At 36.7% G+C, this 230,686-nt stretch carries 239 protein-coding genes, 1 tRNA gene, 1 other RNA gene, 1 pseudogene, 1 riboswitch and 3 other annotated features (1 of these 246 cut by a window edge); of the genes and pseudogenes, 88 read left to right on the forward strand and 154 right to left on the reverse strand.

Going from position 1 to position 230,686, the window contains the following annotated elements:
* Positions 1-158 precede the first annotated feature (158 nt).
* Together QRE67_RS22900 and QRE67_RS22905 are read left to right on the forward strand one after the other, a co-directional pair.
* The gene (locus QRE67_RS22900) at positions 159-839 is read left to right on the forward strand and encodes an MgtC/SapB family protein (protein ID WP_286122451.1); all 681 of its coding nucleotides are present in this window, start codon (positions 159-161) and stop codon (positions 837-839) included.
* 119 nt (positions 840-958) lie between these two features.
* Positions 959-1,954 carry an ion channel gene (locus QRE67_RS22905; RefSeq protein WP_286122452.1) on the forward strand — a complete coding sequence of 332 codons (996 nt, stop codon included), beginning with the start codon at positions 959-961 and terminating at the stop codon, positions 1,952-1,954.
* On the opposite strand, the gene QRE67_RS22910 is transcribed toward QRE67_RS22905, so the two are convergent.
* The 3 genes from QRE67_RS22910 to QRE67_RS22920 all read right to left on the reverse strand — a co-directional run bounded on the left by QRE67_RS22910 (position 1,944) and on the right by QRE67_RS22920 (position 3,951).
* Positions 1,944-2,354 (reverse strand): YugN-like family protein, encoded by a 411-nt coding sequence (locus tag QRE67_RS22910; RefSeq protein WP_286122453.1) that lies wholly within the window; start codon positions 2,352-2,354, stop codon positions 1,944-1,946. The two genes, QRE67_RS22905 and QRE67_RS22910, sit on opposite strands and share 11 nt — an antisense overlap.
* 80 nt (positions 2,355-2,434) lie before the next feature.
* A complete protein-coding gene (locus tag QRE67_RS22915) occupies positions 2,435-2,587 on the reverse strand; it encodes a hypothetical protein (protein WP_286122454.1) in 153 nt (50 codons plus the stop codon).
* An 11-nt stretch (positions 2,588-2,598) separates the two neighbouring features.
* Complete coding sequence (locus tag QRE67_RS22920) at positions 2,599-3,951, reverse strand: glucose-6-phosphate isomerase (RefSeq protein WP_286122455.1); 1,353 nt, start codon at positions 3,949-3,951, stop codon at positions 2,599-2,601.
* A 470-nt stretch (positions 3,952-4,421) separates the two neighbouring features.
* Here QRE67_RS22920 and QRE67_RS22925 point away from each other — a divergent pair, with 470 nt between their 5' ends.
* Entirely contained in the window at positions 4,422-4,655 is a 234-nt protein-coding gene (locus QRE67_RS22925; RefSeq protein WP_286122456.1) for a DUF378 domain-containing protein, read from the forward strand.
* Positions 4,656-4,798: 143 nt separating this feature from the next.
* Here QRE67_RS22925 and yugI read toward each other — a convergent pair whose 3' ends face one another.
* From yugI to QRE67_RS22940, 3 genes are all read right to left on the reverse strand, one after another.
* Positions 4,799-5,143, reverse strand: a complete 345-nt coding sequence (gene yugI, locus QRE67_RS22930; RefSeq protein WP_286122457.1) for a S1 domain-containing post-transcriptional regulator GSP13 — start codon at positions 5,141-5,143, stop codon at positions 4,799-4,801.
* 306 nt (positions 5,144-5,449) lie between these two features.
* The gene (locus QRE67_RS22935) at positions 5,450-6,640 is read right to left on the reverse strand and encodes an aminotransferase (RefSeq protein ID WP_286122458.1); all 1,191 of its coding nucleotides are present in this window, start codon (positions 6,638-6,640) and stop codon (positions 5,450-5,452) included.
* Complete coding sequence (locus QRE67_RS22940; RefSeq protein WP_286122459.1) at positions 6,637-7,131, reverse strand: Lrp/AsnC family transcriptional regulator; 495 nt, start codon at positions 7,129-7,131, stop codon at positions 6,637-6,639. The genes QRE67_RS22935 and QRE67_RS22940 overlap by 4 nt, the downstream gene beginning before the upstream one ends.
* A gap of 196 nt (positions 7,132-7,327) precedes the next feature.
* On the opposite strand from QRE67_RS22940, the gene QRE67_RS22945 reads away from it, so the two are divergent.
* Positions 7,328-8,314 (forward strand): 2-hydroxyacid dehydrogenase, encoded by a 987-nt coding sequence (locus QRE67_RS22945; RefSeq protein WP_286125361.1) that lies wholly within the window; start codon positions 7,328-7,330, stop codon positions 8,312-8,314.
* Between the two features lie 233 nt (positions 8,315-8,547).
* Positions 8,548-9,387: an alpha/beta fold hydrolase gene (locus QRE67_RS22950; protein WP_286122460.1), complete on the forward strand. Its 840-nt coding sequence runs from the start codon at positions 8,548-8,550 to the stop codon at positions 9,385-9,387.
* Between the two features lie 217 nt (positions 9,388-9,604).
* On the opposite strand, the gene QRE67_RS22955 is transcribed toward QRE67_RS22950, so the two are convergent.
* Positions 9,605-9,856: a DUF1871 family protein gene (locus QRE67_RS22955; protein WP_286122461.1), complete on the reverse strand. Its 252-nt coding sequence runs from the start codon at positions 9,854-9,856 to the stop codon at positions 9,605-9,607.
* A 118-nt stretch (positions 9,857-9,974) separates the two neighbouring features.
* Here QRE67_RS22955 and QRE67_RS22960 point away from each other — a divergent pair, with 118 nt between their 5' ends.
* Positions 9,975-11,126, forward strand: coding sequence for a MalY/PatB family protein (locus QRE67_RS22960; protein WP_286122462.1), 1,152 nt, complete (start codon positions 9,975-9,977; stop codon positions 11,124-11,126).
* A gap of 85 nt (positions 11,127-11,211) precedes the next feature.
* Here QRE67_RS22960 and QRE67_RS22965 read toward each other — a convergent pair whose 3' ends face one another.
* Both QRE67_RS22965 and QRE67_RS22970 read right to left on the reverse strand, forming a co-directional pair.
* Entirely contained in the window at positions 11,212-11,751 is a 540-nt protein-coding gene (locus QRE67_RS22965) for a superoxide dismutase family protein (protein ID WP_286122463.1), read from the reverse strand.
* A 69-nt stretch (positions 11,752-11,820) separates the two neighbouring features.
* Positions 11,821-11,997 carry a hypothetical protein gene (locus QRE67_RS22970; protein ID WP_286122464.1) on the reverse strand — a complete coding sequence of 59 codons (177 nt, stop codon included), beginning with the start codon at positions 11,995-11,997 and terminating at the stop codon, positions 11,821-11,823.
* Between the two features lie 114 nt (positions 11,998-12,111).
* Between QRE67_RS22970 and kapB the strand changes: the two genes are divergently transcribed.
* Positions 12,112-12,495, forward strand: a complete 384-nt coding sequence (kapB, locus tag QRE67_RS22975; RefSeq protein WP_286122465.1) for a kinase-associated lipoprotein KapB — start codon at positions 12,112-12,114, stop codon at positions 12,493-12,495.
* 170 nt (positions 12,496-12,665) lie between these two features.
* Here kapB and kapD read toward each other — a convergent pair whose 3' ends face one another.
* The gene (gene kapD / locus QRE67_RS22980; protein WP_286122466.1) at positions 12,666-13,289 is read right to left on the reverse strand and encodes a 3'-5' exonuclease KapD; all 624 of its coding nucleotides are present in this window, start codon (positions 13,287-13,289) and stop codon (positions 12,666-12,668) included.
* A 310-nt stretch (positions 13,290-13,599) separates the two neighbouring features.
* Between kapD and QRE67_RS22985 the strand changes: the two genes are divergently transcribed.
* Entirely contained in the window at positions 13,600-14,925 is a 1,326-nt protein-coding gene (locus QRE67_RS22985) for an ArsB/NhaD family transporter (protein WP_286122467.1), read from the forward strand.
* 175 nt (positions 14,926-15,100) lie between these two features.
* Here the strand turns inward: QRE67_RS22985 and QRE67_RS22990 are convergent, their stop codons facing one another.
* Positions 15,101-15,574: a hypothetical protein gene (locus tag QRE67_RS22990; protein ID WP_286122468.1), complete on the reverse strand. Its 474-nt coding sequence runs from the start codon at positions 15,572-15,574 to the stop codon at positions 15,101-15,103.
* A 115-nt stretch (positions 15,575-15,689) separates the two neighbouring features.
* On the opposite strand from QRE67_RS22990, the gene QRE67_RS22995 reads away from it, so the two are divergent.
* From QRE67_RS22995 to QRE67_RS23005, 3 genes are all read left to right on the forward strand, one after another.
* Positions 15,690-16,382: a DNA alkylation repair protein gene (locus QRE67_RS22995; RefSeq protein WP_286122469.1), complete on the forward strand. Its 693-nt coding sequence runs from the start codon at positions 15,690-15,692 to the stop codon at positions 16,380-16,382.
* 519 nt (positions 16,383-16,901) lie between these two features.
* The gene (locus tag QRE67_RS23000; RefSeq protein ID WP_286122470.1) at positions 16,902-18,278 is read left to right on the forward strand and encodes a glycine--tRNA ligase; all 1,377 of its coding nucleotides are present in this window, start codon (positions 16,902-16,904) and stop codon (positions 18,276-18,278) included.
* A gap of 187 nt (positions 18,279-18,465) precedes the next feature.
* Entirely contained in the window at positions 18,466-20,337 is a 1,872-nt protein-coding gene (locus tag QRE67_RS23005; protein ID WP_286122471.1) for an LTA synthase family protein, read from the forward strand.
* A 464-nt stretch (positions 20,338-20,801) separates the two neighbouring features.
* Here the strand turns inward: QRE67_RS23005 and QRE67_RS23010 are convergent, their stop codons facing one another.
* Positions 20,802-21,185 (reverse strand): hotdog fold thioesterase, encoded by a 384-nt coding sequence (locus QRE67_RS23010; protein WP_286122472.1) that lies wholly within the window; start codon positions 21,183-21,185, stop codon positions 20,802-20,804.
* A 93-nt stretch (positions 21,186-21,278) separates the two neighbouring features.
* Here QRE67_RS23010 and QRE67_RS23015 point away from each other — a divergent pair, with 93 nt between their 5' ends.
* The 5 genes from QRE67_RS23015 to QRE67_RS23035 all read left to right on the forward strand — a co-directional run bounded on the left by QRE67_RS23015 (position 21,279) and on the right by QRE67_RS23035 (position 26,992).
* The gene (locus QRE67_RS23015) at positions 21,279-22,022 is read left to right on the forward strand and encodes a DUF3298 and DUF4163 domain-containing protein (RefSeq protein ID WP_286122473.1); all 744 of its coding nucleotides are present in this window, start codon (positions 21,279-21,281) and stop codon (positions 22,020-22,022) included.
* Positions 22,023-22,072: 50 nt separating this feature from the next.
* On the forward strand, positions 22,073-22,684 hold the full coding sequence (locus tag QRE67_RS23020; protein WP_286122474.1) for a biotin transporter BioY: 612 nt from the start codon (positions 22,073-22,075) through the stop codon (positions 22,682-22,684).
* Between the two features lie 302 nt (positions 22,685-22,986).
* The gene (gene murJ, locus QRE67_RS23025; RefSeq protein ID WP_286122475.1) at positions 22,987-24,543 is read left to right on the forward strand and encodes a murein biosynthesis integral membrane protein MurJ; all 1,557 of its coding nucleotides are present in this window, start codon (positions 22,987-22,989) and stop codon (positions 24,541-24,543) included.
* Complete coding sequence (locus tag QRE67_RS23030; RefSeq protein WP_286122476.1) at positions 24,536-25,603, forward strand: glycosyltransferase family 4 protein; 1,068 nt, start codon at positions 24,536-24,538, stop codon at positions 25,601-25,603. Before murJ ends, QRE67_RS23030 begins: the two co-directional genes overlap by 8 nt.
* A 12-nt stretch (positions 25,604-25,615) precedes the next feature.
* Complete coding sequence (locus tag QRE67_RS23035) at positions 25,616-26,992, forward strand: O-antigen ligase family protein (protein ID WP_286122477.1); 1,377 nt, start codon at positions 25,616-25,618, stop codon at positions 26,990-26,992.
* Positions 26,993-27,016: 24 nt separating this feature from the next.
* Here QRE67_RS23035 and QRE67_RS23040 read toward each other — a convergent pair whose 3' ends face one another.
* The 6 genes from QRE67_RS23040 to QRE67_RS23065 form a co-directional block, all read right to left on the reverse strand.
* Complete coding sequence (locus tag QRE67_RS23040; RefSeq protein ID WP_286122478.1) at positions 27,017-29,572, reverse strand: YfhO family protein; 2,556 nt, start codon at positions 29,570-29,572, stop codon at positions 27,017-27,019.
* A 119-nt stretch (positions 29,573-29,691) separates the two neighbouring features.
* A complete protein-coding gene (locus QRE67_RS23045) occupies positions 29,692-32,364 on the reverse strand; it encodes a YfhO family protein (protein ID WP_286122479.1) in 2,673 nt (890 codons plus the stop codon).
* Positions 32,365-32,457: 93 nt separating this feature from the next.
* Entirely contained in the window at positions 32,458-32,880 is a 423-nt protein-coding gene (locus tag QRE67_RS23050) for a GtrA family protein (RefSeq protein WP_286122480.1), read from the reverse strand.
* A 12-nt stretch (positions 32,881-32,892) separates the two neighbouring features.
* Positions 32,893-33,900, reverse strand: coding sequence for a glycosyltransferase family 2 protein (locus QRE67_RS23055; protein WP_286122481.1), 1,008 nt, complete (start codon positions 33,898-33,900; stop codon positions 32,893-32,895).
* Positions 33,901-34,037: 137 nt separating this feature from the next.
* Positions 34,038-34,928 carry a UTP--glucose-1-phosphate uridylyltransferase GalU gene (gene galU / locus QRE67_RS23060; protein ID WP_286122482.1) on the reverse strand — a complete coding sequence of 297 codons (891 nt, stop codon included), beginning with the start codon at positions 34,926-34,928 and terminating at the stop codon, positions 34,038-34,040.
* Positions 34,929-35,740: 812 nt separating this feature from the next.
* The gene (locus tag QRE67_RS23065; RefSeq protein ID WP_286122483.1) at positions 35,741-37,468 is read right to left on the reverse strand and encodes a phospho-sugar mutase; all 1,728 of its coding nucleotides are present in this window, start codon (positions 37,466-37,468) and stop codon (positions 35,741-35,743) included.
* A 212-nt stretch (positions 37,469-37,680) separates the two neighbouring features.
* On the opposite strand from QRE67_RS23065, the gene cdaS reads away from it, so the two are divergent.
* The 4 genes from cdaS to QRE67_RS23085 all read left to right on the forward strand — a co-directional run bounded on the left by cdaS (position 37,681) and on the right by QRE67_RS23085 (position 41,391).
* A complete protein-coding gene (cdaS, locus tag QRE67_RS23070) occupies positions 37,681-38,289 on the forward strand; it encodes a sporulation-specific diadenylate cyclase CdaS (protein ID WP_286122484.1) in 609 nt (202 codons plus the stop codon).
* A gap of 114 nt (positions 38,290-38,403) precedes the next feature.
* Entirely contained in the window at positions 38,404-38,769 is a 366-nt protein-coding gene (locus QRE67_RS23075; RefSeq protein WP_286122485.1) for a hypothetical protein, read from the forward strand.
* A gap of 278 nt (positions 38,770-39,047) precedes the next feature.
* Positions 39,048-40,067 (forward strand): glycosyltransferase family 2 protein, encoded by a 1,020-nt coding sequence (locus QRE67_RS23080; protein ID WP_286122486.1) that lies wholly within the window; start codon positions 39,048-39,050, stop codon positions 40,065-40,067.
* A 184-nt stretch (positions 40,068-40,251) separates the two neighbouring features.
* The gene (locus tag QRE67_RS23085; RefSeq protein ID WP_286122487.1) at positions 40,252-41,391 is read left to right on the forward strand and encodes a mannosyltransferase family protein; all 1,140 of its coding nucleotides are present in this window, start codon (positions 40,252-40,254) and stop codon (positions 41,389-41,391) included.
* A 107-nt stretch (positions 41,392-41,498) separates the two neighbouring features.
* Here QRE67_RS23085 and QRE67_RS23090 read toward each other — a convergent pair whose 3' ends face one another.
* From QRE67_RS23090 to QRE67_RS23110, 5 genes are all read right to left on the reverse strand, one after another.
* Positions 41,499-42,986 (reverse strand): leucyl aminopeptidase, encoded by a 1,488-nt coding sequence (locus tag QRE67_RS23090; protein WP_286122488.1) that lies wholly within the window; start codon positions 42,984-42,986, stop codon positions 41,499-41,501.
* A gap of 158 nt (positions 42,987-43,144) precedes the next feature.
* Entirely contained in the window at positions 43,145-43,519 is a 375-nt protein-coding gene (locus QRE67_RS23095; protein ID WP_286122489.1) for a DUF309 domain-containing protein, read from the reverse strand.
* Between the two features lie 290 nt (positions 43,520-43,809).
* Positions 43,810-44,436, reverse strand: coding sequence for a stationary phase survival protein SpsC (spsC, locus tag QRE67_RS23100; RefSeq protein WP_286125362.1), 627 nt, complete (start codon positions 44,434-44,436; stop codon positions 43,810-43,812).
* Positions 44,437-44,519: 83 nt separating this feature from the next.
* Positions 44,520-44,837 carry a YuiB family protein gene (locus tag QRE67_RS23105; RefSeq protein WP_286122490.1) on the reverse strand — a complete coding sequence of 106 codons (318 nt, stop codon included), beginning with the start codon at positions 44,835-44,837 and terminating at the stop codon, positions 44,520-44,522.
* Positions 44,838-44,852: 15 nt separating this feature from the next.
* Positions 44,853-45,347, reverse strand: coding sequence for an NUDIX domain-containing protein (locus tag QRE67_RS23110; RefSeq protein ID WP_286122491.1), 495 nt, complete (start codon positions 45,345-45,347; stop codon positions 44,853-44,855).
* A gap of 266 nt (positions 45,348-45,613) precedes the next feature.
* Here QRE67_RS23110 and QRE67_RS23115 point away from each other — a divergent pair, with 266 nt between their 5' ends.
* A complete protein-coding gene (locus QRE67_RS23115; protein WP_286122492.1) occupies positions 45,614-46,048 on the forward strand; it encodes a DUF5391 family protein in 435 nt (144 codons plus the stop codon).
* Positions 46,049-46,306: 258 nt separating this feature from the next.
* On the opposite strand, the gene QRE67_RS23120 is transcribed toward QRE67_RS23115, so the two are convergent.
* A complete protein-coding gene (locus QRE67_RS23120; protein ID WP_286122493.1) occupies positions 46,307-47,515 on the reverse strand; it encodes an NAD(P)/FAD-dependent oxidoreductase in 1,209 nt (402 codons plus the stop codon).
* 465 nt (positions 47,516-47,980) lie between these two features.
* Between QRE67_RS23120 and QRE67_RS23125 the strand changes: the two genes are divergently transcribed.
* From QRE67_RS23125 to QRE67_RS23140, 4 genes are all read left to right on the forward strand, one after another.
* Positions 47,981-48,970 carry an NAD(P)/FAD-dependent oxidoreductase gene (locus tag QRE67_RS23125; RefSeq protein WP_286122494.1) on the forward strand — a complete coding sequence of 330 codons (990 nt, stop codon included), beginning with the start codon at positions 47,981-47,983 and terminating at the stop codon, positions 48,968-48,970.
* A 134-nt stretch (positions 48,971-49,104) separates the two neighbouring features.
* The gene (locus QRE67_RS23130; RefSeq protein WP_286122495.1) at positions 49,105-49,584 is read left to right on the forward strand and encodes a GyrI-like domain-containing protein; all 480 of its coding nucleotides are present in this window, start codon (positions 49,105-49,107) and stop codon (positions 49,582-49,584) included.
* Between the two features lie 182 nt (positions 49,585-49,766).
* Positions 49,767-51,017 carry an MFS transporter gene (locus QRE67_RS23135; RefSeq protein ID WP_286122496.1) on the forward strand — a complete coding sequence of 417 codons (1,251 nt, stop codon included), beginning with the start codon at positions 49,767-49,769 and terminating at the stop codon, positions 51,015-51,017.
* Positions 51,018-51,058: 41 nt separating this feature from the next.
* A complete protein-coding gene (locus QRE67_RS23140) occupies positions 51,059-51,511 on the forward strand; it encodes a 2-thiouracil desulfurase family protein (RefSeq protein ID WP_286122497.1) in 453 nt (150 codons plus the stop codon).
* A gap of 34 nt (positions 51,512-51,545) precedes the next feature.
* Here QRE67_RS23140 and QRE67_RS23145 read toward each other — a convergent pair whose 3' ends face one another.
* From QRE67_RS23145 to QRE67_RS23160, 4 genes are all read right to left on the reverse strand, one after another.
* Positions 51,546-51,899, reverse strand: coding sequence for a YxeA family protein (locus QRE67_RS23145; RefSeq protein WP_286122498.1), 354 nt, complete (start codon positions 51,897-51,899; stop codon positions 51,546-51,548).
* A 140-nt stretch (positions 51,900-52,039) separates the two neighbouring features.
* On the reverse strand, positions 52,040-52,393 hold the full coding sequence (locus QRE67_RS23150; protein WP_286122499.1) for a HesB/IscA family protein: 354 nt from the start codon (positions 52,391-52,393) through the stop codon (positions 52,040-52,042).
* A 41-nt stretch (positions 52,394-52,434) separates the two neighbouring features.
* Positions 52,435-53,301 carry a diaminopimelate epimerase gene (dapF, locus tag QRE67_RS23155; protein ID WP_286122500.1) on the reverse strand — a complete coding sequence of 289 codons (867 nt, stop codon included), beginning with the start codon at positions 53,299-53,301 and terminating at the stop codon, positions 52,435-52,437.
* Between the two features lie 476 nt (positions 53,302-53,777).
* Positions 53,778-54,017, reverse strand: a complete 240-nt coding sequence (locus QRE67_RS23160; protein WP_017150175.1) for a YuzB family protein — start codon at positions 54,015-54,017, stop codon at positions 53,778-53,780.
* Positions 54,018-54,425: 408 nt separating this feature from the next.
* Here QRE67_RS23160 and QRE67_RS23165 point away from each other — a divergent pair, with 408 nt between their 5' ends.
* From QRE67_RS23165 to QRE67_RS23180, 4 genes are all read left to right on the forward strand, one after another.
* Complete coding sequence (locus QRE67_RS23165; RefSeq protein ID WP_286122501.1) at positions 54,426-55,496, forward strand: NAD(P)/FAD-dependent oxidoreductase; 1,071 nt, start codon at positions 54,426-54,428, stop codon at positions 55,494-55,496.
* A gap of 279 nt (positions 55,497-55,775) precedes the next feature.
* Entirely contained in the window at positions 55,776-56,435 is a 660-nt protein-coding gene (locus tag QRE67_RS23170; protein ID WP_286122502.1) for an ABC transporter ATP-binding protein, read from the forward strand.
* Positions 56,419-57,207 carry an ABC transporter permease gene (locus tag QRE67_RS23175; RefSeq protein ID WP_286122503.1) on the forward strand — a complete coding sequence of 263 codons (789 nt, stop codon included), beginning with the start codon at positions 56,419-56,421 and terminating at the stop codon, positions 57,205-57,207. Before QRE67_RS23170 ends, QRE67_RS23175 begins: the two co-directional genes overlap by 17 nt.
* Before the next feature lie 69 nt (positions 57,208-57,276).
* On the forward strand, positions 57,277-57,540 hold the full coding sequence (locus QRE67_RS23180; protein ID WP_286122504.1) for a zinc ribbon domain-containing protein: 264 nt from the start codon (positions 57,277-57,279) through the stop codon (positions 57,538-57,540).
* Positions 57,541-57,575: 35 nt separating this feature from the next.
* On the opposite strand, the gene QRE67_RS23185 is transcribed toward QRE67_RS23180, so the two are convergent.
* The 3 genes from QRE67_RS23185 to QRE67_RS23195 all read right to left on the reverse strand — a co-directional run bounded on the left by QRE67_RS23185 (position 57,576) and on the right by QRE67_RS23195 (position 59,076).
* A complete protein-coding gene (locus tag QRE67_RS23185) occupies positions 57,576-58,376 on the reverse strand; it encodes a nucleotidyltransferase domain-containing protein (RefSeq protein WP_286122505.1) in 801 nt (266 codons plus the stop codon).
* Positions 58,364-58,654 carry a hypothetical protein gene (locus tag QRE67_RS23190; RefSeq protein WP_286122506.1) on the reverse strand — a complete coding sequence of 97 codons (291 nt, stop codon included), beginning with the start codon at positions 58,652-58,654 and terminating at the stop codon, positions 58,364-58,366. The genes QRE67_RS23185 and QRE67_RS23190 overlap by 13 nt, the downstream gene beginning before the upstream one ends.
* A 113-nt stretch (positions 58,655-58,767) precedes the next feature.
* Positions 58,768-59,076, reverse strand: coding sequence for a DUF1462 family protein (locus QRE67_RS23195; RefSeq protein ID WP_286122507.1), 309 nt, complete (start codon positions 59,074-59,076; stop codon positions 58,768-58,770).
* A gap of 208 nt (positions 59,077-59,284) precedes the next feature.
* Between QRE67_RS23195 and QRE67_RS23200 the strand changes: the two genes are divergently transcribed.
* Entirely contained in the window at positions 59,285-59,521 is a 237-nt protein-coding gene (locus QRE67_RS23200) for a NifU family protein (RefSeq protein ID WP_000431179.1), read from the forward strand.
* Positions 59,522-59,760: 239 nt separating this feature from the next.
* Here the strand turns inward: QRE67_RS23200 and yutH are convergent, their stop codons facing one another.
* The gene (gene yutH, locus QRE67_RS23205; protein WP_286122508.1) at positions 59,761-60,762 is read right to left on the reverse strand and encodes a spore coat putative kinase YutH; all 1,002 of its coding nucleotides are present in this window, start codon (positions 60,760-60,762) and stop codon (positions 59,761-59,763) included.
* Between the two features lie 118 nt (positions 60,763-60,880).
* Between yutH and QRE67_RS23210 the strand changes: the two genes are divergently transcribed.
* On the forward strand, positions 60,881-61,372 hold the full coding sequence (locus tag QRE67_RS23210) for a phosphatidylglycerophosphatase A family protein (protein WP_286122509.1): 492 nt from the start codon (positions 60,881-60,883) through the stop codon (positions 61,370-61,372).
* A 197-nt stretch (positions 61,373-61,569) separates the two neighbouring features.
* On the opposite strand, the gene QRE67_RS23215 is transcribed toward QRE67_RS23210, so the two are convergent.
* Positions 61,570-62,043, reverse strand: coding sequence for a GNAT family N-acetyltransferase (locus tag QRE67_RS23215; protein ID WP_286122510.1), 474 nt, complete (start codon positions 62,041-62,043; stop codon positions 61,570-61,572).
* A 186-nt stretch (positions 62,044-62,229) separates the two neighbouring features.
* Here QRE67_RS23215 and QRE67_RS23220 point away from each other — a divergent pair, with 186 nt between their 5' ends.
* The 7 genes from QRE67_RS23220 (at position 62,230) to QRE67_RS23250 (ending at position 68,999) form a co-directional block, all read left to right on the forward strand.
* The gene (locus tag QRE67_RS23220) at positions 62,230-63,444 is read left to right on the forward strand and encodes an HpcH/HpaI aldolase/citrate lyase family protein (protein ID WP_286122511.1); all 1,215 of its coding nucleotides are present in this window, start codon (positions 62,230-62,232) and stop codon (positions 63,442-63,444) included.
* Positions 63,371-64,756 carry a phosphoribosyltransferase family protein gene (locus tag QRE67_RS23225; protein ID WP_286122512.1) on the forward strand — a complete coding sequence of 462 codons (1,386 nt, stop codon included), beginning with the start codon at positions 63,371-63,373 and terminating at the stop codon, positions 64,754-64,756. Before QRE67_RS23220 ends, QRE67_RS23225 begins: the two co-directional genes overlap by 74 nt.
* Complete coding sequence (locus QRE67_RS23230) at positions 64,753-65,871, forward strand: cysteine protease StiP family protein (RefSeq protein WP_286122513.1); 1,119 nt, start codon at positions 64,753-64,755, stop codon at positions 65,869-65,871. The genes QRE67_RS23225 and QRE67_RS23230 overlap by 4 nt, the downstream gene beginning before the upstream one ends.
* The gene (locus QRE67_RS23235; RefSeq protein WP_286122514.1) at positions 65,868-66,683 is read left to right on the forward strand and encodes an HAD family hydrolase; all 816 of its coding nucleotides are present in this window, start codon (positions 65,868-65,870) and stop codon (positions 66,681-66,683) included. The genes QRE67_RS23230 and QRE67_RS23235 overlap by 4 nt, the downstream gene beginning before the upstream one ends.
* Positions 66,684-66,741: 58 nt before the next feature.
* Entirely contained in the window at positions 66,742-67,410 is a 669-nt protein-coding gene (locus QRE67_RS23240; protein ID WP_286122515.1) for a vWA domain-containing protein, read from the forward strand.
* 18 nt (positions 67,411-67,428) lie between these two features.
* The gene (locus tag QRE67_RS23245; RefSeq protein WP_286122516.1) at positions 67,429-68,115 is read left to right on the forward strand and encodes an MBL fold metallo-hydrolase; all 687 of its coding nucleotides are present in this window, start codon (positions 67,429-67,431) and stop codon (positions 68,113-68,115) included.
* Positions 68,116-68,429: 314 nt separating this feature from the next.
* Positions 68,430-68,999 carry an NAD(P)H-dependent oxidoreductase gene (locus QRE67_RS23250; protein ID WP_286122517.1) on the forward strand — a complete coding sequence of 190 codons (570 nt, stop codon included), beginning with the start codon at positions 68,430-68,432 and terminating at the stop codon, positions 68,997-68,999.
* A 36-nt stretch (positions 69,000-69,035) separates the two neighbouring features.
* On the opposite strand, the gene nucF is transcribed toward QRE67_RS23250, so the two are convergent.
* The 3 genes from nucF to QRE67_RS23265 form a co-directional block, all read right to left on the reverse strand.
* The gene (gene nucF, locus QRE67_RS23255) at positions 69,036-69,800 is read right to left on the reverse strand and encodes a 5' nucleotidase NucF (protein ID WP_286122518.1); all 765 of its coding nucleotides are present in this window, start codon (positions 69,798-69,800) and stop codon (positions 69,036-69,038) included.
* A 132-nt stretch (positions 69,801-69,932) separates the two neighbouring features.
* Positions 69,933-70,565, reverse strand: coding sequence for a helix-turn-helix transcriptional regulator (locus QRE67_RS23260; protein ID WP_286122519.1), 633 nt, complete (start codon positions 70,563-70,565; stop codon positions 69,933-69,935).
* 93 nt (positions 70,566-70,658) lie between these two features.
* A complete protein-coding gene (locus QRE67_RS23265) occupies positions 70,659-71,099 on the reverse strand; it encodes a DUF86 domain-containing protein (RefSeq protein WP_286122521.1) in 441 nt (146 codons plus the stop codon).
* Positions 71,100-71,246: 147 nt separating this feature from the next.
* On the opposite strand from QRE67_RS23265, the gene glpX reads away from it, so the two are divergent.
* The 4 genes from glpX to QRE67_RS23285 all read left to right on the forward strand — a co-directional run bounded on the left by glpX (position 71,247) and on the right by QRE67_RS23285 (position 73,894).
* The gene (glpX, locus tag QRE67_RS23270; protein WP_286122522.1) at positions 71,247-72,218 is read left to right on the forward strand and encodes a class II fructose-bisphosphatase; all 972 of its coding nucleotides are present in this window, start codon (positions 71,247-71,249) and stop codon (positions 72,216-72,218) included.
* A 14-nt stretch (positions 72,219-72,232) separates the two neighbouring features.
* Positions 72,233-72,499, forward strand: a complete 267-nt coding sequence (locus QRE67_RS23275; protein ID WP_286122523.1) for a DUF3055 domain-containing protein — start codon at positions 72,233-72,235, stop codon at positions 72,497-72,499.
* A gap of 367 nt (positions 72,500-72,866) precedes the next feature.
* Positions 72,867-73,367, forward strand: coding sequence for a S4 domain-containing protein (locus tag QRE67_RS23280; protein WP_286122524.1), 501 nt, complete (start codon positions 72,867-72,869; stop codon positions 73,365-73,367).
* 11 nt (positions 73,368-73,378) lie between these two features.
* Positions 73,379-73,894, forward strand: coding sequence for a GNAT family N-acetyltransferase (locus QRE67_RS23285; RefSeq protein ID WP_286122525.1), 516 nt, complete (start codon positions 73,379-73,381; stop codon positions 73,892-73,894).
* 172 nt (positions 73,895-74,066) lie between these two features.
* On the opposite strand, the gene QRE67_RS23290 is transcribed toward QRE67_RS23285, so the two are convergent.
* Entirely contained in the window at positions 74,067-74,369 is a 303-nt protein-coding gene (locus QRE67_RS23290) for a YutD family protein (RefSeq protein WP_286122526.1), read from the reverse strand.
* 118 nt (positions 74,370-74,487) lie between these two features.
* Between QRE67_RS23290 and QRE67_RS23295 the strand changes: the two genes are divergently transcribed.
* The 5 genes from QRE67_RS23295 to QRE67_RS23315 all read left to right on the forward strand — a co-directional run bounded on the left by QRE67_RS23295 (position 74,488) and on the right by QRE67_RS23315 (position 77,882).
* Positions 74,488-75,066 carry a YhcN/YlaJ family sporulation lipoprotein gene (locus QRE67_RS23295; RefSeq protein WP_286122527.1) on the forward strand — a complete coding sequence of 193 codons (579 nt, stop codon included), beginning with the start codon at positions 74,488-74,490 and terminating at the stop codon, positions 75,064-75,066.
* A gap of 131 nt (positions 75,067-75,197) precedes the next feature.
* Positions 75,198-75,977: a YhfC family intramembrane metalloprotease gene (locus tag QRE67_RS23300; RefSeq protein ID WP_286122528.1), complete on the forward strand. Its 780-nt coding sequence runs from the start codon at positions 75,198-75,200 to the stop codon at positions 75,975-75,977.
* 93 nt (positions 75,978-76,070) lie between these two features.
* On the forward strand, positions 76,071-76,658 hold the full coding sequence (locus QRE67_RS23305) for a histidine phosphatase family protein (protein ID WP_286122529.1): 588 nt from the start codon (positions 76,071-76,073) through the stop codon (positions 76,656-76,658).
* A gap of 16 nt (positions 76,659-76,674) precedes the next feature.
* Positions 76,675-77,385, forward strand: a complete 711-nt coding sequence (locus tag QRE67_RS23310; protein ID WP_286125363.1) for a GNAT family N-acetyltransferase — start codon at positions 76,675-76,677, stop codon at positions 77,383-77,385.
* Positions 77,386-77,405: 20 nt separating this feature from the next.
* A complete protein-coding gene (locus tag QRE67_RS23315; protein WP_286122530.1) occupies positions 77,406-77,882 on the forward strand; it encodes a YbaK/EbsC family protein in 477 nt (158 codons plus the stop codon).
* A gap of 21 nt (positions 77,883-77,903) precedes the next feature.
* On the opposite strand, the gene lipA is transcribed toward QRE67_RS23315, so the two are convergent.
* Positions 77,904-78,800 carry a lipoyl synthase gene (gene lipA / locus QRE67_RS23320; protein ID WP_286122531.1) on the reverse strand — a complete coding sequence of 299 codons (897 nt, stop codon included), beginning with the start codon at positions 78,798-78,800 and terminating at the stop codon, positions 77,904-77,906.
* Positions 78,801-79,305: 505 nt separating this feature from the next.
* Between lipA and QRE67_RS23325 the strand changes: the two genes are divergently transcribed.
* Positions 79,306-80,298 (forward strand): M23 family metallopeptidase, encoded by a 993-nt coding sequence (locus QRE67_RS23325; RefSeq protein WP_286122532.1) that lies wholly within the window; start codon positions 79,306-79,308, stop codon positions 80,296-80,298.
* Between the two features lies 1 nt (position 80,299).
* Here the strand turns inward: QRE67_RS23325 and yunB are convergent, their stop codons facing one another.
* From yunB to QRE67_RS23340, 3 genes are all read right to left on the reverse strand, one after another.
* Positions 80,300-81,037 carry a sporulation protein YunB gene (gene yunB / locus QRE67_RS23330; RefSeq protein ID WP_286122533.1) on the reverse strand — a complete coding sequence of 246 codons (738 nt, stop codon included), beginning with the start codon at positions 81,035-81,037 and terminating at the stop codon, positions 80,300-80,302.
* Between the two features lie 55 nt (positions 81,038-81,092).
* Entirely contained in the window at positions 81,093-81,395 is a 303-nt protein-coding gene (locus QRE67_RS23335) for a YunC family protein (RefSeq protein WP_286122534.1), read from the reverse strand.
* A 128-nt stretch (positions 81,396-81,523) separates the two neighbouring features.
* On the reverse strand, positions 81,524-82,933 hold the full coding sequence (locus QRE67_RS23340; protein ID WP_286122535.1) for a bifunctional metallophosphatase/5'-nucleotidase: 1,410 nt from the start codon (positions 82,931-82,933) through the stop codon (positions 81,524-81,526).
* A 341-nt stretch (positions 82,934-83,274) separates the two neighbouring features.
* Between QRE67_RS23340 and QRE67_RS23345 the strand changes: the two genes are divergently transcribed.
* The 3 genes from QRE67_RS23345 (at position 83,275) to QRE67_RS23355 (ending at position 89,469) form a co-directional block, all read left to right on the forward strand.
* Positions 83,275-83,568, forward strand: coding sequence for a hypothetical protein (locus QRE67_RS23345; protein ID WP_286122536.1), 294 nt, complete (start codon positions 83,275-83,277; stop codon positions 83,566-83,568).
* A 489-nt stretch (positions 83,569-84,057) separates the two neighbouring features.
* Positions 84,058-84,474 (forward strand): hypothetical protein, encoded by a 417-nt coding sequence (locus tag QRE67_RS23350; protein WP_286122537.1) that lies wholly within the window; start codon positions 84,058-84,060, stop codon positions 84,472-84,474.
* Positions 84,475-84,486: 12 nt separating this feature from the next.
* Positions 84,487-89,469 (forward strand): DUF4132 domain-containing protein, encoded by a 4,983-nt coding sequence (locus QRE67_RS23355; RefSeq protein ID WP_286122538.1) that lies wholly within the window; start codon positions 84,487-84,489, stop codon positions 89,467-89,469.
* A gap of 76 nt (positions 89,470-89,545) precedes the next feature.
* On the opposite strand, the gene sufB is transcribed toward QRE67_RS23355, so the two are convergent.
* From sufB to QRE67_RS23410, 11 genes are all read right to left on the reverse strand, one after another.
* Entirely contained in the window at positions 89,546-90,943 is a 1,398-nt protein-coding gene (sufB, locus tag QRE67_RS23360) for a Fe-S cluster assembly protein SufB (RefSeq protein ID WP_286122539.1), read from the reverse strand.
* A gap of 55 nt (positions 90,944-90,998) precedes the next feature.
* Positions 90,999-91,430 (reverse strand): Fe-S cluster assembly sulfur transfer protein SufU, encoded by a 432-nt coding sequence (sufU, locus tag QRE67_RS23365; RefSeq protein WP_286122540.1) that lies wholly within the window; start codon positions 91,428-91,430, stop codon positions 90,999-91,001.
* Positions 91,420-92,640: a cysteine desulfurase SufS gene (sufS, locus tag QRE67_RS23370; protein WP_286122541.1), complete on the reverse strand. Its 1,221-nt coding sequence runs from the start codon at positions 92,638-92,640 to the stop codon at positions 91,420-91,422. Before sufS ends, sufU begins: the two co-directional genes overlap by 11 nt.
* Positions 92,640-93,932 (reverse strand): Fe-S cluster assembly protein SufD, encoded by a 1,293-nt coding sequence (gene sufD / locus QRE67_RS23375; RefSeq protein WP_286122542.1) that lies wholly within the window; start codon positions 93,930-93,932, stop codon positions 92,640-92,642. The genes sufS and sufD overlap by 1 nt, the downstream gene beginning before the upstream one ends.
* Before the next feature lie 15 nt (positions 93,933-93,947).
* On the reverse strand, positions 93,948-94,733 hold the full coding sequence (gene sufC, locus QRE67_RS23380) for a Fe-S cluster assembly ATPase SufC (protein WP_286122543.1): 786 nt from the start codon (positions 94,731-94,733) through the stop codon (positions 93,948-93,950).
* 238 nt (positions 94,734-94,971) lie between these two features.
* Entirely contained in the window at positions 94,972-95,778 is an 807-nt protein-coding gene (metQ, locus tag QRE67_RS23385) for a methionine ABC transporter substrate-binding lipoprotein MetQ (RefSeq protein WP_286122544.1), read from the reverse strand.
* Positions 95,779-95,815: 37 nt separating this feature from the next.
* Complete coding sequence (locus QRE67_RS23390) at positions 95,816-96,481, reverse strand: methionine ABC transporter permease (RefSeq protein ID WP_286122545.1); 666 nt, start codon at positions 96,479-96,481, stop codon at positions 95,816-95,818.
* Positions 96,474-97,499 (reverse strand): methionine ABC transporter ATP-binding protein, encoded by a 1,026-nt coding sequence (locus QRE67_RS23395; protein WP_286122546.1) that lies wholly within the window; start codon positions 97,497-97,499, stop codon positions 96,474-96,476. Before QRE67_RS23395 ends, QRE67_RS23390 begins: the two co-directional genes overlap by 8 nt.
* A 280-nt stretch (positions 97,500-97,779) precedes the next feature.
* Positions 97,780-97,887, reverse strand: a riboswitch (SAM riboswitch).
* 125 nt (positions 97,888-98,012) lie between these two features.
* Positions 98,013-98,357, reverse strand: a complete 345-nt coding sequence (locus QRE67_RS23400; RefSeq protein ID WP_286122547.1) for a hypothetical protein — start codon at positions 98,355-98,357, stop codon at positions 98,013-98,015.
* A 153-nt stretch (positions 98,358-98,510) separates the two neighbouring features.
* Positions 98,511-98,819 (reverse strand): thioredoxin family protein, encoded by a 309-nt coding sequence (locus tag QRE67_RS23405; RefSeq protein ID WP_286122548.1) that lies wholly within the window; start codon positions 98,817-98,819, stop codon positions 98,511-98,513.
* 3 nt (positions 98,820-98,822) lie between these two features.
* Entirely contained in the window at positions 98,823-99,167 is a 345-nt protein-coding gene (locus tag QRE67_RS23410) for a toprim domain-containing protein (RefSeq protein ID WP_286122549.1), read from the reverse strand.
* Positions 99,168-99,256: 89 nt separating this feature from the next.
* Here QRE67_RS23410 and QRE67_RS23415 point away from each other — a divergent pair, with 89 nt between their 5' ends.
* On the forward strand, positions 99,257-99,568 hold the full coding sequence (locus tag QRE67_RS23415) for a hypothetical protein (RefSeq protein WP_286122550.1): 312 nt from the start codon (positions 99,257-99,259) through the stop codon (positions 99,566-99,568).
* A gap of 6 nt (positions 99,569-99,574) precedes the next feature.
* On the opposite strand, the gene gcvH is transcribed toward QRE67_RS23415, so the two are convergent.
* From gcvH to QRE67_RS23430, 3 genes are all read right to left on the reverse strand, one after another.
* Positions 99,575-99,958, reverse strand: coding sequence for a glycine cleavage system protein GcvH (gcvH, locus tag QRE67_RS23420; protein ID WP_286122551.1), 384 nt, complete (start codon positions 99,956-99,958; stop codon positions 99,575-99,577).
* A gap of 41 nt (positions 99,959-99,999) precedes the next feature.
* Positions 100,000-100,365: an arsenate reductase family protein gene (locus QRE67_RS23425; protein WP_286122552.1), complete on the reverse strand. Its 366-nt coding sequence runs from the start codon at positions 100,363-100,365 to the stop codon at positions 100,000-100,002.
* 326 nt (positions 100,366-100,691) lie between these two features.
* Positions 100,692-101,225 carry a hypothetical protein gene (locus tag QRE67_RS23430; protein ID WP_286122553.1) on the reverse strand — a complete coding sequence of 178 codons (534 nt, stop codon included), beginning with the start codon at positions 101,223-101,225 and terminating at the stop codon, positions 100,692-100,694.
* Between the two features lie 141 nt (positions 101,226-101,366).
* On the opposite strand from QRE67_RS23430, the gene QRE67_RS23435 reads away from it, so the two are divergent.
* Positions 101,367-102,020: a phosphatase PAP2 family protein gene (locus QRE67_RS23435; protein WP_286122554.1), complete on the forward strand. Its 654-nt coding sequence runs from the start codon at positions 101,367-101,369 to the stop codon at positions 102,018-102,020.
* A 75-nt stretch (positions 102,021-102,095) separates the two neighbouring features.
* Here the strand turns inward: QRE67_RS23435 and QRE67_RS23440 are convergent, their stop codons facing one another.
* The 9 genes from QRE67_RS23440 to QRE67_RS23480 all read right to left on the reverse strand — a co-directional run bounded on the left by QRE67_RS23440 (position 102,096) and on the right by QRE67_RS23480 (position 111,541).
* Positions 102,096-103,109, reverse strand: coding sequence for a PTS sugar transporter subunit IIC (locus QRE67_RS23440; RefSeq protein WP_286122555.1), 1,014 nt, complete (start codon positions 103,107-103,109; stop codon positions 102,096-102,098).
* A gap of 20 nt (positions 103,110-103,129) precedes the next feature.
* Positions 103,130-104,080 carry an L-lactate dehydrogenase gene (locus QRE67_RS23445; RefSeq protein WP_483298693.1) on the reverse strand — a complete coding sequence of 317 codons (951 nt, stop codon included), beginning with the start codon at positions 104,078-104,080 and terminating at the stop codon, positions 103,130-103,132.
* Positions 104,081-104,338: 258 nt separating this feature from the next.
* Positions 104,339-104,587: a spore coat protein gene (locus tag QRE67_RS23450; RefSeq protein WP_286122556.1), complete on the reverse strand. Its 249-nt coding sequence runs from the start codon at positions 104,585-104,587 to the stop codon at positions 104,339-104,341.
* A 13-nt stretch (positions 104,588-104,600) separates the two neighbouring features.
* Positions 104,601-104,786 carry a hypothetical protein gene (locus QRE67_RS23455; RefSeq protein WP_286122557.1) on the reverse strand — a complete coding sequence of 62 codons (186 nt, stop codon included), beginning with the start codon at positions 104,784-104,786 and terminating at the stop codon, positions 104,601-104,603.
* A gap of 310 nt (positions 104,787-105,096) precedes the next feature.
* A complete protein-coding gene (locus tag QRE67_RS23460; protein WP_286122558.1) occupies positions 105,097-105,360 on the reverse strand; it encodes a hypothetical protein in 264 nt (87 codons plus the stop codon).
* 177 nt (positions 105,361-105,537) lie between these two features.
* Positions 105,538-105,732, reverse strand: a complete 195-nt coding sequence (locus QRE67_RS23465; RefSeq protein ID WP_286125364.1) for a helix-turn-helix transcriptional regulator — start codon at positions 105,730-105,732, stop codon at positions 105,538-105,540.
* Positions 105,733-105,956: 224 nt separating this feature from the next.
* Complete coding sequence (locus tag QRE67_RS23470) at positions 105,957-107,741, reverse strand: acyl-CoA dehydrogenase FadE (RefSeq protein WP_286122559.1); 1,785 nt, start codon at positions 107,739-107,741, stop codon at positions 105,957-105,959.
* Positions 107,742-107,962: 221 nt separating this feature from the next.
* A complete protein-coding gene (locus QRE67_RS23475; RefSeq protein WP_286122560.1) occupies positions 107,963-109,138 on the reverse strand; it encodes an acetyl-CoA C-acetyltransferase in 1,176 nt (391 codons plus the stop codon).
* A gap of 21 nt (positions 109,139-109,159) precedes the next feature.
* Complete coding sequence (locus QRE67_RS23480; protein WP_286122561.1) at positions 109,160-111,541, reverse strand: 3-hydroxyacyl-CoA dehydrogenase/enoyl-CoA hydratase family protein; 2,382 nt, start codon at positions 111,539-111,541, stop codon at positions 109,160-109,162.
* A gap of 240 nt (positions 111,542-111,781) precedes the next feature.
* On the opposite strand from QRE67_RS23480, the gene QRE67_RS23485 reads away from it, so the two are divergent.
* Both QRE67_RS23485 and QRE67_RS23490 read left to right on the forward strand, forming a co-directional pair.
* Positions 111,782-111,928 carry a YuzL family protein gene (locus QRE67_RS23485; protein ID WP_286122562.1) on the forward strand — a complete coding sequence of 49 codons (147 nt, stop codon included), beginning with the start codon at positions 111,782-111,784 and terminating at the stop codon, positions 111,926-111,928.
* Positions 111,929-112,083: 155 nt separating this feature from the next.
* Complete coding sequence (locus QRE67_RS23490; protein WP_286122563.1) at positions 112,084-112,923, forward strand: D-alanyl-D-alanine carboxypeptidase family protein; 840 nt, start codon at positions 112,084-112,086, stop codon at positions 112,921-112,923.
* 23 nt (positions 112,924-112,946) lie between these two features.
* Here QRE67_RS23490 and QRE67_RS23495 read toward each other — a convergent pair whose 3' ends face one another.
* Entirely contained in the window at positions 112,947-113,864 is a 918-nt protein-coding gene (locus QRE67_RS23495; protein WP_286122564.1) for a proline dehydrogenase family protein, read from the reverse strand.
* Between the two features lie 567 nt (positions 113,865-114,431).
* Positions 114,432-114,710 (reverse strand): hypothetical protein, encoded by a 279-nt coding sequence (locus QRE67_RS23500; protein ID WP_286122565.1) that lies wholly within the window; start codon positions 114,708-114,710, stop codon positions 114,432-114,434.
* Between the two features lie 234 nt (positions 114,711-114,944).
* Between QRE67_RS23500 and QRE67_RS23505 the strand changes: the two genes are divergently transcribed.
* On the forward strand, positions 114,945-115,178 hold the full coding sequence (locus QRE67_RS23505; protein WP_286122566.1) for a hypothetical protein: 234 nt from the start codon (positions 114,945-114,947) through the stop codon (positions 115,176-115,178).
* Positions 115,179-115,300: 122 nt separating this feature from the next.
* Complete coding sequence (locus QRE67_RS23510; RefSeq protein WP_286122567.1) at positions 115,301-115,618, forward strand: hypothetical protein; 318 nt, start codon at positions 115,301-115,303, stop codon at positions 115,616-115,618.
* A gap of 937 nt (positions 115,619-116,555) precedes the next feature.
* Here the strand turns inward: QRE67_RS23510 and QRE67_RS23515 are convergent.
* From QRE67_RS23515 to QRE67_RS23525, 3 genes are all read right to left on the reverse strand, one after another.
* Positions 116,556-117,119 (reverse strand): DUF4352 domain-containing protein, encoded by a 564-nt coding sequence (locus QRE67_RS23515; protein WP_286122568.1) that lies wholly within the window; start codon positions 117,117-117,119, stop codon positions 116,556-116,558.
* Between the two features lie 110 nt (positions 117,120-117,229).
* On the reverse strand, positions 117,230-117,478 hold the full coding sequence (locus QRE67_RS23520; protein ID WP_286122569.1) for a YusU family protein: 249 nt from the start codon (positions 117,476-117,478) through the stop codon (positions 117,230-117,232).
* A 113-nt stretch (positions 117,479-117,591) separates the two neighbouring features.
* Entirely contained in the window at positions 117,592-117,894 is a 303-nt protein-coding gene (locus tag QRE67_RS23525) for an MTH1187 family thiamine-binding protein (RefSeq protein ID WP_286122570.1), read from the reverse strand.
* 194 nt (positions 117,895-118,088) lie between these two features.
* Between QRE67_RS23525 and QRE67_RS23530 the strand changes: the two genes are divergently transcribed.
* Both QRE67_RS23530 and QRE67_RS23535 read left to right on the forward strand, forming a co-directional pair.
* A complete protein-coding gene (locus QRE67_RS23530; RefSeq protein ID WP_286122571.1) occupies positions 118,089-118,721 on the forward strand; it encodes an adhesin in 633 nt (210 codons plus the stop codon).
* Positions 118,722-118,946: 225 nt separating this feature from the next.
* On the forward strand, positions 118,947-119,705 hold the full coding sequence (locus tag QRE67_RS23535) for a TrmB family transcriptional regulator (RefSeq protein ID WP_286122572.1): 759 nt from the start codon (positions 118,947-118,949) through the stop codon (positions 119,703-119,705).
* Between the two features lie 29 nt (positions 119,706-119,734).
* Here the strand turns inward: QRE67_RS23535 and QRE67_RS23540 are convergent, their stop codons facing one another.
* The 5 genes from QRE67_RS23540 to QRE67_RS23560 form a co-directional block, all read right to left on the reverse strand.
* Positions 119,735-119,899, reverse strand: a complete 165-nt coding sequence (locus tag QRE67_RS23540) for a hypothetical protein (protein ID WP_286122573.1) — start codon at positions 119,897-119,899, stop codon at positions 119,735-119,737.
* A 111-nt stretch (positions 119,900-120,010) separates the two neighbouring features.
* A complete protein-coding gene (locus QRE67_RS23545; RefSeq protein ID WP_286122574.1) occupies positions 120,011-121,183 on the reverse strand; it encodes an MFS transporter in 1,173 nt (390 codons plus the stop codon).
* Between the two features lie 399 nt (positions 121,184-121,582).
* The gene (locus tag QRE67_RS23550) at positions 121,583-122,896 is read right to left on the reverse strand and encodes an APC family permease (RefSeq protein ID WP_286122575.1); all 1,314 of its coding nucleotides are present in this window, start codon (positions 122,894-122,896) and stop codon (positions 121,583-121,585) included.
* Positions 122,897-122,962: 66 nt separating this feature from the next.
* Positions 122,963-123,201, reverse strand: a binding site (T-box leader).
* Between the two features lie 162 nt (positions 123,202-123,363).
* Positions 123,364-124,146: a membrane protein insertase YidC gene (gene yidC, locus QRE67_RS23555; protein WP_286122576.1), complete on the reverse strand. Its 783-nt coding sequence runs from the start codon at positions 124,144-124,146 to the stop codon at positions 123,364-123,366.
* A gap of 30 nt (positions 124,147-124,176) precedes the next feature.
* Positions 124,177-124,461, reverse strand: coding sequence for a hypothetical protein (locus tag QRE67_RS23560; RefSeq protein ID WP_286122577.1), 285 nt, complete (start codon positions 124,459-124,461; stop codon positions 124,177-124,179).
* A 267-nt stretch (positions 124,462-124,728) separates the two neighbouring features.
* On the opposite strand from QRE67_RS23560, the gene QRE67_RS23565 reads away from it, so the two are divergent.
* Positions 124,729-125,622 carry a YitT family protein gene (locus QRE67_RS23565; protein ID WP_286122578.1) on the forward strand — a complete coding sequence of 298 codons (894 nt, stop codon included), beginning with the start codon at positions 124,729-124,731 and terminating at the stop codon, positions 125,620-125,622.
* 160 nt (positions 125,623-125,782) lie between these two features.
* On the opposite strand, the gene QRE67_RS23570 is transcribed toward QRE67_RS23565, so the two are convergent.
* On the reverse strand, positions 125,783-126,052 hold the full coding sequence (locus QRE67_RS23570) for a hypothetical protein (protein ID WP_286122579.1): 270 nt from the start codon (positions 126,050-126,052) through the stop codon (positions 125,783-125,785).
* Between the two features lie 635 nt (positions 126,053-126,687).
* Between QRE67_RS23570 and QRE67_RS23575 the strand changes: the two genes are divergently transcribed.
* Complete coding sequence (locus QRE67_RS23575) at positions 126,688-127,074, forward strand: DUF3938 domain-containing protein (protein ID WP_286122580.1); 387 nt, start codon at positions 126,688-126,690, stop codon at positions 127,072-127,074.
* Between the two features lie 27 nt (positions 127,075-127,101).
* Here QRE67_RS23575 and QRE67_RS23580 read toward each other — a convergent pair whose 3' ends face one another.
* The 4 genes from QRE67_RS23580 to QRE67_RS23595 all read right to left on the reverse strand — a co-directional run bounded on the left by QRE67_RS23580 (position 127,102) and on the right by QRE67_RS23595 (position 129,785).
* Positions 127,102-127,992, reverse strand: coding sequence for a sensor histidine kinase (locus QRE67_RS23580; protein ID WP_286122581.1), 891 nt, complete (start codon positions 127,990-127,992; stop codon positions 127,102-127,104).
* The gene (locus QRE67_RS23585) at positions 127,989-128,717 is read right to left on the reverse strand and encodes an ABC transporter ATP-binding protein (RefSeq protein ID WP_286122582.1); all 729 of its coding nucleotides are present in this window, start codon (positions 128,715-128,717) and stop codon (positions 127,989-127,991) included. Before QRE67_RS23585 ends, QRE67_RS23580 begins: the two co-directional genes overlap by 4 nt.
* A gap of 149 nt (positions 128,718-128,866) precedes the next feature.
* The gene (locus tag QRE67_RS23590) at positions 128,867-129,574 is read right to left on the reverse strand and encodes a DUF3169 family protein (RefSeq protein WP_286125365.1); all 708 of its coding nucleotides are present in this window, start codon (positions 129,572-129,574) and stop codon (positions 128,867-128,869) included.
* Positions 129,564-129,785: a helix-turn-helix transcriptional regulator gene (locus QRE67_RS23595; RefSeq protein ID WP_286122583.1), complete on the reverse strand. Its 222-nt coding sequence runs from the start codon at positions 129,783-129,785 to the stop codon at positions 129,564-129,566. Before QRE67_RS23595 ends, QRE67_RS23590 begins: the two co-directional genes overlap by 11 nt.
* Before the next feature lie 159 nt (positions 129,786-129,944).
* On the opposite strand from QRE67_RS23595, the gene QRE67_RS23600 reads away from it, so the two are divergent.
* Positions 129,945-130,727: a hypothetical protein gene (locus QRE67_RS23600; RefSeq protein WP_286122584.1), complete on the forward strand. Its 783-nt coding sequence runs from the start codon at positions 129,945-129,947 to the stop codon at positions 130,725-130,727.
* 107 nt (positions 130,728-130,834) lie between these two features.
* Here the strand turns inward: QRE67_RS23600 and QRE67_RS23605 are convergent, their stop codons facing one another.
* Positions 130,835-131,449, reverse strand: a complete 615-nt coding sequence (locus QRE67_RS23605; RefSeq protein ID WP_286122585.1) for a DedA family protein — start codon at positions 131,447-131,449, stop codon at positions 130,835-130,837.
* 1,337 nt (positions 131,450-132,786) lie between these two features.
* Between QRE67_RS23605 and QRE67_RS23610 the strand changes: the two genes are divergently transcribed.
* The 3 genes from QRE67_RS23610 to QRE67_RS23620 all read left to right on the forward strand — a co-directional run bounded on the left by QRE67_RS23610 (position 132,787) and on the right by QRE67_RS23620 (position 134,887).
* The gene (locus tag QRE67_RS23610) at positions 132,787-133,209 is read left to right on the forward strand and encodes a DUF3978 family protein (protein WP_286125366.1); all 423 of its coding nucleotides are present in this window, start codon (positions 132,787-132,789) and stop codon (positions 133,207-133,209) included.
* A gap of 105 nt (positions 133,210-133,314) precedes the next feature.
* The gene (locus QRE67_RS23615) at positions 133,315-133,782 is read left to right on the forward strand and encodes a L,D-transpeptidase (protein WP_286122586.1); all 468 of its coding nucleotides are present in this window, start codon (positions 133,315-133,317) and stop codon (positions 133,780-133,782) included.
* 442 nt (positions 133,783-134,224) lie between these two features.
* Complete coding sequence (locus tag QRE67_RS23620) at positions 134,225-134,887, forward strand: response regulator transcription factor (protein WP_286122587.1); 663 nt, start codon at positions 134,225-134,227, stop codon at positions 134,885-134,887.
* Positions 134,888-135,363: 476 nt separating this feature from the next.
* Here the strand turns inward: QRE67_RS23620 and metG are convergent, their stop codons facing one another.
* A complete protein-coding gene (gene metG, locus QRE67_RS23625; RefSeq protein WP_286122588.1) occupies positions 135,364-136,998 on the reverse strand; it encodes a methionine--tRNA ligase in 1,635 nt (544 codons plus the stop codon).
* A gap of 51 nt (positions 136,999-137,049) precedes the next feature.
* Positions 137,050-137,322: a binding site (T-box leader), on the reverse strand.
* A 148-nt stretch (positions 137,323-137,470) separates the two neighbouring features.
* On the opposite strand from metG, the gene QRE67_RS23630 reads away from it, so the two are divergent.
* A complete protein-coding gene (locus QRE67_RS23630) occupies positions 137,471-138,265 on the forward strand; it encodes a class I SAM-dependent methyltransferase (RefSeq protein ID WP_286122589.1) in 795 nt (264 codons plus the stop codon).
* Between the two features lie 428 nt (positions 138,266-138,693).
* Positions 138,694-139,008 carry a metal-sulfur cluster assembly factor gene (locus QRE67_RS23635; protein ID WP_286122590.1) on the forward strand — a complete coding sequence of 105 codons (315 nt, stop codon included), beginning with the start codon at positions 138,694-138,696 and terminating at the stop codon, positions 139,006-139,008.
* A gap of 52 nt (positions 139,009-139,060) precedes the next feature.
* Here the strand turns inward: QRE67_RS23635 and QRE67_RS23640 are convergent, their stop codons facing one another.
* The 4 genes from QRE67_RS23640 to QRE67_RS23655 form a co-directional block, all read right to left on the reverse strand.
* Complete coding sequence (locus tag QRE67_RS23640) at positions 139,061-140,710, reverse strand: M4 family metallopeptidase (RefSeq protein ID WP_286122591.1); 1,650 nt, start codon at positions 140,708-140,710, stop codon at positions 139,061-139,063.
* Between the two features lie 162 nt (positions 140,711-140,872).
* Entirely contained in the window at positions 140,873-141,571 is a 699-nt protein-coding gene (locus QRE67_RS23645; protein ID WP_286122592.1) for a pirin family protein, read from the reverse strand.
* 51 nt (positions 141,572-141,622) lie between these two features.
* The gene (locus tag QRE67_RS23650; protein ID WP_286122593.1) at positions 141,623-142,033 is read right to left on the reverse strand and encodes a MarR family winged helix-turn-helix transcriptional regulator; all 411 of its coding nucleotides are present in this window, start codon (positions 142,031-142,033) and stop codon (positions 141,623-141,625) included.
* Positions 142,034-142,147: 114 nt separating this feature from the next.
* Positions 142,148-142,582 (reverse strand): DUF3920 family protein, encoded by a 435-nt coding sequence (locus QRE67_RS23655; protein ID WP_286122594.1) that lies wholly within the window; start codon positions 142,580-142,582, stop codon positions 142,148-142,150.
* A 212-nt stretch (positions 142,583-142,794) separates the two neighbouring features.
* Between QRE67_RS23655 and QRE67_RS23660 the strand changes: the two genes are divergently transcribed.
* Entirely contained in the window at positions 142,795-143,235 is a 441-nt protein-coding gene (locus QRE67_RS23660; RefSeq protein ID WP_286122595.1) for a Dps family protein, read from the forward strand.
* A gap of 104 nt (positions 143,236-143,339) precedes the next feature.
* On the opposite strand, the gene QRE67_RS23665 is transcribed toward QRE67_RS23660, so the two are convergent.
* Entirely contained in the window at positions 143,340-143,657 is a 318-nt protein-coding gene (locus tag QRE67_RS23665; RefSeq protein WP_286122596.1) for a hypothetical protein, read from the reverse strand.
* 178 nt (positions 143,658-143,835) lie between these two features.
* On the reverse strand, positions 143,836-144,414 hold the full coding sequence (locus QRE67_RS23670) for an LOG family protein (RefSeq protein ID WP_286122597.1): 579 nt from the start codon (positions 144,412-144,414) through the stop codon (positions 143,836-143,838).
* 73 nt (positions 144,415-144,487) lie between these two features.
* On the opposite strand from QRE67_RS23670, the gene QRE67_RS23675 reads away from it, so the two are divergent.
* Both QRE67_RS23675 and QRE67_RS23680 read left to right on the forward strand, forming a co-directional pair.
* A complete protein-coding gene (locus QRE67_RS23675) occupies positions 144,488-144,802 on the forward strand; it encodes a MazG nucleotide pyrophosphohydrolase domain-containing protein (protein WP_286122598.1) in 315 nt (104 codons plus the stop codon).
* Positions 144,803-144,861: 59 nt separating this feature from the next.
* A complete protein-coding gene (locus QRE67_RS23680; RefSeq protein ID WP_016112449.1) occupies positions 144,862-145,368 on the forward strand; it encodes a ferritin in 507 nt (168 codons plus the stop codon).
* 77 nt (positions 145,369-145,445) lie between these two features.
* On the opposite strand, the gene QRE67_RS23685 is transcribed toward QRE67_RS23680, so the two are convergent.
* Positions 145,446-146,627 carry a NupC/NupG family nucleoside CNT transporter gene (locus QRE67_RS23685; protein WP_286122599.1) on the reverse strand — a complete coding sequence of 394 codons (1,182 nt, stop codon included), beginning with the start codon at positions 146,625-146,627 and terminating at the stop codon, positions 145,446-145,448.
* 798 nt (positions 146,628-147,425) lie between these two features.
* Positions 147,426-148,856: an alanine/glycine:cation symporter family protein gene (locus tag QRE67_RS23690; RefSeq protein WP_286125367.1), complete on the reverse strand. Its 1,431-nt coding sequence runs from the start codon at positions 148,854-148,856 to the stop codon at positions 147,426-147,428.
* A 372-nt stretch (positions 148,857-149,228) separates the two neighbouring features.
* Between QRE67_RS23690 and QRE67_RS23695 the strand changes: the two genes are divergently transcribed.
* On the forward strand, positions 149,229-149,867 hold the full coding sequence (locus tag QRE67_RS23695; RefSeq protein WP_286122600.1) for an NAD(P)-dependent oxidoreductase: 639 nt from the start codon (positions 149,229-149,231) through the stop codon (positions 149,865-149,867).
* Between the two features lie 47 nt (positions 149,868-149,914).
* Here QRE67_RS23695 and QRE67_RS23700 read toward each other — a convergent pair whose 3' ends face one another.
* The 4 genes from QRE67_RS23700 to QRE67_RS23715 all read right to left on the reverse strand — a co-directional run bounded on the left by QRE67_RS23700 (position 149,915) and on the right by QRE67_RS23715 (position 153,861).
* Positions 149,915-150,826 carry a thioester domain-containing protein gene (locus QRE67_RS23700; RefSeq protein WP_286122602.1) on the reverse strand — a complete coding sequence of 304 codons (912 nt, stop codon included), beginning with the start codon at positions 150,824-150,826 and terminating at the stop codon, positions 149,915-149,917.
* Positions 150,827-150,981: 155 nt separating this feature from the next.
* Entirely contained in the window at positions 150,982-151,542 is a 561-nt protein-coding gene (locus QRE67_RS23705; protein WP_286122603.1) for a biotin transporter BioY, read from the reverse strand.
* Positions 151,543-151,697: 155 nt separating this feature from the next.
* Complete coding sequence (gene pgoN, locus QRE67_RS23710; RefSeq protein WP_483298717.1) at positions 151,698-152,537, reverse strand: glyoxal/methylglyoxal reductase; 840 nt, start codon at positions 152,535-152,537, stop codon at positions 151,698-151,700.
* Between the two features lie 100 nt (positions 152,538-152,637).
* On the reverse strand, positions 152,638-153,861 hold the full coding sequence (locus QRE67_RS23715; protein WP_286122606.1) for an MFS transporter: 1,224 nt from the start codon (positions 153,859-153,861) through the stop codon (positions 152,638-152,640).
* 481 nt (positions 153,862-154,342) lie between these two features.
* On the opposite strand from QRE67_RS23715, the gene QRE67_RS23720 reads away from it, so the two are divergent.
* From QRE67_RS23720 to QRE67_RS23730, 3 genes are all read left to right on the forward strand, one after another.
* Positions 154,343-154,690 (forward strand): winged helix-turn-helix transcriptional regulator, encoded by a 348-nt coding sequence (locus QRE67_RS23720; protein ID WP_286122608.1) that lies wholly within the window; start codon positions 154,343-154,345, stop codon positions 154,688-154,690.
* 484 nt (positions 154,691-155,174) lie between these two features.
* Entirely contained in the window at positions 155,175-155,615 is a 441-nt protein-coding gene (locus tag QRE67_RS23725) for a helical membrane plugin domain-containing protein (protein WP_286122609.1), read from the forward strand.
* Between the two features lie 42 nt (positions 155,616-155,657).
* Positions 155,658-156,836, forward strand: coding sequence for an NAD(P)/FAD-dependent oxidoreductase (locus QRE67_RS23730; RefSeq protein WP_286122610.1), 1,179 nt, complete (start codon positions 155,658-155,660; stop codon positions 156,834-156,836).
* 119 nt (positions 156,837-156,955) lie between these two features.
* Here the strand turns inward: QRE67_RS23730 and tyrS are convergent, their stop codons facing one another.
* The 9 genes from tyrS to QRE67_RS23775 form a co-directional block, all read right to left on the reverse strand.
* Positions 156,956-158,218, reverse strand: coding sequence for a tyrosine--tRNA ligase (gene tyrS, locus QRE67_RS23735; RefSeq protein WP_286122611.1), 1,263 nt, complete (start codon positions 158,216-158,218; stop codon positions 156,956-156,958).
* Positions 158,219-158,302: 84 nt separating this feature from the next.
* Positions 158,303-158,525: a binding site (T-box leader), on the reverse strand.
* Positions 158,526-158,728: 203 nt separating this feature from the next.
* The gene (gene murB, locus QRE67_RS23740; RefSeq protein ID WP_483298718.1) at positions 158,729-159,604 is read right to left on the reverse strand and encodes a UDP-N-acetylmuramate dehydrogenase; all 876 of its coding nucleotides are present in this window, start codon (positions 159,602-159,604) and stop codon (positions 158,729-158,731) included.
* A 698-nt stretch (positions 159,605-160,302) separates the two neighbouring features.
* A complete protein-coding gene (locus QRE67_RS23745) occupies positions 160,303-161,697 on the reverse strand; it encodes a DUF4179 domain-containing protein (RefSeq protein WP_286122613.1) in 1,395 nt (464 codons plus the stop codon).
* Positions 161,667-162,227, reverse strand: a complete 561-nt coding sequence (locus QRE67_RS23750) for a sigma-70 family RNA polymerase sigma factor (protein ID WP_286122614.1) — start codon at positions 162,225-162,227, stop codon at positions 161,667-161,669. Before QRE67_RS23750 ends, QRE67_RS23745 begins: the two co-directional genes overlap by 31 nt.
* A 127-nt stretch (positions 162,228-162,354) precedes the next feature.
* A complete protein-coding gene (locus QRE67_RS23755) occupies positions 162,355-162,750 on the reverse strand; it encodes an SET domain-containing protein (protein WP_286122615.1) in 396 nt (131 codons plus the stop codon).
* Between the two features lie 246 nt (positions 162,751-162,996).
* Positions 162,997-163,338 (reverse strand): zinc ribbon domain-containing protein YjdM, encoded by a 342-nt coding sequence (locus QRE67_RS23760; protein ID WP_286122616.1) that lies wholly within the window; start codon positions 163,336-163,338, stop codon positions 162,997-162,999.
* A gap of 383 nt (positions 163,339-163,721) precedes the next feature.
* Entirely contained in the window at positions 163,722-164,588 is an 867-nt protein-coding gene (locus tag QRE67_RS23765) for a DUF4097 family beta strand repeat-containing protein (RefSeq protein WP_286122617.1), read from the reverse strand.
* A gap of 53 nt (positions 164,589-164,641) precedes the next feature.
* On the reverse strand, positions 164,642-165,346 hold the full coding sequence (locus tag QRE67_RS23770; protein WP_286122618.1) for an ABC transporter permease: 705 nt from the start codon (positions 165,344-165,346) through the stop codon (positions 164,642-164,644).
* Positions 165,339-166,262, reverse strand: coding sequence for an ABC transporter ATP-binding protein (locus QRE67_RS23775; protein ID WP_286122619.1), 924 nt, complete (start codon positions 166,260-166,262; stop codon positions 165,339-165,341). Before QRE67_RS23775 ends, QRE67_RS23770 begins: the two co-directional genes overlap by 8 nt.
* 160 nt (positions 166,263-166,422) lie before the next feature.
* On the opposite strand from QRE67_RS23775, the gene QRE67_RS23780 reads away from it, so the two are divergent.
* Together QRE67_RS23780 and QRE67_RS23785 are read left to right on the forward strand one after the other, a co-directional pair.
* Positions 166,423-167,142 (forward strand): response regulator transcription factor, encoded by a 720-nt coding sequence (locus QRE67_RS23780; RefSeq protein WP_286122620.1) that lies wholly within the window; start codon positions 166,423-166,425, stop codon positions 167,140-167,142.
* Complete coding sequence (locus QRE67_RS23785) at positions 167,133-168,236, forward strand: sensor histidine kinase (protein ID WP_286122621.1); 1,104 nt, start codon at positions 167,133-167,135, stop codon at positions 168,234-168,236. Before QRE67_RS23780 ends, QRE67_RS23785 begins: the two co-directional genes overlap by 10 nt.
* A 34-nt stretch (positions 168,237-168,270) precedes the next feature.
* Here the strand turns inward: QRE67_RS23785 and QRE67_RS23790 are convergent, their stop codons facing one another.
* The 21 genes from QRE67_RS23790 to QRE67_RS23890 all read right to left on the reverse strand — a co-directional run bounded on the left by QRE67_RS23790 (position 168,271) and on the right by QRE67_RS23890 (position 188,444).
* On the reverse strand, positions 168,271-168,450 hold the full coding sequence (locus tag QRE67_RS23790) for a hypothetical protein (RefSeq protein ID WP_286122622.1): 180 nt from the start codon (positions 168,448-168,450) through the stop codon (positions 168,271-168,273).
* Positions 168,451-168,628: 178 nt separating this feature from the next.
* Positions 168,629-169,522, reverse strand: a complete 894-nt coding sequence (locus QRE67_RS23795) for a mechanosensitive ion channel family protein (RefSeq protein ID WP_286122623.1) — start codon at positions 169,520-169,522, stop codon at positions 168,629-168,631.
* A 725-nt stretch (positions 169,523-170,247) separates the two neighbouring features.
* Complete coding sequence (gene glxB, locus QRE67_RS23800) at positions 170,248-170,631, reverse strand: methylglyoxalase (protein ID WP_286122624.1); 384 nt, start codon at positions 170,629-170,631, stop codon at positions 170,248-170,250.
* Between the two features lie 111 nt (positions 170,632-170,742).
* Entirely contained in the window at positions 170,743-171,021 is a 279-nt protein-coding gene (locus QRE67_RS23805; protein ID WP_174099728.1) for an ArsR/SmtB family transcription factor, read from the reverse strand.
* Between the two features lie 547 nt (positions 171,022-171,568).
* Positions 171,569-171,923: a transfer-messenger RNA gene (gene ssrA / locus QRE67_RS23810) on the reverse strand.
* Positions 171,924-172,051: 128 nt separating this feature from the next.
* Complete coding sequence (gene smpB / locus QRE67_RS23815) at positions 172,052-172,519, reverse strand: SsrA-binding protein (protein ID WP_286122625.1); 468 nt, start codon at positions 172,517-172,519, stop codon at positions 172,052-172,054.
* A gap of 213 nt (positions 172,520-172,732) precedes the next feature.
* The gene (rnr, locus tag QRE67_RS23820; RefSeq protein ID WP_483298719.1) at positions 172,733-175,081 is read right to left on the reverse strand and encodes a ribonuclease R; all 2,349 of its coding nucleotides are present in this window, start codon (positions 175,079-175,081) and stop codon (positions 172,733-172,735) included.
* Positions 175,082-175,470: 389 nt separating this feature from the next.
* Positions 175,471-176,211, reverse strand: coding sequence for an alpha/beta hydrolase (locus tag QRE67_RS23825; protein ID WP_286122627.1), 741 nt, complete (start codon positions 176,209-176,211; stop codon positions 175,471-175,473).
* Between the two features lie 200 nt (positions 176,212-176,411).
* A complete protein-coding gene (secG, locus tag QRE67_RS23830; RefSeq protein ID WP_286122628.1) occupies positions 176,412-176,645 on the reverse strand; it encodes a preprotein translocase subunit SecG in 234 nt (77 codons plus the stop codon).
* 104 nt (positions 176,646-176,749) lie between these two features.
* Positions 176,750-177,442 carry an LrgB family protein gene (locus QRE67_RS23835; protein ID WP_286122629.1) on the reverse strand — a complete coding sequence of 231 codons (693 nt, stop codon included), beginning with the start codon at positions 177,440-177,442 and terminating at the stop codon, positions 176,750-176,752.
* Positions 177,439-177,807: a CidA/LrgA family holin-like protein gene (locus QRE67_RS23840; RefSeq protein WP_286122630.1), complete on the reverse strand. Its 369-nt coding sequence runs from the start codon at positions 177,805-177,807 to the stop codon at positions 177,439-177,441. Before QRE67_RS23840 ends, QRE67_RS23835 begins: the two co-directional genes overlap by 4 nt.
* A gap of 445 nt (positions 177,808-178,252) precedes the next feature.
* Positions 178,253-178,798: a hypothetical protein gene (locus QRE67_RS23845; RefSeq protein ID WP_286122631.1), complete on the reverse strand. Its 546-nt coding sequence runs from the start codon at positions 178,796-178,798 to the stop codon at positions 178,253-178,255.
* A 214-nt stretch (positions 178,799-179,012) separates the two neighbouring features.
* Positions 179,013-180,305 (reverse strand): phosphopyruvate hydratase, encoded by a 1,293-nt coding sequence (gene eno / locus QRE67_RS23850; RefSeq protein ID WP_286122632.1) that lies wholly within the window; start codon positions 180,303-180,305, stop codon positions 179,013-179,015.
* Positions 180,306-180,337: 32 nt separating this feature from the next.
* Positions 180,338-181,867 carry a 2,3-bisphosphoglycerate-independent phosphoglycerate mutase gene (gene gpmI, locus QRE67_RS23855; RefSeq protein ID WP_286122633.1) on the reverse strand — a complete coding sequence of 510 codons (1,530 nt, stop codon included), beginning with the start codon at positions 181,865-181,867 and terminating at the stop codon, positions 180,338-180,340.
* Complete coding sequence (gene tpiA / locus QRE67_RS23860; protein WP_286122634.1) at positions 181,864-182,619, reverse strand: triose-phosphate isomerase; 756 nt, start codon at positions 182,617-182,619, stop codon at positions 181,864-181,866. The genes gpmI and tpiA overlap by 4 nt, the downstream gene beginning before the upstream one ends.
* Positions 182,620-182,650: 31 nt before the next feature.
* Entirely contained in the window at positions 182,651-183,835 is a 1,185-nt protein-coding gene (locus QRE67_RS23865) for a phosphoglycerate kinase (RefSeq protein ID WP_286122635.1), read from the reverse strand.
* A 134-nt stretch (positions 183,836-183,969) separates the two neighbouring features.
* A complete protein-coding gene (gap, locus tag QRE67_RS23870; RefSeq protein WP_286122636.1) occupies positions 183,970-184,974 on the reverse strand; it encodes a type I glyceraldehyde-3-phosphate dehydrogenase in 1,005 nt (334 codons plus the stop codon).
* Between the two features lie 26 nt (positions 184,975-185,000).
* A complete protein-coding gene (cggR, locus tag QRE67_RS23875; protein WP_286122637.1) occupies positions 185,001-186,029 on the reverse strand; it encodes a gapA transcriptional regulator CggR in 1,029 nt (342 codons plus the stop codon).
* 135 nt (positions 186,030-186,164) lie between these two features.
* The gene (locus QRE67_RS23880; RefSeq protein ID WP_018765089.1) at positions 186,165-186,410 is read right to left on the reverse strand and encodes a glutaredoxin family protein; all 246 of its coding nucleotides are present in this window, start codon (positions 186,408-186,410) and stop codon (positions 186,165-186,167) included.
* Positions 186,411-186,419: 9 nt separating this feature from the next.
* Positions 186,420-187,715, reverse strand: a complete 1,296-nt coding sequence (gene rpoN, locus QRE67_RS23885) for an RNA polymerase factor sigma-54 (protein WP_286122638.1) — start codon at positions 187,713-187,715, stop codon at positions 186,420-186,422.
* 653 nt (positions 187,716-188,368) lie between these two features.
* A tRNA-Arg gene (locus tag QRE67_RS23890) sits at positions 188,369-188,444 on the reverse strand.
* A gap of 254 nt (positions 188,445-188,698) precedes the next feature.
* Between QRE67_RS23890 and QRE67_RS23895 the strand changes: the two genes are divergently transcribed.
* From QRE67_RS23895 to clpP, 8 genes are all read left to right on the forward strand, one after another.
* A complete protein-coding gene (locus tag QRE67_RS23895; protein WP_286122639.1) occupies positions 188,699-188,905 on the forward strand; it encodes a DUF1657 domain-containing protein in 207 nt (68 codons plus the stop codon).
* Between the two features lie 218 nt (positions 188,906-189,123).
* Complete coding sequence (locus QRE67_RS23900) at positions 189,124-189,588, forward strand: YhcN/YlaJ family sporulation lipoprotein (protein WP_286122640.1); 465 nt, start codon at positions 189,124-189,126, stop codon at positions 189,586-189,588.
* 34 nt (positions 189,589-189,622) lie between these two features.
* Positions 189,623-190,099 carry a stage V sporulation protein AC gene (gene spoVAC, locus QRE67_RS23905; protein WP_286122641.1) on the forward strand — a complete coding sequence of 159 codons (477 nt, stop codon included), beginning with the start codon at positions 189,623-189,625 and terminating at the stop codon, positions 190,097-190,099.
* Positions 190,100-191,113 carry a stage V sporulation protein AD gene (gene spoVAD / locus QRE67_RS23910; protein ID WP_286122642.1) on the forward strand — a complete coding sequence of 338 codons (1,014 nt, stop codon included), beginning with the start codon at positions 190,100-190,102 and terminating at the stop codon, positions 191,111-191,113. It begins immediately after the preceding gene.
* Positions 191,114-191,464: a stage V sporulation protein AE gene (spoVAE, locus tag QRE67_RS23915; RefSeq protein WP_286122643.1), complete on the forward strand. Its 351-nt coding sequence runs from the start codon at positions 191,114-191,116 to the stop codon at positions 191,462-191,464.
* 11 nt (positions 191,465-191,475) lie between these two features.
* Positions 191,476-191,682, forward strand: a complete 207-nt coding sequence (locus QRE67_RS23920; RefSeq protein WP_286122644.1) for a DUF1657 domain-containing protein — start codon at positions 191,476-191,478, stop codon at positions 191,680-191,682.
* A gap of 20 nt (positions 191,683-191,702) precedes the next feature.
* Positions 191,703-192,572, forward strand: coding sequence for a DUF421 domain-containing protein (locus QRE67_RS23925; RefSeq protein WP_286122645.1), 870 nt, complete (start codon positions 191,703-191,705; stop codon positions 192,570-192,572).
* A gap of 407 nt (positions 192,573-192,979) precedes the next feature.
* Positions 192,980-193,567: an ATP-dependent Clp endopeptidase proteolytic subunit ClpP gene (clpP, locus tag QRE67_RS23930; protein ID WP_286122646.1), complete on the forward strand. Its 588-nt coding sequence runs from the start codon at positions 192,980-192,982 to the stop codon at positions 193,565-193,567.
* A 127-nt stretch (positions 193,568-193,694) separates the two neighbouring features.
* Here clpP and QRE67_RS23935 read toward each other — a convergent pair whose 3' ends face one another.
* The 16 genes from QRE67_RS23935 to QRE67_RS24010 form a co-directional block, all read right to left on the reverse strand.
* Positions 193,695-193,949 carry an HPr family phosphocarrier protein gene (locus tag QRE67_RS23935; protein ID WP_286122647.1) on the reverse strand — a complete coding sequence of 85 codons (255 nt, stop codon included), beginning with the start codon at positions 193,947-193,949 and terminating at the stop codon, positions 193,695-193,697.
* A gap of 21 nt (positions 193,950-193,970) precedes the next feature.
* Entirely contained in the window at positions 193,971-194,921 is a 951-nt protein-coding gene (gene whiA / locus QRE67_RS23940; RefSeq protein WP_286122648.1) for a DNA-binding protein WhiA, read from the reverse strand.
* Between the two features lie 98 nt (positions 194,922-195,019).
* Entirely contained in the window at positions 195,020-195,973 is a 954-nt protein-coding gene (mgfK, locus tag QRE67_RS23945) for a gluconeogenesis morphogenetic factor MgfK (RefSeq protein WP_286122649.1), read from the reverse strand.
* Positions 195,974-195,976: 3 nt separating this feature from the next.
* On the reverse strand, positions 195,977-196,858 hold the full coding sequence (rapZ, locus tag QRE67_RS23950; RefSeq protein WP_286122650.1) for an RNase adapter RapZ: 882 nt from the start codon (positions 196,856-196,858) through the stop codon (positions 195,977-195,979).
* Between the two features lie 19 nt (positions 196,859-196,877).
* The gene (locus tag QRE67_RS23955; RefSeq protein WP_286122651.1) at positions 196,878-197,336 is read right to left on the reverse strand and encodes an NUDIX hydrolase; all 459 of its coding nucleotides are present in this window, start codon (positions 197,334-197,336) and stop codon (positions 196,878-196,880) included.
* A gap of 141 nt (positions 197,337-197,477) precedes the next feature.
* Positions 197,478-198,284 (reverse strand): DUF368 domain-containing protein, encoded by an 807-nt coding sequence (locus QRE67_RS23960; protein ID WP_286122652.1) that lies wholly within the window; start codon positions 198,282-198,284, stop codon positions 197,478-197,480.
* A gap of 171 nt (positions 198,285-198,455) precedes the next feature.
* The gene (gene trxB / locus QRE67_RS23965) at positions 198,456-199,409 is read right to left on the reverse strand and encodes a thioredoxin-disulfide reductase (protein ID WP_286122653.1); all 954 of its coding nucleotides are present in this window, start codon (positions 199,407-199,409) and stop codon (positions 198,456-198,458) included.
* A 78-nt stretch (positions 199,410-199,487) separates the two neighbouring features.
* Positions 199,488-200,999: a tetratricopeptide repeat protein gene (locus tag QRE67_RS23970; protein ID WP_286122654.1), complete on the reverse strand. Its 1,512-nt coding sequence runs from the start codon at positions 200,997-200,999 to the stop codon at positions 199,488-199,490.
* A gap of 138 nt (positions 201,000-201,137) precedes the next feature.
* Positions 201,138-201,650: an acyltransferase gene (locus QRE67_RS23975; RefSeq protein WP_286122655.1), complete on the reverse strand. Its 513-nt coding sequence runs from the start codon at positions 201,648-201,650 to the stop codon at positions 201,138-201,140.
* A gap of 111 nt (positions 201,651-201,761) precedes the next feature.
* Positions 201,762-202,397 (reverse strand): pyrophosphatase PpaX, encoded by a 636-nt coding sequence (ppaX, locus tag QRE67_RS23980; protein WP_286122656.1) that lies wholly within the window; start codon positions 202,395-202,397, stop codon positions 201,762-201,764.
* Positions 202,398-202,484: 87 nt separating this feature from the next.
* Complete coding sequence (lgt, locus tag QRE67_RS23985; protein WP_286122657.1) at positions 202,485-203,297, reverse strand: prolipoprotein diacylglyceryl transferase; 813 nt, start codon at positions 203,295-203,297, stop codon at positions 202,485-202,487.
* 22 nt (positions 203,298-203,319) lie between these two features.
* On the reverse strand, positions 203,320-204,249 hold the full coding sequence (gene hprK, locus QRE67_RS23990) for an HPr(Ser) kinase/phosphatase (RefSeq protein ID WP_286122658.1): 930 nt from the start codon (positions 204,247-204,249) through the stop codon (positions 203,320-203,322).
* A gap of 164 nt (positions 204,250-204,413) precedes the next feature.
* On the reverse strand, positions 204,414-204,788 hold the full coding sequence (locus tag QRE67_RS23995; protein WP_286122659.1) for a phage holin family protein: 375 nt from the start codon (positions 204,786-204,788) through the stop codon (positions 204,414-204,416).
* 207 nt (positions 204,789-204,995) lie between these two features.
* Positions 204,996-207,869 (reverse strand): excinuclease ABC subunit UvrA, encoded by a 2,874-nt coding sequence (uvrA, locus tag QRE67_RS24000; RefSeq protein ID WP_286122660.1) that lies wholly within the window; start codon positions 207,867-207,869, stop codon positions 204,996-204,998.
* A gap of 2 nt (positions 207,870-207,871) precedes the next feature.
* Positions 207,872-209,848 (reverse strand): excinuclease ABC subunit UvrB, encoded by a 1,977-nt coding sequence (uvrB, locus tag QRE67_RS24005; protein ID WP_286122661.1) that lies wholly within the window; start codon positions 209,846-209,848, stop codon positions 207,872-207,874.
* A gap of 169 nt (positions 209,849-210,017) precedes the next feature.
* Positions 210,018-210,482, reverse strand: coding sequence for a DUF4362 domain-containing protein (locus QRE67_RS24010; RefSeq protein WP_286122662.1), 465 nt, complete (start codon positions 210,480-210,482; stop codon positions 210,018-210,020).
* Positions 210,483-210,893: 411 nt separating this feature from the next.
* Here QRE67_RS24010 and bcaP point away from each other — a divergent pair, with 411 nt between their 5' ends.
* Positions 210,894-212,303 (forward strand): branched-chain amino acid transporter BcaP, encoded by a 1,410-nt coding sequence (gene bcaP, locus QRE67_RS24015; RefSeq protein ID WP_286122663.1) that lies wholly within the window; start codon positions 210,894-210,896, stop codon positions 212,301-212,303.
* A gap of 18 nt (positions 212,304-212,321) precedes the next feature.
* Here bcaP and QRE67_RS24020 read toward each other — a convergent pair whose 3' ends face one another.
* From QRE67_RS24020 to QRE67_RS24045, 6 genes are all read right to left on the reverse strand, one after another.
* Positions 212,322-212,933, reverse strand: coding sequence for a hypothetical protein (locus QRE67_RS24020; protein WP_286122664.1), 612 nt, complete (start codon positions 212,931-212,933; stop codon positions 212,322-212,324).
* Positions 212,930-213,688, reverse strand: coding sequence for a MerR family transcriptional regulator (locus QRE67_RS24025; protein ID WP_286125368.1), 759 nt, complete (start codon positions 213,686-213,688; stop codon positions 212,930-212,932). The genes QRE67_RS24020 and QRE67_RS24025 overlap by 4 nt, the downstream gene beginning before the upstream one ends.
* A 114-nt stretch (positions 213,689-213,802) precedes the next feature.
* Positions 213,803-214,030, reverse strand: coding sequence for a hypothetical protein (locus tag QRE67_RS24030; protein ID WP_286122665.1), 228 nt, complete (start codon positions 214,028-214,030; stop codon positions 213,803-213,805).
* Between the two features lie 292 nt (positions 214,031-214,322).
* On the reverse strand, positions 214,323-214,538 hold the full coding sequence (locus QRE67_RS24035; protein WP_286125369.1) for a hypothetical protein: 216 nt from the start codon (positions 214,536-214,538) through the stop codon (positions 214,323-214,325).
* Between the two features lie 37 nt (positions 214,539-214,575).
* Positions 214,576-214,773, reverse strand: coding sequence for a helix-turn-helix transcriptional regulator (locus tag QRE67_RS24040; protein ID WP_286122666.1), 198 nt, complete (start codon positions 214,771-214,773; stop codon positions 214,576-214,578).
* Positions 214,774-214,888: 115 nt separating this feature from the next.
* A complete protein-coding gene (locus QRE67_RS24045; protein WP_286122667.1) occupies positions 214,889-215,911 on the reverse strand; it encodes a YeiH family protein in 1,023 nt (340 codons plus the stop codon).
* 294 nt (positions 215,912-216,205) lie between these two features.
* On the opposite strand from QRE67_RS24045, the gene QRE67_RS24050 reads away from it, so the two are divergent.
* The 3 genes and pseudogenes from QRE67_RS24050 to abc-f all read left to right on the forward strand — a co-directional run bounded on the left by QRE67_RS24050 (position 216,206) and on the right by abc-f (position 219,301).
* Positions 216,206-217,099 (forward strand): LysR family transcriptional regulator, encoded by an 894-nt coding sequence (locus QRE67_RS24050; protein WP_286122668.1) that lies wholly within the window; start codon positions 216,206-216,208, stop codon positions 217,097-217,099.
* 50 nt (positions 217,100-217,149) lie between these two features.
* Positions 217,150-217,312, forward strand: a pseudogene (locus tag QRE67_RS24055) (MerR family DNA-binding transcriptional regulator); the annotation flags it as partial.
* Between the two features lie 300 nt (positions 217,313-217,612).
* On the forward strand, positions 217,613-219,301 hold the full coding sequence (abc-f, locus tag QRE67_RS24060; protein WP_286122669.1) for a ribosomal protection-like ABC-F family protein: 1,689 nt from the start codon (positions 217,613-217,615) through the stop codon (positions 219,299-219,301).
* 56 nt (positions 219,302-219,357) lie between these two features.
* On the opposite strand, the gene QRE67_RS24065 is transcribed toward abc-f, so the two are convergent.
* The 9 genes from QRE67_RS24065 to secA all read right to left on the reverse strand — a co-directional run.
* Positions 219,358-219,669 (reverse strand): heavy metal-binding domain-containing protein, encoded by a 312-nt coding sequence (locus tag QRE67_RS24065; RefSeq protein ID WP_286122670.1) that lies wholly within the window; start codon positions 219,667-219,669, stop codon positions 219,358-219,360.
* Positions 219,670-219,844: 175 nt separating this feature from the next.
* Positions 219,845-221,560: an ABC transporter ATP-binding protein gene (locus QRE67_RS24070; protein WP_286122671.1), complete on the reverse strand. Its 1,716-nt coding sequence runs from the start codon at positions 221,558-221,560 to the stop codon at positions 219,845-219,847.
* A 335-nt stretch (positions 221,561-221,895) separates the two neighbouring features.
* Positions 221,896-223,098, reverse strand: a complete 1,203-nt coding sequence (locus QRE67_RS24075; protein ID WP_286122672.1) for a PDZ domain-containing protein — start codon at positions 223,096-223,098, stop codon at positions 221,896-221,898.
* 203 nt (positions 223,099-223,301) lie between these two features.
* Entirely contained in the window at positions 223,302-224,735 is a 1,434-nt protein-coding gene (locus QRE67_RS24080; protein WP_286122673.1) for a S41 family peptidase, read from the reverse strand.
* A 117-nt stretch (positions 224,736-224,852) separates the two neighbouring features.
* The gene (ftsX, locus tag QRE67_RS24085) at positions 224,853-225,746 is read right to left on the reverse strand and encodes a permease-like cell division protein FtsX (protein WP_286122674.1); all 894 of its coding nucleotides are present in this window, start codon (positions 225,744-225,746) and stop codon (positions 224,853-224,855) included.
* The gene (gene ftsE / locus QRE67_RS24090) at positions 225,736-226,422 is read right to left on the reverse strand and encodes a cell division ATP-binding protein FtsE (RefSeq protein WP_286122675.1); all 687 of its coding nucleotides are present in this window, start codon (positions 226,420-226,422) and stop codon (positions 225,736-225,738) included. The genes ftsX and ftsE overlap by 11 nt, the downstream gene beginning before the upstream one ends.
* An 820-nt stretch (positions 226,423-227,242) precedes the next feature.
* Positions 227,243-227,566, reverse strand: a complete 324-nt coding sequence (gene cccB / locus QRE67_RS24095) for a cytochrome c551 (RefSeq protein WP_286122676.1) — start codon at positions 227,564-227,566, stop codon at positions 227,243-227,245.
* A gap of 501 nt (positions 227,567-228,067) precedes the next feature.
* Positions 228,068-229,169, reverse strand: a protein-coding gene (gene prfB, locus QRE67_RS24100) for a peptide chain release factor 2 (RefSeq protein ID WP_286122677.1) whose coding sequence is annotated in 2 segments (ribosomal slippage) — positions 228,068-229,096 and positions 229,098-229,169 — 1,101 coding nt in all. Because the reading frame shifts where the segments join, the coding sequence is not laid out codon by codon here.
* Positions 229,170-229,331: 162 nt separating this feature from the next.
* On the reverse strand, positions 229,332-230,686 hold the 3' portion of the coding sequence (secA, locus tag QRE67_RS24105) for a preprotein translocase subunit SecA (protein WP_286122678.1). Its footprint extends 1,156 nt past the window's final position; the window shows 1,355 of its 2,511 coding nt (coding positions 1,157-2,511); its start codon lies beyond the right edge, outside the window — the gene reads right to left on this strand; its stop codon occupies positions 229,332-229,334.

Below are 230,686 nucleotides of genomic sequence, written 5' to 3' on the forward strand. Positions count from 1 at the left end.
TTCACTATGTCTGGGCAGGAAAAGGATCTGACCGCTTCTATGTATGGCCGGATGCTCTCTCCCACCTAAAAGGAAGGGTTTTATGTCGGTTTTTTAATTTGTATTTATGTAGTTTTGCTACCTTTATAACAGAATAGATTTAAGAGGGAGGTAAAAACATGGACTATGCCGATTTATTAATCAAGCTAGGCCTCTCTGCTATTTTGGGATTTGCCATCGGCTTAGAAAGGGAGTTAAAACGAAAACCCCTTGGTTTAAAAACTTGCTTAGTTATTTCTATTATTAGTTGTCTCCTTACTATTGTTTCTATTAAGGCTGCTTATAATTTACCTCATTCCAGTCGTATCACCATGGATCCACTTCGCCTAGCTGCTCAAATTGTATCCGGAATCGGTTTTTTAGGTGCCGGTGTTATTTTAAGAAGAGGAAACGACAGTATTGCAGGTCTGACTACAGCCGCTATGATTTGGGGAGCCTCTGGTATTGGTATTGCTGTAGGAGCTGGTTTTTATCTAGAAGCAATTTTCGGAATGTGCTTTCTTATGATTAGTGTCGAGCTTATTCCATTAACAATGAAATTTTTAGGACCCAAATCATTTCGGCAGAGAGAAATTGCTGTAAAACTTGTTGTGAGTAGAATGGACAAAATCCCTATAGTTATTGACGAAATAAAAGAGATGGATATTAAAGTTAAGAACATAAAATTGAAAGCATTAGAAAACGGCTCTCACTTCTTACAATTAAAACTGTCTGTTGATCAAAAAAAGCATACAGCAGATGTGTATTATGCGATTCAGCGCCTCGAAAGTGTACAACAAACTGAAGTGGAGAGCATATAACATGTGCTCCTGCCCCTTCACACATCCATGCGGATAAAAACTCTCTTATACGAAGGAGAGTTTTTCTTTTTTTCATAATGGCAACAATGTAGCTATATGGAATGAGGAGGAATACAATTTTGAACTCACGAAGCAGCATTTTAGACGCATTTCGAAACTCGATTATCGTCCGCTTAGTTACCTTAATTATTATACTTATTATCTTTTTTGGTTTTCTCATGTATCAGTTAGAACCAAAACACTTTTCCACATGGTTTGATGGCATATGGTGGGCACTTGTCACAACATTTACTGTCGGATACGGAGATTACGTTCCACACACACCTCTAGGGAAACTTGTCGCAATGCTTCTCATTTTATTAGGAACCGGATTTGGTTCTTACTATATGGTATCATTCGCTACCGAGATGGTTAGCAAACAATATATGAAAATAAAAGGCGAAGAGGCAGCTTCTTGTCATGGACATATGATTGTTGTCGGCTGGAATGAACGGGCAAAACATGTTGTTAGTCAAATGCATGCTTTACAACCAAATCTCGATATTGTACTCGTAGATGAAACGCTCCCGATGCTCCCAAAATCATTTCAGCATCTTCAATTTATTAAAGGTTGCCCGCACCATGATCATACTCTACTAAAAGCAAATATCCGTACAGCCCATACAATCTTAATCACAGCAGACAAAGAAAAAAGTGAAAGCTTAGCTGATACACAGTCCATTTTAAATATTTTAACCGCGAAAGGATTAAATCCTACTATTTACTGTATTGTTGAATTACTTACTTCTAATCAAATTCAAAATGCCACAAGGGCAGGAGCAACAGAAATTATTGAAGGAAATAAATTAACAAGTTATGTCTTTACCGCTTCTCTTTTATTTCCTTCAATTTCTGGTATGCTCTTTACACTTTACAATGAAATTACAGAAAATAAATTACAACTTCTAAACACTACTTCAACATACTTTGAGAAAACATTTGAGTTCTGCAGTAATTCATTTTTAAAACAAGACATTCTATTACTAGGTATACAGCGTGATGGACAATATCATATTAATCCTGTCCATTCATTTGTAATTATTGAAAGGGATATATTCATCGTCATTAAACATTAAAAAGGTGCTTTTCCACTTCTCGTACCAATGCTTTTCCAATCTCAATGTACTTTTCCTTTATATCACCATCAGAATCTTTCGGCTCTGCAAATTGGTCTAATGCTGTTACCCCTGCTGCGAACGTATTAACCTGATCATCTAGTTCGTCTTGATATATATGGGAAAGAAGATATGGTTGATCAAGACGAACAACTACCCCTTCCACATCAAGCTCTCCTTCTACCGCTGTGAAAGGTACCCGTAAAAATTGATACCCCTCTTCCTCATCTATTTTATAATCGAAACAGCCTTTATCGTAATCCCAATTTCCGCCGATTGTATAACCAAGCGGTTTTAATACTTGTTCCAATTTAAAGAGAGCATATGTATGTCCCTCTAAATCCGATTGAATTGGAAACAAATCTCTCATCCTTTCCGCAATATTTTTTCCTAGCATGCCCTATAAAATATTGAAATAACAAAAGAGGTGTTAGGATTTTCCTAACACCTCTTTTCATATAAGCAGCTTTCACTTTTCAACTGTCTAGCTACACCTCTTAGGCCTAAACAGTCGGCTCCGCTTTTCTTTTGTCCAGCTCCAATGGCTAGAATGGTCGGTGGCTTCGCTTCTTCCTTCCATTCTGAACGAGCCATTTCTGCTTTTCTTATTTCAAACGTTCTTCTAGCTGTGCTTTTAATTCTTCAAATCCTGGTTTTCCAAGAAGAGCAAACATATTTTTTTTGTATGCTTCTACACCTGGTTGGTCAAATGGATTTACGCCTAGTAAATAGCCGCTCATCGCACATGCTTTTTCGAAGAAGTATACAAGGTAACCAAATGTATACTCATTCAATTCTGGAATGTTTACGATTAAGTTTGGTACACCGCCATCGCTATGTGCAAGTAATGTACCTTCGTATGCTTTCGTGTTAACGAATTCTACCGTTTCACCAGCAAGATAATTTAGTCCATCTAAATCGCTCTCATCTAATTCGATTTTTAGTTCATGTGTAGATTTTCCTACTTTTAGAACTGTTTCAAATAGGTCACGGCGTCCTTCTTGAATGTACTGACCTAATGAATGTAAGTCAGTTGAGAAGTTTGCTGAAGATGGGAAAATTCCTTTTTGATCTTTTCCTTCACTTTCACCAAATAATTGTTTCCACCATTCAGCAAAGTAATGAAGCGCCGGCTCATAGTTTACAAGCATTTCAATTGTTTTCCCTTTATTATATAGAGCATTACGTACAACTGCATATTGGTAAGCTGGGTTTTCTTCAAGCTCAGACTTTGCAAAATCATCGTGAGCCACAGCCGCACCTTGCATCATCTCTTCAATATTTAAACCACTTACTGCAATTGGTAATAAACCAACTGGTGTTAATACAGAGAAACGGCCACCAACATCATCTGGAATTACGAATGTTTCGTATCCTTCTTCATTAGCTAATGTTTTTAAAGCACCACGCGCTTTATCAGTTGTTGCATAAATACGTTTGCGTGCTTCTTCTTTTCCATATTTCTCTTCTAATAATTTACGGAAAATGCGGAATGCAAGAGCAGGTTCTGTTGTTGTACCTGATTTGGAAATGACGTTAACGGAGAAATCTTTACCTTCTAATACATCCATTAAATCTTTCATGTAAGTGGAGCTAATGTTTTGTCCAACAAATAGCACTTGTGGAGTTTTGCGTTGTTCTTTAGAAAGCGTATTGTAGAAAGAATGGTTTAACATTTCAATTGCTGCACGTGCTCCTAGGTAAGAACCACCAATACCAACAACAAGTAAAATGTCCGTGTCATTTTTAATTTTCTCAGCACTTTTTTGAATACGAGCAAATTCTTCTCGATCATATTGTAGCGGAAGTTCTACCCAACCTAAAAAATCGTTTCCAGCTCCAGTTTTTTCATGGATTGCATGATGTGATACTTTTACTGCATCACGTAAATAAGTTAGTTCTTGTTCACTGATGAACGATAACGCTTTAGAATAGTCGAACGTTACGTGTGTGCCCATCTTTTTCCCTCCAATTATGTATATGTATTTCTGTATTCACTTTAGCGAAACTGCAGTTGTAAATCAAGCGATTGGAGAATTGTAAACGTATCCAATATTTATTTTTTGAAAAAAGTTCATTTTTCGTATAAAAATACGTCATTTTCAGTATAGATGTATATACAATTTATAATAAAGTGAAACTTTAGTCAGTGGGGTTTTCTTCATCTCCTACTAATCATTAGTTGAACAAATCGGGGTATTATTGCCCGCGAATAGCAGGATAAAAATTCTTTTTGCATAAGAACCGAAAAATCTATGCATTCTATAAGAGAAGCAATTCACATAAAGTGAACCTTCCATTAGTGGGGTTTTCTTTCTCCCGCCTAATTTCGAAACTTATGGTAAATTTTTACCGCCCATGAGAGAGAGTTGGATACAAAGAAGCTTTCATTTATCCATGCTTCAAATTTAAGGAGGTACTACTCAAGATGAGTACTTTACAACGTATTGCATTAGTATTTACTATAATCGGCGCCGTTAACTGGGGACTTATCGGATTCTTTCAATTTGATTTAGTAGCAGCAATCTTCGGCGGGCAAAGTTCAGCCCTTGCGCGAATTATTTATGGTATCGTTGGTATTTCCGGGTTAATTAACCTTGGTTTATTATTTAAACCATCTGAAGCATTTGAAACACGTCCAGAAACACGTGAAGTCCGATAATCCTAACCCAATATTGTTTTAAGAAAACACACTATATCAACGACTCTCCCTTTCCATCCGACATACAAATATGATTGCATGCAATCATATTTGCCAATATATATCATAACTATAGTAAAAGAGGATAGCTTAGCTATCCTCTTTTACTTTGTGAGCTGCGATTCTTCAATCCACTCTGTTAATTTTTCACGTAATGTATTGAATCCTTTATCAGATGGATTTGGTACAAGTATCTTTCCTTGCTTTCGCTTAGCTGCTTTTAGTGACAAACTCATTTTTCCGTGCTCTTTATCAATTGAAAGTACCTTTACTTCTACTGCATCCCCGACCTTTAAAAAGTCATGAATATCTTTTACATACCCATTTGTAATTTCGGATATATGCACAAGACCTTGCGTTCCTGCATCCAACGCTACAAATGCACCGTAATCTTGAATTCCAGTCACTTTCCCTTTCACAACCACTCCTGTTGTGTATTGTTCTGACATAAGAAACACTCCTATACATTTACCAGTTTACCCCGCTTTAACGAGCAATAAGACACCCACCTCAAGATTATGAAGAATGCAAAGAAGATAGGTGGGCGCAACTGCCCGTAAAAGCCCGATTGGTTCAACTAATTCTCAGTGGAGGGGATGAATCCCCCCACTGAGAAAAGTTTCACTTTATATTAGTAAATTATACCACTAGCCGCCGTTTCATTCAAAAGTCACGAAAAAATTTTCCTTACTACGTATAATTTTTAAATATTGGGATAGAATACTAACACATGGCTTTCTAGTATTCCCCCCCTTTTATGGACAAAACGTATTCTGTTTTGTCCTTTTTTTATTTTCTACAAATCGTTTCATTCGCTTCATCGCTTCCATAAGTTGCTCAAGTGAAGTCGCATAGGAACAACGTATAAACCCTTCTCCACTCTCACCAAATACACTTCCAGGTACAACGGCTACTTTTTCTTCTAAAAGCAACTGTTCCGCAAATTCCGCTGAGGACAGACCCGTTGAAGAAATAGACGGAAATACATAAAATGCTCCACCTGGTACATGACATGTTAGACCCATCTCATTAAAAGAAGTCGTCATAAAGTTACGTCGTTTTTTATAACTTTGTCTCATGCGAATCACTTCATCGTTCCCAAAGCGAAGTGCTTCTAACGCTGCGAATTGAGACATCGTTGGTGCACACATCATTGAATACTGATGAATTTTCAGCATCAATTCCGTAAAATGAACAGGAGCAGCAATCATACCAAGGCGCCATCCCGTCATAGCAAACCCTTTTGAAAAACCGGAAATTAAAATAGTATGATTCCGCATATTGGCAACGCTAGCGAAACTCGTATAAGCCTCATCGTAAACAAGTTCTGCATAAATCTCATCAGATAGTACAATAAGATTATATTTTTTTACAATCTTTGCTAACTTCTCTAATTCTAATGGATTTAAAAGTGCTCCTGTCGGATTGTTTGGGGAACAAAGTAGAATTGCCTTTGTTTTCGTTGTAATCGCAGCTTCAATTTGTTCTGGCTGCACTTTAAATGCATTTTCTAAAGAAGTTGCAACCGCTACTGGCACTCCGCCAGCTAATGTAACAAGCGGTGCATACGATACGAAGCTTGGTTCAATAATGATGACTTCATCACCAGGATTTACAATCGCTCGCATTGCAACATCTAACGCTTGGCTCGCTCCAACTGTGACAATAATTTCTTCATTTGGATCATATGAAACATGAAATTGCTTTTGAAGATACTTTGATATTTCTTGACGTAGTTCAAGTAATCCTGCATTTGCAGTATATGATGTATATCCCTCTTCTAATGAGCGAATACACGCTTGCCTTACATTCCACGGTGTAACAAAATCAGGCTCTCCAACTCCAAGTGAAATAACACCTTTCATACCAGCTGCTAAATCAAAAAACTTGCGAATGCCGGATGGTTGTAAAGACTGTGCTGTTCTTGATAGTTCAAACTGATTCATGGTGTCACCACAATTCGTTTATCATCATCAGTTTTGTCATAAATAATTCCCTCATGTTTATACTTTTTCAAAATAAAATGTGTAGTTGTTGAAACAACCGATTCAATTGTTGCTAACTTTTCTGAAACAAATGTCGCAACTTCACTCATACTTTTTCCTTCTAATGTAATAGAAAGATCATATGTCCCTGACATTAAATAAACGGATTTCACTTCTGAGTAGCGATAAATTTGCTCTGCAACAGAATCGAAACCTACCCCATGCTTTGGTGTAACTTTTACATCAATCATTGCTGTTAATCCTGTATGTTCCTTCACCTTTGTCCAATCGATATGTGTAACATAATCAACGATGATTTCTTCTCTTTCTAATTTCTCGACCATCATTTTTACTTCTTCTAGTTCTATATTTAACATTTTCGCTAACGTTTCCACCGATAAACGGCTATTTTTCTCAAGACAAGCTAACAGTTCTAATTCTTTTTCAGTCATCGTACTCTTCACCCTTCCTTTCGTTTGTTTCTAAATTATACAGATACCCTTTTATGTTTGAAAAGAAGATTTTTTTAGAGAATTATGTAAAAATAAAGTGAAACTTTGATTAGTGGGGGTTTTCTTCATCCCCCACCTAACTTCTTGACTCCCTGCCGAATTTTGAGGTGGGGCATTACTGCCCGCGAATAGCGGGATAAAAAAGAAAGGGGATGAAACTGTGAAACCAAAAGTATTTATTGCTGAACGTGTTCCAGAATTTGTAGAAACATATATCTCTGAGCATTGCGAATATGAAAAGTGGGATAATAGTGAAAAAATACCGCATGATATTCTATTAGAAAAAATAAAGGATAAACATGGGTTACTCAATTTCGGATCAAAAATTAACGAAGAATTATTACAGGCAGCTCCCCACCTCAAAGTGGTTAGCAACATTTCTGTTGGATATGATAACTTCGATTTACAAGCAATGAAAAGCAGAAATGTCATCGGAACAAATACACCTTACGTATTAGACGATACAGTTGCCGACCTTGTTTTTGCTCTTATGCTATCGGCTGGCCGCCGCATATGCGAGCTCGATTCTTACGTAAAAAATGGAAACTGGAATGCTGAAATTAAACAAGAACATTTCGGATTAGATGTACACCATGCAACCATTGGCATTATTGGAATGGGCCGAATTGGAGAAGCTGTTGCAAAGCGAGCAAAATTCGGATTTGATATGGATGTTCTTTATTACAACCGGCGCCGTAAAGAAGATGCAGAGGAAAAATTTGATGCGACATATTGCGATTTACATACACTGCTGCAGCAATCTGACTTTATCATTCTTCTTACTCCTTTAACAGAAGAAACCTATCATCTCATTGGCGAAAAAGAATTTTCAATAATGAAAGAAACGGCAATCTTTATTAATGCTTCTCGTGGTAAAACAGTGGATGAAGCTGCATTAATTGATGCCTTACAGCAAAAGAAAATCTTTGCCGCAGGCATTGATACATTTACACAAGAACCAGTTGCAATAAAAAATCCACTCTTATCTTTACCGAATGTTGTTACTCTGCCGCACATTGGATCAGCTACATTAAAAACAAGACAAAACATGGCGATGACAGCAGCAAAAAATTTAGTGGCAGGATTACAAGGACAAACGCCACCTAATGTTGTACGTGGATAAGGATTAAAGGTGAATTTCTCCAAAAAATGCAGAGGGCTTACTAGCTCTCTGCATTTTTGTTCATTGGACAAAATACAGCAAACTTATACTGAATTGCTTATTATGAAGTATTTTTTACCAATCGCAATCATAGAGATCTCATTTCGAATCGCGAGATGGACAATCTGATAACTGATTTCATAAAATTTTTTAAGTTGGAGATGATATGAACAAAAATCAATGGAGTGACAAAAATGAAACACGAGACAGAGCTTCCTTATTTCACTTTTCCCACTGGTGGCACTACCGTTCATTACGAGTTATATGAACACGGCAATAAAAAAGAACGACCAACTTTCGTACTCATTCACGGTTTTCTCTCGTCCTCGTTTAGCTACCGACATCTAATTCCGCTCCTTACGAAAGAAGGAACCGTTATTGCTCTTGATTTGCCACCGTTTGGAAAAAGTGATAAATCGAATCATTTCACGTATTCTTATCATAATTTAGCTACCATTATCATCGACCTAATCGAACACTTACAATTGCAGAATATTGTTTTAGTTGGTCATTCAATGGGTGGACAAATCTCACTATATGTAAACCGGTTACGCCCCGATTTAATTACAAAAACCATATTACTATGTAGCTCCAGTTATTTAACACGTGCGAATTTACCGCTCATTTACTCTTCCTATTTGCCTTTTTTTCATCTATACGTGAAAAATTGGATTATAAGACGAGGCATTGTTTATAACTTAATGAATGTTGTTCATGACCATTCTTTAATTGACGATGAAATGATGGAAGGTTACGCCGCTCCCTTTTATGATAATCGAATTTTCCCTGCTTTAACTCGAATGATTCGAGATCGTGAGGGAGATTTATCATCAGCTGAATTACGTGAAATCGAAACCCCAACTCTACTTATCTGGGGCGAAAAAGATCGCGTTGTTCCGGTTCACGTCGGTCGGCGCTTACACGAAGACTTGCCAAATTCCCATTTCATTTCATACGAAAATACCGGACATTTACTACCCGAGGAAAAGCCGCAGCATGTATTTGAAGAAATCATCACATTTTCAGCACAGTAAACGGTTACTTCATTCAGGCTCTAACAGGCTATTAGAGTCTGATACATATATTGTATTCACTATTTACATTACATCTTTATAAAGTGAAAATTTTTTCAGTGGGGGTTTTCTTCATCCCCCACCTATCTTCTTTGTTTCTCTCTGAATCTTGAGGTGGGGGTTTTACTGCCCGCAAATAGCGGGATAAAAAAAATAAGCAGGAGTAAACTCCTACTTATTACAATGAACAGCTTCCACCTTCTTTTAATATTAAGAGCTCATTCGTTAATTTCTCACATTTCTCAATGGATGGGATTTCTTCAAATGACATAAAGTAAATATGCTGTATTTTTTTTGCAATGTATTTTGGATCATCAAATGCACTTACCACGTACACAACATCGCTTGCTTCCGTTTCATAAAATTCAGGTCCCATTTGAAAGGGATCCCAATTCTTCACCAGTTCTACCATTTTTTCGTATGTCCCCATTTACTTCCCACCTTTTCTTGTTTTTCACTCTTTTCTTTATCGTATCATATCAGCTATGCTAGAAGAAATAAGGGAACTTTCACAAGACCCTACACTGAAGAAGAAGGGAGCAAGAAATATGGAACAGTTTCACAAGACGCTAAATCGTCGTGGTACTCATAGTACAAAATGGGATACCTATCAAAACGAAGAATTTCTTCACGCTTGGATTGCAGATATGGATTTTCAGATTCCAAAACCAATTCAAACTGCATTGCAAAAACGACTCCAGCATCCTATTTTCGGATATACACTGCCGCCTAAGGAGATGACAGATACCATTTGTCATTGGACAAAAACAAAATACAATTGGGATATAAATAAAGAATGGATTGTATTTAGTGCTGGCATTGTTCCAGCCCTCAGCGTGGCTGTGCAAGCTTTGACAAACGAGAACGATACTGTTCTCGTGCAACCGCCTATCTATCCGCCGTTTTTTGACATGGTCACAAAGAATCAACGACATGTATGCGAAAGCCCTTTACGTTTTCACAACGGTACATATGTAATGGATTTTGAGCATTTAGAAGCACAGTTTCAGCAAGGCGTTACATTTATGCTACTTTGCAGTCCCCATAACCCAGTTGGACGCGTCTGGACAAGAAACGAACTCACAAAACTCGGGGCACTATGCAACCAATATAATGTAACAGTTATAGCAGATGAAATTCATGCAGATATTATTTTTTCTAATCATACACATACACCATTCGCTTCTCTATCAGAACAATTAGCCTTGCGTACCATTACCTGCATCGCTCCAAGCAAAACATTTAATATCGCAGGGTTACAAGCATCTGTTATTATTATTCCAGATAAAAAACTTCGCCATGCTTTTACAGCGGTACAACAACGACAAGGATTTCACGGATTAAATACGTTCGCTTACACAGCTATGCAAAGTGCCTATACAGAATGTAACGACTGGTTAACACAAGTACTTATATATATAGAAGAGAATGCTCGTTTCGCTCGTGAGTTTATTGAACAGCATATCCCTGCACTTTCTGTCATTCAATCAGAAGGTACCTTTTTACTGTGGATCGACTGCTCACGCCTAAATCTTTCTCAAAAAGAACGAACAAAAAAACTAGAAGAAAAGGGAAAAATTATCGTCGATCCTGGAGAAAAATATGGTACTGGTGGAGAACATCATATTCGTATAAATATTGGCTGTCCAAGAGCAACCTTAGAAGAAATACTTCACAGACTCCAATATACATTTTCATGATAAATTGAAACTTTGATTAATAGAGAATTACCGCCCGCGAATAGCGGGATAGAAACAGAAAAAGCTACCTCTACAACGGTAGCTTCTATTTTTTCTTAGTATCAGATGCCTTTTCTACAATTACACCACAAGCAATTCTGTTTCCTGAATTCCCAACAGGCTGCGTCATACCATCATCAGGATTTTCAGTAATAATAATGGATGCACCATCTTTCCGATGAATCGTCGTTTTTCCTTCTTCAAGCGATACTTGCGGCACTTCAATCTCTGCTTTTATCATACCTTTATCATCTGCAATTACATTAGGCAAATCTCCATTTTCTGCACCTTTTGGATTCATGAGTCCATGCTTCTTTTTACTTGGATTAAAATGATTACCAGATGAAATAAAACGTGGCGCTTTACATTCCCCAATTTCATGAATATGTAACCCATGAGGTCCCGGTGTGAATCCTTCTGCCTTAATCGATACTTTCACGCCACTTGTTTGTTGCGCTACTTTCGCTGTGCCTACTTTATCACCAGAGGCATTATATAACTTCACATCAATTTCTTTTGGATTTCCCTTTGCACAACCTGTTGCAAGAAACAGCATACAACAACCGAATAAAAGCTGTTTTTTCATAACAATTCCCTCCAAGATACATTCTGCCCTTAGATTGTCCGAGCTTAAAGGGAAACATACAAAAACAAATCAGCGTTTCTTTTCGGCTAATAACGTCTGTTCCAGCTTCTGCATGCGTTCCGCTTCTCGCTTCGATACGCGAATAAACATACGCCATGTTGCAATCGCACCGATTATAAATAAAAAACAAACAATTGCCGGTATAATATACTCTGTTTTATCTTCCGGAAAATATAAAGGCATCATAAAGGACACTCCCTTGTCTTTTACTTTCTACAATCTATTATACATAAAATTCAGATAAATATTTCATTTGACTCTCTTTTTCACATTTCTTACTATAAACTTGAGGTGAAAAATATGAACGAAACATTGCAAATTGGTGAAATTGTTACCGGCATCTATAAAACAGGAAAATATATTGGTGAAATTACAAATATCCGTCCTGCACAATACGTTGTCAAAGTATTAGCCGTTTTAAAGCATCCAACGCAAGGTGACTTACATAATGTGAAGCAAGCTGATGTACCGTTTTTCCATGAAAGACGTGCTCTAGCATTTCGAGAGCAAACAAATATTCCGCAGCAAATGGTGAAAAAGTATGAAGGTAACGTACCGGATTATAAAGAATCTTTGCAAACAGCATTGGAAACACAAATGGCTACATTCCAAGAAGTCGATTCTCCTTTTGCACAGCGGAGTTTACAAACGCTTCAGCAATTAAAACAAGATTACAAACTGTAAAATGAAACTTTGATCAGTGGGGATTTTCTTCATCCCCATTGATCATTAGTTCAACCAATCGGACTTTTAGGGGCAGTTTATCCTTTTTGCAGAATTTTGAGGCGGAGGGTACTGCCTGCGAATAGCGAAAAAAACAAAACGACCAAATTACATATGTTGTAATTTGGTCGTTACTGTGTACTGACTTTCTTTAATACTTTTGAAAAATCTACGAGTTCACCAAGAGTCGGCGGAGCTGGCTTAACTAAATATTCTTTGTCCTTTTCCACAAGTTTAAAGATATTGTATGTTGTCATCGCATCATCTAGCGCACAATGATGCTTCCCAGTCCCTACTTTTCCATACGCTTCAATTGCTTTCCATAACCCAGTTTGGTTTCGTTCTCCAAAGAAACGTTTATACTCGAGCGATAAGTCTCGGCACTGCCCTGAAAAAGGAAATTGTACACCCGCCGCTGCACAATTACGTTTCAACACTTTCATATCCATATTTCCCCAAGTTACAACTGTTGTTTGACAACGTTTTTCATATTGAGCCAGTTTCTCGACAAGCTGTGCAAATGAGATTCCCCCGTTCACTGCTTCTTGGTTAATTCCTAAAAATTTTTTACACCGTTCTGTTAAAGAAGGAAAAGTTTGTGGCTGCACATATGATGAATACGTATCTTTCACTACACAATCAACAACTGATACAAGTCCAACTTCAATAATTTCTTGAAAAAAACCCTTTGGTTTTTTTCTATTTTGAGGCATCGTGAACTCAAAATCCAAAAATAAAAATTGTTGTTTATCCATACAATCCCTTCCTTATCATTTCGTCTACTTGCATCCCTTTCAAACTTAATGATTAAACACGAACAGGCTCGAATGCATAGCTCTTATTCTGAAAACCCCTTTATACATTCAGGTAGGATGTATCTTATGTATATGTCAAATAACCGCAAATATTTTTAAAAATAAGAAAAAATCATTTGTACAGAAAATACGACAAAACAAATCCTCTCATTTACATCTGACATTTTTCTACTTTATAATGGCTTTAAGTGTGTGTCATACATACTTTTATGACACATTAAGAAAAGTTACCCGAAAGGAGATGGAATTTTTGCACGAAACAACGCAAGAAATCGCAAACTGGCAATATTATTTTGCTATTGCAGTCTTTCTAATTACATATGCCATTATCATTTCAGAAAAAATCAATCGTGCTGTTATCGCACTTCTTGGTGCAGCGCTTATGGTAATCTTTGGAATTGTTGATCTGCATAATGCTTTCACAAAACATATTGAATGGGGAACAATTACGCTACTGATCGGTATGATGATTTTAGTAAACATCACGAGTAAATCCGGCGTATTCCAATATGTTGCTATTAAAGCTGCTAAACAAGCAAAAGGAAGTCCAATTCGTATTTTAATTTCCCTTTCCTTGCTTACCGCGATCGGCTCGGCATTTTTAGATAACGTAACAACGGTACTACTTGTTGTTCCAGTTACTTTATCTATTACGCGCATTTTACAAGTAAATCCTGTTCCATATTTGCTATCTGAAATTATTTTCTCAAATATTGGGGGAACTGCAACATTAATTGGTGACCCACCAAACATTATGATTGGTTCTGCAAATAAGCATTTAGACTTTAACGCTTTCTTATTCAACTTAGCACCAATCGTAATCATTATTATTGCTGTTATCGCAATGATGATTTACTTTATGTATCGTAAACAACTCATCGCTGATCCTGTACAAATTAAAAAATTAATGAGCTTAGATGAAAAACAATACATTAAAGATGCTGTACTCATGAAAAAATCATTAATTGTACTTGGACTTACAATCCTTGGTTTCATGACTCATTCCATTTTTCACGTTGATGCAGCTGTAATCGCTTTAACAGGCGCTACTGTTTTAATGTTAATTGGTGTAAAAGAGCATGAAATTGAAGAAGTATTTGCTCACGTAGAGTGGATTACTATTTTCTTCTTTGCCGGTCTATTCGTACTGGTTGGTGGACTTATTGATATCGGACTCATCAAAATGCTAGCTCAAAAAGTAATTAGTTTAACAGGTGGAGATGTTTCCTATGCATCCATTCTTATTTTATGGGTATCCGGCATTGCATCAGCAACAATTGATAACATTCCGTTCGTTGCAACGATGATTCCACTTATTAACGATATGGCAGTCGGACTTGGTTTATCGCCTTCTGATGCACAAATCGATGTATTATGGTGGTCATTAGCATTAGGAGCATGTCTAGGTGGAAACGGAACATTAATCGGAGCTTCCGCTAACGTAATCGTAGCTGGAATCGCAAGCCGTGAAGGACACAAATTTAGCTATATGGAATTCTTAAAAGTTGGTTTCCCAATTATGATTGTGTCATTAATTATTTCTCATATTTATATTTACTTACGTTATTTAATGTAAAAAAAGCGAAAGTGGCTTGTTCAGAATCGCAGGACGTTGGAGCACCCGACAGAGAAGTGCTTTTACTTCGTTCGAGGGAGCGAAACGACCGGAGATTCTAGCCACTGAAGCTAGACTAAAAAAGCGGAAGGGTAGCCCTTCCGCTTTTTTTAATCCAATTTCGCCTCCACTTTTTCTAATACCTCGGTGTCTCTTTTCGAATTACAAATAGATGGATTGGAAGAAAAATACAGCATGTTATCACGTGTAAAATCGTAAATAACACCGCGTTCGTACCATATCGGTCTAAAACGGCATAGATCAAATAAATCGAAAGAGCAATCATTACAACACTTGCTAAAATGTGTATAATCGGGACAAAACTCAAAATAAAACATGCGATATATACGCCAAACACTTTCCAACCTGCATCTGCTTTCAAAGAAGCAGGTAACTTCTCTCTTACTAAATCGCCCAATACTTTACTATTTAAAAATGGAATAAAAGCAAAAACAGCATCGTCAGCTTCTTCATTTTTCGCCATCGTATACAATGCAAATGCAGTTAATAAATAAGAAAGAATTCCCCATATAAAAATGATAAAAATAACAAAAACACCAAGTGCGAATAGACCTGCGAATAGACCTGCTAATACACCTTGCTCTTCCATAATACGCCCCCCCTCTCTATTCCCATCATATTTCTCATATCCATTGTTTATGTTTTTAAATTCATATCACTTCTTTGTATAATATGAAAAAGGAGCAAGAAAGGAGAACAATTTTATGCACCCATTTGTAGAAGCCTTACAACAACATTTCATTACACATCAGAACCTAGAAAAAGCAGAACCAATGGCTCGTTATATGAAAAATCACTTCCCATTTCTCGGTATTCAAACACCGGAAAGAAGACAACTATTACGTGAAGTTATACAATTACATACCCTTCCGGACAAAGCAGACTTTCCGGCAGTCATTCGTGAACTTTGGTCTTTACCTGAACGTGAATTTCAAGCTGTTGCTCTCGACGTATTACAAAAATATAAAAAACATCTCGATGATACCCATATCCCGTTCTTAGAGGAACTCATTACAACGAAATCATGGTGGGATTCCGTAGATGGACTTGTTCCTCAATTCCTTGGATCAATCTTTTTAAAGCACCCTGATGCCATTCAAACATATATCCCGAAATGGGTTGCCTCAAAGAACATATGGTTACAGCGTTCAGCAATCTTATTTCAGCTAAAATATAAAGAACAGACCGATACAAAACTTCTCTTCTCAATCATTGAGCAGCTCAGCCATTCAAAAGAATTTTTCATTCAAAAAGCAATCGGCTGGGTACTTCGTGAATATGCAAAAACAAGCCCAGGTGTCGTTTGGGAATTTGTCCAACACAATGAACTTGCCCCATTAAGTAAACGAGAAGCATTAAAACATATCGGTCCAACTATGAGCGCAGTACAAGAATAAAGAAACGAAATTCTGGTAAAACTCCATAATAGATATATGCTGGATTACATATGTTCCTCTATTGTGATTTAAAAAGGAACATGATAGAATATGGACATCTATTATTTAAATATGGTAGCGATGACAGACTTATAAGTACTTGCACCGAAGCGATTCAGGGACAGTGAAAGCCTGAAACAGCAAGGAAACGGCAGTCTTGAGCAATACGTGATAAAGTGGTTGTGTCATTCACACATCAACTAGGGTGGAACCGCGGGTATACAAGCTCGTCCCTAGGCAAATATGCCTAGAGACGAGCTTTTTTGTATTTAAAAGCGGAAGCGGCTCGCTCAGAATGTGAGGGGGATGGAGCTTCTGATATAGAGGCGCTCTTTGCCTCGGCGGAAGAAGCGAAGCCACCGAATATTCTAGCCGCTGGAGCTAGACACGAAAAGCGGAAGCGGCTTGCTCAGAATCATCCGTTTGACAAGTACACCCTGTCATCGTCAATACGTTAACTTACAAAAGGAGGATTTTATTATGTATTCAATGGAACAAGTTGTAAACCTAGCGAAACATCGTGGTTTTGTTTTCCCTGGTTCTGAAATTTATGGTGGTCTTGCAAACACTTGGGACTATGGTCCACTTGGTATCGAATTAAAAAATAACGTTAAAAAAGCTTGGTGGAAAAAATTCATTCAAGAATCTCCATACAACGTTGGTTTAGACGCAGCAATTTTAATGAATCCAAAAACTTGGATTGCATCTGGTCACGTTGGTAACTTTAACGATCCAATGATCGACTGTAAAAAATGTAAAGCACGTCATCGCGCTGATAAATTAATCGAAGACGCTTTAGATACAAAAGGTATTGAAATGATCGTTGATGGTCTTACTTTCGATCAAATGGCTGGATTAATGAAAGAACACGAAGTAAAGTGTCCAGATTGCGGCAGCGAAGACTTCACAGAAATCCGTCAATTCAACTTAATGTTTAAAACCTTCCAAGGTGTTACAGAATCTAGCACAAACGAAATCTTCCTTCGCCCTGAAACAGCACAAGGTATTTTCGTAAACTTCAAAAACGTACAACGCTCTATGCGTAAAAAGCTTCCATTTGGTATTGGCCAAGTCGGTAAAAGCTTCCGTAACGAGATTACACCTGGTAACTTCACTTTCCGTACGCGTGAGTTTGAGCAAATGGAACTTGAATTCTTCTGTAAACCTGGTGAAGAGTTAGAATGGTTCACATTCTGGCGTAATACTTGTAAAAACTGGCTACTTACACTTGGTATGAACGAAGAAAGCATGCGCCTTCGTGACCATGGTGAAGAAGAATTATCTCACTACAGTAACGCAACAACTGATATTGAATTTAAATTCCCATTCGGCTGGGGCGAGCTTTGGGGTGTTGCATCTCGTACAGACTTCGACTTAAAACGTCATATGGAACATTCTAACGAAGACTTTAACTATGTAGATCCGCAAACGAATGAACGTTACGTACCATACTGCATCGAGCCATCTCTTGGCGCAGACCGCGTAACATTAGCGTTCTTATGTGATGCATACGAAGAAGAACAATTAGAGAACGATTCTCGTACAGTTCTTCGTTTCCACCCTGCTTTAGCACCATATAAAGCAGCAATCTTACCATTATCTAAAAAGTTATCTGAAGGTGCTCAAGAAGTGTTCGCAGAACTTGCAAAAGATTTTGTAGTTGACTACGACGAAACTGGTTCTATCGGTAAACGTTACCGTCGTCAAGACGAAATCGGTACACCATTCTGTATTACATATGACTTCGACTCAGTTGAAGACAAAGCTGTTACAGTACGTGACCGTGACACAATGGAGCAAGTTCGTATGCCAATTAGTGAATTAAAAGGCTTCTTAGAGAAGAAAATTCAATTTTAATATTATAAATATAGGAGCAACCACTTCTATTAAGAAACTGAACAGACGTTATACTGTTCAGTTTCTTACTTCCTAGAGAATGCTCATCATTTCATGTTACAATAAAAAAAAAGCTTATAATGAAAGCAGTTCATTATAAGCTTTTTTTTTATTGCAACTAGGGATTCATAGAAAAAGGAGTTTTTTTATGTCTACATTATTATCATGTTTAAAAAGATTTACAGTAACAAAATTAGATTTTATTATTTTTATGATTTTTCTTTTATGGAAGCTAAATTTATTTTTTAGTTCGCTTTTTGCTGACCCACAAGAAATTGTAATTCGATTAACCTTTTTTGGGATAATCATCTTATTACCAATCATTCACCTTTTTTCGAAAAAATGGCGGATTATTTCTACCTTTTCATTAGATTTTTCACTTAGCTTATTACTATTATCTAATATCATTTATTATCGTTATTTTAACGATTTACTTTCTATCAGCCTAATCAAACAATTTGGACAAGTATCTAGTTTAACAGAGAGTATTTGGACATTATTTGAATGGAAAGATATTATCTATTTTATTGATATCCCTCTGTTAATAATTGTTTATATCATTATGTCTAGGAAAAATTGGTTTTCACACTCTAAACACTTTATCAATCACGTGATTGCATTTTTAGTAATTGTACTACTTGTATGTATTCCACTTCGCGAAAAGTATAAGTATGTAGTAGCAGCAGGAATAGCCGATGCTCGCTTTTCAAATATATGGGTTACAGATCATTTAGGAATTATAAACTACCACATATTTGATATTTACAAGTACATTAATAACATGCTCTTAAAAGAAGAAGTCTCTCCGGAAAAAATAAATGAACTACAGAAATGGTATGATGCTCAAAATAAAGAAATTCGTGAAGGCGAGCATTTTGAAAAAGCAAAAGGGCAAAATCTCATTCTTATTCAAGCTGAATCTCTCCAAAGTTTTGTCGTTGATTTAAGCATTGATGGTCAAGAAATTACACCAAACTTAAACCGTTTGAAAAAGGAAAGTGTGTACTACCCAAATTTCTTTGATCAAACAGATCAAGGAAGAACATCCGATGGAGAATTTACAACTTTAGTGTCGATGCATCCATCGCGATTTAGCGGCAGTATTTACTTTAACTTTTCCGATAATACATTTGACGGGTTACCATCTATTTTAAGTGAACACGGATACTCAACAATGTCAGCACACGGTTATGATGGGAACTTTTGGAATAGGTCGTTTATGCATCGTAACTTAGGATTTGAACAATCTATGTTTGTAAAAGATCTTAAGCCTGGTGAACATCTTGGCTGGGGATTATCTGATATAGACTTTTTTGATCAGATGGGAGATACGTTACCAAATTTAAAACAACCATTTTTCAGCTTTTTAATTTCGTTAAGCAATCACCATCCTTATGAATTACCACAAGAGCATCGCGAATTGCAGCTTGGGGATTTAGAGGGCTCATTAATAGGGAATTACCTTCACTCTGTTTATTATTTCGATAAAGCGCTTGGTGCTTTCATTGATGATCTAAAAGAAAAAGGACTATACGATTCTTCCCTATTAGCCATATATGGAGACCATGATGCTGGGATACCGCCAGAGGAATTAGAAAAAATCGGATTGAAACAACAATTTGATCGTCAATTTGATAAAGTACCATTCCTAGTTCATAGCTCATCTCTTACAAGTCCGAAAGGCGTAGTTGATGAACAAGCAAGTGGACATTTAGACATTTCACCGACACTTCTATATTTATTAGGAGTTTCACAGAACGATAAATACTTTTTAGGTCAACCTTTGTTTGATCAAAATAGCAAAAATCACTACGTCCCATTTCGAGACGGTTCCTTTGCAAAGGGAGACTATATCTTCTTAAACACAGCTGGCTCCTTTAATGAAGAGAATGTATGGAACTTTAAAACGGAACTACAAGAAAACGGATTATCAAAAGAAGATTTTAATAATGCGAATTTCAGGTTAACAACTTCTGACTTATTTTTAGAAGGGAATTTAATTCCAAAGGTAAAAAAATAAGAAAAGAGGCACCCACCAGTGGGATGCCTCTTTTTCATATATAAACTCTGTTCAAAATACTTTTGATAACTCTCCAATAGAGAAATTACCATATCTATATAAGTCCATTTTGATTTTTCAACATATAGCCGCGGCTATGGATAACAAAAGATCACCTGCACTCGTTTTCTCTCTTTGTTTTCACTTGGCATGGGGCAAGAAAAGGATCTGACCGCTTCTATGCATGGCGGATGCTCTCTCCCACCTAAAAAAAAGGGTTTTATGTCGTTTTTTTAATTTTTATTTATATAATTATAACGACATGTTATATGAACTAACATTTCGGTTAGGAATGCTATATAAATCCATTTTGATTTTTCGACATATAGCCGCGGCTATGCATGGCCGGATGCTCTCTCCCACCTAAAAAGAAGAGTTTTATGTCGGTTTTTTAATTTGTATTTATATATTACAATGTTTTTTCTCTATTGGCTTCTTTTTTCCTTAATAGCAACAGTACACCTTGAAATGCACAACAGCTGATCCTCTTCATCAATAATCCGAACATCCCAAACCATCGTTGTTTGCCCTTTGTGAATCGGTGTTCCAATTGCAGTTACTAACCCTTCACGTTTAGAACGAAGATGATTGGCGTTGATTTCAAGCCCAAAACAAATACACTTTTCTTGATCAATCAAATTATATGATCCAACACTCGCAACAGTTTCTGCTAAAGCAACAGATGCACCGCCATGTAAAAAGCCAAACGGCTGATGTGTACGCCCATCTACTGGCATTGTTGCTACAACTTTCTCCTCCGTCATTTCTAAAAGTTCAATCCCAAGCACTTCCATTAATGTTTTTGGCATACGACTCTCTCCTTTCACTTATCAAAAAGTGCATAATTTTTCCTATTTATTTTCAAACTATATATAGCAGCAATATAAGGAGGTTACAGCTAGATGAAAAAAAGTTTCTTTATTCTATTTCTATTGTTCTCCTCGTTCATTATTGTACCAAATTGTACAAATGCAGCCCAACCATCTAACTTGACAATTGACATCCGTACTGTCACCCAAAAAGGTAAGAAACCTTATTTAGAATACCAAATAAGCAGGCCGTATTTTAGCAATTTTTATGATCAACAATTTCAAAAAAAATTAAATACCTACTATAAGACAACTACAAATCGGTTTAAAACAAACTTAGAAAAAGAAGCTAAAAAGTATTACAAAGAAGCAAAAGAAACGAATGCAACCTTTCATCCATATATTGCGAACGTTGATTATAAAGTAACATTGCAGCAATCACCCTTATTAAGCTTATATGTAAATTATTATCAGTACACGGGCGGCGCACATGGCATCTATACATGGAAGGCAAATACGTTTGATTTGGAAGCAAAAAAAGTTTTACGCTTAGTTGATTTATTTCAAAAAGACAGTGCGTATAAGGATGTCATTCGCACAGAAATTATAAAACAAATAAAACAAAATGAAAACATCTATTTTCCAGATGCAGCTGAAAAAGTAATGAGTGCAAAGACTTTCAACTATTTTTTGGAACCCGAAAATCTTGTCATCTATTTCCCACTGTATGAAATTGCTCCTTACTCAAGCGGTATTCCACAATTTCGCATTCCATACACATTACTACGGGACGTACTAAAACCAAATTATCAAAACATTTTAATTGACAATAGATAAATAGATTAGCTACGATAATGTTAACCAATAAACAACAGGAGGTTAACATTATGAAACAATTACGTACTTTAGATTTAGCATTAGCTGCAATATTTGTTGCCCTCATGGCAATTGGTGCTAACATCACATCTTGGGCACCATTCTTACAAGTAGCAGGAGTACCGCTTTCCATGCAACCATTTTTCGCCATTTTAGCAGGCCTTCTTCTCGGAAGCAGGCTTGGTGCCCTATCTATGATTGTTTATATGTTAGTTGGCATTTCAGGAGCACCAATCTTCGCAAAATTTGAAGCTGGATTTGGAGCACTATTAAGTCCTACTGGCGGTTTCATTATCGCCTTTATTATTGTAGCTTATGTATCAGGAAAACTTGTTGAGCAAAAAGAAAAACCACGGTTTAGCACATTTGCAATTGCTTCTGCTGCTGGCATCATTTTAACGTATGTGATTGGAACTACATATATGTACGCAGCTGTAAATGGCTGGGGCGGGGGAAACATGAGCTATAAAGCAGCTTGGATTATTATGATGTGGTTTGCTATCAAAGATATCATCTTTACAATCATCGGTGCAGTCATTGCACCTCGTATATACTACGCTGTTCGCCGTTCTGCCTATCAGCATAGTCACTCTGCTTTATCTCGCTATTCGCGCGGGCAGTAAAATCCCGATTGGTCAGAGCTAATAATCAGTGGGCGATACAGAAAACTCCCACTGATGAAAGTGTCACTTTATAAAATGACACTTTCATTAGCGATACTGCTATTGTTTTGAACGAATCAGATTCTTCTTTCCTAACTTCTTTCAAGTGGGGATGTTAGCGAAATCTAAAAAGGATATCATCCTATTGGGTGGTATCCTTTTTGTACGAAACATCTCCTATTATCCCTACATATATTTGATTTTTACATATAAATAAATTATGCTTGAAAAAGACTTAAAATAGAATAAGGAATTGATTATAAATGATTAGGGAAGCCTCTCAAGATAAGACAAAAAGATTTCTCATTGTAACGCTATTTTTCACACTTGGGACAGCTTTAGGAAAACTACTTGGGTTTGCAAAAGAAGTCACACTTGGAGCTTATTTCGGTACAAACTATGCTGTAGATGCATACGTTGTTGCTTTAAACATACCAACGATTGTCTTTACTGGTATAACCGGTGCTTTTGCTTTTTCATTTATTCCAATTTTTATGGAATTAAAAGGTAAAGACCCTCTTAAAGCGTATCGATTTATGAATAACTTTTTAAATATAGTTCTTCTTATATTCTTTATTCCGCTTTTGCTCATTGAACTGCAACCACATTTTTTCATTAAGATGTTTGCACATGGTCTCCCTGAGCAAACAGCACTATTATCAGCTTATCTGCTGCAAATTATTTTTCCAACTGTATTTTGTACATTTTTTATTGATATCTTTAATGCTTATTTAAACAGTTTACATAAATTTCGGATTACAAGTATGCAATGGGTTGTACTAAACGGTATTACTCTTCTTGTTTTCGTTCTACTCGTACAATGGATTGGAATTTATGCACTTGCATTAGGAGTTATTATCGGAAATATTGTGCAAACTATGCTTGTTTATTTTGCTTCCAAGCATGAAGGGTATCGCTATCGATTTTTAATTGATTGGAAAGATCCTTCTCTAAAAACAATGATGACTTTAAGCATTCCTGCTTTTATTACAAGTACATCTGTTCAAATTAACCTACTTGTAGACCGTACATTAGTTTCTGGATTAAAAGAAGGTTCTATTGCAGCTCTCAACTATTCTCAAAAGTTATATTTTATTCCACTCGGATTAATTGCTGCACCAGTTTTAACAGTTATGTACCCTAAATTTGTTGAATATGTAAATCAAGAAAACTGGAAAGATTTTATTCGCCTAATGGAAACAAACCTTAAAGTGTTGTTGTTTTTATTTATCCCAGTTTTTATTTACTTTACCTTTTTCACTGAAGAAATTGTGAAAGTTATCTATAACTACGGTGCTTTTGAAAAAGATTCCATTATACTGACGGCAACTGCCTTACAGTTTTATGCATTAGCCGCTCTTATGCAACCGTTAAAAGATTTACTCGATCGCTTACTATTTTCTCTGAAGCTCAATAGATATATTATGTACGCATCTATTGTTTCTATGATTATTAATGTTATATTATGTATTATACTTGTTCCTTATATAGGTTTAGCTGGTGCAGCCCTTTCTACTTCCATCGCATCGGCTAGCACAGTATTTATGCTATTATGGATGCTTCAAAAGTGCATGAAAGAGAAAGAACAGATAAATTTGCATTACACTAGCTTCTTATTAAAATGTACCGTTGCATCTTTTGTAAGTTTGTATGCTTCCAAACTGCTGCTTCATTTCTCACATGACACAAAGTTTCTTATCTTATTAGCAATAACAGTTGGTGCTATCGTTTACTTACTCATTACTTACATATTAAAGGTAAAGGAGCTACAACAATTGCTATCGCTATTTTTAGGTAAAAGGAAGGATATAAATGAATAAAATTATGTACCTTTTGAATTACGTCGGGGATGGCGGATCAGAAAAATACGTCCTAGATTTAATTCAAGCTGTTGATCCAAAACGTTGTATTCTTGTATATTCTACTCCCGGTCCTTTCTTACATAAGTTTGAAAAACTAAACATACCAATATACCGTATAGAGATGCACCATCCTTTTGATATACAAGCTGCAAGGAAATTAAAAAAGGTTATACAAAAAGAACAGGTAAGCATTGTTCATACACAATTTTTGCGTGAAAATTACATTGCGATTTTAGCAAAAATGTTTGGTGCTCCCGTGCGTGTCATTTGGACATATCATGTGGATGTTCAAATGGCACGTCATTTAAGATGGAGCAATACTTTTTTCACTCGTTATAACGATACTATTATTTGTATTTCGAAATTTATGAAACAACAGCTTACTCAAAAAGGCGTCCCAAAAGAAAAGATAAAAATTATTTATAATGGTTTACATGATCCATATACAAATGCCCTACCAGTCTGCCATAAACCAATGAAAATCGCTGTAATCGGAAGATTGAGTAAAGAAAAAGGACAACCCTTCTTATTAAGAGGCTTGCAAAAATTAAGAGAGCTACATCCATCTTTACAATGGCAATGTAACATAATTGGAGACGGTCCCTTAAAAAGTGAATTACACAATTTAATTACGACATTACAATTAGACGATTGTGTTTCATTACAGGGCTTTCAAGATAACATCATAAAAGAATATGAAGAACATGATATAGTCGTAATTCCTTCTGAAAATGAAGGACTATCTTATGTTGCGATTGAGGCGATCGCAATGAAAAAACCTGTTATTGCGACAAACGTTGGTGGTTTACCTGAAGTCATTGTCCCGAATCAATCCGGTATCTCCATACCATATGGAGACGAGGAACAATTAGCAACAGCATTAGCAAAGTTGTTACAAGACGAACAACTTTATCATTCCTTAGCAGAATGCGGACGCGAGTATTACTTACAAAACTTCACCTTCCCTAAAATGGTGAGAGAAGTAACAAACATTTATCGCATACCATCATCATGTTAAAGGAGATTCGATATGACACATCTAACTCGATTTCATTATATAGCACTAAGCGTTTTCTTCGTTACATTAGGATTATTCTTTTCATCACCTTATACCGGGCTATTCATTTCAGTTGTATTAGCAGTTTCTGCTTTTCGAGATGAAAAGCTCGGTATTGCTTATTTACTATTATTTATTCCGATGCGTCCCTTTCTTGTTGTCTATAATGCTGGACTAAAATTTATTGGTCTTCTCATTATTATTTCTTTATTATGCAAATTATTTTTACAATATCGCCATAGTATTTCAAAATTATTCTCATTTCATTACTTTGAAATCGCCTATTTTTTATTTTGCTTATTTGGTGCGATTCTCGGCTTTGTTAATGATGTTTCACTTATGGCAATTATGATGCAATTGCATACCCTTCTATTATTTTATTTTGTATTCTATATTGCGACCCGTATTTCTTTTCATAATGACGATTTATTATTTTTTGCACAAATTACTTTTATCACTTCCACTATCATTTCAATACATGGTTTAGTTGAAAAGCTATCATTACGAAGTATAGGGCTTCCAGAAGCATGGAAAGAGCTTGTACTAGCTCCAACCAATAAAATCCGTATATATGGGATGATAGGCGGTCCAAATGAATTAGCGCTTTACTTGACGTTAGCTTTTTTAGTTTCGCTATATTTGTTGCGAAATACCTCAAAACAAATGAAATATTTGATCTATACAGGCCTTACACTTATAGCAACAACTTTATGGTTAACATATTCACGCGGGGCATTTTTAATAATTATCATTTTTTTAATTCTCTATATCGTTATACATCGAGGCATATCGCATTGGAAATCGTTACTCACTATCGTTCTTATTTCCTTTCTATGCGCCACTGGTATATCTAAAATGACAAACTATTTAGAAGGAGAATCTATCGGATCTAAGCGCTTTTCAGAAGCATTATCAAAGGAAACTGTTGAACTAAGTAAGGAAGATGGACGTATTTATTATGTAAAAAAAGCACTGGAAATTTTCCAAGATAAACCGATTACTGGATATGGCTTTGGAACATTTGGGGATGCAGCAACTCAAACATATTCATCACCAATTTATGAACAATATAAAATTACATGGAATTTTTATTCCGATAACCAGTACATTCAAATTCTTGCTGAAACAGGTATAGTCGGAACAATTCTTATCTTCACCTTCGTCTTTGGAGTATTATCAATTCTGTGGAAATATCGTAACGGGCATGAACTTTCTCCCTTACTACTCTATTTAATGGTTGGAGCCATTGTTGGTAGTGCATTTTATAACATTTTAGAAATTGCTCCGTTTATGATGTATTTCTTTTTGACAGTTGGATATTTATGTCCGAGAATGCAAAAAAGCTACTGATATTTTCAGTAGCTTTTTTGCGTTTTATTTCGCTTTCTTTCTAAATACTTTAATTTGCCAAACCATAAGTAATCCTGTAAGAATAACACTTATGATTGAAATAATCGTACCTATTTTTAAACCTGACGACTCGAATGTGAGCACAATTTCATGCTTCCCTTCTGCGGCTTTAACACCTAACAGCCCATCAGCAACTTTCTCCATTGTTTTTTCTTTCCCATCAACGGTAACTTTCCATCCCTGATCATAAGGAATTGGAAATACAAATGTTGCATCTTTCTTTAATTGAATACTTCCCTTAATCATTGTCCCTGTATTTTCAGTAACCTTCATTGTAGTTTTTTGCAGATCAGCTATTGTCTGATTGAATTCTTCAATATCTAATCCATATAATCTTAACTTTTTCAATGTAAAGACATCTTCATTTTCAACCTGTATCTTCATTGTTACTAAACCTTTTGAAGGAAAATATCCAAAATCAATTAATGTTTTTTCTGATTTTGGCGGCAAATAAGAAGTATAGTGATCATTTACTGATATCTCTTTCCAGTCTTGAATTCCTTCAGCTAATCCATATAATTGCAATTCTTTTGGAACATTTACTTGAATGGTAATATACCCAGGGGCTGATTTATTTACTCTTTCATATTTCCCCTCTGCTTGTGAAGCAACAACCATATTTTTCAAGGTAATCTTTGGCTCAGCTAATTCTTTAAATAGCGTTCCTTCTTTTACACCAATTAATTTCTCTTGTAAAATGAAAGGATTTTCTTCATCCTCAGAAGGTGGCTGTTCAATTGCATAGCCAAATGGAACAGTATTTTTATTTTGGAATACATTCACAAAATTAAATTGTTTGATTTTCTCATATCCATATTTCGGGACACTTCCATCTTCAAGCTTATAACCAATCTTCAAAATAGCATCCAATAATAATGTATCACCATGATTATTTGCTACTAAAAAGTCTGGAGATGTGGAATATCCAGTTTTCTTTAAGAAACGATGGAAACCACCATTTGCCATTGAATTGAAAGTCTGGAAAGATGGATAATTATATTGTAGCGAATCATTTAACGTTCGGAAATATTTAGAACTTACACGCATGTTCTCTGTATTGACTCTATTTACATATTGAATTGCCTTTTTAGTTTCTTTGTTTATTTGATACTCTTCACGTTTGGCATATTTCATTTCTTTATGTAGCCCACGAATATAAGTACTTGTATTTAAACCAATATCAAATATTAAACAAACCAATAACACACCTGTTGTTAATTTAGACAATGTCGGCTTTATCATTCTAATATGTAGCACAACAGTAATAATCGTGATAAACAAAGCATTTATAATTAAAATATCATTATGAATTGCTTCATAATCTTTCACAGACAAGCTATACAATAAAATAAGGTGTATTACATAAAAAATCCATAACGGCATAATATACTTGCGATTCATCTGTTGAAACACACGTGCTGCCATTACAATAACTAACATAACAAAAGCAAATGCAAAACGATGTGGATATGCATTTGGTGGTTTATTTCCATGCCACGCTAGATTTAAAAATGGAATTGCAAAACTGCAAATTAAAAATAGAAATATAAATAGAAATAGAAACTTTTCTTTTTTCTTAATTTCTTGATTTACAAAATAGAGAGGTAATAACACCAATACGAGTGTCGATACATATACATTAGGGGCACCAAATAAACTTGAATCATATCCTCCAGATAACAATTTCCAATAAAAAACGAATAAATCTAAGTTCCATTCGAATGTAAAAGGCATTGAATTAACACTATACGGACTATTTTTTAAAGCCTCATAAGTCGGAAGGATAATGCAAGCTCCCATTCCTGCTGCTAGCCCTGTTCCAATGCAGAATAAGATAAAATATTTACCCCATTCTTTAATATTTTTCATATCATAGTTTGAGAAAAGACGAATCATAAAATAAAGGAATGTAAAAATTCCTAGCATAAACGAAATATAGAAGTTGGCAATAAACATAATTGCTAAGGAGATGGTAAAGAAAATAATATTTCGATTTTGTAGGAGTTTTTCAACACCTACTAAAATCACAGGTAATAGTACAATACCATCTAGCCACATTACATGAAACGAATATGCCATCACGTAACCAGACAATGCATAAGCTGTAGAAAACAATAATAAACCTTTGTGCTCTTTCCCTACTAAATAACGTAAAAGCCAACCACACGTTACACCTGCAAACCCTACTTTTAAAAGTGTAATCAGAAAAATAAATTCTGGAATACTCTCCTTATTAAAGAAATACAGAAGAACAGAGAATGGACTTGATAAGTAATAGGCGAACGTTCCAATAAAGTTACTACCTCCACCTAATTCAATTGTGTACTGTAAACTCCTTCCTTCTGTAAATACGCTGTGCAAATAAGTATAAAATTGAACATACTGTGTATTCAAATCGCTAATTAGCACTGAATATTCTCCAAATGGATACACACCAAACAAAGCATAACTGGTAAGCAATATTCCAAATGGAACTAAGAAGAAAAGAATACCATATAAACCCCTTAATATTTTCATCATCTTACGCCCCCACTTTAATTTATTCATATATACTACTATTAATTCGCGCAAACGAATATATAAAAATCCTCTCAAAGTAGGTTCTGTTATTCCTACTTAGAGAGGATTTTCTTACAACATTACTTCCTCTTCTTCCGCATGATAAACCCAAACATCATCGTTGCAAGGAAGCTAATAACAGAAATGATGGATCCTACTATAAATCCTGGAGATGTATACTTCAATTCAATTGTATGTGTTCCTTTTGATAATTCTAACCCAAGGAATGCATCATTTAATTTCAGTAGCTTTGCATCTTTTCCATCAACTGTTGCTTTCCACCCTTTATCATATGGGATAGATAAGAAAAGAAAATCATTTTCTTTTACATCAATTTTTCCTGCTACACTGCGACTTGTGTAGTTCGTTACGTCAAATGGTTGTTGTTTTAATTCATTCACTCGTTGGTCAAATAATTCTACATCAAGCCCATAGAATAATTGTTGTTCTATCTCCACCGACTGACGATCTACCTTTATTTCTACTTCTACTTTTTCATTTTCAAAATAACCTAGATCCAAAATACCGTTGTTCCAATAGTAACGAGGATATTCAGTAAATTTCTTACCAAGTGATTGTCCATTTACGTATACTTTTGTAACATCAGTAGGTTCTACACGTAACTTCGTATACAGCTGCTGCTTTCCTTTTACATCAAATACATATTTAATGCTAGCTGTTTTTCCCTCTTGTTGTTTTATCAATTCAATTGGCTTTTGGTTTGTACGAGCCATTTTTTTCTTTTCGGCAGCTAATTCTTTCTTCGTTTTTTCACTCTCTACAACAGTCAAGTTATTATACTCTAGAGAGCTTGGTTCAAGTGGCTTATAATAGTCAACATCTGTTCCTTCTAATTTGCCAATGAATTTATTTTGTTCTTCAAAAGAATTTGTATAGTTGATTTTCTGAACTTTCAACTTATCTTTTCCTTTTGTATCAAATTCATTTTTATTTACCATATATCCAAATGGCAGAGCATTTTTATTCTCATACACATAATTACTTCCAACACGATCTATTTCTGACCATCCGTATTTGTTTAATGGCTGATCTGAAATCATATATTTCATGCCAAGCAAGGCATCAGTTGAAACAATCCCTTTACCATTTTGTAAAATTAATGCTTCTAAATAACCGTATCCTAAATCTTGCATATATAAGTTTAAGTGTCCGTTTGCTACGGAATTAAAATGCGTCACACCTTTATATCCAAAGCGCAAGGCATCATTCCATGTAACACCTCTTGTCGTTTCCATACGATAGAGACCTTTATCTTTTTCTGCTACTTTCTGAATCGTTTCTTCATACTTTGGATATGGAGATGCATATTCTTGGCGATTAATATAACCGTATTCATAGCCCATTAGCTTTACCATATATACTGTGTTAAGCGCAACATCTAAGCTTACTACAGCGATTAAAGCAAAGGATACTAAAGCCTTGTTCTTCTTTACTCTAACCTTTGCATATAATAATAGCGCATAAACAACAACGAAAAAGATATTTACCATCATCTTATTGGATTGCATATATGATGGTGCTACTTTCCCGAGTAAAATAATCATGAATAAATTAAAGAATACAACTTTTTTTAATGTCGGCAATAACTCTTCCTCGAAGATGTAGAATGTTCGAGCGGCTACATAAATAAGTACAAAAGAGAATACAAACGAATAACGATATGGGAAATTTGTTGGTGGCTCAAAACCATGCCATGCAATATTTAAAAATGGTATTTCAAAAGAAAGAACTAGGAACAACAGTATTGCTCCATATACAATTTTTTCTTTTAATGAAATTTTCTTTGTTATAAAGAACAATGGAACAAGTAAAACCGTCAACACACCAGCATAAACATTTGGCATTCCATTTACCGTTGTATCAATAATCCCATTGAAGAAGCGACTATAAAAATCAACTGGATCAAAATTAAATGCTGTAGAAAATGGTATTTTCGCACGCTCTACAAAATTACTCTTTAAATCCATATACGTTGGTAGCGTTATGAACGCGGACATCGAAACTGCTAAACCTGTCCCAATGCAAAACCACATAAACTTCTGAAGCAGTAGCTTTACATTACGAACATCATATAGTACACAATAACGTGCTACAAAATAAATAAACGTAAAAATTCCAACCATATATGAAATATAGAAGTTGGAGATAAACGTAAGAGCTAAGCTAAAAATAAATAATCCATACTTTCTAGAAGTTAATAACCTCTCAATACCAAGCATAATAAGCGGTAATAAGTAAATGCCATCTAACCACATTACACAGAAAGAATATACTGTTACAAATGACATTAATGCATAAAATGTTGAAAATAGTACGATGGTTACGTCACGACGCTTCATCATACTACTTAAGTAATATGTCATTGTTAAACCAGCTAATCCTACTTTTAGCAATGTCATAAGTACAATTGCTTCTGGAATATGAGCACGGTCAAACAAGAGAATTATAATTGAAAAAGGACTAGCTAAATAGTAAGCAAATACACCAATGAAGTTTAGTCCCATTCCACCTTCCCAACTATATAATATGCTTTTTCCATTTTTTAAAACATCATATAAGTATGTGTAAAACTGTACATATTGCGAGTGTAAGTCAGTCACTAAAATTGACTTTTGTCCAAACGGAGCAACACCAAGCAATGCAAGAATTACACCATAAATGGAAAAAGGAAGGAAAAAGGCTACTGCATACAAAAATTTTTTCTTTTTAAATAGGTCTAACAGCTGTTGCATTCTAATCCTCCAAATCATTCCTATTTCATTTTTAGGTATAAAAAATTGATATATAAAAAACAAAAGCCGGCACGAAGCCCAGCCATTTGTTTTTTATACATTTTGGCCTTCTTTTACATCAGGCTTCTTTTTGAAAATTATATACTTACTTGCAAAGTAGTTAACAACCACAACGATAACATTTGCAATTATCTTAGATACTAAATCATTAACACTTAACCATTCAACTAGTGCTATCATAGAGAAAATATCAATAAAATAAGATAAGACGCGGAAGCCCATAAAATAGAACATTTCTTTCATCATATGAGCAAAACTTGTTTGTTGACTGTTAAATACATACTTTTTATTTGTAATATACGCAAACAAAACAGATACAATCCATGCAATTGTCGTTGCAATTTTGTAATCCATTCCAGCTAACGTTGTACAAACGAAATACGTTACAATGTTGACCAGTGTTGTTAAACCACCGAAAAGTAAATAGTTAAAGAGTTCCTTCGCTTTATTATTCACGTTTCTACTCCCCTAGTGATTTGATTTTACTTTATGATCTTCTACGCTATATAATTTTGCTATTTTTTTATCGTCATCTAAATTTGTTACTTTATCGTCATTATACTCATCTACAAAGTATAGTGGACGCTGCTTTGTTTCGTTAAAGATTCGTCCTAAATATTCACCAATAATCCCGATGGAAATTAGCTGTACGCCACCTAGGAATAGAATCGCTGTCATCATAGATGGATATCCACTTACTGATTCACCATACATAAGCGTCTTAACGATAATCCAAATCATAAAGCAAAATGCACCAAAGGATACGGTAAATCCTACAAATGATGCAAGACGTAACGGAGCTGTAGTGAAGGAGGTAATTCCTTCAATCGCAAGATCAATTAATTTAAAGTAATTCCATTTTGTCTCACCTGCTGCACGTGGATCACGATCAAATAAAATTTCCTTTTTATTATAACCAATCCAGCTAAACATTCCTTTTGTATAACGCTGCGTTTCACGAATTTTTCTTAACGCTTCCACGCAACGGCGGTCTAGTAAACGAAAATCACCTGTATTTTCTTGAATTGGAATTCTTGTTGTTTTCTTTAATAAGCCGTAGAATTTACCAGCCGTCCATTTTTTCGCCCAAGATTCCCCCGCACGAGAACGCCTTTTTGCGTAAATATCATCATAGCCTTGCTCCCAGTACTTAATCATCTCAGGGATTAATTCTGGCGGATCTTGTAAGTCAGCATCAATGATAATTACTGCATCCCCTATCGCATGATCGAGTCCTGCAATCATCGCTGTCTCTTTCCCAAAATTTCGAGATAAATCGACATAAGAAATACGATTATCATTTGCTCTAAACTCTTTAATTATATCTAATGTACGATCTTTACTTCCATCGTTGACAAACAAAATTTCAAAGTTATAATTTGAAATTCCCTGAAATACTCCTGTTAACCGACTATATAATTGCTCTAATACTTCTTCCTCATTATATGCCGGTACTAAAATTGTAATGGTCTTCAAAGAAGGTACTCCTTTCTTATTAAAACTACTATGCAAAGAACAATTCACAAGCACAGATTAGACATAGTAAATTGGATGCTTTTCTTAGAATACCTCTTTCTCCAATGCACTATGTCTAATCTTACATATATAAAAGATTAATTTTTAATTGCTTCTGCTTGTTCTTTCACAAGGTTTTGCATAATTGTTAATAAATCATCTTTTAACTCTTTATGTTGTAACGCCATTTCAATTGTTGTTTGAATGAAACCAAGTTTCTCACCAACATCATAACGTTTTCCTTCAAAGTCATAAGCGAATACACGTTGAATTTCATTTAACTGTTGAATTGCATCTGTTAATTGAATTTCACCGCCAGCACCAATGTGTTGTTCTTCTAAAAAGCGGAAGATTTCTGGTGTTAATACGTAACGTCCCATAATTGCTAAGTTTGAAGGTGCTGTCCCTTGAACTGGTTTTTCAACAAATTGTTTTACTTGATAACGACGTCCATCTTTTTCTAATGGATCGATAATACCATAGCGGTGTGTTTCATCTTCAGGAACCGTTTGAACACCAATTACAGATGAAAGTGTATGTTCATACTCATCAATAAGCTGCTTTAAACAAGGTTTTTCCGCTTGCACGATGTCATCTCCAAGTAGCACAGCAAATGGCTCATCACCAATGAACTTACGAGCACACCATACTGCATGTCCTAAACCTTTTGGTTCTTTTTGACGAATGTAGTGAATATCAACCATTTTAGAAGAAGCTTGTACTTTTTCAAGTAACTCATACTTTTTCTTCTCTAATAAGTTTTGCTCTAATTCAAAAGCGTTATCAAAATGATCTTCAATTGCACGCTTTCCTTTTCCTGTAACAATAATGATATCCTCAATACCAGCAGCTACAGCTTCTTCAACGATATATTGAATTGTTGGCTTATCAACAATTGGTAACATTTCTTTAGGCATTGCTTTCGTTGCCGGTAAAAAACGCGTTCCAAGACCAGCAGCTGGAATAATGGCTTTTCTAACTTTTTTCATGCTTATTACCTCTTTCTTTATTGGCGTATATGTGCACTTATCAAATATTATTTTTTAATTTGCCCTGCTCATCCATATTTATTGGATTCTTTTTATTCTTCATACAAGACATTCCCTTACGAAAAAACACAACTTCTTATATTATACATCTATTAATCTAAGTATCATCTTATTTATTAACATGTTACTCTCTTCACTTACTACGAATGATACTTCCTACAAATTCTACATGATTGCCTCTTTATTCGTCAAGGGCTCTTATTTATAGCCATTGTACGTTTCCTTCTTTGTACATCCATCTCTTAATTGCTTCAATTACTTAAGTACGAAAACGTTTAAAATACCAATTAATACACCTAAAACAATTAAATTTTGAAGACGAATTGTCATAAAATATTCTCTTTTCGTTTAGGCTTAAACCTATCGATTAGAATATATAAATCCATTTTGATTTTTCGACATATAGCCACGGCTATGGATAACAAAAGGTGACCTGCACTCGTTTTCTCTCTTTGTTTTTACTTGGCATGGGGCAGGAAAAGGATCTGACCGCTTTTATGCATGGCCGAATGCTCTCTCCCACCTAAAAAGAAGGGTTTTATGTCGGTTTTTAATTTGTATTTATATAGTACTGGTTACTTTAACCATAATAAAAAGATTAATTAACAAAAATAATTATATGATTATTCATTAAAAAATAACCTGTTTGTTTTTTATAATTACATTATATTAAGAAGCATTTTCTTTTCCTATTATTAATAAAGGTGTCCCAAAGTAGTAATTTAACTACTTTTGAGACACCTTCTTCGTTCTTATTGAACGCGATCCATCACGTTATTTTTAATGTTTTCAAGTTTTTCTTCACTATGTTGTAAAGAGTTTCCTTGTACACCAAAGTAAAATTTAATTTTTGGTTCTGTACCAGATGGACGTAGGCAGAACCAAGATCCATCCTCAAGATAATATTTTAATACGTTTGATTTTGGTAAGTAGATTTCTTCGGTTGTTGCTTCTGCTACTTTTGTTCTAACGCTCGCTTTATAATCTTCTGCAATTGTAACTTTTAAACCAGCTACTTCAACTGGTCGTTCTTCGCGGAAAGATGTCATCATATTTTGAATTTGCTCTGCACCATCTTTTCCTTTTAATGTTAATGAAACAAGTCCTTCACGGAAATATCCATACTTCTCAAATACTTCAATTAATCCATCATATAATGTTTTACCTTGTGATTTGTAATATGCTGCTACTTCACATGCAAACAATACAGATTGAATAGCATCTTTATCACGGCAGAACGAGCGAATTAAATAACCATAGCTTTCTTCATAGCCGAATTGGAATGCGTATTCGCCACTTTCTTCATATTGTTTAATCTTTTCACCGATAAACTTAAATCCAGTTAATGTATCAATTGTATCTAACCCGTAAGTTTTTGCAATTGTACGTCCTAATTCTGAAGTAACGATTGTTTTTAACACAACACCGTTTGCTGGTAAAATACCTATTTCTTTCTTTTGAGACAATAAGTAATCCAGCATTAAAGCACCTGTTTGATTTCCTGTTAATACTTGATATTCACCAGCATGATTTCGTACTGCAACACCAAGACGATCTGCATCTGGATCTGTTGCAATTAGAACATCCGCATTAATTTCTTCACCGTAACGAATTGCTAATTCAAAAGCAGCATGCTCTTCTGGATTTGGTGATTTCACAGTAGAAAAGTTTGGATCTGGCTTTTCTTGTTCTTGTACAACCGTTACATTTGTGAATCCAACTGTTTCTAAGCCGCGACGAGCTGGAATGTTAGATGTTCCGTGTAGAGGTGTAAAGACAATTTTCAAATCTCCCCCTACCTCTTGCACTAATTCTTGATCGATGATAACTGTTTTTAATTGTTCTAAGTATGCATCATCTACATCTTGTCCGATAATTTGTAGTAAACCATTTTGCTTTAATTGCTCAATATCAGCAACTTCTACTACTAATTCATCACTTACAGCGTTTACATAAGAAATTAATTCATCTGCTTCTTTTGGTGGGAGCTGTCCGCCATCTTCTCCATACACTTTATAACCATTATATTCTGGCGGATTATGGCTCGCTGTAAGAACGATTCCACTATATGTATGTAAATAACGAACTGCAAATGAAAGCACTGGTGTTGGACGTAAACTTTCAAATACATATGTTTTAATACCGTGAGCACCAAGTGTCGCTGCTACCTCCATCGCAAATTCTGGCGATTTATGACGAGAATCATATGCAACTACAACACCACGTGCTTTTGCTTCTTCACCTTGTTTTTCAATAAACTGTGCTAAACCTTCTGTTGCTTTACGTACCGTATATAAATTTAAACGGTTCGTTCCTGCACCAAGCTCACCACGCATACCACCTGTACCAAACTCTAAATTTTTATAAAAGCTATCCTCAATTTTCTTTTGATCCGTCTTCATTTCTTCTAGTTGTTGCTTTAACTCCGCATCTAAATCAGCAAAGTTGTTCCAACGTTCATATTCTGTTTTCCATTCCATTTAAAACTCTCCTCTCGGTCAAACATAATCTCATTATATGAAAAAAATAGCGCTTTCCTCAATACCCTTTTATATTTTCACAAAAGATTACTTTTTCATTTGGCAATACTTTACTGCTCTTTTTTATAAACGTATCTCTTCCTTTACGCATACTTTCTACATGAAACGAAAAACTATACGTAACAAATATATTTTTAAACAGGGTGAATACAATGCAAGAATGGGCGCTAACAACAACAATGAAGCAGCATATACAAGAAACAATTGAAGACATTGCACATGCTCTTCAAAGTATGAAAATTGCATTAGATCACAATGATGAATGTATTTTATGTAAAGTTGAAGATATCCAAAAAATGTTACTCCATATTCAAGCAACAACCGCTTCTTACTATGTCAAAACATACTTATCTCCCTATACAAACTGTTACATTCATTTACTAACAGCAATTCAGCATTTATCGAAGAAAAGACACGGTGCACTAATTGCCGTGGAAAGAGAACAATCACTCAAACCATTTATTCAATCAGGGATACAGCTCAGCGCTCATTTAACCGTTCCTTTGCTAGAATCTATTTTTTATCCTGGAAACCCTCTCCATGATGGAGCTGTTCTTGTGAAAGATAACCATATTATATCAGCAGCGAACATTCTGCCCTTATCACAACAAGCTTCAGTAACTGACAGAAAACTAGGAACACGTCACCGTGCAGCAATCGGACTATCTGAAGTAAGCGATGCTCTCGTCCTTATCGTATCTGAAGAAACTGGAAAAACATCTTTTGCGCTAGCTGGAACATTGTATACCTTTATGCTATAGCATAATCCAAAAACATATCAATCATCACTTTTGTAGTCCTTTATAAATAAAACAGGTATTCCTAATTTTAAAATCGAATATTGTACATTATTGGAGATAGAGGGGCGATATATATTGAAAAACATATTCTATCTATTCATTACGATACTCTTTACTTTGTTTATATTTACAGGCTGTATCGATCCAAACTTATCGAAAAACTCTTCATCTCAAACGCATGAAGAAGAAAAAAGTGTCAAAAAAGAAGTATGGAATCAATTATCAAATCAAGAAAAGCAAAATATTATTGGAGATTGGGAAAATGCCACTATGACGAAAACTATTTTGCATAAACATAATAGTCATCAAACGAATGAGGCTTATGAGGGAAAAACAGTCTATCTCGTTCATTTCCCTTCTGATACAAATGCACCAAAAAATGTTGAAGTATATGTTGATATAGATACAAATGAAATTGTCGGTTATAGTAAAACAGAATAAGAAAGAGGCTGCTCTATAATTTTTTTATAGATCAGCCTCTTTTTGTTCATTTTACAAACAGCTAGGGGCTGAGCATTCCGAAAAATTAATGTGCTATTCATCCGTTTTTTTGATATCATTATTAATTGTGATACATTTCCAAAAAAATGCAAGATAACCATAATATGATTCTTTACTTTCTATTAGTAAAGAACCATACGATACTCTTAAAAAAATTGTAAATGATAATAATATAATAATACGTTTATTGAATAAATACATAAAATAGGAGGTTTCGCATGTATCAATTTGGTGGAAACGAACCAATCTTAACGATTGTAGTCCCTTGCTATAACGAAGAACTAGTATTGCATGAAACAACAAAGAGACTTAGTGAGGTTTTAGAAGAATTAATCAGTAATCAGTTAATTTCATCTGTAAGTAAAATTCTTTATGTTGATGATGGAAGTAAAGATACAACATGGGAGATTATAGAAGAACTTTATTACAAATCTCCATTTGTAAAAGGGCTAAAATTAGCGCGTAATGTAGGACATCAAAATGCATTATTAGCTGGTTTAAACACTGCAGCAGAATATTCAGATTGTGTTATTTCTATTGATGCTGACTTACAAGATGATGTAGACGCCATTAAAGGCTTTATAGAAAAATTCCATGAAGGATATGAAGTTGTTTATGGAGTAAGACAGGAAAGAAAAACTGATACATTCTTCAAAAGAAACACAGCATTACTTTTCTATCGCTTAATGGATAAGATGGGTGTTAACATTGTATATAACCATGCAGATTATCGTTTACTAAGCCACAAAGTATTAATGCACTTAAAAGAATTTAAAGAAACGAATTTGTTCTTACGTGGAATTGTACCTTTAGTTGGTTTTAAATCAACAGAAGTTTATTACGATAGACATGAAAGATTTGCAGGTGAATCAAAATACCCTTTGAAAAAAATGCTTACTTTTGCATTTGAAGGAATTACATCTTTCAGTGTTGCTCCAATACGAATGATTACTTCTATAGGCATAAGCTTCTTAGTTCTTAGTATTATTATTAGTATTTACACATTGGTTCAAAAAATATCAGGAGAAACTGTTTCAGGTTGGACGTCATTAATGCTATCTATCTGGTTCATCGGTGGAGTGCAACTAATGGGCATCGGGTTAGTTGGTGAGTATATTGGAAAAATATACAAAGAAACAAAAGCTCGTCCAAAATATATCGTTGAAGTAGATTTATATTCTGCTCCAAAAGAGACACAGAAACAGGATAATCAAAAAGTACTGACTACAACAATTTAACGCAAAGAAAATAACTATCCTTATTTTTCGAAATAAGGATAATTATTTATATCCAAAAGAATACTTGGAATTAATAAAGTGAAACTTTAATCAGTGGGGGAGTCTTCATCCCCACTGATTAATATAGGATAAATTAAAAAACTAGCATTATATTTGTTTTCTATGAGACAAGGAGTGAAATATTATGGAAAATACCGCACGACAGAGGACGGATTTACATCAAAAAAAATCGATTAGAGAAGCTTGGTGGTTTAGGCCAATTCTCGTACATTATCTTCTATTAATTATCGCAATTCTATTGCCATACTATAACAATGTGCAAGAAGGAATGACATTAGAACACATAAAGCATGCCTTAATCAATTGGGATAGTCACTGGTACATCGGTATTGCTGAAAGGGGATATGAATCCGAAAAAGCCGCAGCATTCTTTCCATTTGTACCAATCTTACTTAAAATCTTTGGGAGTCCTTATATTGTCATTGGAATAACACAAATTGCATTTTTCATTTGCTTATGTTTATTACGAGAGTTCTTTAAGCGTTTTAACATGACTGATTCTCAAATGAAAGCAGGGATTTGGTTCTTTGCTGTAAATCCTTGTGCAATCTATTATGCGACAATTTATACAGAAGTATGGACGGTGCTTTTTTCTCTTGCCTCACTTCATATGGCAGTAAAAGGGAAATGGTTTTACGCTTGTCTATTCGCTGCAATTTTAACATCAACTCGGGCAACTGCTTTAATATTTGGTATTTTCCCGCTTGTCCTTTTCCTTATGTCATTATGGAAAAAAGATTGGAAAATGGTGAGAAACTCTTTACTGTGGGGAATGAGCTGTACAATCGGTTTATTATGCTACATGATATATCTATACTATACTTTTGGAGATCCAATGATTTTCTCAACAACGCAAGAAAAACACTGGGATCACTATTCCGTTTTACCATGGGTTCAAATTATTGAAGGATTTCACGCTGATTTCGCAATCGACATAGTAGAAATTCGACAAGGATTATGGACATTAGCAGTATTATTTGCTTTTTTTGGAACAGTAAGCATTTGGCGTTTAAGATCCAATGTAAAATGGGAAAGCCTCGGTGCAATTCTATTTGTTGTTATCACTATTATTTTCACATTCAGTTTTGGTACCCGTGGTATGCCAATGCATAGTACACTGAGATATTTGAGTGTTTTATTTCCACTCTATGCTGTTATGGCAATCGTTTTACCTAAACCACTTCGGGGTGTCTTAATTATTTTATTTGCTATTGTATCGTTTATGAGTGCATGGAATTTCACTCATCACATATGGAACCTGTAATCTAGTTACAACATCATCATATGTTTTTTCTTTAGTTAGCAAATACTTTTATAAATTTAAAAGGAGCAGCCCACAAGATATATATCCGGTGTGGACCTGCTCCTTTTCTATTCTTCGCTATTAAAACGCTCAACAAGCGTTGCAAGTGTACGAACCATCGCACCTGTTGCTCCTGCTGGACCTAAATCATGTGCACTCTTTGTATCAGCTGTTCCAGCGATATCTAAATGTACCCAAGGTGTTTCTTCTGCAAACTCACCAAGGAATGTTCCAGCCATTACCGCATGACCATCACGACCTGGTGAATTGTTTAGATCTGCAAATTTACTGTTACGAACACGCTCTTTATCACGTTCAAAAATCGGCAATTGCCAAACTGGTTCATCTGTTTCCATTGATGCTTCTAATACTTGTTCAAACAACGCTTCATCGTTTGTCATCGCACCTGTTGTATGGTTTCCAAGCGCAACAATCACACCGCCTGTTAATGTTGCAATATCAACAAGATAGTTTGCACCAAGTTTCTTCGCATACGTAAGACCATCAGCTAACGCTAAGCGTCCTTCCGCATCCGTATTTAATACTTCAATTGTTTTACCGCTCATAGCTGTAATAACGTCATCTGGTTTAAAAGCAGTGCCGCTCACTACATTATCAGTCGATGGAATGACAGCCACTACGTTTTGTTCAGGGCGCAGTTCACCGATAATTTCCATGGCACCAAGTACAGCTGCAGCACCGCCCATATCTGTTTTCATCCCAACCATACCTTCACGTGGTTTCAGAGAATAACCACCTGTATCGTATGTAATCCCTTTTCCGACGAAGCCAACGACATCCGTCCACTCTTCTTTTCCTTTATAAATAAGAACAATCATTTTAGGTGGCTCTGTAGACCCTTGGTTTACCGCAAGCAGTGCACCCATACCTAGTTCTTCCATTTCTTCTTTTTCAAGAACTTTATAATCCATATCATATTTTTCAGCTAATTCAACAGCATACTCCGCGAGTGTTGTTGCTGTTAATACATTGGGCGGCATATTCACAAGTGTACGAGCTGAGTTTGTAGCACGTCCATGAACATATCCTACTGTTAATGCAGCTTCGATCTCTTTTGGCTCTTCCGCTGTAATGACTGCGAAACTTTCTAACTGTGCTATCTCTTTTTTATTTGTTTTATATGTTTGTAATTCATATGTACCAAGACAGTATGATTCAGCTGCAATATGTGCAACATCAATTGCTTCCATTTTATCCGTTACAAAGGAATCAAGTAAAAAGGCAGCATCTTGTACTTTTGCAGCTTTTAATGTTTTAAATACTTTACCAAGCGCTGTGCGTAATGTTTCAGTTGTATATGCTTCTTTTTTGCCAAGGCCAACAAAATAATAACGTTTTACATTTGTTTTTCCTAAGCTATGTACTTTTGAAATGGCTTTCTTCTTCGCTGAAAGTTCTTTTTCTTCTAATAAAACTTGTAATTGTCCATCAAATGCTTCGTCCAATTCTTTTACAAAATTGCTCGCTTTTTCTCCTTCAAATAAAGCAACGATTACTGCTTCATGGCTTGCTAATTCTTTTTGTACTTGAAACATGTTCAGCCCTCCCCTAGATTTCTCTCGTTCTATTATAACTGTATTTTCTCGAAAATGCGATAATTCAAATTTTTCTTGCGTTTACGGGTAATAATATCCCCGATTGGTGAAAACTAATCATCCGTGTGGGATAAAAAAAAACTGATGAAAGTTTTACTTTATCTCATATATAAAATAAGTTCTGGTAATTGTGGTAAGTTCTGAACTTGTTCATATGGGACTCGCTCCACTTCTTTTGGAATCCTTGCCCTGCAATGTTGAATAAAAGTAATGACTTGCCCTACATCTAAATTCCAATATACAGGGCAGGACGGTATCAAATAATGCTCCGCCACCTCCATCATTATCCGTGCTCCCTTTACATTTCCATAACTGTAATGATACTGAGCCACTGCCATTTGCAATAAACCTTTTAAAAATAAGTTACTTCGGTCTTCCAGCCACATTTCTTCTAATAAATCATGGCAAGTGTAATAGTCACCTTCGTTATACTTCACGAAAAACTCATAATATGCTAAAGGATAGTCCTCCATTTCCCCCTCCTTTTCATCACATTCACTTTGAGATTCTTTCCTTTCACTTTACTATATAAATCTATTTTGATTTTTCGACATATAGCCGCGGCTATGGATAACAAAAGGTGACCTGCACTCGTTTTCTCTCTTTGTTTTCACTTGGTATGGGGCAGGAAAAAGATCTGACCGCTGCATGGCCGGATGCTCTCTTCCACCTAAAAAGAAGGGTTTTATGTCAGTTTTTAAATTTGTATTTATATATATTGTGTCCATGAAAAATAAAAAAGTCTAGTGTTAATCTCACTAGACTATCTCTGTTTTAAATATTGTCCACGGAACACCTGCATGGTTTCATCTTGATTGAGCATCGTCAACTGTTCCTCCGTTAACTTTCCGTTCCCCATCTTCACAACATATACATTTACTTTTTTCTTGCCCCATTGACTATATACATCCCGAACCCTTTCATAATATAAATCAAGTCGGTTTCCTTTTATTGCGCCACCTTTATCTGCTACAACACCGTACCCGTAACCAGGTATAAAGAGAATCGTTCCCAGTGGAAATACACGCAAATCAGCTGCAATTGTAGAATATATATCCCGTTTTGCCTTTACACCAGAATATGTAATGCCATACCCTGGATGCCCCGGCCTTTTACCAGTTGATTCTACACCTGATGTATAACCAGTTGCTGTGACTTCCATGGCACGATATTTAGACCAGTCATTCGACTCTTCTAAAGCACTTATCACTTCTTTACTTGGAACAGCTTTCTTCTCGATTTCTGCGGCGTGTACTTCTTTAACCTTATTTTCTTGGTAAGTTCGTACAGCCTCCAAAAGAGAGATTCCTGTCAGCGTTTGCCATGTCACACATAATGCTGCTACAAGTAAACAAGTCATCATAATGCGGATACCATATCGTTTTAACATTTTAACATTCCACACTCCTTCATCGTTATTCATTCCCCATACGATGCGGAAATATGCAAAAAAAATCCCCAGTAAACTGGAGATTAAAACATTTGATAGCCGCTTTGGCGCAGCTTCTTTATTATGATGCCAGACAGAATTGCTCCGATTAATCCTGTCGATAGAATAAAAAGATCTGCTTGTCCAAGATGCGATATATTTGTCCCAAATGAAGAAAACGTTTCTTTCGGGTTTGAAAAATAATCCCAAACACTCACTTTATTAATAATAAGCATACAAACAATCGGATAAATGACGACCATCACCCACGTAGCACGTAAAATCATATTAAGCAAAAAACCAATTCCAAAAAAAAGGATAAAAAACAACATCATTGAAATAAGTAGTACCGGTATGCTCACCTTTTTCCCCACCTTCTATTCCTTCGCTCCTGCCGTAAACACATGATACGCTGTATATCCAAATTGTTCTCCTGGATTTAATGTTGTGTCCATTGTGAGAGGAGCCGCTGACACATCTTCTAATAAATAACGAATTAACACTGAAGCGCTTTCATCATATGCGATATCCTTCGGGAATAAAAATGCCACTTCAGATAGTTCTTTCTCCTGAACAATAATTTCTTCTCCTTCAGGCTCCAGTAAAAAGATGATCATGTTATCACTAATTTCATCTCGAATGACACCCGACCGAATGCCTATAACACCTTTTACATTCGTCACAACGCCTGTCTCTTCTAAAATTTCACGTTTGATGGCTTCATCAATCGTTTCGCCTTCATTCACAAAACCGGCTGGCAATGACCACTTCCCTTTTAACCCACCGTATTTTTTCTTTACAAAAAGCCATCTGCCATCTTTCGTGGCTACAAGCCCACTTACAGCTAACCAAACATTCCCACGCTTCCCCATGCTGCAACCCCTTCCGAACAAACGAACAGAATATTCATTCTTTTTTATATATTATACTATATTTTTAGGCAAGAATAATATAATCTTCCTTGTTCCTTAGTTACTACATTTTTTTCTACTCTTCTACCTCATTTATAAATTTCCATATATTTGATATAATGTGAATATAGGGTATTAATTATCTGTAGAAAGGTCTCGAATTACTTCAAAATTCTTCCTTGAATATTACATCATACCTATTTATTGCGAAAGGAGTAAAAAGTAAAATGAGAAATCAATCAAAAAAATCCAGTATTGTATTTATAACATTAGTTTCCGCATTACTCTTCTGCTCTTTCTTAATTGCCACTTCACTTTCACCACTTGCTGATTTAGGACCTAATGCAAATAAATTTAACTCTTTAGGCATGTGGAAATCAATCGGCATGATTTTACTATTTTATATCGTACCTCTACTTCTTTATATAGGAGGAATAAAGGCAATGCGATTCATCATGGCTTTTCTTTGCTGTATGGGGCTATTCATACATCTCGTGATACTTGCAGTCGTATTTATTGTAATACGCGTAAGTGACTATAACGCCTCCTCTTTCTTAGGAGTCATCATTCTTTGCGCAGCAGTATCCATCACAAATGTAATTTGGTTTTTTGTTGCTTTTCGCTCAAAAAGAACTTCTACTTATACACTAAATGTACGATGAAATAGAAGTTTAAGAAAAACTTGTACTACACGAAAAAAGCAGAAACGACTCATAGCCGTTTCTGCTTTTTTCTACTATATACCTCTTTTGATTTTCCAACATATAAAACACGGCTGTGAAAACAAAAGTGGATCTCCACTCGTTTACTCCCTTTGTTTTAACATGGCATGGGGTAGGAAAAGGCCCTGACCGCTTCTACACATGGCTGGATGCTCTCTTCCATCAAAAAAGAAAGATTTTTTCATTTATATTTATATATTAAAAGAATTTCAATTTACCTTTTTTAATAACTAATAAAGGTCCACCAAGTAAGAATAGGTAACGGTTATCAATTACTTTCTTCATGAAAGAAGCTTTCCAACCCGTTAACTTTTTCCCCATAACAACGCCCATTGCATCGTCATGCCCTAATGAACATACAGAACCTTTGTTGTCGAATGCAAATTTTTGCATTTCGCCTTTATCACGAATTAAAACAGCTAGGTTATGTGCAATGTTGTAACCTTCTTGAATTGCAATTTGTGCTGTTGGTGGGTATGGACGATTAGTTTCTTCGTTAATGATTAATGCAGCATCACCAACCATGAATACATCTTCATGACCTGGAGCACGCATGAACTCATCAACTTTAATACGTCCGCGCATTGCTTCAAAACCGGACTCTTCCACAATACCATTACCACGAACACCTGCCGCCCAAACAACAGTTTCAGATTTAAGTAATTCAACATCGTCACCATTCGCAACCATGATACCTTCTTCAGTTGCTTCTTTAATTGCTGTACCGATGCGGAATTCTACACCTTTTTTCTCTAACTGTTTTACAGCGTACTCAACTAATTCTGGATCGAAACCAGGAAGTGCTGTTGGAGCAGCTTCTACACAAATGATACGTGCTTTTTCACGTGGAACATCATACTCTTTACAAAGTTCAGGAATACGGTTTGCAAGCTCACCTACATACTCAATACCTGTAAAGCCTGCGCCACCAACAATAATTGTAACTAATTCATCACGTTTTTCAGTCGCATATTGAGAAAACTTGTATTCCATATGATCACGAATTTGACGTGTTGCATTAATGTTAGTGATAGAGAATGCATGCTCTTTCAATCCTTTAATACCAAATGTTTCAGATTCGAAACCAAGACCGATTACTAAGTAATCATACTCTAACTCACCATTGTTTAAGATAATACGTTTTTCAGCTGCTTTAATTTCTACAACTGTATCTTGTACAAAGTTTACTTTATTAGTATCAATAACGTCTTGAATATCTAGACGGATTTTATCATGATGTAATGTGCCAGCTGCACTTTCATGTAACCAAGTTGCTTGGTAGTGGTAGCTGTTATTGTTTACTAACGTAATTTCAGCCTCACTTACAGATAATGTTTTTTGCAGACGAACAGTCGTAATCATTCCGCCATAACCTGCACCTAAAACTACGATTTTTGGAGTCTTCACCAAATCACAACCCTTTTCTTTATATAATAGTAACTAAAAATAAGAACAAAGTGCTAAACACTTAAATTGTCAAGAATGTGGAATTCCTCACATTCTTAACAATAACAAAACGCATTCAAAAAATCGTACGAAATTTGTCACAAAAAATTAACATAATACTTTCCTATATTAGTCGGTTTCATTTCATAATTCAAGCACCTAGAGAATTATCGATATTTTAAAATAACATAGCGTTTTCAAGGATTTTTAAGCCTTTTTTTCATGTATTTTCCTATTGTTATATTTTATACATTTCTAATCTATCTATGCAAAAGCTTACACACAATTCAGTCGTTTTCTGAGGTATTCTCAATTGAAATATGATATCATTTATTTTAAAGTGCAATCTCATTTGCAGGATTTCCGTATACATATAAAAAATATGTGGAATCAATATCAAAATTCCATCTATAGGGGGCATAAATAGTGGCAGAAAATCAAAAAGTGTATGACATCACGATTATCGGTGGCGGTCCAACGGGACTATTCACAGCATTTTATGGCGGAATGAGACAGGCAAGTGTAAAAATTATCGAAAGCTTACCACAGCTGGGAGGACAATTGTCCGCACTATACCCTGAAAAATATATTTATGACGTTGCAGGATTCCCGAAAGTACGTGCGCAAGAGCTTGTTGATAATTTGAAAGAACAAATGAAAAAGTTTGAACCAACAGTTTGCTTAGAAGAAGCAGTTGATACACTTGAAAAGCAAGCTGATGGCGTATTTAAACTTGTAACAAATAAAGATACACACTATTCTAAGTCCGTCATTATTACAGCTGGTAACGGTGCATTCCAGCCACGCCGTTTAGAATTAGACGACACAGAGAAGTTTGAAAAGAAAAATCTACACTACTTTGTTGAAGATATGAACAAATTTGCTGGCAAACGCGTCGTTGTATTTGGTGGCGGCGATTCTGCAGTGGACTGGACAATGATGTTAGAGCCAATCGCTGAACAAGTAACAATCGTTCATCGACGTGATAAATTCCGTGCACATGAGCATAGTGTAGAAAACTTAATGAACTCTCGTGCAGAAGTAAAAACACCTTACGTTCCAGTTGAACTAATTGGTGAAGACAAAATCGAACAAGTTGTTCTGCAACATGTGAAAACAGAAGAAAAAGTTGTTATTGACGTTGATGATGTCATCGTAAACTACGGCTTCGTTTCTTCTCTTGGTCCAATTAAAAACTGGGGCTTAGACATTCAAAAGAACAGCATCGTTGTAAATTCTAAAATGGAAACAAACATCCCTGGTATTTACGCAGCTGGTGATATTTGTACATACGATGGAAAAGTAAAACTTATCGCATGCGGCTTTGGCGAAGCGCCAACAGCAGTAAACAATGCAAAAGCTTACTTTGATCCAAGTGCGAGACTTCAACCAATGCATAGTTCTAGCATGTTTTAATTCATAAGAATAACATACAGAAATCCTTTCATTATGAAAGGATTTCTTTTTAATAAAAATACTCCCTTCATTTGTATAATTATGGTACAATGAGAAAAGAACGTTTGTTCTATTCGATAAGGGGGTTATGATACATGATTCAACCAAAGATTGTAAAAAAAGAAGCTTTCCAAGCCATCGGCATCTCCGCTACAACAAAAAATGACATTGAAATGTCCAATGAAGGAAAGATTCCTCAACTATGGACCCACTACTGCCAAGACCAAATAACGAATCAAATTCCTAACAAAAGTAAACAAAACGAAACACTAGCATTGTATTCAAATTATGAGTCGGATGAAACAGGAACATATATGTACACAATTGGTACGTCCGTTTCATCGTTCGACGTACTCCCTGAAAATATGACACCTCTTACAATATCAGCTAGTACATATGCGGTATTTACAACGCGCAAAGGTCCAGTATCAGAAGTCATCATAGAAGCATGGCAAGACATTTGGAACTGGTCAAGAGAAAACAAACGTGCTTTCACAACTGACTTTGAGCTGTATGATGAGCGAGCTATGGATCCAAATGATGCACAAGTTGACATCTATATTGCATTGGCTTAATTCATAAAATAAGAAGGTGCTTTCCGCACCTTCTTATTTTTTGTTCTTAAAAATCCACTGGGCAAATCTGCTATTATTGTCTACAATGAAAAAGTGCAGTATAGAAATATTAGAAACTGTATAAAACGAGTGTTAAGAGGATTTTAAATCCATTCAAAATTGTTACATAGAAAGGAAGCAATATGGAGGGACTACAACAAAATAAACCTGCTCTAAAAGAATTAGGAACACCGTTATTAAAAAATACAAATTTCCTTTTTCTTTGGGCAGCTACACTATTTTCTAGTTTTGCTTTAGCCTTTTTTACATTTTCCCAAACATGGTACATAGCGAAAACATTAAATTTAGAAGCTTCACTCGGCATTGTCTTTGTCGCACTTAGCGTTCCACGCCTCGTCTTTATGATTATTGGAGGTGCTGTGGCAGACAAATTCCCGAAAAAAAATATTATGTTTTACTCTAATATTGTACGTGCCCTTCTAGTAACCGTCATCCTTATTTGGTTCATTGTCGGTCACGTTACGTTATACACATTTGCTCTATTTGCTTTATTTTTCGGATTAGCCGATGCCTTTTTCTGGTCAGCAGACGGATCCATTTTACCAGAGCTTGTTGATAAGCATCGCCTGACACAAGCAAATTCACTCACGCAAATGACAAACCAAGCATCTGTTATTCTAGGCCCTGTACTTGGTGGGATTCTTATCAAATTTAGTAACTATGAGACGATCTTTACAATTACAATTCTTCTATTACTGATCGCCGCCATACTCGTCCAAAAGATCCATGCGAGTGTACAACAAGAAGAAACGAACGAAAACAAAGGGATGTTTACCTCTATTAAAGAAGGTATCGTTTATGTAAAAGAATCTCCATTCTTATCAACGTTTCTTATTTGCAGTGCATTTTTAAATCTATTTTTAATCGGTCCGATGCAAGTTGGTTTTCCACTGTTTGTGAAAAACGTATTGCACGGCGATTCTCTACAATTTAGCTACTTAGAAGCAGCTGTTGGAGGAGGAATGGCGATTGGAGCCATAATTGTGGGACTCCGAAATATTAATCGAAGACGCGGTTTATTTTGCATTATCATGATGCTATTATCAGGTGTCTTCTTCCTAACCATCAACTTCAGCACAACACTTTGGCAAGCACTTCTTGCAGGTTGCTTCTATGGCATTACAATTGCTATGGCAATCGTTCCATTAATGGCAATGATTCAATCTACTGTAAAAGAAGAAATGATGGGACGTGTCATGAGCTTACTCATGCTATCATCGATGGGCTTTATCCCACTATCTTACGCTATGACATCACTTACACTAGCAGCAGGCGTTCCCATTGTTACGATTATGAAAAGCGGAGCCATTGCCGTAATTCTATTCGTATTATTTATTGCAATTCGTATTCCGGTTGTACGGAAGTTTGATTAAAAGCACTCTATATGAGTGCTTTTCTACTAGGAGGAGAATATATGATTGTAGTTAGTGCCTGTTTAGCCGGCATTGCATGTCGATACGACGGAAATGATAACCTTATTTCCAAAATTGAAGAACTATTACAGAAAGAAGAAACAGTTCTCATCTGTCCAGAAGTGTTAGGCGGATTGCCTACACCACGTCCATCAGCAGAAATTGTTGGCGGTAACGGTGATGGTGTATTAGATGGAAAAGCAAAAGTAATAGATAAAAACGGCAATGATGTAACAGAAGCCTTCGTACAAGGGGCTTATGAAGCATTAAAACAAATTAAACATTTAAATCCCGAATATATTATTTTAAAAGAACGCAGTCCATCATGTGGTAGTTCTACAATTTATACAGGAGAATTTAATGGACAGAAGCAAGTCGGATACGGCGTTACAACTGCCTTATTTAAGCGCCATGGTTTTACAGTTATTTCAGAAGAAGATTTTGCAAAAAAATAAGCTTGCTCTACTTATAGAGCAAGCTTATTTTTTTCTATTTCACACCTAATTTTTCTTTCGCTTTTGCTGGGATATCCTCTTTCTTTACCTCTTCCCAAGCTGTTACACCTTTTTTATCAGAGTGGAATACACGTAAAAATGCTTCTTTACGAAGATTCTTATTCGCATTAAATTCCATTGTTTTTTCTTTACCATCTTCATCAAATCCAGCTAATTTATATTCGTAATTTGTATAAGGTGTACCATTGTCAGCTTTTCCTTTTTCCTCTTTTCCATCAACTGTAATTTGAACATAGTACTCATCTTTTCCCATACGATTCAAGTCACAGCCAACTAACATCGTAGCAAATACCACTAAAATACTAAAAAGTGCAATATATCTTTTCACTTCATTCACCTCATATGTTTTTTATTATGTTGTTATCATAATCCCTTTTCATTTGAGGAGAAATTCAAAAACGTGACATGAACATTACACTTTTGTAAGAAAAAAATAGCCTCCTCACTTTATTGTGAGAAGGCTATTTTTTAGCAATCTTCTGGCTTACCAGCATTTGATGCTGTACGGAAAGATGATCCGCAACCGCATGATGCGATAGCGTTCGGGTTATCAATCGTAAACCCGCCGCCAAGCATTGACTGCTTATAATCAATGTTGACTCCTTTTACAATTGGAGCACTTTCTTTATCAATAACAAATTCAACACCGAAAAACTCAAGAACTGTATCGTCTTCATTTGGTTCTCTTTCAAATCCTAAACCGTAAGAAAGACCGCTACATCCACCGCCATGTACAGCAAGGCGAACGTATTTCTCTCCATCTTCGGCATCTTTTAACATATCTTTAATTTGATATGCCGCTTGTTCTGTTACATTAATCATAGAATTCACCTTCCTTTCTTCTTTCGTTCTATTATACATCTTTACTCTTCTATCTTGTACTGATATACTCCGTGGCAAATGACTTCCGCTGGACCTTTCATCATAACCGATCCTTCTTCCGCCCACGTGATCATTAGATCCCCACCTGCTAAATGAACCGTAATTTCTTCTCCGCGTTTCATTTTCCCATTTAAAACTGTTGCTACAACTGCCGCACATGCTCCAGTTCCGCAAGCTTGTGTAATACCTGATCCGCGTTCCCATACACGAAAATTCATTTCATAATTGTTTACAATCTCAATGAATTCTACATTTACGCTTTCTGGGAACATTTCATGTGTCTCTAGTACCGGTCCTAACGTTGTAAGCGGTGCTTCTTCAATATCATCAACAAAAATAACTGCATGTGGATTTCCCATTGAAACAGCTGTAAATATATAGCGATGATTACTATATAGGAAGTCTTCACGAATAAATGGCGTCTCTCCTTTTCCAAGCATCGGTAGATCCGCACGCGTTAAACGTGGTGCTCCCATATCAATTGTAACTAAAGTAACAACATCACCTTCCACTGTCACCTCTGCTGTTACAATGCCAGCTAATGTTTCAATTGTAAAAACAGTCTCTTCTACTAACTTATGTTCATAAGCATATTTGGCAACGCAGCGCAGTCCATTCCCGCAACTTTTTCCTTCTGAACCATCTTTATTAAACATACGCATTTTCACAGGTGCTACTTCTGATGGACAAATTAAAATCATGCCATCTGACCCAATCCCTGTATTGATATTCGAAACATTTTCAGCAACGCGAGATAGTTCTTCCTCTGCAATTTGTTCCTCAAACATATTTACATATATATAATTATTCCCAAGGCCATGCATTTTTGTAAAAGAAAATTGTTTCATCTTGGCTCACTCCAAAAAAAATTTGTTGTTCTAAGTATAAAATGCATGCTTTTGGAACACAATAAGAATGTCCCCTGATTCCCATATTTGACGGCTTCTAACTATTCGCCGTCCTTGCACAATTTGTGTAAGAAAAAAGCCCTTCTATAAAAAAGGGCCTTTTTTATTTTACTCCGCACTAATGGACAGTAACCCCCACTCGCCTCAAAGATTCAAATTCTGTGTTAGCATTTCCTCCAAGGAGAATTCTACTCTGAGGGAACAATCATTAGAGACACAAGTTTCGGCGGGATAAAGTGAAACTTTAATCAGTGGGGGATTTCTTCATCCCCCACTGATTATCAGCCCTCACCAATCGGGCTTTTACGGACAGTTTATCCCCTACCTATCTTCTTTGGTTTCCTTAGAATTTTGAGATGGGGATATTACTGCCCGTTAATGCGGGATAAAAAAAGACATTGCTCAATTGCAACGCCTTAAAACATGGGATTTTCATCTAAGTAGTCATATACGTTTTTTACAAGCTCTTCTACTGTTGCACCTTGTACTACTTCTCCGTTTACAAGGGCAAATGGCCCTTCAAAACAAATACCACAATACCCTAGACAACCATACTCCATGACATCTAAATTCGGATCTTTTTCTAATTTTTCTAATGCCGCTTGCGAACCACTCGCGAGGTTCCCCACACAAAATTCGATTAATGGCTTAATCAAACCTCTCCCCCCTGTCTCTATAAAAAAATGTTCTATAATAGTAAGCCTAAGGCTATTTCTTGTTGATGTAGTAACTATAGCGTTTAGAATATTCGTGGCTTCGCTTCTTCCTTACATTCTGAACGAGCCGCTTCTACTTTTCTTATGATCCAGTTCCAGCACCTAGAATGTTCAGTGGCTTCGCTTCTTCCGGCGAGGTAAAAAGCACCTCTATCTCAGAAGCTCCATCCCCCTCCCATTCTGAACGAGCCGCTTCCACTTTTCTTCTTATTGTACAACAGAGTATGCATTCATGCATTGTTATTTGTTCACAAATTCGATATAATTTGAATGAGTAAAGTCAAAATATTTTTTTAATATATAATTGTATGATTAGGGGATATTTCAACAGAAAAGGGGTAATCCATCATGAAGCACCTCGTACTACTCGGTGGTGGCTACGGTGGAATGAGAATTCTGCAGCGGCTTCTTCCAAACAATCAACTTCCAGATGATGTTCAAGTAACATTAATCGACAAAGTACCGTATCACTGTTTTAAAACAGAATATTATGCATTAGTTGCGGGTACGATCTCGGAAACACATATTCGTATTCCTTTTCCAGAACATCCGCGTCTCAACATTCAGTACGGCACAATAACGAATGTTGACCTCGAAAACAAAGCCGTTCATCTTGATGGCGGTGAAGTTGTCCAGTATGATGACTTAATTATCGGGCTTGGCTGTGAAGATAAATATCATAATGTTCCTGGGGCAAAAGAATATACGCATAGTCTTCAATCCATTGAGCAAGTTCGTAAAACATACCAACAATTAAATGGCTTAGAACCAAATGCAACAGTTGCTGTTGTCGGTGCTGGTTTAAGCGGTGTCGAAGTTGCAAGTGAACTTCGCGAAAGTCGTTCAGATTTAAAGATCTACTTATTCGATCGAAAGGATCGCATTTTATTCCCATTCCCTGAGAAATTAAGTAGATACGTAGAAGAATGGTTCGTTAAACATAATGTTACTATTATTCGAAACTCTAACATTACGAAAGTAGAACCAAATGTTGTATACAATCACGGTGAACCACTTGAATGTGATGCAATTGTATGGACAGCTGGTATTCAAGCAAATGAAGTCGTTCGAAACCTTCCGGTTGAGCACGATAGTAGTGGACGGGTTATATTAACAAAATATCATAATATTCCGAAAAATGAACATGTATATGTTCTAGGCGATTGTGCAGCCTTACCACATGCACCTTCTGCTCAACTTGCCGAGGGACAAGGTGAGCAAATTGTCCAAATATTATTAAAACGATGGAATAATGAACCACTTCCAGATGAACTACCTGTTATTAAATTAAAAGGGGTTCTCGGTTCTCTCGGTAAAAAACATGGTTTCGGATTATTAGCAAATCAACCCTTAATGGGACGTGTACCTCGTCTTTTAAAATCAGGGATTCTTTGGATGTACAAATACCATAATGGTTAAAAAGAAAAACAAGAGCAATTGCTCTTGTTTTTTCTTTTTAACTACAAATTAAAAAACCGACATAAAACCCTTCTTTTTAGGTGGGAAAGAGCATCCGGCCATGCATAGAAGCGGTCAGATCCTTTTCCTGCCCAGACATAGTAAAAACAAAGAGAGAAAACGATTGCAGGTCACCTTTTGTTATCCATAGCCGCGGCTATATGTCGAAAAATCAAAATGAATTTATATATTTCCCTCCTTTTTTGATAGGATATTAATAGAATTAGAAAGGGGAAGATTATGTTTATACTAAAGGACGTCACATATAAAGACATTCTACAAATTCCTTACTTAGAGATTCACAAAGAAAAGATCACCTGCATCATCGGCGAAAGTGGAAGCGGTAAAAGCACGTTGCTCCGTATGTTAAATGATCTGCAGTCACCCACAAGCGGTTCTATTCATTATAAGGGAGCACCTATTTCTTCTTATCCGCCCATTCACTTACGCCGTGAAGTGGTTATGCTTGGACAAACACCACCTATATTTGAAAAGACGGTAAAAGATAATTTGTTAATCGGACTTCGTTTTTCAGAAAAGCCTTTTCCTTCTGATGAGCAATTACAACAAGCTCTAGCGACTGTAAGTTTGGAAAAGGACTTAGAGGATAATGCGTCTTCTTTATCCGGTGGTGAAAAACAACGGCTCTCTTTAGCACGTGTTTTACTTATGGATCCTCCGGTTTATTTATTAGATGAACCGACTTCTGCATTAGATGCTGATACAGAAAAACGCGTAATGAAACAATTTGCTGCAATTGCCCAACAAAAAAAGAAAACGGTTGTCATGATTACCCACTCACAACAACTCCCAGACGAAATTGCAGACGATATTATCGAAATAAGTAAAACAAAAGGTGCTATCAGAAGGGAAGTGCACGCACTTGAAGGGCGTTATTGAGCTACAAATTTGGCAGCTTGCTGCTGCATATATTTTTATTATTATTTTAATTGGCCTTGTAAAATTAAAAGGTATACCACGTGAAAAACAAATTACGATCGCTACATTACGCATGACAATTCAACTTGTACTTGTTGCATACATACTCACGTACATATTTGAAAATAGTAATCCATTCTATACAATTGCTATTATTACTTCTATTACAACTTTTGCTATATTCAACATCTATAAGCGTGTGAATATACCGATGTCAAAAGAATTAAAACAAGTTGCCGCCCTTTCGATGATTGCCGGATCACTCGGGCCGCTTTTATTATTTATTTTTGTTATTATCGGACATGATCCTTGGTATGCCCCTCAATATATTGTCCCTATTGCAGGAATGCTAATTGGTAATGCAATGACAGGCATATCCCTTGGAGCAAATTCATTTTTAAACAATGTGAAATCAATGCACGCGCAAATTGAAGGTGCACTTATGCTTGGCGCAACTCCAAAACAAGCAGCTGCTCCACTTGTTCGAGATGCTTTCGATTCAGCAATTCTTCCAACGATTAACTCCATGGTTGGAATGGGAATTATCACCCTACCAGGTATGATGACAGGACAAATTTTATCAGGTATTTCACCACTTACCGCCATTCAATATCAAATTGCGATTACACTTGGTATTTCTGGAAGTACTGCCTTCTCCGTTATTATCTTTTTACAACTTGGATATAAAACATTCTTTAATAGACGGTGCCAATTGAAACAAATGGAACCCTAAAGGTAAGTTGTATCTCTAAAGGAATCATACTATAATCATTTGGACTACATATATTTAGAGGCGGTTATCATGAAAAAACATAAAAATTGTCAAAGTTGTGGTATGCCATTTTCAAAAGACGAAAAAGGTGGCGGCACAGAAAAAAACGGTGAAAAAAGCACAACATATTGTAGCCATTGCTATGAAAGTGGCGAATTCACTCTACCTCATATCACAGTAGATGAAATGAAACAGCTTGTTGAAAATAAGATTGTTTCATTTGGTTTCCCTAGATTTTTATCTAAATTGTTCACACGAAACATTCATAAATTAGAGCGTTGGAAAAATATTTAATACAAAAAGAGTTCACATCCTATTGTGAACTCTTTTTATCTTTCCCACTTCTTCTTACATTCCTCTATCCCACTGAGCAAGTACACCTTCGTCATGTTCGCTCGCTTCCATCTCGAAATATTTCGTTTCGCTCTTTGATTATGGCGTATACGATGCACTTCTTGTAACAACGGTTCCCATTCCTCTGAAGATGATTGCATTATATACTGTAATCCTTTATCTTTTGAAACAATTGTTTCATGTTCTAACGTATATAAAATACGTCCCATCGTTACAACGGCGGATTCCACCCACTCTTCAATTAAAAATAGGTATGGACGCGATGCTTTTTGACTCCAGTACTGTTCCACATTATATTTCATTGTTTCTATCACATCATTCCATATAACTGTAAACGGAAGTTCCTTTGCTTCTTTTCCCATGATCGTAATACCACGATTTTTTACCATCCACCATGTAACAGCATTCACATCCCAATGACCTACGTTAATCTTTCCATCAGCACAATAGACATACTGCGGCATTTCCTCATTGTACTTTCCTAAATCAGCAAGTGGAATATACATACCGTCCATTCGTTTACCAAGATCGTGTTTATACAGATTCTTATGTAGCTCACTTATTTTCAACTTCTCTGCATCACTTACTTGTTCTGCTATCACTGTTACAAAGTCAACATCACTCGTTTCTGGGTGAAACGCCCCTAGCGCAATTGAACCGTATACATACACGCCAACTAACTTTTCATTAGCAAAAATGTCTTGAAGCCCTTTCACATATTGATCTAATAGACTCTTCACTTCTTCTGGTATTGAATATTCCTTTACAATAGCCATACATACACCCCTAAAGCGGTTACGATATTGGGAATTGCCGCAAACACAAACGTTTCTGCAGCTTGAAAACGCGACACTTTGCGCTTTGGTTTTTCCGAAAAAAATGTACCGCGTGCTCCTAAAATAAATCCATCTACTAAAAGAGCTACCGCATTGGCTATTAAAAACAAACTAAAGCATCCAGCTAACCAATACACAATACTCAAGTCTGCTTTCCAATAAGAAACAACAAGAACAATGATGAGACCCAAACTTCCTAGAGCAAGACCTTTTTTCACATCTATCATCCTTTCTATAACAAGATGACACTTCCACCTACTAGTATTTCTTTATCGGTGCTTAATAGAAAAGCCTTTGCAATTCATCCTGTAGGTTGCAAAGGCTTTTTATATTATAAATACTTCTCGATTTCTTCGTATACGTCCTTCAAACGAGGATTTCCTTCTCCAACAATTTCTCCATTTACGAGAACAACCGGGTAAAATAAATCCTCTTCAATTACACGCTCAGCAAAAGCTTGTTTCTCCTCATCTTCTTGCTGCTCCTGAATATCAATGTATTCAAACTGAAATTTATCTTCCTGTCCTTCATACTTACGACCAATCGCTGCTTGTAGCCATTCAAATGTTTCTGTTGAAGACGGCATCCCAACACAGCTCGCACAAATTACTTTTGCCCCATATACTTGAACATTTACCATTACTTCTCCCCCACTTCTCTGCTCTAATAGTATGCTTAGATGCCTTACTTTATAAGCACATCTCTTTACAAGTTCAATTCTTGTCCCCTATACTGAAAAAACACGCTGTAAACATGATACAATATTTCGACAATAAAACAAGAACAGAAAAAATAGATTTTCCTCTGTATCTTGATTATAATAAAACTGATGAAAGGAGTCGATAAAAATGGAAAACCCAAATATGCAAGAACAAGTACTAGAAGTATTAGATAAATTACGTCCGTTCTTACTTCGTGATGGCGGTGACGTTGAATTAGTAGATATTGAAGAAGGTATTGTAAAATTACGCCTTATGGGTGCATGCGGCAGCTGCCCAAGTTCTACAATCACATTAAAAGCTGGTATCGAACGCGCTCTACTTGAAGAAGTACCAGGCGTTATTGAAGTAGAACAAGTATTTTAATTTAAAAGCGGAAGCGGCTCACTCAGAATAGGAGGAGGATGGAGCTTCTGACATAGAGGTGCTTTTTACCTCGTCGGAAGAAGCGAAGCCACCGACTATTCTAGCCGCTGGAGCTGGATAATTTTAAAGCGGAGGTGGCTCGTTTAGAGACGCGAAGCATAAAAAAGAGACCACTACTGGTCTCTTTTTTATAAAGTTCAACTTTGATCAGGGAGGTATTACTGCCGGATCAACACCTGTTAGGATAACCAATCTAATTTACGAATCCCTAACTTATCAACAGGCAAGCGAAGTGATTCATAAAAGTGCCTCATAAATTTTTCAGAGCGATTCACATCATGTAAAATAGCTTCTAAACGATCGCGATATAAACTTTTTTGGTCCTCGTTCCCTGTTAAATAATACCCTTCTACTGTTTCAAAGTAGCGAAGGGGGAAAAGAAGACGTGCAAATAACAGACGCCAACCAAAAGAAGAGAGCGGATAATTTCGTTCATAGTCTGTTATAAACTGAAAAATAGTTTGCTCCCAGTTTTCCTTTTTTTCCATCGACACATATCGAATCCATTCTGCCAAATCACGACTCGGATGATCGTATACCCAATCAATGGGGATTTTTAATTTATTCGTTTGCTGCCATAATAAAGGTGTCAATCGTTCTTGGCAAATAGTTGCTGCATCTGCAAGTTGCGGTGTATCATCTATTTCTGTGTCAATAACATATTGAATGGCATTTTCAGCAACGCCTAAATAATAAGGGAATGATTCAATAAATAGTTGATCAAATACATCTGATGGATGATTGGAAATTTGCGATTGCCAAAACCGTTCTAACTGATCGAGCCTTTTTTCCCATAATGCCTTCCATTCACCAATACGACTTAAATGTTCTACTTCTTCCGGAAAAAAGGCTCCTCGTTTATGAAATATTGAAAGTTCGCTTCCTAACGAAGTTGCATGCCGATCTAACATGCGCATGCCTTTTAATAAGCAATAATTGTTCTCTTCTATCTCACTTACATAGTAACCGTGTATAGTCGGAACGAAAGTCGCAACGGTAATATCCCCCTGCTGGTTCATATAATCGCTTAATTTTTTCATTTCAACAAGTCCTTCTTCCTCCATATTTCCAATCGGAAGAAGTACATAAATTTTATTACGAATCCAAAAGCTTTTATAGGGGCCCAGGGGGATCAATTCTTTGACATGCATTTGATAATGCTCATAAATATGCTGAATCATCACAGTCGCCACCTATGGTTTTTCTTTATATATATGAGCTTGTGCTCGACTTTCATTCCTATGCACATGATAAAGCAACAAAGCGTATACAATATTAAAAAGAAAAAAAGGTGATAACATGAAAGAATCCAATCAACTACAAGAAAGAGCATTACAATTACTACAAGAGCGCGGAGTAAAAATTGATGATATTGCGGAACTGGTTCATTTTCTTCAAAAAAAATATCATCCCAATTTAGCGATGGAAGAATGTCGCTATAATGTAGAACGTGTCTTATCCAAACGTGAAGTACAAAATGCATTGATCACAGGTATTGAATTAGATGTCCTTGCCGAAAAAGGACTGTTAAGCGAGCCTTTACAAGATATCGTAAAACGAGACGAAGGCTTATATGGAGTCGATGAAGTAATTGCCCTTTCTATTGTAAACGTGTACGGCTCCATTGGTTTCACAAACTTTGGATATATCGATAAATTAAAACCAGGAATTTTAGAAGCTTTAAATGATAAATCATCTGGAAAAGTTCACACATTCCTTGATGATATCGTAGGAGCAATTGCCGCTGCTGCATCAAGTCGTTTAGCACACCGGGCGGAGCATGCAGAATAAAGTGAAACTTTTATCAGTGGGGGTTTTCTTCATCCACCACTACTGATCATTGGCCCTCACCCATTAGGCTTTTACGGGCAGTTATCCCCCACCTATCTTCTTTGTTTCTCTTTGAATCTTGAGGTGGGGGTCCTACTGCCCGCGAATAGCGGGATAAAAAAACAAAACCAACTTCCATGAAAAAAAGTTGGTTTTTCCTACTCTACATCATATGTCATTAACATAAACTCTCTTTTTCGACTTACAAAAGTTGGTCCCGTTTTAAAACCGGCTTTTTTATATAATGTAACTGCTCGTTTGTTAAAGGTTGCGACGCTTAAGCGAATCACTTTCGGCTGGAATTCTTCTTTTACAAACTGTAATCCAGTTTGTAAAAAAGATATCCCCATCCCTTTTCCTGTTAACGCAGGCTTCATTCCAAGTCCGATATCCACAATACGCTCTCCTGTGTATAACTTCGCTTCCCTTCCTCCTGGAACTCGTGCATTTTCTCCACAGCAAAAATACCCAATCAATTCCTCTTGCTCATTACAGCAGCCATAATATGTACCATCTAACAGTTCATTTAGCGTTTCCTCACTACCTGAAAAGTTATATAACGAATACCGTTCTTCGTACTTCCATGTATTGATTACTTTCGCTTCTTTTTCTGTAAGTTTATGCACATTCATATTTCTTCTTCCCTTCATTCTTTAACAAAATCCACTAACAAATTTCTACATTTATCGTGCAATTCATCTTTTATTTTTAAAAATTTTGTAAATTTTTAATAGATGAAATTGGAAAACTTCTCTTGGCATGTTACGATTGTATTAATCATTGTAAATGAGGTGAGCTCAAAATAAGGTGGTGAGAATTTGAAGCATTTTGCATATTTGTCTCCTGAGGAAAGGCAAAAGCTTTTCTATCAAGAACCGATTGAATTTTCAAAGAACATCGAAAAAGAACAATTAGCTTACGCATTAGGCGCTACGCTATATACACCTGGAACAAAGGAAAAAATCGCTCAGGAAATCGCAACAAAAAAACACGAAGGTACCACATCTATCGTATTCTGTTTAGAAGATTCCATTAGCGATGGAGATGTGGAACGTGCGGAGCAAAATATCGTTATACAAATGCAAACACTCGCGCATATGATTGATGCAAATAAGCTTCATTCAGCAGACGTACCGCTTCTCTTCATCCGTATTCGCGAGCCAAAACAGATGCGTTCACTCGTTCATGAAATAGGCAGTGCTGTTCATTGCATAAGTGGATTTGTCTTTCCTAAATTCACTCCTGCTAACGGCATGTCTTACATTCAGGAACTGAGACATATAAATGAACGCTATTCGCTTTCACTCTATGGGATGCCTATTTTAGAATCCCCTGAAATTATTTATAAAGAAATGCGCATCGATGCATTGCTAGCAATCAAAGCAATACTCGATTCTTACCGAGATTACATTCTAAATGTAAGAATTGGTGCTACCGATTTTTCGGGCCTATTTGGCATTCGCCGAAACAGTGCTACGACAATCTATGATATTTCTGTTATTCGTGATTGTATCTCTGACATTATCAATATCTTTTCTAGGTCAACAGATGAGTATGTCATATCGGGACCAGTGTGGGAGTATTTCGGAAATCAGCAACGCGTTTTAAAGCCACAACTTCGCCAAACACCCTTTCGTGAATCACTTGGCAATGATGGACTAAAAATGCGAACAGAAATGCTTCATCGTTATGAGGATGGTCTGATTCATGAAGTCTTGCTTGATCAAGCAAATGGCTTGGTCGGAAAAACAGTCATTCATCCTTCTCACATTAAACTCGTACAAGCTTTACATGTTGTAACACTAGAAGACTATGTAGATGCAATGGCTATTTTCGAAAACGCTCACACGTATAACGGTGTTATGAAAAGTAGTTTTTCCAACAAAATGAATGAAGTGAAGCCCCATTATAATTGGGCGCGTAAAACACTACTGAAATCTACTATTTACGGGGTGCTACATGAACAACAAACTTTCATCGATCTCCTTACCGAAACATCAAACCAAAACATACACGTACCACATTTTAAATAAAATAACAGTTCATATAGAGGTGCGCGATAATCCATATTTTTTATCACCAGAACATTTGTTTCAAATGGCAGCGAGAATCAATAAGAAACGTAGCTTTTTATTTGTCAGTACCATTTTAGGAAAACATCTTCCTATTTCACCAGCTGTCTCTTTAGCAGGAGGATGTGCTCTTGCTGCAAGATATATGGAAATGATGCACAATACAAACCATCCATTTCAAAAAGAGATTCTCAAAATCATCTCAACGAAAAAAAGTACAGATTATGGGTTGCAGGCTATTTTACAATATCAATTCCCTCTGCAAAAAGAAGTCCTATTTATCGGTTTTGCAGAAACGGCCACCGCATTAGGTCACGCTATGTTTCAATGCTTCCAAAATGCAAAATATGTGCATACAACAAGGGAAACTATCTCACAAATCGATCCCATCATTACATTTGAAGAAGAACATTCTCATGCGACATCGCATCGTTGCTATGTGGAAAAGGGATATTTTCAAAATGAACAGCCAATCGTTCTTGTCGATGATGAAATGACCACGGGAAAGACTGCGTTAAATATCATTCAATCCATCCAAGAAAAGTTTCCAAGAAAAGAATATGTTGTTGCTTCCTTATTAGATTGGCGCTCAAATGAGCATCGGGAACAGTTTGCAAAATTAGAGAAACAGCTTAATATAACAATTCACGTTATATCCCTATTAGGGGGATCTATCGACGTTATTGGCAGCCCAATTGCTACTTCTAAGCCAAATGATCTAGTAGCTCATCAAGAGCTTAAAACGGACATAAAAAGGTATTCTATTTCTTGTCCTTCCCTGCCGTATACATCTCCTGAACATGACATTACTTATACAAAGTATACAGGTCGTTTCGGTATTTCGGCAGATGAGCAAGAAAGTCTGCATTCATTTTCCAAGAAAGTTGGCAAGCAACTAAAAGAAAAAAGAACAGGCAAAAACACGTTATGCTTAGGAACTGGCGAATTCATGTATATACCGATGCGAATCGCCGCTGAAATGGGTGCAAATGTTTCTTACCAATCAACGACACGCAGTCCCATTCACCCTTATGCCGAGGCACAATATGCGATTCACAACCGTTTTTCCTATGAAAGTCCCGAAGATAAAGCGGTGACAAATTATTGTTATAACATTGAGCCCGGTAATTATGATGAAGTCTTTCTCTTTATCGAACGAAATCTACAAGAAGAGTGCTTACTGCCGCTCCTTGCGCAATTACAAAAGATGATTCCACTCATTCATATCGTTTCATTTAGCAACTTGGCAGAAAGCGAAGGTGAAGAAATATGACCCAATCAAAAAGTTTGCAGCGCATTGGTAGTTACGCTGACGATGATGCTATCTTTTTATTAAAAGATATTAGTAATATCATTGTAGAAAGCTCAACAAACCAAAGAGAGATGGCCATTCAGTCAGGGACACACTACTCTGAGATGCTTCCAATTGAATACAAGCCATCCAAAGAGTATATGGACTTATTCTTCACTTCCTTACAGCAATATAAGCACAAATTAGCAGTTGCCGCCGGTGTAGTTGCAGAACAAATTGTAAAGACAAAAGGAACGAATCTTGTTCTCGTTTCGTTAGCAAGAGCTGGCACGCCAATTGGTGTTTTAATAAAACGATACATACGTTATCAATATAATCTCGACCTACCACATTATAGTATGTCTATTATTCGCGGACGCGGCATTGATGAAAATGCCCTTCAGTATATTTTGCAAAAACACCCGAACCAAACGATTCAGTTTATTGATGGATGGACCGGAAAAGGTGCCATCAAAAAAGAGCTTCGTCAATCTGTGCATAGATTTAACGAAAAGCATCATGAGTACATTTCAGACTGTATGGCTGTGCTTGCGGACCCTGGTCATTGCACTTCTATTTATGGGACGCGTGAAGATTTTCTCATTCCAAGCGCCTGTTTGAACGCAACAGTTTCAGGATTAGTAAGCCGCACAGTCTTAAATGAGGCATATATTGGCCCTAATGATTTTCATGGTGCCAAATATTATAAAGAACTAGAAAAAGAAGATTTGTCTAATTTCTTTATCGAAGAAATTACAACTTTATATCCTGATGTTGGTGATGAGATCAAAACACAACTGGAGCATATCATCGCTACATATACAGAACCATCATGGCAAGGGTTACAAAATATCACTTCTATTCAAAAACAATTTGAAATAGCGGATATCAATTTGATTAAACCCGGCGTCGGAGAAACAACACGTGTTCTACTAAGACGGATACCATGGAAAATTTTGATTCGCGAAGAAAACAATCCTGACTTACAGCATATTTTGCTTCTTGCACAAGAGTTGAATGTACCAATTGAAATATATAAACATATGACGTACTCATGCTGCGGATTAATTCAACCGCTAAGGAGGAACCAATCATGATTTTTGCAAGCGACCTTGATCAGACTCTCATTTATTCTCGAAAATCATTTCGAATGCAGATAGAGGATAAACACATTCAATTAGTTGAAACGTTAGATGGAAAAGAAATTTCTTTTACTACGCATAAAACGATTTCCTTGTTACAAAGGTTGCAATCACAAGCACACTTTATCCCTGTCACAACTCGAACGCTGGAACAGTTCCAGCGTATTACACTATTTCAAAAGGATGTTGTACCAGAATATGCTGTTACAAGCAATGGCGGCAATATTCTTCACAACGGCAAACAGGATACTGCTTGGAAAAAGAACATACAAACAAAGCTCATAACAGAATGTATGGCAAAAGAAGACGTTCTAAAGGAGTTTCAAAATATTTCTCATGAAGAATGGGTGCTATCACAAAAAACAGCAGATGACTTATTTCACTATTGCATAATTGACCGAGAAAATATTCCCTACGAAGAGCTCGCTTCCTTTACAGCATGGTTAGACACGCAAGGGTGGAATCATTCACTGCAAGGCAGAAAATTATACCTTGTTCCAAAGCCAGTGAACAAATGGGATGCCATCGCTTATTTAAAACAAATCACCGAGACCAAAACCGTAATTACAGCTGGAGATTCCTTACTTGATTTATGTATGCTAGAAGGGGCAAATCATGCTTTTGCTCCCCTACATGGTGAACTAGAAACAAAACAAGGTAGTTTACTACCTCACATTACAAAAACAAATGAAATTGGTATATACGCAGCTGAAGAAATTGTAAACAGAGCTCTTCAACTTATCCAAACTTCTCTTCCAACTGCGTAATCTATACATACTTCAAGAGTCAACATTCTTGTTACATTACAAAAAAGGGGCGATTGTATTGAGTACTATCACATTAAGAAAAGAAGCTGTACGTGTTGTATTAGAGAAAAAGAAATTAACAGGTGTTGTGGCAAAAGTTGCACTCGTTTTAGACATTTCTGGATCGATGCGAACTTTATATAGAAACGGTACTGTCCAAGAAGTTGTGGAACGCATCCTTGCTGTTGCAAGTCAATTTGATGATGATGGTGCACTAGATATTTGGGTGTATGATAATGAGTTTTCTAGATTACCAGCCGTTACTGAAAAAGACTTTGCTGGTTATGTAGAAAAGCATATATTAAATAACAATTCCATTCATAAATTCGGCCGAAATGAAGAGCCACAAGTGATGGAAGATGTGATTCAAAAGTATACCATGGAAGAGAAAAGTGAAGAACCAGCCTTTGTTATTTTTATTAACGATGGTGGTTGTAAAAAAGGCATTCAAAAGCCAGTAGTATCCTCCTCTAACAAGCCAATTTTTTGGCAGTTTGTTGGGATTGGAAACGGCAAATTTGATGTCCTTCGAAAACTCGATGAAATGGATGGACGCTTCATCGACAACGCAAACTTTTTTCACATTCGAGATATTGAAAAAACAACAGATGAAACACTATATAACCAGCTATTAAATGAACTTCCGCTGTGGATAAAGGAAGCGAAAGAGAAACGAATTTTGCTATAACGTATAGAAGGTGTTATTTTGATTGAACAATTATCATTAGGCTTTTCCAACGTGTTCCTTCTTCGTGGTGATAAGACCATTATTGTGGATACAGGTAGACCCGGCAATGAGACTCGCATTTTACAAGCACTTGAACAACGAAACATCTCACCAGCAGATGTTTCGTTAATTTTATTAACCCATGGACATTTTGATCACTTCGGAAGCGTAAGGACTTTAAAACAAAAGTTAAACGTCCCTGTTGCCATTCATCATTTGGACCAGGTTGCATTAAAAAACGGGAAAGATCCCGCACTGCATCCAACAAGGTTTACTGGAAAACTCTTAAAGCTTTTCTTACATGGAAAAACGAAAGGCCTCGAACCAGATATTATCATTCATAAAGAATTTGATCTTCATGATTACGGTGTGGCGGGAAGGGTGATCCATACTCCTGGTCATACACCTGGCTCACTATCAATTGTATTTGAGAATCATGACGTCATTATTGGTGATTTATTAATGGGTGGGCATTTAGGCGGGCTTCTTTCTCCTCGAACACCAAACATTCATTATTTCGCTGAAGATATCCAACAAGTTCACAATAGTATCCACAAAGTCATGAGTTATCAACCGAACCGGGTATTTGTTGGTCACGGTGGTCCATTACGCGCTGTGGATATTAAGCATGCCTTTCACATCCCTGTTGATAAAGTAAAACTTTAATCAGTGGGGGTTTTCTTCATCCTCCACTGATTATCAGCCCCCGAATAGCGGGATAACGTCACATTATTTGACTTGAAAAGTAATTCGTAACTAAAATTGTTACATTATATAAATCCATTTTAATTTTTCGACATATAAGCCGCGGCTATGGATAACAAAAGGTGACCTGCACTCGTTTTCTCTCTTTGTTTTCACTATGTCTGGGCAGGAAAAGGATCTGACCGCTTCTATGCATGGCTGGATGCTCTCTCCCACCTAAAAAGAGGGGTTTTATGTCGGTTTCTTAATTTGTATTTATGTAGGTTCGTTATCATTTGAGCAAACTATCAACATATCCACAAAGCTTTAACCATGCAATTTTAGAAACTGTACAAGGACAATTAGAAGAAAAAGGTCATGAAGTACGCGTTCGCGATTTATATGCCTTAAACTTCAATCCTGTATTAGCTACTGATGATTTCATTTCATTTTCTCAAGGAAATACGCCAGCCGAAATTGAAGAAGAACAAAAACATATTGCTTGGGCAGATGTAATCACATTCATTTATCCCGTTTGGTGGGCAGGCCTTCCTGCAATCTTAAAAGGATACGTTGATCGCGTATTCAGCCATGGCTTTGCGTATGCTTACAGTGAAAATGGCATTGAAAAGTTATTAAGTGGTAAAAAAGGATTGCTATTATCCACAATGGGAAATACAAAAGAAGCTTATACAGCAAACGGTATGTTCGAAGCAATGAAGAAAACAACTGATGCGGGTATTTTTGAATTTACAGGTATTGAAACATTGGAACACACATTTTATACAAGCGTCCCTTCTGTAGATGATGCAGCGAGAAAGCAGTATCTTGAAGAAGTGAAAGAATTAGTGAACCGAGTATTTTAATAAAAAAACGAGATAACAACTGTTATCTCGTTTTTCTTACATCTTCTCAATCCACTCGGTCAAGTTATGCACAACCTGTGTTGGTTGCACATCATATTCTGTTAATTTCTCCACAGATGTGACTCCAGTGTGGACAAGTAAAGTATGCATGCCAGCATTGATCCCCGCTAAAATGTCAGTATCATAATTATCCCCAACCATTAATGCCTCTTCTTTTGATGTGCCAAGTACTTTTAACGCTTGCTCCATAATAATGGATTCTGGTTTACCGATAAAAATTGGATCTACGCCTGTGGATACTGCGACAACAGATGTTAATGATCCATTTCCTGGCAGTAAACCACGCTCAGTTGGAATGGCAATATCTCCATTTGTTGAAATAAATGTTGCGCCACTGCGTACTGCCAAGCATGCTTTCGCTAGCTTTTCATAGTTGATTTCACGATCCAGTCCAACGACAACAAAATCGGGATTTTCATCCACAAGCTCGAATCCTTTTTCCACAAGTGCATCATGTAATCCTTCTTCACCAATCATATAAACTGAAGCATTTTGTTTACGCTCATAAATAAAATTCGCTGTTGCCATACTTGTTGTAAATACTTGTTCCGGCTTAGCTGGAATATCAAAACGAACAAGCTTTTCTGCCACTTGTTCTGGTTTACGCGTTGAGTTATTTGTTACAAATAAATACGGAAGATTGCGCTCCTGCAATGCTTTTACAAAATCGCTTGCTTCTTCAATTTGTTCTTCTCCGCGATACATTGTACCGTCTAAATCGATTAAATAGCCTTTATACATCTACTATGTCTCTCCTTTTTGTCCCGTAATAGCGGACACTTGTGAAAGTTTTATTTAACCTGTAACACCCTTCTTATATTAACCCCTTTTATACAAGAAAAAAACGCTTTATCCAAAAGCGTCTCATAACGTTCATTTTTTTTCTTGTATTTGATATGAACAGTGACAATCTCCGTCGCACATGTTGGATAGCACTTTCACATTTGCGGAAGAAAACAACCGCTGATACATATTTTTCTCGTCTACACAAAGCTGTGGAAACTTCTCAGCAACGGTCATTAATGGACAATTTTGTTTTTGTAAGATGAAAGAGTTTTCGCCTTCTTGTTTCACCTGTACCATATACCCATTTCTCTCTTGTAAAAAAGCCACTTCTTTTAATTTATTTATCAATTTATCTTGACGACTCACTCGCTTTTGGAGTTGTTCTTCCATCCGCTCTGTTCTTGCTTGTAAAATCGCCTTCACAATTGTTTCATCGCCAATACGTTGTAATTCCTCTAGTATATCTAACGCAAACTGTTTATACTCTTTCGGAAACAAATCTTCCCCTTTTTCACTTAAACCATATACATATATAGGTCGTCCAACGTGTTGTCTCATCATTTTTGAATGAATCACTTGTTCTTTCTCTAACTTGCTTAAATGACGACGTACAGCCATTTCGGTGATTTGTAAAGATTCAGCTAGCATTGCTACAGTTTGTTCCCCTTTTACTTTTAAAAGCTGTACAATCTCCTCTTTCGTTGTACGTGCTTCCCCCATTTTTTCCCCTTCTTTCCTTCCCTTTTCTCTTGCTCTAATAACAGTACAAAATCCCCATCTGAACAAAAAGATAGATGGGGATACTGCGGGACCTTATTCTGGTACAAACGCGGAGACGGGTCCTAATTCCTGTTCTAAATAACGACGAATATTCGCAGGATAGTTCTGCACTATAGCTATTTGTTTTTGTACTGTGCTATATAACTCTTCATGGTTCATTTCTACATAATCTTGCATCAGCATTTTACGAAGAAGAATCACTTCTTTGATTCCTTCTCCCTCTTCATTACGTATTACCTTCTCGTCCATTAAAATATCAATAATATCTTCATAACTTCCTGGGTCGCGCATAATAAACCCATCAATCATTGCATTTCCAACATCTAATATGCAATCAATGATAAGATGCGACATGCGTTCTAACGCATAATATTCAAAAGAAGTCTTATATTGGTGCTTCTCTTGCAATGTATCTACCACTTGTTCTAAACATGTTAACATTTGTTCTATTTTTTTTCGATCTACAAAGTACATGAATGTCACCTACCTGGAAATAAAAGCATTTACATTTTAATTGTAACCGTTTCATCTGAAAAAATCGACAATTTTTCGAATTCACCTTTTCCTAGTTCTTTGTTATAGTTATAACTGTATGATTTTCGAAATTGGAGGAATGTCAACTTGGAACGTGAACTCGCATTAGAAATTGTCCGTGTAACAGAAGCAGCAGCCCTTGCATCAGCACAATGGATGGGTCGTGGAAAGAAAAACGAAGCAGATGACGCAGCAACTACTGCTATGCGTGATATGTTTGATTCGGTAAGTATGGCAGGTACTGTTGTAATTGGTGAAGGAGAACTTGATGAAGCACCAATGTTATATATTGGTGAAAAACTAGGGACAGGCAACGGTCCAGAAGTAGATATCGCCGTTGACCCATTAGAAGGTACAAACATTGTTGCAAAAGGCCATGCAAACGCAATGGCAGTTATTGCAATCGCAGATAAAGGGAACCTTCTTCATGCTCCGGATATGTACATGGAAAAAATCGCGGTTGGTCCAAAAGCAGCTGGTAAAATCAGCTTAGATGATCCAATTGAAAAAACAATTGATATTGTAGCAGAAGCAAATAATAAAAAAATTCGTGACCTAACAGTTATCATCCAAGAGCGTGAACGTCATCAAGACATCATTGACCGTGTACGTGCAAAAGGTGCACGTGTAAAATTATTCGGTGATGGCGATGTTGGTGCGTCAATCGCAACAGCTCTTCCAGGAACAGGTATCGATTTATTCGTTGGTGTTGGCGGTGCTCCAGAAGGTGTTATCTCTGCCGCAGCACTGAAATGTCTTGGCGGTGAAATGCAAGCACGCTTAGTTCCAATGAATGAAGAAGAAGAAGCACGTTGCCGTAAAATGGGATTAGAGGATCCTCGTCAACTTCTTATGTTAGATGACTTAGTATCTGGCGAAGATGCAATCTTCTCAGCAACAGGCGTATCTGCTGGCGAGTTATTAGACGGTGTGAAATTCCTTGGCGGAGATTTAGCAGAAACGTATTCTATCGTTATGCGTTATAAAACAAGAACGGTACGCTTTATTAAAACGCATCACCATTTAGACCATAAACCTCACTTAAATTTAGATATTTAAAAGGAGCCGAATGTATGGGAGAACGTTTTTTTCTTTATGATGACACAGTAGACACAAAAACGCGTTTCGTTAGCTTTATGGGAGAAAATGAGCGTCACGATTTAGCGCTTCTATACTCTGATCGTCATTATGGTAAAACAATTGTCCTGGATATTCAGCGCAATAAATTTGCGATCATTGGCAGTGACGATTTAAACGAACCAGGCTACTTAGAGCATGCATTTTCTATGTCTGAAGAAAATGCAGAAGAATTACGCTCGTTTTTATTTGAACTTATATAATTTCTTGCGCCAGCTATTACGATAGCTGGCGTTTTTTCACATATTAAGTTTTGAATTTTCAATCTTTCGTGCTATACTTATGAGCAAATCTATTTGGAAGAAAGGACGTCTACTACGTATGCCAACATTTACTTTGTAATGGATCAGCAACTGGATAGCATTACTCTCAAAAAAGCAGCGTGCTTTTTCAAGGGAGTAGTCTGCCCATACCCATTACAAAGGAGCGTAGCACATCTGTAGTATGATGTTTACGGGGGCTCCTCTAAGGGGACCTCCTTTTATTTTTGTCTATTTCCTTCCTTCTCATACTGCAAGACATCCAAATAGCTGTCTTACGTTCCTTTACCATAAAACGAGGTGAAGGAAAATGCAGAAAGTACACCTTTCTTGGAATTTATATCAAAATGAATTAGAAACAACGGTTGAAAAATATTGTAAAAATTGCGGGCATACCACCCTTTTTACTGATACAAACATTCGTAGACATAACGCAAATGGCAAAAATATTTACCGCTTTGCGATTTATAAATGTCATAAAGGGCATACGTGGAATAAGAAACTCCAAATTTATAAAACGTATTCAGAGCATGTCGAAACACTAGATATGTTTCAAGAAGAATGGAATGAAACAGCAAATACCATCTCGCTGATGCAATATAAGGATGCTGGTATTACTGAAATAATAATCCTGTTAGAGATGGTCTATGGCTCCCATCGCATCGACAAAGCTCTGGCAGCATATATTTCAGACTGGAGCCGCACAGCAATTGTCGAAAAAATAAAAAGCGGACACATTCATTTGAACGGACAGACGATGAAACCAAATACAACACTTTCTAAAGGTGATTCTATTTCAATTTGCTTGTAAAGGAGACACAAATGTTAAAGATAGAGAAAGGTAAGCCTCACTTGTTAGATGAATTAGATGCTATGTATCAAAAGTGTAAAGAAAACCTATTACAGAAACAAATTTACCAATGGGATGACTCTTACCCGACGCGAGAATCAATCGCATATCACTTAGAAAATAACGAACTCTATTGTCTGTTTAAAGATACCGCTCTCGTTGGCGCCGTCATTTTGAACGAATGGCAATCTCCAGAGTATACACTCATTGATTGGACAAAAACGGAAGGTCGTTTTCTCATTGTCCACTCTTTTGTCATCCATCCGATCGCCCAAGGAAAAGGATACAGTAAAATACTATTATCCTTTTGGGAAGACTATACGAAGAAAAATAAATATACAGGAATACGCTTAGATGCCTTCACAGGTAATCCCGTTTCATTACGCCTATATGAAACAAATGATTATAAGTGCCGAGGAGCCGTCTACTTTGCAAGTAAGCCCGTACCTTATAATTGGTATAACTGCTACGAAAAAATAGTAGAATAGAAAAGAATTCCTCTTACATTGTGTAAGAGGAATTCTTTTTTATCCCGCATTAGCGGGCAGTCCCCCCACCTCAAGATGTAAAAGTTAGGTGGACGATAACTGCCCGTAAAAGCTTGATTCGTTCAATTAATCAGCAGTAGGGGATGAAGCTCCCACTGATGAAGGTTTCACTTTATTTCTTTACTTTTCTCAATACAAAGTGTGCACACCCAAAATTACAGTACTCGTATAAATACTCCGATAATGTACTAATTTTCGTATCATACGTTGAACGTTGACTACTATCATCAAAAAAACCACGCAACCTGAGTTGATCATATCCCCAGTCACCTACGATATAATCATATTTATTTAAAATTTCGGCATAGCGTTCTTTAAATGCTTCTTCACGAAAACCATTACGATAATCTTTGATTACTTCATAATTAACATTATTGATGGAAACTGTAGTGTGAATCTCCTGCTTTTGCTCCATAATTGACTTCCTTTCTAAGCATTCTTCTTTTTATCGTATCACAAAGGGAAAAAACCAACAATTTCAAATGCACAAAAATGAAAAGTAGCAAATGCTATAGAGAAGGAGGTGATTCTTAATGAAAAAGCAACTCGTTCTCTCTCTCCTCACTCTTACCTTATTTGCAGCGTGTCAAACAGCAAATAAAGCGGAAATGCAACGAGAAGAAGGCAGTCGTGTTCTTGTCTCTAATAAAGGTGACATGTATCATACGGAACAAACAAATACTAGGCTAACAAGGGTTGGCTACTCTCATAAACAAAAAAATGAAGTATCTAACCGACAAGTAGGTACCATTAACCGCGAAAAGGTAGCCGAAATGATTACGGATATGACAGTGAAACTCCCTGACGTAACAAATGCCGCTACTCTCGTTACCGATGATGAAGTATTCGTTGTATACCGGGCCAAAACAACAGATCCTGCTCTTGTAACAGATCAAGTATATAAAACGGCTTTGTCCATCGTTCCTCGCTATTATAAAGCATATGTTTCAACAGACCAAAAGTTGATTTCCCAAATTCAAGGGCTACAATCTGGTACGTTAAATGATAAAGAATATACACAGAGCCTTGATATGTTAAAACGGGAAATGAGCAAAAATCCGCATTTGAATAATAGTCAAACGGATACACTGGGTGACATGATCAAAAAATAAAACTTGCGTTACGGGCGGCATTTACCGCCCTTTTTCTGTTCCTTGCCCCTTAACTAGAAGCGGTTCCCTCCACATTTCCCCAATTTTCATGCATAATATAGGAGTACATACGTTAGAAAGTGGTGAAAAACATGGTTTCAAATGCTGTGATCAGCAGTATGATTATCCAAATGGTGATCTCTGTTCTCGTTCCCATTATCGTTCTCGTTTATTTTCGGAAAAAATATCAGATTTCCTTTAAAGTGATTGGTGTTGGGATTCTTATTTTTATCGGATTTTCACAAATTTTAGAGAAGACGCTTCACATGTTTGTTCTCGGAAATCCGGTGACAAATGAACTATTACAAAACCCATTCATTTATGCAACTTATGGTGGCCTTGCTGCCGGCATTTTTGAAGAGTTTGGACGCTTTGTTGCCTTCTTCTATTTACTAAAGAAATATCAAGGTTATAAAGATGGGCTAGCCTATGGACTTGGGCACGGCGGAATTGAATCCATTTTAATCGGTGCGCTAGCTGGTATTCAAAGTCTGTCCTTTGCCTTTTCTATTAACAATGGCACCTTCTCAAAGTTCATTGAGCAAACTCCCCAGCTCAGTAAAGTACAGGATGCTTTAATCAACACTCCAGCCTACTTATATTGGTTTGGTAGTCTAGAAAGAATCATCGCACTTATTTTACAAATAGCCTTCACAATGCTTGTATTATACGGTGTGAAACAAAAGAAATATGTTTTCGTTTTATACGCTGTCCTCTTCCATGCATTTGTAGACTTCTTTGCAGCACTCTATCAAGCAGGGAAAATCAACTTGTTTGTCACAGAGGGTCTAATGGTCGTATTCGGAATCTGTGCCTATATCTTGATTCGTAAAATGAAAGAAAAACTTACAACAGAACCGATTACAAGCTAAGTCAATATGACTTAGCTTTTTTATTTTATAAAGGACTTTATTTTCCTCTTGTCGAAGTATGTAGGAGCAACTTGAAAAAGTGAGGGATAAATTTTGAAAAAACTTATTGTTGTACGGCACTGCTCAGCTACTGACCAAGAACCGGATGCAACACTAACAATTGGAGGACATGACGAAGCGAATAATCTTGCTCATTTTCTCATTAGGAGCAACCTACAAGTAGAATCCATTCTTTCAAGCCCTTTTACCCGAGCTATTCAATCCGTTGCACCATTTGCATCACAAGCCAATCTACCGATCAAAGAAGATGAAAGACTAACCGAACGAATACTAAGCGATACCAAAATGGAAGATTGGCTACCTAAACTCGAACATACTTTTACAAATATAGATATTGCCTTTTCAGGCGGAGAGTCAACGCGGCAAGCTATGGACCGAGTTGCATCGGTCATCCACGATATTTTAAAGCAAGAACATACTGTAACCTTACTTATGACACACGGAAATTTATTCACATTGCTTTTAAAACACTTTGATAATCGAATCGGCTTTTCCACATGGAAAAACTTAAGTAATCCAGATGTGTATGAAATTACAGTTGGTGAACAAACGACAATCCACAGATTGTGGGGGGATGCAATTGAAACTCGTTTCACTACACGCTCAGAACATAGGAACTGAGCATATTTGCTGTGCAATGTCGGACAAGAAAGTACAGCGTGGTGTTGAGCTAAAAAAAGATTGGCTAAAAAATCGTCTCGAAGAAGGACTTATTTTCAAAAAGCTAGATGCAAAAGGAAAGGTCTTTATTGAATACCTTCCAGCTGAATATGCATGGGCACCTATCTCTGCAGCCGGATACACATGTGTGAACTGCTTTTGGGTGTCTGGACGTTTTAAAGGACAAGGCTATGGCGCTCAGTTGCTAGACGCGTGCATACAAGACTCAAAAGAAAAGGGAAAACACGGGATTGTGGTCATTTCAAGCAATAAAAAGCGTCCATATTTATCAGATAGTAACTATTTAAAGAAAAAAGGGTTTCAAGTATGTGATACGGCACCGCCTTATTTTGAACTGCTTGTTTATAAATTCAATCCAGATGCTCCTACTCCGCAATTTAAAGCAGGTGCAAAAGAAATGAAGATTACAAATCAGAACGGCTTAGTTGTCTATTATACGAATCAATGTCCCTTCACCGACTATTACATTAATCAGGAATTAAGAGACGTTACAAAGCAGTATAACATTGCTTTCGAATGCATTCAGTTGACATCACGAGAAGATGCACAAAATGCTCCTTGTGCTTTTACAACGTACGGGGCTTTTTATAATGGAGAATTTTTAACTCATGAAATTTTAACTGCGAAAAAGTTTGAAAAGATGATGATGAACATGAAACAAATATAAGGAAGGGGTATAACTGTAATATGTACGAAGAAGTGATCTCCTTATTACATAAAACAAATATTTCCTATGAGAAATTTGAACATGAACCGGTTTTAGATTACGAAACGGACCAGATCGTTCGAGAACGTCTCGGTTTACATGGTGCTCCAAGTAAAAGCTTATTTTTAAAATCAAAATCCGGATTCTATTATGTCCTATTGACATTAGAAGGTATACGTTTCAATATGAACGATATAAAAGAAATTGCTGGGAAACGTCTGTCTCTTTGTTCACCTGATGAACTAAGAGAACAAACAGGATGTATTCCTGGATGTGTTGCACCTTTCGGTTATTCACAGAATGTAACAATTATTGTGGACCATTCCATTTACGCTTACGACAAAATCTTAATTTCACCAGGTGTCCCAGAGTTTACAATTGAATTATCCACAGAAGAATTGAAAAAGATTTTATCCACATGTAAAAATGCAGTTTTAGAATATAGAAAAGAGAGCTGAATCCTCAGCTCTCTTTTTTCATTATTTTGCTTGTGCAATATTTTCTTTTGCAGAACGTACTTGCTCATCTGCATGATAAGAAGAACGAACAAGCGGACCAGCTTCACAGTGGCTAAAACCTTTACTAAGCGCAATTTCTTTTAACTCTGCAAATTCAGCCGGCGTGTAGTATTTAATAACTGGTAAATGTTTTTTAGATGGTTGTAAATATTGACCAAGTGTTAAGATATCCACATTGTTCGCACGTAAGTCGTCCATTGCTTCAATCAAATCTTCTCTTGTTTCACCTAATCCCACCATAATACTTGATTTCGTTGGGATATCAGGTTGCAGTTCTTTTGCACGACGTAAAAACTCTAATGAACGAGGATATTTTGCTCTAGCGCGAACTCGGTCAGATAATCGACTTACTGTTTCAATGTTATGGTTTAAAATATCTGGACGTGCATCCATTAACATTTTTAAGTTTTCTTCTACACCGCCCATATCAGATGGTAAAACCTCAATAGACGTAAACGGACTTTTACGACGAATAGCACGCACTGTTTCGGCAAATATTGCTGCTCCGCCATCTTTTAAATCATCACGTGCAACTGCTGTTATAACAACGTGTTTTAAGCCCATGTGTTCTACAGAATCTGCAACGCGTTCTGGCTCTTGTAAATCAAGCTCCGTTGGTAAGCCTGTTTTAACCGCACAAAAACGACAAGCACGTGTACAAACCGCACCTAAAATCATAAACGTTGCTGTTTTTCTAACAGCCCAACATTCATGAATGTTGGGACATTTTGCCTCTTCACAAACTGTATGAAGCTTTTTAGAGCGCATCATTTTCTTTAAGCCTGTATAGTTTTCATTTGTATTTAACTTAATTTTCAACCATTCGGGCTTGCGCTTGTATTCTGTTTGTTTTGTCATGTTATCAACTCCGCACAATATGAAATAGTTTACCGTGTTCGCTTCTTTCAATGTAACATATCTATTCTATCGTATGAAAGCGATTTGCTCAAATGAAGATTCTATATAAATAAAAATTAAAAAACCGATATAAAACCCTTCTTTTTAGGTGGGAGAAAGCATCCGGCCATGCATAGAAGCGGTCAGATCCTTTTCCTGCCCAGACATAGTGAAAACAAAGAAAGAAAACGAGTGCGGGTCCCCTTTTGTTATCCATAGCCGCGGCTATATGTCGAAAAATCAAAATGGATTTATATAATAAAGCGAAACTTCCATCAGCCCTCACCAATCGGACTTTTACGTGCAGTTTATCCCCCCACCAAACTTCTTTTCTTTTTATAGAATTTTGATGTGGTGTATCGCTGCCCTCGAATAGCGGGGGAAGTTTTCCCAACGATTCCCTATAATGAAATATCTCGTATATCCCACACTAAAGAGAGTGATGTTGTGAAAGGAGTCCATTTTCATGCTTCGAAAACTTTTCCTACTGCTTTCTATTTGTTTTCTTCTTCAGCAAGGAGTTGTGTACGGTGAAGTCGATCAACAAAACATATATGAGAAACGCATGACACTATATAAAGAAACCGAACAAACTTCCGGCGTTCCTTGGTATTATTTTGCCGCAATTGATCAGTATGAGCGGAATATTCGCAGCGTACGTCGTGATATTCCCAAAAAAACCGATGCCATCATTTCTATTTATTTCAAACCAGAAGTATGGGCTGGACCCGCCAATTCCACGTACAATGATACATTGCCCCATACCATTTCTTTATTTGGTGGAATTGGGTTAGATGGCGATCATGATGGATTCGCAAATTCAAATCATGATCGGGATATTTTATATACAATGGCTGCCATTTTAAGAAAACAAGGGACGAAAGAAGATCATATTAAAATTATGCTTTGGGAATATTATCAACGCGCTAAAACAGTTGAATTAATTATGGGATATGCCCGTATGTATGAACATTACGGTCGTATTAACCTAGAAGGAAACGCTTTTCCTCTTCCCGTTCGTAGTGATCATAGCTACCGCAGTACATTTGGGGCTGGACGTAGCTTTGGCGGAAGGCGCATGCATGAAGGAACCGATATTTTTGCAGGATATGGGGTGCCTGTTAGATCAACTTGCTACGGCATTATTGAAACGAAAGGTTGGAACCGCCTCGGTGGCTGGCGCATTGGTATTCGTGATTTAAATAATAACTATCACTATTACGCACACTTAGGTGGTTTTTCCAAACAGATAGAGCTTGGACAAATTGTAGAACCTGGAACCGTGATTGGCTTTGTTGGCAGCACGGGCTACGGCCCGCCTGGCACAGCAGGTAAATTCCCGCCCCATTTGCATTTCGGACTATATAAAGACAATGGCTACAGTGAGTGGGCCTTTGATCCATATATGCATTTAAGTTTATGGGAACGAAAAGAAAGAGCAAATTTAAAAAGCGGATAGCTTACTCATCCGCTTTTTTGTCTTTATTATTCGGTACGACAACGCTCCCGCTTCCATAGTATGCAGGTACTTCTCCTTGCACGATTCGCGTCGCAATTGGAATATGCTGTTTCACTGTGATTTCCTTTGTGCGAAATGGGATAATCACCTGTAGCGTCACATCTACTTCCATCACAATCTTAATAGCCGTATTGTTAATACCATGCGGTTCAATCTTCTGTTTAATATCTGTACCTACATGACCGATTGTTGTAAAGTCAATCGGAATATCCGGCCCTATGTTACCAAGCAACGCATTATCTGTTATTCGTCCAAGAGGGACCGACATCGTTGCTCCTCCTTCTTCTGGAAGACCAAGTGCTGTCACATCACCTTTCTCCATTTGATGCAAATATTTCTCTATGTACGTTGTAGTTGATGTTAAAATCTCATTCACTTGCTTTGTATTTAAATCAATTGTCGATACTTTTCCATTCTTATCATTTTGAACTTTCATTAATGAATCGACATCAAATCCTTCATTAATCCGATCCTTCACCGCTTTTGTCATAACAACGGTTGCCATTTTCTTCGTCTGCATCTCCGCATATTTTATCAATGTAGGCTGAATACTTTTATTCACAAGCCATAATCCTTGCAGAGTCAGCAGCAAAAAAATGATAAACGAAATAAGCAGCACATACTGAAAAGGAAGCGGTCCCTTTCGAAATCGCGAAGCTTTTGGGCGAAATGCACGCATAGCAAATCCCTCCTTCTTATTTTATTTCTATGCAAGAAAGAGGGACGATATATACTTATATCATTTTTAATAACGCATCTTTTCCAATTGTTCCAGCTGAAATTCCTAATACTTCCGCTTCGATTGTTACAGATTCAAGCGGTGCCTCTAACAGCTGTTCAATGGTTCTAACGCCAACCGCACGGCCAGCAAGAATCCCGCGGTCACCTAGTTTCTCATTTAATAATCCAACATCCAAAGCCCCGCACATAATATATCCTTTATCGCTCATAACGGCGAGCAAATTTGTCTTTGGCAGCTTGACGCTAACTGCTATAAATGTATGATTATCAATGATAATCGGTTCAACATTTACCATCGCTCACACTCCTCTCTTCTTTTATCTTTATGAAAGGAGAAAAATGAGTGTGACAAATGAATAACCTGTCGATTTGCTGCTTTTCGACAGGTTATGAAAATTGATAAATATTGTATTACAAAGATGCTCTATAATTTTATAGATGATGCATATGTCAGTAATGTCTCTGTTAAAACATCACGTAATAACTCTGGCATATAGTATTGCTTTTCAGGGAGGATTGCTAGTTCTGGGTATAAATAACCGAACGTAAACATATCAATTGTTCCGACTGTATATACTCTCTCTAAATCCAACGACTCTCCGTTAATCAATACATCTTCTAATAAAATTTTATTTCCTGGAATCGTATCCGGTATCACTTCTACGCCATCATAAATCATTTTACCCATGACTTTTCCGCGAAAGCCTAATCCTTTTACTTCGAGTTGTTCCATATTGGGACGACGTGCCTTTAAAATAATCTCTCGCAATGTCTTCCCTTTCATTTGAAGGCTGCACGGGTTAATGGGATGTGGACAAATACGATGGATATCTCCGCGTGTTACAACCCCTTCATCTAACCCCTCTAATAATACACCTGCGTTGACCATTCCAATTTCAGCACTGCACCATTTTCTTAGCGCGCTTGCTAACATATGGGCAAACTGTGTCTCCTGAAACCAATCAATAGACAACGGTTCTTTTAAATCAACGATTGGTTCTGCCATAAGCAGCTGGCTTTCTTTCTGCAATGCTTCAATAGATGGCAGCTCAGCCCCATATGCATTCAGACGCTTTACGCTAATCGCTCTTCCATCTTTTTTTATTACTCGTTTCGTCACTGGATCCACTGTAAGCTGCACATGACCTACGTAATGTCCCCACTTCTCTCCGCAGCAAAGAAGCGTTCCATTGACAAGTACACCGCGCTCAAACAAATGGTGCGTATGTGCCCCCAAAATGATATCAATATCATAATTCTCGGCCATATGTTCATCTGCATGCTTCCCAAGGTGAGAGAGAACAATTGTAATATCTGCTTTTCCCTTCACTTCTTCCAAAATTGACTCTAAATGCAGAATCGGGTCTTCAATATGCCAGTCTAACACTGCATAAAAGTCAGGATAAGCCACTGTTAAGCCTATAAAAGCAATTGTCATCCCATTCTCTAGCTCTTGAAGTATATATGGTTTTGCCCACCTTGGACGTGTTCCATCTATTTCAAATAAGTTAGCCACTAGCACTTCAAAATTAGCTTCATCATATAAGTGATCTAACTGCTCTTTTGCTAACGTAATACCTTCGTTATTTCCAATCGTTACATAATCATATAACGCTTCATTTAATAATTTTGTATTTCCTTTTCCATTTGTCGCTTCTGTTATGTTATGAAAACGATCAACATGATCGCCAATATCTAACGTAAACACTGTTTCCCCTGCCGCATGACGACGCTTTTTCTCTTCTAACACAAACCGAGAAATTTGTGGCCAATTTTCAAAATGACTATGTATATCGTTTGTATGATAAAGGTGAATGATTGTTTCTTTATCCATATTCAGAGAAAAAACCTCCTCTCAATTCCTTACTGCTTTTTTACGCTATATACAAGCAAGAATCCTGTAAATACTTTTCGCCTTTTCTTGCTATTTTCATCTCATTTATCCATTGTACTCTCATTGAATGAAAAAGCAAAAAGATACCTTTCAATTAGAAAATTTTTACACTAAAATAAAGTGAAACTTCCATCAGTAGGGGTCTTCTTCATCCCCCACTGATGGTTAGTTGAACGAATCGGGCTTTTACGGGCAGTTGTCCCCCACCTATCTTCCTCGTTTCTCTCTGAATCTTGAGGTGGGGGTCTTACTGCCCGTTAATGCGGGATAAATGTACGGAGGTGACTCATTTGTCTAACAAATATAGCTTTCTCTCTCTATGGATTACATTAGCTGGAGTTGGTTTATTTTCGCTTAGTTATGCTCTTGCGGCAAATTCAAACTTTTTACCAATCATTTTCTTTTTTACTAGCATCGCTTGCATCATCCTCGGCCTCATATTCAGCATGATCGCCATAAACAAAAACGAACCAAGCAAATGGAAGTTTGTAAGTATTTTTGTTCCACTTCTAGCTGTTATCTTCATATTACTTATCCCTGTTCTCATCGGAGCATTTGGCTTTAGGGAACCATAAAAACGCCTTGCTGAGGCGTTTTTTTATTGGTTTAAAATAGTATGTTGACTCCCTATTTCGATAGATACATCTAGACATCATAATTTAAAACTTCTATTTGTCGTTTATTGCAGAATGGTCGATATATTTACCACACACTAAAAAAGCGCCCTGTTTGACAGGGCGCTTCCACTTTTCTTTTATTATCCAGTTCCAGCGGCTAGAATGCTCGGTGGCTTCGCTTCTTCCTACGAGGCAAAGAACGCCCCTATGTCAGAACCTCCATCCCCCTCACACTCTAAATGAGCCGCTTCCACTTTAATTATTAACCAATAGAACCTTCCATTTCGAATTTGTTTATTTTCACCAATCATATCGAATTAAAACAAAATGTTTATATATCAATGTTTATAAAAAACTATTGTTCATTTTTTAAGAATTATTAAAAAACGAATAGACCTAACATACATATTTTTTGTATATTAGAATAAAAAACAATGGGGGATTCGTTTGAAGATTTATACACGTGTAAAATCCATCGGGAAACGCAGACCCGTTTTACAATTGCAAGAATTAGAAATCGGGCAAGTGACGAATTTACGTGAATTAATTATCGAAATCGTGACACAACAAGTAAAGGTCTATAATGAAAAGCCGCTGGAAGAAGCGCTTTGGATTTATCTTGTGTATGAAGATTTAGAAGAAGCAGCACGAAATGGCAAGGTTGGTTTTGGTGAGCGTAAAAATGAAAATCAACAGGATTTGAATGAAGCGATTCAAAATGCGATTCAAAGTTTTGAGGATGGGCTTTATTGTGTACTCGTAGGTGATGAAGAAATAAGCGATTTGGATGCACCTTTAGATTTAAAGGAAGAGGATGTTTTGACATTTATTCGATTAACAATGCTTGCAGGGAGAGCTTGGTAAGGAGAGAAGATTATGAATGAAACATTGCTACAACAATTAGAGGGCAAAAGTCTTGAGATTGTAAAAAACATTATGGAAATTGAGGAAGTGGCCGAAAAAAATCATCAAATTTATCAATACGATAAGATTTCAAACTTTGCATTGACATTAAAAAGTGAAAATACCACACAAATCGAAACACTTTGGGAGCAGGGACTAGAGGTAGCGGTTGGAGCAATTATTGATGATGAGAAGCAGGTAAAGGAATTTTACGGTTTTTTAGAACAATTAAGGACAATCTCTTATCAAGTTGGATATTATCGACGTTCTTATAAGTCAGAAAATCCTGTCGTCGATCATGCCCATACGATTGCTGCTCTTTTAGTTGCGTTACCACATAATAATAAGGTAGATGTTCTAGATGTCTTGATGAATTTATCTCAATTTCAACATCAATATTCGGGTGCGATTACATGGTATGCACATAAAAAAACAAATGTGAAAGTTGTGACGACTGCTTATTTTCTTGCCAAAGTTACATACGAATTGCGTCAAAAGAATCGTGCTTATGAAGAAGCAGTTGAGGAAATTTTATTTGGTGAAAATCAAGTTGCAACATTACGGCATGCGATTATTCAAGCCATTGTTCAAAGTGATAATGAACGCATGATTGAAGGGCTTGGAAAATTATTGCTTGCCGCAAAACGCCAAGAGGGGCTTCGTCAGGCCATACTTGAAACGGTTGATCGCGGAACCTTATCATCATTAATTTATTTTATGCGCTTGATTCAGGAACATGATTTGATTCGTTTTTCTTCTGTACAACGTGCAATCAGTACATGGATGGGACTTGGCTATGAGGTGGAAGATAAAAAAATTATTGAAAAAACATTTACGACTGCACTTGCATTATTTGAAGGCGATATGATCTATGAGGAATGCATCGAATCGGAGGATCTGATTTTAAATTATGCGGCACTTTGGTCAAAAGCAACGCAATCAAAAGAACTTGTCTTAGAAGAAGTACAAAAGTTATTAGGAAAGAAAAAACATCAGCAATTATCTGCATTGTATTTCTTAAAAACGTTGCAAGATCATGAGATTGCTTATCCTCTTGTAGAGCCTTTAATTTTTCAAACAGAGGATTTAGATGTGTTAGCTTTTGCATTACCATTCTTAATTCCAACAAATGCAAGTATGCGTTATCCTTCATATAATCATGTATTTTATGAAGGAAAGCTTCAAGAAGGCTATCATTTCATGCTTCATTTTTCAGAAGAATTATATAAGCGTATTCATACCACTCGTGAACAATTGAAAAATGTGAGCCATACGATAGAAGGAAAGCCTTTCCCATGGATTCATACGGAATTATCAAAAGAGTTTTTATGGCATCTCGCTATGTTGATTGCTCATGTTCAACAGAACCAAGAATGGATGACGGACATTTTACAGCATGCAGATGAGATGTCATCAGATAATCGCGCGAATTTATTAAGCTTTTTGCCAAAAACAATTCAATCTCCTACAGAGCGACAATTTTTATTTAATACATTAAAAGATCGAAGCCTATCTAATCGTGAAGAAGCATTACAAAAGATTAGAACGCTAACATCGGATGAAGAAGAACGTCAGCAAATCGTACAAATTTTGGCACTGAAAACAGGAAGCTTACGTCAACTTGCTTTAAAGATTTTGATTGCACAAGATGATGAGTTTTTGGAAGAAACGATTCCAACACTTTTAGCTGATCGCAAACAGGATGTGCGACTTGGCGGTTTAAGCCTCTTATCAACGATACTAAAAGAAGAGCGCTGTACGCAAGAAGATATAGCGGTCTATACAGAAAAATTAGCAAAACCAACAGCAAAAGAAGTTACGATAATAGAAGATTTATTAAAGGCAGATACACATCAATACACAAGAAAAAATGGCTTCGGCTTATATAAGCCTGATTATGACACATCAAAGATTCCGAGATTACAAGAAGTTGAACCAATTTATCTACAGGCTCTTATGGACTTTGATGTGGATATCTTAATGGAAAAAATGAAAAAATTATCAGATTTAATCCATGAGAATCGCATGTATGCATATGAAACGGCAAACATGGAAGGGACAAGAATTCAGTTGCTTTTAGGGAATCAGCGAATTGCCCCTTTATATGATCATGCAGAAGAATTTAGAAAAGAGCCGTATTTGCATCACTATCCACTCGCGGATTTGTGGAAGACTTGGATGGAAGAAGTGAAATTAACATGGTGGGATTGTCAATATATCCAGCTTTATAAGTATAAAAGTTATTATAGTAAGCGTTCTTGGAAAGAAACGGTTCATCCAGAAGCTTTTCCATTGTTTGAGCAACTTTTTGATTTAGAAAAAGCTGATAAGTTAAATCAATTATTTAGCGAATTGCCTTATACGCCGACAATCAATCAGTTACTTTCTATAATGCAACGAGAGTTCCTATTTGAAAAAGAAGAAAATGTTTTTCACTTTTTCTACCAGGCTTGTATCGAGATTTTCCAAAAGGTTGATTTGAAGGACTGGCATACGAAAAATATTATTTCATCATGGGGCGATCCTAAACCGTTTCATGAGCATCGTTTGATTGAAAGTTATTTTAGACAGCTCAAAGTTACAGAATTAACAGATGTAGATTTTGAAAAAAGATTAGCAGTTCATTGGGAACTTACTCAACGTATGCAAAAAGAAAAAGAAAACGAAGAAAAATTAGCAATTATTAACCTTGAAATTGAAGAATTCTGCCGTGCTATTGATTTAGGCTTGTTAACAGAGGATGCACTCTTTGCCAAAATTTTTCAAAAAAACCAATCAGTGAATGAGTTAGAAGTCATTTTTGAACGTTCGAAACGTGATGCGTTACAGAAAAAATATCCTTTCATTGAAGAAATCTATGAACGAATCATGACACGTCTATTAGAAATTGAATTGACACGTGGCGATTCAGAAACTGAAGTGAGTAGCTTTATTTCGAGAAATTTCCGCGAAGTAGTTGATGTCAAAACATTTGTGAATCTCCTTGTTTTGATGGACGGTTTAAAATATGTTCGAGGTTATACATGGAGTTCGGAATATACGAAACGTGAGATTTTTTCCGAATTGATGAAGATAAGCTCGCCTAAAAAAGAGGAGACGGTTGAAGATTTAAAAGCTGCACTTGTACCGTATAAAATCGAAGATGAACGATTATTGGATGCGATGATGTATTCTCCAAAATGGGTTCCACTTGTAAGTGAATATGTAGGGTGGAAAGGATTATTGAGCACCGCATGGTATTTCAAAGCGCATGCATCAGACGATACAAACTCTTACGAAATGAATGTCATTAGTCATTATTCAAGCTTGTCTAAAGAAGATTTTAATGATGGTGTTTTTGATTTGAATTGGTTCAAAGAAGCATACAAAGAGATCGGTAAAAAACGATTTAATCAAGTATATGAAAGTGCAAAATATGCTTCAGAAGGTTCTAATCATCGTCGAGCACAATTGTTTGCAGATGCGGTACTAGGGAAATTACGTCTAAAACCTTTATTAGAAGAAATTGAAGACAAGCGAAATAAAGATAAATTGCGCTGTGTTGGATTAATTCCGTTAAGCAAACGAATTCCTGAAAAAGATGCATGGAAACGATACAAATTTTTACAAAAATTCTTGAAGGAGAGCAAAAAATTTGGTGCACAACGGCGTGAAAGTGAAGGCTTGGCTGTTCGAGTAGCATTAGCAAATTTAGCACGAAACGCAGGGTTTGATGATGTGACACGCTTTATCTGGAAAATGGAGTTGTTTAGCTTAAAAGAGCGTGCAGCTTACATGAAACCTACGCAGATTGAAGATGTCGAAATGTGGTTAGAGGTTGATTCATTAGGAGTCGCTCAACTCATTGTCCAAAAAGAAGGAAAAACATTAAAGTCTGTGCCTACTCGTTTGAAAAAGAATGCGAATGTCGTGAAGTTTCAAGAAATTCGAAAAGAAATGCGTGAGCAACAAAAACGCTCCAAAAAATCATTGGAAGAGGCGATGGAAACAAGTACAGCTTTTCAATTTGGCGAACTTCAAGAATTGCTTCGACATCCTGTTATTGCACCTCTATTAAAGACATTAGTTGTAAAAGTGGACCAGCATCTAGGGTATGTTAAAGAAGATGGATTGCTTATACTAACAGGTGGTTTATTGCAAATTGATGCAGACGAAACAGCAATTTTAGCGCATCCTTATCATCTTTATGAAGCGAAGCAATGGCGTGCTTTCCAACATGATCTTTTTGAAAAAGAAATGAAACAACCATTTAAACAAGTATTCCGCGAGTTGTATTTAGTGAATGCGGATGAACGGGAAGCAACAAAATCAAGAAGATATGCGGGGCATCAAATTCAACCTCAAAAAACGGTGGCTTTATTAAAAAATCGACAATGGCGTGTAACGTACGATGCAGGCTTACGAAAAATTCATTATGATGCGGATATTGTTGCAACGCTCTATGCGATGTGTGATTGGTTTACACCTGCTGATATCGAAAGTCCAACTTTAGAATATGTTTATTTCTATCATCGTAGAACAGATAAGACACTTCATTTAGAAGATATTCCACCGATTGTGTATTCAGAAATTATGCGAGATGTGGATCTAGTTGTGAGTGTTGCACATGTTGGTGGTGTCGATCCAGAAGCAAGTCATTCGACAATCGAAACGCGTGCAGCAATCGTAGAAGAATTAATGAAACTTCTAAAAATCGACAATGTTTCGGTGAAAGGCCATCATGCCATTATTCAAGGGAAACTTGGAGAGTATTCGATTCACTTAGGGAGTGGTGTCATTCATCAAATCGGTGGACAAATGATCCCAGTCATTGCTGTGCCTTCGCAACATCGAGGACGGATCTTCCTACCATTTGCTGACGAAGATCCACGTACAGCAGAAATTATGTCGAAAATTCTATTGTTTAGTGAAGACGAGAGAATTAAAGATCCAATGATTTTAGAAAATATCCAATAAAAAATGATGGGGCTGTCTAATAAGTCCCTAAAATAAAGCCCGTCACAAACGTTAATGTGACGGGCTTTTTGAGGTCTTAACCGATAGAACCTTCCATCTCAAACTTGATTAGACGGTTCATTTCTACTGCGTATTCCATTGGAAGTTCGCGAGTGAATGGCTCGATGAAGCCCATTACGATCATTTCTGTAGCTTCTTGCTCAGAAATACCGCGGCTCATTAGGTAGAATAATTGTTCTTCTGATACTTTTGATACTTTCGCTTCGTGCTCAAGTGAAACGTGATCGTTTTTGATCTCGTTGTAAGGAATTGTATCAGATGTAGATTGGTTATCCATAATTAACGTGTCACATTCGATGTTAGAGCGAGAGTTTGTCGCTTTCGGTCCGAATTGTACGATACCACGGTATGTTACTTTACCACCATGTTTTGCAATCGATTTAGAAACGATTGTTGAAGATGTATTTGGTGCTAAATGAATCATTTTCGCACCAGCATCTTGGTGTTGGCCTTTACCAGCAATCGCGATAGATAATGTTAAACCACGAGCGCCTTCGCCTTTTAAAATAACAGCTGGATATTTCATCGTTAATTTAGATCCGATGTTACCGTCAATCCATTCCATCGTTGCGTTTGCATCACAAACCGCACGTTTTGTAACTAGGTTAAATACGTTGTTCGCCCAGTTTTGGATTGTTGTATAACGGCAATATGCATCTTTCTTAATGATGATTTCTACTACCGCACTATGCAGTGAGTTTGTTGTGTAAACAGGTGCTGTACAACCTTCTACGTAGTGTACGTGTGCGCCTTCGTCTACGATAATAAGCGTACGCTCGAATTGTCCCATATTTTCAGAGTTAATACGGAAATACGCTTGAAGTGGTGTATCAACTTTTACACCTTTTGGAACGTAGATGAATGATCCACCAGACCAAACTGCAGAGTTTAACGCTGCAAATTTATTATCCGTTGGTGGGATTGTTTTTCCAAAATGCTCACGGAAAATATCTTCGTTCTCTTTTAACGCGCTATCTGTATCTTTGAAGACGATTCCTAAAGCTTCTAGGTCTTCCTTCATGTTGTGGTATACAACTTCAGATTCGTACTGTGCAGATACACCCGCTAAATATTTTTGCTCAGCTTCTGGAATACCTAATTTATCAAATGTTGCTTTAATTTCATCAGGTACTTCATCCCAAGATTTCTCAGATTTCTCAGATGGTTTCACGTAGTACGTAATTTCATCGAAATCTAAGTCATTTAAGTCGCCGCCCCATTGTGGCATTGGCATTTCATAGAAGTAATCCAGTGATTTTAAACGGAAGTCTAACATCCACTGTGGTTCTTCTTTCATACGTGAAATCTCTTCTACGATTTCTTTTGTTAAACCGCGTTTCGAACGGAAAATCGAAACGTCTTTATCTTTGAAACCATATTTATAATCGCCGATATCTGGCATTTGCTTCGCCATGTTGGTATGTCCCTCCTTAGATAACCTCGTTTTTAGGAACTCATCTACTTTAACATTACTTATCTTCGTTTAAGCCTTTTTCTAACGCTTTCCAAGCTAATGTTGCACACTTGATACGTGCTGGAAACTTGCATACGCCTTGTAATGCTTCAATATCTCCTAAATCTACGCTGTCATCATACTCTTTTCCTAGCATCATATCAGAGAAAATTTTAGATAGCTTTAATGCTTCTTCAATTTTCTTTCCTTTTACTGCTTGCGTCATCATCGAAGCTGAAGACATTGAGATGGAACATCCTTCTCCTTCAAACTTCGCCTCTTGTACAATACCATCTTCTACTTTCATCGTAAGTTGAATACGATCACCACAAGTTGGATTGTTCAAGTTAACCGTAACACTATCTTCTAACACGCCATTGTTACGTGGATTTTTATAATGATCCATAATAACTTGACGATATAACGTATCTAAATTATTAAATGACATTTGTGAAATACTCCTTCGTTTTCATTAGCGCTTCAACAAATGTATCGATTTCTTCTTTTGTATTATATAAGTAGAAGCTTGCACGCGCTGTAGAAGAAGCTTTCAGCCACTTCATTAACGGCTGTGCACAGTGATGTCCGGCACGAACCGCGATACCTTCTACGTCTAATACTGTTGCAACATCATGCGGATGTACTTCGTCAATATTAAATGTAACAAGACCAGCACGATGCTTTGGACCATAAATTGTAACGCCATCTACTTCTGATAGTCTTTCTAAAGCGTACTGCGCTAATTCATGTTCGTGCTTTTCAATATTATCAAGACCGATTTCTTCTAGGAAATCAATTGCCGCTCCAAGACCGATTGCATTACCGATAATCGGTGTACCTGCTTCAAACTTCCACGGAAGCTCTTTCCATGTAGAATCTTGCAAGTCTACGAAATCGATCATTTCACCGCCAAATTCAATCGGCTCCATATTGTCAAGCAATTCCTTCTTACCATATAATACGCCGACACCTGTAGGCCCGCACATTTTATGAGCGGATAATGCGTAGAAATCACAGTTTAAATCTTGTACATCCACTTTCATATGCGGTGTACTTTGTGCACCATCAACGATCATAATTGCACCGTTCTGATGTGCGATTTCTGTAATTTCTTTTACAGGGTTAATCGTTCCAAGTACGTTAGAAACATACATGATGGAAACGATTTTTGTATTTGGCGTAATCGTTTGATAGGCGTCTTCTAATGAAATCGTTCCGTCCGGTTGAAGCGGAAGATATTTTAATGTTGCGCCTGTTTTCTTCGCAACTTGTTGCCACGGAATAATGTTACTATGATGCTCCATGTAAGAGATAACGATTTCATCGCCTTCTTTTACATTTTCCATACCATAGCTTGCTGCTACTGTATTTAATGCAGTTGTTGTTCCGCGCGTGAAAATAATCTCTTCCATAGATTTCGCATTAATAAACTTGCGAACTTTCTCGCGTGCGCCTTCATACGCATCGGTCGCTTTCGTACCGAGCGTATGAACACCACGATGTACGTTAGAGTTATATTCTTTATAGTAACGTTCTAACGTTTCAATAACTTGAATTGGTTTTTGAGAAGTTGCTGCACTATCGAAATATACAAGTTGTTTACCGTTCACCTTTTGATCAAGAATTGGAAACTGTTTGCGTATTTCATGAATATTCATTAGCGAACTTTCCTTTCAATTACCTCAACAAGCTGTGCTTTTACTCCTTCAATTGGAAGCTCATTTACTACAGGTGCTAAAAATCCATGGATGACTAAACGTTCTGCCTCTTGTTTCGGAATACCACGGCTCATTAAGTAGTATAGTTGCAATGGATCTACGCGACCTACAGAAGCTGCGTGCCCTGCCATTACATCATCTTCATCGATTAAAAGAATTGGGTTTGCATCCCCACGTGCTTTTTCATTTAACATAAGAACGCGAGAAGATTGTTGTGCATTTGATTTAGATGCACCGTGTTCAATCTTACCAATTCCGTTAAAGATAGATGTTGCACTATCCTTTTGTACACCATGTTTTAAGATAAAGCCTTCAGAGCTTTTACCGAAGTGAACAACTTTTGTTGTAAAGTTTTGTGTTTGGTTACCACGGCCAATTGTTACTGTTTTTGTATCAGCAAATGATCCGTCGCCCATTAAGTTCGTTACGTTCTCTGAAATTGTATTTCCGTCATTCATAAGGCCTAATGCCCATTCTAGACGGCCGTCGCGTCCTACTGTACCACGACGATTCACGTAAGTTGTTACGTCTTTCGCTAATAGATCAACCGCACCGAATTTCACTTGTGCACCTTGTTCTACGATTACTTCTGCCACGATATTTGCAATACCTGTAACAGTTTCATTCGCTACGTAGTTTTCTACATATGTTGCAGAACTGTTAGCATCCGCTACGAATAATACGTGGTTATATACGTTCGCTTCTTCGCCGTCTACTAAAAATACGGCTTGAAGTGGCGTTTCAAGAACAACGTTTTTCGGAACATATACGAATGCACCGCCGTTGATTAATGCAGCATGAAGTGCTGTTAAACGATGCTCATCCACTTTCACGCCGTCTTTCATTAAATACTTTTGTAAGAGTTCAGCATGCTCAGTTGCAGCTGTTACGATATCTGTAAAAATAACGCCTTTTTCTTTTGCTTCATCTGCTAAAGAAACGAATGCAGTTGTACCAGTGCGCCCTACAAGTACGCTATTATTTGTATCAATTAACTTTTTCACTGCTTCTGGGAGTTCCTCTAAAGAACTTACAGGCTCTTGCTTAGCAGTGTGGCCTTTTCCAACAAAATCCCATTTATCAATTTTTGTTTTATCAGGCTTTGGCATTGGAAGTTCAGTTGCTTGTGCAAGAGCTTGTAAGCGGAACTCAGTCAACCAAGCAGCTTCGTTTACTTCGCTTGCGCGCTGACGGATTGTTTCTTGATCGAAAGGTAATGTACCGATTGTCATGTTTATGCTCCTCTCTTACGCTTCTTGCTCTTCTGTTTCGTCTTCAATACCTAATTCTTTTTTAATCCAGTCATAACCTTCAGCTTCTAGACGTTGTGCAAGCTCAGGGCCACCAGATTTAACAACACGGCCGTTCATCATAACGTGAACATGGTCTGGCGTGATGTAGTTTAATAAACGTTGGTAATGCGTGATCATTAAGCAACCGAAATCTTCACCGCGCATTTGATTGATACCTTTAGATACAACTTTTAATGCATCAATATCAAGACCAGAGTCAATTTCATCTAAGATTGCAATTTTTGGCTCAATCATCATTAATTGAAGAATTTCGTTACGTTTTTTCTCACCGCCAGAGAAACCTTCGTTCAAGTAACGTTGTGCCATTTCTGGATCCATTTCTAGGAATTCCATGTTTTTATCTAATGTACGGATAAATTTCATAAGAGAAATTTCTTCGCCTTCTTCGCGACGTGCATTAATCGCAGAACGTAAGAAGTCAGCGTTTGTTACTCCGCTAATTTCGCTTGGATATTGCATTGCTAGGAATAGACCAGCTTGTGCACGCTCATCTACTTCCATTTCTAATACATCTTCACCGTCAATGATGATGCTACCTTGTGTTACTTCATATTTTGGGTGACCCATAATTGCAGAAGATAAAGTTGATTTACCTGTTCCGTTAGGTCCCATGATTGCGTGGATTTCTCCACCTTTCACTTCAAGGTTTACACCCTTTAAAATTTCTTTACCGTCGATTGATACATGTAAGTCTTTAACCGTTAATGTAGAACCAGCCATCTCAATACCTCCAATAATCCTCTATATACATTTTAAAAATTCCTAAAACGTTCACATTCTCATTTTATTCTCATTCTAATTTTATATCAAATAAAATGATATCGCAAACCCTAAGAAAAAGTAACCATTTTTTCACAAATATATATAGCATTCTCTCTCACATTCTATTATGATACACCTTTCTTCTTATTTATATAAAGAAAAAAGGGCTAGCATTTGCCAGCCCTTTCCTTACACATTATTCTTTTACAGGAATAACTGCCCCTTTATATTCTTTGTTAATAAAGTCTTCGATTTCTTTAGAATGCAACACTTCTACAAGTGCTTTAATTTCCTTCTTATCTTTATCACCTTTACGAACTACTAATACGTTTGTATATGGAGAATCGTTGCCTTCAATTGCGATTGCATCTTTTTCTGGATTTAATTTTGCATCAATTGCGTAGTTAGAGTTAATTAAAACAGCATCGCCTTCTTTGTTGTTATACACTTGTGGTAATAGACCAGGCTCAATATCTGTTTTGAATTTCAGATTTTTTGGGTTTTCTGCGATATCTTTTACAGTTGCTTTTACAGGTTCTACACCATCTTTAATTTTCAAAATACCTTCTTTTTGTAAGATCGCTAAACCACGTCCATGGTCAGTAATAGAGTTACTCATAATAATTGTTGCTCCATCTGGAAGGTCTTTTAAACTTTTATACTTTTGAGAATACACACCGATTGGTTCTAAATGAACTTTACTCGCTATTTCAAACTTATAACCTTTATCTTTCATTTCTTTCTCTAAGTACGGAATGTGTTGGAAATAGTTTGCATCTATATCTTTATCCGCTAATGATTTATTCGGTAATACGTAATCTTGGAATTTTTTAATTTCTAATTTTACACCTTTTTTCTCAAGTAACGGTTTTGCCTTTTCTAAAATGACAGCGTGCGGCACGTTTGAAGCCCCGACAACAAGCTTATCTTCACTTTTTCCTCCACAAGCAGCTAACCCAAAAATTGACGTTGTAATAAGTGCTGTAAGTAATAATTTTTTCATGTTATAAACACCCTTTCCTTTTTTTATAAAAAATGTTTTATCGTTTATCAATTCGATTTGTTATAGAATCACCAATCCATTGAATAAGGAAAACAACTAGTAGGACACAAACTGTCGCAACGATTGTCACGTCATTATTCCCGCGCTGGAATCCTTCTAAATAAGCAAGTGTACCAAGCCCTCCGGCACCAACAACGCCTGCCATTGCTGTATAACCAACGAGAGCAATCGTCGTAACGGTAATACCGGAAACAAGTGCTGGCAATGATTCTGGTATAAATACTTTCCAAATAATTGTGCTCGTTTTTGCTCCCATCGCTTTTGAAGCTTCAATAACTCCTTTGTCAATTTCACGAAGGGCAATTTCAACCATTCTTGCATAGAACGGTGCTGCCCCAATAATTAAGGCTGGTAGTGCTGCACTCGCCCCAAGAATTGTTCCAAGAATAAGCTTTGTGAATGGAATAAGTAAAATAATTAAAATGATAAACGGGATAGAACGAAAAATATTTACAAACGCTCCAATTACAGAATTAACTGTTTTGTTTTCCCATAAATTATCTTTGGATGTCATAAAGAGCAACAACCCAAGAATGAGGCCAAATATAAATGTTGCTATTGCGGCAATTGCCGTCATGTATACAGTTTCTCCAATCGCTTGAATCATTGCATCCCAATCAATATTTTGAAAGAACTTATCCATGTGCAATCACCTCTAGCTCTACGTGTTGTTGTCTAATCCCTTTGATTGCTTGTTGAACTGCTGCGTCATCCCCATTCAAATGAACGATTAAATTCCCATACGATCCATTTGTCGTTTGTGCAATATTCCCTTGTAATACGCTAACTTCTATATCCTCATGTCTCATTAATCGCTGTAATACAGGTTGTTCTACTGACTCACCGATAAACTGTAAACGAATGACTTTTCCATCTGGATATTTGTCCAATAAGCTTTCAATTGTTTCATTTGTGTCTTCCGAATCCGTTAATTGCTTTACAAATCGCTTTGTAATTTCTTGCTTTGGATCACGGAATACCTCAAGTACACTACCGCTTTCAACAATTTTTCCTTTTTCCATTACCGCAACGCGATGACAAATTTTTCGAATGACATGCATTTCATGTGTAATCAATACGATTGTTAAGCCAAGGCGTTTATTAATATCTAATAATAAGTCTAGAATTTGATCTGTTGTTTCTGGATCAAGTGCAGATGTTGCTTCATCACATAGCAGTACTTTTGGATCATTCGCTAATGCTCTGGCAATACCCACGCGCTGCTTTTGACCACCACTTAATTGAGATGGATAAGCATCTTCCCTGCCTTCTAATCCGACAAGACCAATTAACTCATCAACACGCTTTTTACGCTTCTCTTTTTCCACTCCTGCAATTTCAAGTGGAAAAGCAATATTTTCGCGCACAGTCCGTGACCAAAGTAAGTTAAAGTGTTGAAAAATCATTCCGATTTCTTGTCTAGCCTTTCGAAGCTCATTCCCTGTAATAGCAGAAATAACACGGTCAGCTATTGTAATTTGACCCGAAGTTGGTTTCTCTAATTGATTAAACAATCGAATTAAAGAACTTTTTCCGGCACCACTATATCCGATAACACCAAAAATTTCACCTTTTTCTATTTTTAAATTGGCGTCATCTACAGCAGTTACATCACCACTTTTTGATTTATATATTTTCTTTACGTTCTCCAATAAAATCATGTTGTTTCACCCCTTTTTGTTTAAAAAGCGTAAGCAACTCGTTCAGAATGTGAGGGGGATGGAGCTTCTGACGTAGAGGCGCTTTTTGCCTCGTAGGAAGAAGCGCAGCCACCGAACATTCTAGCTGCTAAAGCTGGATTCCTTACAAAGCGTAAGCGGCTTTCTGTCTCTGAAAAGCTTTCTCTGTTACCGAATGTCCTCCTCATTCAGACAACAAAAAAACCTTTCTGCTTTTAGAATGAGCAGAAAGGTTTACATGTATATATACCATTATCCTTTCCTCTCATCTTTCAAAGCATTCGCTTTGCAGGAATTGGCACCATTTCAACATAAGTTGACGGTTGCCGGGTTTCATCGGGCTCAGTCCCTCCACCTCTCTTGATAAGAGAAATCAGATTCAAATTTCGTCTGATTTGTAATTTATGAAATTGTCTTTATTTTATGAAATGAATTGTATCAATATACGAATTGTATGTCAACAGGAATTTTTGGAAAAAATGAAACTTCTGAATATTAAGCACCTACTCGTAATGGCTTACATATATGAAATACGGATTCTAATAATAACATTGTGCGATACGTTCCATTATATTGAACACGTCCGCTGTGCAACAGCGTTTGTAATCTTACGTTTCCAGTCACTAACCGTCGTAAGTCTTCTTCATAAAAACAAACGACCTGTTCTGTTCCCATTGCCCCTTTCAAGACTTGTATGTATTCTCTTGAAATTTGGAGCGAATAACATTCATCATGAAGCGTAAAACTAATTGTTTTTTCACCTTGTCGAAGCAGGGGCTCCAGATGATACTGGGCATTAGCATATGTTACAAATGATTGAAGCAACGAATATAATTTCATTCCAATCACATCCTTCACATCACTTTCTACCTAATACCATTCCACCCTGATCAAAAGCAATCCTGTTACTTTTTCTCGACAAATATTGGATAACTTCCACTTCTCTAGTTATATTTCCCCAGAAATATGTCGAGGCGGCAATATTATTGCCGCCTATTGTAATTCTGTATATAAATATTCAACCGAATGAAACGCATATATTTTCTTTATCAGTATCCCCTGTTCAAATACAAGTAAGCAAGGTACACTTTCTATTGCATATTCCCGTGCCAAATATGGAGCATAATTTAAATCTAGCATTCCAATTTTCAAATCAGATATGGCAGCTTCTACAACTGTTAACATCTTTTTTGCTAATTGGCATGTTCCACACATTGGTGTATACACATACAACACTGTTCTTTCTTGGTCTGCTATTAGAGCTACAGCTTCATCACCTGTCCAGTCAATCACTTCTATCATTCCTTACCGTAAATATTCTGTGTAAACGTCAATGTCAGCGCCCCATAATACGTTCGCTAAATGATTAGAAGGAGCAGTCGCTACTTCACGATACGAACGATCAATGTATATATGTTCTGCTTGCGGAAATTCTCGGCGAAACTGCTTTCTAAGCTTTTCACCAGCATCATCTGCATCAACCAAAACATACACTTCTTTATCAAAAAACTGATCAATGAATTCATCCATTTTCGACAAACCAATTGTACCATTTGTACAAACAATTTCCACCGGTTCACGAATAATAGATTCAATCTTTCTTCTATCTGACTTACCTTCGACAATAATGACTTTTTCTACATAGACCATTTGTCATCACCCGATCACCATAAACTATAATACAACCTTACCTTAGTATATAGTATATTCGTTCTTTTCATGTTGTTTCCTGTTTATTTTTGCGAAGAAATGCGGAAGCGGCTCGTTTAGAACAAGAGGGCGTTGGAACTCCTGACATAGAGGCGCACTTTGCCTCGCAGGAAGGAGTGAAACGACCGACTGTTCTTGCCGCTGGAACTGGACATCAAAGAAAAGCGGAGCCGACTGTTCAGCCTCGTTGGCTAAGGTTCTTTCACACAGAAGGCGCTTTTTGTCTTCTCGTGCGGAAGGTTCTTAGACATGAGAGGCTAAGACAAAGAAATGTGGAAGCGGCTGCTCGTTCTCCATACAAAATAAAAAGGACAGCGCATAGGCTGTCCTTTTTATTTTGACTAGAATTAGTCTTGGTTTGTCATTTCTGCGTATTGTTCTGCAGTTAATAACTCTTCTACTTGACCTGCATCAGAAAGCTCAATTTTAACCATCCATGCACCTTCGTATGGAGATTCGTTAACAAGCTCTGGTTGGTCGCTTAGATTTTCGTTTACTGCTACAACTTTACCACTTACAGGTGCGTATAATTCAGAAACTGTTTTAACAGATTCTACACTTCCGAATGGCTCGTCAGCTTCAATTGTTGCACCAACTTCAGGAAGTTCTACGAATACGATATCGCCTAACTCACTTTGTGCGAAATGAGTAATACCGATAACAACTTGGTTGCCTTCAGTTTTTACCCATTCGTGTTCTTCAGAGTAACGTAAATGATTTGGAATGCTCATGACTGTACCTCCACTGAATGTATTAATTATGTAAAAATACCTTATTGGTACTTTTTCCACACGCTTTCAAATTGCTCTTCATTAAAACCAAGTGTTACATCATTTCCAGCTGTTACAATTGGACGTTTGATCAACATGCCATCAGATGCTAAAAGCTCAAACATTTCGTCCTCACTCGCATCCTTTAACTTATCTTTTAAGCCAAGCTCGCGGTAACGCATTCCACTTGTATTAAAGAATTTTTTTAATGGCAATTCACTTTTCGCATGTAAATTACGTAAATCTTCTTTTGACGGTGGATTTTCAACAATATGAATCATCTCATATGCTACATCGTTTGCCTCAAACCATTTCTTTGCTTTTTGACATGTGCCACACTTTGGATATGAATAAAATGTTACTGTCATAAATTCACCTACTTTTTACTAACCTTTACCTTTATCATATAGAAAATAGTTTATTATTTCAAACGATTCTTCTCCGAACTTTAACTTATTTCGCGACAACTCTCTTATATCCTGCAAATTTTTCTTATTTTTCCGCCATTTTTAGACGGATAAGGATCATAAAAATATATAAATTTTTTCTCACTTGATTCAATTTGTACACTTTACACCGAACATATCTCTTAAACAAACGTTTATTTAACCTGAACGATTCAGCAACAAGATGAGATTTAGATTTAGCGCGAAAATCCTGAATAAAAAATAGGAAGCCCCAAACCTAGAGCTTCTCATTGTTTACTCAAATAATCTGCAATCGTTTGAAACACGTATATATACATATTATGAAGACTTTGCTCCGAAATCGTATCATTGTATAAACCAGTGCCCCAAAACTGTCCTTCACCATTTTCCAAATTTACAAACCCTTGTGTATACATCATTGCCTTATCTGCCTGGGCATTGTTATAGTCTAAATCTTTTTCTATAAAAATCGTATATGGCTTATCCTTTAGACCAATAAAAAATACTGGCTTTTTTAGCGTTAAAAATAGATCTGTATATTTGTCTTCTGATGCTGGCTCAAAATACTCTTTCATAACGAGAAATCCATCGACTTCCCCAGATTTCTCCTTCATTTCATCTAACTTTACCTGTACAAACTTTATATTTCTAAACGTGTCATTAGGTGGTTCACCGATAACCCCAATCTTTAGTGCTCTTCCGTTATATTCTAAAACAGATGCCTCATCCTTTTTCTCTGCACATCCAGCTACTCCTAGACATAGCAATATAAGAAACAACAAACTAAATGAACGTTTCATCCCTAATCCCCCCATTACAAGTCAAGTGACAAAGATGTAAGGTAAATCCAGAAAAATGTAAGTAAAATCGATAGCCCATTTTGAGTTTCTATATTATAATCAACTGGATTTGCTTACATTACTAAAACATAGGAGATCATCATGAAAAAATATAAACTTTCATCTCTTCTTCCATTAAGTTATATACTTCTACTCGTACTCGTAAGTCCCCTTTACGATGTACTCAATAAATCTGACACTCCTGCTGTTGATGTCACAACAATAGTCGATAATTGGATTCCGTTTGTAAAAGTATTTATTATTCCGTATTTACTTTGGTTTCCCTACTTATACGGTGCTTTAATTTACTATTGTTTTGCTGATCGCAAGCAATATTACGTTACACTAAGCAGTGTCATTCTTGGAAAACTTACGTGCTTTTCAATTTATTACATGTGGCAAACGACAGTACCTCGTCCAGAAGTAGTAGGAACAGATGTGTTCTCAAACTTAGTTCGCTATATTTATAGTATTGATCAACCCGTAAATTGTTTTCCGAGTATTCACGTCTTAACAACATTTGTAATTATGTTAGCCGCTTATAAGCGAAGAGAACAGCACAGATGGGAATATTGGATTCTTACTTTCTTTGGTTCACTCATCATTTTATCGACGTTGCTCACAAAACAGCACGCCTTTCTAGACGCTGTTTCAGGAATCGCCGTTGCCAGCACACTATACTTTGGCGTACAACTAATACTAGCAAATCGACAAGAAACTGTTACGATTCCCGCTGGTCAGCAATATAAAATGTAACAAAAAAGCAGACTGTAGCTTCTTCAGTCTGCTTTTTTCTATATGAAGGAGATTTTCAATATAAGGAAGTCTTAATTAAGATTGCGGTACAGTCATGTCGCCAGATTTAATACGACCTGCTTTTCGTAGTACCATATAAAGGATATAAGAAACAGCTACCGGGATTACGATATAAGTAATGACCATTGCCGGTACAACGCCGAATCCTTGGCTGGAAATTAAATTAATTGGTGCAATGAGAGAACTTAATCCAAGACCTGCAATTTCTTTACCTGCTTCCAATTGGAAGATCAGTGCCGATACAGGGCCAACTATTGCGCTGGCAACGACAGTTGGGACGAGAATCATTGGATTTTTAGTAATGTTCGGCAACTGTACTTTTGGAGTACAAAGTGCTTGTGCTAAAATACCACCTAAGTTGTTTTCTTTAGCGGAGATAACAGAGAATCCAATAAATTGGGCTACACATCCTGCAAGTGCTGCACCACCTGCAACACCGTCTAGGCTAAGTGCAATTGCTAAAGCCGCTGATGACGCTGGAGAAATTAGTAATAGTCCCCAAACAACCGCAAGTACGATGGAAGCGATAAATGGACTACCTGCTGAGCTATCTTTAATAAATGCTCCGATTGCATTTAATACAGGGCTAATATTTTGAGATAACCAAATACCGACTACACCTGAACCTAATATTGCTGCAAACGGAACAAGCATCATATCTAAAGCAGTTTTTCCACTTAATCGTTTACCGATATAAACTGCTAAAGTTGCTGTTAATAATGCTCCGATTGGCTCACCAGTTTTAATGATTAGACCAGCTTCAGTAATCGAAATTGATCCAGCTCCAATCGCTCCTGCAACCATTGCTGAGAAAATGACGAGTCCATTTGCTCCAAGCATAAAAGCAATTCCTGCTCCAATTGCTGGTGCCATCAGTGATTTCGCCACAACTCCGATTGTAATTAACATCGGGATATCAACGATTCTTCCTATATTTTCTATCAGCAAACCAATTCCGAGGGATACGAAAATCCCTTGTGCAATTCCGGCAGATCCTTTGAATATACGAGACATGATATATTCCTTCATCTGTTTCACCTTCTCCTATTTTAGTAACCGATTGTTTTCATGTAGTCACGTAAAATATCATTTGATTTTGCAAATCGGCTTTCTTCAGCTTCTGATAAGTTCAGTTCAACAACTTCTTTCACGCCATCTCTTGTAATAATTCCTGGCACACCTGTACAAATATCATATTCACCATATTCACCATCTAGGATTGCTGAAACGGCAATCACGCGGTGATCATCATTAAAGATAGATCTTGCAATATAAGCAAGTGAGTTACCAATGCCGTAATAAGTAGTTCCTTTACGCTTATAAATCTCCCAACCAGCTTTTGCAGTTTTTTCTACAATCTCATCAAAATCAAATTCACCAAAACGCTCTTTTTGCTCTTCTAAAATTTGCAAGATTGGTTTGCCGCCAACTGTTACATGAGACCAAGCAACCATTTGTGAATCACCATGCTCGCCCAAAGAATACCCATGGATACTACGAGGATCCACTTCAAGCATTTCAGATAAAATTGTAGTTAGACGGGAAGAATCTAATGATGTTCCAGTACCAATCACACGATTTCTTGGTAATCCAGATAATTTCCATACTTGATAAGTAATAATATCAACTGGATTAGATGCTAGTAAGAAAATCCCATTAAATCCACTTTCCATTACTCCTGATACAACACTTTCCATAATCTTTGCGCTTGCTCCTAAAGTGTCCAAACGACTTTGTCCTGGTTTTGGAGCTGGTCCGGCTGTAATAATAACAATGTCCATATCTTTACAGTCTTCATAAGTACCTGCGTATACTTTTGTTCTTGTATTTGTAAAATTAATGCAGTGCGATAAATCCATCGCTTCACCAACTGCCCGTTCATGATTTATATCAATTAATGCTAATTCTTCACAAATACCTTGATTCACAATTGAATACGCACAGCTTGATCCAACTAACCCAGTACCAATAATTGCGATTTTTCTTGTGTTTCTATTCATAAGAATCTCCCCTATTTCATAATATAATCTTCGGTGTTGGTTATATTTCGTTTTATCTTTATATTCTTTATTATAAGGATTCTCACTATAGAAACCATGGATTCTTTGTGAATTATCGAACAAACTTTATGTACACTTTGTGAAGAAAGGATTCATACTTATGTCATATTTGTTACTTCAAAAAAAATACCGTATATATTGCTCTTGACACACAAAAAACGAGTACCACTTATGATCGCAGTACTCGTTTTCACATGATTATTGTGTGCTTAGTTGACTTTTCAGTTGCTGTACTACCGTTGGATTGGCAGGGGCAGCTGGTTGATAATATCCCTTTTGCAATGCATATTTATATACGTTACGTTGTCTTGTTTCATCTTGATTGCGAATGTGAATCAGCGTTTGATGTAACTTTTCATCATTCGATTCTGCTATGTAATTCGCATAACTAGTCAAACTAGCATTTAATTCCGATAAATAATCGTTAACCATATCTTTTTCGTTCATATTCTACACCCTCCTAGCCTAAAAAGGACATTAATTGTTGTTTTGTATTTCTTGCAGCTTGCGCATCTTGCTGTAGCATTTGTTTCAATTGAGGATCTGTACACTGCTGCGCATACTGATCTAATTTGTTCGCAACTGTCGCATGTCCCCCAATAAGATGGCGTAAATTTTCAAACTCAAGCTCTGTTAAATTTGGCATAATAAAAACCTTCCTTTCTCTGTTCATTCACCATTTAGTATGTATTTCTTTTCGAATTGTATGCACCAAAAAGCTCTCTTCATGAAAATTGTGGAATGAAGTTTAAGCCTCTTCTACATTTTGAAATTTCTTTATATAGAAGTTTCTTGTTTCTACTTTCTACTAAATGTAAACTTTAATCAGTGGGGGTTTTCTTCATCCCCCCACTGATTATCAGCCCTCACCAATCGGGCTTTTACGGGCAGTTTATCTCCTACCTAAAAAGAAGAGTTTTATATCGGTTTTTTAATTTGTATTTATATATTTAAAATTAAACAACTCGTCGAATGCTAATAACATCTAAACTTGTAACATTAATATTTGCTGCATTATCAACCCAAATAAGAAATCCATTTTCTATACGAATAAAAACTCCTGTTCCATCAATCGTAGTTCCACCTGAAACGACTGCAATTCTATCCCCTTCTCTTAAACCATCCAATCTTCTCCCAGAATTACCCATTCTTTCTACCTCCTCAATTTTTCTTCTTTTACTTCTACATTCATTACATTCGCATCTTTCTTCAAAGGACATTTAACACAACCCCTTTCCTAAAATTCTATTACTCTATATTCTATGAAACTAACAAATTAATTGATTAGACTTTCATCCACTATCAAATGTTTAATCAACTAATTTTATTAGTAAAAATCATTATTTTTAGTAGTTTGTACGGGCTTTTTTTCACCACTGTTAGGATTATTACTATCATCATTCTATTTCTCCCTCTATCGTATATTGAAAGACTTCATGAAACTCCTTACCAAAAACATAGGCAATTTCAAAAGCTAAAATGAGAGACGGGTTGTATCGATTTGCTTCAATAGAAGTAATGGTTTGTTTGCTAACGCCCATGCGGTTTGCTAATTCTGTTTGCGACCAACGTTTCTCCGCTCGAATCACAATGAGATTATTTAATAAAGTGAAACTTTAATCAGTGGGGATTTTCTTCATCCCCCACCTATCTTCTTTGATTTCCTTAGAATCTTGAGGTGGGGGTCTTACTGCCCGTTAATGCGGGATAAAGTTCTCCTCTGATTCATAGCCACCTCTATTTTTGTGTTTTTTCCATATTTTCACATAACAAAAAAACAGTAGTCACAAACGTGACTACTGTTTTTTATTACTTATTAAACTGTATAACGCTCATCCTCTAACACTTTCGCTGCAATTTCACGCTTCTTCGGAATTACGTTAAGCGGTGTATGACGTGTAAATTTACGAAGTGCTGATAACATCATGCGCAGCATATCACCATTTTCCACAGCGATAATTGTTTCTTTCGCATGTGCTTCAATTTCGTTGAACGCTTCTTGACAGAATACTTCTGTGTATAGAACCTTTTGCTTATTCTTTTCAAGGCCTGTTGCTTTGATTGCTTTTTCTGTACGAAGAACCGCAGATTCCATTGCATATAAGTTGCTCACGATATCAGCAATGTTGACAAGAACTTCTTGTTCTTTATCTAAACCTTTACCGTATTTTTGAACCGCTAATCCAGCTACCATTAAGCCGATTTTCTTCGCGTTATTTACTAAATATTTTTGAAGTGCTAATGGCTCATCGCCCACTTCTTCTGGCATCATCATCATTAATTCTTCTTGTAATTTTTGTGCTTTTTGAAGAAGTGGTAATTCACCTTTCATTGCTTTACGTAAGAATGTGCCTGGTACGATTAAACGGTTAATTTCATTCGTACCTTCAAAAATACGGTTAATACGAGAATCGCGGTACATTCTTTCAATCTCGTATTCTGCCATAAATCCGTAACCACCATGAATTTGCACACCCTCATCCACAACATAGTCTAACACTTCAGAACCAAATACTTTATTTAAAGAGCACTCAATTGCATATTCAGCAATGGAAGCAGCTACAGCTTTGCCGTCTTTGATTTGCTCTTCTGTTAATGTACTCATATGGCTTTCAAATAAACCAACTGTACGATATACAGAGCTTTCTGCCGCATAAATTTTCGCTGCCATATTCGCTAATTTTTCTTGAATTAATGGGAAGCGAGCGATTGGTTGCTTAAATTGTTGACGTTGATTTGCGTACTGTGCCGAAATTTCTAATGCACGTTTTGAAGAACCAACTGTTCCAACACCTAATTTATAACGGCCGATATTTAAAATGTTAAAGGCAATAACATGGCCTTTGCCAATTTCACCAAGTACATTTTCTTTTGGAATTAATGCATCTTCTAAGATTAACGTACGAGTAGAAGAACATTTAATACCCATTTTCTTTTCTTCAGGGCTTGTAGATACGCCTGGGTATTCTTTCTCGACAATAAACGCTGTGAAGTGCTCCCCATCAACTTTAGCGTATACAATGAATACATCAGCGAAAGCAGAGTTTGTAATCCATTGTTTTTCACCGTTTAACACATAATGCGTGCCTTCTGCATTTAGGCGTGCAGTCGTTCTTGCACCTAATGCATCAGATCCAGATCCCGGCTCAGTTAATGCGTATGCAGCTAATTTTTCACCTGTTGCCAATAGCGGTAAATATTGTTTCTTTTGCTCTTCATTACCGAATAACACGATTGGTAATGAGCCGATACCAACATGAGCACCGTGTGTAATTGCAAAGCCGCCAGCACGAGAGAATTTCTCTGCAATTAATGCAGAGCTAACTTTATCAAGACCAATTCCGCCATATTCTTCTGGTACATCAGCACCTAATAGGCCAAGTTCACCTGCTTCTTTTAATAAACGAACAGAGCGATCAAACTCGTGTTTCTCTAAATATTCAAGTTCTGGCAGAACTTCGTTTACGATAAAGTCCTCTGTCGTTTTTGCAATCATTTTATGCTCAGCTGAAAAATCTTCCGGCGTAAACACTTGATCAATTGTAATATCATCAACTAAAAAGCTACCACCTTTTACTGCGCTTCCTACTGTTTTTTCCATGAAAATTTCCTCCTCCATATTTTCATAAGCCAGCTTCTCTCGTTTCAAGAGAAGCTGGCTCTCCCTTTATTTTTTATACCCTTTAGTCGCTTCCACTTTTTATTTTTCTAGTTCCAGCGGCTAGAATGCTCGGTGGCTTCGCTTCTTCCTTCGAGGCAAAAGACCGCCTCTGCGTCAGAAGCTCCATCCCCCTCACATTCTAAACGAGCCGCTTCCACTTTTTATAGTAATTCGAACACGCCCGCTGCTCCCATTCCGCCGCCGATACACATTGTAACGATACCGAATTGTTGATTGCGGCGTTTCATCTCGTGAATAAGAGTTAATGTTAGTTTCGCTCCTGTACAGCCAAGTGGATGCCCAAGTGCGATTGCACCGCCGTTTACATTTACCTTTTCTTCGTCTAAGCCAAGTTCACGAATAACTTGGATAGATTGAGATGCGAATGCTTCATTTAACTCAAATAAGCCGATGTCAGATAGTTCAAGCCCAGCTAATTTTAGCGCCTTTGGAATCGCTGCAATTGGCCCAATTCCCATTACTTCTGGTGGTACACCAGCTACTGCAAAGGAGCGGAATTTTGCAAGTGGCTGCATGCCATCGCTTACTGCTTTTTCACGATCCATAAGAAGTACGGATGCTGCACCATCACTCATTTGTGAAGAGTTACCAGCTGTTACAGAACCGCGAACGTTAAATGCTGGACGTAATTTCCCAAGGACATCTAATGTCGTATCTGCTCTTACCCCTTCATCTTGTGAGAAGATGATTGTTTCTTCTTGTATTTTATTATTCGCTGAAACAGTGCGTAGCGTTACATCTACAGGTACTGTTTCGTCAGCAAATTTCCCTTCAGCTAATGCTTTCGCTGCACGCTGATGACTCCTTACCGCAAATGCATCTTGCTCTTCACGGGAAATGCCATATTTAACAGCGACTTGTTCCGCTGTATGCCCCATACCCATATAGTATTCCGGAGCCCCTTCTACAAGGCGGCTATTCGGACGAACGACGTGACCCATCATTGGTACTAAACTCATAGATTCTGCTCCACCAGATAATACTGCTTCAGAGTGACCGAGCATAATGCGCTCTGCACCGTAAGCAATACTTTGTAACCCAGAAGAACAGTAACGGTTAATTGTAATCGCTGGAACATCGTAAGAAAGTCCTGCTAATCCGCCGATATTACGCGCCATATTTAATCCTTGTTCCGCTTCTGGCATCGCACAACCAAAAATCAAATCATCAATTGGTCCTTCATAGTTATTCGCACGTTTTAACGTTTCTTTTACTACTAATGCTCCTAAATCATCAGGACGAACTGTTTTTAATGAACCTCTCTTTGCTTTCCCAATTGGCGTTCTTGCTCCCGCAACAATGACAGCTTCTCTCATGAACGATATCTCCCCTCGTTATTAGTTACGTAATGGCTTTCCTTTTACAAGCATGTGCTGCATTCTTGCTTGTGATTTCATCTCACTTACTAAACTGATAAATGCTTCACGTTCCACATCTAATAAATACTGCTCATCAACTTCTGTTCCATACGGTACTTTTCCACCAGCAATGACATATGCGAGTTTTTTCGCAATGTGTAAGTCATGTTCGGAAATGTAACCAGATAGATGCATTGCCTCTGCTCCAAGTAAAAGCGTTGCATATCCTGTTTCACCGACAACTGGTACCTTTTTACGAATTGGCGCTTTATAACCCGCTTCATATAAAGCAAGTGCTTTTTGTTTTGCATCATATAGTAAGTGATCACCATTCACACTAATACCATCTTTATCGCCTAAGAAGTTACGAGAAACAGCTTCTTGCGCTGATGTAGATACTTTCGCCATTGCGACTGATTCGAACACTTTATTCGCAACCTTTTGCAGATCAAACTCTACACCGTTTGCCATCTTGTTGAGATGTTTAATATATAGCTCTTTATTACCGCCACCGCCAGGGATTAAACCAACGCCAACTTCTACTAATCCCATATACGTTTCGCTAGAAGCTTGAATGCTAGCTGCTGGTAAACAAACTTCTGTACCGCCGCCAAGCGTCATGCCATATGGTGCTGCTACAACTGGCTTAGAGCTGTACTTAATTTTCATCATTGCGTCTTGGAAGTTTTTCACGACCCACTCAATTTCAAAGTAGTTATCATCTTGTGCTTCCATTAAAATCATCGCAAGGTTTGCACCAACGCAGAAGTTCTTCGATTGATTTCCAATAACAAGCCCTTTATAATTTTTCTCAACTTCATCGACAGCGTAATTAATCATTTGCGTAATATCCATACCAATTGCATTGCTCTTTGAATGGAACTCTAGGCAAAGAATGCCGTCTCCTAAATCAATAAGACTTGCGCCACTATTTTTCTTTAACACGCCATTTTTCTCTTTTAGTTGTTTAAGCGAAATTGCTTTTTTATTGCGCTGGGTAAGTTTATATTCACCGTTATCGTAGTAATAGCTTTCACCATTATCATGTTTATAGAAAGAACTAAAGCCTTTCTCTAACATGTCTTTTACCCACACCGGAACAACTTGGCCGTTCTCTTCCATCTTCTGAACGGATTTTTGAACACCGATTGCATCCCAAATTTCAAACGGTCCTTGCTCCCAGCCAAATCCCCACTTCATCGCTTGGTCAATTGCGACAATATCATCTGCAATTTCTTTATGAAGCTTCGCTGAGTATAGAAGAGTTGGAGTGATAATGTTCCATAATAATTCTCCTGCACGATCTTTCGCATATACAAGCGCTTTCAATTTGTTCGATAATCCTTTTTCTTGCTTGCTTAACTCTACGGAAGCAGCTCTCAATTTTTTACGTGCTTCATATTCCATCGTTTCGGGATTCAATTCTAAAATTTCTTTTCCTTGTTTTAAGAAGAATCCTTGACCTGCTTTACTACCAAGCCATTTTTTGTCCAGCATATCATGCATGAAAGCTGGTACTTTAAATACATCACGTTCTTCTTCCTGTACATTTTCATATACATTATTCGCAACGTGAACGAATGTGTCTAAACCAACGACATCTAACGTGCGGAACGTTGCGCTCTTTGGACGGCCAATTAATGGACCCGTTACAGAATCAACTTCTCCAACGCTATAGCCACGTTTGATCATTTCTTGCAGCGTTACAAGTAGTCCGTACGTACCAATGCGGTTTCCAATAAAGTTTGGTGTGTCTTTTGCAGTAACAACACCTTTTCCAAGTACATCTTCGCCAAATAATTTCATGAAATTTAACACTTGTGGATCTGTTTCTTTTGTCGGTATAATCTCTAGAAGTTTTAAATATCGTGGTGGGTTAAAAAAGTGCGTTCCTAGGAAATGCTTTTGGAAGTCATCTGAACGACCTTCTGCCATTTTTTCAACGGAAATGCCTGATGTATTTGAGCTCACAATAGAACCTGGTTTGCGAACAGCATCTACTTTTTCAAATAATTTCTTTTTAATTTCTAAGTTTTCAACAACAACCTCAATAATCCAATCTACATCAGCGAGGCGTTCCATATCATCTTCCATATTACCAGCTTCAATTAATGCCAGATTTTGTTTCACTGTAAGAGGAGCTGGTTTTTGCTTTAATAATTTTTGCAATGCTCCGTTACTAAAACGATTTCTTACACTTTTATGTTCTAACGTAAGTCCCTTCGCTTCCTCTTCTTTTGTAAGCGATGGTGGTACAATATCAAGCAATAATGTTGGTATACCAATGTTGGCTAAATGTGCAGCAATTCCTGAACCCATTACGCCAGAACCGAGAACGGCAGCCTTTTTAATTTGGAACATCCACTTCTCCCCCTTATTCTTGAATGAATGCTCATTCAATTTTTCGACGTACATCGCAATCAATGAATGAGCCTCTACTAATAAATATATGATACTGTTTAAATTTTCGCAATATATTTAAAAATAAAATTTTCTGAAATAAATTATTTTCTTTACGTTTGGACATTCTATAATTGTGTATTTTCTTTAATAGAATACGCATTTTTCTTTTTAGAATTTGACGAAAACGGAGGAATATATATGGCAAGACTTAAGAAAGACCCTTCAAAAGCAGGTGTTAGTGCTGCTAGCGTAACAGGAAATGCAGGTCCAGTAGATCGCGGCATCGAAAAAGGTCGCCAAGGAAACAATCAACAATACAAAAAACAAAACATGGGTGAAAAATAACGCTATATGTTTGGGCAGGGAACGTGGCATAATGAATATTGGGCTGCTTCTCCTGCCCAATTTATTTTGTATACATAAAGTAAGATTGACCTCATTAAGGTTTTCTTTATCCTTTACTGATGGTTAGTTAACTGAAACAAAAGAGGTAATATACAATGAAACGAACAATAATCATAATTGTGATGATTGCCACACTTTTTATAAGTATGGTTTTCTTTTCTTACGCAAAGCGGCAACAAGATGTTCACAATACGCAACCTGCTATCACTGGAAAATATGGTATTACAATCGATGCAAATACAGGTGAAATTTTGTATGGAAAGCGTGAACAAGAACGTTCGTATCCGGCTAGCGTAGGAAAAATGATGACTGCCCTTCTTTTATTAGAGAATGTAAAAGAGGATGAAGAAATTACTGTCACAGAAAATGCGATACAAACAGAAAGCCAAAGCAAAAAAGTTAAACTTCGTGCTGGTGAAAAGTTAAAAAGAAATGAAGCATTAAAGCTCATGCTTGTCATCAGTGCCGATCCAGTTGCTGAATCTGTTGCAGAGCATATTGCGGGGTCAAAAGAAAAGTTTGTAAAAATGATGAATGAGCGTGCAAAAGAAATTGGTACCAGACATGCTACTTTCAAAAATGCAAGTGGTGCCGATACGCTTAGCAATAAAGTATCACCTTATGACATTGCGCTCATTACAAAAGAGTCATTAAAATTCCCAGAAGTGCTAGAGCTTATGAATACAACTCGCACGACAATACATACTTCCATGCGAACAAAAAAGATTGCAAACTATGGACGTGAAGAGCTTTATGATGATCCATACGCTATCGGTAGTAAAAGTGGTCTATCTGCATTAGGAAAATACACAGTCGTAACCATTGATGAAAAAGAAGGAAAACGAATCATCAATGTTGTGTTCTACTCCACCCGCACTGAACTATATCCTGATACGAAAAAGATGGCCCACTACGCTTTCGAACAATTAAAATAACCAAGGAAGTTTTTCTTCCTTGGTTATTTTTTAATCATTCCTTTTAAAACGAACGCAACGTTTGCTGGGCGCTCTGCTAGACGGCGCATGAAATAGCCATACCAGTCATTTCCATACGGTACGTATACACGCATTTTATATCCTTCTTTCACAAGCTCAAGCTGACGCTCTGGACGGATACCAAATAACATTTGGAATTCAAATTGATCGCGCGAAATATTGTGTTCTTCGGCAAGTTTTTTCGTATATTCAATAATTGCTTCATCATGTGAAGCAATTGCAGTATAATTTCCATTTAATAAGTGCATTTTTATAATTTTTTTATAATTGTCATCTACATCTTTCTTGTCTGGGAACGCAACTTCTGCAGGTTCTTTATAAGCCCCTTTTACAAGACGTAAATTAGGACTATATGCATTCAAATCCTCAATGTCTTTCTCTGTACGGTATAAATACGCTTGAATAACCGTACCGATATTGTCATATTCTGATTTTAGTTGTTTAAAGATATCAATTGTTTTGCCGCAGCGTGAATAGTCCTCCATATCAATCGTGACAAACACACCGTTTTCTTTTGCTGCATCTAAAATGCGGCGCATATTATTCATTACTATATCGTCTGAGATATCTAATCCCATAGAAGTCATCTTTAAAGACAATTGCGAATCAAGACCTTCACGTCCAATTGCACGAATTGCTTCGATAGACTGGCTTGCCATTTCATTTGCTTCTGCTTCGTTATCAACGAATTCGCCTAAATAATCAATCGTAACGCAAAGATTTTTTTCATTTAACTGCTTAATAGCAGCGGTCGCTAATTCAATCGTTTCCCCTGCGACAAAGCGCCCTGCACCAAAGCGTAAACCGTATTTTTTCGCAACTTTTGTAAGCGCTTTATTTTTTGATAAGAAAAGAAATGAATTGCGCATTAATTGTTCCATGTAAACCACCCCTATGACTGTAATTTATCTGTTTTTTACCCCTCTTCTAAATTATATCATTCTTTAAAATTATTTGATACAAATAATTATTTAGATAATTTATAAAATACTATAAAATGTTCAAAAGCCTATATTTTTAATTAAATTCCCCCCATAAATAAAAGCTGACTAAAATTAGTCAACTTTTATTTCTTCTTTGTATGGGTCTTAACTAACGCTTTAGTTACTCCTGGCACCCAATTAATAATTTTTTCACGATTAGAACCAAAGTCATCATCCCGTATTAGCTTGATGTGAACGCATAAATTTTTAGATAAAGTAAAACTTTTATCAGTGGGGGTTTTCTTCATCCCCCACTGATAATTAGCCCTCACCAATCGGGCTTTTACGGGCAGTTACCCCCCACCTATCTTCTTTGTTTCTCTCTGAATCTTGAGGTGGGGGTCTTACTGCCCGTAAATAGCGGGATAAATCAGTTTCTATGCTTATATTTTCTGCATAATTAGAATTAATTGTTTCTGTGAAATAATAAAAAATAGCCGGCCCTTTATATAGAACCGGCTATTTTTATTTATAACTTCTATCTACAGCTTTAATCAGTTCCCAATCATTTTTCAATTCTTTTTTCTTTGTGTGTATTTCATTAATACCATGGTTTAATTCTTTACGTAAATTCTCTAAATCCTCTGTCGCTTTTTTTCCTACACCATTTTGTGACCAACCGGCTTGGATCAGATTATAAATGTCATTGATGCGTTCTTGATTCTTATTTATATATGTGATTAATTTGTTTAAACGTTCAAAAGATTCTTCTATATATTCTTCGTTAAAGTACATTTGTCTCATTTTTTTAACCACCCAAATCCTTGGAAATTTTCATCTACATTTTTATATTCATCCGCTTTTTTCTTAACAAATTCTGCAATTTTATTTATTTGTTAATATAAGTATAATAACAAAGGGAAGTGAAATATAACGAAAAATTAACTGGATATTATAATAATTATTGGCATTATTCTTATCGGTATGGCCTCTTGTACAGTTATAAAATTCATACATACAGCGAATCCTTTATTGTCGATGTCGTCTCAAGAAAAACAAGAAATTAAAGATAAAGCTAAAAAAGCTACAATTGAATATTTTAAGAAAGAAAAAAACGTTGATGTTACTATAACAAATGCTGAGTTTTCAAGTGAAATGGGAGGGCTACAAGTTTTTGTTGATGGATACATCTCTAATGATAAAAATAAGGGTTTTTCTGTTGTAGTATATTCTCAGGAAGATTACGAAGTCAAAGAACTTTTATCAAAGTAAAAAAGAGACCTAGATTAATAGGGCTCTTTTTTATGTTTCGTCTACAAACTTTATTTTTTATGAGAGTGCTATTTTTCTAATTACTCTTATGTTAATTATAATAAAAGTAGAGGTGATAATAAATGAAAAAAATTCTATTAATTGCATTTTTGTTAATTTTAGGTGTAGGTTCGTGTACTGTATATGAATTTTATAAAGCTACTCATCCTTACACTGAAAAGGAAGAACAAGAGATAAAAGAAAAAGCGTCCAAAGCAGCTGTCGAATATTTTAAAACAAAGAAAAATTGGGATATTACCGTGACAAAAGTTGAATTTTCAACGGATATTAATAGAAATTCGATTACTGTTGATGGCTATGTAACTGGCGACAAAAAGAAAGAAGTATATGCGAGTGTAGAATATAAAAATGATTATAAAATTGCATACGCGAGTGATTAATTATTCTAAATGAACATTACTTTTGCTACATAATGCTTAATTATAATTAAAAATACTGCTCTATTTATTAAGGTAAAAACATCGAAACTCAGATGAAGATAAAATTTGTTTGTTATCATCACCTGAGTTTTGACTCATAATTCGTCATGAGTTCCATCACTTTACAATCGAGATATACATACAATTCATCTATAAAAGCTAGAATACAAAATTCAAACGTTTCCTCTCTAGTAAGCCCTCTACTTGTTAATACTCGATTATCAAATCCATCTTGCATTACAAATAACTTAAGCTCATTATTTTCTTCCTCCTATAAAATTAAGCTTGTGTAAATTGATTAGCCGCTACTACCTGCGTTTTATCATATGGATCTATTTTCTCTCCATCTTGTAGGGGTTTACTCTCCCCAAAAATATATCTATATAAATCCATTTTGATTTTTCGACATATAGCCGTGGCTATGGATCACAAAAGGTGACCTGCACTCGTTTTCTCTCTTTGTTTTCACTATGTCTGGGCAGGAAAAGGATCTGACCGCTTCTATGCATGGCCGGATGCTCTCTCCCGCCTAAAAAGAAGGGTTTTATGTCGTTTTTTAAATTTGTATTTATATAAACATCTTTTTTTCAAAATTTCACATCCTTTTTTTATTAAATTAAACTATTTATTCTAGGAGTGAAAGAATGGAAGAATTACAAGATGATAAACATAAATGAAAGAGTGCAATCGACTTAATCAAGGCACTAGACCAAAGCTATGATTATATAGGGCGTAAATATTAATATTCAAGACATTTTATCCCTACAATTTTTGTAGGGATTTTTTCATAAAGAAAAGACACCCAAAAGAGTGCCTTTTTCAGATTTCTATTACTCTTTCACGCAAGATATAAAGTACAGATCTACAACGATTCACTCTTAACAAAATTTAACCTTGCTTATAGGTTTATCATTATTTTTTTCTTACTCCAGAAATTTGGTGTGAATTGTAATTGTAACTTCTCCCCTACTGGCTGTTCAAACACCATTGAACCTGTTACCTGGCCATTCGGTGCTAATTGACCAGAATTCAAAGCGTTATTTTGGTTAACTGATGAAAATATCACGCTTGTGATATTCCCCTTGCTATTTTTCATTTGGAAATCGAGCGAATTGTACGGGATATCCTCTTTTCCACCATTATAGATATTTACCGATACAACTATATATTCATGATCTGGTTTCGGTTTTTCAAGTTCCCCACCATTTGATTTTTTTACATCTGTAACAGTAAGCCTATGATCACCAAGTTTAATTGTTTCTCCAACAGAGTATTCTTTTTTCAAATCTTTTTTAGCATCTTGAACCTCTTGTTCATCTTTCGTCACTTCCTCGGCTTTGTATTTCGTTTTTGGATCACCAAAGATAAGCATCATCAACATGAATGTAGTAAAAGTACCAACTACGACAATTGCGCCCCATCCGACATACTCCCAAATCTTCGACTTCTTTTCAGCATCCACTTTGATTTCTCCCCTTATATATAAATTTAAATAAATAATATCAAACATATAAATATTACAATGTCACATCGTGTCGAAAACAACAAAAAAACCACTCTATGAGTGGCTTTTTACTCTCTATGATTACGATTTTCTTCATTTAATCGTTTAATATCAGCTATTAACTTTACCATCTCTTCTTTGGCATCTGGATACGTTTCATTCCAATGTTTTACTAAGGCTGGCATTGTTTTAGCCATATAAGAATACAACGCCCATTTTTGCACCTGTTCTTTTCGTTCTTCATTGCTTTCTCCTAGCAATAATTCTGTATACTTTTCAAGCAAGCCATCAAACTGCTCATTAAACTTATCATTCATCGCTCTTCCTCCTTCTCTAAATTCCACAATTGATAATAAAAAAGTGTATCACGGCTACAACCGTCTTGCCTAATTTATCCACATAAAAAAGCAGCGGAAATCGCTGCTTTTTTCTATAATTTTGATCGAACAGAGTTTAATTTTTTCTCCATCGTACTTTCTTTATCGCGACGATCATCAATACGAATTGTTGTCGCTACTCGCTGTGCACCTTTTGAATATGGTACCTCATGCATTTGTTGAATGACTTCAAATAATACGGGAAGTTCTCCCTCAATCACTGTATTCATCGGTGTTAATTGGTACTTCACGCGATCAGCATTTTTCTCTAATACTTTTTGTACTTCTGCTACATATTCACTTACGCTTGGATTACTTGTTCCAACTGGAATAATCGATACATCAACAATTGCCATGATAGTTCCCTCCTATGTGTTTCTCTTTTCTATTGTACAGAACCCTCTCTCACTTTACTAATCATAACTACCTAAAATTTATTTTTTACTATACGCTTATCCACTGTAACGCGAACCGATTAATTATGCATATAGTGATGTTACCTCTTTAAAAAGCACCATGATTCCCGATACTTTTGGAAGGAAGTGAACACATGAAAAAGTTGTTTCTTACTTTATTATTAGCAGTACCTCTCTTATTCGGAACAGCCGCATGTGAAATCGGATCTGGAAAATCAGATCCTAAACCAGTAGAAAAACCTGCACCAAAGCCAGATCCTCAACCTACTCCACCACCGGCTCCTACTCCTCAACCTGCTCCTAACCCATCACCTGCTCCTGCTCCTGCTCCACCACCAACAGTTGATACAGACCGTGCTATGCAGAATCTTGTAAATACAATAAATACAGTTGGAAGATCCACCGGTATCAATATAAGCAACATAAAAGTATATTCAGAAGATCAACAAGCAAAAACATATAACGGACTATTCAGCAATAAGTTCGGATTTGGCATCACAATTTATAAATCTAATGGTAGTATTGGCGCTATTGCTATCGTCGGATCAGGCACTTCTCAAGAACAAATTAAATCTTTCTACTCCACAATAAGTACCGTCATTCGTAGCCTTGACTCACCTCTTAGCGAACAAGATGTAGAATCCATTCTAGAAAAACTTGGTTCGAAAGACCTCTCAGCCAAACGCTATTCCACACAAGCAATTGGTGGTACATTAACCGTATCTGAAAATAACGGCATGCTTATGTTCCAAGCCATTCACAATTAAATATTTGCTAAAGAATAGAGTCATTGCTGACTCTATTCTTTAACTCTACGTTGTACAATATGCAGTTCTCATTCTGTTCATTCTCTTGTCTATACCGGATACTTTCTCAAAAGGGACAACTTATGATATCGTGACTACATAGACATCCTCAGAAATAGCAGCACTTGTATAAACACAAATAGTTCTTTATTCTTAATATAGAGTCTAACTTGTTCGGGAGGCATTATGTTACAAAAATTCGGATTCTCACAATATGAAAGCCAAACATATGAAATAGTGGTCTCAAGCGATGAACCACTAGATGCAACAACGATTGTCAAATATTCAGGTGTTCCAAAAGCCAAAATATATGAGGTGTTAGCACGCCTCATCGATAAAGGAATGGTAATGGATTCTGTCTCGGAAAAGAAAAAGCTGTATACGGCTTTACCGCTAGAGCTTGCCATTCAAAAATTAACTGCAGAATTTCAATCTAATATTAAAGAGCTACAAACAACCGTTTCAAAAAGATCTTTTACAGATGACCGTGTTTGGAGCTTAAAAATGCAATCTTCTATTCAAGTTCAAAGTAAACAACTTGTAGAAGAAGCTAAGCATTCGATTCGGATTTCTGCTTGGAATGATACGTTTTCAGAATATCTTCCCTTATTAGAAGAAAAAGCAAAGCAAGGTATAGATATTGAAGCACTTGTCGTCGGAGAGGTGGAAACAGAGCTACAGAACGTTCATTTTCTTATTCCAACTGAAGAACATAACGCGTTAGAACGCTACTTACTCCTTATCGTTGATGATCGTGAAATTTTATTTGCCGGGGTAGAACAAGAATCTTGGCAGGCGATGAAGACAATGTCACAGCCATTCGTGAAATTTTTTACAGAGTTCTTTTATCATGATGTTGCTCTTGCGAAAATTACCGAAAAACATCACGACCTCTTTATGAATGATGAGGAAATACGAAGCATTTTAATGAAACTACGATATTAAAAATAGCAAAGATTCTTCCTTTGCTATTTTTAATTTTGTTTTTTTATTTCGGATAACAATTCAATTATCTTTTCATTTTGTTTCACTTGTTCCTCTGAGTTCATATAAATGAAGCGAATCCATCGGAATACAAATACAATTAAAAACAAAGGAATTATGGAAAAAATAAAACCTATGAAAGATGTCATTATCATTATATCTCCTCCCCTTCCTTCATCTCTCTATAGCAATATTCGATTCATTTTTAACAACCCCTTTCACCAGTTTTCTACCTTATTCCTCATTCATATAAAAAAAAGAACCTGTCACACGACAGATTCTTTTTTCATTGCATGAGTAGATTGTCCTCTCGTAATCGAGAAGATTGCACATAGTAGTGCAAAAATGACGAAGCCGCCACCTACCCAAGCATTATAGATAACAGATGATTTCTCAATCACAACTCCGCCTACGGTTGAGCCAAGAGCTATCCCTAAATGCAGTGCCGAGTTGTTTAAACTTTGCTGAATACCAGCTGATTCTGGTGCAATTTCAATTAAATAATTTTGCTGTGCAGGTGAAATCGCCCAGCTTAACATACTCCAAATTGCCATCATCACAATAAATAACGGGAAAGAGAATGTCATCATCGGTAATACAAAAATCGCACATGCAAAGACGATAATAATCGAAATAATACTTTTCTTTGATCCCCATTTATCTGCAAGCCAGCCACCAAAACCACCGCCGATTACCGCGGCAATTCCGAAAATAAAGTAAAACACACTAATCCAGTTTGCTTCTACATGCATGACATCTTTTAAAAATGGTGTTAAATATGCATATAGTGTTAAATGTCCTGTTAAGAACAGAAACGATGTGAGTTGTGCACTTACAATCTTTTTATCTTTTAACGTAGCAATTTGTTCTCGTACAGACAATACAGGTGCCGGTGGAATTTTTGTTAAAAATAAAGAAATGCAAACAATCGCTAGTATCGTTAATACCGAGATTAAAACAAATGGTGCACGCCAGCCATAGGCATTCCCAAGGACAAGTCCTAGTGGTACTCCAAGTACAAGCGACCCGCTAATTCCCATAAAAATAATTCCAATTGCACGCGCACGGAAATGTGGTTCTACAACACTAGAAGCCAATGTCACCGACAGTGCAATAATAAGAGACCCACTCGCTGCACAAATGACACGCGAGAACATCAGCATCATATAATTTAAACTAAGAGCTGAAATCACATTTCCAACAAAGAAAATACATAATGCTCCTACATATAATGTTTTACGTTCTATTTTCCCCGTCACTGCCAATAAGACAGGCCCAGAAAGAGCAAATACAATCGAAAATATCGTAATTAATTGTCCTGCCGCACTAATAGAAACTCCTAAATCACTTGCTACTAAATCTAGTGTTCCTCCAATAATTAATTCAACCGTCCCGACTACGAATGCCGCAATCGCTAATATATATACACGAAAATTCAAGTTTTTCCCCACACTTTCTCTCGTTCTCTTCTGGTTACTACAATAATAGTAACCAAAAGAACATTAGCAATCAAGCATTATTTCTCTCTTATATATCTAACAATTTTTTACAGACGAAAGGCAGACATATCAGATTTACCTAAAGTAAAGAACAAAAATAAGGATAGATAAAATAGAGTATATCTATTTTAATTTTTCAAAGTGTTGGGGTATCCGTATTTGGTTGTAATAGAAAATGCGATTATATAGAAGTATATAAAAAAAGTACACCACTCTTGGATAAGTGATGTACCAACAATTATATAAAGTATACCGTTTTTATAGCCGATATTTTTAGCTATATTTCTTTAATTTCACATAGTATACCTGCTTTTTATTACTGAATATCATCCTCAATCTTTAAGATTGAGTTTGTTTTTTTCGGTTCAAGTACCAATAAACCGGAAGTCCTGTAAATACTATACCAATTGATAAGAAACAACTTATCGGATCATTGATAATTGCACTTCCAATTACGAACAGTGACCCTAAAATCGCTACAATTGGTACAATCGGGAATAGTGGTACACTGTACGCACGCTCTTTCCCTTCATTACGTTTTCGTAAAATGAATACACCAATAAATGTCATCACATAGAAAATATAAATAATAAATACGGAAATCTCAGAAAGCTTATTTGGATCACTAATAATCATTAAAATAATACCTAGTGCAATTTCAAAGAAAATAGCATTTGCTGGTGTTTTAAACTTCTCATGTGCTTTCGCAATAAACTTAGAAAATGGAAGTTGTCCGCGTTCTGCCATCGACATTGGAATACGTGGGAATGTTAAAATTTTTCCGTTTAAGCATCCAAAAATCGAAATGATAATACCGATACTAATAATTTTTCCACCATATTCTCCAAGCAGCATCTCTGCCGCTGTCGCTGTCGCATTTTCTCCAAGACCCACAACTTTCGCTGCAGGTAATACGTTCAGTAACGCTAAGTTAATTAATACGTAAGCAGCCGTTACAATTAAAATCCCTACTGTCATTGCCTTTGGTAATAGCTTTGTTGGATTCTTCATTTCACCGCCGATAGAAGCGAGTAAAATCCAGCCATCATAAGCAAATAAAGTTGCTAAAATCGCCATCCCAATGCTTTGATTTTCTGATATTGGCACAACTACATTAAAGATATCGCTATTCCCTTTCCAAAACCCTAAAACAACAATTAACACGATTGGAATCATTTTTCCGACTGTTGTAATTGTTTGAACGATGCCCCCATACTTCGTTCCAAAACTATTTACTAGACCAAGGAACACAACTGTTCCAATAGCTATCGGTAAATTCCATACTTTATCTAAATAGAAAAAGTTAATAACTAAAGAGCTAAAATATAAACCTAATGTTCCAATAATTGCTGGGCCGTATACAATTGTTTGCATCCAGCCAGATAAATACCCCCAAAAGCTCCCGTAGATTTCCTCTAAATACGTATACAAGCCACCATTTTTCGGAATTTGTGCTCCGATTTCTGCTACAGTTAAACCGCTAGCCAAGGTTAAAAGGCCACCTATTACCCAAGCAAAGATTGCCATATTAGAGCTTCCTGCGTAATCTAATACGCTACCCGGCTTCATAAATACGCCAGAACCGATAATTGTCCCAACAACGATAGATAGTGCAACCATTAAACCAATTTTGTTTTTCTCATCATGATGCATACTGCGTTTGCCCCTTCCAATCCTAGTATGATACAAAAATAAAATAAAAAAAACACTCCTCCCTAAAAAAGGGACGAGTGTTGTATTCGTGGTTCCACCCTTGTTTCAATTAGTAAAATAAAACACACTTCACCAATCTCTCAAGTCTAGATAACGGTTTTTGCCGGCAAGCAATTACTAGATGTTCGTTCACTGCTGCAGTTCAGAGGTGGTAATCCATTTTTTCGTATTAGGAAGCTCACAGCCAAAGGCTTCCCTCTCTGAAAATCGTAAAAAATTGATCGTGTCCTCATCATCACTTCTTGATGTCGAATTTTGTAGTTAATTTTTATTATATTCAAGTTTTCAAAAAAATCAAGAATATTTTTTATATAACATAAAAAATATATCCTTACTTATATTATAACAGGTTGTAAAAAAAGCCTCAAAAACAACAAAAGCCGCTCATAAACAGAGCGGCTTCTTCTCTATGCTTTTTGTAATTGTCCTTCTTCACGTTCCATTACTTTACGCAATACAATCATTTGAAGCATTGTAAATACATTACCTGTAATCCAATACAGCACAAGTCCCGATGGTGCCGCAAATCCCATAAATAAAATCATGGCTGGCATCATAAACTGCTGTATTTTCAACATTTGAACTTGCTCTCCTGCCGCCGTATTAGACTGCATAATCTTCATTTGAATAAAGGTTGTCAGTGCAGCAATGATCGGCAATATATGATATGGATCTGCATGTCCTAAGTTCACCCATAAAAACGAAGATGTACGAATCTCTTCCGTACGACTAATTGCATAATACAGTGCCGAGAAAATAGGCATTTGTATTAAAAGTGGTAAGCAGCCCATCATTGGGTTCGCACCGCTTGTGTTCATCAGTTCCATCATTTCTTTTTGATACTTTTTTTGTTTCTCAATATCTTTACTAACATCACCATGTTTTTCTTTCAATTTCTGTAACTGTGGCTGCATCTTTTTCGTTCTCATTTGAACGCGATATTGCGTCACAGCCAACGGTATCATTGCTGTACGAATCACGAGTGTAATGATAATAATCGCAATGCCAAAGCTTCCATTTGGTACATGATGTGCTACAAATTGAAGCATAAGCGAGATCGGATAAACAAAATAATGATCCCAGATCCCGGTACTATGTGCATCAATTGTTGCTGTATTACTACAGCCAGATAAAACAAAAACAAGTAATAATGATAAACTAACGAGCCAAGCTCGGTATGATTTTAACACGTTCACATTCCTCCAATGTTTCGTAATTAGTTAGCGAAACATTGGCATATACGGACCGACCTCATCACTCTCTCCGCTCGATTCTTGTCTGCGAACCGAACGGACCATCCCATATTTATAGAAGATAGAGAAAAGCGGACTATTCCTTACCTGCTCCTCACATGTATCAACTAATGTGAAAACCTTTTGTCTACCGCCATATGTTTGCTGACGAACAAAACGAGAAACATTAGCGTGAAAAAAGACTTCTAATAAACAAAGTGCTGTCGTTACAACAGATATATATAGAATTGCATCTTGCAATAAAAATTCCATCGCTTCACATCCTTACTCAACCAATTGTAGCATATTTCACATATGATCTCTATTTCCCTTTATTCCCTATAAAAAATATTTTGTATATTTTTTCAAACCGAACGGTTGTATTCGCTTTCTTTAGTATATTCACGCAAATCGATGAATAGGTTTATTTTTTTGGGAATTTATGAAATTTTCTTATTATAATAAAACGGTTGCCAGTTTTTGAAAAAAGCATTATTCTCTTCTTGTAATCAAAAATGAATTATGGAGATGAAACACACTATGGGTCAATTAGGAGACGCCGATTACGTTCCCGATACCGCCTTTTTATCCTTCCCAGCAGCTAGAACATTTCATTTAGAATTCATGATACAGTTGATTGTTATTTTTATAGCTTCCATTTTGTATGCCATTTCGATGAATATGTTTTTTATCCCACATAATATGATTAGCGGTGGATTTGCTGGCGTTGGGATGATTATTGGTTACTTAATGCATTATAATATCGGTGCACTTATCTTTTTATTAAACATCCCGCTTCTTGTTCTAGGCTATTTTTATTTAGGACAGAAAACAACTTTTTTAACAGCTTATTTCGTGGCAGTATCATCTTTAGCCATGAATATTATCCCGGTACACCAAATTTCAAATGATATTTTACTTTCTTCTGTATTTGGTGGTGTAATCTGCGGTGCTGCATCAGGAATTATTTTCCGATTCGCCTCTTCAACAGGTGGATTTGATATTATTGGGTTGATTGTAGCGAAATATAGGGATATTTCAATTGGCGCTATTATTTTTGGCTTCAACTTAATCCTACTTGTTGCCGCTGGTTTTATTTTCGGATGGGATATTACCCTATATACGTTAATTAGCCGTTTTGTGGTCAGTAAAGTCATTGATGCAGTTCACACAAAACATATTAAATTAACGATTATGACAATTACCGAAAAGGGCGAGGAAATTAAAAGAGCACTACTGCATCACGGCATACGCGGTGTAACAATGGTAGACGCTGTCGGCGGCTATACCAACCATAAGAAAAAAATGATTTACACTGTCGTAACTCGTTACGAATTAGGAGAAATGAAGCGTATTATTCGTCAAGTAGACGGTCATGCGTTTATGAATATTACAGAAACCGTTGAAATTGTTGGACGTTTCAAACGTATATGAGAAAACGCAAGGAATTAGGATTCCTTGCGTTTTTATTTATCACGCTATTTGCGGCCCGCCTCAAAATTCAGCGCAAGCAAAGAAGCTAGGTAGGGGATAAACCGCCTATAAAAGCCCGATTGGTGAGGGATAATACAAGTTTCTTATTACATCACCTAACTTACGATGTGTATGTATTTGTTCCACTCAATAATCTTTGATTGTAGTTATGAGCTGCAAGAGCTCCCCAAACCATACAAATAATATGTGTAATAAACAGTCCGATTCCAAATGTTACGATTCCAACAATTAACTCAATAACAATCATAATAATGGCACCAATAATTGTTGAATACAGCATTCCAAAAGAACCAAATAGAAACGTCAATACTAAAGAAATCCCTATACTTTTTGTAGGTGTGACTATAATGTGCTGTTTCTGTGTCCCCATCTAACTGTCCTCCTTTCATTAACTAAAAATTCAGTTAAATTAATTGTACAATAAAATGGAATATCAATCCATAAAATATAGTTCTTCGAATTATTTTACACTTATTACAAAATCAGATAATTTCTATTATTCCTCGTCTAAATATGCTATAATAAAAATAAGTTTACACAATGAATGTATAGACTTGGGAGTTTCTCTTACTTTTACAAGCAAAAAGAAACAAGAAGTCAGGTATATTTCAATACAAATTCATGTAATAACTATATGAATCCATTTTGATTTTTCGACATGTAGCCACGGCTATGGATAACAAAAGGTGACCTGCACTCGTTTTCTCTCTTTGTTTTCACTATGTCTGGGCAGGAAAAGGATCTGACCGCTTCTATACATGGCTAGATGCTCTCTCCCACCTAAAAAGAAGAGGTTTATGTCGGTTTTTTCATTTGTATTTATATATAATTGTTTTCAGTTGTTTTATCACACAGTACAAAAAATTTTCAACATAACCAATCACCTTGGTTATTCTTCTATCAATCTTTTTACTTATAAAAAGATACGTACAACTAAAATCAACTTCTATTACTATACCTACCTTTGAACTTCCAAATCATCTTATTACATAAGGAGATGAGAATATGAATCAATATGTACGCTACATGATAGCTGCCTTATTCGCTTGTATTGGCGGTATCATTTGCTTCTGGACAAATATTCAACTTGGAGAACATATCATTTTTAATGGAATCGAATCTGTTGTAAGCGCTTCAATTTTAGGCGGATTTATCTTCTTCCTCTTTAACCCAGAAGAAAACGCTCAAAAAACAATGTTATTAACCATGATCGGGATTGTTGGTGGATGTATTTCCTTTTTAATGACGAACTACACGATTCCATTACAATTAAGTTCCGCTTTCTTCCACGGTCTTTGGACTTGGTTTATCGCATTTTGCTTAGCTGATGTGTTTAACTTATTACAAGATCCTGAAGAAGATAATGGTAGACATATAGAAAGCAATTCTTAATATGAAAAGGCTTGAAGATAACAATCTTCAAGCTTTTTTTATACTTATATCCGTAACATGAAATACGGTTCTTGGAATCACAAACCACACATGCGCCCCTCCGCATACTGCACTGTTTTCCGCAAATATATTTCCGCTATGTTTCTCGACAATCGTCTTCGCAATATATAGGCCAAGTCCTGAATGCTCTTTACTGCTTGAACGCGATCTATCCTCCTGATAAAAGCGCTGGAATACTTTTTGCGCATCTCCAGATTGAAATCCAGATCCTGAATCGTACACATGAAACTGAAATTCATCATGCCCCATACGTACCTTTATCAACATTTTGCCTTTCTCTGGCGTAAAACGGACACCGTTCATCACGATGTTATCCATCACTTGACTCATTCTCTCTTGATCAAACACAAGAGTCTCTATATCATCATTATTTTCGAACATAACGTCCCATTCTATCTCTTTTTTCTTGGCGATACATTCATATTCTTCTATCTTTTTACGGTAAAAGCTTTGCAAGTTTACTTCACTTAAAAATAATTGAAATGCAAAACTATCCAATTCATTCACTGTATGGAATTCTTGAAGAAGCTTTGCCATCCGATTTGTATTTCTCTCAATCGTATGTAAATAACGCTGCAACACCATACGCATTTGTCCACTATGATATTCTTGAGCAAATACAAGAACAATCATAACGAGTAAAATAAGATTACATATACTCATAAGCATTTCAGATAATGCTAGAACCGGAAACGAGTTTGCATATGCATAATCCACTGCTGTCTCCGGTACCTCTTGATTATGTTCCAAGCAATACTTCGCCGCCCCAAGCAGCATCACCGGTATCGCCGCAAAACAAAGCCACGTCACCTTTTTCGCCCACAATCGCTCCCATTCAGAGCGCACCAACATCATCATGAGCTCATCATCTCCACAAAGATATCCTCTAGATCTTTACTATCCCCTTTCAGTTCATCTGTTGTTCCGCGCCAAATGAGTGCGCCTTCTCGAATCATCACCCAAGAATCACACATAAGCTCTAGCTCACGAATTAAATGACTTGAAATGAAAAAAGTAATCCCTTTATCACGCTGTAAATCGAGCACAATTTTTCGAAGCTGTTTAATCCCAACTGGATCTAATCCGTTGGAAGGCTCATCTAAAATAATAAAATCCGGATCTCCAAGAAGCGCCTGTGCAATCCCTAATCGTTGCTTCATTCCTAGCGAATAGGTGCCAACCTTATCATCAGCACGATTTTCTAAACCAACAATTTTTAACACTTGCTCAACCTTTCGCTCTAAGTTTTCTCCCCCGCAGTTCATTGTAATTCTTCCTAAATTTCGTAAATTTTTCCGCCCAGACATATAAGGAAAGAATATCGGTGCTTCAACAATCGCCCCGACATACTGAAGTGCCTCTTCACGATTTTTTTGCACACTAACACCGTTAATTAAAATTTCTCCTTCATTCGGTTTAATCAGGCCCATAATCGTCCGAATTAATGTTGTTTTCCCGGAACCATTTGGCCCAACAAAACCGCAAATTTCATTTTTATAAACGGAAAAGGACATATGATTTAACAAGCTTCTCCCCTTCACCTTTTTTGTCACATCTTTTACTTCTAATATCGTTTTTTTCATCGTCATCGCCTCCTTACTTTTAGAATAAGAGGTAAAAATAAACAATTTATAAACAAATAAAAAGAAGCTACATTTTTGTAACTTCTTTCTCACTATCCGCTATATAAAACGATAAGCCTAGCAATTTTTCTCCAATTTTCACTTCTCTTTTAATAAATCATTTTCTTATGCATTTCATACATGTATTTTCCGATATGTAATACCCATACAAATGAAATAATACCGATTAAAAAGAAATCCGTTTTATCTAAGATTGTATAGGCAATCGCTGCGATCCATACCCATGCCAGTACCATATTTGTAAATTGATAAGCCTTGTAGCCCGCTTCATGGATAATATGTTTTTGTCCTTCATCTGCATTTTTTGCCCACATTTCTAATGACTGTGAATACGTAACACTTTGTTCTGGATAGAGTGTATTGTAGCGATTCTTCATGATAAATCCTATCCATATGACAAGAATCAAGCATACAACGGACACACCTGCATTCCCTATTTCAAATAACGAAGTCGTTCCTGCTAAGAATGAACGATAATACGCAATTCCGGCACAAATTGCCCAAGACCATACAATTACTTCACTTGCACGCAAATACATTAATAGTATTCCTAGTCTGCGCCCCTGTACACTCTCCTCCTCATCACGTAATTTCGCCAATATACGTGTATTTTTCCATAAATAATATATAATCCCTACGCCGAATACAATAAATCCAATTACTCCCATATAAGATGGTAATTTTCTTGGACCAGCCGCAAAAACAGCTGATAATATATAGCCGCCTAAAAATCCAAATACCATCCCTACAAGAATCTTTATCATAGAACGTATTGTATATTGCACCCTACTTTCCATCATCCTCTTCCCCCTCAACTAACATAAAAATTTCTTCAACCGGTACCCCAAAAATATGTGCAATCTTTAAGGACAGAACAATCGACGGCGCATAATCACCGCGTTCAATTAAACTAATCGTTTGCCGCGATGAATCGATTGCTTTCCCTAAATCTCCTTGTGACATTCGGTGCTTTGCACGAAACTCTCTTACCCGATTTTGAAGCTTCATATCTAACCTCGTTTTCCTTTATTTAGTTAAAATTGTAAAGACTTCTCTTTCATTTGTCAATTATCATTGTCATTTTGACATTAATATATGTCGAAAAAATTTTATATTCATAATGAATCATATACAATAAATATAAAAACAGAATATTATGAGGTCCACATGGATAAAAAATCGATTTTCTCTTACATTTCTATAAAACTAGCAGCTGCCAGTTTTCTGTGTTTCTCTTTTTTATGTATTTTATTTCTAAATGATGCATTTGATTTGTATAGACTCTCAGACTTATTGTCTGAATCTCTGTATAATCCCTGGATTTACGGTCTTTTCGCTTATGCAATCTCTTGTTCCATTATAATTGATCTACTAGGATACAAACTGAACGCTAGAACAATAAAAACGAAACTACTTCTCTATATCGGATTCGGTTATCTATGCTTTGTTCCATTTTGGATTTTCAGTAATGAACACCCTATTCTCTTTCTTATCGCTGGCTCAATTGGAGCAATCTGTTCTGTTTACTATTACTTCGGAACTTACCTTGGGCAAAAATTTAAATGGTTTCGTTACATGGTTCCCATTCTTCTTGCTATTCTATTTATCACAATTACCAATATTGATTTTACAAAGAAAGAACAATGGGTAGAACATACTACTGCCAATGAATTTGAGGCAACATTTCTATATTTTCACGGGGAACATAAAATTCCAATTCATGTCAAGCAAGGAGACATTGTTGAATTTTCAATCACTTTTCTTGTTGGTGGAAATAATGGCTATGGCTACAGCTTTCAAACATCAAGTGAATTTAATCGAATTGAAGATCATATAGAAATAAGTGAAAATACATACCAACTTTTAGCCTATAGGACCGGAGCGTATTATATTACAGTTACTGGTGAAAACCTTACAGGAAAAATAAAAGCGAACTGGAAGATAAAATGAAACTTTTCTAAGTAAGGAATTACAGCCCATTCATACAAGGTAAAATAAAAAAAGACAGTGCTTTCAGCACTGCCTTTTTCAATTCTTGACATAGAATGGATTCCCTATTAATTTACACTTTGTACAAATACACGCTTTAATTGTTTACGGAAACGAATTCCTACAGTAATCACTGTAATTACGATAATCCCAAAGATGATTTTACCGATATGCTGTCCAAGTAAACTGAAGATATCATCTAAATTTCCGCCTAACCAATAGCCACTGACCAAGAAGAAGGAAACCCAGAAAAGAGCACCGGAGTAGATTGTCAGTGCAAAGCGGCGAAACGGTAAATTAATAATTCCTGCAAAATAGCCTGTGAAATGACGAACGCCCGGGATAAAGAAGCCGATAAAAATAAGAAAATATCCGTATTTATCAAACCACATTCTTGTTAAATCAATTTTTCTTTGTGTTAAAAATACATACTTTCCGTATTTCTGCACAAATGGCATACCAAGTTTATTTCCTAGAAAGTATTGGATCGTCATCCCAATACTCGTACCAATAAATGATAATAGAATTAAAATTGGCAATTGTAATTCTCCGGTATGTGCTAGGTACCCTGCATATGCTAGTGTTGGTTCTCCTGGAAACGGAAGTGCAATATATTCCAACAGCAATCCAACAAGTACAACATAATAGCCGTATTGCTGAAATAATTCATAAACCCACTCCATGTCGCTCTCTCCTTTTCTCATTAATTGGCAGCATAAATCACGTACGAACTGTTACTTTTATTGTATAAAAATTTTGTCGAAATAACTATCACAATAACTTACATTTAGATTACATTTTTGTAAGAATAGGTATTTTTATCTGTTATTCGTAAATTCCTTTAGCGCATTTATACTCACTTCTAATTTTTCATTGCTAATATATTTGTTTTATATAAATCTATTTTGATTTTTCGACATATAGCCGCGGCTATGGATAACAAAAGGTGACCTGCACTCGTTTTCTCTCTTTGCTTTCACTATGTCTGGGCAGGAAAAGGATCTGACCGCTTCTATGCATGTCTGGATGCTCTCTCCCACCTAAAAAGAAGGGGTTTATGCCGGTTTTTTAATTTGTATTTATATAGAAAGAATTTGTTCTCATATAACAAACTACTTTTGAGAAAACTTCACACAGCTTGTACATACATAGAACAAATTCTTTTCCAATTAAATTCATCTTTCCTATACACATACTCTTCTTGTCCTGTATTACCAAAAACAATTCATTTTTCTTCTTATATAAAGTGAAACTTTAATCAATGGGGGTTTTCTTTATCCCCCACCTAACTTCTTTTCTTCCTGTCGAACTTTGAGGTGGGGTTATTACTGCCCGCGAATAGCGGGATAAAGTGAAACTTTAATCAGTGGGGGTTTTCTTCATCCCCCACTGATTATTAGTTGAACCAATCGGGCTTTTACGGACAGTTTATCCCCCACCTATCTTCTTTGGTTTCCTTAGAATCTTGAGGTGGGGGTATTACTGCCCGTTAATGCGGGATAAACTAAGATTGCGGTTTCCACTTATTTTTGCACGGAGACACTTTTCACTCTTTCCCATTTTATGAGAAGAATATAGACCTGTATCATGCATTTTTCAATGCTTCTCTATATAAATCCATTTTGATTTTTCGACATATAAGCCGCGGCTATGGATAACAAAAGGTGACCTGCACTCGTTTTCTCTCTTTGTTTTCACTATGTCTGGGCAGGAAAAAGATCTGACCGCTTCTATGCATGGCCGGATGCTCTCTCCCACCTAAAAAGAAGGGGTTTATGTCGGACTTTAATTTGTATTTATATAATTAAGTATGATATCTAACTATTAAACTAGTTCCATATTAACTTCATATTAACTTCATATTATCTTCATATTCATATTGTAAAATTATAGCGGACTTTGTTGAATTTTAGGATGAAATTTTACTATTCACATTATGTATCACGTTTAAGCAATAAATGAACACGTTTTAATTTTCGGAAATATAGACAAGGAGTGAGAAAAACTGCAAGTATATAACATCCATAATGTTGTTCACACGCAAGCTAAATCCAACCTAAGTGAAACAATTTTTAGCTTACATATATGTGAAGAAAATGAATTTGATTCAAGCTTAAGAAAATCCACTACATTATCCTTTATCGTGAGCCGAGAAACTGTAAAGGTTTTGATCAAAAAAAGTATAAGTTATAAACCTGACAGTATCGACAGTAAAAGTTACATTATTCCTAGCCAGGCATTTCATTACCTTTTTCCTACTATTTGTGAAAATGATGAAGAAATAATTGTTCATGTACAGATTTTTGGTAAAAATGGTGAGTTCTTGCTGAATAATAGGTTATTCATTAACAAAAATCTAAATCACAAATTTAAGGTACAAACATTTTTTGAAACAATTAACGAAAATATATATCGGGCATTATATAATTTTCAAGCTTACTAAGCCTGAAACACAAAGAATCTATGTTTCTTTATGTTTATTTTTTTTTACGCTCTTATTTTAAATTCTATATCTAAAAATAAAACGAATTATCGTAAGGAGAAAACCATGAAAAAGATATTATTAGCTATTTTACTATTGAGTGTATGGGTATTCCCATATGAAAAAGCAGAGGCAGCAGCTCCTACACCAAATCAAAAATTATTTGTCAATACAAGTACAAATAAGATGGACTTTTATCAAGATGGTAAATTTATAAGAAGTTTTACTGTCGCTACAGGAAAAGCAAATACTCCTACAGCACTAGGAACATTTATCATTGTAAACAAAATAAAAAATCGCCCTTACTATACTGGACATATTAAAGGTGGAGATCCACGCAATCCCCTTGGTGATCGTTGGCTTGGATTGAATATGAATAAAACGTGGGGAACAACATATGCGATTCATGGTACAAATACAAACACAGTAATTGGAAAAAATACGACATTAGGATGTATTCGTATGTATAACGAAGATATTCATTGGCTATTTGACCGTATTGGAGAAAAAGCTACTGTAGTTGTAAAAAAATAAAATGAAACTTTAATCAGTGGGGGGATTACTGCCCGCAAATAGCAGGATAGATACCCTAAAGAACAAGTTTATATCCTAGCCAAGAACTTTGCTCTTGGCTTCTTTTATTTCTTCATTTAAAGTAGCAAAACAGCTAGCTTTACATATATAATTGAAACGAAGATATAAAGAATTTCATGCTTCGCACTTGCCAAAATAAACATTACAATTGCACCATCATAATCATCAATTTATTTATATAATAAAGTGAAACTTCCATTCATTTAACTCATTCTTCATTCAACATGAAGAATGAGTTAAATGAATTAGACTGTATTCCCTCCTCTATCTTTAACTCTTAAGATGGGGGTCTTATTATGTAGTAAAGAAAATAACCATTGTAACCGGCAAGAACGATAAGCTGAAATACTCTTACTAAATTGTGCTTTTAGGAGGTGGGATTGTGAAGCACATACTTGTGATTGAAGACGATCCAGATATTCAAAAACTAATACGAGAACTTTTAACAGTACACAGTTTTAGAGTTGATGTTGTAGGTACTGGCACAGAAGGTATACTCCTTTTTCAAAAAAATTCATATGACCTTATTCTACTCGATGTTATGCTACCTGATATAAATGGGTATAGTGTTTGTAAAATTATAAGAGGACAATCTATTGTTCCTATTATAATGCTAACAGGGTTACATAGTGTGGAAAATGAAATTAGAGGATTTGAATTAGGAATAGACGATTACATAACAAAACCTTTTCATTACACCATATTTATAAAGCGAATTGAATCTGTGCTAAGAAGGCAAACATCTTTAGAAAATGATAATGATATACTACAATTTAACGAGTTTATATTAAATTTAAAAGCTTATACAGCTTATGTTCATGGGAATCAAATTGAACTAACAACGAAAGAATTCGAGATCATGTATACACTGTTACAAAATCGTGGGAAAGTACTATCAAGAAGTGATTTGTTAAATAAACTATGGGGCTATGAGTATTATGGTGATGTAAGAGTAATAGATACTCATATTAAAAACATACGAAAAAAATTAAATATTCCATACATTAAGACGGTAAAAGGCATTGGATATAAGTTGGATTCGTAAAAACAAGCAAGAAAACATCACCAGAAAGATTTTTATAAAATCAGTTATACTTTCTATTCTTTTCTCACTTTCCCTATATTTTATTATTTATTTACTTTTATCCCGCATTAACGGGCAGTAATACCCCCACCTCAAGATTCTAAGGAAACCAAAGAAGATAGGTGGGGAATAAACTGCCCATAAAAGCCCGATTGGTTCAACTAATAATCAGTGGGGGATGAAGAACCCCCCCACTGATTAAAGTTTCACTTTATCTAATTATGATAAAAAACATAAAGGTAATTTCATCGTATATTCCAAATAATATACACGAGTACATCAAATGGCTACACGTTAGAAGTCGTAAATACAGGAACACAAATTGAAGACAAAAAGAGACGAACCATTGAACAAAGTGTCTAAAAAAGAGCACATCATGTGCTCTTTTTTAAACCGCATTAATGGGCAGTAAAACCCCCACTGATTAAAGTTTCACTTTATTTTAATGCTGCGTGTAGCTTTTCTACTTCTTTTTCAATTTGTTCTACATCAATTCTTTCAAATAGTGGTTGTACATTGCTAATTCGCTCTGGGAAAATAGTTTCACATGCCCAATCTGTATGAGAAATAGATAGCATTTCCCTTACTTTCTCACTAGAAAACGGTAAAAATGGTTGTAACAACTGTGCAAAATTCACAATAAAATATACGCAATGGTAGATTGTCTCGTTACAACCTGAAGGGTTTTCTTTTATTTGCTTCCACGGCCCTTGCTCATCAAAATATTTATTCGCATATCGTACTGTTTCAAATATTGTTTCTAACGCAACTTTAAAATGAGCCTGCTCAATCGCATTCCCTACCTTACGATATAATTCCTCCACCTTCTCCTTCAGCTCTAGATTTACATTCCCTTTTGGCACCTCACCATCATAATATTTCTCAATAAATTTCAATGTACGATTTACAAAATTCCCGTACGCTCCTAGTAATTCGCTGTTATGGCTATAAATAAATTCACGCCAAGAAAAATCAGTATCGCGATTTTCCGGTGCATTTACCGTTAAAAAGTACCGAATCGAATCTGGATCATACCGCTCTAATATATCTGGTACCCATACTGCCCAGTTTTTACTTGTCGATAATTTTCGTTTCTCAACAGTTAAGTATTCATTGGAAACAATATGACGTGGCGTTGCTTCCTCTCCTACTCCAAGTAATACAGCCGGCCAAATAATGGAATGAAACGGGATATTGTCTTTCCCGTGCACATAATATGTTTTCGCACTACTATTCCAGAATTCTTGATCATCCTGTCCTGTTTCTTTTGCCCAACGTTTACTCGCCGAATAATAACCAGAAACAGCTTCAATCCACACATAAATTTTCTTATCCTCATATCCCTCTACAGGAATTGAAACTCCAATTGGTAAATCACGTGATACCGCTCGGTCGTGTAAACCTTCTTGTAAGTAACGCTCTGTTAATTGAATTGCGTTATCACGCCATGCTCCTTGTTGTTTTGCAACCACTACTGCATCTTTAATCTGCTGCTGAAATTTATGCAATGCAAAATAGAAATGTTCTGTTTCCTTAACTGCTGGTGTATTTCCACATAACTTACATCTCTTTTCTAATAAATCGAGCGGATCTAAAATAGCGGAGCAGGCATCACATTGATCACCACGTGCTTGTTCATGACAATGTGGGCAAACTCCTTCTACGTAACGATCCGGTAAAAATTGCACACATGTTTCGCAGTATGCTTGTTCAACTGTCTTTTTATAAATAAAGTCTTCTTCTAATAAACGTAAGAAAATCTTTTGTACGGTTTGATGATGATGCTCTGTATCTGTACGTGTATAACAATCATACGTAAAACCAAGCTGCTTAAAACATCGCTGGAATTCTTCATGATAATGATCTGCAATTTCTTTTGCAGTAACCCTTTCTTGCTTTGCTCGAATAGAAATCGGCGTTCCATTACAATCACTTCCTGATACGTAAAGAACCCCTTCACCTTTCGCTCTGTAATATCGTGCTAAAATATCTCCTGGTAATAGGCTCGCAACATGTCCAAGATGCAAAGAGCCATTCGCATAAGGCCAAGCTCCACCAATAAAAATACTCATCTTTCATTCCTCCTTTACATATAAAAAAGCCCCGTCCCTATCTTCTAAAAAGATAAGGGCGGGGCTGTATAAACAGTCGCGGTACCACCTTATTTCGTCAGTTGTTCACACAACTAACCTCTACAAGTACGGAGCAACATGTGCTCTTATACTGTGATTTTGATAACGAGAACCAACTCTCGTCGCCGCCTACTATTATCAAATGATAAGTTCAGGACGAAGCTCAAAGGCCATTGTTCAAATGAATATTCTTGCTTCTTCTCAGCTTCCGAAGCTCTCTGGAAAGAATAATTCCATTCTACTTTTCCTCTTCAATGCTTTCGTATGTAACATGTATTCTACACATAATAAACAGAAAAAACAAACTATTTTCTTATTTTTCTTTTATACTTCTACACCTGAACTAGTGTAAAAGCAGGAAATAAAACATCGTCAAAGAATAAGTACACGTTCAGAGAAAGGAGAGATATCATTGAACCAACAACAATTAAGTACAAATAATAAAGAAGGTTGGAATAAAGCCGCTTATGAAGCATGGACCAGTCGGCATGGAACACCGCACGAATATGCTCAGCAACTAGTAAAAGAGCCCGCCCATACAGTATCCCATTACTTACCATACATAAAAGGTATACAAGGAAAACGCATCATCAACTTACTTGCTTCAAAAGGAAATAAAGCTGTTGCCTTCGCATTACTAGGAGCTGACGTAACCGTTGTGGATATTTCTGAAAGCAACGCAAAATATGCGAATGAACTTGCGGATGCTGCGGGAACCTCTATTGAATATATCGTTTCTGATGTGTTAGACATACAACCTACAAAAACATTCGATGTTGTTTTATTAGAACTAGGCGTACTTCATTACTTTATAGATCTACAACCTCTATTTCAGCTTATCTTTCAACTGCTAAAAGATGGTGGTACGTTTATATTGCGTGACTATCACCCTGTCTATACAAAGTTGCTAGCAATGGATGACATAACATTTCTAGCAAACGGCAATTATTTTCATGAAGAAATTGTTGAAGTTGAAGTTGCTTACAGTATTCTCCTTGATGAAACACAAAAAGCCTCATTACCTAAAAATAAAATTCGCCGCTGGACGTTAGGAGAAATTATTACAGAAATTGCTCAGACGAACCTACGTATTAAAGAATTTATTGAAGAACGTGGTCCACACCAACGATGGGTCTTCCCTCCCTCTGCTCCAGAAGGAATTGAAAACCATATTCCTGGACTTTATACATTAATTGCTACAAAATGAGTCAATTGTACGCATGCAAAAAAGAATCCCTTCACGGTTGGGATTCTTTTTTTGCACGCTTAACGCATATAAGTTGAGGTTGGAGATTACCATAATTCTGTAGAATAGGACACAAGGTATTTCAACATTTTGTCTCTGACTTACGCAGTCAAAAGGGGTATGACCAACATAGCGAAGAGCAACGTTTAGTTGATACTGAAAATCATTATCAACTAATTAGAAGTATACAGGATGTTTTCTAAAAACACAATAGCATTTTCTTATTTTTTATAAGAATTTTTATTCTAATTCATTTTCAAAATCGCCTCTTTACACATACGTATTAGTATAAAAAGAATTACGAAAAAGACTGTGAGCTATTTCACTGCATCTTTCTCCTATTTCCTTTATAATGAGAATGGATATCACTAATATTAGGAGTGTTATATATGTCGCAAGAGCTCGAAGATAAATTATTTGCCAATTTAGAGGCTGTTATTGATCCTGAATTAGGTGTTGATATTATCAACCTTGGCTTAGTATATGATGTTACAGCTGATGAACAAAATAATGCTGTCGTTACGATGACAATGACTTCCATCGGTTGTCCAATGGCTGGACAAATCGTATCGGATGTCAAAAAAGTATTATCGACAAATGTACCTGAGGTAAATGGAATAGAAGTAAATGTAGTTTGGAATCCCCCCTGGTCAAAAGAACGTATGTCACGTATGGCGAAAATTGCACTAGGAATTCGCGATTAAGCAAAGGGAGAAAAAAGACCTGACATTATCAAAGTCAGGTCTTTTTCGTTTCTTATTTTACACCAACTGCATCATAAGCTTTCGTTACAGCTTGTACCGCTTTAGAATTTTTTCCATATAAGTCTTCTGCAGATTGAATTGCCGCTTGGCGCATCATGCTAAAGTTAGAGTTAGCAGTTAAATATTTTGTTAGAGCACGGTAGTAAATTTTTTCTGTTGCTTCACGTCCAACGCCAGCTACCGTTACATCGTAATGTTTTCCACCTTCAGACACTAAATATGCCGCTTTATTATTAATACTACTATTAATATGAACACCGCCGTTATCATATGGTCCTGTATAACGTTTGTTGTAATGATCTGGGTAACCTTCCCCAGGTTTTAATGGGTTTGGAATTGATGCTGGATCGCTCAATGAACGTAATGCATCTCCTTCAACACCAGGTGTATAAATATCTGCGCCAAGCTGCCAACTACGTTTCTCGACCATTACACCCATAATATCAGATAATGATTCATTTAATGCACCTGGCTCATCTTTATAAACAAGATTTGCTGTATATTCTGTTACAGCGTGCGTTAATTCATGCCCAATAACATCTAACCCTGCAGATAATGGAATGAATGTTTCTCCATCACCATCACCGTACATCATTTGTACTCCGTTCCAGGCAGCATTATTCCAGCTTTCACCTACGTGAACAGTAGAAATTAGCTTCGCCCCTTCATCATCAAAAGAATTACGGTTAAATGTCTTCTTATAATAGTCATATACTTTCGCTGCGTTTACGTGTGCATCAACAGCAGCTTTATCTTCAAAGTACTTCGATTTACTTTCTATTTCCTCACCTGTATATCCAAACCATTGTGAGAAGATATTAAACCAATTTTCATCCATATTTTGTGCGTCAAACGTATGAACACCTTTTCCACGTTTGCCATCAAATAAATTAAACGCACCTGTTTTTGCATCTTGTGAAATTTCAAAAGTTACCTTATTCCCTAATACACCCTCACCGAAACCGTTGATGTTATCAACAGCATTATATTTCTCAATTACATCTCCGTTTGTTGCATCAATAAAGTAATGCCAATAGCCTGGTGCTGGTTTTGAAATAGATGCTTTTACAAGGTATGCAAGATAGTATTTCCCATCTTTTTCATACACATATAAATCTTTTTTAATACCATCATAGTTATCTACTTTTCCAATTTCCTTCTCAATACTAGCTTTCGCAACATTTACCGCTTGCTCATCAGTAATATTTACCCCAGCCGGAATATTTTTATCTTCTAGATTCGGGATAACTTGCCCGAAGAATGCTTTCACATTATTGTCTTTATCAAGCGCAACCGTTTGATCAGATCCATATACAGGTACATCATTATGTTTCTCAATTAATTTCACATGTGTTGTATTGGATTCAGCATCTTTTTCTTCCCCTACAACTTCAAAATGCTTTTCTATACTTCCTGCTAATTTAAACATTTCCTTCTTACTCTCTAAATATTGAAACACTGTCTCTTTTTTATCTAAGCCTTCCGGTGCTTTCCATTCTTCACCTATGTAAGCTGGTGTTTTAAATTCTTGATGATATTGAATTTTTTGTTCTGCTGCTTGTGTTTTTGTTGTACCAAATGCACCAAATCCCCCAAAAATTACGGATAAAGCTAATGCTGAAGAAACCACTTTCTTTTTCAATCTAACACTCCCCATTCTCCCGAAAATTTTTGACACTCTTATACATTTCGAAAAAAAGAGAGTAACTCCTACTCAAAAATGTTGAGAAACATCCTATCTTACAATTTAATCCAAAAAAGAAAAAAAAAAAGGAACGTCGTGTTAGACGTTCCTTTTCCTTACTTACTGTTTCTTCATTTCAATTGCCAAATAGTGAGATAGCTCTGTCGCTTGAATACGAACATCCTCTTCAATCACTTCTGCTGCATCACGCATAACAAGAGTCTCGCTATTTACAACACTGCTTCCTTCAATTTGCACAAGATACAATTGGCGGCCTTCGCCAACCGGGAAGCTAATCTCTTTTCCAGCTTCTAATGAAAGAGAATATAAGTTTGCATCTTGATGGATGGCAATTGGTGCACCGCCATCAACTGGAGAGACCATATGGAACCATGTGTTTTCACGTTTGTTCCAGTCAAATTTAAACTCACCATAGTTTGGTGTATAACCAGCACGATCTGGTAAAATCCAAATTTGTAACAGACGTAACGTTTCATTCCCTAAATTATGTTCACTGTGAAATACACCTGTACCAGCGCTCATATATTGTACATGACCACGCTCAATTGTACCGCGATTTCCGATACTATCTTGGTGTGTTAATTCTCCATCGACAACGTAAGAAATAATTTCCATATCACGGTGCGGATGCATATCAAATCCTGTTTGTGCTGCTACTAAATCATCATTTATCACGCGTAGTGCACCAAATTTCATGTTATTTGGGTTATAGTAGTCTGCAAATGAAAAATGAAAATGTGTATTTAGCCAACCGTGATTTGCTCTTCCCATTTTTTTATGATCAATTTTCTTAAACATATTTTTCACCTCATATTATCTCGAATTCAAGATATTTATTTAAAGTTTTTATCATTGTAACTTTCGAAGTAATTCCAGTAATTGTTTCTGCTCACCGCGATCCAACTTACAAAATTGCTCTGCTTGAAAAGTCTCTTGTGGTGGAACAACCTCTTCATATAAAGCTCTTCCCTTTTCTGTTAACGAAAGATATTTTGCATGTCCCTCTTGCTCTCTTCGAATAAAATCAAGCTGCTCCATTTTATTTAAAAGCTGCGTGATATTTCCTTTTGTAACAAATAGCTTTCGCCCAAGTTCTTGCTGCGTTAAACGATCTTGTCCTCCAATTTGAGCTAATACATCAAACTGTGCAGCTGATAAATCCCATTTTCTCAAATGTTGATTTGTCTCGCGAATACTTCGGTTATAAAAGCGGGATAAACGAAACCATAACAATAAACCAAGTCTTTCTTCTGTTTTCATTCCATCACCTCGCTTACTTGATGACTTAAGTTTAGTCCTAAACTTCACAAATGTCAATTACTATATTTTAGTAAGTTATAAATTAAAGCATAGTGATAAAACCATCACTATGCTTTAATTTATGTTTCTTCTTATATATTCATTAATTTTCCTTTGTGCAAACGTCCTTGCATCTTGTTCAATCCAACGGTCTTCATAAGCTTCCTTACTGAGGTATAATACATCTTGCTCATGCTGCATAGAGTGACGAAACTCATGCAGTAAAGTTTTGAGCACTTGCTCATACTGTTCCCACATACAAACAAAAATTAATTGTTTTTCTTTATGATAAAAACCGCTTAAAGGAAATAAAAATTCTTCTTCCTCTTCTCCCAATTTTACAAGCACATCATTCGTATCACATGTATCGCAAAAAATAACTGGGATTTCACGTTTCTCAATAAGCGAAAACACATCGTTTTTCACCCGCTGAATATCCCAAGGAAATTCCGAATCCAACACATACCAATTCCCAGCTTGTTGATATACGTTTTGAAATTGGAGTTCCATTACCCTCCATTCCCCTTTCAAAATTCTCTTTTTCTATATATATGCCACAATATAGTAAAAAATAAACACATACTGCAATATAACACTACATCTTGTTCAAAAAATGTTCAAAAATACTGATTGTAAAAGGTTGATTTATACCAATTACTAGATTATAATAATTATAAATTAATAAATAATATAATATAAAAACTCAAAAGGAGATTGATCATATGAACACACAAGTAATCGAAGTATTAAACAAACAAGTAGCAAACTGGAGTGTTTTATTTACAAAATTACATAACTTCCATTGGTATGTAAAAGGACCACAATTCTTTACACTACATGAGAAATTCGAACAATTTTATACAGAAGCAGCTGGACACATTGATGAAATCGCTGAACGTATTTTAGCAATTGGTGGTAAACCAGTAGCAACAATGAAAGAATACTTAGAACTATCTTCTGTTCAAGAAGCGGCTTACGGAGAGACTGCAGAAGGGATGGTCGAAGCAATTATGAAAGACTACGAAATGATGCTAGGCGAATTGAAAAAAGGCATGAAAATCGCTCAAAACACTGACGATGAAATGACCTCTGACTTACTATTAGGCATCTACACAGAACTAGAAAAACACGCTTGGATGCTACGTGCGTTCTTGAATCACTAAGAAAAGCAAAAGCGGCTCACTCAAAAAAAGGAGCTTGGAAACATTCTTTCCAAGCTCCTTTTTTGTATGCTGTTTTCTTTTACTAACACAAATCGGTCATTCATCTATTTTCCTCGTTTACGTTTAAGACCTTTCATAACGTAAACGATATAATTAATGATACATAAACCTACAATTATCAAGAACATATAAAAAGATTGTTCGTCTCCCGCTAAATTATACTCATCCACAATAAATCCCGATGCAAAAAGTGTTACCGCAGAGGTCACTAAACAAATCAATAATATAAAAACAAGCGAAAAACCATTAATAAGGTACTTTCTTTGGAGCATTATAACAAATAATAAAAGGACTAAAGCAACTATAAAGGCAATAAAGATAGGCCTTAAAAAAATAAACTCTGGAAATACAACCTCTTCCATAATCTATTTCTCCTCCAATCGTTCAGAACCTTTCTTTCTAACTTTACAATATCTTCATTATTTTTCACATAAATAACCAAGCTATTCAATCAAGCACGTCCATATACCCACAAAAAAACGCATGTCATTTTCCATGCGAAAATTCATGCGTTTTAAATGTAATTACTTGCTCATTATATTATGATAATTGCTTCCACTTATTCCCCATAACTGGGCGTTTATAGTCTCGCATTTGGGAAATCAATTCCTCAACAGTTGCCGCAGAAACAATCAGCTCTTTATTCGATGGATTCATAAATCCTTCTTCCGCTGCACGATCAATCATTTGTAATAGCGGTGAATAAAAATCTGCAATATTTAGGACCCCTACTGGTTTTTCCTGAATCCCAATTTGTGACCAACATGCAACTTCGAATAATTCTTCGAATGTTCCATATCCTCCTGGCAATGCTATAAATGCGTCTGAGAGTTCACTCATTTTTGCTTTACGCTCATGCATTGTTTCTACTTCAATTAACTCTGTTAATCCCTCGTGGACAATTTCTCCTCGAAATAAACCACGGGGCATAACACCTGTTACACGGCCACCTAGTTGTAATACTTGATTAGCTACTTCGCCCATCAATCCAACACATGAACCTCCGTATACCAATTCATAGTTATTTTGAACGAGCACTTCACCAAGTTTTCTTGCTTGCGCTTGAAACTCTGATCGTTCCCCTAGGTTGGAACCGGCAAACACACAAATCTTTCTCATACCCACACCCCAAAACTATATATTGTTATGATACAATAAACATTGTACAACATATTGAGGGGATGGGAAAGAATTGAATATAGCCGAATTTCAAAGATGGGTTGAGGAATTTTACGAAAAGCGGAGCTGGTCGCAATATAACTCTTTTATCCGCTTAAATTTCTTAACTGAAGAAGTAGGAGAAGTTTCACGCGTTGTACGTGCCATTGAAATTGGACGTGATCGCCCTGATGAACAAGCGAAGCAAGAAGATGAATTATTGATTGATTTAAAAGAAGAAATTGGAGATGTATTAGCTAATCTCATCGTTCTTTCTCAAAAATATGATTTAGACTTACAAGATATTATGGAGGCACATGTAGAGAAACTTTCTAACCGTTTCCAATAAAGTAAAACTTTTATCAATTGTGATATGATGTTTCAGAATGAACATGAAGGAGGATGATTATGTTATCTACAAAATTACACGACGCGCTTAATGATCAAATGAATTTTGAGTTTTACTCTGCGCATGTTTACATGGCAATGGCTGCTTACTGCACAGCAGAAAGCTATGATGGATTTGCGAACTTCTTTCTCGTACAAGCAGAAGAAGAGCGCTTCCACGCAATGAAGCTTTACAATTATATTAATGACCGCGGTGAGCGTGCTATTATTACTGGATTTGAAAATCCTAACAATGAATACGAATCTGTTTTAAGCGCATTCGAAATCGCGCTTGAGCATGAACGTGAAGTAACAAAACGTATTTATAACCTATCAGATATCGCTTGGGATGAACGCGAACATGCTACAATTACATTCTTGAAATGGTTCGTTGACGAACAAGTAGAAGAAGAAGCCTCTTTCGATAGCATTATCCAAAAACTAAAACGTATTACAAGTGATTCTAATGCTCTATTTATGTTAGATGCCGAATTAGAAAAGCGCACATTTACGCCACCTGCTGAGTAAACAAAAAAAGCAATGAGCATATCGCTCATTGCTTTTCTTAATTTCATCCTGCACTAATGGACAGTAATACCTTCACTTTATAACATAACCCCAACGATAATCGCTGATAATATACTTACTAATGTTGCACCGTATACAAGTTTTAATCCGAAAGAAGATACAACATTTGCTTGTTTTCCATCAATACTCTTCGTTGCACCTGCGATAATTCCAATTGATGAGAAGTTTGCAAATGATACAAGGAAGATAGATAAAATACCAACTGTACGAGCTGATAAATCACTTGCTACTTTTCCTAAATCAAGCATTGCAACAAATTCGTTCGTTACTAATTTTGTCGCCATAATTTGTCCAGCTGCTAGCATCTCTGATGTTGGAATCCCCATAATGAACGCTAGTGGTGAGAACACATACCCTAAAATACTTTGGAATGTAATACCGAAGATAGAGTCAAACACACCATTAATAGCTGTAATTAAAGCAACGAATCCAATTAACATTGCTGCTACTGTAACCGCAATTGTAAATCCAAGCATAATGTACTCGCCTAACATTTCAAAGAACGTTTGCTTTTTATCTTCTTGCAGTTCTAAAATATCTTCTTCTTCACTCACATCGTAAGGATTGATGATATGAACGATAATAAATCCACTAAATAAGTTTAATACTAGTGCTGTCACTACATATTTTGGTTCAATCATTTTCATATACGAACCGACAATTGACATCGATACTGTCGACATAGAAGACGCACAAAGTGTATATAAACGATTTTTTGGTAGCTTGCTTAATTGATCTTTTACTGTAATAAAAACTTCACCTTGACCAACTATTGCCGCTGCTACTGCATTATATGATTCAAGTTTTCCTAATCCATTAATTTTACTTAATACGAATCCAACTGCACGAATAATAATCGGTAAAACTTTAATGTGCTGCAGTATCCCGATTAATACTGCTAAGAAAATGATTGGTAGTAATACCGTTAAGAAGAACGGTGCTTGTCCATCATTTGCTAAACCACCAAATACGAAGTTAACCCCTGCTTCTGCATATTTTAAGATGGCACCAAATCCATCTGAAATTCCTTTTACTAACACATATCCAATCTTTGTATTCAGTAAGAAGTATGCTAATCCTAATTGAATAACAAGCATAATTGCAATTGGTTTATATTTAATTTTCTTCCGATCTGAACTTACAAGAAAACCTAGTACAAATACAACAAGTAAACCGACTAGAAACATAACTAGCTTCATATGTGAATCCTCCACTTCCCATGAGTTATTGGTCGTCCAACGAATGACGTCTGACCATTGATATTAAAAAATAAAAACCCTTAAAATACTATTTACTTTAAACTGTAACCTAAAATAAGTAAGCGATTACATAAATTGCAATTTATAATTAGTAGTCTCTTCTTCTCTACTCGATTTAAAGTATGAAAATGATACCACCCACAATCAAATTGTAAGCGTTACCTTTAAGAAATGCAACATAATTTTTCAAAAAATAGTATGTAAAATTCTCCCTCTCGACTCCCCTTAGATTCCCCTTCACAATCCGGTTCTTGCTATGCCTACTGGATACCCAAAAAAGCAATGAACACATTGCTTTTTTCACTGCTCTCACGAACCAAATATATAGGTAATCCAAGAAGACAAACGTTCATTGTTAGAAGTTTCACTTTATAACATAACACCAACGATAATCGCTGATATATAAATACAAATTAAAAAACCGACATAAAACCCTTCTTTTTAGGTGGGAGAGAGCATCCGGCCATGCATAGAAGCGGTCAGATCCTTTTCCTGCCCAGACATAGTGAAAACAAAGAGAGAAAACGAGTCCAGGTCACCTTTTGTTATCCATAGCCGCGGCTATATGTCGAAAAATCAAAATGGATTTATATAGAATACTTACTAATGTCGCACTGTATACAAGCCTTAATCCAAATGAAGAAACAACATTCGATTAGTTTTCATCAATAGCATAAAAAACTTTTGAAATAACAAAAACGAGTATCAGGCTCATCCTGATACTCGTCTATACTTCAATTATCCTACTTGTTTTTCGCTTTCTACCGCAGAATCTTCCCAGCACTCTGTGTTTTTCAAGCCTGGAATAGAGCTTGCATGGAAGACAGGATCTTTTCCTTGTTTCTTTTGCTTCAAATAGTCTGCTAAAGCTGCATATGCAAATCTACCAAGAAGTGTAATCGCAATTAAGTTCGTAATAACCATAAAGCCCATAAATAAATCAGCTAGGTCCCAAACAATTTGTACCGTTGCGATAGATCCAAACATTACCATCCCAACTACTGCAAAACGATACATTGTTAACCATGTCTTGCTTCTTTGAATAAATTCAATATTTGTTTCACCATAATAGTAGTTTCCTAGTAATGAGCTGAAAGCAAATAAGAAAATAATAATTGCTAAGAAGCTGCTTGCCCAAGCCCCAATTTGTGAACTTAAAGCTGCTTGCGTTAGCTCAATCCCTGTTAAATTTGATGCTTTATACGCGCCAGAGCACAATACGATAAACGCTGTCGATGTACATACTAAGAATGTATCTACTAATACACCAATTGTTTGAATAAATCCTTGCTTAGCAGGGTGTGTCACATCAGCTGTTGCCGCCGCATTCGGTGCACTCCCCATACCAGCTTCATTCGCAAATAGGCCACGTTTAATACCCATCATAATTGCGGCACCAACGCCGCCTCCCACCGCTTCTTTAAAACCAAATGCATTCATAAAGATTTCTGTAAACACGTCTGGAAGTAACGCAAAGTTTTTAATAACAACAAAAACAGCTACGGCAATATAAATTAATGCCATTGGTGGCACGATTAATTCTGAAATACGTGCGATACTTTTCACACCGCCAAAAATAACAATTGCAATTAATACAGATACTACGATTCCTACAACGTAACGCTCAATACCAAATGCATTTTTGAAGGCAAGTGTAATTGTATTTGCTTGTACTGCGTTAAAAATAAGTCCATAACTAATTGTAATTAAAATAGAGAATAAAATTCCCATCCAGCGTTTATTTAAACCTTTTTCCATATAATACGCTGGACCACCACGGAATCCACTTCCATCTTTTATTTTATAAATTTGAGCTAACGTACTCTCTACAAAGCTTGAAGATGCTCCAACAATAGCAATCACCCACATCCAAAAGACTGCTCCTGGACCACCCATAGAAATCGCTAGTGCTACCCCTGCTAAGTTTCCGATCCCAATGCGGGCCGCCGAACTCATGCAGAAAGCTTGGAAAGAAGAAACACTTCCCTTTTTGCGTGTCTTCCCTGTTAATCCATCACCCATTAAACGTACCATTTCCCCTAGATGACGAATCTGTACAAAATTCAATTTAAAAGAAAAATAGAGCCCTAGGCCAATTAACATTGCAATAAGAATATAAGACCAAAGAATTGTATTCGTTACCTCAACGAATTTTTCTAAAATGCCTATCATATTGTAACCTCCCTTTCCACTTCCATAAGTTGAATTATATTCAAAAAACATTCAAAAATCAACAATTTCCGACAGAACCTGACTTCCAAATGTTAGATTTTCTAACATCGCTATGTAACTTTATGAAATAAACAAATAAAATAACATTTTTTGAAGTAACCATTTCACGCTTCAAAAATACTCTTTTTTACTTATAAAATAAGGCATACTACATAATAATTACATTTTTAAACAAACCAATTGACAAAAACCAATTATGTAACTAGAATGGTTACAACAGGTTGTGGAAAAACTGACCAAATATATCTATTCACTTTTATTCATACATTTTAAAAAATCTATTCTATAGAAAACTCGGAGGGATTACTGATGAAAATCGGAATTATTGGAGCAAGCGGAAAAGCTGGAAGTCGTATTATGAAAGAAGCACTTGATAGAGGTCATGAAGTAACTGCAATCGTGAGAAGTGCATCAAAAATTACAGAAGCTAATGTAAATGTTTTAGAAAAAGATGTATTCAATCTAACTGCAGATGATCTTCAAGCATTTGATGTTGTAGTGAACGCATTCGGTGCTCCTGCTGGTAAAGAACATCTTCATGTCGATGCAGGAAATGTATTAATTGAAGCAATGAAAGGTACTCCTAATACAAAATTAGTTGTTGTTGGCGGAGCAGGAAGCTTATTTGTAGATGAAGCAAAAACAACACGCGTATTTGACACACCAGGTTTCCCAGTAGAATACCTTGCAACTGCTCAAAACCAAGGAAAGAACTTAGAAATTTTACAACAAACAGACGAAATCAATTGGACATTCATTAGCCCTTCTGCATTGTTCGCACTTGGAAAACGCACTGGGTCTTACAAAGCAGGAAAAGATCACCTTCTTGTTAACGCAAAAGGCGATAGCTATGTAAGTTACGAAGATTATGCTGTAGCTACGCTCGACGAAATTGAAAATCCAAAACACGTTAACGAACGCTTCACAGTTGTATCAGAAGCTGAATAATTAAAAGATAAAATAAAAAGTGCTGGCATTTGCCAGCACTTTTTATTTTATCTTTTATACGGTGTAGATGGCTTGTTTGGTTTTTGCGGAACTTCGACAGTTTTCCAACTTACCGCTAACTCCGGACTTGTTTTCTCTTCTCCTCGTTCCAACAGAAGAACCGCATCTTGAATCGTTTCTGTTCCCTTATAAGCAATCCCTTGCAATTTCGTTAAATTCCCTAGTACCTTAAAGTTAAATTCACCGGATTTCGTTGCCTTTGGAATTAAAACACGGAACTTTTCTCCTACATTGAATTGTGTTTTCGCTTCACCATTTTCATTCACAAACTTTACGCCTTCAGGTGCACCAGTTGCTTGCACTTGGTACGTTCCCTTTTTCGCATTTGTTTGTACAGTATATAAACCTGTTTCAAAGAACTCATCTTTCAGTACAGCTTCTTGTTTTTCTGCTGGAGATACACTCATCGTGATCTCTTGTACTTCTTCACTGCTTGCCGCTTTTGCAACAATATCATTCACTACTTTTTCTACATTTTTATTACGATGTTCTAAATCATTTACGTCAATTTGTTTTAACGCATTCCATACCGCAAGTTGCGTTGCATAGTGAGCCTCTCTCCAATCAGATACTCCTAACTCCTGTGGACTTTTTTGTGGATATCCATTTAATAACACTCGGTATACCCCAATGTCCACTTTCCCCATCTCAGGTAAATCCTGCCCGCTTGGTGACTTCAAAAAAACATCTAAGCAATAAGCTATTTTTCCATCTGCTGTTTTAATGAGTTCTGTTCGAATTGGCTTCTTTAACGATTTACTATAACTCCAATCCATTTGGTATTTTGTATGATCCATTACTTCTGCCCATGCTTTTTGCATTGGGAACAGTAAGTTTACAAAAACAAATAACACGCTCAATAAGGCAATCAACAGCTTATACGATTGTTTTACATTCATGTTTACAACCCCTTACATTATGATTAAACATAACGAATTTACTACGTATAGTATCTAGTTAAGGGGCTTTTTTATGCGTTATTGTTGATAAGACATTTTTTAACAGTACACATAAAAAAAGCATAAATTGACCCAATTTATGCTTTTTACATCATTTAGTTTCCTTGCAATATAAGCCTAGAACGTACTAATGCTTCTCTCACTTTAATACCAATCCAAGCCGCTAAAGCAGCCTTTATTACACCTACAATTATAAAAGGAACAAAACCACCCATAAATGCAGCTTGCCAACTTAAAGACGCTACATATTTTAAAAATACTGTCCCAATAGATAATGTCACAAACATCCCTAAAATATTAGCCATTAACGAATTCCAAAATGTAAGCTTTGTTTTTTCTGTTACAAAACCAATTAAAAAGGTAGCCGGGATAAATGCTAATAAAAAACCACCTGTAGGTCCAAACAAAACTGATAAGCCCCCGCTAAATCCTGCATAAACAGGAATCCCTGTCGCTCCAATTAAAACATATACTAATACAGATAAAGTGCCATAACGCGAACCTAAAATGGTCGCTGTAAGACCAATCGCTAACGTCTGTCCAGTTATCGGAACGAGAGGCAATGGAATTGTAACTTGCGCAAGAATACCGGTAATAGCCGCAAATAATGCTGTAACAATTAACATACGAAAACGATTTGTTTGATGACTATTCATGTGTTTCTCCCCATATACTCTAGATTTTTTATATTATAAATTAAAGATATCTTATTCTTGATAGAGAGTAAATGTTTTTTGTGTGAATATTTAGTTTTTTATTATACATACAAAAAGAGCGTAAACACGAATTTACGCTCTTTTTGTACGTTCTATTAAAAATCAAAGTTATCTGGATCTGGACCAACGCGGTGATTTTGGTTCAAAGCATCTATTTGTTCCATATCTTCTTTTGTTAATTCGAAATCAAATATGCTTGCATTTTCAATAATGCGGTGTTCTTTTGTAGATTTTGGAATGGTTACAACTTCATTTTGCAAGTCCCAACGTAGAATAACTTGAGCAATTGATTTTCCATACTTATTTGCCACTTCTTGTAGTGCAGGATTATCTAATAGCTGCCCTTGCATAAGCGGAGACCAGGCTTGCATTTGAATGCCTTGTTCCTTACAAAAAGCTTGCAATTCCTTTTGCGTCAAACGCGGATGATATTCGACTTGGTTTATCATTGGTTTCATTTCTGCATCTTGCATGACGTCCTGTAAATGATGAATTTGGAAATTACTCACTCCAATTGCACGTACTCGCCCTTCCTTATAAAGTGTCTCTAGCGCTCTCCATGTTTCTTTATATTTCCCTTCTACAGGCCAATGAACAAGGTATAAATCTAAATACTCTAATCCCATTTTTTCTAAACTTTCCTCATACGCTGCTAATGTTGCTTCATACCCTTGATCCGCATTCCAAACTTTCGAAGTAACAAATAACTCTTCTCTTGAAATCCCTGCTTCTTTTATACCTTCTCGAATTCCTTGTCCGACTGCTTTTTCATTGCCATAAATAGCTGCTGTATCAATACTACGATACCCTTGTTTAATTGCTGTTTTGACCGCATGTACAAGTTCTGGACCTTCTTCCACTTTAAATACACCCAAGCCAAACCAAGGCATTTTTACGTCGTTATGCAATGTTGTTGTATCCTGTAAATTATTCATCATAATAGTAAGTTCTCCTCTTTCATTATTTAATTCTTATAATATAATTAAATGTTATTATCAAAACTTTTATTCAATTCTTTTACAACTGAGAGTCTTGTTAACGTGTTGCTGTTTCTTGATCTTTTTTCTCTAATCTCATGCTCCATGCTGATAAAACAACTGCGCCTACTACCATAATAGCTCCTACCCATGCGGTATGAATTAATCCTAAAGAGTCGGTTACAACACCACCTAAGTAAGCACCGAGGGCAATCCCAGCATTAAATGCAGCGATATTAATTGCAGACGCAACATCTACAGCACTTGGAACGAAACGCTCTGCCAATATAACAACATATACCTGTAATCCAGGAACATTCATAAATGCAAATAGTCCCATCAAGATAATAGTAATCAGACCTGCCACTTTAAACGGGGCTGTAAAGGTTAATACAAACAATACAATTGCTTGTATGAAAAACATAAAGAATAAGGATCGAATTGGATTACGGTTGGATAGCTTTCCGCCAATAATATTCCCGATTGCAATCGCAATACCGTATACCAATAAGATGATTGTAACCGTTCCTGCTTTAAAGCCTGTAACTTCTTGTAGTAATGGAGATAAATACGTAAACGTTACGAATGTACCTCCATATCCTAATGCTGTAATAATGAACACAAGAAGTAATCGACCGTTTGTTACAATTTTTAATTGATCACGAAATGATGCTGATGCACCTTTTCGTAAATTAGATGGAATCAATATACTGTTTGCCACTAAGGCAACGATTCCAATTGCAACGATGACCATGAAAGAAGCTCTCCAACCAAACTGTTGTCCAATGAATGTACCAATTGGTACACCCGTTACTGTTGCAACTGTTAAACCAGTAAACATAATCGCAATTGCACTAGCGCGCCTGTCTTCTGGTACAAGGTCAGCTGCAATGGTAGAACCAATCGACATAAATACACCATGTGAAAATGCCGATATCACTCGCGCTACAAGTAACACGCCAAAACTTGTTGCCATAGCTGCGATACTATTGCCGATAATAAACACAATCATAATCCACATTAATAACGTTTTACGTGACATACTAGCTGTTAAAGATGTTAATACCGGAGCACCAAACGCTACTCCTAACGCATATAAAGAAACTGTTAAACCAGCTGTTGTAACGGAAACATGTAAATCACTTGCTATAGATGGTAGCAAACCTACACTTATGAATTCAGTTGTACCAATTCCAAAAGCACTAATTGCTAATGCCAATAAAGCTAATATACTTCTTCTATCTGTTTGAGAATTTGAAGAAGATACGATATATGAACCCAAACGAATACCTCCTTAATATAAGAAAACCTATAATAACAGCATGATAAAGTGAAACTTTGATCAGTGGTTGAACCAATCGGGCTTTTACGGGCAGTTTCCTCCACCTAACTTCTTTGCTTCTTGCTGAACTTTGAGATAGGGGGTCTTACTGCCCGTTAATGCGGGATAAAAAGGCCTTTTTATCTTCGAATCCAAACAGCTCCTACCGCTCGTAAATGCTATTATGAATGGTTTCATTCTTTTTAGAAAGAACGCACTTTTAAGTGCTATAGGTACTAAAAAGTAACTTAGATACTTTTTAGTACCGTACTACTCTCTTTCCTCTTACCTATGCTATTATGAAATAGATTCATCCTAAGAACTAGTACGTACTTTAAAGTACGATAGGCACTAAAAAGTAACTTAGAGATCTTTATGTACATGAATGCAGCTTCTTTTGTTGACCTAGTTACACAAAGATTCATCAAAAGGAGGTTTTATTATGAAGCAATATAATATTCCTGTAGAAGCAACCCTAGAGGTTATTGGTGGAAAATGGAAAGTGGTCATTCTTTGCCACTTAACAAAGGGAACGAAACGTACAAGCGAATTAAAACGTTTAATGCCTGGGATTACGCAAAAGATGTTAACACAGCAGTTACGGGAGTTAGAGGTAGATGGTGTCATACAAAGACAGGTATACAATCAAGTTCCGCCCAAAGTTGAATACTCTCTTACCGATTATGGTTGGTCTTTAGAAGCAATCCTTGATTCGCTTTGCTCTTGGGGCGAATGTCATCTTGAAAAACAAGGGAATTTATCCATGCTTATGACGCAAGTAGATAAATAAAAAAGCTACAAAATGAAAAGCTAACCATCATCATGATTAGCTTTTCATTTTTTATTTTATTGATATAATAGGCATATCATCCTATTCATTTGCATAAGTCAAAATCTTAGAAATCATTTTTATGTTAACCTGAGTTTATATAGTATATAATATATAATGTATGTTATAAAAACCTTCCCGGTTAAGGAGGGTCCCAGTTTATAGACAACTTCTTTTACAGGACAAGTCCATAAGCTACAGGTAAGAAATCATGATTTTGAATTTATTATTTCAGATTAGGTGATTTTTTATAGCTCCTTCAAATAGGACATCATGAATCATTCACTACCAATAGTAAGTTTAAAAGTTATTATTTGTAAAACTTTGTGTAAAGTTTCGCAAATTTTCTCGATTCCTTTCATATCGAGAAATCTTACCTCCCATCAGGGATAATGTTTTATTCCCAAAAATACAGAAGCATTGCTATCGTAAAGGAGAATTGGAGATGTCAGAAACAATCACTCAAACAAAGCCTGAACAAGAATCATTACAACTTTCTGCTAGCCAGGGACAACTTGATGTACTTGATCAGTTATTAAAACCTGAGGTTCAGGAGTCCTTAACAGCCTTAGTAGAACAGCTTCCAAAATTGACTGAGCTTGTAAATGTTTTAACTAAGTCTTATGACTTCGCTCAAGCAGTCGCTACTGATGAAGTCTTAAAAAATGATACAGTTGGAGCGATCCAAGAAATTGTAGAACCTGTAAAAGACACTGTGAAAACTATCGCAGCAACTGCTATTGAAGCGAAGGATCGTGCTGAGGTAAGCACTGACGTAATCGGTCTATTTGGTCTGTTAAAAATGCTAAAAGACCCACAGGCACAGAAGCTATTTCGCTTTGTAAACGCTTACCTTCAAATCACTGCAGAACGTGATAATAAATAGTTCTTACTTACATTACTATTAGTAAAGACGGGAGATATAATAATGTCAAAACAAATTGTCATCTTAGGCGCTGGTTATGGCGGACTCCTAGCCGCTTTAAACATTCGCAAACACTTAAGTAAATCTGAAGCACAAGTTACTGTGATCAACCAATATCCAACACATCAAATCATCACAGAACTACATCGCCTTGCAGCAGGAAACGTTTCTGAACAAGCTATCGCAATGCCGCTTGAGAAACTTTTCAAAGGCCTTGATATTGATCTTAAGATCGCAACAGTTGATTCATTTTCAGTAGATAAAAAAGAAGTGAAACTAGCAGGTGGCACTACTTTAACATATGATGCTCTTGTAGTTGGATTAGGAAGTAAAACAGCTTACTTCGGTATTCCAGGACTAGAAGAAAATAGCATGGTATTAAAATCTGCAAATGATGCAAACAAAATTTATAAGCATATTGAAGATCGTATTCGTGAATATGCAAAAACAAAAAATGAAGCTGATGCTACTATCTTAATCGGCGGCGGTGGATTAACTGGTGTTGAGCTAGTTGGTGAACTTGCTGATATTATGCCTAAGCTTGCGAAAAGCCACGGTGTAAATCCGAAAGAAGTAAAACTATTACTTGTAGAAGCAGGTCCAAAGATCCTTCCAGTTTTACCAGATCATTTAATTGAACGTGCAACTACTAGCTTAGAAGCACGCGGTGTTAAATTCTTAACTGGTCTTCCTGTAACAAATGTTGCAGGCAATGTAATCGATTTAAAAGATGGACAAAAAATCATTGCAAATACGTTCGTTTGGACAGGTGGCGTACAAGGTAATCCGTTAATTGGCGAATCAGGTCTTGAAGTAAATCGTGGCCGTGCAACTGTTAACGAATACCTTCAATCTACTTCTCATAAAGACGTATTCGTTGCAGGCGACAGTGCTGTTGTCTTCGGTCCAGAAGGTCGTCCATACCCACCTACTGCACAAATTGCTTGGCAAATGGGCGAACTTATCGGCTACAACTTATACGCATACCTAGAAGGCAAATCGTTTGAAGAGTTTGCACCAGTAAACTCTGGAACACTTGCAAGCCTAGGTCGTAAAGATGCAGTTGCTACAATTGGAGCAAGTTCAACTCCACTTAAAGGGCTTCCAGCATCTCTAATGAAAGAAGCAAGTAACGTTCGTTACTTAACACATATTAAAGGACTATTCAGCTTAGCTTATTAATCTGAACTGTAACCCGAATAATGGAATCCATTATTCGGGTTTTTTATTTGTTTTCACCCGCTAACACTACAAAAAAGAAGAGTAACCAATCGTTACTCTTCTCTCATGCAAATATTACTTTATTCTCCTAATTTCACTAGGCTGTATTTCTTTTTCCCTTTACGGATAATAATAAATCTGCCATCGAATGAGTTTTCCACTGTTACGTCTGTGTTTACATCATTCACTTTTTCACCATTCATAGAGATAGCCCCGTTATTAATATCTTCTCGAGCTTGACGTCTAGATGGCTCAATCCCTAAATCCACTAGCCACTCTACAATATTTTTTGTTTCTTTTGAAGCATGGAAAGTAGGCATATTTTTAAATCCTTGCTCAATTTCATCTGCTGTTAATGATTTGATATCTCCACTAAATAATGCTTGTGTAATTTTTACAGCTTGTACAAACGCTTCTTCACCGTGAACAAATTTTGTCATTTCTTCTGCTAATACTTTTTGTGCTTCACGTTTATGAGGCTCTGTTTGAACCTTACCTTCTAGTTCATCAATCACATCTTTCGTTAAGAATGTGAAGAATTTCAAGTATTTAATTACATCACGATCATCTGAATTCACCCAGAATTGGTAGAATTCAAACGGTGTTGTTTTCTTAGGGTCTAACCAGACTGCTCCACCTGCTGATTTACCAAACTTTGTGCCATCTGATTTTAATAGTAATGGAATCGTTAATCCGAATACTTTCGCTTCTGGGCCTTCTTTTTTACGAATTAAATCTAAACCACTCGTAATATTTCCCCACTGATCACTACCACCAATTTGTAGTTGTACGTCTTCTTCTTTGTATAAATGATGGAAATCCATAGATTGTAAAATTTGATATGCAAACTCTGTAAATGAAATTCCACTATCTAAACGGCTTGCTACAATATCCTTTGCTAACATACTATTCACACTAAAGTTTTTACCGTAGTCACGTAAGAAGTCGATGACATTTATTTTATGTGTCCAGTCGTAGTTGTTTACCATTTTCACTTCACTATTGCCGCCAAAATCGAATAGCTTTTTCATTTGTGCTGTTAGTGCATCAACATTATCTTGCACTTGTTCTAATGTTTGTAATTGGCGTTCAGTTTGACGTCCACTTGGATCACCAATCGTTCCTGTTGCTCCCCCGATTAAGATAACAGGATGATGTCCAGCTAATTGAAAACGTTTCATCATCATAAATGGAATTAAGTGTCCAATATGCATACTGTCACCAGTTGGATCAACACCACAGTACAAGGAAATCTTTTTCTCTTCTACTAATTTACGTAATCCTTCTGCATCTGTCTGTTGGTTAATGGCATCGCGCCAGTCTAATTCATCAATAATATTCATGTTTATCCAGCTCCTTTAATTTGCAAATTCCTTATAATTCAAATGAATGCTGATACATATAAAAGTCCCTATGTCTATATTAGACATAGGGACGATTTTTAACCGTGTTACCACCCAAATTGTATGAATAGCGCTACAAGCACACATTCATACCACTCTTAGCAATAGTATCGATTGCTACTCCGCTTAGCATTACCTAAGATACTCGAGAGTGTAATTCACAAGTTTGTTTGTGCTAGGTTGCATCAACCCCTAGCTTTCTTGATAACAGTGACAAACTGCTACTGGGCTCTTTCAACGTATATTATGTATAATATTATAGTCATTATATTGAATTAAAATATTATTGTCAATTACATACAGACCTATTTCAAAGCAATTCTTATTTCCATAATAGCCAACGCAATCTTATTCTGCTAGAGACCTAAATACACAATTGTGATAGTCATGATACGGTTACTTACATTCATCCATTTGCGATGTTGTCATCATTTTTCCTGAACAATCGAATCAGTCTTCACCGATTACTTTTACTTCTGTTTCTAATGTCACTCCGAATTTTTCTTGAACCGTCTTTTGAACAAAGTGAATTAAATCCACGTAATCCTGTGCTGTTCCATTATCAACGTTCACCATAAACCCGGCATGCTTTTCCGAAACTTGCACACCACCGATTTTTGTTCCTTGCAGTCCGCTGTCTTGAATGAGTTTCCCAGCGAAGTGATTAGGCGGTCGCTTGAAAACACTCCCGCACGATGGATACTCTAATGGTTGTTTTGTTTCTCTAAGATAAGTAAGATCATCCATCTTTCCTTTAATATCTTTATCGATACCACTTGCAAGTTCAAAAGTCGCTTCCAGTATAATGTAATGATTGTTTACAAACGTACTTTTACGATAACCAAAATCAAAGTCGTCTCTTGATAAATCGTATAACTCACCTTCGTTTGTCATTACAATAGCTTTTGTTAATACATGCGCAATCTCACCACCATACGCACCTGCATTCATATACAGTGCACCCCCGACAGTTCCAGGTATCCCACAGGCAAATTCAAGTCCTGCTAAACTGTGTTCTAACGCGGCTCTCGATACATCAATAATCGCTGCACCACTTTGTGCTGTAATTGTATGCTCCGTCACAGTAATCTTTTTTATGTTGATTAAGCTTAATGTGATTCCACGAATTCCACCATCTTTTATAATGACATTGGATCCGTTCCCTAAAAACGTAAGTGGAATGTTGTATTCAGTAGCATATTGTACAACACCTTGAATTTCAGCATATGTAGAAGGTGTCACAAAGATATCAGCTTTTCCTCCTACTTTTATATACGTATGTTTTTTTAAAGGTTCGTTCTTTTTTATGTTTTCTTTTGATAGCATTTTCTGTAAATGTTTATACACTACATGAATATCCATAATATATTTCCTCTATTTCTACTAAATAATTATTTTGAAAAAGTATCATCCTGTATTATCTTCTATACTATAGGGAGCTCGAACAAATTTAAAGCAATCCACTTATCCTCTTCGAACTATTTCACCCATTCATCTAATGTGGCAAATATAATTTCATCTTGTAAACATTGTTGAAAAGAGACAGATAGTTACTTATCGTATAGATTCGCCAGCATAGTTAAGCAAGCTTCAATACGGATATCTCCCTATTTACGTTTCATATAAAAGCACTTAAATATTATACAGCTTATTTTTACACTTTATAAAGTTTATACTCATATTAAATTATAATTTTTTTAAGAAAGCAATGCAAAAAAAATATATGACACAACGAAAGAAAATTTATCCTCTCATTAACGGACATTAATAGCTTCACCTTAAAGTTCTGCAAGAAATAAAGAAGCTAGTTGAGGGCTAAACTGCCCATAAACGCCTGATTGGTGAGGGATGGATCCCCACTAATCAAAATTTCACTTTATCGTAACACCTTTGAATGAGTTGAATATAACTACCCACTCTTTTCTGTTGCAAAGAAATTTCATATTGTATGCCAGTTGTTTAAAGGAGTGTGAAGTAAGCACAAAAGGATGCCTCCTTATATGTTAAGGGCATCCTTTTTCATATTATTTTAATTGAATTTTGACTGGTCGCAATGACTTTTCAGGATGATATGGTGACATTCCTATATCTAATACATAATTCTTTAAACTAAAATTCTTCACACCATATTCCCCATCTAACTTAAATGTCGCTTGGAATTGTAACTTTTCCTTATTCAATACCTTTACATCGCAGCCCTTTATAACATGACCAATTGGTGCAAATTCTTTATCCAAATATGAAGAATCCTTCAAATTCATAACTTCTCCGTAATTTATCAATTCGTCCATAGATTTATGTTTTGTATCAACATTTTGAAGTGTATATTGCACAATTAATCGCTGTTTTTTATGCTGAATTTTATTAACGATCATCTTCAAATCACTACGAGTACTTTGTATTTCAAATGGTGTCTTTTTATTTAAGGCCTGAATAGATGTTTTTTCAGACAATCGCACATTTGGATGTAGCGTAATAAATTTCGAACCCACTGGAATTTTCCCAAAAATAGATCTTTCATCAGATTCTATCTGATTTCCGACTTTTTCTCTTCCAAATTCAATACCTGACGTTTTAAAATCTATTTCATTTCCCTTATCATCAGTCACTTTTCCAATTCTCGCTAAATCATTCTCCCCTATAAGCGGATAAATTGCTTTATAGTCGATTGCAATTGATTCTTTTCCAACTGTAATCTTTTCAAAGTTGAATGTATGTTCTTTATCTTCACTACTTATGGATTGGTGGGGGTTAATGATTTTATTTTCTAATTGTTGCACTGGAATATCAAATTTCCAAGTCCCTTTTGTGTCCCCGATAGATGTAATGGTAATTGGTAACGTTGTATTTCGTGGAAGCTCTTTTTCTGGATAATCAATGTGAATATTCCCAAACCAACCGTCTTTTGTTATTTTTCCATCAAATGAAGCTGCACTCATCCATTTCGGACTCCCATCAACAAGCTTAAAATCATAATAAAAATCCCTACCAGAATTATTTCTTATCACTACTTGATCTGGATTATCTACTTTAAATGTAACGCCAATTCTACCACCATCATAATACACACTGTTCATCGTTACGCTAATCCCATTGCTCACCGCTTGCTGATTTAATTCTGTTACAAGCTTACTTGCCGATAAATTTTGACCAATTGTATCATGAAAATGCGAATAAATTTTCCCGATAATCGGAACTTCCGCCAATACACGGCTCATTTGTGGAAACACAAATCCAGAGCCTAGTACACCTATACATATTGAAGCTGCAGTTAACAAAGCAATTTTTCTTCTCTTATATATCTTTTTAACTGGTTTTTCTGCCTTTGCCCTAGCAATTCCTTTTTGTATACTCATATTCAGTTCTTGTTTCGGTACATCAATTTTATTTATTTCGTCATCAAACCACTGTTTATCCAATTCTCATCACTCCCCCCTAATAATTTTTTTAGAGCCTTTCTCGCTCGGTGCAAATATGTCTTTACCGTTCCCTCTGGTATATTCATTTGCCAAGCAATTTGATTGATTGGAAGATCATAATAATAATATAAAATGATTGCTGTTTGATAATTTTCATCCAACCTTTGAATTGCTCCCTGCAAATCAATATGTTGCTCAATTTGATGTAACTTGTTAGGCATCGCCTCATATGCATCGGCTTCTCTTCCATCTTCTATCTTCTTCACTTTTTTCTTCTCACCTAATAGCTGATAGGCATTATGTATAAGAATACGTGTCAACCATGTCAAAAAATAGTTTGGTTTCTGTAACTGTTCTATGGATGAATACGCGTTGTACACTGTTTCTTGTACAACGTCTAGTGCATCCTCTTTATTCTGTACATACATATAAGCAGTACGGTACAACCTGTCTTGATGTAGACTAATAAGCTGTTCAAAAGCTACATCGTCACCTTTTCTCGCTTTTTTAACTAATTTTATCTCGTCCATCGTATCCCTCCTTCCATTTATTAGATAGCCTACATAGCTATTTGGTTTCAACAATTTATATTTTTTTCAAAGTTTTTACTGCATACAAAAGAGCACATCCAATAGAATGTGCTCTTTACATACTTTATTACTTATCGTTTTCTTCTTTTTCCTTATCAAACCATAATAACTCATCGTCATCAACCTCACCATTATAGTTGATGAGTATCTCTTCTCCTGCTTTTATATCCTTGTAAGCAAAGAAGTTAAACGTATGATTCTCAAAAACGATTTCATACGTCGCATTCGGCTTATAGGAGTGGTTAAACAGCATGCCGTATCCTAAAAGGATTGCAGTATGATTCACCCCATACTCGAATGCGTAGTCAGCAAGTAACGTTTTCTCTATGAAAACATGCTCTTCATTCGGGTAAGAAATAACTGGCGCTGCGTGTATAAGTTCGCCTTTTTTTATATCGCGCGTTGCAAATACGCCTCTATTGAATTCTCCATCGCTGAGCGTGGAAGTCTTTATCTCAATCATATTAGTCACCTATACATTTCTTTCTATGAAGTATTTTATCTTCTTAAGCTTGGCAGATAGTGAGGAGAAAAGCAATGGATTAATTTGCAATGCAAACAGATAGAACAATTCTGTCTTGTCCTTTATGATAAATAATTCTGAGAAAACGTATTCTTACATACAAAAAAAGGAAGCGTAAACCTGCATTTTATGCAAAGTTATGCTTCCTTTTATAATTTTTCTGCGATCATCTATAAACGTTTCACTTTATGCCTTTTTAACAAATTCAGATTTTAATTTCATAGCTCCGAAACCATCAATTTTGCAATCAATATCATGATCTCCATCTACTAAACGAATGCTTTTTACTTTTGTACCAATTTTTACAACTAATGAAGTTCCTTTTACTTTAAGATCTTTGATTACTGTTACAGAATCACCATCGTTTAAAACATTTCCATTTGCATCTTTAACAACTTTTGTATCTTCACTATTTTCAGTTTCTGATGCTAAAGTCCACTCATGCGCACATTCTGGGCAAACGAAAAGACTTCCATCTTCGTAAGTGTATTCTGAATTACATTTTGGGCAATTTGGTAAATTAGACATGATTTTATTTCCTCCACTCGTTATCATTAATTCTAATATACAAGAATTATTTTCAATTTCCGTTTTACAACTTCGTAAGAATAGCAATTACGAACTTGAAATTCACAAAAAAACTATAAGGTGCTCCTTATATGCTTATATACTGCCATAGTCTTCTCATATTGACAACCCTTCCTCCGACCCCCATTTAATTCCTCAATTTTTTCTTTTCAAAACGCTCTCTTACGGCTCTCTGCTCACATTCTAAACCTTCAAGTAACTTGAAGAGCAAGAGAACAGTAAAAACGCATTTTGTCTCATAATAGTTTTTTTCTCTGTTTTTTGATATCTATTTTAAAGACCTTATTTTATTTGTCCAATTTAGTGTTAACATACCATAATTATTACTTTACATTTATAACTCCATCTTTGCTTAAGAGCTCCAATTTATTTGATGCATCACCAATCGTACCTTCTTTTGATTTTTCAGTATTTGTTTTTTTCTTAAAGCTATCTAAATCAACTGTTATATCAGATGAATCACTGTTAGCAGTAAGCTTTAATGAAGTGGGAGCTTTTTTATAAGATACAGAGATATCTCCTGACTTTGTTTCTACAAATAATGACTTTCCTTCTTTTACGCCTTTGATCGATACTTCACCATCTGTTGAAGTAATTTTCATCTTAGGACTAGTCACACTTGTAAGATAGTTATCACCGGTATTGGAATCTACAGTTAATTCCTTTAACGAACTATCTTTCAAACTTAATTCCCCATCTTTTGAGGTAAACTTACCTTTGACTGCTGACAGTCCTTCAATCTTTTCAGCACCAGAGTCGTTTGAAATTACAATGTTTTTAGTCGTTACATCATTCATTTTTATATCACCAAAGCTATTATTCAATGTAATCGTATCAACTTCATTATTTGGGATAGAAATATAGATCGTACCTTTCTTTCCAAAACTGAATCCTTCAAAAATCCCCTTTTGGTCTTTCTGATTCACTTCAATTTTCTTCCCATCATTTGTAATTGTTACAGGATCGTTCTTCTTGTCTTTTTGTTTTCCTTCAACTTCGATTGTTATTTTTTTTGATTTTGTATTTTTGAACTCAATATCCCAAGATTCGTTATTTATCTCTACTTCTTCAATACGATCTACTTCAAAGGAATTTTTTTTTTCAAAACTCTTCGCTCCTACTCCTTTGATGCTAAAAACTAATCCACCAATTACAATTAATGCAGTAGAAGCTAATATGATTTTTTTCAATTTTTATTCCTCATTTCATTTTAAATTTGAATATTATTCCACCTTCACTTTATTTAGGCCACATCAATTTTGTCTACTTTATGATAAGAAAGATAGCCAATTATAAGACCAAATAGACAGAATGCAATTGGTACTCCAATGAATTCGAACAAACTAACCGAACTACCGCCATTAGAAACAGTTGAGTTAATCAAAAATCCAATTAATACAGCTGAAGTAATTGTTGTAGCAGTTGATTTTTTTCTCATACCAAAATATAAAGGAATCAGGCTTACTCCAGCCATCATAAATGCGTTAATACAAGTAGTTGGAACTGTAGCGATTATTTCATTCATACTAACAGGTGTTTCAAAGAATCCTATAATTGGATTTAAGAAGAAAGTTAACATACTTATAATAAAAGTAGTAATAATTATGCTAAAAAAACAAAATCCAAAGACAATTGATAACTTGGCTTGAAGTAATTTTTTCCGTTGTAGTGGATAGGTAAACACTAATTGAATCGTTTTGCTCTTATATTCATCAATTACTAAACGTGATAAAATTACACTTGAAAAAATGATAAATGTTATTCTAATAAGAATATCCGTTAAAGCCATGAATCCCGCATAATCTGGAAACATTTGCTCACTCTCACCTTTAGACTCTACTGCCATAAGACCGACAGCAGCGAAAATTCCCAAAATGCATATTGCTAATCCTTTAAAATAACTAGATAAGTGATGTTTTTGCCACTCTAGTTTCATAAGTTCAAACATGTTGACCGCCTCCATTAATAAGGTTTAAGAAGTACTCTTCTAAATTGTGTTGTCTTTTTTCAATTCCGTTTACGACGACTTCATTCATAATCAATTCTTTATTGATTTGATATTGAGAAATTTCTTGGTCAAAAATCCGAATCGTATTCTGGTCTACTATTTCATACTTTTTGATTCCTAATTTACCTTCCAGTACTTGTGTCGTTTTTTGCAAATTGTCTACTTCGATTTCAAGATATTCGACATTTTCTTTTCTGATTTCTTCCATTTTCACTTCTTTTATGAATTTCCCATGATTAATAATGCCAATCGTATCTGCGATAGATTCAATTTCTGAAACAATATGACTTGAAATTAAAATGGTAATTCCATATTTCTCTTTTAAAAGTAACAAAAGTTCGCGAATGTCTTTAATACCGATTGGATCAAGTCCATTGATAGGTTCATCAAGAATTAAAATCTCCGGTTTCGTAACAATCGCTCGTGCAATCCCTAATCGTTGCTTCATCCCTAAAGAAAATTCATGAATTTCTTTATTTTCCACATCTTTAAGACCGACAATTTCCAAAGCTTCATTGACCGCTCTTTTATCATGATAGCCAATGTATTTACAGTGAAAGTCTAAATTTTCCTTTGCTGTTAGCCGGTCATAAAACACTGGGTATTCAATGATGCTGCCTATTTTCTTTAAATATTGATAAGATGTTGGTAAAACAGGCTGATTTAATACTACGATTTCACCAGAAGATGGTTTTACTAAATTTAAGATCATCTTCATAATGGTTGTTTTTCCAGCCCCATTCGGGCCTAAAAACCCATAAATTTCTCCCTTGTTAATTTTCATATTGACATTAGAAACTGTTTCAGTTCCCTTAAATGTCTTACTTAACTTATTTATTTGAATAACCGATTCCACTCATATCCCCTCCTGCGTTTATATTGCCGTGTTACAATAAGCTTAATAAATGAAAGTAAAATCAAAGTAAACGCTATGGAAAATGCTTGTAATATTTTTATTAGAGTAAACACATACAGAAAATAAATTGGTATGATGGGGTTGAAATGGGGGGATCAACATGGAATCTGCAAAAATATTAGCAGTAGATGATGAAATTGGTATATTGAAATTACTAGAAATCACATTAAAGAAAGAGAACTTCATTCATATAGACACCGCATCAACGGGTAAAGGTGCACTACAGCGTATTAAAGAAAAAGTATATGATATTATTTTGCTCGATATTATGCTCCCAGATATAAGTGGATTTGAACTATGTACGGAAATGCGAAAACATACAAATACACCTATTATTTTTATTAGCGCGCGTTCTACAGACTTCGATAAATTAATGGGGTTAGGAATAGGTGGAGATGATTATATTACAAAACCTTTTAATCCTTTAGAAGTCATTGCTCGAATAAAAGTCATCCTTCGTCGCCAAAAAATGTATGAAAATTCACAGCAACAGGACACTTTATACGATTATGACTACTTCACTTTTAATCCTGAATCTGCAACATTAACAGTTAAAAATCAACCAGTAGAATGCACAGCAAAAGAGCTGGAGTTACTACATTTCTTTTGCAAAAATCCGAATCGTATTTTCACGACTGCTCAGCTCTACGAATTCGTATGGGGAAATGATGTTTTTGGAGAAGAAAAAACCGTCACGATCCATATATCCAAGCTACGGAAAAAACTTGGTGATGATACACGTAAACCAAAAATCATTGTAAATTTACGAGGAATTGGCTATAAACTCATCCCTCCAAATGAGGCGTTTATATGCGAATAAAAACTCGATTTACTTTCCATTTAGCATTAGGACTTGTTTTTTGGATGCTTGCAACTGGTTTCGGCATTGTCATTATTATTGAAGGTATTCTTCCACTGTTTGATATCATTTTTAGTACAAATGATGAAGGTTTGCTCTCGGCTTGGATTTTTGGTATTAGTACAATTATTTGTATTGGTTTGTTTGGATGGTATTTTGGTGGTCCGATTGGATTCATAATGGCCTGGATTCATCAACTCTCACAAGAAAACTACGAGCAACCTGTAGATTTGCAAAAAATTTATACTAAAAAAGGAAAACTTCGTATGCGTTACCTTCTGTATCAGGAGGTACTTCAACACCTCCAATTATTAGCTGTAAAATTACAAGCTGCTGAAATAGAAAGGGAAAAAATAGAGAATGCCAAACAAGAGTGGATTGCTGGTATTTCTCATGATTTAAAAACGCCTTTAACATATATCAAAGGTTACTCAACGCTTTTATTGAATGATGAGTATGAGTGGTCAAAGGAAGAGGTTCATTCTTTTATTCAAGAAATTGACGATAAAGGAAAACATATGGAAGAATTAATTCAAGACTTAAGCCTCGTATTACGACTCAATAACACTAACGGTGCGCTACCTTTAAACAAGAAGAATCAAGATTTAGTTGAATTTACAAAAAGGGTTGTTGCCAGCATTAGTCATAATCCACAAGCAAGTAACTATAAACTGCACTTTAAAACGGATACACCTGTGATTAACGTTGAATTTGATCATAAATTCATGCAACGTATTTTACAAAACATTCTAATGAATTCCATTTTGCACAATCCTGAACATACCGATATATATACACGACTTTCCGACAAAGGTGAAAATGTAGTGATCCACATTATGGATAATGGTGTTGGCATATCCACTCATATGATAGAAAATCTCTTTCAACAATATTACCGTGGCACAACAACTGATTCCTCCTCTGATGGCACTGGACTTGGAATGGCAATTGTCCATAAACTTGTTCATGCTCATGATGGTACAATCTCTGTTGAGAGCGAACTTTCTAAAGGGACATCATTCAATATTATATTACCGAAAAAAGGACGTTCATAAGACAATAGATCTTAAAACGTCTTTCTTCTATTATTTACAATTCTTCAAATAGCAAGAAATGAACAGCATACATTGATAATTGTTCAACACCAATTTTTTCTGCTGTCCGATATGGCACTCCACCTTGTATCAATACATCTTTTACAAAAGCAATCGCCATTATTCCAAAACATGCTGCTAGCGCTATAAGCTTGCCGCAAACAAAAAGAACCATAAATGAGCACAATTCTTGCTACAGAATTACGCCCGAGTGCGGAAGTTACTTTTTTTAGGAGATATTGTTTAAACCCTTAAGCTCATCGAAATCTGCCGGTCTACAAACCCAAATTCTAAATATAATTTGCAATCGCGCCTCATGAACTGACCTAGGACCTCCAATCAGCTAGTTTTCTTTACCTGCTTGGTGAAAGCTGCTCTCCAGGAATCTCCTGTAATTTTTCAGTATGAACGAACATGTTCGCTGTTGGCATTTGTACTTGATTCTTATGGAATATAGACATTAGTACAAACCTTACTTGCCTGGAAGTTTCAAAATACTCTTCAGGTTTAACCAAGCCTACAATACAAAATTCGTACCCAACATATTTAAGGTTTGGATTTAAGTCTGTAATACCAATATATTGAAATGGTTCAACAGCCTCGTCCTCTATCCTATATAGGCTTTGATCCAATTTTTCATTGCAGATAACACTTACTTTTTCTAACAATTCCTTTATTCTTGTAGGATCTTCCTGATAACTTACCGTAATCCGTTCAATAACCCGCATCCAGCCTTTTTTAAAATTTTGTATCGTTCTAATCTCTCCATGTGGGATGGTAAGGAGTTTTCCCGACCATTCACGAATTTGCATAAAGCGAATACTGATTTCCTCAATGGTACCTGAACTTGTTCCGTTAAAAGTAACAAAATCGCCGACACGAAACTCTTTGTCCGTTAATCTTGCGAACCCTAATATAACATCTTTTAGCATCTGTTGTGCAGCAAAACCGACGATAACTCCGGCAATCCCTGCACCTGCAAGAATACCTTTTATATCTACAAATTGACTAATTAGATAAATAACAAGGCTGATCATAATTCCATACCTAAAAATTGATCGAATTACACTTTGAATCGTCTGTTCTACTTCTTCATCAAAAAAACTTGACTTCCTAAAGAACCAATCAATAATACGGTTTATGACAAAGGAAAAGGTCATGAGAACCAAAGCAAATAGTGTAAATCTTAAAAGTAAAAACTTCCTTACATAATTAAAAAATTCCTCAGTAAAAGTTAATAAATCCATCCATCCACTTCCTTAAAAATGAAAATTTCATGCAAAGCTGATTTATTGTAAATACTTTTTAATCATCTCAAAATTTCTTCCAGGATCATCTGTTACCTTGACCTTAAATATTGTTTCCTTAACTATGTATTCTGATTTTTATTCCCAGTTCATCTTCAACAATATGGCCCGATTGTGGAATAGGATGACCTGCATTTTTTTAACAACTTTATTATTTTTTTTGTCACTTAACAAGAAGAGTAATTCGCGTTTGTTAGCTCTTGAATTAAATAAGCTTGTTATTAATTTAGAAATTCATTTTCTATGATACAACTAGATTTTTCAAACAACTTTAGAAAGTGTTGCTTTAAAATAAAGTTTGATCAAATTGATACTAATAACCTTGATAAACGATCATAGAAAAGAGCGTGTTTTGAAAAAAAGATTGATCAAAACAATGGCTTCCTTCTAGTTTAGGAACTACTTTTTATAAAAAAGTTTGATTATTTTGATGTTCCTTGTTCAACTAACGGGGTCGTAAGTTGAAGTGAACATATTCACAATGTTACATTTCCATTGTGGAATGATAACAACCTCATTTAATTTTAGACCTTATAAACATATAACCCCATCCTAAAAGTAGGACAGAGTTAACATAAGTGTTTTTATTTTATGATAAAAAACACTTCACCTAACTTAAAACTTGCCAATAAATTCGTTTAGTACTAGGTTACTTCGTCATGAAGTTACTTCTGCACTATCTGAATAAAGTTGCCGCATGTATCGTCAAAGACAGCTATTGTGACTTCGCCCATTTTTGTCGGCTCTATAGTAAACTTCACGCCTTTTTCCAATAATCGTTCGTACTCTTTATGAATATCTGTAACACCAAACATTGTTGCTGGGATGCCTTCAGCAAATATTTTCTTTTGATACTCTTTTGCGGCAGGATGTTCATTCGGTTCGAGTAAAAGCTCAGTACCGCCCTGATCATCAGGAGAAACAAGCGTTATCCACCTAAATTTTCCTACGGGAACGTCCTCCTTTTTTACAAACCCTAGCTTTTCTGAATAAAACTCCAGTGCCTTGTCTTGATCTTGTACGAATATACTAGTAACAACGATTTTCATATTGTGTTTGCCTCCCTTTTTATTTGTGACGCATAGTGCTGTACTAACAGTCTGGTTTCACGCAAAACAACCCACACATTCGTCAGAAAGTCCTGTTACGATATTATAAAATTACTCTATCCATCCTTTCAGTAAGTTTTTAAGTGGTTCGTTGTTAAACATAAGTACTCGATATTTTCCCTTTCGCATTGATTTTACGAGCCCTGCATCTTCCAATGTAGTAAGATGTTTAGCGATCGCCTGTCGCGAAATGGAAAGGTCGTGCTTCATAATAAGACGTGCCGTAAGTTCATACAACGTCAGCTCGTTGCGTTCGGATAGTTCGTCTAATATAAGCCGCCGAGTCGAGTCGCCAAGTGCTTTGAATATAGCGTCTTTGTCCCAATTCATATATCAAGTATAAGCAACCATATGGTTGCCGTCAACAATAGGCAACTGTAAAGTTACATGATAAAGGAACCGTATTATGCAATCTTAACAAGTTAAAGTCACATAATTGTAATTTTGAACCATTACAGAAATATAAACTGAATTTCAACAAAAAAGTGCATCAATCCTCAATGGGGATCAAGTTAAATTTATAAGCACCTTGTATGTCTTTTATTTTTAACACGTTCTTATTCAACTATCCTGCTTCTATAGTTAAAGAAAAAAATCCTGTAGAAAAAAACAGGATTTTTAAACAAACTTTATTATAAATTATCAATCTTTATTTTAAATAATCGAACTTTTTTTAATATGATCAATCTTTTTTATAAAGCTACAGAAAGCTTCTAAAGTTGTTTGAGCTAAAATTAAATAACTTTATTATCAGTATACATATACTCTATTTTTGGAACCATAACTTTGCCAAAAAACAAAAAGAACCATAACCTTGCCATTTCGGCAAAGTTATGGTTCAAATCACACAAAAATAAAAAAACCACCAAATATGTATTGGTGGAGACGGTGGGAGTCGAACCCACGTCCAAAAATATCGGCACTTAAGCTTCTACGAGTGTAGTCGATATATTGGCATTTCGCGAACTCTTCGGCCTATCGACAGGCTTCTGAATTGCTAGTCTGATTATTCTCTTCCTTCGCCCTCAGACGGCGAACTCCGGCGTAGCTCACTTAGTTTGAGTCCCTTACCCTACCACATGAGCGATGGAGGGAGGAACCTTTAGTGCAATTAAGCAGCTAAAGAAAGATTGTTTTGTTTGCCAGTTATTGGCTGTGACGTTTTAACGAGGCCGATCCCCTCGACTCGCAACTTAAGCTCGAACTATCCCTGTCGAATCCGTAACGTCCCCATGATAGAAATGGAGCGCACGAAGAAGTATTCGTGATAGCTACTAATGAGCTGTTTTTCAAAGTTCAACTGACCTTACAAGAATTATTATAGCATACGTTCGTCGTTTTACAAATGTAAATTTCTGTATTACATTTTTTGACGATCGCGGAATGCACGTGCAATTTCACGTTTTGCTTCTTTCTCTTTTAAATCATGGCGCTTATCATATTGTTTCTTACCTTTTGCTAAACCAAGTGCCATTTTCGCAAATCCATTTTTCAAATAGATTCTAACTGGAACTAACGAATAACCTGTCTCTTTTGAATAACCCATAAGCTTTTCGATTTCTTTTTTATGAAGAAGTAACTTTCTTGTGCGAAGCGGATCGTGATTGAAACGATTCCCTTGTTCATATGGACTAATGTGCATATTGTGCACCCATACTTCACCATTTTGCACACGTGCGAACGCATCCTTTAAGTTAACACGCCCAGCGCGAATTGCCTTAATTTCCGTTCCTTGAAGGACAAGCCCTGCTTCGTATGTTTCTTCAATGAAATAATCATGAAATGCTTTTTTATTCTGTGCAATAACCTTACCGCTACCTTTTGGCATTATCTGTCCCTCCTCTATTTTTACTATTGTAACAAAAGATAATGAAAAGCGGAAGTGGCTCGCTCAGAATGTGAGGGGGATGGAGCTTCTAACTTAGAGGCGCTCTTTGCCTCTAAGTCAGAAGCGAAGCCACCAAACATTCTAGCCACTGGAGCTGGATCCCATAAAAAGCGAAAGTGGCCCGCCTGTAATTAAAACGAAGCCACCATCTTCTTACTTACGCTTTTTCTTTTTCTTCTTAAATCCTGGTACATTCTCAAAGAATGGCTTTTTCTTCTTGCCATCTTTTTGCGCTGGGCGACCAGATGATCCATTTCCTTGACCACCGCGTTCATTATTACGTCCACCACTGCGTCCACTGCCGCGCCCTTCGTTACGTTCGTCGCTGCGTCCGTTACGTTTCCTTCTGCCGCCTTTTGGCTGTTCAATGACAACCGGACGATCTTTATATTTACGTTTCACACTGCCTTTCATGCCAACGATTTCAAAGTCGATTGCACGCTCTTCTTTGTTGACATTGACAACGCGAATCGTAATTTCGTCACCGATGCGGAAGATGTTACCTGTACGCTCACCAATCATCGCAAAATGCTTCTCATCATAGCGATAATAATCATCTGTTAAATAACTAACATGGACAAGACCTTCAATTGTATTTGGCAGTTCGACAAATAAACCAAAGTTTGTGACAGAGCTAATCATACCGTCGTACTCTTCACCAATCTTATCAAGCATATATTCTGCTTTTTTCAGTTCATCTGTTTCACGTTCTGCTTCAACAGCACGGCGCTCCATATTAGAGGAATGCTCAGCGATGTCCGGTAAATTTTCACGCCATTTCGCTTGCGTTTCGTTATCTACTTTACCGTTAATGATATACGTGCGGATTAATCTATGCACAATTGAATCTGGATAACGACGAATTGGTGAAGTGAAGTGCGTATAGAATTCTGTTGATAAACCGAAATGGCCTAGGCTATCCGCGTCATAACGAGCTTGCTTCATAGAACGAAGCATAACTGTTGAAATCACCACTTCTTCTGGCTGCCCTTGTACCATTTCAAGAATTTGTTGCAGAGCACGAGGATGTACTTCATTCGCACGCCCTTTCACCGCATAACCAAAGTTTGTTACAAACTCGAAGAAACGTTCTAGTTTATCTTCTTTCGGATCTTCATGAACACGATACATAAACGGCACGTTCATCCAGTGGAAATGTTCTGCCACTGTTTCATTAGCAACAAGCATGAATTCTTCAATTAACTTTTCAGCTACAGAACGATCACGCATAACAACGTCTGTTGGTTTTCCATCTTCATCTACTAATACTTTTGCTTCTTTGAAGTCAAAGTCGATTGCACCGCGTCTCATGCGTTTTTCGCGTAAGATTGATGCTAACTTACCCATCTCTTGGAACATCGGCACAAGTGGCTCGTAGCGCTTCAATAACGCTTCATCTTCATCCTCTAAAATGCTTCTTACATCAGAGTATGTCATACGCTCTGTTGTTTTAATAACACTTTGGAAAATCTCATGATTGACAACATCACCGAGATGGTTAATTTCCATTTCACAAGAAAGTGTTAGACGATCTACTTTCGGATTTAACGAACAGATTCCGTTTGATAAACGATGTGGAATCATTGGAATTACACGATCAACAAGATACACACTCGTCGCTCTCTCCGCAGCTTCACGATCAATTGGAGATCCTTCCGTCACATAATGACTCACGTCCGCAATATGAACGCCAAGCTTATAGTTACCGTTCTCAAGCTTCGTTACCGTTACCGCATCATCTAAATCTTTGGCATCTGCACCATCAATTGTAACAATGACTTCATCACGTAAATCACGACGATCTTTTAAATCTTCTTCTGAAATTGTTTCTGGTACACTGTTTGCGTGCTCCATTACATCTTCTGGGAAGGCTAATGGTAAGTGATGCTTGTGAATCACAGATAGAATATCTACACCTGGATCATTTTTATGGCCGAGAATTTGAATGACTTCACCTTCCGCACTTAAACGATCTTGCGGATAACTTGTGATTTTCACAACTACTTTATGACCATCTACCGCACCCATAGAAGCACTTTTCGGGACAAAAATGTCACTTGTCCATCGCTTATTATCAGGAAGGACAAACCCGAAATTTTTAGACTCTGTATATGTACCGACCAATTCTGTTGTGCCACGCTCTATAATGCGAATAATCGTACCTTCTTGGCGAGAACCACTCGATTGTGAATTAACGCGAGCTAACACTGTATCACCGTGCAGTGCACCGTTTAATTCTGTCGGCGGAATGAAAATATCATCTGTCTTTTTTTCTTCTGGTACAACAAACGCAAACCCACGTGCATGTCCAATTACTTTACCACGCATCAAATTCATCTTTTCCGGAAGACCGTAACGATTGCTACGTGTACGAACAACGAACCCTTTTTCCTCCATCATAACTAGTGCCTTTACAAAGTCTTTAAAACCAGCTGAATCTTGAATACCAAAAGCTTCTTCTAACTCTTGTATCGTCAGTGGCTTATACGCTTCTTCTTTCATGAATAACAACAACTTATCAATATGTTCTTGAATAATTTCTTCCAAGCACAAATACCTCCTTTAAACCCTTATATTATTTAGTGTATCCGAAATACGGCATATGTATAAAGTGAAACTTCCATAAACCCTTGTTTTTCATCATTTATTCTGCTGCTTCATTCTCATCTTAAAAGTTTATTTCTATATAAATCCATTTCGATTTACTGATACCTAAGTCGCGGCTATGAAAATAAAAGAAGATCTCCACTCATTTTCTCCTTTTGTTTTCACTTGGCATGGGACTAAAAAAGGCCCTGACCGCCTCTATCCATGGTCGGACGCTCTCCACCACCCACAAAAGAATGGTTTTACGTCCTTTTTTTCCTATGAAAAAAAGAGGCAACTAGATCTTACCAATCTAGTTGCTCCAAGAAGTCATATACATCTTCGTGTAGCTCATCACGCTGTTTATCAAGCGTAATAACATGCGTAGAGTCTTCATACCATTTGATTTCTTTTAAGCTTGATTCAACACCGTTATAAATGATATTTGCACTATCTGTATTAATCATTTCGTCATGGCGTGCTTGTACAACAAATGTTGGCGCATAAATCATATCGATATTATTGCGCACGTCACGAATTAATTCCTGCAGTGCTTTCAATGTATTCATCGGTGTCTGTTTGAATTCAAGCATCTCTGCGTTAATTTTCTCTGGTGATTTTTGCTCACGCTTTTTGTACTCACGTGCATACGCCAATATACCCTGATACATAATTTCTTCGCTCTTAATGTACATAGGGGCACACATTGGTACAACACCTAAAATGGGCATCGTATAAGCAAGTTTTAAAGAGAATACACCACCAAGTGATAATCCAACAGCAGCAATTTTCTCATATCCTTGATCTTTTAAATGTTGATATGCAGCCATCACGTCTTTCCACCAGTCTTCGGGACCTGTATGAACAAGCTGTTCTGGAGGCACACCATGACCTTTATAAATCGGGGCGTGGCAAGTGTAGCCTTTTTTCTCTAAGTAACGCCCGAGCATACGTACATCAGCTGAGTTTCCAGTAAATCCATGTAGTAATAAAACAGCACGGTCTCCACCTTCAAACGTAAATGGTTTTGGAGATGCTAATTTCATCTTCTTCTCCTCTTTCTCTCTCGTGTAATCTAGTCGTATTGTTTCTATCCTTAGTTTACCATAGTTCCATTTCCATAATCTAATTAGAAACTTTTTTCACATAATAAAATTAAACATGAATACAAAAAAAGAAGAACCATTAACACAAATGTGCTAACGCTTCTTCTTTTTTCATATCTTTTAAAAAGCAAAGCCTTAACTTATATGTTCAAGTACGTAACCCCAATTGTTAATGCGAAAAATAATACAGCAAGAACAATTGTAATGCGGTTTAAGACTGCTTCAATCCCGCGTGCTTTTTGCTTACCAAATAACTGCTCCGCACCACCTGAAATTGCACCAGAAAGACCTGAACTATTACTAGATTGCATAAGTACAAGCACAATTAATAAAATCGATACGGTAATAAGTAAAACTGATAATAACGTATGCACTTGGCGTACCTCCTACAAGAATTCAGTTATTTTAAATGTAGCATAAATCCTATAGAAAAGCGAGAGCCGTTCATGTAACTCTTATTCTTAATCATTTCATCATCTTACATAAAAAATGTTGCGAATAATGGACCGAGCAGGCATGTTAATATAGCTGTCAATGTCATTGTTACCGATCCAATCACACCTTCATGCTCATTATTTTTCATTGCACGCATAACGCCCATAATATGAGAAGCACAGCCAAAACCGATTCCTTTACCAACAGAATTTGTTACACGGCTCCATTTTAGTAAAAGCGGCCCTGTAATTGTTCCTGTAACCCCAGCCACAACAACGAACGCTGCGGTTAATGAAGGAATACCACCTACTTGTTCCGATACACTCATCGCAACTGGCATTGTCACTGATTTAGGTAATGAAGATAAAATTAAACTTTTATCTGTTCCCATAAGTGTCGCAATAACCAAGTCACTTGCAATTGCAACTGTTGTTCCAACTAGCACGCCCCCAGCAATCGGTACAACATATTTTTTTAAAACTTCACGTTGTTTATAAAGAGGAATTGCAAATGCTACAACACCTGGACCAAGCAATTTAGCAATCCAGCCACCACCACTTTGCATATACTGCTGATATGGTATATCTAACACTAATAATAAAACAATCATCAATGCTGTTGCTACAAGCATTGGAACTGTAAACGGTGTTGGTAGCCATTGATAAATTTTCTTAGATAATTGATATAGTAAGACTGTAAGAATAATCCAACCAATTCCGATTATTATATTACTCATTTCACTTCTTTTTCCTTTCTATTCGCAAGATACTGTCCTGTATGTCCTGCTACGATAATAATTAAAAATGTGCTTGCAACAATAGTAATGAAAAGGGAAATTCCTTTACTCATAAAAAAAGCACCGTAATTCATTAAACCAATCGTCGGTGGAATTAATAAAAACGGCATAAGAGCAACGAGCGTTTCTGCGCCTAAGTCGAACCATTTCACAGGAAGGACTTTTAGTCCTAGTAAGACAAGTAATAGAAACATTCCGATTAAACTCCCCGGAATTGGAATCTGTAACATCTCTTGCACCCATGTCCCAATCATGTAAAACACATAAAGAGCTGCAACTTGGACAATAATCTTTGTAAATTTCATGCTCCATCATCCTTCATAATATATACGATCTTCTGTTAGCTTCCTTATCATAGTATAAATTGTAAAAACCTGCAATTTATCAACTTGACAAAGAAAACGGTATATGTTATGCGCTTACAACGTTGATATGACTGCGTTTCCGAGTGAAATTTAAGTCAAAAACATTGACCTAATATAAAAAGTTTATATTTTCTGAATTTTAGGATTTGCTATTCTAGGAAAGAACTCACCATCAAAGTGGATATGTTCTCAAAATATATAAATGTGCAACATCCCAATGTGGATAGACCTCTTTAAATATATTAATCGAGTTCACAATATCCCTATAATCTTGTCCTTAATAAAGAGGATATGATCAAAACCTTGTCCAAAAGAAAGCATAAAAAAACACTAAGACGTTACTTAGTGTTCTTCTTCAGGCAATAAAAAATCACTCTATTTTTATTTATATTTTATATAGTGCATGATATACTACATCACAAAATTCTTTACTTCCATGTACTCTAAAGATTATCTCCTTCTCAAATTCAATTGTTAGCATCCAATCTTTATTTCTTCCAATAAGCCCCGTATAACTTGTCCCTCCTTCAACTGCGCTGTTTTCTGTTAATAGGTAATACAACGGAAATAGCGCGTAGCTCTTGTCTGCTCTCTTTAAGCTATATGTCCCAATACCTTCTACTTCCCTTGCAATATTATCGTGAACATTAACGTTAAAATAGTAACACCCTTCATTTAGTCCTGTTTTTCTACACCCTTCCAATATAGCTGTATTTAACTCATCTGGAGAAAAAGTGGCGGGTTTGGAGTTGTGGACAATTGAATAGAATGTTGTATGATGTTTGGCTAAATTGACTGAATATAAAATAGTATTTACACCAAAGTAGCAGTCTTCCAGAAAATCAATTGGAAAAATATATTTTTCTAACCATTCTGTAATTTCATTAGACTCTTCATTATCTATTGCTGTACTCAGTTTAACTATTCTCACGAACCTATTCCTCCTCTTGATGTAAACATTTTCTATTCGTATCATTTTACATGTCATAGGTCCATTATATTTGATTCTTTTATTAAACTATGCAAATAAACGGTATATTCATGCCTCTTATTGACTCACATTCATTACAAATATACAAAAAACCTCCTATCATGATAGGAGGTTTTTTATTACTCAATTTAAACGGTTAGAAACCATGTTTAAATTATTTTTTAAGGTTGTAGAAAGATTTTAAACCATCGTAAACAGCGATTTCGCCTAGTTCGTCTTCGATGCGTAATAATTGGTTGTATTTCGCAATACGGTCAGTACGGCTCATAGAACCAGTTTTGATTTGGCCAGCGTTAGTTGCAACTGCGATGTCAGCGATTGTAGCATCTTCAGTTTCACCAGAACGGTGAGATACAACTGCTGTGTAACCAGCACGTTTAGCCATTTCGATTGCTTCGAAAGTCTCAGTTAAAGTACCGATTTGGTTAACTTTAATTAAGATTGAGTTAGAGATACCTTTTTCGATACCTTCAGCAAGTTTTTGAGTGTTAGTTACGAATAAATCGTCACCAACTAATTGAACTTTTTTGCCAAGACGGTCAGTTAATAACTTGTGGCCATCCCAGTCGTTTTCGTCTAAACCATCTTCGATAGAGATGATTGGGAAGTCGTTGCAAAGACCTTCGTAGAAATCAACCATTTCTGCAGAAGTTAGGACACGGCCTTCGCCTGCAAGGTCATATTTACCAGTTTCTTTGTTGTAGAACTCAGAAGAAGCAACGTCCATTCCTAAGAATACGTTCTCGCCAGCTTTGTAACCAGCTTTTTCGATTGCTTCGATGATTACTTCTAATGCTTCACGGTTAGAACCAAGGTTTGGAGCGAATCCACCTTCGTCACCTACTGCAGTATTAAGACCTTTGTCATGTAATACAGCTTTTAATGCATGGAATACTTCAGCACCCATACGGATTGCTTCTTTGAATGATGGAGCACCAACTGGTAAGATCATGAACTCTTGGAAGTCTACGTTGTTGTCAGCGTGAGAACCACCGTTGATGATGTTCATCATTGGAGTTGGTAATTGTTTTGCATTGAATCCACCAAGGTAACGGTATAATGGAAGACCTACGAAGTCAGCTGCTGCATGAGCTGCTGCCATAGATACACCAAGAATTGCGTTAGCGCCTAATTTACCTTTGTTTGGAGTTCCGTCTAATTCGATCATAGCACGGTCAATTCCAGCTTGGTCAGTTACGTCAAAACCAACGATTTCTGGAGCGATAATTTCGTTTACGTTATTTACTGCGTTAAGAACACCTTTACCTAAGTAACGAGATTTGTCACCGTCACGTAATTCTACTGCTTCGTATTCACCAGTAGATGCACCACTTGGTACTAGTGCGCGTCCGAATGCGCCGCTTTCTGTGTATACTTCTACTTCTACAGTTGGGTTACCACGAGAATCTAGTACTTCGCGAGCATAAATATCAATAATTGATGGCATAATATTTCTCTCCTTTTATATGTGTAATTAAATTATTTAATAATTGTTTTACCTGTCATTTCTTTCGGTTGTTCAACATCTAAAAGTGTAAGCATTGTTGGAGCGATATCTCCTAAAATACCGCCTTCACGAAGCTGTACATCTTCTTTTGTAACGATGAAAGGAACCGGGTTTGTTGTATGAGCAGTCATTGGCCCACCGTCAGAAGTTAACTCCTGATCAGCATTACCATGGTCAGCAGTAATAAGTGCTACACCATCTTTTGCAAGAATCGCTTCTACAACTTTTCCTAAACATTCGTCAGTTGCTTCTACTGCTTTAATTGTTGGTTCCATCATCCCAGAATGGCCAACCATATCACAGTTTGCAAAGTTTAAAATGATAACATCATGTTTATCATTTTCAATTTCATTTACAAGAGCATCTGTTACTTCATAAATGCTCATTTCAGGTTTCAAGTCGTATGTTGCGACTTTTGGTGAGTTAATTAAGATACGCTCTTCTCCTGGGAATTCAGCCTCACGACCACCGCTAAAGAAGAATGTAACGTGCGGATACTTTTCAGTTTCCGCGATGCGAAGTTGTTTTAATCCCGCTTGCGCAACAACTTCACCTAACGTATTATCCAAGTTCATTGGCTTGAATGCCACGTAACCTTTTACTGTTTCACTAAAGTGTGTCATACAAACGAATTCTGGAATGTGAGGTACTTTTTCACCACGATCGAACTCACGGAAGTCTTCGTTTGTAAATACACGTGCAATTTGAATTGCGCGGTCTGGACGGAAGTTATAGAAGATAACTGCATCATCATCATTGATTGTTGCAACTGGCGTGTTATCTTCATTTACCATTACAGATGGCAATACGAATTCATCATAGATCCCGTTTGCATATGAATCATCTACACACTCATATGCTGTTTTGTAAGTAGGGCCTTCACCATTCACCATAGCACGATAACATTTTTCAACGCGATCCCAGCGTTTGTCACGGTCCATGGAGTAATAACGACCAGAGATTGTCGCGAATTGTCCTACTCCTGTTTCTTTAATCACTTCATTTGTTGCATCGATATAACCTTTTGCTGTTTGTGGTCCAACATCGCGGCCGTCTAAGAATGCATGGATGTATACTTTCTCCACGCCTTCTTTTGCAGCTAAGCGAAGCAGAGCAAACATATGGTTCATGTGACTATGCACACCACCATCAGAAAGTAAACCAAATAAATGAAGAGCTGTACCTTTTTCTTTTACGTGTTTAATTGCATTTTTGAATGTTTCGTTCTTATCGAACTCACCTTCACGAATTGCAACGTTAACACGTGTTAAACTTTGATATACAGTGCGGCCGGCACCAATATTTAAGTGACCTACCTCAGAGTTACCCATTTGACCTTCCGGAAGACCTACCGCTTCACCGCACGCTGTAAGCGTTGTATGAGGGTATTGGTTCCAGAAACGATCAAAATTAGGTTTTTTCGCTTGTGCTACAGCATTCCCGTAAGTTTCTTCACGTAGTCCGAAACCATCAAGAATAATTAAAGCTGTTGGCTTTCTCATTTTACCGCCCCCAGAAGACCTAAGAAGGAAGCTGGCTCTAAGCTTGCACCGCCAACTAAAGCGCCGTCGATGTCAGATTGTGCCATGTACTCTTTAATGTTTTCTGGTTTTACGCTACCGCCGTATTGAATACGAACTGCTTCTGCAGCTTCCGAAGAAACAGCTTCAGCAACAACTTTACGGATGTGTGCACATACTTCGTTTGCATCTGCAGAAGAAGAAGATTTACCAGTACCGATAGCCCAGATTGGCTCATATGCGATAACAGTTACTTTTACTTGCTCTTCTGTTAAGCCTGCTAGTGCTTTTGTTACTTGACCTGCTACAAGATCAAATGTTTTTCCGCTTTCGCGTTCTTCTAATGTTTCACCACAGCAAACGATTGGTGTTAAACCATGTTCAAATGCTGCTAGTGTCTTTTTGTTTACTGTTTCGTCTGTTTCAGCAAACATTTCACGACGCTCAGAGTGGCCAAGTACTACGTAGCTCACTTTTAAGTCGCTAAGTGCTACTGGGCTAATTTCGCCAGTGAATGCACCATTTTTTTCGAAGTGCATGTTTTGTGCACCTACTTTTAAGTCAGTTCCTTCAGTTGCTGCTACAAGACGCTCTAAGAAAAGAGCTGGAGAGCAAACTACTGCATCAACAGCTGTAGCTGCTGGGATTTGACCTTTTACTTCCTCTACGAAGCTAACTGCTTCAGATAGAGTTTTATTCATTTTCCAGTTACCTGCGATAATTGGTTTACGCATGCTTTGCACCGTCCTTTTTCTTAGCTGCTGATTATTTGTCGTTAAGACAAACTACACCAGGAAGTTCTTTACCTTCCATAAATTCTAATGACGCACCGCCGCCAGTAGAAATGTGGCTCATTTTATCAGCCATGCCGAATTTTTCAACAGCTGCTGCAGAGTCACCACCGCCGATAACAGAGTATGTACCTTCTGCATCTGCTAATGCTTGTCCTACTGCTTTTGTACCTTCTGCAAATGGAGTCATTTCAAATACACCCATTGGTCCGTTCCATACAACAAGCTTAGAGTTTTTAATTACATCAGCATAAATTTCACTTGTTTTTGGTCCGATATCTACGCCTTCCCAATCAGCAGGAATAGAGTCGATATTCACGATTTTTGTTGTTGCAGTTTCAGAGAATTCCTCTGTGATTACAACATCAACTGGCATATAGAAGTTTACGCCTTTTTCTTTCGCAAGTTGCATAAATTCTTTTGCTAAGTCAATTTTGTCATTTTCACATAGAGATAGACCAATTTCATGACCTAATGCTTTTACGAATGTGTAAGCAAGACCACCACCGATGATTAGGTTATCAACTTTATCAAGTAGATGACGAATTACACCGATTTTATCTTTTACTTTCGCACCACCGATGATTGCTGTGAATGGACGTTCTGGGTTAGAAAGTGCTTTACCTAATACTTCTAACTCTTTTTCCATTAAGAAACCAGATACTGCTGGTAGGTAATCTGCGATACCTGCTGTAGAAGCATGTGCACGGTGTGCTGCGCCGAATGCATCGTTAACGAAGATGTCAGCAAGCGCTGCAAATTCTTTCGCTAGTTCTGCATCGTTCTTTTCTTCGCCCGCATAGAAACGTACGTTTTCAAGAACTAATACGTCGCCTTCGTTCATTGCTGTAACCATTTCTTGTACAGCTGGTCCGAATGCTTCGTCCGCTTTTTTCACGTCTTTACCAAGAAGCTCACCTAAACGTGCAGCTACTGGAGTAAGACGCATTTCTTCTACTACTTGGCCTTTTGGACGACCTAAGTGACTTGCTAAAATAACTTTCGCACCTTGCTCTACTAAATATTGAATTGTAGGAAGAGCTGCACGAATACGAGTCTCGTCTGTAACTTTGCCATCTTTCATAGGCACGTTGAAGTCAACGCGGCAAAATACTCGTTTACCTTTTAAATCTACGTCACGAATTGATTTTTTGTTCATTGGATTTCCCTCCGACTAGTTAGGATTGACAAAACCCATTCAAAAGCTTATCACATTTGCTTCTAAAACGAAAGAAGAGAGAGGGAACAAACCCTCTCCCTCGTTTTGTCATTGATAACTGATAAACTTAAGAATTAAAGACCTTTAGAAGCGATGTAGTCTACTAAGTCAACTACGCGGTTAGAGTAACCAGTTTCGTTGTCGTACCAAGAAAGAACTTTAAGCATGTTGCCTTCCATAGTCATTGTAGATAATGCATCGATTGTAGAAGAATTTGTGCATCCGTTATAATCGATAGATACTAATGGCTCTTCGCTGTATCCAAGGATACCTTTTAATTCGCCTTCAGCTGCTGCTTTGAATGCTGCATTTACTTCTTCAACTGTTACTTCTTTGTCAAGTTCAACAACTAAGTCAACAAGAGAAACGTTAGCAGTTGGAACACGTACTGCGCCACCGTTTAATTTACCTTTAAGTTCTGGTAATACTAATGCTACTGCTTTAGCTGCACCAGTTGTAGTTGGAATCATGCTCATTGCTGCTGCACGTGCACGACGTAAATCTTTATGTGGTAAGTCTAAGATTTGTTGGTCGTTAGTGTAAGAGTGAATTGTTGTCATCATTCCGCGTTTTACACCGAATTTTTCGTTTAATACTTTAGCAAATGGAGCTAAGCAGTTTGTAGTACAAGAAGCGTTAGAGATTACATTATGATTAGCTGCATCATATTGCTCGTGGTTAACACCCATAACGATTGTGATATCTTCGTCAGAAGCTGGTGCAGAGATGATAACTTTTTTAACTGATCCACCTAAGTGTTTCTCAGCGTCTGCTTTTTTAGTGAAGCGTCCAGTAGATTCTACTACTACTTCTACGCCGTAGTCGCTCCATGGTAATTGAGCTGGGTCACGCTCAGCGATAACTTTGATTTCCTTACCGTTAACAACGATGCTGTCGCCGTTAGCAGATACTTCTGCGTTTACTGTTCCGTGAACAGAGTCATATTTTAAAAGGTGAGCTAAAGTGTTAGCGTCTGTTAAGTCGTTGATTGCTACTACTTCCACGTTAGGGTTGTTAAGAGCTGCGCGGAATACCACACGTCCGATACGTCCAAATCCATTAATACCAATTTTAGTCATTTGAATTTCCTCCTTGGGGGATTATATTAAAGGGTAATACCCTTTGTTAATTGTTTTGCTGCACCTTCATCTGTAATTAGAATCGAAGTGTGCCCTTGTTTAATTACAGCCTGTACTGCTTTTGCCTTTGAAGATCCTCCAGCGACTGCAACAACGTGAGATACGTTTTGTAAATCTTTCAGTTGCATGCCAACTGTTTGTACTTTATGAACGACATTACCTTGTTCATTGAAGTAATAACCGAAAGCTTCGCCGACTGCTTCACTTGTTTTAATTTTCATCCAATCTGCTTCTGAAGTACTTCTACGACGTGCCATTGTTAACGCATCACCTATTCCATGAATGACGATATTGGAAGATCGAATCAACTCAAGAACTTCTTTCACGGAAGGCTCTGTCACAATGGACGCATATGCTTCGCTACTAACATGGTCTGGAACATACAATAAGCGATAATTACTCATCGTATTCTGTGCCATTTTCGCACAAATGGTATTGGCCTCTAATTCGACGCCTTCTCCAATTCCACCACGTGCTGGGACAAATAGCATATGTAAATCTTTGCAATCTAGTTGCATCATGTCCGCAGCAGCAGCTAGCGTTGTTCCTCCAGCCACAGCAACGATATTATTCGCTGTCAGACGGTCTTTTATACAAGTCACACAAGCACGGCCCATCTCCAGTTTGACCCAGGGTGATTCATCACTATCACCAGGGACAACGAAAACTTCATCCAAGTCTAATGTTTCCTTAAGTTGTTTTTCTAAAACCTTTAACCCGGAAATTTCTTTCATAAAGTCTTCCAAAGCAAGAACCACAGTTGTTCCTTCTTCTGTTAAAGTCATTCCAGAAGAGGCGACGTGAACTAAGTTTTGTTCTTTCAAAACTTGTACTTCACTTCGCAATACTCGTTCTGTCATACCAAGACTTGCAGATAAGTTTCTTCTTCCAATCGGCTGCATGAGACGAATGTGCTGAAGAATTTGCATTCTCGTTTGCATAACAGGTAGCAGATCAGGTAATAATTTTTTTGTATTTTGAATCCATGAGCGCATATCTTTTCTCCTCACTGCATCGGTTCATTTTCCTTCGTGGTCACTTTGTGTCCCGTAGTGACATTTTGTGTCCCACTAGGTTTAAAAAAATAATCCCTGCTACGTGTATTATTGTAACAGGAGATAGAAACTTATTCAACTCTTAACTGCATTCTTTATATAGTTTATTATGACATCTTTGTGAATGACACCGCATTCCGCCTGTTTTCCGTCAATTTCCACAACAGGAATCATAATTTGATACTTTTCTAAAAGCTCATCATCTTCATATATATCTATTTCCTCAATTTCAAAAGAATATTCATGTTGCACTTCTTTCAACAGCTGTTTTGCCTTCTCGCAAAGGCCACAGTCCGTTTTCGTATATAAAACAACCTTCATCTTCTTCACCTATCCAATTGTTTTTCGAAGAGAAGAAGCAGGAATATGCATCTGTTCTCGATATTTCGCAACTGTTCTTCGAGAAATAGCGATTTCATGCTCGTCTTCTAACAATTTTGAAATTTTTTGATCTGAAAGTGGTTTTTTCTTATTTTCTTTTTCTACAAGTTCTTGAATCAGTTGTTTGACACGTTTTGTAGAAACAGCCTCATCTTCCGTTGTAACCACCGCATTGCTAAAAAAAGCCTTCATTTCAAACAACCCATGCGGCGTTTGCACATATTTATTACGTGTAGCACGGCTAATTGTAGATTCATGTACACTTAGTTCCTCCGCTACTTCTTTTAAAGCGAGCGGTTTTAAATACTCTGGACCTTGCCAAAAGAAATCACGTTGCTTTGTAATAATAACTTCCATCACTTTTAAAAGCGTTTGTTTCCGTTGCTTCAAACTGCGCATAATCCACTGGACATGTTGATACTTCTCAGATACATAAGAGGCAACTTCACTTTCACTATTATGAAGAAGCGCACTATATTCTGAATGAATTTCAATTCTCGGCATGTTACGTTCATTCATTTGTAAAATAAGCCGATCACTTTCTTTCTTCACAGTCATATCAGGAACAATATAAAGCGGTTTTTCAGAAGAAAATGCAAGCCCTGGTTTTGGCTGCAATGATGTAATGCTATCAACAGCTGATTGTAATTCCTCATTACTACATTTCATAACATGAATAAGTTTTCGCCAATCTTTCTTGATGAAATATGTAAAGTATTCATCCACAATCAGTTCTGCAAGCTCATCTCTTTTTTGTAAGCGCTTCAATTGAAGTGTTAGACACTCCTGAATATTCCGTGCTCCCACCCCTGCTGGCTCTAATGATTGAACAAGCTCCATAGAACCATTCACTACATCGAGAGATGCCGCAAGTAACTCTGCTAATTCTTCGTTTGTTTCTTGTAAATAACCATTTTCATCCATATTCATAATGATGAAAGAAGCCGTTTTTCGCTGCTTCTCATCTATTTTATAATACTGTAATTGATCTAATAAATGTTGCTGAATCGTCGTAGAATCTACACTGTAAATTTCTATTTGATTTTCAACTTGTTTGCTTGTACTTTTACTCTTTTTCTTCTCCCTATCAAAGCCACCCAACTCAATAAGGGGATTTTCCAATGATTGCTCATACAAAAATTCCGTTAATTCCTGCACATTATACTGGAGCATTGTAATTGCTTGTCTTAACTCTTGTGTCATGGCCAAACGTAAACTTTGTTCTTGTAAAAGACTTGCCTTCAATCTAATCTCCCCCTCGTCTCTATTGTACAATAAGTTTCCTGAAAGGAGAATCCTTACAAAGATACCAACTCCACATATTGTTATTTCATATGTATTAATTCTGTTTACATCTTACAACTATAAAATGAATAATATTGAAAAAAAACGATAAAAAAGATGTTTTCATTATAGAAGAAATTCTCAAACCGACATTTTTATAACCACATACTAATAGTAACCCTTATTATTAGATATAACAAGAGAGGATTATGTTTTCCTTTTTTAATACTAATAGCTGATAATTTGTCTAATTCCAATAAGGTGTAAATATTTTTCACCTTATTGGCGGTGTTTTACTTTTCAATTTTTCTTACTGTAATTCTCATGATTTGAAAATTGTTTGATAGAACCATGTCTGTATCAACAGCACGTTTTTTGATTCTTTTCACACCAAAAAACCCCTGTACACGATTATTTCTAATCACATACAAGGGGTCTCCCAAATTTCACTATTCATTTTCAACACGTTCTTCACGCTATTGAGTGCCGCTTATTTAATACCCTAAACCCTTCCACTTTGGAATAGAACGTGTCACAGTAACGCTGGATGTATGACGTTTATCCAAAGTATTTCTTGAAGGAATGTGAGTACAATAAGCCCTGTAATAAAAAAACGCGCCCAGAGGGATTCGAACCCCCGACAGACGTGGTACCGGAAACCACCGCTCTATCCAACTGAGCTATGGGCGCATGAATGATATATCCGTAATTATATCTTCTTATGCCAATGTACGCAACTACTATCATCCAAAAAATACATAACCTATTTTCTAAACCATAAATCTATTTTTTATTCATTTTTCACGATTCAACCTTCTTTTCTCTTGATAATTAAGTGCAAAATGGCAACAGCTCATGAAAAACCTTAATTTGGAAATTATATTTTCACGTTATTTCACAGATTCTAATCTTTGAATTCATATTTCACAAGGAGGCTTCAACTAATGACTGTAATTACAAAATTGAAACAAACCGTTGCTGGATTAAAAAGTGCGCAAGCGAGCTTAGAGGGATTTGTCCTTGATACGGATAACCAACAAGCGAAGCAACTATTTCAAACAGCAGCTCAACAAACACAATCCGTGATTGATTCTTTAAGTCCACGTGTTGAACAAGTGCAAGACGAAGAACCTCAATACACACAACTATAAAGTAAAACTTTCATCAGTGGGAATTTTTCATTTTCATTCCCACTGATTATTCCCCACCTAACTTCTTTGCTTTTTGCTGCACTTTGAGGTGTGGGGTATTATCGCTCGCAAATAGCGGGATAAAGTATGCACACTTTATGAGCGGGCAAAAAGGGTGATTCCATATCATCCTTTTTGCCCCTCAAATTACATATTCGCAACAGAAACGGAATGATAAGATGCAAAAAAAACGAAAAATCACGCAAGTTTTTTTATCTATTCTCTTATTACATTCCATGCTGGGGTGCAGTAATGATGTAGACAAGAAGACTAAGAAAGATGAAACAAAACTAACAAAAACTAGCACGCAATCCATCGATCAGTCTATAGCTGCTGAAGCAAAAAAGAAAATCCTTGCCATGGAAGAAATAATAGACGCGAAAGCTGTCTATTTAGATCAGGAGCTTTTAGTAGCTGCTAAACCAGAACATCATGAGCGATTCCAACTAAAAAGCATACGAAAAAAAATGAAACAACAACTAAAAGAAATGTACCCTAATTTAAAAATCACTGTTTGTACGGATCAAAAAATTCTGATGTTACTCGGAAAATTAGAAACCAAAATTAAGAACAAAGAAATCACAAAAGAAGGTCTTAAAAAACAATTAAAAATAGTAAAGTCAGAAATGAAATCCGATACGTAATACTACTTTTCACAAAGCTAAAGGATGAATTCACATGCCAAGTAAAGACAAAGATTTAACACCTGTACAACTAAAATATAAAAAATTTGAACAACAGCGTGAACCGAAACGTCCTGTTTTAAAAAATTGTATAAAAGCTTTTTTTGTTGGCGGTTTGATTTGTTTAATCGGGCAACTTATTTCCACTTTTTATATCACTTATTTTGATTTCACCGAGCGCTCAGCAGGAAATCCTACCGTAGCTACAATGATTTTTATTTCTATGTTGTTAACAGGCTTCGGTGTTTACGATCGCCTCGCACAATTTGGCGGTGCTGGTACAGCTGTACCCGTTACTGGATTTGGTAATTCAGTTATATCAGCTTGTATTGAACATAAAACAGAAGGTTTTGTTCTTGGAGTAGGTGGCAATATGTTCAAATTGGCAGGATCTGTTATTTTATTTGGCGTGTTTGCCGCATTTGTTATCGCCATTATTAAGACCATTCTTGTTCAATGGGGAGGTTTTTAAATGCTGCAAGGACATCGAACATGGATATTTGAAAATAAACCAGTCATTATCTCAACAGGAGTTATTGGTGGACCATTTGAAGCAAAAGGGAAAATTCCCGAGGATTTTGACACCCTTCATGAAGACTTGTGGCTCGGACAAGATTCCTATGAGAAAGCACATAAAGTTTTATTTGAAGAAGCTTGTAGTCGCGCAACTGAAAAAGCAAAGCTTCGTAAAGAAGATATTCAATTCATTTTAGCAGGTGACCTTATCAACCAAATCACCCCCTCTAGCTTTGCTTGCCGAACACTGGGCACTCCCTATATTGGATTATTTGGTGCTTGCTCTACTTCCATGGAAGGTCTCGCCCTCGGTGCAAGTATTGTAAATGCAAAAGGGGCAAAATATTTATTAACAGGCGCATCGAGTCATAATACTGCTGTTGAAAAACAATTCCGTTATCCTACTGAATACGGCGGACAAAAACCTCCTACCGCTCAATGGACTGTCACAGGAGCTGGCGCTGCCCTTTTGAGCGATCAAGGAGAAGGCCCACGTGTTACATCAGCAACTATCGGACGAGTCATTGATATGGGCTTAACAGATCCATTTAACATGGGAGGTGCGATGGCTCCTGCTGCTGTCGATACAATAGAAGCACATTTACGAGAAAGACAAATTGACGCATCCTACTATGACCTAATTGTAACAGGTGACCTTGGTCATGTTGGACGTGAGATTAGTTACGATTTGCTGCATAAGCACGGAATCTCTGTAACCGATGACCAGTTTCAAGATTGTGGATTACTTATTTATAGAGAAGATCAGCCTGTAATAGCAGGAGCGAGTGGCCCAGGCTGCTCAGCAACCGTCGTATACGGACATTTGTTGAACAGAATGAAAAAAGGAGAGTTCAAAAAAATACTTGTAGTGGCTACTGGAGCACTGCTATCTCCACTGACATTCCAACAGCAAGAAACGATTCCATGCATTGCTCATGCCGTATCGATTGAATTTGGAGGTGTACAATAAATGATCTTTTTTTGGGCTTTTGTAATCGGTGGGTTGATTTGTGTAATCGGTCAAATTATGTTTGATGTTTTTAAACTTACTCCTGCTCATACAATGGCTACACTCGTTGTTATTGGTGCAATATTCGATGGATTCAATCTATATGAGCCTTTAATTGATTTTGCAGGTGCTGGAGCAACAGTTCCTATTACAAGCTTCGGCAATGCCCTTGTTCATGGAGCGATGGCAGAAGGAGAAAAACACGGGCTCGTCGGTGTCATAACAGGTATGTTTAAAGTTACAAGTGCCGGTGTATCGGCTGCGGTTATCTTCGGATTCATCGGAGCATTATTATTTAAACCAAAAGGATAAGAGGTGTTTGGATGACTGTTGTTGCTAGTGTAAAAACATGCCTCGCAAGTTTAAAAGGCGCCCAAGCAAGTTTAAGTACACTTTCACAAAATACTGCTGACGAAGAAGCAAAACGAGTTTTCCATGAATGTATGATAGAAATGGACAGTGTAATCACTGATCTTAAAAAGCGAATTTCCACATTAGAACGGGAAGAACCACAATATAAAGGATTTTAGGTAAACGGGAGGGAATTAACATGCCTCATGTACCAGACTGGCTGCTTGTCATTATACGCTCCTTCGCTCTCTTAGCTATTTTATTTTCAATGACAAAATTGCTTGGAAAAAGGCAAATCTCACAGCTTTCATTTTTTGAATATGTCGCGGGCTTGACGATTGGGAACATCGCTGCTGAAGTAACAACAGGGCTTGAGCGAAATTTTTGGCACGGCATTTCTAGCATGCTTGTTTTTTCTCTTGTTCCATTTTTCGCAGGTATGATCGCCTTAAAAAACAAGAAGCTTAGAAATTTCATTGAAGGAAAAGCGACTATTTTTATAAAAGATGGGAAAGTTCTTGAGGATAATTTAAAAAAAGAGAATTATACAATCGATGAACTACTAGAGCTTCTTAGAAAGAAAAATGCGTTTAACATAGCTGACGTTGAGTTTGCTGTATTAGAATCTGGCGGCGAACTAAATGTCTTGTTAAAAAGAGACAAACAACCTCTTACTCCAAAAGATATTGGTTTACAAATAGCACCTGCTAAAGAAACACAAACGGTTATTATGGATGGAAAAATATTAGATGAACCACTTTCAGCTAGCGGCCATAACCGCGGTTGGCTACACACCGAACTCGAAAAAATTGGCGTAGCGCTAGATAACGTATTTATCGGACAAGTTGATTCTTATGGACAACTAACCGTCGATATATATAATGATCAAATTCAAATGCCTACTCCGCAAGGAAAACCATTATTATTAGCATCCTTAAAAAAATGTCAGGCTGATCTTGAATTATTTTCCTTAGAAACTCAATCACAATCCGCTCAAAAAATGTATAGCAAAAATGCTAAACAAATTGAAGACATTTTAAACAAGGTAACCTACCTGTTAAAAGAATAGCAAATGAGAGAACGCTTCTACTTATAAATGATGTTCCAAAAGGAGGATAAAGAGAGCCGAGCAGTTCGAGGCACAGAAGCCACGAGGATACGGAGTGTAGATTGAACTACATGAGTACCGGAGTGGCGACGCAACGAAGAAATCGGGCGGCGATCTTTACCGGACTTTTTGAACATCCTCTATAAAGGCGTTCTTTCATTTGCTATTTTCTTTCCTAGATAAAATACGTTTAAATTTATATAATTCGGTTATGATGTTGAAGATACATAAGCAGGGAATTCCAAAAACATAGCGAATAAATCATGGTACAACTACATATTTTTTTGATTTAAAGTGGTTTCGTTTGACCTTTATTGACCATAATTGTATGATAAGACTAAGAAAGCTTTTAAAGGAGGAAATAACAGATGAATTTAATTCCTACAGTAATTGAACAAACAAATCGTGGAGAACGCGCTTACGATATTTACTCACGCCTATTAAAAGACCGCATCATTATGCTTGGTAGTGCAATTGATGACAACGTAGCAAACTCAATCGTTTCCCAGCTTTTATTCTTGGAATCTCAGGATCCAGAAAAAGATATTCACATATACATCAACAGCCCTGGCGGTTCTATCACAGCGGGTATGGCAATTTACGATACAATGCAATTTATTAAACCACAAGTATCAACAATTTGTATCGGTATGGCAGCATCTATGGGTGCATTCCTACTTGCAGCAGGTGAAAAAGGAAAACGCTTCGCTCTTCCAAACAGTGAAGTTATGATTCACCAACCACTTGGCGGCGCACAAGGACAAGCAACTGAAATTGAAATCGCTGCAAAACGCATTCTATTCTTACGCGAAAAACTAAACCGAATTCTTGCTGAGCGCACAGGTCAACCACTAGAAGTACTTGAACGCGACACAGATCGCGACAACTTCATGACAGCTGAAAGAGCACTAGAATACGGTCTTATCGATAAAATCTTTACAAAATCTTCGAAATAAAAGCAGCCATCCTTCCATGGATTCTCCATGAAGGATGGCCGTTTTTTCGTTATGAATCGGTATTCACCACAAAGTAAAAATAACCAGATGACACAAATGTGTGTCATCTGGTTATTTCTTTCTCGCTTTATTCATTTTGTACATAAGCTGCAAGTGCCTCTAAAGCAGCTTCTGCATCTGAACCTTCTGTAATAATAGTTACGTTGCTGCCAGATCCAATCGCTAAGCTCATAATCCCCATTATGCTCTTCGCATTCACTGTTTTGCCATCTTTCTCAATGAAAATATCAGCATGAAAGCGATTTGCCTCTTGTACAAACAACGCAGCCGGACGTGCTTGTAAGCCGTTTTTTAATGAAACCTCTACCTGTTTTTGAACCACAGCTCCATTTCCCCTTTACCGTTATTTTTTTGCTACCGGTTCCCCCGCGCGTAATTTCTCCGCAATTTCGTCGATTTTACGCAAACGATGATTGATACCTGATTTACTAATTTTTCCCCCAGATACCATTTCACCTAATTCTTTCAATGTTACATCTTGATAACTAATACGCAGTTGTGCAATTTCTCGCAGTTTATCTGGTAATACATCCATTCCAACCGTTTCGTCAATATAACGAATATTTTCAATTTGCCTTAATGCGGCTCCAATTGTTTTATTTAAATTGGCTGTTTCACAATTCACTAAACGATTTACGGAATTACGCATATCGCGAACAATACGGATATCTTCAAATCTTAAAAGCGCATTATGTGCACCAATAATATTTAAAAACTCTGTAATTTTCTCTGCTTCTTTTAAATACGTAATGTACCCTTTACGCCTTTCTAGCGTCTTACTATTTAAATCAAATCCGTTCATCAGTTCACATATAGAATCATTATGTTCCTTATATAACGAAAAGACCTCTAAATGATAAGATGATGTTTCTGGGTTATTTACCGAACCACCTGCTAAAAATGCACCTCGTAAATAAGATCGCTTACAGCATTTTTTTTCAATCAATCTCTGCGATATATTGCGAATAAATGAAAAATCCTCTCGTACGATATGCAAATCCGCTAATATTTCACGAGATTTTTCAACCAACCGAACGATATATACATTGTTTTTCTTAAGTCGCATCTTTTTACGAACAAGCAATTCTACCGTAACGTCATATCCTTTTTTCAACAATGTATAAATCCGTCTCGCAATTGCTGCATTTTCTGTTTGAATATCAATGGAAAGGCGACGATTTGAAAAGGAAAGTGATCCGTTCATTCGAAGCAACGCTGATAGTTCTGCTTTCTCACAGCATTCCTTCATTTCAAGCTTTGTCAGCTCTTTCTTTGTTTCTGATGCAAATGACACAGTAACACCTCCTTATACTGTACTTGGGAACATGTTGTAGCCTAAGAAATCATGTCCTATATGAATGAGTAGCGTTATCTCGAGAGAGATAACGCATGCTATAACAACGAATATAAGATAGAGGCTAATTTTAATGTATCATGACGCACAACTTTATCATCATATTTCGCTAATTCATCTTGAATTAACTTAATATGATTTGCCACAAAGCAATCCTCATCAACCACGACAGGCTCAGACATTTCCTCTGCATAAAGTTCACGCAATTCAGCAGGAATTTTATGATTATTTACAATCGCCGTATCAATAAATGATTTTCCAAGATGGTCATGCAATGCTTGCACATGATCAAATGCCGTATAGCCCATCGTTTCACCTGCTTGCGTCATAACGTTACACACATACACCTTTTTTGCTTTTGCAGCAAGGACAGCATCCCCAATTTTTTTTACGATTAAATTTGGCAAAATACTTGTATACAAACTACCAGGACCAAAGACAAGTAAATCCGCTCGCTGAATTTCAGTTAACGTCTCATACAACGGTTCGACATCACCTGGTGTTAAAAATACACGATTGATTTTCTTTCCAAAATACGGGATTTTCGATTCACCCGTTACAATTTGTCCATCTTCAAGTTCTGCATGGAGCACAACACTTTGATTCGCTGCTGGTAGTACACGCCCTCGCACATTCAACACTTTACTTGTTTCTGTAATAGCGTGGAAAAAGTCTCCTGTGATCGCCGTCATACCAGCTAATAATAAATTACCTAGCGCATGCCCCGTTAATCCTTCTCCAGATGTAAAACGATGTTGAAATAAAGCCTCCACAAGCGGTTCGACATCTGATAGCGCAACAAGTACGTTACGAATGTCGCCTGGAGGTGGAATTGCTAACTCATCACGCAATCTACCTGAACTGCCTCCATCATCAGCAACCGTTACCACTGCCGTAATATCAACAGGGTACTTTTTCAACCCTCGTAATAAAACGGATAGTCCAGTTCCTCCTCCCATGATGACAATTCTAGGTTTTCTCTCTTTTTTCATCCTTTAATGGCCCTTTCTCTTCTCCACATCACGATGGGATACGTGAACGATATATTCTGGTTTCAAATGTTTCCCAAGGTATTCTGCAAGCGTAACAGATCGATGCTGCCCTCCTGTACATCCAATTGCAATTACAAGCTGACTCTTTCCTTCCCTTTTATAATGCGGAAGCATGAAAGTAATAAGATCCGTCAACTTCTCTAAAAATTTATGTGTTTCATTAAATTTGAGCACATATGACGAAACTTCCTCATCGAGTCCTGTTAATGGTTTCATTTGTGGAATATAATATGGATTTGGTAAAAAACGAACATCAAATACTAAATCTGCATCAATTGGAATGCCGTACTTAAATCCAAATGACATCACATTTACACGAAATGCTTGTTCACTTTCTGTTGAAAAGAGATGAACAATCCTTTCACGTAATTCTTTCGGTTTTAAATCTGTTGTATCGAGTACAATATTTGCTCTCGCCTTCATATCCGTTAATAACTTACGCTCCGCCTCGATTCCTGTTAACGGAAGACCTGTCGTTGCAAGCGGATGCGAACGTCTCGTTTCTTTATAACGTGTTACAAGTGTACTATCTTTTGCATCTAAAAATAAAATATGAGGAATAATCCACGTACGCTCTGACAAGTCATCTAGTGCTCCCCATAAATGATCAAAGAATTCACGACCTCGTAAATCAATCCCAAGTGCCACTTTATTCATTTTTCCTTTTGAGTCTGCCATCAACTCAACAAACTTTGGTAATAACATAGGTGGTAAGTTATCTACACAAAAATAGCCTAAATCTTCAAAACTTTGCAGGGCTACCGATTTACCTGCACCGGACATTCCTGTAATAATTACCATTTTAATATCATTATGTGCTGTCATTGTATCCCTCCTTGGCGATTTAGCTTGGATCCAATCGATATGAAAGTAATTCAAAGTCTGGTGTATATACAAATGTGCCGTAAATGATGCCATTTCCTTTAATTAAATAATCAATAATATGATGATCTCCCGGTGCCATTGGCAGCTCGTCAATTTTATCAAACGTATGCCAGCCAATAATGCCTTCTTCGCTTTCCAATTTGTTTTCCCCTGCAAAATCTGTTGCTAAGAAGGAAAACATCATCCATTCCGAAACAACTTTATCACCTTCTTGAATAACAAAAGTGAACACCCCTTTTAATGCGGGGTTTTTCAAATAAATCCCTGTTTCTTCACGATATTCACGAACTACCGATTCTCTTACCGTTTCGCCGCGCTCCATTTTTCCACCTGGAGCAACCCACCAGTTTCGACGAGGTTTTTGCAATAGGAGAACTTCGTTATCTTTGATTAACACACAGTTTGTTACTCTTTGCAAGCTTCTTCACCTCAGCTACTTATGACGAATCTCTCCGTCCTATACTTACTTCATTATACTATCAAAAACAGTTTGTCACAATGAAGGAACTCGGTTGATCCACCAGACAAAAAAAGCGATTGAGGGCTATCCCTCAATCACTTATTTCTTACTAAAATATGATACAATTGCAAACCCTAATATAAATGTAATAATAGAAGTTACAATCGACATGCCACCTGTTGGTATTCCCGGGAACACCACCGCAATCGATCCGATCACTAGTCCAATAATCGCAGCGAAGGTTACACTCTTATAATGTTCTAATAAATAACTAATTCCTTTACTACTTACAACAAACCCAACCATAACCCCTGCACCAATTACTGCAATAAGTGGTAGGTTCAATGTTGTTAAAGCGTTAATTGCTGTTGGATATACACCAATGATTAATAAAATAAATGATCCGCTAATTCCCGGAAGTAACATAGCCATACTAGCCATCCATCCCGCAAAGAATAATCCAATCGCACTTAAAATTGTTAACGTTGTAATTGGATCTGCTGTTTTATCTGGCTTAAAGAAGGCTGTAACTGCTACTAGTATCGCTGCAATAATTAATACAACAATATGTCCTCCTTTAAATGTTTCTTTCGCATCAGCTTCTTTCATAAGCATCGGTAAAATGCTTAAAATTAAACCAAGGAAGAAAAACTGTGTTGGCTCATAGTGATTTTCCAGCAAATATTTAATCACATGACTTAATGTCAAAAATGCCGCAGCAACACCGGCACCAAGTGGTATCAAAAAGCCCAAATGCTTTTTCCATTCACGGCTAAAGAATCCGCTAATTGCAGCAAGCAATTGCTCATAAATACCTAACACAACAGCAATTGTTCCTCCGCTGACACCAGGAATTAAATCACTAATTCCCATACAAAATCCACGATATACATTACGCCATTCCATATTGAATAAACTCCTCATTTCTATTAATCACTTTTTCTGTAAATTCTAGTATAACAATGTCTTATCACCTAGACAAAGAAAACGCTGGAAAATATTTGACATTTCAAACACAAGAAAGCTACCTCCAAAGAAGGTAGCTTTCTTTTCTAAAGGGAGTTACACCCTATCCCTTTATTTTTCTGTAGCTTTTAATTCCTCTAACAGCTCTTCTACATAATGCTGTGCACTTTGCGCTGCGATGCTACCATCACCAGTTGCTGTTACAATTTGACGAAGCATTTTTTCACGAACATCTCCTGCTGCAAAAATACCAGGAACCTTCGTTTCCATGCGTTCATTTGTTTCAACATAACCGTTCTCGTTCGTAATCCCAAGCGTAGTAAATGGTTTAGAAAGTGGTAACATACCGATATAAATGAAGGCACCATCTGTTTTAAACTCTTGCTCTTCACCGCTGTTTACATCTACAAGTGTTACACTGCCAACTTTACCATTCTCTTCATTAATTTCTTTTACAGTATGATTCCAAATAAAGTCTACTTTCTCATTTTGGAATGCGCGATCTTGTAAAATTTTCTGTGCGCGTAATGCATCACGACGGTGAACAATTGTTACTTTTGATGCAAAGCGTGTTAAATATACACCTTCTTCAACCGCAGAATCTCCCCCACCAACAACAACAAGTTCTTTCCCTTTAAAGAAAGCACCGTCACATACTGCACAGTATGATACGCCGCGGCCACCAAGTTCTTTTTCACCTGGCACACCAATTTTTTTATACTCTGCACCACTTGCAACGATAATCGCACGTGTTTTATACTCTTTTTTACCAGCTACTATTGTTTTATATTCTTTGCCATCGATGATTTCTTTCACATCACCATATGCATATTCAGCACCAAATTTTTTCGCGTGATCAAACATTTTGTTAGATAAATCAGGTCCTAAAATATGTTCGTATCCTGGATAGTTTTCTACTTCTTCTGTATTCGCCATTTGACCGCCTGGAATACCGCGTTCCAGCATCAACGTACTTAAGTTTGCACGAGATGTGTAAACAGCAGCTGTCATTCCAGCTGGCCCAGCACCAATAATAATGACATCATAAATTTTTTCTTCTGACACAGTCTTCACTCCTATTCATTCCTACACATGACTTACCTTCATTATACTGTTCACATCTGGTTTTTCCCAATGATTTGCCTATGCATGGGTACGTTTTACTGCTTGCACATATTTTCTCACAGTTGCTACAGATACATTATATATATTTCCAAGTTCTGCTTGTGTCATCTTGTCTCGCTGTTCTCCGCGTACAATATATTCGATTGCCGATGACCAGCCAAATACGTTCGTAAACATCGTTCCGGATGTATATAAACGTATAAATGTACAAAACCAAAAATGCAAACACTCTTCAATCAGTTCATCGTCTTTTTTCGTATAGTTATATAGAGCATCTGCAATACGAACGCATTGCTCAAACGGTTGTAATTCCGCCGTAATACTCTTATGACTATTGATTAAAAAGAAGTACTTTGCCAGTTGTGAAACAATCGGTACACGATTCAAAGACTGCGCCGCATCAAAGAAAAAGCTAATTTTTTCTGGTGTTGTCAGTTCATTCATCAAATACAGTGCTAACATTTGTTCTTCTAGCGTTTCACTTTGCTGGAAAGATTTCCGTAGTTCCTCGAACAAAATGTTTTGCCCTTCATCAGCTAAATTCAAAGCATTCCACGGTTCTTTCCCTTTTTTATCAGGGTGCAATTCTACAACAGACTGCCACATTTTTTCGGCTGTATGTTGATCCTTTACCATATAAGCAGAGTATGCAAACCAATAGTAAAAGCTAACATCTCCTTCATATCCTTGACGCTTTAATAATTTCAGCCATTTATAAGCCGATGCAAAGTGACCAATTGTTGCAAATGTTGTCCCTAACTTTAAGCGGTGCTCAAATGATATCGGATATACCGTTTCTAATTGCTCCGCTAAATGCTCTGCTTGTTTATGCTCTCCAATCGAATATAGAAAAATAAGCGTATTACATAACGCATGCATATTGCCAGGATTTTTCTCTAAAATCATCTCTGTTAACTTTAACGCTTCATCTACATTCCCTAATTGAAAATGAGCAATTGCTAAGTTATTATGACCCGACCAAAATTCCGGATAATCCTTTGTCACGATTTCAAGTGTCTCAATCGCTTCTTCTAGCTGTCCGTTGCGAATGTAACGATTCGCCTGCTCCTGCATCACAATGAGTTCATCTTCATCTTCAAACTCTTCCTCATCAAATGCTTCTTCGTCCATAATCTCTAGTAGCTCTAACGTTTCTTCCACAAACTCTTTCTCTGTTGCTACTTCTAAATACTGATCCGCATACTTCTTTGCTTGTTGAAATAATCCGAGATATGCATAGTTATTTGCCACAAAGTAATAACATTGTTCTATATCCGCTCCAGAACGAATCAGCTTCAAGAAAATTTGATTAGACTCTTGATACTCTCCCGCTTCCGATAATACCGTTGCCAATTGACATAAAATAAACGGCTCTTTCTCACTTTGTGCCGCTCTTCGAAAATATTTAATTGCATCTTGTAATTTATGATTACGATACGATTTCATCCCTTTTTTATAAAAGAAATCGGCTAATTGGTTAAAAGAGATAACTTGTCCGCTCCCCTTATATATCCTTTGATTTTTCCCCATATATCCTCCATTATTTGTTTTCTTCGTTCATACTTTCTTCTATTTATAAGTATAAACGATTCCTAGAAAAACAAAACAGTATATTATACGCAAATATTTCCTTTTTATTCATAAAAAGAGAAGGAAAATGTTACATTTTTAACACGATCCTTCTCTCGCTGCCATTTCTTCTTTCGTGTAAATGATACGCATCGGATTTCCACCAACAAAAGCACCGCTTGGTACATCACGGTGAACAAGCGTACCTGCTGAAACAATGGCACCGTCCTCGATTATAACACCAGGCAAAATAGTCGTATTCGCCCCAATCATTACTTCATCTCCTATGACAACTTCTCCTAGACGATATTCCTTAATTAAATATTCATGGGCTAAAATAGTCGTATTGTAGCCAATAACTGAATTATTTCCAACCGTAATCTTTTCTGGAAACATAATATCCGGCATCACCATAATTGCAAAGGATGTTTGCTTACCCACTTTCATCCGTAAAAACGTGCGGTATAACCAGTTTTTCATGGACAAAAATGGTGTATAACGTGCGATTTGAATAATAATAAAGTTTTTCATTACCTTCCAAAAAGATACCGTCTTATACACATTCCATAATGAATTTGCTCCTGAAACAGGATAGCGCGTTGTACGTCGCACCTTTCTCTCTCCCTTTATTCCCGCTCTAACGGGCTTTAAAACCCATTAGCGTTCGATGCATCAACGAAGATGAACCGAACGCGGATGTAAGTTTCAACACAGTCACGCAGTTTAAGACAAAATTGATAATAAATCACTCATTTTATCTAATACGTAATCTGGCTTATATGACTCTAAATATGCTCTTCCTTTAATCGTCCACGCAACTGCAGCCGTTTTCGTGCCTGCATTTTGTCCACCTACAATATCATGGTGATTATCGCCCACCATTAGCGTTTCTTCCGGTTTTGCATCCAGTAATTGCAATGCCTTTTGAATTGGTTCTGGATGAGGCTTCACATGTTCCACATCATCAATTGTCACAACAACATCAAAAAATGCTTTTAATTTTGAAAGCTGTAAGCCCATTTCGACCGTTTGTCTCGCCTTTGTTGTCACAATCCCAACTTTATAACCTTTTCCTCTTAGCTCTTGTACTGTTTCATAAACAGTTTCATATTCTTCGACTAGTTCATCATGGTGCTCATGATTAAACTTACGATAACATTGAATCATCTCTTCCACTCGGTTTGGATCAATCGAGCCAAACGTATCTTGCAAAGATGGACCGATAAATGGCAATACATCTTCACGCTTATACTCATTTGGATAGTACTTGTTTAATGTGTGTAAAAAAGAAGAAATAATAAGTTCATTTGTATTAATTAACGTTCCATCTAAATCAAATAACACTGTATTTATTTTCATATTCTCGATCCCTTCTGCTCATTCTTAGGTTGCTAAAGAATTCTTTATATGAAAGAAGCAGCATCTCATGTAAGATGCTACTTTTCTCTACTTTTCTAAATATCTTTTATTAGCTTGTCCCATTTTACGTCTTACAATAATGAAAATGATAGAAATGACAACAAGCCCGATGGACATAACCTGTGCAATACGAAGCGGTCCTAACATTAAGCTATCCGTGCGTAACCCTTCCACAAAGAAACGCCCAGCTGAATACCACATTAAATAAGTAAAGAATAGTTCACCGCGGCATAAATTTACTTTTCGTAGTAACAATAATAAAATAACACCTGCGATATTCCATAATGATTCATATAAGAACGTTGGATGATAATAAACACCATCAATATACATTTGGTTAATAATAAACTCTGGTAAATGTAAACCTTCTAGAAATTGTCTTGTCACTTCACCGCCATGAGCCTCTTGGTTCATAAAGTTTCCCCAGCGTCCAATCGCTTGTCCAAGTAAAATACTTGGCGCTGCAATATCAGCTAGCTTCCAAAAAGAAAGACCACGTTTTTTGGCAAATAAAATCCCTGTAATGACCGCTCCAATTAAACCACCGTGAATCGCCAAACCACCTTGACGAATATTAATAATTTGGATTGGATTTTGCATATAATATTCCCATTCAAAAATAACGTAGTATGCTCGTGCGCAAAGAATAGCAACTGGTACAGCGATTAAAACAAGATCGACAAATGTATCTTTTTGAATGCCCAATCGTTCACCCTCGCGAACCGCAAGCCATAATCCAAGCAATACACCTGTACCAATAATAACCCCATACCAATAGACTGGGAATGGTCCAAGTTGAATCGCCACACGATCTAGTTGTGGTACAGACCCTAACAACATATGTATGACTCCCTTCTTACAATTACTCCTGATTCCCTAGTTCAATTGCACTCATTAAGCGCTCAGAAAATTGTTGAGCGGCATTGACTCCCATACGTTTTAGTCTAAAGTTCATCGCTGCTACTTCGATAATAACAGCTAAGTTTCGACCAGGACGCACCGGAAGTGTAATCTTCGTAAGTTCTGTATCTATAATTTTCATTTTCTCTTCATCGAGACCAAGACGGTCATAGTTTTTCTTTTGATCCCAAATCTCAAGGTTGATAACAAGCGTAATACGCTTATAATTTCGAACTGCCCCTGCACCGAATAACGTCATTACGTTAATAATACCTAAACCACGAATTTCTAGTAAATGCTCAATTAAGTCTGGCGAACTCCCTACTAGAGTATCTTCATCTTCTTGACGAATCTCTACGCTATCATCGGCAACTAAGCGATGACCACGTTTCACAAGTTCAAGTGCTGTTTCACTTTTCCCAACACCACTTTGACCTGTAATTAAGACACCAACTCCATAAATATCCACTAATACACCGTGAACAGCAGTTGTTGGTGCTAACTTACCCTCTAAATAGTTTGTTAAACGACTCGATAGTCTTGTTGTTGTTTGTGAAGAACGTAAAAGCGGTACTCCAGATTGACGTGATGCACATAGTAATTCCTCCGGTACATCTTGACTACGAGTTACAATAATACAAGGCGTCTCTTCTGTGCAAAGAGCTTGCATCCGTTCTTGCTTTTGTTCACTTGTTAATGTGTCGAAAAAAGTAAGCTCTGTTTTTCCTAGAAGCTGGACGCGATCAGCTGGATAGTATGTAAAAAATCCTGCCATTTCAATTCCAGGTCGCGATAAGTCACTCGTATCAATTGGACGATGAATTCCTTCTTCACCACTTACTAATTCCAATTGAAACTGTTCAATTAAATCTTTTGTTCTAACTTTGGGCATATGTAAACCTCCACTCCGCTGCGGGTTCAGTCTCATTTTCTGTAGAATTCCATTCTACCGGATATTGTACCATTTTTTTCTGAAAACAAGAAATATCGTTTCTAGAAAATAAAAAAAAACATTTCATAGGGCTCATGAAATGTTTTTCTGTTTGTCAGTTTCACTTATTTCTTATCAGATAGTGGCTCCACAATTGCTTTATCAATTAACATATTTAAAATAGAAATACAGATTGCAGCAAGAATCGCTACACCAAATCCTGATATGTTAAACGCATCACCTAATAATGAATCTGCTATTTTTAATGTGATCGCATTAATCACAATTAAGAAGAAACCAAATGTTAAAACAGTAATTGGCAATGTAATTAAAATTAATAGCGGTTTTACAAACACATTTAAAATCGATAAAATGACACTCGCAATAATCGCGGTTTGTATGTTTGCTATGTAAAACGCATCTGGTGCAATTCCTTTCAGAAGACCTGATACAACAATTAACACGATGCTATTTACAAGAAGTGATATAATCCATCTCATTTTCTTACACATCCTTTTGACATATATACTTAATCATACGCTAATGGTAAACAAACGCCAAGTATCCATGCAGAATAGAGAGTCTCCGCCTTTTATTCTATAACAGCTTATTCATCCCTTCCTACTTGTATACCTGTCATCCTATCAGCCACCTTGCAAAAAATATTAACTACAAAAAATAAGGAGCTGCCCCATGGGCTTAGCTCCTTATTTTGATACTTCGCTCTCTTTCATTTTCTCTTTCATACGTGCTGTATCGCGCTCTAAAATTTGTTTTAAATACTTTCCAGTATACGAACGCTCTTCTTTTACAACTTGCTCCGGTGTACCTGAAGCAACAATTTGTCCACCTTTATCTCCGCCCTCTGGGCCAAGATCGACAATGTAATCAGCTGTCTTAATCACATCTAAATTATGCTCAATAACAAGCACCGTTTCACCATTTTCAACGAGGCGCTGCAATACTTGTAAGAGGCGCGCAATATCATGAGCATGTAGGCCTGTTGTTGGTTCATCTAAAATGTACAATGTCCGCCCTGTAGAACGACGGTGTAACTCAGATGCAAGCTTGACACGCTGCGCTTCTCCGCCTGATAACGTTGTTGCTGGTTGACCTAATTTCATATAGCCAAGTCCTACATCTACAAGCGTCTGCAACTTCCGTTTTATTTTCGGGATGTTCGCAAAGAATTCCACGCCATCTTCAATTGTCATTTCAAGTACATCAGAAATATTGTTATCTTTATACTTCACTTCCAATGTTTCACGATTATAACGTTTTCCGTGGCACACTTCACATGGAACGTAGACATCTGGTAAAAAGTGCATTTCAATTTTAATAATTCCATCACCGCGGCACGCCTCACAGCGCCCACCTTTTACGTTAAAGCTAAAGCGACCTTTTTGGTAACCACGGACCTTTGCTTCGTTCGTGTTTGAAAACACATCACGAATATCATCAAATACACCTGTATATGTCGCTGGATTCGAGCGCGGTGTACGCCCAATTGGCGATTGGTCGACATCGATTACTTTATCTAAATGTTCAAGCCCCTTAATTTGCTTATGTGCACCCGGCTTACTTTTCGCTTTATATAATTTTTGTGCTAACGATTTATACAGAACTTCATTTACCACTGTACTTTTCCCAGAACCAGATACACCCGTTACTGCAACAAATGTACCGAGTGGGAATGACATTTTCACATTTTTTAAGTTATTTTCTTTTGCACCGATAATCTCAATTTTACGTCCGTCCCCTTTACGCCTTTCGACTGGAACCGGAATAAACTTCTTACCGCTCAAATATTGACCTGTTAATGAATTGTCATCATTCATCACTTCTGATGGCAGACCTTCTGATACAACTTGTCCGCCATGAATTCCTGCACCTGGACCAATATCAAGTAAATAGTCAGCTGCCATCATTGTATCTTCATCGTGCTCTACAACGATTAACGTATTCCCTAAATCACGCATTTCCTGCAAAGTATGAATAAGACGCTCATTATCACGCTGATGCAAACCGATAGAAGGCTCATCTAAAATGTAAAGTACACCTGTTAGACGAGAACCAATTTGCGTAGCAAGGCGAATACGCTGTGCTTCCCCGCCCGATAATGATCCTGCCGCACGACTTAATGTTAAATAGTCGAGTCCTACGTTAATTAAGAAGCTTACACGCTCTTTAATTTCTCGCAAAATTAAATGTGCAATTTTCTGCTGTTTTTCCGTTAACTCTACATGTGTAAAGAAATCGTATACTTCTTGTACAGAGTACTTCGTTACATCCGCAATTGTTTTTTCACCAACAAAAACAGCCAAACTTTCTGGCTTTAAACGGCCGCCCTTACATTTCGGACACGCTTGCTCCGCCATATACTTCTCCATTTGCTCACGAATGTAATCGGAGCTCGTCTCACGATAACGACGCTGAATGTTTGGAATCACACCTTCAAACAAAATATCGCTCTCTTTCACTTGACCAAAATCATTCACATAACGGAAATAAACCTTCTCATCTCCGCTTCCATACAATACTTTATCAAATAAGTCTTTCGGTATGTCCTTCACCGGCATATCCATATCAATTCCGTAATGATTACAAACCGATTGCAGTAATTGTGGATAGTATTGGGAACTTGTCGGTTCCCAAGGTGCAATGGCATGACCATTTAAAGATAAATCCCAGTTCGGAATCACGAGTTCTAGATCCACCTCTAATTTTGCACCAAGTCCATCACAAGATGGACACGCACCGAATGGGCTGTTAAAGGAGAACATGCGCGGCTCTAACTCCCCAATTGAAAAACCACAATGCGGGCAGGCATGATGCTCACTAAATAACAGTTCCTCTTCACCCATGACATCAATTAACACGCGACCTTCACCAAGCTTTAACGCACTTTCAAGAGAGTCAGCAAGTCGGCTCGCAACACCTTCTTTTACAACAATTCGGTCAATGACTACTTCAATTGAATGCTTTTTATTTTTATCTAACGTAATTTCGTCAGATACATCCAACATCTCTCCATCCACACGAACGCGGACATAACCTTGTTTTTTTATATCTTCTAGAATTTTCACATGCGCACCTTTACGTCCTGATACGATTGGTGCCAACACTTGTAATTTCGTACGTTCTGGATATTCTAAAACACGGTCTACCATTTGCTCTACTGTTTGTGATGTAATTTCAATTCCGTGGTTTGGACAAATTGGTGTCCCAATACGAGCAAATAGTAACCGTAAATAATCATAAATCTCGGTAACCGTTCCGACCGTTGAACGCGGGTTACGACTCGTCGTTTTTTGATCGATTGAAATTGCTGGAGACAGCCCTTCAATTGCATCAACATCCGGCTTATCCATTTGTCCTAAAAACTGGCGTGCATACGCCGATAAAGATTCTACATATCGGCGCTGTCCTTCCGCGTATATCGTATCAAATGCTAAAGATGATTTCCCGGAACCAGATAATCCGGTCACAACAACAAGTTGATTTCTCGGAATGGTTACGTCAATATTTTTTAAATTATGTGCCCTTGCACCTTTTACAACGATAAAACCTTTGCTCACCATCTTCACCCTTCCGCTTTTAATTCTAGTAGTAAATCTCTTAGTTCAGCTGCACGCTCGAAGTCTAGCGCTTTTGCCGCTTCCTTCATTTCTACTTCCATCTTCGCAATCGTCTTTTCACGTTCTTTTTTCGTCATTTTCTTAGCAGGTGCTGCTTCATACGTTTCTGTATCTTCTGCGGCCATTGTTGCACGAATGACATCACGCACTTCTTTTTGAATGGTTCTCGGCGTAATTCCGTGTTCTTTATTATAAGCTTCTTGTTTTTCACGACGACGCTTCGTTTCTTCTATTGCAATTCCCATCGATTTTGTAATGCGATCAGCATACATAATTACATGACCATTTTCATTACGTGCTGCGCGGCCAATCGTCTGAATGAGCGAGCGCTCTGAACGTAAGAATCCTTCTTTATCCGCATCTAAAATCGCCACAAGCGATACTTCTGGAATATCAAGTCCTTCTCGCAATAAGTTAATACCAATAAGCACATCAAATTTTCCAAGACGAAGATCACGAATAATTTCAATTCGCTCAAGCGTTTTAATTTCAGAATGTAAGTAGTTTACTTTAATTCCAACATCTTTTAAGTAATCTGTTAAATCCTCTGACATTTTCTTTGTTAATGTCGTAATTAAAACACGCTCATTTTTCGCAATACGGTCGTGAATTTCTCCTAGTAAATCATCAATTTGTCCTTCTATTGGACGCACCTCGATTTGCGGATCAAGTAACCCAGTCGGACGAATGATTTGTTCCACCACTTCCGGTGCGTGCTCTAGTTCGTATGGACCAGGTGTTGCCGATACATACACAACTTGATTGGTTTTCTCTTCAAATTCCTCAAACATAAGCGGTCTATTATCCAGCGCTGAAGGTAAGCGGAAACCATGTTCAACAAGCACTTGCTTACGCGCCTGATCCCCATTATACATCGCTCTTACTTGGGGCAATGTTACGTGTGACTCATCCATGACAATCAAGAAGTCATCCGGGAAATAATCTATTAATGTATATGGCGTTGATCCCGCTGGGCGCAACGTTAAATGCCGGGAATAGTTTTCAATTCCAGAGCAAAAGCCCATCTCGCGCATCATTTCCAAATCGTAACGTGTCCGCTGCTCAATCCGCTGCGCTTCTAACAATTTCCCGTTAGCATTCAATTCCTTTAATCGTTCTTCCAGTTCTTTTTCAATATTTTCAATGGCAACTTTCATCTTTTCTTCACGTGTAACGAAGTGAGACGCCGGGAAAATAGCAACATGTTCGCGTTCTGCTAGCACTTCACCCGTTAATGCATTCACTTCACGAATCCGATCAATCTCATCGCCAAAAAATTCAATTCGAATACAATGTTCATCAAGCGATGCTGGGAAAATCTCAACTACATCCCCGCGTACGCGAAACGTCCCACGCTTAAAGTCAATATCATTCCGTCCATACTGTACATCAACAAGTTCACGAAGCAATTGGTTTCGTTCCTTTTCCATACCAACGCGCAAAGAAACAACAAGTTCTCGGTATTCTTCTGGTGAACCTAAACCATAAATACACGAAACACTCGCTACAATGATTACATCATTACGTTCAAACAAAGAAGACGTTGCCGAGTGACGTAGTTTATCGATTTCATCATTAATTTGAGCATCTTTTTCAATGAATGTATCGGTTTGCGGTACATATGCTTCCGGCTGATAAAAATCGTAATAACTAACAAAATACTCTACAGCATTGTTTGGAAAGAAATCTTTCAACTCACTGTATAGCTGTCCTGCCAACGTTTTATTATGGGCCATCACAAGTGTTGGCTTCGTTACTTCTTTAATGACATTTGAAATTGTAAATGTCTTTCCTGTTCCCGTTGCCCCAAGCAACACTTGATGCTTCTTACCATTTTGAATCCCTGCTGTCAGCTGCTCAATCGCTCGCGGCTGATCACCTTGCGGGGAATATTCTGATACAATCTCAAATTGATGTTCCAAATTCACCGTACCTCCTCGTAAAAAATCTGTATTATTATTTTACCACGAACGCACATAAAAAAACCAAAAAAACGAACAGATATTCGGTAAAGAATTCGACATTCTTTCTACAAAACCCAATATGTAGCAGCAAAAAAAGACACTTATTCATATAAGCATCTTTCCCTTCTTATTCATTAGGCGCCTTCAGCAAAAAATAGCCTATATATTCATGATTTTCTTTGCATTCACTTAATTTATAGCTTATGCCTTCATTACTTTCCTCTTTCATAATCCCTCTGCACACATCACGTTTTTTCCCTTTATGAATTCCTCCAAATTTGTCATTAGAATCATCGAAAATATAGTTTATATTGGTTCCATCATAGTCTAACGTTTGAAAGATTGGATCCCCCTCATCTGTATAATTCACAATGCGTACTTGATCAGCTTGGCCACTTTTCACATGATTCAGAAACTGCTCAAACTTATCTAAATTAGACACTTCATCCATTTTTCCGACAATATCATTCTTTTTATCAACTTTTGCTGCACCATGGTTCTCACTATTTTCTACTAGTTTTGTAGAAAATAAAAAACCAACCAAACTGCCAATACATACTAGCAAACATAATAAGACAATTCCCTTTTTCATATTGATCCTCCCCAGCTTGTTTCGGCTTTATACTACCATTCAAAATGAAATGACTTGAAGTAGCAATACAAATACCTATATAAATCCATTTTGATTTTTCGACATATAGCCGCGGCTATGGATAACAAAAGGTGACCTGCACTCGTTTTCTCTCTTTGTTTTCACTGGGCATGGGACAGTAAAAGGATCTGACCGCTTCTATGCATGGACGGATGCTCTCTCCCACCTAAAAAGAAGGGGTTTATGTCGGTTTTTTAATTTGTATTTTCAGATAGGTAGAATTTTCTGAAAAAAATAATATTTACAACGTCCGCTTTTCATATTAAAATACGTATTACAAGATTCGACATTATACGACAACAGGGTCTTAATGTTCAGAATATTATAACGAATGGAGAGTGAGAGATCTATATGAATTTATTTCGTAAAAAATCGATTTCTGCACTGTTAGCACAGTCGCAAAAGAAAGGAGAATCTTTAAATAAAGAGCTTGGCGCACTCGATCTAACAACGTTAGGTGTGGGCGCTATTATTGGAACCGGCATTTTCGTTCTTACCGGTGTTGCTGCAGCAGAATACGCAGGACCAGCACTTATTTTATCATTTATTTTATCCGGTTTAGCCTGTGTATTTGCGGCATTATGTTATTCTGAATTTGCTTCAACTGTACCGGTTTCAGGTAGTGCTTACACTTATAGCTACGCAACATTTGGAGAAATAATTGCTTGGATTTTAGGATGGGATTTGATTCTAGAATATGGCTTAGCTTCCTCAGCTGTTGCATCAGGGTGGTCCGGATATTTCCAAGGACTATTAAGTGGATTCGGTATTACATTACCTACCGCTTTAACAAGCGCATATAATCCTGCAGCCGGAACATACGTAGATCTACCGGCAATCTGTATCATTTTTCTAATAACATTGTTATTAACAAAAGGTACAAAAAAATCAGCTCGTTTCAATACTATTATGGTAGCTATAAAACTATTTGTTGTTCTTCTATTCATCGGCGTTGGTGCTTTCTATGTAAAACCTGAAAACTGGACACCATTCATGCCGTTTGGCTTCTCTGGCGTAGCAACTGGAGCTGCAACTGTATTCTTTGCTTACATCGGATTTGACGCTGTATCAACAGCTGCTGAAGAAGTGAAAAATCCACAGCGCAACATGCCAATTGGTATTATCGCTTCTTTAACAATCTGTACAATTTTATATATCGTTGTTTCATTAATATTAACTGGAATCGTTCCCTACGATCAGTTAGGTGTAAAGAACCCAGTTGCATTTGCACTGCAATATATTCATCAAGATTGGGTTGCTGGCTTTATCTCTTTAGGAGCAATGGCTGGGATTACAACGGTACTACTTGTTATGTTATTTGGACAAACACGTTTATTTTACGCAATTAGCCGTGATGGATTACTACCAAAAGCTTTTTCTCGCGTAAACAAAAAAACAAAAACACCCGTTCTTAATAGTTGGATTACTGCCACTATGGTTGCTTTCTTTGCTGGTTTTATTCCTTTAAGTAAACTAGCTGAATTAACAAATATAGGTACACTATTCGCATTTAGCGTTGTTTCAATTGGTGTAATCATCTTACGCAAAAAACAACCTGATTTACCGCGTGCCTTTAAAGTGCCATTGGTACCATGGATTCCGGCTTTAGCTGTTCTATTCTGCGGATACCTAGCATTGCAGCTACCAGCAATAACATGGATTGGCTTTGTCTTATGGCTTGTAATTGGACTTGTTGTCTACTTCAGCTACGGTTATAAAAATAGTAATCTGCAAAATAAACAAAAAGAAGACGTTGCATAATAAAAGGCTGTTGTCCAATTAGGACAGCAGCTTCTTTTCTTTTTTTGGGAAAATGACATAAGAAAATGTAATCACTGTATCAATGAGAAATACAACGCCCCATACTTGACTCACACGACTTGCCGCTTCATTTAAAACGATGCCTTTTTCAAGCCAATTCACCCACTGTTCAAACGGTGCCAATCCGTACATAAAGAAAAAAATAAGATGTATCGCAACAAATAAAACAAGATGTAAACCCCATTGTCCCAGTTCTTGCTTCGCATACGCCCAGCCCGTTAGCTCCGCTGGCTCTTCTATAACTGGCAACGGTTCATTTCGCCACTTCGCTACCAGTCTCTGCATACGATGATCAAGCTTCTTCAAATCTTTTTTTCCATAAAAAAGCGCATATAACAATATAACTACAACAATAACTTGAAAGTTAGAAAACTTACCGGTTTCATAATAATCCATAACACCTAAAGCTAAAATAAATACCTCGTTTAGAAGTAATACGATTCCAACAATGAAACTAACTTTTCGCAAGCGAAACCCGTAACGCAGTAAAAAGAAGCCGATTGCCGTGACCCAAAATACAATTTCTGCCCCAATTAATAAAAACCAGCGATACTCAGCAAGCACACTCATTTCTTCCCCCCTCCTTTTTCATCATATATACGAAAAGCCTCATCCATATATTGCAGAAGTTCGTCTTCGATTGGATACATATGCATCTTTTGTGAATCCTCTTTCGATTTTCGCACTTCCCATAATTTATCTAAAAATGCTTCATCACCATTTGCCATCTCTATACATTTTTCCATTAATTTTTTGGTAGCTTCTTGTACTTCATTATGGGATGGGGCCTTTCCCTCTTGCATTAAACGACGTAATTGCTTTAACAGAGCAACCCATTCACCGACATTTTCATCCTCCTCACTCATATTTGGCAAATTGTGAAGAAGCCTTTGCTCCTCATCTGAAAATACTTGCCTTTGAAATAATTCGCGTATACGAGGAGATTGTTGTGAAAGTTGAATGAGCTCGAACATAATTTTCCAATCTAACTCACCCTCAAGCTCTGCTGAATAGACGACAGCCTGCAAAATCTTTTCCATACGATTGAATTTCTTCTGTTCTTCTTGTACAAATTGCAATTGATTTTGCAATGATTCTTTTAAACTCAATTCATCCGTTACTAACATATTCGCAACTTCTTTTAATGAGAAGCCCATTTCTTTTAGAAATAAAATTTGTTGCAAGCGAATAACATCCGATTCACTATATAAACGATGTCCACCTTCTGTTTTTCCACTTGGCTTTAATAAATCAATTTGGTCATAATATCGAAGTGTCCTTACCGTAACACCCGTCTCCTTTGTCAACTGCTGAATCGAGATCATCCCCATCACCCTTTCCTCTCCATTGTAAAAGATGACGCAGCGTAACTTTCAAGTGTTTTTATGAAAAAGAAAATATAAAAAGCTGTTTACATCTCCTTCGATGTAAACAGCTTTTTATGGAAACAACATTTTTTGAATCACTCGCCCACATGATAGGGCAGCAATCCCAACTAAAATACTTGTCGCAAACTTATGATAATGTGCCAAATCCAACAAATAATACGACAATCCCACTACTCCAATCACAATAACTGCGCTTGGCACAGGATTGCGAACAATATTTTGGCTACCCCAAATAAATGCAAACAGAGCTGCAACAATACATAAAATCGGTAATCCCATCCCGTATACCCCTCTATTCATCGTCTTCAAGATTTTTTATTTTCCGCTTTTCCCATAAACAAATTAAAAAGAATAGTATATTTCCTATCATCATAATTATAAATTTATTTTGATTTTTCGACATATAAGTCGTGACTATGGATAACAAAAGGTGACCTGCACTCGTTTTCTCTCTTTGTTTTCACTGTGTCTGGGCAGGAAAAGGATCTGACCGCTTCTATGCATGGCCGGATGCTCTCTCCCACCTAAACAGAAGGGTTTTATGTCATTTTTTTAATTTGTATTTATATAGTTACTCATCCTCTTTCCATTTACCAAACTTCCATTTTGGCCAATAATTCACAAACAAGTATATAAATTGTCCTACAACAAACAGAACAAACGGCGTACCCGCACTGCCATGGACAATCAGATTATACATTCCCCATATCGCTAAGCTAAGTGCGTAAAACACACCTAAAAACTTAAAAGCTTTATCCGACTGATGTCTTTCAAATTCATCTTGCATTCGCACTGTATTCCACCTCTATCCAATCTTTATATCCTTATTCCAACGTAAAAATCTCCTCCACGCTCATCCCAAAATATTTTGCAATCTTTAGTGACAATTCCAAACTCGGATTGTAATGATTGTTTTCAATCGCAACAATCGTCTGCCTTGTCACTTGCATCGCCTTTGCCATCTCAACTTGCGTAATATGATTTTGTTTTCTTAGTTCCTTAATTCTATTTTTCACACCCATAGGCTCCACCCTTAAAGTAAAGATATCTTTACTTTAATTATAAATATTTTCCAGTTTTAAGTAAAGATATCTTTACTTAAATCCAAATAAAAAAGACTTGCAACTGCAAGTCTTTTTACACAAAACCTAGTACGTATACAAGAATATACCCAACAACGGAAAGTGCGACAGATCCAATCAATCCCGCAACAAATGCCCTACTTCCCAACTTACGAAATGTCGTAAACTCGACATTTAAACCAAGCCCTGCCATCGCCATGGCGATAAGCATGTAAGCAAGGGTTACTATATATCCTGCCACAACTTCCGGTACAATTCCTAATGAATGAAAAGCACTCATTGCGAGGAAGCCAAAAATAAACCACGGAATCTGAATATCACGCCATGAGCTTTTTTTGCCTTCTCCTTCACTACGCTGAAACCATAGTCCAATTAAAATTGCGACTGGTACAAGCATTGCAACACGTGTCAATTTTACAATGACTGCAATATCGACAGACGCACTCCCGCCTGGTGCGGCCGCAGCAATAACATGCGCAATTTCATGCAATGTCGCCCCAGAAAACACACCATAGCCATAAGGAGATAAACCGAGCACCGGATATAATAATGTATAAAGTAGTGTGAAAATCGTTCCTAAAATTGCAATAATTGCTGCGCCAACTGCAATTTCCTCATCCTTCGCCTTCACTTGTGGCGCAATGGCTACAACCGCTGCCGCCCCGCAAATCGCTGTCCCGCATGCTGTTAAAATCCCAAGTTTCTTCTCTACTTTAAAAACACGTGTTAACGTATATACAACAACAAGTGTGAATGCAATAACAATCGCAGCAATCACCAATACCTTTGGTCCCGCCTTAGCGATATCTACTAAATTCAAACGCATACCAAGTAAAATAATCCCGAACCGAAGCAATTTCTTACTCACAAAATTCGTTCCTGCTATCGCTTCATGAGGGACACCAATTGTCGCTCTCCATATCATACCGATCAGAATAGCAATGACCAATTGTCCCATAATATTTAAAAATGGAAGCTGCGCTAAGTACTTTGCCGCAATCGCAATTAACAAGGTAATCCCAATTCCTTGCGAAAAACCGAGACGCTTCCTCTTTTGTATGACAAGTGTTTGTTCCATGTTGTACCACCCCAATAATCGTATTGAAACATGCATGTTCTCTCTACTTCTAGTATAAAAGAATCTTAATCATAAGTTTAATACCAATAAATAATCTCAATCATCAATAAAACTTATGATACAATGCGTGAAAGGCGGAGACAGCTTGTTCAAAATTGTAGAACGTTGGAGCTCACGACAGAGAGACACTTTTTGCCTCATCTGAGGGTGTGAAACAACCAAAGATTTTAGCCACTGGAGTTAGATACAAGAAAAGCGGGATCAGCTGCTTATTAAACAAAAGGAGACAACAAAATGAACGTCGATATTTTAAAAATATTTGTTACTGTCGTAGAGCAAAAGCACTTTTCACGTGCTGCTGAACTATTAAATCTGTCACAGCCTGGCGTCAGTATGCATATTCGCAATTTAGAAAATGAATTTGGCAAAACACTTATTCAGCGTTCTCCAAAGCACGTGCAAGTAACAGAGGCTGGCAACATTTTATACATACATGCAAAGCAAATGCTATCGCTATATGAAGAAGCGAAACAGGAAATTAACGAACTCGACAACGTTGTCACAGGAACACTTCGCATCGGTGCTAGTTTTACAATTGGTGAATATTTACTCCCCAAAATATTAGCGAACTATGCAAATGAAAATCCACGCGTAGAAGTACATACACTCATCTCCAACACAGAAGAAGTTTTGCAGAGCATCCGCTCCAATCAAATTGATATCGGTTTAGTCGAAGGTCAGGTCGTGTACACTGATATCGATGTGGAAACCTTTATGGAAGATGAAATGAAGCTCGTCGTCCCACCAAAGCACCCTTTGCTAAGCATAGCTAAAATCAATGAACATACACTACAAGACCAAGTATGGATTCTGCGTGAAACCGGATCTGGAACACGCGCCTATAGCGACCGCTTTATCCATCATCATCATTTAAAAATGAAACGTCACTTTACATTTAGCAGCATACAAAGTGTCAAGGAAGCCGTTGCTGCCGGGCTTGGCATCGCTATATTATCAGATTGGACCGTGCGAAAAGAATTGCAGGCAAACGAGATTTTTCACATCCCGATTCCAAATGAACAACTAATTCGTCCTTTTTCTATCGTTCGCGGAAAATACTTTATTCCTTCTAAGGCCATTCAAGTCTTTTTAGATCACGTCCAATCTTTTGCAAAAAAACAGAGTTGATCTTCAAATTAGTATGAGGATTTAAAATGAATGTGAAAGGAGTGACGATATTGCGAATCGGAGAATTGTCAAAGCAAACCGGTGTTAGTGAACGCTCATTACGACATATATGAAGAAAAAGGGTTGTTACCTTCAAAACGGCTAGCGAATGGTTATCGTGACTTTGATGAGCAGGTAATCGAAAAAGTAAAAATATACAACGAATTACTGCAGACAAAATAACCCACTACTGTTTTCTAAATGGTTTGACAAATTCATTTGTATACGCATACAATGAACGTAAGATTATGAAAGGAAGGTACCTGGCCAATGAAGTTCTAATTCTCTTTTTTATTCATCCATCACGCATAGTGAAACAAAATGATGAAAACTAGAAGGGGATTAGTATGTCCATTTGTCGATACTTTCTTTTGACAAGATCATGTAAAAATACGTGTATCGTTTCTTTATGTACACCTTTTTACATATATGGGCGACGTCTATCCTCTCTAGTGAAACTAGGGAGGTTTTTTTATGACTATTTTATTCGCACGTAACATTGAAAAAAGCTTTGGTGACCGCACTTTATTTACATTACAATCACTCGACATTCATGCACGTGATCGTATTGGCATTGTCGGTGTAAACGGTGCTGGAAAATCTACCTTATTACAAATATTAAGTAAAGAAATAGAACCTGATGACGGTACGGTTACTCATCGTAGCTCTATTGCAATCATTCCTCAGTTCAATGAGGATACAGTAGAAACGGCTTCCTCTCTTACAAAAGGAAAATGGAACATTTCTAACGTTACAAGTGCGATGAGCGGAGGCGAGCGTATGCGTTTAAAAATTGCACATGCCCTTGAGCAAGAAGCAGCAATTTTATTTGCAGATGAACCGACAAGTCATTTAGATTTGTACGGTACAGAGCAATTAGAAAAAGCACTACAATCTTATAGAGGGGCAATCGTTTTAATCTCTCATGACAGAACATTACTCGATGCAGTTTGTACAAAGATCATTGAAATTGAAGATGGTGTTGTTCGTGAATATAAAGGAAATTACGCTACTTATAGAGAGCAAAAAGAACGGGAACGGATAGAGCAACAGGCTGATTATGAGCAATATGTACAAGAAAAGCGACGCTTAGAACAATCCATCATAGGTAGGAAACAACGTGCTGCTAGTATGACGAAAATTCCAACCCGCTTTAGTTCTTCTGAGTCTAAACTATATAAATCGGATGCTGCTTATAGTCAAGGAAATGTGCAAAAAGCAACAAAAGCGATAGAAACAAGACTCGAACAACTCGAAAAGAAAGAGAAACCGAAAGATTTTTCTCATGCACAATTTGATATACAACATCATGCTCCGATTCATAGTAAAACAGCTGTGCAATTTAATAAAACAGCAAAAAAACTTAGAAACCGCACCTTGTTCCACAATATGAACGGCAGTATTCCCCCAGGTGCAAAACTTGCTATCCTAGGAAAAAACGGAAGTGGTAAAACAACATTGTTCAACATGATTCTTGCCAAAGAGCGAGGTATTCAGCTTTCAAAAAGTTGTAAAATCGGCTACTTTGAACAAACGTTATCCATCTTAGAAAATGATAAAACAATTTTAGAAAATGTGATGGAAGAAACGAATTATACGGAGGCTTTCGTGAGAACAATACTTGCACGCCTTCTCTTTCGGCGCGAAGATGTCCATAAACAAGTACATGTATTAAGCGGCGGTGAACGGACAAAGGTCGCACTCGCAAAAGTATTTTTAGGAAACTACAACATGCTCCTGCTTGATGAACCAACAAACTATTTAGATTTAGCAACGCAAGAGGAATTGGAACAAATGTTGCAAGAATATCCTGGCACCGTTCTTTTTATTAGCCATGACCGAGCATTTATTCACACAGTAGCAGACCACATTCTACATGTAGATACGGAGTCACCTCGGCTCTTTCACGGAAATTATGAGCAGTACATGAAACGCCCGGAACAAACGTCGGTAAACACTACCGAGCAAGAACTATTACGGTTACAAACAAAGTTAACAGAAATCATCGGCCGTATTTCCATGCCCGATCGACATGATGACATTGCGCTTCTTGAAAAAGAATACGAACAGTTAGTGGAACAAATTAAAAATTGTAAGGAAGCCCTCAAATGTCTTCCCTATATGTCGACAGGCGTCCTGACATTTCCCAAGAAATATCGATAATTCGACATATAAAAAAAGAAGCCGTGCACCAAGCACGGCTTCTTTTCTATCTATTCTTACACGCGTACTGCTGTACCGCTTACTGCTACCATCAACATACCTTCGCGAACTACTTCATAATCCACATCGATACCAACAATGGCATTCGCACCTTTTTGCTTCGCAAGAGTTTTCATCTCTTCCATCGCAATATCACGAGCTTCTTTTAATTTACTTTCATATGCACCAGCACGGCCACCGACAACATCACGAACAGAAGCAAATAAATCGCGCACGATATTAGCACCCATAATTGCTTCACCATTTACGATATCAATATATTCTATAATTTCTTTCCCTTGAATAACAGAAGTTGTCGTTACGATCATCCTTTACTTCCTCCTATATATGTATATTTGTATTTCCTACCTGTATGGTACGCTATTTTTGATGAAATTATATATATGAAACCCTTTTATTTGTGACAACTACCCAAACATTCATCTTTCAGTTTGTTAGACTCAAAAGTATTGTCACATTCCCCATCATGCGGAAGTTGGTCACTTACGAACTAAATTGTGCTTCATATAACCTACTATAACCTCCGCCTTGTTCAATCAGTTCTTCGTGTGAGCCTTGCTCAGCAATACCATCCTTATTTACAACGATAATACGGTCCGCATTTTTAATCGTTGCAAGTCGATGTGCAATAACTAACGTTGTACGGCCAACTGACAGCTCAGCAAGCGCTTGTTGTATTGCCAATTCTGTTTCCGTATCAAGCGCAGAAGTCGCTTCATCCAAAATGAGAATTGGTGGGTTTTTAAGAAACATACGTGCAATTGCTAAACGTTGCTTTTGACCACCAGAAAGCTTCACGCCTCGCTCGCCAATTACCGTATCTAGTCCATCTGGTTGTGAATAAATTAAGTCCTCTAATTGAGCACGTTTTACAGCCTCCCAAATTTCAGATTCGGGTGCTTGTAAGTTTCCGTAAGCAATATTCTCTCTAATCGTCCCAGAGAATAAAAACACATCTTGCTGCACGATACCAATTTGTTTACGAAGTGATGATAGTGTCATTTCTTGCGTATCAATATCATCAATCTTGATAGATCCAGATTCAAGTTCATAGAAACGTGGCAGCAGGCTGCATAATGTTGTTTTCCCTGCACCAGATGGCCCAACAAAAGCAACCGTTTCTCCAGCATGAATTTTCAAATCAATATTTTTTAAAATGGGTTCTTGTTTTTCATATCCGAATGTAACGTTGCTATATTGAATTTCACCATGTACATGTTTGACTTCAATTGCATTTGGTGCATCTACAATATCAGGTTCTGTTTCCAATAGTTCAATGTACCTTTTAAAGCCAGCAATTCCTTTTGGATAACTTTCAATAACAGCATTAATTTTTTCAATCGGACGGAATAAAACATTCGTTAATAATACAAAACCAATAAATCCGCCATATGTTAATTCACCTTGAATGACAAACCAAGTTCCGCATACTAATACAAACAATGTAACGAGGCGCATTAGCATGTAACTAATTGATGAATTTAAAGCCATAATTTTATAAGCCATTAACTTTGTCGTACGAAAACGAGCATTATTCACTGCAAATTGCTCCTTCTCGAACTTCTCGTTCCCAAACGCTTGTACAACACGAATACCGCCCACGTTATTTTCAATACATGCATTAAAATCAGCCACATCTGAGAATAGACGTCTAAAAGCACCTGTCATCTTACGATTAAAATAGATTGCTAACCAAAGCAAGAATGGAATAACGAAGAACGTAAGAAGTGCTAACTTCCAGTTAATAGCCAGCATGAATGAGAATGCACCAATGAGAGTCATAACCGCAATAAACAAATCCTCAGGTCCATGATGGGCAATTTCACCAATTTCCATTAAATCATTTGTAAGACGAGAAATTAAGTGTCCTGTTTTATTGTTATCAAAAAAACGAAATGATAGCTTTTGAATATGATCAAATAATTTTTGACGCATATTTGTTTCAATATTAATCCCAAGCATATGTCCCCAGTATGTAACCACATATTGAAGTCCAGCATTTAAAACATAAATTGCAAATAATCCGATACAAGCCCATAGAATTAACGTCCAATTTTGTCCTGGCAGTAATTTATCAATAAACTGATTCACCACAAGTGGGAACCCAAGTTCAAGAAGTCCTGCAATTACAGCACAAGTAAAATCAAGTACAAATAGCCCTTTATACGGCTTATAGTAAGCAAAAAAACGGCGAAGCATAACATCCCTCCTTCATTCAAAATAAAAAGACCTTGCATCATGACAAAGTCTTTCAAGATGATAACCATTATCAATTATATCATAACAACGTTCTCGTTACCTGTCTATCATACATTCACTTAAACAACATGAAACTACACGTTACTATGTGATAAAGTGAAACTGTAATCAGCGGGGGGGTTCCTTCCCCCCACTGATCATTAACCCTCACCTAACTCCTTTGCTTCCTGCCGAACTTTGAGGTAGGAGTATTACTGTCCGCGAATAGCGGGATAAAATGAAAACGACCTACGAATTTTCGTAGGCCGTTTTCATTCTTACTTTTTTATAAAACGTTACATAGCTTCCGTATCCCATTTATGCTCCTGCTCCACAAACACAATTCCTAATTCATAATGTACACCAGCATAAAGAGCATTCTGAACAAGGCGAAGTTCACCGTTTGTATCGAGTACCTCTAATTTGCAAAATGCACCTGTTGTTTTCGTCTGCAATGCATCGTAAAACTCCTCGACACTCATAGGGATGACACCGTTCACTTTTGTAATGACCTCTCCAGGCTTCAGATTCATTTCTGCGCCTGCTGTATTTGGAATTGTACCTAACACAACCAATCCATCATTACGGGCTGCAAAGTACGCTGGACGGGTTTCATCGACTATGCGTTCCTGCATGGAAATTGTAAAACGGCCAAGCATTGCCACTCCCATCGCTACAATCGCTAACAGGGGCCACCAGTAACTTGCTACACCTAGAATCAGAACAAGGGCAGCTAATCCAAATACACGTCTCCCTGTAAATAATAATGCTTCCGTCGGTTCATAACTTTTAATTGTTCGCATGAAACCTATTAAAAATGGAACAAGGAACAGAGAATAGGTTTGTGAGCCAACAGAAACGACAGGCCACCATGAAACAAATTGTGTTACGGCATCTCCCGGCACAAGAATGAAAATAGGAACGAGCCATAAACGCTTTGATTCATGTAACCCAATATTTAAACCGCGCTTTCCTTGTCGCAGTTTTGGCGTTGAATGCCGCACTGCATTTTTAGAAATCAATAATCCTTCTACAATCAGCATCACGCCAAGTAAAATTGCAAGAGAAGGAATCGTACGCTCTTCCCCATCTTGAAGCTGTAAAAAAGGGATGGGTAGCTTAGATGATAACATTGCTGCTACAATCGCTATGCCGAATGTGTATGCAGAAGACAAATATCTATATTGAGCGGCTAGTCCAAATAATAGCGTCCAAATTAGAATCGCCCATATACTAGCTTGCGAGAGAACAAGTCCAGCTCCAATTGTGATCACTGATACAAGAAATCCATATCCAATTCCAGCGAACATTGATGTCCGCATTTCAAACAAAACATCGTATACTTTAAAAGAAAAATCTTTTCGTTCTCGTAATACACGCAAATATCCAACAAAAATACTACTTATAAAAAATACATAAACAGCAGGGTGCAAGAAAAAACGTCCAACTGCCTTTATTACCTCAAACAACCATGCCTCCACGAACCGCTTCACCACCATTTGTATAGTAATCTCTTTTTATCTTATCACAACTAAACAAACGTTTGTTTAACATGCATAAAAAAATACAGGCGATAAAACACGCCTGTATTTTTTCTCTCGCTATTCGCGGGCAGTTTATCCCCCTCCTAATTTCTTTTTTTCTTGCAGAACTTTGAGGTGGGGGTAATACTGCTCGTTAATGCCCGATTGATTCAACTTTATTATTTCGCCATTAATTTTAATGCCGCTTGTAGTTGTAGATCATTTTCGCCGGAACGAATCTTTTCAATAATTTTATTTTGAATCGCTTCTGCTGTCTTTTTATCAAGCTTTCCTGTCGCTTCCATTTCGTTCGCATTTTGGAATGCTTTTATTGCAGATTCTGTTTCCTTACTAAAGTAACCATCTTCACGCCCTGTTGCATATCCTAAATTTTTCAACATTTCTTGTGCATGTTTCACTTGTACATCGTTTGCATTATAAGAAAGTGTCTTCTCGATTTGGATTGGCGTTGCATGATAATAATCTGGTTGCTTTACTTCCACAGTTGGGGCAATTCCTTTTTTATGAATCCAATTGCCATCTGGTGTAAGCCACTTAAACATTGTAAGTTTAATATTGCTACCATCTGTAAATGGAACGGCTTGCTGAACAGTACCCTTCCCAAATGTATTTTCACCAATTAGTGCATACCCTTCGCCTTCTTTTAATGCTCCTGCTAAAATTTCTGAAGCCGATGCACTTCCTTTATCAATTAATACTGAAATTGGATATGATTTCCGCTCTTTTAGTGAAGTATAAAACTTCTCTTTTTTTCCATTTCGTTGTTCAACTTGCATCATTGGCTTTTTCTCTGTCATGATTAATTTCAAAATATCTTGAACACTATTTAAATAGCCTCCGGGATTTCCACGGACATCAATGACAAGCCCTTGCATATCTTTCTTTTCAAGCTCTTTCAATTGATCTGTAAATTCTTTCGCTGTATTTTCAGAGAAAGATGTAATTTGCATATAGCCAATATTTTTCTCATTCTCTTTCTTTACAGAACTAAACACCGTAAAAATAGGAATTTTTTCACGCTTAATTTTAAATTCTAGTGGATCCACTACTCCTGAACGCTTTACTTCAAGTGTAACAGTCGTTCCTTTTTTACCACGGATCTTTAATACTGCTTCTTCACGTGATAAATCTTTTACACTGTTTCCATCTACCGATAAAATTTGATCATTCGGTTTAATGCCTACTTTTTCAGCTGGTGAACCTTTAATTGGAGATACAATGATAAGTTTACCATCTGTCTTGTTCACTTCAGCACCGATACCTTCTAACTCAGGATCAAGCGACTGCTCAAATTGCTTTGCTGTTTCTTTATCCATATATGTAGAATACGGATCTTTCAGCGTTGACAGCATCCCTTGTATCGCTCCTTCAACAAGCTTATCATCCTTCACGTCTTCCACATAACGTGAATCAATAAGTGCATACGCCTCACGAATTTTATTCAAATCCGCTTGTTTTACACCGGTACTATCTCCTGTCATCGTTTGCGCCATGTATGGATTACTTCCCAATACATACATTCCCGCAAACATTCCGCCAGCACCAACTAAAAATGCCACAATCATTCCAATAATCGCAACTCTACGTTTCAATGCGGAGTTCCCCTTTCCAAAACACACAATGGTGTAGGAAAAGGCATCACACATTGTGCGATGCCTTTTCCTATTTCTACTATATGATAAGCTTGTACGAATTATGTTTGCAACTTTTTACACTTTTAAGAAACGACGGATAGACATAACGCTTCCCCACATACCAATTAACGCACCGATTAGCATTAATAAGCCTGAAAGTTGGAATACAAACGGGCTATATGGAAGAAGTTCGAAAATCGTTCCACCAAGCTTCTCATTAAACATGCCTTGAAGTGAATTATAAGAAGATAAAATCACGACAATTGGAAGAAGTGAACCCAATATGCCTAAGAATAAACCTTCTAATAGAAACGGCCAACGAATGAACCAGTTTGTCGCCCCAACAAGTTTCATAATTTCAATTTCTGTGCTTCTCGCATAGATTGTAATTTTAATCGTGTTAGAGATTAAGAACATCGCTGTGAATAAAAGACCAGCAATTAATGCAACCCCAATATTACGACCTGTTTTTACTGTATCAAACAGTTTCTTTACTTCATTTTTACCATATTGTACGTTATATACAAATTGCATTTTTTCAACTTTTTTCGCAATTGTAGCTGTATCTGTTGGTTCTTTTGCTTTTACAATATATACATTTTTTAATGGGTTATCCTGTTCAAATAACTCGAAAGTTTTCCCACTATCACCTAAACTTTTAATTAAACGTTTTAATTCTTCTTCTTTTGAAGAGAATTTAACAGAATCTACTTTTGCAATCTTGCCAATCTCTTCTTCTAATTTCTTTTGATCCTCTTCTTTCGCTGCTGGATCAATGTGTACACGCATTTCTACATCTTGCTCCACTTTCGTTGCAAAGTGGTTCATATTCATAATCGCTGTTAAAAAGACACCTACAAGTAATAATGTAACTGTTACCGCACTTACAGAAGCAAATGTCATCCATCCATTACGGGATAGATTTTTTACACCTTCTCGTAAATGTCGACTAAGGGTTTTAGTCTTCATATCCGTATCCTCCCTCAATCTCATCTCGAACAATTTTTCCACCTTCAATTGCAATAACACGATGGCGAATTGTATTTACGATATCCGAGTTATGCGTCGCCATTACAATTGTTGTACCACGTTCATTAATGCGCTTGAAAATACTCATAATATCCAATGCCGTTTCCATATCAAGGTTACCTGTTGGTTCATCGGCAATTACAACTTTCGGACGATTCACAATTGCTCTTGCAATTGCAACACGCTGTTGCTCTCCACCTGAAAGTTCATTTGGAAGTGCATCTGCACGATCCTCAAGACTAACAAGACCTAATACTTCCGTAACACGCTCACGAATTACCTCAGGCTCTTCTTCAATTACTTCTAAAGCAAACGCTACATTCTCATATACCGTTAATTTAGGTAGTAATTTAAAGTCTTGGAAAATTACGCCTAGTTGACGTCGGAAATAGGGTACATCTCGCTCAGCCAACGTTTCAATTACAAGCCCATTCACATTAATAGACCCTGTTGATGGTTTTTCTTCACGATACATCATCTTAATAAACGTAGATTTTCCGGCTCCACTCGGTCCAACTACATATACGAATTCACCTTGCTTGATTTTAACTGTGAGCCCATCAATGGCTTTCATACCATTTGGATACTCCTTATACACATTCGTCATTGTTATCATTATTTATCACCCAATACTAATGATTTTTTTCGACATACTTTTTCTACTTATCTTCACATGAAAGCAAATACTCCCATTATTACTCATGATCTTGTTGTAACTTCAAACCTATCGAAGCATGTCTTTTGTTCCAAAACAACAGTAACATTTCCTCTTGCCACTGTTTTATGTACATGTTTCAGCAAAATTCTACAAACTATATTGTAACATTATTCGGTTTCCAATTCGGATACATTTTTATTACAGTTGTGTTACACAACATGCAAAAACACGACAAAACAGCGGTAATTCAAAAATCCTATTGTCAACAAGAGGTTATTTCTATATAAATCCATTTTGATTTTTCGACATATAAGCCGCGGCTATGGATAACAAAAGGTGACCTGCACTCGTTTTCTCTCTTTGTTTTCACTTAGCACGGGGCAGGAAAAGGATCTGACCGCTTCTATGCATGGCCGGATGCTCTCTTCCAACCTAAAAAGAAGGGGTTTATGTCGGTTTTTTAATTTGGATTTATATAACTATCACACGGTAAGTCCATCTGCTTTTACAAGCAGTTTATCTCCCACCTAACTTCTTCGCTTTTTGCTGAACTTTGAGGTGAGGGTATTACTGCCCGTAAATAGCGGGATAAATAGTTCTTGTCTTTCAATCTAGCTTTTTCTCTAAAAAACCTTCATACAAAAGAAAGAAACTTAGCCAACAAGACTGAGCAATCAGTTCCCGTGACTAAAGTCTCCATCCATTTCTTAGGGCTAAACAGTCAGCTTCACTTTTCTTACGGTCTAGCTCCTGCTGCCAAAATTTTTATTCGCTTCTCTTATTTCTTTTCCGCTAACCATTCTGCCACTTTTTTTGCCTCTTCATCTTGAATCAAGCCTGCTGGCATACTACCGCGACCTTTTGCAATAATTTTTTCAATATCTTCTTTTCCATATTTACCGCCTACTGTCTCTAAACTAGGTCCGGTAATACCAGCTAAGTCATTACCGTGACAACCTGCACAGCTTTTTTGATAAATTTTTTCAGCACTATCGGTACTTGCAGCTTGATTCGAAGATTTACTTTCTTCCTTCTTCCCGCACGCTCCTACGGCAAGAACTAATGATGTTCCTAACACAATAGCCAACAATTTCTTTTTCATATATATCGCTCCCCACTGTTGATGTCTTACTTGTCTTAAAGTGAAACTTCTATCAGTGGAAAAGTTTTTCATCTCCCACTGATGGGAAGCTTTCACCAATCGAGCTCTCACTAGCATTATAATAATTTTCCTAGCAAAGAAAAACTAACCTATACAGGATAATTTTAACAACACACATAAGAAACCTACTAGTACAGCGCTTTTCTGCAATTGTTTCAATTCTGTGAACAACTGCAAACTATTACAAAGAATCCGTTTCTTAAAAACATAAAGGAAAAATCTTGTATGATTTCCTTATCAATTGCATGTGTGATTCTTATATTTTCTACTTTTTACAAAACAATATGCGACCTTGTATCATAAAACTACGCCCACCAAAAAGAGAAGTTGTTAGTCCAACTTCTCTTCCTCGCTCTTTCCCTCTAAATAAAAGAAAAGATATACTTCTTCATTCTTTCTATTTACCTCGCATGTAAGCCAACAATATGTTGGCTTTTTTTCTTAGGAAATGCGAGAACGTAAATACGCATCGATAAACGCGTCAATTTCTCCATCCATAACGGCTTGAACATTACCAACTTCCGTATTTGTACGATGGTCTTTCACAAGAGAATATGGGTGGAATACGTAAGAACGAATTTGACTACCCCAGCCAATTTCTTTTTGTTCTCCACGGATTTCATCTAATTCTGCTTGTTGTTCCTCTAGTTTCTTTTGATATAGCTTTGCTTTCAACATCTTCATAGCATGTTCACGGTTTTTAATCTGCGAACGCTGAGATTGACACGTTACAATAACGTTTGTCGGGATGTGCGTAATACGAACCGCAGAGTCCGTCGTATTAATGTGCTGGCCACCTGCACCACTTGCACGGTACGTATCTATTTTCAAATCTTCAGTACGGATTTCAATCTCAATATCATCGCTAAATTCCGGCATTACTTCACAAGATACAAAAGATGTATGACGACGTCCAGATGCATCAAATGGTGAAATACGTACAAGACGATGGACACCCTTTTCTGCTTTTAAGTAGCCATAAGCATTATGACCTTTAATTAATATCGTAACACTTTTAATACCCGCCTCATCACCAGGAAGGTAGTCTAATGTTTCCACCTTAAAACCGCGTTTTTCAGCCCAACGCGTATACATACGATACAGCATAGAACCCCAATCTTGTGATTCCGTTCCACCTGCACCCGGATGTAATTCTAAAACTGCATTATTTTTATCATATTCTTCGCTCAGCAATAATTGCAGCTCGTATTCATTCATTTCTTCGACTAAAGACTTTACTTCAGCTTCAAGTTCTACGTGTAACTCTTCATCATATTCTTCTTTTACAAGTTCATGTGTCACTTCTAGATTTTCAAATATTTCATTGAGATCCGTAAACTTACCAACCATATCCTTTAATGCATTTGCCTCATTAATAACAACTTGTGCACCTTTTTGGTCATCCCAAAAGCTTGCACCCATCATCACTTCTTCTAATTCTGCGATACGTTTTTCTTTTCCAGGGAGGTCAAAGAGACCCCCTAAAAGCCGCTAATCTCTTAGCCATTTTCTCTAATTCCTGTCTAATTTCTACTAATTCCATTCTCTTCACCTCTATGTGATTACTGTTACTTTTATATGGAAACAAGGGAAACTCTCCCCGCTTTTTACAGAGAGAGTTTAGCTCTTTTTATTATATGGACATTCTTAAAAATTTTCCATTTCTAGAGGAAAACTTTGTGAGTCGCCTGCTTTTCTTTATTGTCTAGTTCCCAATACCACAGCAGTTTTTATATTTTTTTCCGCTTCCGCATTTGCATAAATCGTTACGTCCGACTTGGTCACCTTTTACAACTGGTTTCTTTTTCGCTTCTTCACCGTCATCTTTCGGATGAACTGCTTCACCTTGTGCTACTTCTTGACGCTCTAGGTTTTGTTCAATTTCGGCTTTCATGATGTAACGAGAAATTTCTTCTTCAATGGAAGCAATCATTGATTCAAACATTGCGAATCCTTCCATTTGATATTCACGTAACGGATCAATTTGACCATACGCACGTAAATGAATACCTTCACGAAGATGATCCATTGCATCGATGTGATCCATCCATTTCGTATCTACAACGCGGAATACAACAACTTTCTCAAATTCACGCATTTGTTCTTCCGGTAGAATTGTTTCTCTCTCATCATAGCGTTCTTTTACTTTTGCAAAGATAAGCTCGCTCATTTCCTCTGGCGCAAGGCGACGTATTTCTTCTTCCACTACATCACCATCTTGAAGAAGGTTTGCATGTAAGTAGTCCATCAGACCTTTGATATTCCAATCCTCTTCAATCTCTTCTTGCGTATGAAGTGCTACAGCTCGTTCTACAGTAGCGTGCATCATACCTTCAATAATGCCGCGTAAGTTGGCAGATTCCATTACCTCTTGACGCTGTTTATAAATCACTTCACGTTGTTGACGAAGTACATCGTCATATTGCAACAGCTGTTTACGTGAATCATAGTTATTTCCTTCTACTCGTTTCTGTGCAGATTCTACAGCACGAGATACCATTTTACTCTCAATTGGCTGTGTATCATCCATACCAAGACGATCCATCATCGCTTTCATATTATCAGAACCGAAGCGGCGCATCAGTTCATCTTCCATTGATAAGTAGAATTGTGTTACACCAGGGTCCCCTTGACGTCCAGAACGACCACGCAACTGATTGTCAATACGACGACTCTCATGACGTTCCGTACCAATAACAGCTAAGCCACCAGCTTCTTTTACGCCTTCGCCCAGTTTAATATCCGTACCACGACCGGCCATGTTTGTTGCAATTGTTACTGCACCTTTATAACCTGCCTCTATAATAATATCCGCCTCACGCGCATGATTTTTCGCATTCAAGATGTTATGACGTACACCTTTGCGCGTTAACATTTTTGAAATGAGCTCGGACGTTTCAATCGCAACCGTACCAACAAGAATAGGCTGTCCGTTTTTATGGCGCTTTACAATATCGTCTACAACTGCATTGAATTTCCCTTCCATCGTTTTGAAAATTAAATCAGCACGGTCATCACGAACAATCGGTTTATTTGTTGGAATTACGATAACATTCATAT

It is taken from the genome of Bacillus sp. DX3.1 (assembly GCF_030292155.1).
Classification (GTDB): Bacteria; Bacillota; Bacilli; order Bacillales; family Bacillaceae_G; genus Bacillus_A.

Coding starts and splice junctions, on each gene's coding strand:
- ftsE (WP_286122675.1), bottom strand. CDS start 226,422: ATGATAACAATGACGAATGTGTATAAGGAGTATCCAAATGGTATGAAA.
- QRE67_RS22955 (WP_286122461.1), bottom strand. CDS start 9,856: ATGGGGACATACGAAAAAATGGTAGAACTGGTGAAGAATTGGGATCCC.
- dapF (WP_286122500.1), bottom strand. CDS start 53,301: ATGAAACAATTTTCTTTTACAAAAATGCATGGCCTTGGGAATAATTAT.
- rnr (WP_483298719.1), bottom strand. CDS start 175,081: ATGAAAGAAGAAGCGTATAAGCCACTGACGATACAAGAGTTAGAAGAA.
- QRE67_RS23315 (WP_286122530.1), top strand. CDS start 77,406: ATGTACGAAGAAGTGATCTCCTTATTACATAAAACAAATATTTCCTAT.
- QRE67_RS22935 (WP_286122458.1), bottom strand. CDS start 6,640: ATGAATCAGTTTGAACTATCAAGAACAGCACAGTCTTTACAACCATCC.
- yunB (WP_286122533.1), bottom strand. CDS start 81,037: ATGCGTGCATTTCGCCCAAAAGCTTCGCGATTTCGAAAGGGACCGCTT.
- QRE67_RS23445 (WP_483298693.1), bottom strand. CDS start 104,080: ATGAATAGAAACACAAGAAAAATCGCAATTATTGGTACTGGGTTAGTT.
- QRE67_RS23470 (WP_286122559.1), bottom strand. CDS start 107,741: ATGGAAAAAACAGTAGGAAGCGCAGTAAAAGGTGGTAGCTTTTTAGTT.
- QRE67_RS23135 (WP_286122496.1), top strand. CDS start 49,767: ATGGAGGGACTACAACAAAATAAACCTGCTCTAAAAGAATTAGGAACA.
- ftsX (WP_286122674.1), bottom strand. CDS start 225,746: ATGAAGACTAAAACCCTTAGTCGACATTTACGAGAAGGTGTAAAAAAT.
- sufB (WP_286122539.1), bottom strand. CDS start 90,943: ATGGCGAAGCAAATGCCAGATATCGGCGATTATAAATATGGTTTCAAA.
- QRE67_RS23520 (WP_286122569.1), bottom strand. CDS start 117,478: ATGAATGATAAGTTTAATGAGCAGTTTGATGGCTTGCTTGAAAAGTAT.
- kapD (WP_286122466.1), bottom strand. CDS start 13,289: ATGGATAAACAACAATTTTTATTTTTGGATTTTGAGTTCACGATGCCT.
- QRE67_RS23680 (WP_016112449.1), top strand. CDS start 144,862: ATGTTATCTACAAAATTACACGACGCGCTTAATGATCAAATGAATTTT.
- gap (WP_286122636.1), bottom strand. CDS start 184,974: ATGACTAAAATTGGTATTAATGGATTTGGACGTATCGGACGTGTGGTA.
- QRE67_RS23440 (WP_286122555.1), bottom strand. CDS start 103,109: ATGAAGGAATATATCATGTCTCGTATATTCAAAGGATCTGCCGGAATT.
- QRE67_RS23080 (WP_286122486.1), top strand. CDS start 39,048: ATGTATCAATTTGGTGGAAACGAACCAATCTTAACGATTGTAGTCCCT.
- yugI (WP_286122457.1), bottom strand. CDS start 5,143: ATGTCAGAACAATACACAACAGGAGTGGTTGTGAAAGGGAAAGTGACT.
- QRE67_RS23605 (WP_286122585.1), bottom strand. CDS start 131,449: ATGGAGTGGGTTTATGAATTATTTCAGCAATACGGCTATTATGTTGTA.
- QRE67_RS23260 (WP_286122519.1), bottom strand. CDS start 70,565: ATGGGGGAAGCACGTACAACGAAAGAGGAGATTGTACAGCTTTTAAAA.
- QRE67_RS23485 (WP_286122562.1), top strand. CDS start 111,782: ATGGCAAGACTTAAGAAAGACCCTTCAAAAGCAGGTGTTAGTGCTGCT.
- QRE67_RS23390 (WP_286122545.1), bottom strand. CDS start 96,481: ATGGATAAGTTCTTTCAAAATATTGATTGGGATGCAATGATTCAAGCG.
- QRE67_RS23275 (WP_286122523.1), top strand. CDS start 72,233: ATGGGAGAACGTTTTTTTCTTTATGATGACACAGTAGACACAAAAACG.
- QRE67_RS22920 (WP_286122455.1), bottom strand. CDS start 3,951: ATGGGCACACACGTAACGTTCGACTATTCTAAAGCGTTATCGTTCATC.
- hprK (WP_286122658.1), bottom strand. CDS start 204,249: ATGCCCAAAGTTAGAACAAAAGATTTAATTGAACAGTTTCAATTGGAA.
- QRE67_RS23655 (WP_286122594.1), bottom strand. CDS start 142,582: ATGGAACTCCAATTTCAAAACGTATATCAACAAGCTGGGAATTGGTAT.
- QRE67_RS22965 (WP_286122463.1), bottom strand. CDS start 11,751: ATGAAAAAACAGCTTTTATTCGGTTGTTGTATGCTGTTTCTTGCAACA.
- QRE67_RS23665 (WP_286122596.1), bottom strand. CDS start 143,657: ATGGAAGAGGTTGTATTTCCAGAGTTTATTTTTTTAAGGCCTATCTTT.
- QRE67_RS23325 (WP_286122532.1), top strand. CDS start 79,306: ATGCTTCGAAAACTTTTCCTACTGCTTTCTATTTGTTTTCTTCTTCAG.
- QRE67_RS23000 (WP_286122470.1), top strand. CDS start 16,902: ATGTATTCAATGGAACAAGTTGTAAACCTAGCGAAACATCGTGGTTTT.
- lgt (WP_286122657.1), bottom strand. CDS start 203,297: ATGTTGTTAGGGTCTGTACCACAACTAGATCGTGTGGCGATTCAACTT.
- QRE67_RS23215 (WP_286122510.1), bottom strand. CDS start 62,043: ATGAATGTGCATAAACTTACAGAAAAAGAAGCGAAAGTAATCAATACA.
- QRE67_RS24065 (WP_286122670.1), bottom strand. CDS start 219,669: ATGATCGTAACGACAACTTCTGTTATTCAAGGGAAAGAAATTATAGAA.
- ppaX (WP_286122656.1), bottom strand. CDS start 202,397: ATGAAAATAAATACAGTGTTATTTGATTTAGATGGAACGTTAATTAAT.
- QRE67_RS23525 (WP_286122570.1), bottom strand. CDS start 117,894: ATGGCAATTGTTGATGTATCGATTATTCCAGTTGGAACAAGTAATCCA.
- QRE67_RS23085 (WP_286122487.1), top strand. CDS start 40,252: ATGGAAAATACCGCACGACAGAGGACGGATTTACATCAAAAAAAATCG.
- QRE67_RS23430 (WP_286122553.1), bottom strand. CDS start 101,225: ATGAAACGTTCATTTAGTTTGTTGTTTCTTATATTGCTATGTCTAGGA.
- spoVAD (WP_286122642.1), top strand. CDS start 190,100: ATGCTGCAAGGACATCGAACATGGATATTTGAAAATAAACCAGTCATT.
- QRE67_RS23500 (WP_286122565.1), bottom strand. CDS start 114,710: ATGAGACAAATGTACTTTAACGAAGAATATATAGAAGAATCTTTTGAA.
- QRE67_RS22960 (WP_286122462.1), top strand. CDS start 9,975: ATGGAACAGTTTCACAAGACGCTAAATCGTCGTGGTACTCATAGTACA.
- QRE67_RS23970 (WP_286122654.1), bottom strand. CDS start 200,999: ATGGGGAAAAATCAAAGGATATATAAGGGGAGCGGACAAGTTATCTCT.
- QRE67_RS24030 (WP_286122665.1), bottom strand. CDS start 214,030: ATGGGATTACCGATTTTATGTATTGTTGCAGCTCTGTTTGCATTTATT.
- QRE67_RS23790 (WP_286122622.1), bottom strand. CDS start 168,450: ATGGTTCTTTTTGTTTGCGGCAAGCTTATAGCGCTAGCAGCATGTTTT.
- QRE67_RS23040 (WP_286122478.1), bottom strand. CDS start 29,572: ATGATGAAAATATTAAGGGGTTTATATGGTATTCTTTTCTTCTTAGTT.
- cccB (WP_286122676.1), bottom strand. CDS start 227,566: ATGAAAAAGAAATTGTTGGCTATTGTGTTAGGAACATCATTAGTTCTT.
- mgfK (WP_286122649.1), bottom strand. CDS start 195,973: ATGAAAAAAGAGAGAAAACCTAGAATTGTCATCATGGGAGGAGGAACT.
- QRE67_RS24075 (WP_286122672.1), bottom strand. CDS start 223,098: ATGGTGGTGAAGCGGTTCGTGGAGGCATGGTTGTTTGAGGTAATAAAG.
- QRE67_RS23300 (WP_286122528.1), top strand. CDS start 75,198: ATGGTTTCAAATGCTGTGATCAGCAGTATGATTATCCAAATGGTGATC.
- QRE67_RS23180 (WP_286122504.1), top strand. CDS start 57,277: ATGAAAAAACATAAAAATTGTCAAAGTTGTGGTATGCCATTTTCAAAA.
- uvrA (WP_286122660.1), bottom strand. CDS start 207,869: ATGGTGAGCAAAGGTTTTATCGTTGTAAAAGGTGCAAGGGCACATAAT.
- QRE67_RS23030 (WP_286122476.1), top strand. CDS start 24,536: ATGAATAAAATTATGTACCTTTTGAATTACGTCGGGGATGGCGGATCA.
- QRE67_RS23960 (WP_286122652.1), bottom strand. CDS start 198,284: ATGGAATGGCGTAATGTATATCGTGGATTTTGTATGGGAATTAGTGAT.
- QRE67_RS23700 (WP_286122602.1), bottom strand. CDS start 150,826: ATGAATGTAAAACAATCGTATAAGCTGTTGATTGCCTTATTGAGCGTG.
- QRE67_RS23760 (WP_286122616.1), bottom strand. CDS start 163,338: ATGTCTAATTTACCAAATTGCCCAAAATGTAATTCAGAATACACTTAC.
- QRE67_RS23580 (WP_286122581.1), bottom strand. CDS start 127,992: ATGATGATGTTGGTGCGCTCTGAATGGGAGCGATTGTGGGCGAAAAAG.
- sufU (WP_286122540.1), bottom strand. CDS start 91,430: ATGTCATTTAATAATTTAGATACGTTATATCGTCAAGTTATTATGGAT.
- QRE67_RS23285 (WP_286122525.1), top strand. CDS start 73,379: ATGTTAAAGATAGAGAAAGGTAAGCCTCACTTGTTAGATGAATTAGAT.
- QRE67_RS24020 (WP_286122664.1), bottom strand. CDS start 212,933: ATGAGTGTGCTTGCTGAGTATCGCTGGTTTTTATTAATTGGGGCAGAA.
- QRE67_RS23210 (WP_286122509.1), top strand. CDS start 60,881: ATGAAAGAATCCAATCAACTACAAGAAAGAGCATTACAATTACTACAA.
- QRE67_RS23770 (WP_286122618.1), bottom strand. CDS start 165,346: ATGTTTGAACTTATGAAACTAGAGTGGCAAAAACATCACTTATCTAGT.
- QRE67_RS23225 (WP_286122512.1), top strand. CDS start 63,371: ATGAACAACAAACTTTCATCGATCTCCTTACCGAAACATCAAACCAAA.
- QRE67_RS22915 (WP_286122454.1), bottom strand. CDS start 2,587: ATGGCTCGTTCAGAATGGAAGGAAGAAGCGAAGCCACCGACCATTCTA.
- QRE67_RS23195 (WP_286122507.1), bottom strand. CDS start 59,076: ATGGTAAATGTTCAAGTATATGGGGCAAAAGTAATTTGTGCGAGCTGT.
- clpP (WP_286122646.1), top strand. CDS start 192,980: ATGAATTTAATTCCTACAGTAATTGAACAAACAAATCGTGGAGAACGC.
- QRE67_RS23840 (WP_286122630.1), bottom strand. CDS start 177,807: ATGAAATTTACAAAGATTATTGTCCAAGTTGCAGCTCTTTATGTGTTT.
- QRE67_RS23660 (WP_286122595.1), top strand. CDS start 142,795: ATGAACACACAAGTAATCGAAGTATTAAACAAACAAGTAGCAAACTGG.
- QRE67_RS23750 (WP_286122614.1), bottom strand. CDS start 162,227: ATGGACGAGATAAAATTAGTTAAAAAAGCGAGAAAAGGTGACGATGTA.
- QRE67_RS22995 (WP_286122469.1), top strand. CDS start 15,690: ATGCACCCATTTGTAGAAGCCTTACAACAACATTTCATTACACATCAG.
- yutH (WP_286122508.1), bottom strand. CDS start 60,762: ATGATTCAGCATATTTATGAGCATTATCAAATGCATGTCAAAGAATTG.
- QRE67_RS23645 (WP_286122592.1), bottom strand. CDS start 141,571: ATGTTTAAGAAAATTGATCATAAAAAAATGGGAAGAGCAAATCACGGT.
- QRE67_RS23880 (WP_018765089.1), bottom strand. CDS start 186,410: ATGAAGGTTGTTTTATATACGAAAACGGACTGTGGCCTTTGCGAGAAG.
- QRE67_RS23755 (WP_286122615.1), bottom strand. CDS start 162,750: ATGATTGAGATAAAGACTTCCACGCTCAGCGATGGAGAATTCAATAGA.
- QRE67_RS23720 (WP_286122608.1), top strand. CDS start 154,343: ATGAAGCAATATAATATTCCTGTAGAAGCAACCCTAGAGGTTATTGGT.
- QRE67_RS23590 (WP_286125365.1), bottom strand. CDS start 129,574: ATGGAAAGTAGGGTGCAATATACAATACGTTCTATGATAAAGATTCTT.
- QRE67_RS23405 (WP_286122548.1), bottom strand. CDS start 98,819: ATGATAGAAGTGATTGACTGGACAGGTGATGAAGCTGTAGCTCTAATA.
- galU (WP_286122482.1), bottom strand. CDS start 34,928: ATGAAAAAAGTTAGAAAAGCCATTATTCCAGCTGCTGGTCTTGGAACG.
- QRE67_RS23090 (WP_286122488.1), bottom strand. CDS start 42,986: ATGTTTCAAGTACAAAAAGAATTAGCAAGCCATGAAGCAGTAATCGTT.
- QRE67_RS23785 (WP_286122621.1), top strand. CDS start 167,133: ATGCGAATAAAAACTCGATTTACTTTCCATTTAGCATTAGGACTTGTT.
- QRE67_RS23455 (WP_286122557.1), bottom strand. CDS start 104,786: ATGCCAAATTTAACAGAGCTTGAGTTTGAAAATTTACGCCATCTTATT.
- QRE67_RS23310 (WP_286125363.1), top strand. CDS start 76,675: ATGTCGGACAAGAAAGTACAGCGTGGTGTTGAGCTAAAAAAAGATTGG.
- sufC (WP_286122543.1), bottom strand. CDS start 94,733: ATGGCTGGTTCTACATTAACGGTTAAAGACTTACATGTATCAATCGAC.
- spsC (WP_286125362.1), bottom strand. CDS start 44,436: ATGTTAAAACGATATGGTATCCGCATTATGATGACTTGTTTACTTGTA.
- QRE67_RS23150 (WP_286122499.1), bottom strand. CDS start 52,393: ATGATTAATGTAACAGAACAAGCGGCATATCAAATTAAAGATATGTTA.
- QRE67_RS23065 (WP_286122483.1), bottom strand. CDS start 37,468: ATGGAATGGAAAACAGAATATGAACGTTGGAACAACTTTGCTGATTTA.
- pgoN (WP_483298717.1), bottom strand. CDS start 152,537: ATGAATAATTTACAGGATACAACAACATTGCATAACGACGTAAAAATG.
- QRE67_RS23010 (WP_286122472.1), bottom strand. CDS start 21,185: ATGCCAAAAACATTAATGGAAGTGCTTGGGATTGAACTTTTAGAAATG.
- kapB (WP_286122465.1), top strand. CDS start 12,112: ATGAACGAAACATTGCAAATTGGTGAAATTGTTACCGGCATCTATAAA.
- QRE67_RS23480 (WP_286122561.1), bottom strand. CDS start 111,541: ATGTTCCAAATTAAAAAGGCTGCCGTTCTCGGTTCTGGCGTAATGGGT.
- QRE67_RS23140 (WP_286122497.1), top strand. CDS start 51,059: ATGATTGTAGTTAGTGCCTGTTTAGCCGGCATTGCATGTCGATACGAC.
- QRE67_RS23095 (WP_286122489.1), bottom strand. CDS start 43,519: ATGGAGGACTATCCTTTAGCATATTATGAGTTTTTCGTGAAGTATAAC.
- cdaS (WP_286122484.1), top strand. CDS start 37,681: ATGCAAGAATGGGCGCTAACAACAACAATGAAGCAGCATATACAAGAA.
- eno (WP_286122632.1), bottom strand. CDS start 180,305: ATGCCATCAATTATTGATATTTATGCTCGCGAAGTACTAGATTCTCGT.
- abc-f (WP_286122669.1), top strand. CDS start 217,613: ATGACTATTTTATTCGCACGTAACATTGAAAAAAGCTTTGGTGACCGC.
- QRE67_RS23895 (WP_286122639.1), top strand. CDS start 188,699: ATGACTGTAATTACAAAATTGAAACAAACCGTTGCTGGATTAAAAAGT.
- QRE67_RS23290 (WP_286122526.1), bottom strand. CDS start 74,369: ATGGAGCAAAAGCAGGAGATTCACACTACAGTTTCCATCAATAATGTT.
- QRE67_RS23835 (WP_286122629.1), bottom strand. CDS start 177,442: ATGAGTAATATAATAATCGGAATTGGTTGGATTATTCTTACAGTCTTA.
- QRE67_RS22950 (WP_286122460.1), top strand. CDS start 8,548: ATGAAACACGAGACAGAGCTTCCTTATTTCACTTTTCCCACTGGTGGC.
- QRE67_RS23295 (WP_286122527.1), top strand. CDS start 74,488: ATGAAAAAGCAACTCGTTCTCTCTCTCCTCACTCTTACCTTATTTGCA.
- QRE67_RS23560 (WP_286122577.1), bottom strand. CDS start 124,461: ATGGAATTTTTATTGCAAGATGCAATTCTATATATATCTGTTGTAACG.
- QRE67_RS24010 (WP_286122662.1), bottom strand. CDS start 210,482: ATGAAAAAGGGAATTGTCTTATTATGTTTGCTAGTATGTATTGGCAGT.
- smpB (WP_286122625.1), bottom strand. CDS start 172,519: ATGCCAAAAGGTAGCGGTAAGGTTATTGCACAGAATAAAAAAGCATTT.
- sufD (WP_286122542.1), bottom strand. CDS start 93,932: ATGACAATCGGTACATTACCTTTCGATCAAGAAACAATCCGTCAGCGC.
- QRE67_RS23570 (WP_286122579.1), bottom strand. CDS start 126,052: ATGGGGACACAGAAACAGCACATTATAGTCACACCTACAAAAAGTATA.
- nucF (WP_286122518.1), bottom strand. CDS start 69,800: ATGTATAAAGGCTATTTAATCGATTTAGACGGTACAATGTATCGCGGA.
- QRE67_RS23650 (WP_286122593.1), bottom strand. CDS start 142,033: ATGAAAACAGAAGAAAGACTTGGTTTATTGTTATGGTTTCGTTTATCC.
- QRE67_RS22900 (WP_286122451.1), top strand. CDS start 159: ATGGACTATGCCGATTTATTAATCAAGCTAGGCCTCTCTGCTATTTTG.
- cggR (WP_286122637.1), bottom strand. CDS start 186,029: ATGCGCTCATGGATTCAAAATACAAAAAAATTATTACCTGATCTGCTA.
- QRE67_RS24045 (WP_286122667.1), bottom strand. CDS start 215,911: ATGGAACAAACACTTGTCATACAAAAGAGGAAGCGTCTCGGTTTTTCG.
- QRE67_RS23920 (WP_286122644.1), top strand. CDS start 191,476: ATGACTGTTGTTGCTAGTGTAAAAACATGCCTCGCAAGTTTAAAAGGC.
- QRE67_RS23015 (WP_286122473.1), top strand. CDS start 21,279: ATGAAAAAAAGTTTCTTTATTCTATTTCTATTGTTCTCCTCGTTCATT.
- QRE67_RS23265 (WP_286122521.1), bottom strand. CDS start 71,099: ATGTACTTTGTAGATCGAAAAAAAATAGAACAAATGTTAACATGTTTA.
- QRE67_RS23730 (WP_286122610.1), top strand. CDS start 155,658: ATGTCAAAACAAATTGTCATCTTAGGCGCTGGTTATGGCGGACTCCTA.
- QRE67_RS23280 (WP_286122524.1), top strand. CDS start 72,867: ATGCAGAAAGTACACCTTTCTTGGAATTTATATCAAAATGAATTAGAA.
- rapZ (WP_286122650.1), bottom strand. CDS start 196,858: ATGACAGCACATAATGATATTAAAATGGTAATTATTACAGGAATGTCC.
- QRE67_RS22990 (WP_286122468.1), bottom strand. CDS start 15,574: ATGGAAGAGCAAGGTGTATTAGCAGGTCTATTCGCAGGTCTATTCGCA.
- QRE67_RS23165 (WP_286122501.1), top strand. CDS start 54,426: ATGAAGCACCTCGTACTACTCGGTGGTGGCTACGGTGGAATGAGAATT.
- tyrS (WP_286122611.1), bottom strand. CDS start 158,218: ATGAATATTATTGATGAATTAGACTGGCGCGATGCCATTAACCAACAG.
- QRE67_RS23230 (WP_286122513.1), top strand. CDS start 64,753: ATGACCCAATCAAAAAGTTTGCAGCGCATTGGTAGTTACGCTGACGAT.
- gcvH (WP_286122551.1), bottom strand. CDS start 99,958: ATGAGCATTCCAAATCATTTACGTTACTCTGAAGAACACGAATGGGTA.
- QRE67_RS23425 (WP_286122552.1), bottom strand. CDS start 100,365: ATGACAGTAACATTTTATTCATATCCAAAGTGTGGCACATGTCAAAAA.
- QRE67_RS23005 (WP_286122471.1), top strand. CDS start 18,466: ATGTCTACATTATTATCATGTTTAAAAAGATTTACAGTAACAAAATTA.
- QRE67_RS23185 (WP_286122505.1), bottom strand. CDS start 58,376: ATGGCTATTGTAAAGGAATATTCAATACCAGAAGAAGTGAAGAGTCTA.
- QRE67_RS24025 (WP_286125368.1), bottom strand. CDS start 213,688: ATGATCTCGATTCAGCAGTTGACAAAGGAGACGGGTGTTACGGTAAGG.
- QRE67_RS23200 (WP_000431179.1), top strand. CDS start 59,285: ATGGAAAACCCAAATATGCAAGAACAAGTACTAGAAGTATTAGATAAA.
- QRE67_RS23635 (WP_286122590.1), top strand. CDS start 138,694: ATGTCGCAAGAGCTCGAAGATAAATTATTTGCCAATTTAGAGGCTGTT.
- QRE67_RS23995 (WP_286122659.1), bottom strand. CDS start 204,788: ATGAGATGGATTATATCACTTCTTGTAAATAGCATCGTGTTAATTGTT.
- QRE67_RS23400 (WP_286122547.1), bottom strand. CDS start 98,357: ATGAAATTATATTCGTTGCTTCAATCATTTGTAACATATGCTAATGCC.
- QRE67_RS23170 (WP_286122502.1), top strand. CDS start 55,776: ATGTTTATACTAAAGGACGTCACATATAAAGACATTCTACAAATTCCT.
- QRE67_RS24035 (WP_286125369.1), bottom strand. CDS start 214,538: ATGCAAGATGAATTTGAAAGACATCAGTCGGATAAAGCTTTTAAGTTT.
- QRE67_RS22940 (WP_286122459.1), bottom strand. CDS start 7,131: ATGACTGAAAAAGAATTAGAACTGTTAGCTTGTCTTGAGAAAAATAGC.
- spoVAC (WP_286122641.1), top strand. CDS start 189,623: ATGCCAAGTAAAGACAAAGATTTAACACCTGTACAACTAAAATATAAA.
- spoVAE (WP_286122643.1), top strand. CDS start 191,114: ATGATCTTTTTTTGGGCTTTTGTAATCGGTGGGTTGATTTGTGTAATC.
- QRE67_RS22925 (WP_286122456.1), top strand. CDS start 4,422: ATGAGTACTTTACAACGTATTGCATTAGTATTTACTATAATCGGCGCC.
- metQ (WP_286122544.1), bottom strand. CDS start 95,778: ATGAAAAAATTATTACTTACAGCACTTATTACAACGTCAATTTTTGGG.
- QRE67_RS23355 (WP_286122538.1), top strand. CDS start 84,487: ATGAATGAAACATTGCTACAACAATTAGAGGGCAAAAGTCTTGAGATT.
- QRE67_RS23550 (WP_286122575.1), bottom strand. CDS start 122,896: ATGCATCATGATGAGAAAAACAAAATTGGTTTAATGGTTGCACTATCT.
- QRE67_RS23795 (WP_286122623.1), bottom strand. CDS start 169,522: ATGGATTTATTAACTTTTACTGAGGAATTTTTTAATTATGTAAGGAAG.
- QRE67_RS23925 (WP_286122645.1), top strand. CDS start 191,703: ATGCCTCATGTACCAGACTGGCTGCTTGTCATTATACGCTCCTTCGCT.
- QRE67_RS23865 (WP_286122635.1), bottom strand. CDS start 183,835: ATGAACAAAAAATCAATTCGTGACGTAGATTTAAAAGGTAAACGAGTA.
- QRE67_RS23565 (WP_286122578.1), top strand. CDS start 124,729: ATGGGTCAATTAGGAGACGCCGATTACGTTCCCGATACCGCCTTTTTA.
- QRE67_RS23780 (WP_286122620.1), top strand. CDS start 166,423: ATGGAATCTGCAAAAATATTAGCAGTAGATGATGAAATTGGTATATTG.
- QRE67_RS23595 (WP_286122583.1), bottom strand. CDS start 129,785: ATGAAGCTTCAAAATCGGGTAAGAGAGTTTCGTGCAAAGCACCGAATG.
- QRE67_RS23130 (WP_286122495.1), top strand. CDS start 49,105: ATGATTCAACCAAAGATTGTAAAAAAAGAAGCTTTCCAAGCCATCGGC.
- QRE67_RS24070 (WP_286122671.1), bottom strand. CDS start 221,560: ATGCTTCGCCGTTTTTTTGCTTACTATAAGCCGTATAAAGGGCTATTT.
- QRE67_RS23805 (WP_174099728.1), bottom strand. CDS start 171,021: ATGAATTGGGACAAAGACGCTATATTCAAAGCACTTGGCGACTCGACT.
- murJ (WP_286122475.1), top strand. CDS start 22,987: ATGATTAGGGAAGCCTCTCAAGATAAGACAAAAAGATTTCTCATTGTA.
- QRE67_RS23410 (WP_286122549.1), bottom strand. CDS start 99,167: ATGGTCTATGTAGAAAAAGTCATTATTGTCGAAGGTAAGTCAGATAGA.
- QRE67_RS23685 (WP_286122599.1), bottom strand. CDS start 146,627: ATGAAGCTAGTTATGTTTCTAGTCGGTTTACTTGTTGTATTTGTACTA.
- QRE67_RS24040 (WP_286122666.1), bottom strand. CDS start 214,773: ATGGGTGTGAAAAATAGAATTAAGGAACTAAGAAAACAAAATCATATT.
- bcaP (WP_286122663.1), top strand. CDS start 210,894: ATGAATTTATTTCGTAAAAAATCGATTTCTGCACTGTTAGCACAGTCG.
- QRE67_RS23020 (WP_286122474.1), top strand. CDS start 22,073: ATGAAACAATTACGTACTTTAGATTTAGCATTAGCTGCAATATTTGTT.
- QRE67_RS23450 (WP_286122556.1), bottom strand. CDS start 104,587: ATGAACGAAAAAGATATGGTTAACGATTATTTATCGGAATTAAATGCT.
- metG (WP_286122588.1), bottom strand. CDS start 136,998: ATGAGTATTTTTATTGGTGGAGCTTGGCCTTATGCGAATGGCTCTTTG.
- QRE67_RS23510 (WP_286122567.1), top strand. CDS start 115,301: ATGAAAAAAATTCTATTAATTGCATTTTTGTTAATTTTAGGTGTAGGT.
- QRE67_RS23900 (WP_286122640.1), top strand. CDS start 189,124: ATGCAAAAAAAACGAAAAATCACGCAAGTTTTTTTATCTATTCTCTTA.
- QRE67_RS23505 (WP_286122566.1), top strand. CDS start 114,945: ATGTCGTCTCAAGAAAAACAAGAAATTAAAGATAAAGCTAAAAAAGCT.
- QRE67_RS22970 (WP_286122464.1), bottom strand. CDS start 11,997: ATGATGCCTTTATATTTTCCGGAAGATAAAACAGAGTATATTATACCG.
- QRE67_RS24050 (WP_286122668.1), top strand. CDS start 216,206: ATGAACGTCGATATTTTAAAAATATTTGTTACTGTCGTAGAGCAAAAG.
- QRE67_RS23435 (WP_286122554.1), top strand. CDS start 101,367: ATGAAAAAATATAAACTTTCATCTCTTCTTCCATTAAGTTATATACTT.
- QRE67_RS23585 (WP_286122582.1), bottom strand. CDS start 128,717: ATGAAAAAAACGATATTAGAAGTAAAAGATGTGACAAAAAAGGTGAAG.
- QRE67_RS23395 (WP_286122546.1), bottom strand. CDS start 97,499: ATGATTTTATTGGAGAACGTAAAGAAAATATATAAATCAAAAAGTGGT.
- glxB (WP_286122624.1), bottom strand. CDS start 170,631: ATGAAAATCGTTGTTACTAGTATATTCGTACAAGATCAAGACAAGGCA.
- QRE67_RS23600 (WP_286122584.1), top strand. CDS start 129,945: ATGGATAAAAAATCGATTTTCTCTTACATTTCTATAAAACTAGCAGCT.
- QRE67_RS23490 (WP_286122563.1), top strand. CDS start 112,084: ATGAAACGAACAATAATCATAATTGTGATGATTGCCACACTTTTTATA.
- QRE67_RS23540 (WP_286122573.1), bottom strand. CDS start 119,899: ATGATAATGACATCTTTCATAGGTTTTATTTTTTCCATAATTCCTTTG.
- gpmI (WP_286122633.1), bottom strand. CDS start 181,867: ATGAGAAAGCCAACAGCTTTAATTATTCTTGATGGTTTCGGACTACGT.
- QRE67_RS23115 (WP_286122492.1), top strand. CDS start 45,614: ATGAGAAATCAATCAAAAAAATCCAGTATTGTATTTATAACATTAGTT.
- lipA (WP_286122531.1), bottom strand. CDS start 78,800: ATGACAAAACAAACAGAATACAAGCGCAAGCCCGAATGGTTGAAAATT.
- murB (WP_483298718.1), bottom strand. CDS start 159,604: ATGCTATCAAAAGAAAACATAAAAAAGAACGAACCTTTAAAAAAACAT.
- QRE67_RS23705 (WP_286122603.1), bottom strand. CDS start 151,542: ATGAATAGTCATCAAACAAATCGTTTTCGTATGTTAATTGTTACAGCA.
- QRE67_RS23110 (WP_286122491.1), bottom strand. CDS start 45,347: ATGGGGAAGCGTGGGAATGTTTGGTTAGCTGTAAGTGGGCTTGTAGCC.
- QRE67_RS23530 (WP_286122571.1), top strand. CDS start 118,089: ATGAAAAAGTTGTTTCTTACTTTATTATTAGCAGTACCTCTCTTATTC.
- QRE67_RS23335 (WP_286122534.1), bottom strand. CDS start 81,395: ATGGTAAATGTTGAACCGATTATCATTGATAATCATACATTTATAGCA.
- QRE67_RS23575 (WP_286122580.1), top strand. CDS start 126,688: ATGAATCAATATGTACGCTACATGATAGCTGCCTTATTCGCTTGTATT.
- QRE67_RS23695 (WP_286122600.1), top strand. CDS start 149,229: ATGAAAATCGGAATTATTGGAGCAAGCGGAAAAGCTGGAAGTCGTATT.
- QRE67_RS23035 (WP_286122477.1), top strand. CDS start 25,616: ATGACACATCTAACTCGATTTCATTATATAGCACTAAGCGTTTTCTTC.
- QRE67_RS23670 (WP_286122597.1), bottom strand. CDS start 144,414: ATGAGAAAGATTTGTGTGTTTGCCGGTTCCAACCTAGGGGAACGATCA.
- tpiA (WP_286122634.1), bottom strand. CDS start 182,619: ATGCGTAAACCAATTATCGCAGGTAACTGGAAAATGAATAAAACTCTA.
- QRE67_RS23535 (WP_286122572.1), top strand. CDS start 118,947: ATGTTACAAAAATTCGGATTCTCACAATATGAAAGCCAAACATATGAA.
- QRE67_RS23725 (WP_286122609.1), top strand. CDS start 155,175: ATGTCAGAAACAATCACTCAAACAAAGCCTGAACAAGAATCATTACAA.
- QRE67_RS23045 (WP_286122479.1), bottom strand. CDS start 32,364: ATGCAACAGCTGTTAGACCTATTTAAAAAGAAAAAATTTTTGTATGCA.
- QRE67_RS23495 (WP_286122564.1), bottom strand. CDS start 113,864: ATGGAACAATTAATGCGCAATTCATTTCTTTTCTTATCAAAAAATAAA.
- QRE67_RS23460 (WP_286122558.1), bottom strand. CDS start 105,360: ATGTCCTTTGAAGAAAGATGCGAATGTAATGAATGTAGAAGTAAAAGA.
- QRE67_RS23235 (WP_286122514.1), top strand. CDS start 65,868: ATGATTTTTGCAAGCGACCTTGATCAGACTCTCATTTATTCTCGAAAA.
- QRE67_RS23340 (WP_286122535.1), bottom strand. CDS start 82,933: ATGGATAAAGAAACAATCATTCACCTTTATCATACAAACGATATACAT.
- QRE67_RS23615 (WP_286122586.1), top strand. CDS start 133,315: ATGAAAAAGATATTATTAGCTATTTTACTATTGAGTGTATGGGTATTC.
- QRE67_RS23475 (WP_286122560.1), bottom strand. CDS start 109,138: ATGAGAGAAGCTGTCATTGTTGCGGGAGCAAGAACGCCAATTGGGAAA.
- QRE67_RS23825 (WP_286122627.1), bottom strand. CDS start 176,211: ATGAAATTAGCATCTCCAAAACCATTTACGTTTGAAGGTGGAGACCGT.
- sufS (WP_286122541.1), bottom strand. CDS start 92,640: ATGAATATTCATGAAATACGCAAACAGTTTCCAATTCTTGATCAAAAG.